189 protein-coding genes, 1 tRNA gene, 2 pseudogenes, 1 riboswitch and 1 other annotated feature (2 of these 194 cut by a window edge) are annotated in these 230,686 nt (G+C 38.8%); of the genes and pseudogenes, 134 read left to right on the top strand and 58 right to left on the bottom strand.

Features of this window, described 5'->3' with window-relative positions:
- Positions 1-278, bottom strand: a pseudogene (locus IGI54_RS00895) (isochorismatase family protein) (it extends 222 nt beyond the left edge of the window).
- A gap of 161 nt (positions 279-439) precedes the next feature.
- Here IGI54_RS00895 and rnc point away from each other — a divergent pair.
- From rnc to ftsY, 4 genes are read left to right on the top strand one after another with little or no spacing between them, the layout of a single operon-like run.
- Entirely contained in the window at positions 440-1,135 is a 696-nt protein-coding gene (gene rnc / locus IGI54_RS00900) for a ribonuclease III (protein WP_379946284.1), read from the top strand.
- Positions 1,136-1,170: 35 nt separating this feature from the next.
- Positions 1,171-4,764 (top strand): chromosome segregation protein SMC, encoded by a 3,594-nt coding sequence (gene smc, locus IGI54_RS00905; protein ID WP_430620869.1) that lies wholly within the window; start codon positions 1,171-1,173, stop codon positions 4,762-4,764.
- On the top strand, positions 4,761-5,579 hold the full coding sequence (locus tag IGI54_RS00910; protein ID WP_430620870.1) for a Cof-type HAD-IIB family hydrolase: 819 nt from the start codon (positions 4,761-4,763) through the stop codon (positions 5,577-5,579). The genes smc and IGI54_RS00910 overlap by 4 nt, the downstream gene beginning before the upstream one ends.
- Positions 5,580-7,028, top strand: coding sequence for a signal recognition particle-docking protein FtsY (gene ftsY / locus IGI54_RS00915; RefSeq protein WP_430620871.1), 1,449 nt, complete (start codon positions 5,580-5,582; stop codon positions 7,026-7,028).
- 78 nt (positions 7,029-7,106) lie between these two features.
- Here the strand turns inward: ftsY and IGI54_RS00920 are convergent, their stop codons facing one another.
- The gene (locus IGI54_RS00920; RefSeq protein ID WP_071861697.1) at positions 7,107-7,292 is read right to left on the bottom strand and encodes a hypothetical protein; all 186 of its coding nucleotides are present in this window, start codon (positions 7,290-7,292) and stop codon (positions 7,107-7,109) included.
- A gap of 183 nt (positions 7,293-7,475) precedes the next feature.
- Between IGI54_RS00920 and gshAB the strand changes: the two genes are divergently transcribed.
- Positions 7,476-9,737: a bifunctional glutamate--cysteine ligase GshA/glutathione synthetase GshB gene (gene gshAB / locus IGI54_RS00925; RefSeq protein WP_430620872.1), complete on the top strand. Its 2,262-nt coding sequence runs from the start codon at positions 7,476-7,478 to the stop codon at positions 9,735-9,737.
- A 72-nt stretch (positions 9,738-9,809) separates the two neighbouring features.
- Here the strand turns inward: gshAB and IGI54_RS00930 are convergent, their stop codons facing one another.
- Positions 9,810-10,355: a TIGR00730 family Rossman fold protein gene (locus IGI54_RS00930; protein WP_430620873.1), complete on the bottom strand. Its 546-nt coding sequence runs from the start codon at positions 10,353-10,355 to the stop codon at positions 9,810-9,812.
- Between the two features lie 41 nt (positions 10,356-10,396).
- Positions 10,397-10,801, bottom strand: coding sequence for a hypothetical protein (locus IGI54_RS00935; protein WP_084133243.1), 405 nt, complete (start codon positions 10,799-10,801; stop codon positions 10,397-10,399).
- Between the two features lie 102 nt (positions 10,802-10,903).
- On the opposite strand from IGI54_RS00935, the gene IGI54_RS00940 reads away from it, so the two are divergent.
- The 10 genes from IGI54_RS00940 (at position 10,904) to IGI54_RS00985 (ending at position 20,847) form a co-directional block, all read left to right on the top strand.
- The gene (locus IGI54_RS00940) at positions 10,904-11,803 is read left to right on the top strand and encodes a metallophosphoesterase (protein ID WP_430620874.1); all 900 of its coding nucleotides are present in this window, start codon (positions 10,904-10,906) and stop codon (positions 11,801-11,803) included.
- A 14-nt stretch (positions 11,804-11,817) separates the two neighbouring features.
- Entirely contained in the window at positions 11,818-13,164 is a 1,347-nt protein-coding gene (locus IGI54_RS00945; protein WP_430620875.1) for a hypothetical protein, read from the top strand.
- Positions 13,148-13,606, top strand: coding sequence for a YaiI/YqxD family protein (locus tag IGI54_RS00950; RefSeq protein WP_430620876.1), 459 nt, complete (start codon positions 13,148-13,150; stop codon positions 13,604-13,606). The genes IGI54_RS00945 and IGI54_RS00950 overlap by 17 nt, the downstream gene beginning before the upstream one ends.
- 91 nt (positions 13,607-13,697) lie before the next feature.
- Complete coding sequence (locus tag IGI54_RS00955; protein ID WP_430620877.1) at positions 13,698-14,762, top strand: D-alanine--D-alanine ligase; 1,065 nt, start codon at positions 13,698-13,700, stop codon at positions 14,760-14,762.
- Between the two features lie 191 nt (positions 14,763-14,953).
- Positions 14,954-16,309 carry a UDP-N-acetylmuramoyl-tripeptide--D-alanyl-D-alanine ligase gene (locus IGI54_RS00960; RefSeq protein ID WP_430620878.1) on the top strand — a complete coding sequence of 452 codons (1,356 nt, stop codon included), beginning with the start codon at positions 14,954-14,956 and terminating at the stop codon, positions 16,307-16,309.
- 331 nt (positions 16,310-16,640) lie between these two features.
- Positions 16,641-18,200, top strand: coding sequence for a degradosome RNA helicase CshA (gene cshA, locus IGI54_RS00965; protein ID WP_071861688.1), 1,560 nt, complete (start codon positions 16,641-16,643; stop codon positions 18,198-18,200).
- 144 nt (positions 18,201-18,344) lie between these two features.
- Positions 18,345-18,695, top strand: a complete 351-nt coding sequence (gene acpS, locus IGI54_RS00970; protein WP_071861681.1) for a holo-ACP synthase — start codon at positions 18,345-18,347, stop codon at positions 18,693-18,695.
- Between the two features lie 19 nt (positions 18,696-18,714).
- A complete protein-coding gene (gene alr / locus IGI54_RS00975) occupies positions 18,715-19,842 on the top strand; it encodes an alanine racemase (RefSeq protein ID WP_313630765.1) in 1,128 nt (375 codons plus the stop codon).
- A gap of 46 nt (positions 19,843-19,888) precedes the next feature.
- Positions 19,889-20,260: a type II toxin-antitoxin system PemK/MazF family toxin gene (locus tag IGI54_RS00980; protein WP_071861679.1), complete on the top strand. Its 372-nt coding sequence runs from the start codon at positions 19,889-19,891 to the stop codon at positions 20,258-20,260.
- A gap of 281 nt (positions 20,261-20,541) precedes the next feature.
- Complete coding sequence (locus IGI54_RS00985) at positions 20,542-20,847, top strand: helix-turn-helix domain-containing protein (RefSeq protein WP_430620879.1); 306 nt, start codon at positions 20,542-20,544, stop codon at positions 20,845-20,847.
- Between the two features lie 235 nt (positions 20,848-21,082).
- Here the strand turns inward: IGI54_RS00985 and IGI54_RS00990 are convergent, their stop codons facing one another.
- Positions 21,083-21,745 (bottom strand): class F sortase, encoded by a 663-nt coding sequence (locus IGI54_RS00990; protein WP_430620880.1) that lies wholly within the window; start codon positions 21,743-21,745, stop codon positions 21,083-21,085.
- 625 nt (positions 21,746-22,370) lie between these two features.
- Here IGI54_RS00990 and IGI54_RS00995 point away from each other — a divergent pair.
- The 8 genes from IGI54_RS00995 to IGI54_RS01030 all read left to right on the top strand — a co-directional run bounded on the left by IGI54_RS00995 (position 22,371) and on the right by IGI54_RS01030 (position 34,531).
- Positions 22,371-23,825 (top strand): helix-turn-helix domain-containing protein, encoded by a 1,455-nt coding sequence (locus tag IGI54_RS00995; RefSeq protein WP_430620881.1) that lies wholly within the window; start codon positions 22,371-22,373, stop codon positions 23,823-23,825.
- Between the two features lie 144 nt (positions 23,826-23,969).
- Complete coding sequence (locus tag IGI54_RS01000) at positions 23,970-25,712, top strand: ABC transporter ATP-binding protein (RefSeq protein WP_430620882.1); 1,743 nt, start codon at positions 23,970-23,972, stop codon at positions 25,710-25,712.
- Positions 25,702-27,579: an ABC transporter ATP-binding protein gene (locus IGI54_RS01005; protein WP_216429745.1), complete on the top strand. Its 1,878-nt coding sequence runs from the start codon at positions 25,702-25,704 to the stop codon at positions 27,577-27,579. The genes IGI54_RS01000 and IGI54_RS01005 overlap by 11 nt, the downstream gene beginning before the upstream one ends.
- A 274-nt stretch (positions 27,580-27,853) precedes the next feature.
- A complete protein-coding gene (locus tag IGI54_RS01010) occupies positions 27,854-28,318 on the top strand; it encodes a GNAT family N-acetyltransferase (RefSeq protein WP_311900304.1) in 465 nt (154 codons plus the stop codon).
- The gene (locus IGI54_RS01015) at positions 28,315-29,250 is read left to right on the top strand and encodes an NADP-dependent oxidoreductase (RefSeq protein ID WP_430620883.1); all 936 of its coding nucleotides are present in this window, start codon (positions 28,315-28,317) and stop codon (positions 29,248-29,250) included. The genes IGI54_RS01010 and IGI54_RS01015 overlap by 4 nt, the downstream gene beginning before the upstream one ends.
- On the top strand, positions 29,250-29,570 hold the full coding sequence (locus IGI54_RS01020) for a hypothetical protein (RefSeq protein ID WP_430620884.1): 321 nt from the start codon (positions 29,250-29,252) through the stop codon (positions 29,568-29,570). The genes IGI54_RS01015 and IGI54_RS01020 overlap by 1 nt, the downstream gene beginning before the upstream one ends.
- A 154-nt stretch (positions 29,571-29,724) precedes the next feature.
- The gene (locus IGI54_RS01025; protein ID WP_430620885.1) at positions 29,725-32,460 is read left to right on the top strand and encodes a YhgE/Pip family protein; all 2,736 of its coding nucleotides are present in this window, start codon (positions 29,725-29,727) and stop codon (positions 32,458-32,460) included.
- A gap of 247 nt (positions 32,461-32,707) precedes the next feature.
- A complete protein-coding gene (locus tag IGI54_RS01030; protein ID WP_071861669.1) occupies positions 32,708-34,531 on the top strand; it encodes an APC family permease in 1,824 nt (607 codons plus the stop codon).
- 88 nt (positions 34,532-34,619) lie between these two features.
- Here IGI54_RS01030 and IGI54_RS01035 read toward each other — a convergent pair whose 3' ends face one another.
- From IGI54_RS01035 to IGI54_RS01055, 5 genes are all read right to left on the bottom strand, one after another.
- On the bottom strand, positions 34,620-35,282 hold the full coding sequence (locus tag IGI54_RS01035) for an ABC transporter permease (protein WP_376716827.1): 663 nt from the start codon (positions 35,280-35,282) through the stop codon (positions 34,620-34,622).
- 5 nt (positions 35,283-35,287) lie between these two features.
- The gene (locus IGI54_RS01040) at positions 35,288-36,208 is read right to left on the bottom strand and encodes an osmoprotectant ABC transporter substrate-binding protein (protein WP_430620886.1); all 921 of its coding nucleotides are present in this window, start codon (positions 36,206-36,208) and stop codon (positions 35,288-35,290) included.
- Positions 36,209-36,211: 3 nt separating this feature from the next.
- A complete protein-coding gene (locus tag IGI54_RS01045) occupies positions 36,212-36,847 on the bottom strand; it encodes an ABC transporter permease (protein ID WP_430620887.1) in 636 nt (211 codons plus the stop codon).
- Between the two features lie 3 nt (positions 36,848-36,850).
- Entirely contained in the window at positions 36,851-38,026 is a 1,176-nt protein-coding gene (locus tag IGI54_RS01050; protein ID WP_071861665.1) for a betaine/proline/choline family ABC transporter ATP-binding protein, read from the bottom strand.
- 242 nt (positions 38,027-38,268) lie between these two features.
- Positions 38,269-39,156 carry a VOC family protein gene (locus IGI54_RS01055; RefSeq protein WP_430620888.1) on the bottom strand — a complete coding sequence of 296 codons (888 nt, stop codon included), beginning with the start codon at positions 39,154-39,156 and terminating at the stop codon, positions 38,269-38,271.
- 124 nt (positions 39,157-39,280) lie between these two features.
- On the opposite strand from IGI54_RS01055, the gene queA reads away from it, so the two are divergent.
- Together queA and IGI54_RS01065 are read left to right on the top strand one after the other, a co-directional pair.
- Positions 39,281-40,312, top strand: a complete 1,032-nt coding sequence (gene queA / locus IGI54_RS01060; RefSeq protein ID WP_430620889.1) for a tRNA preQ1(34) S-adenosylmethionine ribosyltransferase-isomerase QueA — start codon at positions 39,281-39,283, stop codon at positions 40,310-40,312.
- A 782-nt stretch (positions 40,313-41,094) separates the two neighbouring features.
- Positions 41,095-43,737: a cation-translocating P-type ATPase gene (locus IGI54_RS01065; RefSeq protein ID WP_071861662.1), complete on the top strand. Its 2,643-nt coding sequence runs from the start codon at positions 41,095-41,097 to the stop codon at positions 43,735-43,737.
- Positions 43,738-43,862: 125 nt separating this feature from the next.
- Here the strand turns inward: IGI54_RS01065 and adhE (IGI54_RS01070) are convergent, their stop codons facing one another.
- Positions 43,863-46,463 carry a bifunctional acetaldehyde-CoA/alcohol dehydrogenase gene (gene adhE, locus IGI54_RS01070; protein ID WP_430620890.1) on the bottom strand — a complete coding sequence of 867 codons (2,601 nt, stop codon included), beginning with the start codon at positions 46,461-46,463 and terminating at the stop codon, positions 43,863-43,865.
- A 408-nt stretch (positions 46,464-46,871) separates the two neighbouring features.
- Between adhE (IGI54_RS01070) and tgt the strand changes: the two genes are divergently transcribed.
- From tgt to IGI54_RS01090, 4 genes are all read left to right on the top strand, one after another.
- The gene (tgt, locus tag IGI54_RS01075; RefSeq protein ID WP_430620891.1) at positions 46,872-48,017 is read left to right on the top strand and encodes a tRNA guanosine(34) transglycosylase Tgt; all 1,146 of its coding nucleotides are present in this window, start codon (positions 46,872-46,874) and stop codon (positions 48,015-48,017) included.
- 85 nt (positions 48,018-48,102) lie between these two features.
- Positions 48,103-48,462 carry a preprotein translocase subunit YajC gene (gene yajC, locus IGI54_RS01080; RefSeq protein ID WP_071861659.1) on the top strand — a complete coding sequence of 120 codons (360 nt, stop codon included), beginning with the start codon at positions 48,103-48,105 and terminating at the stop codon, positions 48,460-48,462.
- 278 nt (positions 48,463-48,740) lie between these two features.
- Positions 48,741-51,341, top strand: a complete 2,601-nt coding sequence (adhE, locus tag IGI54_RS01085; protein WP_071861658.1) for a bifunctional acetaldehyde-CoA/alcohol dehydrogenase — start codon at positions 48,741-48,743, stop codon at positions 51,339-51,341.
- Between the two features lie 168 nt (positions 51,342-51,509).
- A complete protein-coding gene (locus IGI54_RS01090) occupies positions 51,510-51,980 on the top strand; it encodes a hypothetical protein (RefSeq protein ID WP_313630752.1) in 471 nt (156 codons plus the stop codon).
- Between the two features lie 133 nt (positions 51,981-52,113).
- Here IGI54_RS01090 and fni read toward each other — a convergent pair whose 3' ends face one another.
- Genes fni through mvk form a run of 4 tightly spaced genes read right to left on the bottom strand, consistent with a single transcriptional unit; the run spans position 52,114 to position 56,159 of the window.
- On the bottom strand, positions 52,114-53,157 hold the full coding sequence (gene fni, locus IGI54_RS01095) for a type 2 isopentenyl-diphosphate Delta-isomerase (protein ID WP_430620892.1): 1,044 nt from the start codon (positions 53,155-53,157) through the stop codon (positions 52,114-52,116).
- On the bottom strand, positions 53,147-54,235 hold the full coding sequence (locus tag IGI54_RS01100) for a phosphomevalonate kinase (RefSeq protein ID WP_430620893.1): 1,089 nt from the start codon (positions 54,233-54,235) through the stop codon (positions 53,147-53,149). Before IGI54_RS01100 ends, fni begins: the two co-directional genes overlap by 11 nt.
- Positions 54,236-55,225, bottom strand: a complete 990-nt coding sequence (gene mvaD, locus IGI54_RS01105; RefSeq protein ID WP_430620894.1) for a diphosphomevalonate decarboxylase — start codon at positions 55,223-55,225, stop codon at positions 54,236-54,238. It abuts the gene before it with no gap.
- Positions 55,218-56,159 (bottom strand): mevalonate kinase, encoded by a 942-nt coding sequence (gene mvk / locus IGI54_RS01110; protein ID WP_430620895.1) that lies wholly within the window; start codon positions 56,157-56,159, stop codon positions 55,218-55,220. Before mvk ends, mvaD begins: the two co-directional genes overlap by 8 nt.
- Before the next feature lie 346 nt (positions 56,160-56,505).
- Here mvk and IGI54_RS01115 point away from each other — a divergent pair, with 346 nt between their 5' ends.
- Positions 56,506-57,162 (top strand): deoxynucleoside kinase, encoded by a 657-nt coding sequence (locus IGI54_RS01115; RefSeq protein ID WP_071861814.1) that lies wholly within the window; start codon positions 56,506-56,508, stop codon positions 57,160-57,162.
- Between the two features lie 204 nt (positions 57,163-57,366).
- Positions 57,367-58,272 carry a magnesium transporter CorA family protein gene (locus IGI54_RS01120; protein ID WP_071861645.1) on the top strand — a complete coding sequence of 302 codons (906 nt, stop codon included), beginning with the start codon at positions 57,367-57,369 and terminating at the stop codon, positions 58,270-58,272.
- Positions 58,273-58,402: 130 nt separating this feature from the next.
- Here the strand turns inward: IGI54_RS01120 and IGI54_RS01125 are convergent, their stop codons facing one another.
- A complete protein-coding gene (locus IGI54_RS01125; protein ID WP_430620896.1) occupies positions 58,403-59,212 on the bottom strand; it encodes a Cof-type HAD-IIB family hydrolase in 810 nt (269 codons plus the stop codon).
- A 203-nt stretch (positions 59,213-59,415) separates the two neighbouring features.
- Positions 59,416-60,453 (bottom strand): FUSC family protein, encoded by a 1,038-nt coding sequence (locus IGI54_RS01130; RefSeq protein ID WP_430620897.1) that lies wholly within the window; start codon positions 60,451-60,453, stop codon positions 59,416-59,418.
- A 133-nt stretch (positions 60,454-60,586) separates the two neighbouring features.
- Positions 60,587-60,715, top strand: a sequence feature (ribosomal protein L20 leader region).
- Between the two features lie 27 nt (positions 60,716-60,742).
- Here IGI54_RS01130 and infC point away from each other — a divergent pair.
- The 4 genes from infC to IGI54_RS01150 all read left to right on the top strand — a co-directional run bounded on the left by infC (position 60,743) and on the right by IGI54_RS01150 (position 62,247).
- Positions 60,743-61,267, top strand: coding sequence for a translation initiation factor IF-3 (infC, locus tag IGI54_RS01135; RefSeq protein ID WP_071861642.1), 525 nt, complete (start codon positions 60,743-60,745; stop codon positions 61,265-61,267).
- A gap of 72 nt (positions 61,268-61,339) precedes the next feature.
- Entirely contained in the window at positions 61,340-61,540 is a 201-nt protein-coding gene (gene rpmI, locus IGI54_RS01140) for a 50S ribosomal protein L35 (protein WP_010742869.1), read from the top strand.
- 61 nt (positions 61,541-61,601) lie between these two features.
- A complete protein-coding gene (gene rplT / locus IGI54_RS01145; protein WP_071861641.1) occupies positions 61,602-61,961 on the top strand; it encodes a 50S ribosomal protein L20 in 360 nt (119 codons plus the stop codon).
- Between the two features lie 157 nt (positions 61,962-62,118).
- The gene (locus IGI54_RS01150) at positions 62,119-62,247 is read left to right on the top strand and encodes a hypothetical protein (RefSeq protein ID WP_143141772.1); all 129 of its coding nucleotides are present in this window, start codon (positions 62,119-62,121) and stop codon (positions 62,245-62,247) included.
- A gap of 69 nt (positions 62,248-62,316) precedes the next feature.
- On the opposite strand, the gene IGI54_RS01155 is transcribed toward IGI54_RS01150, so the two are convergent.
- Both IGI54_RS01155 and IGI54_RS01160 read right to left on the bottom strand, forming a co-directional pair.
- Positions 62,317-62,754: a MarR family winged helix-turn-helix transcriptional regulator gene (locus IGI54_RS01155; RefSeq protein ID WP_430620898.1), complete on the bottom strand. Its 438-nt coding sequence runs from the start codon at positions 62,752-62,754 to the stop codon at positions 62,317-62,319.
- 83 nt (positions 62,755-62,837) lie between these two features.
- A complete protein-coding gene (locus IGI54_RS01160; protein ID WP_313630744.1) occupies positions 62,838-63,611 on the bottom strand; it encodes an SDR family NAD(P)-dependent oxidoreductase in 774 nt (257 codons plus the stop codon).
- A 115-nt stretch (positions 63,612-63,726) separates the two neighbouring features.
- Here IGI54_RS01160 and IGI54_RS01165 point away from each other — a divergent pair, with 115 nt between their 5' ends.
- Both IGI54_RS01165 and IGI54_RS01170 read left to right on the top strand, forming a co-directional pair.
- On the top strand, positions 63,727-64,572 hold the full coding sequence (locus tag IGI54_RS01165) for an SDR family oxidoreductase (protein WP_430620899.1): 846 nt from the start codon (positions 63,727-63,729) through the stop codon (positions 64,570-64,572).
- A 263-nt stretch (positions 64,573-64,835) separates the two neighbouring features.
- Positions 64,836-67,391 (top strand): HAD-IC family P-type ATPase, encoded by a 2,556-nt coding sequence (locus IGI54_RS01170; protein WP_430620900.1) that lies wholly within the window; start codon positions 64,836-64,838, stop codon positions 67,389-67,391.
- A 17-nt stretch (positions 67,392-67,408) separates the two neighbouring features.
- On the opposite strand, the gene IGI54_RS01175 is transcribed toward IGI54_RS01170, so the two are convergent.
- A complete protein-coding gene (locus tag IGI54_RS01175; RefSeq protein WP_430620901.1) occupies positions 67,409-68,857 on the bottom strand; it encodes a helix-turn-helix domain-containing protein in 1,449 nt (482 codons plus the stop codon).
- A 190-nt stretch (positions 68,858-69,047) separates the two neighbouring features.
- On the opposite strand from IGI54_RS01175, the gene IGI54_RS01180 reads away from it, so the two are divergent.
- The 4 genes from IGI54_RS01180 (at position 69,048) to IGI54_RS01195 (ending at position 74,547) form a co-directional block, all read left to right on the top strand.
- Positions 69,048-69,974, top strand: a complete 927-nt coding sequence (locus tag IGI54_RS01180; protein WP_430620902.1) for an aldo/keto reductase — start codon at positions 69,048-69,050, stop codon at positions 69,972-69,974.
- Positions 69,975-70,704: 730 nt separating this feature from the next.
- Entirely contained in the window at positions 70,705-71,898 is a 1,194-nt protein-coding gene (locus IGI54_RS01185) for a glycine C-acetyltransferase (RefSeq protein WP_071861634.1), read from the top strand.
- A 49-nt stretch (positions 71,899-71,947) separates the two neighbouring features.
- Entirely contained in the window at positions 71,948-72,949 is a 1,002-nt protein-coding gene (locus IGI54_RS01190; protein WP_071861633.1) for an NAD-dependent epimerase/dehydratase family protein, read from the top strand.
- Positions 72,950-73,197: 248 nt separating this feature from the next.
- On the top strand, positions 73,198-74,547 hold the full coding sequence (locus IGI54_RS01195; protein ID WP_430620903.1) for an APC family permease: 1,350 nt from the start codon (positions 73,198-73,200) through the stop codon (positions 74,545-74,547).
- 56 nt (positions 74,548-74,603) lie between these two features.
- On the opposite strand, the gene IGI54_RS01200 is transcribed toward IGI54_RS01195, so the two are convergent.
- Positions 74,604-75,377, bottom strand: a complete 774-nt coding sequence (locus tag IGI54_RS01200) for an AraC family transcriptional regulator (protein WP_430620904.1) — start codon at positions 75,375-75,377, stop codon at positions 74,604-74,606.
- Positions 75,378-75,484: 107 nt separating this feature from the next.
- On the opposite strand from IGI54_RS01200, the gene IGI54_RS01205 reads away from it, so the two are divergent.
- The gene (locus IGI54_RS01205; RefSeq protein ID WP_430620905.1) at positions 75,485-77,704 is read left to right on the top strand and encodes an FAD-dependent oxidoreductase; all 2,220 of its coding nucleotides are present in this window, start codon (positions 75,485-75,487) and stop codon (positions 77,702-77,704) included.
- Between the two features lie 10 nt (positions 77,705-77,714).
- Positions 77,715-79,013, top strand: a complete 1,299-nt coding sequence (locus tag IGI54_RS01210; protein ID WP_216429716.1) for an MFS transporter — start codon at positions 77,715-77,717, stop codon at positions 79,011-79,013.
- Positions 79,014-79,112: 99 nt separating this feature from the next.
- Here IGI54_RS01210 and IGI54_RS01215 read toward each other — a convergent pair whose 3' ends face one another.
- Entirely contained in the window at positions 79,113-79,547 is a 435-nt protein-coding gene (locus IGI54_RS01215; RefSeq protein ID WP_430620906.1) for an acyl-CoA thioesterase, read from the bottom strand.
- 2 nt (positions 79,548-79,549) lie between these two features.
- Positions 79,550-80,389, bottom strand: coding sequence for an NAD(P)H-hydrate dehydratase (locus IGI54_RS01220; RefSeq protein ID WP_430620907.1), 840 nt, complete (start codon positions 80,387-80,389; stop codon positions 79,550-79,552).
- A 345-nt stretch (positions 80,390-80,734) separates the two neighbouring features.
- On the opposite strand from IGI54_RS01220, the gene pepV reads away from it, so the two are divergent.
- The 3 genes from pepV to IGI54_RS01235 all read left to right on the top strand — a co-directional run bounded on the left by pepV (position 80,735) and on the right by IGI54_RS01235 (position 84,206).
- The gene (gene pepV, locus IGI54_RS01225) at positions 80,735-82,147 is read left to right on the top strand and encodes a dipeptidase PepV (protein WP_071861626.1); all 1,413 of its coding nucleotides are present in this window, start codon (positions 80,735-80,737) and stop codon (positions 82,145-82,147) included.
- 158 nt (positions 82,148-82,305) lie between these two features.
- Positions 82,306-83,226 carry a nucleoside hydrolase gene (locus IGI54_RS01230; RefSeq protein WP_430620908.1) on the top strand — a complete coding sequence of 307 codons (921 nt, stop codon included), beginning with the start codon at positions 82,306-82,308 and terminating at the stop codon, positions 83,224-83,226.
- A gap of 86 nt (positions 83,227-83,312) precedes the next feature.
- Complete coding sequence (locus tag IGI54_RS01235; RefSeq protein WP_430620909.1) at positions 83,313-84,206, top strand: SDR family oxidoreductase; 894 nt, start codon at positions 83,313-83,315, stop codon at positions 84,204-84,206.
- Positions 84,207-84,256: 50 nt separating this feature from the next.
- On the opposite strand, the gene IGI54_RS01240 is transcribed toward IGI54_RS01235, so the two are convergent.
- Positions 84,257-84,589 carry a hypothetical protein gene (locus IGI54_RS01240; RefSeq protein WP_430620910.1) on the bottom strand — a complete coding sequence of 111 codons (333 nt, stop codon included), beginning with the start codon at positions 84,587-84,589 and terminating at the stop codon, positions 84,257-84,259.
- Positions 84,590-84,653: 64 nt separating this feature from the next.
- Between IGI54_RS01240 and IGI54_RS01245 the strand changes: the two genes are divergently transcribed.
- The 3 genes from IGI54_RS01245 (at position 84,654) to ytpR (ending at position 86,438) form a co-directional block, all read left to right on the top strand.
- Positions 84,654-85,091 (top strand): thioredoxin family protein, encoded by a 438-nt coding sequence (locus IGI54_RS01245; protein ID WP_430621464.1) that lies wholly within the window; start codon positions 84,654-84,656, stop codon positions 85,089-85,091.
- A 9-nt stretch (positions 85,092-85,100) separates the two neighbouring features.
- Positions 85,101-85,556 (top strand): universal stress protein, encoded by a 456-nt coding sequence (locus IGI54_RS01250; protein WP_071861622.1) that lies wholly within the window; start codon positions 85,101-85,103, stop codon positions 85,554-85,556.
- Between the two features lie 270 nt (positions 85,557-85,826).
- The gene (gene ytpR, locus IGI54_RS01255; protein WP_430620911.1) at positions 85,827-86,438 is read left to right on the top strand and encodes a YtpR family tRNA-binding protein; all 612 of its coding nucleotides are present in this window, start codon (positions 85,827-85,829) and stop codon (positions 86,436-86,438) included.
- A gap of 102 nt (positions 86,439-86,540) precedes the next feature.
- On the opposite strand, the gene IGI54_RS01260 is transcribed toward ytpR, so the two are convergent.
- Positions 86,541-87,848, bottom strand: a complete 1,308-nt coding sequence (locus IGI54_RS01260) for a S1C family serine protease (protein ID WP_430620912.1) — start codon at positions 87,846-87,848, stop codon at positions 86,541-86,543.
- A 443-nt stretch (positions 87,849-88,291) separates the two neighbouring features.
- On the opposite strand from IGI54_RS01260, the gene rlmH reads away from it, so the two are divergent.
- The 12 genes from rlmH (at position 88,292) to IGI54_RS01320 (ending at position 103,069) form a co-directional block, all read left to right on the top strand.
- Entirely contained in the window at positions 88,292-88,771 is a 480-nt protein-coding gene (gene rlmH, locus IGI54_RS01265) for a 23S rRNA (pseudouridine(1915)-N(3))-methyltransferase RlmH (RefSeq protein ID WP_430620913.1), read from the top strand.
- A 1,527-nt stretch (positions 88,772-90,298) separates the two neighbouring features.
- Positions 90,299-91,513 (top strand): ammonium transporter, encoded by a 1,215-nt coding sequence (locus tag IGI54_RS01270; protein WP_430620914.1) that lies wholly within the window; start codon positions 90,299-90,301, stop codon positions 91,511-91,513.
- 15 nt (positions 91,514-91,528) lie between these two features.
- Positions 91,529-92,956: an amino acid permease gene (locus IGI54_RS01275; RefSeq protein WP_430620915.1), complete on the top strand. Its 1,428-nt coding sequence runs from the start codon at positions 91,529-91,531 to the stop codon at positions 92,954-92,956.
- A 22-nt stretch (positions 92,957-92,978) separates the two neighbouring features.
- Entirely contained in the window at positions 92,979-93,905 is a 927-nt protein-coding gene (gene glsA, locus IGI54_RS01280; RefSeq protein WP_430620916.1) for a glutaminase A, read from the top strand.
- A gap of 569 nt (positions 93,906-94,474) precedes the next feature.
- On the top strand, positions 94,475-95,935 hold the full coding sequence (locus tag IGI54_RS01285; protein ID WP_430620917.1) for a helix-turn-helix domain-containing protein: 1,461 nt from the start codon (positions 94,475-94,477) through the stop codon (positions 95,933-95,935).
- Positions 95,919-96,701, top strand: coding sequence for an AP2 domain-containing protein (locus IGI54_RS01290; RefSeq protein ID WP_430620918.1), 783 nt, complete (start codon positions 95,919-95,921; stop codon positions 96,699-96,701). The genes IGI54_RS01285 and IGI54_RS01290 overlap by 17 nt, the downstream gene beginning before the upstream one ends.
- Before the next feature lie 160 nt (positions 96,702-96,861).
- Positions 96,862-97,275, top strand: coding sequence for an Ohr family peroxiredoxin (locus IGI54_RS01295; protein ID WP_430620919.1), 414 nt, complete (start codon positions 96,862-96,864; stop codon positions 97,273-97,275).
- Between the two features lie 261 nt (positions 97,276-97,536).
- A complete protein-coding gene (locus IGI54_RS01300; RefSeq protein ID WP_430620920.1) occupies positions 97,537-98,301 on the top strand; it encodes a WxL domain-containing protein in 765 nt (254 codons plus the stop codon).
- A gap of 72 nt (positions 98,302-98,373) precedes the next feature.
- Positions 98,374-99,393 (top strand): WxL protein host-binding domain-containing protein, encoded by a 1,020-nt coding sequence (locus tag IGI54_RS01305; RefSeq protein ID WP_430620921.1) that lies wholly within the window; start codon positions 98,374-98,376, stop codon positions 99,391-99,393.
- On the top strand, positions 99,386-99,727 hold the full coding sequence (locus IGI54_RS01310; protein WP_430620922.1) for a hypothetical protein: 342 nt from the start codon (positions 99,386-99,388) through the stop codon (positions 99,725-99,727). The genes IGI54_RS01305 and IGI54_RS01310 overlap by 8 nt, the downstream gene beginning before the upstream one ends.
- Positions 99,728-99,960: 233 nt before the next feature.
- Positions 99,961-102,303 (top strand): BspA family leucine-rich repeat surface protein, encoded by a 2,343-nt coding sequence (locus IGI54_RS01315; RefSeq protein WP_430620923.1) that lies wholly within the window; start codon positions 99,961-99,963, stop codon positions 102,301-102,303.
- Between the two features lie 40 nt (positions 102,304-102,343).
- The gene (locus IGI54_RS01320) at positions 102,344-103,069 is read left to right on the top strand and encodes a winged helix-turn-helix domain-containing protein (protein WP_430620924.1); all 726 of its coding nucleotides are present in this window, start codon (positions 102,344-102,346) and stop codon (positions 103,067-103,069) included.
- A 166-nt stretch (positions 103,070-103,235) separates the two neighbouring features.
- Here IGI54_RS01320 and IGI54_RS01325 read toward each other — a convergent pair whose 3' ends face one another.
- Positions 103,236-103,514 carry a hypothetical protein gene (locus IGI54_RS01325; protein WP_430620925.1) on the bottom strand — a complete coding sequence of 93 codons (279 nt, stop codon included), beginning with the start codon at positions 103,512-103,514 and terminating at the stop codon, positions 103,236-103,238.
- A 584-nt stretch (positions 103,515-104,098) separates the two neighbouring features.
- Between IGI54_RS01325 and IGI54_RS01330 the strand changes: the two genes are divergently transcribed.
- Together IGI54_RS01330 and IGI54_RS01335 are read left to right on the top strand one after the other, a co-directional pair.
- Entirely contained in the window at positions 104,099-104,275 is a 177-nt protein-coding gene (locus IGI54_RS01330) for a PTS glucose transporter subunit IIA (RefSeq protein WP_430620926.1), read from the top strand.
- Complete coding sequence (locus IGI54_RS01335) at positions 104,196-104,438, top strand: PTS glucose transporter subunit IIA (RefSeq protein ID WP_430621465.1); 243 nt, start codon at positions 104,196-104,198, stop codon at positions 104,436-104,438. The genes IGI54_RS01330 and IGI54_RS01335 overlap by 80 nt, the downstream gene beginning before the upstream one ends.
- 1,141 nt (positions 104,439-105,579) lie before the next feature.
- Here the strand turns inward: IGI54_RS01335 and IGI54_RS01340 are convergent.
- Positions 105,580-105,975: a hypothetical protein gene (locus tag IGI54_RS01340; protein WP_430620927.1), complete on the bottom strand. Its 396-nt coding sequence runs from the start codon at positions 105,973-105,975 to the stop codon at positions 105,580-105,582.
- A 2-nt stretch (positions 105,976-105,977) separates the two neighbouring features.
- Positions 105,978-106,460 carry an RrF2 family transcriptional regulator gene (locus tag IGI54_RS01345; protein WP_430620928.1) on the bottom strand — a complete coding sequence of 161 codons (483 nt, stop codon included), beginning with the start codon at positions 106,458-106,460 and terminating at the stop codon, positions 105,978-105,980.
- A gap of 331 nt (positions 106,461-106,791) precedes the next feature.
- Between IGI54_RS01345 and IGI54_RS01350 the strand changes: the two genes are divergently transcribed.
- Both IGI54_RS01350 and IGI54_RS01355 read left to right on the top strand, forming a co-directional pair.
- A complete protein-coding gene (locus IGI54_RS01350; RefSeq protein WP_430620929.1) occupies positions 106,792-107,886 on the top strand; it encodes a YhgE/Pip domain-containing protein in 1,095 nt (364 codons plus the stop codon).
- A gap of 21 nt (positions 107,887-107,907) precedes the next feature.
- Positions 107,908-108,075: a hypothetical protein gene (locus tag IGI54_RS01355; protein WP_430620930.1), complete on the top strand. Its 168-nt coding sequence runs from the start codon at positions 107,908-107,910 to the stop codon at positions 108,073-108,075.
- Between the two features lie 562 nt (positions 108,076-108,637).
- Here IGI54_RS01355 and IGI54_RS01360 read toward each other — a convergent pair.
- Positions 108,638-109,309 (bottom strand): Crp/Fnr family transcriptional regulator, encoded by a 672-nt coding sequence (locus IGI54_RS01360; protein ID WP_430620931.1) that lies wholly within the window; start codon positions 109,307-109,309, stop codon positions 108,638-108,640.
- Between the two features lie 145 nt (positions 109,310-109,454).
- Between IGI54_RS01360 and nrdI the strand changes: the two genes are divergently transcribed.
- From nrdI to nrdF, 4 genes are all read left to right on the top strand, one after another.
- The gene (gene nrdI / locus IGI54_RS01365; protein WP_430620932.1) at positions 109,455-109,913 is read left to right on the top strand and encodes a class Ib ribonucleoside-diphosphate reductase assembly flavoprotein NrdI; all 459 of its coding nucleotides are present in this window, start codon (positions 109,455-109,457) and stop codon (positions 109,911-109,913) included.
- Between the two features lie 196 nt (positions 109,914-110,109).
- On the top strand, positions 110,110-112,266 hold the full coding sequence (gene nrdE / locus IGI54_RS01370; protein ID WP_430620933.1) for a class 1b ribonucleoside-diphosphate reductase subunit alpha: 2,157 nt from the start codon (positions 110,110-110,112) through the stop codon (positions 112,264-112,266).
- 9 nt (positions 112,267-112,275) lie between these two features.
- Positions 112,276-113,229: a ribonucleotide-diphosphate reductase subunit beta gene (locus IGI54_RS01375; protein ID WP_430620934.1), complete on the top strand. Its 954-nt coding sequence runs from the start codon at positions 112,276-112,278 to the stop codon at positions 113,227-113,229.
- Between the two features lie 209 nt (positions 113,230-113,438).
- Complete coding sequence (gene nrdF / locus IGI54_RS01380; protein WP_430620935.1) at positions 113,439-114,389, top strand: class 1b ribonucleoside-diphosphate reductase subunit beta; 951 nt, start codon at positions 113,439-113,441, stop codon at positions 114,387-114,389.
- A 483-nt stretch (positions 114,390-114,872) separates the two neighbouring features.
- Here the strand turns inward: nrdF and IGI54_RS01385 are convergent, their stop codons facing one another.
- Genes IGI54_RS01385 through IGI54_RS01395 form a run of 3 tightly spaced genes read right to left on the bottom strand, consistent with a single transcriptional unit; the run spans position 114,873 to position 116,134 of the window.
- The gene (locus IGI54_RS01385; protein WP_430620936.1) at positions 114,873-115,238 is read right to left on the bottom strand and encodes a hypothetical protein; all 366 of its coding nucleotides are present in this window, start codon (positions 115,236-115,238) and stop codon (positions 114,873-114,875) included.
- Positions 115,239-115,252: 14 nt separating this feature from the next.
- Positions 115,253-115,630 carry a hypothetical protein gene (locus IGI54_RS01390; protein ID WP_430620937.1) on the bottom strand — a complete coding sequence of 126 codons (378 nt, stop codon included), beginning with the start codon at positions 115,628-115,630 and terminating at the stop codon, positions 115,253-115,255.
- A 21-nt stretch (positions 115,631-115,651) separates the two neighbouring features.
- Positions 115,652-116,134 carry an RrF2 family transcriptional regulator gene (locus IGI54_RS01395; protein WP_430620938.1) on the bottom strand — a complete coding sequence of 161 codons (483 nt, stop codon included), beginning with the start codon at positions 116,132-116,134 and terminating at the stop codon, positions 115,652-115,654.
- 422 nt (positions 116,135-116,556) lie between these two features.
- Between IGI54_RS01395 and IGI54_RS01400 the strand changes: the two genes are divergently transcribed.
- The 9 genes from IGI54_RS01400 to IGI54_RS01440 all read left to right on the top strand — a co-directional run bounded on the left by IGI54_RS01400 (position 116,557) and on the right by IGI54_RS01440 (position 130,555).
- Positions 116,557-116,682, top strand: coding sequence for a DUF960 family protein (locus tag IGI54_RS01400; protein ID WP_430620939.1), 126 nt, complete (start codon positions 116,557-116,559; stop codon positions 116,680-116,682).
- Positions 116,679-116,903 (top strand): hypothetical protein, encoded by a 225-nt coding sequence (locus tag IGI54_RS01405; RefSeq protein WP_430620940.1) that lies wholly within the window; start codon positions 116,679-116,681, stop codon positions 116,901-116,903. The genes IGI54_RS01400 and IGI54_RS01405 overlap by 4 nt, the downstream gene beginning before the upstream one ends.
- Before the next feature lie 50 nt (positions 116,904-116,953).
- Positions 116,954-117,163: a JAB domain-containing protein gene (locus IGI54_RS01410; protein ID WP_430621466.1), complete on the top strand. Its 210-nt coding sequence runs from the start codon at positions 116,954-116,956 to the stop codon at positions 117,161-117,163.
- Positions 117,164-117,415: 252 nt separating this feature from the next.
- Positions 117,416-117,568 (top strand): hypothetical protein, encoded by a 153-nt coding sequence (locus IGI54_RS01415; protein ID WP_430620941.1) that lies wholly within the window; start codon positions 117,416-117,418, stop codon positions 117,566-117,568.
- A gap of 936 nt (positions 117,569-118,504) precedes the next feature.
- Positions 118,505-120,187: a SpaH/EbpB family LPXTG-anchored major pilin gene (locus IGI54_RS01420; protein ID WP_430620942.1), complete on the top strand. Its 1,683-nt coding sequence runs from the start codon at positions 118,505-118,507 to the stop codon at positions 120,185-120,187.
- Positions 120,188-120,264: 77 nt separating this feature from the next.
- A complete protein-coding gene (locus tag IGI54_RS01425; RefSeq protein WP_430620943.1) occupies positions 120,265-121,095 on the top strand; it encodes a class C sortase in 831 nt (276 codons plus the stop codon).
- Between the two features lie 35 nt (positions 121,096-121,130).
- Complete coding sequence (locus IGI54_RS01430; protein ID WP_430620944.1) at positions 121,131-125,042, top strand: prealbumin-like fold domain-containing protein; 3,912 nt, start codon at positions 121,131-121,133, stop codon at positions 125,040-125,042.
- Between the two features lie 922 nt (positions 125,043-125,964).
- Entirely contained in the window at positions 125,965-129,522 is a 3,558-nt protein-coding gene (locus IGI54_RS01435; RefSeq protein WP_430620945.1) for a SpaA isopeptide-forming pilin-related protein, read from the top strand.
- Between the two features lie 226 nt (positions 129,523-129,748).
- Positions 129,749-130,555, top strand: a complete 807-nt coding sequence (locus tag IGI54_RS01440; RefSeq protein ID WP_430620946.1) for a TraX family protein — start codon at positions 129,749-129,751, stop codon at positions 130,553-130,555.
- A gap of 258 nt (positions 130,556-130,813) precedes the next feature.
- Here IGI54_RS01440 and IGI54_RS01445 read toward each other — a convergent pair whose 3' ends face one another.
- From IGI54_RS01445 to IGI54_RS01465, 5 genes are read right to left on the bottom strand one after another with little or no spacing between them, the layout of a single operon-like run.
- Positions 130,814-131,644 carry an alpha/beta hydrolase gene (locus IGI54_RS01445; protein ID WP_430620947.1) on the bottom strand — a complete coding sequence of 277 codons (831 nt, stop codon included), beginning with the start codon at positions 131,642-131,644 and terminating at the stop codon, positions 130,814-130,816.
- A complete protein-coding gene (locus tag IGI54_RS01450) occupies positions 131,625-133,835 on the bottom strand; it encodes an alpha-galactosidase (protein WP_430620948.1) in 2,211 nt (736 codons plus the stop codon). Before IGI54_RS01450 ends, IGI54_RS01445 begins: the two co-directional genes overlap by 20 nt.
- A 59-nt stretch (positions 133,836-133,894) precedes the next feature.
- Complete coding sequence (locus IGI54_RS01455) at positions 133,895-135,391, bottom strand: PTS transporter subunit EIIC (protein ID WP_430620949.1); 1,497 nt, start codon at positions 135,389-135,391, stop codon at positions 133,895-133,897.
- Positions 135,384-135,902, bottom strand: coding sequence for a PTS sugar transporter subunit IIA (locus IGI54_RS01460; protein ID WP_430620950.1), 519 nt, complete (start codon positions 135,900-135,902; stop codon positions 135,384-135,386). Before IGI54_RS01460 ends, IGI54_RS01455 begins: the two co-directional genes overlap by 8 nt.
- Positions 135,903-135,916: 14 nt before the next feature.
- Positions 135,917-136,621, bottom strand: a complete 705-nt coding sequence (locus tag IGI54_RS01465; protein WP_430620951.1) for a GntR family transcriptional regulator — start codon at positions 136,619-136,621, stop codon at positions 135,917-135,919.
- Positions 136,622-137,000: 379 nt separating this feature from the next.
- Between IGI54_RS01465 and IGI54_RS01470 the strand changes: the two genes are divergently transcribed.
- Together IGI54_RS01470 and IGI54_RS01475 are read left to right on the top strand one after the other, a co-directional pair.
- Positions 137,001-137,627 (top strand): Type 1 glutamine amidotransferase-like domain-containing protein, encoded by a 627-nt coding sequence (locus tag IGI54_RS01470; RefSeq protein WP_430620952.1) that lies wholly within the window; start codon positions 137,001-137,003, stop codon positions 137,625-137,627.
- Positions 137,628-138,464: 837 nt separating this feature from the next.
- Positions 138,465-138,538, top strand: a tRNA-Ile gene (locus IGI54_RS01475).
- A gap of 260 nt (positions 138,539-138,798) precedes the next feature.
- Here IGI54_RS01475 and IGI54_RS01480 read toward each other — a convergent pair.
- Both IGI54_RS01480 and IGI54_RS01485 read right to left on the bottom strand, forming a co-directional pair.
- On the bottom strand, positions 138,799-139,734 hold the full coding sequence (locus IGI54_RS01480) for an immunoglobulin-like domain-containing protein (RefSeq protein WP_430620953.1): 936 nt from the start codon (positions 139,732-139,734) through the stop codon (positions 138,799-138,801).
- A gap of 182 nt (positions 139,735-139,916) precedes the next feature.
- Positions 139,917-141,377, bottom strand: a complete 1,461-nt coding sequence (locus IGI54_RS01485; protein ID WP_430620954.1) for a DeoR family transcriptional regulator — start codon at positions 141,375-141,377, stop codon at positions 139,917-139,919.
- 196 nt (positions 141,378-141,573) lie between these two features.
- Between IGI54_RS01485 and IGI54_RS01490 the strand changes: the two genes are divergently transcribed.
- Both IGI54_RS01490 and IGI54_RS01495 read left to right on the top strand, forming a co-directional pair.
- Positions 141,574-141,900 carry an ArsR/SmtB family transcription factor gene (locus IGI54_RS01490; protein WP_430620955.1) on the top strand — a complete coding sequence of 109 codons (327 nt, stop codon included), beginning with the start codon at positions 141,574-141,576 and terminating at the stop codon, positions 141,898-141,900.
- A 127-nt stretch (positions 141,901-142,027) separates the two neighbouring features.
- Positions 142,028-142,639, top strand: coding sequence for a cadmium resistance transporter (locus IGI54_RS01495; protein ID WP_430620956.1), 612 nt, complete (start codon positions 142,028-142,030; stop codon positions 142,637-142,639).
- A gap of 132 nt (positions 142,640-142,771) precedes the next feature.
- Here IGI54_RS01495 and IGI54_RS01500 read toward each other — a convergent pair whose 3' ends face one another.
- The 6 genes from IGI54_RS01500 to IGI54_RS01525 all read right to left on the bottom strand — a co-directional run bounded on the left by IGI54_RS01500 (position 142,772) and on the right by IGI54_RS01525 (position 146,567).
- Positions 142,772-143,269 carry a DUF2922 domain-containing protein gene (locus tag IGI54_RS01500; RefSeq protein WP_430620957.1) on the bottom strand — a complete coding sequence of 166 codons (498 nt, stop codon included), beginning with the start codon at positions 143,267-143,269 and terminating at the stop codon, positions 142,772-142,774.
- A 16-nt stretch (positions 143,270-143,285) separates the two neighbouring features.
- The gene (locus IGI54_RS01505; RefSeq protein ID WP_430620958.1) at positions 143,286-143,669 is read right to left on the bottom strand and encodes a hypothetical protein; all 384 of its coding nucleotides are present in this window, start codon (positions 143,667-143,669) and stop codon (positions 143,286-143,288) included.
- A gap of 330 nt (positions 143,670-143,999) precedes the next feature.
- A complete protein-coding gene (locus tag IGI54_RS01510) occupies positions 144,000-144,212 on the bottom strand; it encodes a DUF2922 domain-containing protein (RefSeq protein WP_430620959.1) in 213 nt (70 codons plus the stop codon).
- A 123-nt stretch (positions 144,213-144,335) separates the two neighbouring features.
- A complete protein-coding gene (locus IGI54_RS01515; RefSeq protein ID WP_430620960.1) occupies positions 144,336-144,542 on the bottom strand; it encodes a hypothetical protein in 207 nt (68 codons plus the stop codon).
- Between the two features lie 268 nt (positions 144,543-144,810).
- On the bottom strand, positions 144,811-145,584 hold the full coding sequence (locus tag IGI54_RS01520; protein ID WP_430620961.1) for a hypothetical protein: 774 nt from the start codon (positions 145,582-145,584) through the stop codon (positions 144,811-144,813).
- Positions 145,585-146,114: 530 nt separating this feature from the next.
- On the bottom strand, positions 146,115-146,567 hold the full coding sequence (locus IGI54_RS01525) for a DUF2188 domain-containing protein (RefSeq protein WP_430620962.1): 453 nt from the start codon (positions 146,565-146,567) through the stop codon (positions 146,115-146,117).
- Between the two features lie 434 nt (positions 146,568-147,001).
- Between IGI54_RS01525 and IGI54_RS01530 the strand changes: the two genes are divergently transcribed.
- The 7 genes from IGI54_RS01530 to IGI54_RS01560 all read left to right on the top strand — a co-directional run bounded on the left by IGI54_RS01530 (position 147,002) and on the right by IGI54_RS01560 (position 163,479).
- The gene (locus IGI54_RS01530) at positions 147,002-149,503 is read left to right on the top strand and encodes a lectin-like domain-containing protein (protein ID WP_430620963.1); all 2,502 of its coding nucleotides are present in this window, start codon (positions 147,002-147,004) and stop codon (positions 149,501-149,503) included.
- Positions 149,504-151,066, top strand: coding sequence for a pilin N-terminal domain-containing protein (locus IGI54_RS01535; RefSeq protein ID WP_430620964.1), 1,563 nt, complete (start codon positions 149,504-149,506; stop codon positions 151,064-151,066).
- Positions 151,063-152,619 (top strand): pilin N-terminal domain-containing protein, encoded by a 1,557-nt coding sequence (locus IGI54_RS01540; protein ID WP_430620965.1) that lies wholly within the window; start codon positions 151,063-151,065, stop codon positions 152,617-152,619. The genes IGI54_RS01535 and IGI54_RS01540 overlap by 4 nt, the downstream gene beginning before the upstream one ends.
- Positions 152,620-152,839: 220 nt before the next feature.
- Positions 152,840-153,979 (top strand): class C sortase, encoded by a 1,140-nt coding sequence (locus IGI54_RS01545; protein WP_430620966.1) that lies wholly within the window; start codon positions 152,840-152,842, stop codon positions 153,977-153,979.
- Between the two features lie 443 nt (positions 153,980-154,422).
- Positions 154,423-155,934: a helix-turn-helix domain-containing protein gene (locus IGI54_RS01550; protein WP_430620967.1), complete on the top strand. Its 1,512-nt coding sequence runs from the start codon at positions 154,423-154,425 to the stop codon at positions 155,932-155,934.
- Positions 155,935-156,470: 536 nt separating this feature from the next.
- On the top strand, positions 156,471-162,560 hold the full coding sequence (locus tag IGI54_RS01555) for a Cna B-type domain-containing protein (protein WP_430620968.1): 6,090 nt from the start codon (positions 156,471-156,473) through the stop codon (positions 162,558-162,560).
- Between the two features lie 172 nt (positions 162,561-162,732).
- The gene (locus IGI54_RS01560; protein ID WP_430620969.1) at positions 162,733-163,479 is read left to right on the top strand and encodes a winged helix-turn-helix domain-containing protein; all 747 of its coding nucleotides are present in this window, start codon (positions 162,733-162,735) and stop codon (positions 163,477-163,479) included.
- 68 nt (positions 163,480-163,547) lie between these two features.
- On the opposite strand, the gene ypfJ is transcribed toward IGI54_RS01560, so the two are convergent.
- Both ypfJ and IGI54_RS01570 read right to left on the bottom strand, forming a co-directional pair.
- Positions 163,548-164,444, bottom strand: a complete 897-nt coding sequence (gene ypfJ / locus IGI54_RS01565) for a KPN_02809 family neutral zinc metallopeptidase (protein WP_430620970.1) — start codon at positions 164,442-164,444, stop codon at positions 163,548-163,550.
- Between the two features lie 68 nt (positions 164,445-164,512).
- Positions 164,513-165,991, bottom strand: a complete 1,479-nt coding sequence (locus tag IGI54_RS01570) for a helix-turn-helix domain-containing protein (RefSeq protein ID WP_430620971.1) — start codon at positions 165,989-165,991, stop codon at positions 164,513-164,515.
- A 277-nt stretch (positions 165,992-166,268) separates the two neighbouring features.
- Between IGI54_RS01570 and IGI54_RS01575 the strand changes: the two genes are divergently transcribed.
- The 9 genes from IGI54_RS01575 to IGI54_RS01615 all read left to right on the top strand — a co-directional run bounded on the left by IGI54_RS01575 (position 166,269) and on the right by IGI54_RS01615 (position 180,218).
- Positions 166,269-168,287 carry a hypothetical protein gene (locus IGI54_RS01575; protein ID WP_430620972.1) on the top strand — a complete coding sequence of 673 codons (2,019 nt, stop codon included), beginning with the start codon at positions 166,269-166,271 and terminating at the stop codon, positions 168,285-168,287.
- A gap of 67 nt (positions 168,288-168,354) precedes the next feature.
- Entirely contained in the window at positions 168,355-169,521 is a 1,167-nt protein-coding gene (locus IGI54_RS01580; RefSeq protein ID WP_430620973.1) for a pilin N-terminal domain-containing protein, read from the top strand.
- Positions 169,505-171,073: a SpaH/EbpB family LPXTG-anchored major pilin gene (locus IGI54_RS01585; RefSeq protein WP_430620974.1), complete on the top strand. Its 1,569-nt coding sequence runs from the start codon at positions 169,505-169,507 to the stop codon at positions 171,071-171,073. Before IGI54_RS01580 ends, IGI54_RS01585 begins: the two co-directional genes overlap by 17 nt.
- Positions 171,074-171,157: 84 nt before the next feature.
- Positions 171,158-172,348, top strand: a complete 1,191-nt coding sequence (locus tag IGI54_RS01590; RefSeq protein ID WP_430620975.1) for a class C sortase — start codon at positions 171,158-171,160, stop codon at positions 172,346-172,348.
- Entirely contained in the window at positions 172,332-173,498 is a 1,167-nt protein-coding gene (locus IGI54_RS01595; protein ID WP_430620976.1) for a class C sortase, read from the top strand. Before IGI54_RS01590 ends, IGI54_RS01595 begins: the two co-directional genes overlap by 17 nt.
- Positions 173,499-173,747: 249 nt before the next feature.
- The gene (locus IGI54_RS01600; protein ID WP_430620977.1) at positions 173,748-175,109 is read left to right on the top strand and encodes a CHAP domain-containing protein; all 1,362 of its coding nucleotides are present in this window, start codon (positions 173,748-173,750) and stop codon (positions 175,107-175,109) included.
- A gap of 424 nt (positions 175,110-175,533) precedes the next feature.
- Entirely contained in the window at positions 175,534-175,980 is a 447-nt protein-coding gene (locus IGI54_RS01605) for a MarR family winged helix-turn-helix transcriptional regulator (protein ID WP_071861592.1), read from the top strand.
- Positions 175,980-178,361, top strand: coding sequence for an ABC transporter ATP-binding protein (locus IGI54_RS01610; RefSeq protein WP_430620978.1), 2,382 nt, complete (start codon positions 175,980-175,982; stop codon positions 178,359-178,361). The genes IGI54_RS01605 and IGI54_RS01610 overlap by 1 nt, the downstream gene beginning before the upstream one ends.
- A gap of 15 nt (positions 178,362-178,376) precedes the next feature.
- Entirely contained in the window at positions 178,377-180,218 is a 1,842-nt protein-coding gene (locus tag IGI54_RS01615; RefSeq protein ID WP_430620979.1) for an ABC transporter ATP-binding protein, read from the top strand.
- A gap of 214 nt (positions 180,219-180,432) precedes the next feature.
- On the opposite strand, the gene IGI54_RS01620 is transcribed toward IGI54_RS01615, so the two are convergent.
- The 5 genes from IGI54_RS01620 to IGI54_RS01640 form a co-directional block, all read right to left on the bottom strand.
- Positions 180,433-181,848, bottom strand: a complete 1,416-nt coding sequence (locus IGI54_RS01620) for an MFS transporter (RefSeq protein WP_430620980.1) — start codon at positions 181,846-181,848, stop codon at positions 180,433-180,435.
- A 161-nt stretch (positions 181,849-182,009) separates the two neighbouring features.
- Positions 182,010-182,609, bottom strand: a complete 600-nt coding sequence (gene dhaL / locus IGI54_RS01625) for a dihydroxyacetone kinase subunit DhaL (protein ID WP_430620981.1) — start codon at positions 182,607-182,609, stop codon at positions 182,010-182,012.
- Between the two features lie 23 nt (positions 182,610-182,632).
- Complete coding sequence (gene dhaK, locus IGI54_RS01630; RefSeq protein WP_313630714.1) at positions 182,633-183,616, bottom strand: dihydroxyacetone kinase subunit DhaK; 984 nt, start codon at positions 183,614-183,616, stop codon at positions 182,633-182,635.
- A gap of 1 nt (position 183,617) precedes the next feature.
- Positions 183,618-184,016, bottom strand: coding sequence for a dihydroxyacetone kinase phosphoryl donor subunit DhaM (gene dhaM / locus IGI54_RS01635; RefSeq protein WP_216430801.1), 399 nt, complete (start codon positions 184,014-184,016; stop codon positions 183,618-183,620).
- A 296-nt stretch (positions 184,017-184,312) separates the two neighbouring features.
- Positions 184,313-185,446 carry a glycerol dehydrogenase gene (locus IGI54_RS01640; protein ID WP_071861585.1) on the bottom strand — a complete coding sequence of 378 codons (1,134 nt, stop codon included), beginning with the start codon at positions 185,444-185,446 and terminating at the stop codon, positions 184,313-184,315.
- A 167-nt stretch (positions 185,447-185,613) separates the two neighbouring features.
- Here IGI54_RS01640 and IGI54_RS01645 point away from each other — a divergent pair, with 167 nt between their 5' ends.
- From IGI54_RS01645 to truA, 16 genes are all read left to right on the top strand, one after another.
- Positions 185,614-186,636 (top strand): PocR ligand-binding domain-containing protein, encoded by a 1,023-nt coding sequence (locus tag IGI54_RS01645; protein WP_430620982.1) that lies wholly within the window; start codon positions 185,614-185,616, stop codon positions 186,634-186,636.
- A 111-nt stretch (positions 186,637-186,747) separates the two neighbouring features.
- The gene (locus tag IGI54_RS01650; protein WP_430620983.1) at positions 186,748-188,871 is read left to right on the top strand and encodes an ATP-dependent helicase; all 2,124 of its coding nucleotides are present in this window, start codon (positions 186,748-186,750) and stop codon (positions 188,869-188,871) included.
- Positions 188,872-188,930: 59 nt separating this feature from the next.
- Positions 188,931-189,332 (top strand): C-GCAxxG-C-C family protein, encoded by a 402-nt coding sequence (locus IGI54_RS01655; protein WP_430620984.1) that lies wholly within the window; start codon positions 188,931-188,933, stop codon positions 189,330-189,332.
- A 550-nt stretch (positions 189,333-189,882) separates the two neighbouring features.
- The gene (locus IGI54_RS01660) at positions 189,883-191,496 is read left to right on the top strand and encodes an FAD-dependent oxidoreductase (RefSeq protein WP_430620985.1); all 1,614 of its coding nucleotides are present in this window, start codon (positions 189,883-189,885) and stop codon (positions 191,494-191,496) included.
- A gap of 4 nt (positions 191,497-191,500) precedes the next feature.
- Positions 191,501-191,851: a hypothetical protein gene (locus tag IGI54_RS01665; protein WP_071861581.1), complete on the top strand. Its 351-nt coding sequence runs from the start codon at positions 191,501-191,503 to the stop codon at positions 191,849-191,851.
- A 78-nt stretch (positions 191,852-191,929) separates the two neighbouring features.
- Positions 191,930-192,439 (top strand): DinB family protein, encoded by a 510-nt coding sequence (locus tag IGI54_RS01670; protein WP_430620986.1) that lies wholly within the window; start codon positions 191,930-191,932, stop codon positions 192,437-192,439.
- A 132-nt stretch (positions 192,440-192,571) separates the two neighbouring features.
- Positions 192,572-192,637, top strand: a riboswitch (Fluoride riboswitch).
- A gap of 101 nt (positions 192,638-192,738) precedes the next feature.
- Positions 192,739-194,010: a phosphopyruvate hydratase gene (gene eno, locus IGI54_RS01675; RefSeq protein ID WP_071861577.1), complete on the top strand. Its 1,272-nt coding sequence runs from the start codon at positions 192,739-192,741 to the stop codon at positions 194,008-194,010.
- A 405-nt stretch (positions 194,011-194,415) separates the two neighbouring features.
- A complete protein-coding gene (locus IGI54_RS01680; protein ID WP_430620987.1) occupies positions 194,416-196,281 on the top strand; it encodes a BglG family transcription antiterminator in 1,866 nt (621 codons plus the stop codon).
- The gene (gene ypdE, locus IGI54_RS01685; RefSeq protein WP_430620988.1) at positions 196,271-197,311 is read left to right on the top strand and encodes an aminopeptidase; all 1,041 of its coding nucleotides are present in this window, start codon (positions 196,271-196,273) and stop codon (positions 197,309-197,311) included. Before IGI54_RS01680 ends, ypdE begins: the two co-directional genes overlap by 11 nt.
- Before the next feature lie 12 nt (positions 197,312-197,323).
- Entirely contained in the window at positions 197,324-197,632 is a 309-nt protein-coding gene (locus IGI54_RS01690) for a PTS lactose/cellobiose transporter subunit IIA (RefSeq protein ID WP_211272374.1), read from the top strand.
- A gap of 22 nt (positions 197,633-197,654) precedes the next feature.
- Positions 197,655-197,996: a PTS sugar transporter subunit IIB gene (locus tag IGI54_RS01695; protein WP_071861573.1), complete on the top strand. Its 342-nt coding sequence runs from the start codon at positions 197,655-197,657 to the stop codon at positions 197,994-197,996.
- A gap of 26 nt (positions 197,997-198,022) precedes the next feature.
- Positions 198,023-199,348, top strand: coding sequence for a PTS sugar transporter subunit IIC (locus IGI54_RS01700; protein ID WP_071861572.1), 1,326 nt, complete (start codon positions 198,023-198,025; stop codon positions 199,346-199,348).
- A gap of 16 nt (positions 199,349-199,364) precedes the next feature.
- Positions 199,365-200,432, top strand: a complete 1,068-nt coding sequence (locus IGI54_RS01705; RefSeq protein ID WP_430620989.1) for an aminopeptidase P family protein — start codon at positions 199,365-199,367, stop codon at positions 200,430-200,432.
- Positions 200,425-201,627, top strand: a complete 1,203-nt coding sequence (locus IGI54_RS01710) for a MalY/PatB family protein (RefSeq protein WP_430620990.1) — start codon at positions 200,425-200,427, stop codon at positions 201,625-201,627. Before IGI54_RS01705 ends, IGI54_RS01710 begins: the two co-directional genes overlap by 8 nt.
- A gap of 444 nt (positions 201,628-202,071) precedes the next feature.
- Positions 202,072-203,043 carry a hypothetical protein gene (locus tag IGI54_RS01715; RefSeq protein WP_430620991.1) on the top strand — a complete coding sequence of 324 codons (972 nt, stop codon included), beginning with the start codon at positions 202,072-202,074 and terminating at the stop codon, positions 203,041-203,043.
- A gap of 293 nt (positions 203,044-203,336) precedes the next feature.
- Positions 203,337-204,074, top strand: coding sequence for a tRNA pseudouridine(38-40) synthase TruA (gene truA / locus IGI54_RS01720; RefSeq protein ID WP_430620992.1), 738 nt, complete (start codon positions 203,337-203,339; stop codon positions 204,072-204,074).
- 53 nt (positions 204,075-204,127) lie between these two features.
- Here the strand turns inward: truA and IGI54_RS01725 are convergent, their stop codons facing one another.
- The 4 genes from IGI54_RS01725 to IGI54_RS01740 all read right to left on the bottom strand — a co-directional run bounded on the left by IGI54_RS01725 (position 204,128) and on the right by IGI54_RS01740 (position 207,012).
- Positions 204,128-204,898 carry an ABC transporter permease gene (locus IGI54_RS01725; RefSeq protein ID WP_071861567.1) on the bottom strand — a complete coding sequence of 257 codons (771 nt, stop codon included), beginning with the start codon at positions 204,896-204,898 and terminating at the stop codon, positions 204,128-204,130.
- The gene (locus tag IGI54_RS01730; protein WP_313630702.1) at positions 204,891-205,808 is read right to left on the bottom strand and encodes an ABC transporter ATP-binding protein; all 918 of its coding nucleotides are present in this window, start codon (positions 205,806-205,808) and stop codon (positions 204,891-204,893) included. Before IGI54_RS01730 ends, IGI54_RS01725 begins: the two co-directional genes overlap by 8 nt.
- Positions 205,809-205,900: 92 nt before the next feature.
- The gene (locus tag IGI54_RS01735; protein ID WP_430620993.1) at positions 205,901-206,449 is read right to left on the bottom strand and encodes a chromate transporter; all 549 of its coding nucleotides are present in this window, start codon (positions 206,447-206,449) and stop codon (positions 205,901-205,903) included.
- Positions 206,449-207,012: a chromate transporter gene (locus IGI54_RS01740; protein ID WP_430620994.1), complete on the bottom strand. Its 564-nt coding sequence runs from the start codon at positions 207,010-207,012 to the stop codon at positions 206,449-206,451. The genes IGI54_RS01735 and IGI54_RS01740 overlap by 1 nt, the downstream gene beginning before the upstream one ends.
- Positions 207,013-207,121: 109 nt before the next feature.
- On the opposite strand from IGI54_RS01740, the gene IGI54_RS01745 reads away from it, so the two are divergent.
- Positions 207,122-207,985: a LysR family transcriptional regulator gene (locus IGI54_RS01745; protein ID WP_430620995.1), complete on the top strand. Its 864-nt coding sequence runs from the start codon at positions 207,122-207,124 to the stop codon at positions 207,983-207,985.
- 93 nt (positions 207,986-208,078) lie between these two features.
- A complete protein-coding gene (locus IGI54_RS01750; protein ID WP_071861562.1) occupies positions 208,079-208,777 on the top strand; it encodes a DUF975 family protein in 699 nt (232 codons plus the stop codon).
- 65 nt (positions 208,778-208,842) lie between these two features.
- On the opposite strand, the gene IGI54_RS01755 is transcribed toward IGI54_RS01750, so the two are convergent.
- Complete coding sequence (locus IGI54_RS01755) at positions 208,843-210,312, bottom strand: helix-turn-helix domain-containing protein (RefSeq protein WP_430620996.1); 1,470 nt, start codon at positions 210,310-210,312, stop codon at positions 208,843-208,845.
- Between the two features lie 420 nt (positions 210,313-210,732).
- On the opposite strand from IGI54_RS01755, the gene IGI54_RS01760 reads away from it, so the two are divergent.
- Both IGI54_RS01760 and IGI54_RS01765 read left to right on the top strand, forming a co-directional pair.
- Positions 210,733-211,239 (top strand): DNA-3-methyladenine glycosylase I, encoded by a 507-nt coding sequence (locus IGI54_RS01760; RefSeq protein WP_430620997.1) that lies wholly within the window; start codon positions 210,733-210,735, stop codon positions 211,237-211,239.
- Between the two features lie 482 nt (positions 211,240-211,721).
- A pseudogene (locus tag IGI54_RS01765) lies at positions 211,722-211,799 on the top strand (IS200/IS605 family transposase); the annotation flags it as partial.
- 182 nt (positions 211,800-211,981) lie between these two features.
- Here the strand turns inward: IGI54_RS01765 and IGI54_RS01770 are convergent.
- A complete protein-coding gene (locus tag IGI54_RS01770; RefSeq protein ID WP_216430824.1) occupies positions 211,982-212,755 on the bottom strand; it encodes a DeoR/GlpR family DNA-binding transcription regulator in 774 nt (257 codons plus the stop codon).
- 525 nt (positions 212,756-213,280) lie between these two features.
- Between IGI54_RS01770 and IGI54_RS01775 the strand changes: the two genes are divergently transcribed.
- From IGI54_RS01775 to IGI54_RS01850, 16 genes are all read left to right on the top strand, one after another.
- Positions 213,281-214,354 (top strand): alcohol dehydrogenase catalytic domain-containing protein, encoded by a 1,074-nt coding sequence (locus IGI54_RS01775; RefSeq protein ID WP_430620998.1) that lies wholly within the window; start codon positions 213,281-213,283, stop codon positions 214,352-214,354.
- A gap of 40 nt (positions 214,355-214,394) precedes the next feature.
- Positions 214,395-214,817, top strand: a complete 423-nt coding sequence (locus IGI54_RS01780; protein ID WP_216430826.1) for a PTS sugar transporter subunit IIA — start codon at positions 214,395-214,397, stop codon at positions 214,815-214,817.
- A 78-nt stretch (positions 214,818-214,895) separates the two neighbouring features.
- Positions 214,896-215,369, top strand: coding sequence for a PTS sugar transporter subunit IIB (locus IGI54_RS01785; RefSeq protein ID WP_216430827.1), 474 nt, complete (start codon positions 214,896-214,898; stop codon positions 215,367-215,369).
- Positions 215,370-215,396: 27 nt separating this feature from the next.
- A complete protein-coding gene (locus IGI54_RS01790; protein WP_216430828.1) occupies positions 215,397-216,164 on the top strand; it encodes a PTS mannose/fructose/sorbose/N-acetylgalactosamine transporter subunit IIC in 768 nt (255 codons plus the stop codon).
- A complete protein-coding gene (locus tag IGI54_RS01795; RefSeq protein WP_216430829.1) occupies positions 216,164-217,021 on the top strand; it encodes a PTS system mannose/fructose/sorbose family transporter subunit IID in 858 nt (285 codons plus the stop codon). The genes IGI54_RS01790 and IGI54_RS01795 overlap by 1 nt, the downstream gene beginning before the upstream one ends.
- Before the next feature lie 80 nt (positions 217,022-217,101).
- A complete protein-coding gene (locus IGI54_RS01800; protein WP_379946372.1) occupies positions 217,102-218,151 on the top strand; it encodes a zinc-dependent alcohol dehydrogenase in 1,050 nt (349 codons plus the stop codon).
- A 3-nt stretch (positions 218,152-218,154) separates the two neighbouring features.
- A complete protein-coding gene (locus IGI54_RS01805) occupies positions 218,155-219,027 on the top strand; it encodes a class II fructose-bisphosphate aldolase (RefSeq protein ID WP_430620999.1) in 873 nt (290 codons plus the stop codon).
- A 193-nt stretch (positions 219,028-219,220) separates the two neighbouring features.
- A complete protein-coding gene (locus IGI54_RS01810) occupies positions 219,221-219,865 on the top strand; it encodes an endonuclease III domain-containing protein (protein ID WP_313630696.1) in 645 nt (214 codons plus the stop codon).
- A 76-nt stretch (positions 219,866-219,941) separates the two neighbouring features.
- Entirely contained in the window at positions 219,942-220,694 is a 753-nt protein-coding gene (gene map, locus IGI54_RS01815) for a type I methionyl aminopeptidase (protein ID WP_379946374.1), read from the top strand.
- A gap of 194 nt (positions 220,695-220,888) precedes the next feature.
- A complete protein-coding gene (locus IGI54_RS01820) occupies positions 220,889-222,661 on the top strand; it encodes an oleate hydratase (protein ID WP_071861557.1) in 1,773 nt (590 codons plus the stop codon).
- 180 nt (positions 222,662-222,841) lie between these two features.
- Positions 222,842-223,813: a diaminopimelate dehydrogenase gene (locus IGI54_RS01825; protein ID WP_430621000.1), complete on the top strand. Its 972-nt coding sequence runs from the start codon at positions 222,842-222,844 to the stop codon at positions 223,811-223,813.
- 148 nt (positions 223,814-223,961) lie between these two features.
- Positions 223,962-224,795 (top strand): AraC family transcriptional regulator, encoded by an 834-nt coding sequence (locus IGI54_RS01830; protein ID WP_430621001.1) that lies wholly within the window; start codon positions 223,962-223,964, stop codon positions 224,793-224,795.
- 97 nt (positions 224,796-224,892) lie between these two features.
- Entirely contained in the window at positions 224,893-226,170 is a 1,278-nt protein-coding gene (locus IGI54_RS01835) for a PTS sugar transporter subunit IIC (protein WP_430621002.1), read from the top strand.
- The gene (bglX, locus tag IGI54_RS01840; protein WP_430621003.1) at positions 226,170-228,389 is read left to right on the top strand and encodes a beta-glucosidase BglX; all 2,220 of its coding nucleotides are present in this window, start codon (positions 226,170-226,172) and stop codon (positions 228,387-228,389) included. Before IGI54_RS01835 ends, bglX begins: the two co-directional genes overlap by 1 nt.
- Positions 228,390-228,519: 130 nt before the next feature.
- Positions 228,520-229,338, top strand: a complete 819-nt coding sequence (msrA, locus tag IGI54_RS01845) for a peptide-methionine (S)-S-oxide reductase MsrA (RefSeq protein ID WP_430621004.1) — start codon at positions 228,520-228,522, stop codon at positions 229,336-229,338.
- Positions 229,339-229,633: 295 nt separating this feature from the next.
- A protein-coding gene (locus IGI54_RS01850) for a hypothetical protein (RefSeq protein WP_430621005.1) crosses the window boundary here: on the top strand, positions 229,634-230,686 show its 5' portion. 60 nt of this gene lie beyond the right edge of the window; only the first 1,053 of its 1,113 coding nucleotides appear in the window; it begins with the start codon at positions 229,634-229,636; the stop codon falls past the right edge of the window.

Here is a 230,686-nt window from a genome sequence, read left to right on the forward strand (position 1 = left end):
CAATTTCGTATGGTAAAAGGCATTGGCGTGGTTTTTTGAATAATTGGATCGGTGATTGCAATCGCTAGCTCAGTCAAGAGTTCCCAAGCTTTGGTGTGAGGAATCAGTTCTTCGTCACAATGCTGGATAAAGACCACCGTTTTATTGGCCTGACGATAGTCGATGATACGCTGGTTGATGTTTGAGATCAATTCATCTAGGTGATAGATTGGCTGTTCCTTGAAGCATACCCCTTTTTGCAGATCAATGACTAATAGGGCATCAGAAAGTTTAGGCATGCGAACGTCCTCCGATCGTTTTTCTAACTGTAACACTTTTTTGTCAGCGAAGGCAAAGCCAAAGGTTGAAAATTTCTTACTATCATCACTTCTGATTTAAAATTCCGGTAAAAAACAGTATAATAAAGCGTGATGGAAATCTCAAAAAAAGGAATGAGCCCATGGATACACAGTTGATCAATGAATTGAAAGAAAATTATAGCATCGTCTTTCACGATGTGAACTTATTAGAGCAGGCGTTTACCCACTCTTCATACGTGAATGAACACCGTAACATGAACATTTCAGATAATGAACGGTTAGAATTTTTAGGGGACGCTGTCTTAGAAATTCAAGTATCGGACTATTTGTATCACCATTATCCCAACTTGCCAGAAGGTCGGTTGACTCGCTTGCGTTCGGCGATCGTGCGGGAAGAAAGCTTATCAAAATTTGCGAAGGAATGTCATTTTGATCAGTACATCCTATTAGGCAAGGGTGAGGAAAATTCTGGCGGCCGAAGTCGTGCAGCGCTTTTATGTGATTTATTCGAATCTTTCTTAGGCGCTTTGTATTTAGATCAAGGCTATGAGGTAGCGTTGAACTTTATTAAAACGGTCGTCTTTCCGAAAATCGAAGCAGGTGTCTTTACGCGCGAGATGGATCATAAGACCCGCCTGCAAGAAGTCTTGCAAAAAAGTGGCGACGTGACCATCGAATATCGGTTAGCTGATGAAGAAGGCCCCGCTCACGAACGGATTTTTTCAATCGATGTCTATGCAGACGATCGCTTGATTGGCTCAGGGCAAGGGAAATCAAAAAAATTGGCGGAGCAAGATGCGGCTGAAAAAGCTTTGATTAAGCTGGCTAAAAAGTAGTGGGAATTTCCTAAGGGAATTTTAGGAGGAACATTTTGTATTTAAAACGAATTGAGATTGCGGGCTTCAAATCCTTTGCGGATCGTACGAAGATCGAATTTGAGCAAGGTGTGACTGCGGTGATCGGTCCAAACGGCAGCGGAAAAAGCAATATCACCGAAGCAATCCGCTGGGTCCTAGGAGAGCAGTCTGCCAAAAGTTTGCGAGGCGGCAAGATGCCGGATATTATTTTTGCCGGTTCAGAGTCTCGCAAGCAGCTGAATATCGCGGAAGTGACGGTGGTCTTAGACAATACAGACCATTATTTGCCGCTGGAATTTAGCGAAGTCAGTGTGACTCGTCGCTATCGCCGAACGGGCGAGAGCGATTTTTTCATTAATAAAAAAGCTTGCCGTTTAAAAGATATCCAGGATTTATTTATGGATTCAGGTTTAGGGAAGGAATCCTTTTCGATTATTTCCCAAGGAAAGGTCGAAGCGATCTTTGCTAGTAAGCCGGAAGACCGCCGGGGGATTTTTGAAGAAGCGGCTGGTGTACTGAAATATAAGCAGCGAAAACGTAAAGCGGAACAAAAGCTGTTTGAGACGGAGGACAATTTAAGCCGCGTCCAAGATATTATTTACGAATTAGAAGATCAGCTGACTCCTTTGGCTGCTCAAAGCGAAGCGGCGAAGGAGTTTTTGGCGCTAAAAAAAGAATTGACGATAACCGATGTCAGTTTAACGGTCACTAAGATCAAACAAACTCGGGCGTCTTGGGAAGCAGCTAAAGTCGATTATGAAGATTTATCGCAGACCGTAGCGGATAAAGGTCATTTTATTCAAGCAACGGAAGGACAATTAGGCGAACTGCGGGAAAAACGCGGCATCCTTGATGAACAAATTGAAAATGGACAACAGCAGTTGCTGCATTTATCAGAAGCTTTAAAACAAGCGGAGGGCCAAAAGGAATTACTTAGTGAACGTTCTAAGAATACCCAAAAAACCAGTGCCGAATACCAAGGGACGTTGACGGAGCAACGACACAAAAAAGTCAGCTGCGAACAAGAGCTACAAGCCGTCAAAGCACAGTTGGCCAGCAAGCAAGCTGAAAAACTCGAGTTGGATGAAAAAATCCAACGATTAACTGAAGAAAGTGTCAAATACCAAAAATCGCCGAAAGAATTGTTGGAGGATTTGCGGGGAAATTACGTTGAATTGATGCAGGAATCGGCCAATGTCAGCAATGAGCTGAAGTATTTGGAACGACAATATAATCAAGAAACAGCCAAGAATCAGCAAAGTGTCACTCGTTTTGAAGCATTGCGGGAACAACTGCAAACATTGACAGCAGAACAAGCTGACGCGCAGCAAGCTGTTATCGAGCTGGAATCTCGCTTACAAACAGAGCAAGGGGCCTATCGTCAATTAGTCGAAGAAAAAAATGCGACGCAACAGCAACTGCAAAAAGAACAGCAGCTGATGTACGATTTAATGAGTCAAGTCCAACAAGCACGGGCACGACAAAAAAGCCTGCAAGAGATCCAAGAAAATTACAGCGGCTTTTATCAAGGTGTCCGCAGCGTGTTACAACATAAAGAACAACTAAGCGGAATCGTCGGTGCCGTTACTGAATTGATCCAAGTACCCGAGGAATACACCTTAGCGATCGAGACAGCCTTAGGGGCAGCGGCGCAGCATATCATTGTCGAAAATGAAAAGGATGCTCGTCAAGGAATTACCTTCTTAAAGCAGCAACGTAGTGGTCGAGGGACCTTTTTACCGTTAACGACGATTAAACCGCGGAGTTTGGCCCTTCATCATTTGCACGCGATCCAAGAGACGGAGGGCTTTTTAGGGGTAGCTAGTGAACTGGTTGCTTTTCCGGAAAGCGTTGCTCCCGTGATGCAGAATTTACTAGGCGGGATCGTGATCGCTCGTGATTTGAACAGCGCCAACCAATTGGCTCGCCAAGTCCGTTATCAAGTGCGGGTCGTGTCTCTAGACGGGGATGTGATGAACGCCGGTGGTTCCATGACCGGCGGTGCTACGAAGCAAGGCAATCGCGGAAATTTATTTAATCAAAGTCATGAATTGGCGGAGTGGACCAAGCGCTCCGCGGAGATTGATCAGGCACTGCAGGCCAAAGAACAATTTGTTCGTCAGCTGCAGACCAAAGTGACCAAACAAAATGAAGAGCTAGAAACAATTCGGACACAAGGGGAGCAGACCCGCTTAGCGTATCAAGAAGCGCAAAGCGGTGAAAAACGAGTAGAGTCGGAACTAGCGCGACTGGAGAAGGAACAAGCGCTGTTTTCTTATGAAGCCAAAGAACTGGAAAGCTTTTTGACGGATTATCAAAAACAAAAAGCTGACTTAGAAATGCAGCAAACGGCATTGCAACAGCAGCAGGCAGACGTCAACCTGGAAATTCAACAGTTAAATCAAGAAAGTGATCAGCTGGAAGAAAAACGCCAGCAAATCGTCCTTGAGCTGAGTCGCTTACAAGCGGACTATGCCGTGTTGGAAGAACGTTTGATGTATTTAGAGCGTCAAACTTTGAATCTTGAAAGTCAGCTGCAGGAGCTGGATAGTCAGATCCATAGTTTGGAGAATCAATTATTGGCCCTATCTAGCGATTCTTCGGATCATGAAGAGACGGAAGAAAGCTTGAATCAACGTTTAGTTGAACTAAGCGCTGCTCGTCAGCAGTTACAAGAAGAATTAGTTGACTGGAAGCAAGCGCGTCAAATCTTACAACAAAAAGTGGACCAAGCCGACGGTGCGTTAACTGCAGCCAATCGGGAACAGAAAAATTTGTTGGCACTTCAATCACAAGCCGACGTCCAGAAAAACCGCTATGAGTTGAAACTGGACAATGCGCTGGCTTACTTGCAAGAGGAATACAGCTTGACCTTTGAAGGAGCTGAAGCCCAAGCCGATGAGGAAATTGATCAACAAGCTGCTCAGCAAGAAGTGGCTCGCTTAAAACAAGCGATTGAAAAATTAGGGCCGGTGAACTTGAATGCCATCGAGCAATACAAGCAAGTCGAAGAACGCTACGATTTTCTAACGACGCAGCGAGATGATTTGCTATCAGCGAAGGAACAATTATTTGAAACGATGGATGAAATGGATGACGAGGTCAAAAGTCGTTTTTATGAGACGTTCCAAGCGATTCGTGAGAAATTCAAAGTTGTCTTCCCGAATATGTTTGGCGGCGGCCGTGCGGAGTTAGTTTTGACGAATCCTGAAGATTTGTTAAATACCGGGATTGAGATCGAAGCCCAACCGCCGGGTAAAAAGCTGCAAAGCTTGTCATTACTTTCTGGAGGTGAACGAGCCTTAACGGCGATTGCGTTACTATTTTCAATCATCCAAGTCCGTCCCGTTCCTTTCTGTGTGTTGGATGAAGTGGAGGCAGCGTTGGATGAAGCCAATGTGGCCCGCTTTGGTCGCTATTTAAGTGCCTTTCAAGATGACACACAATTTATCGTGGTGACCCATCGAAAAGGCACGATGGAAGCGGCGGATGTATTGTACGGCGTCACGATGCAAGAATCGGGCGTTTCGAAAATTATTTCGGTACGGCTGGAAGAAGTCAAAGACGATGGAAAATTTCCAGTTAAGGAAGGAGAACTTCGATCATGATAAAATTAATTGCCATTGATTTAGATGGCACCCTATTGACGGATGCAAAAACAATATCCGATACGAATAAAGCTGTCCTGGCTCAAGCGAAGGCACAAGGAGTCAAGATCGTGATCTGTACGGGCCGTCCGCTAATCGCTATCAAAGATTATTTAGCAGAATTGAATCTGCTGGATGCGGATGACTATTCCATCACCTTCAATGGTGGCTTGATTCAAACCAATACGGGTGAAATTTTAGGCAAGACCGCGATGGATTTGGCTGATGTCAAACACATCTATCAATTATTTGTGGAACTGAATTTACCGACAGATGTGTTGTCGGATGCCTTGAGCTTCCAACTAGCTTCCTCAACTGATCATCCCTCGCTTTATCCAACGATGAATAAAGCACTGACCTATGTTACAAAAACAGTCGAAGTCTTAGAGGAAAATGCATTATATAATAAAGTTGTTGCGGCGACAGAGGTGGACTATTTAGATCAGCAGATCGCTTTGATTCCGGCAGAGGAATACGAACGGTTTGAAATCTTTAAAACGCGCCCTAATTTATTAGAATTTATGCCTAAGGGTGTGACGAAAGCATTTGGTCTTTCTGTTTTAGGTGAACGTTTAGGAATCGCGGCCAATGAAATGATGGCCTTAGGCGACGAAGCCAATGATCTTTCAATGATCACCTATGCAGGTGTTGGTGTGGCGATGGAAAATGCGACCGACGGAGTCAAATCAGCCGCTAACTTTGTGACTGGTACGAACCAAGCCGATGGTGTTGCACAAGCAATCCAAAAATTTGTATTTGATGAAGGAGGGTTTTAGATGGGATTATTCGACCGTATAAAGAAAGCTTTTACCGGAGAAACGACAGAAGAACCTGAAAAGAAAACGGATGAGCTAGACGATCAAGCCAGCCCTACTTCTGATGAGGTGCCAGACTCTAGTTCGATTGAAACAACTGAAGAAAAGCCGGCTGTCAAAGAGGAAATTTCAGAAGAAAGTGCGGAAGCCATCGAAGAAGCACTGGAAGAAGCCAGCGAAACGATTGATGTACCGGCACAAGAAATGCCAGCACCGGAAGTAACGGAGCCAGAGGAATCAGAATCATTGGAATCACCCGTTACTGAGGAAGCGACGAAGGAAGTCGCCGAAGTACCGACGGAAAGGCCTGAAGCAGAACCAGAGCAGACTGAAGTGGAAGTACCAGCAGAAACGATCATTCCTGCTGAAACAGTCGAACCCACCGAATCAGTCGAGTCAGTTGAAGCAGAGTCGATTGAAGCGGAATTGACTGAAGCAGAACCAGTTCAAGCAGAACCTATTCAAGAGGAAACCGTCCAAGCGAAATATGACAAAGGTTTGGAAAAAACCCGTAAGTCTTTTGGCGAGCGAATGAATGAATTGTTTGCCCGTTTCCGTCGAGTAGACGAAGACTTTTTTGAAGAGCTGGAAGAGACCTTGATTGGCGCCGATGTCGGTTTTGATACAGCGATCCAATTGACAGATTCTCTACGACAAGAAGTGAAATTGAAGAATGCGAAAAAACCCGCGCAGATTCAAAATGTCATTATTGAAAAATTAGTGGGCATTTATGAAGCTGAAGGTGTCAATGAAAACAATCAAATTAATCTGCAATCTGATGGTTTAAGTGTGATTTTATTTGTCGGCGTCAATGGTACTGGTAAAACTACTAGTATCGGAAAATTGGCGAATCAATATAAAAACGAAGGCAAGAAAGTCTTATTGGCAGCAGCCGATACTTTCCGAGCAGGGGCAATCGACCAGTTAGTCGTTTGGGGCCAACGTTCAGGAGTGGAAGTCGTTCGTGGCAATGCTGGCGGTGATCCCGCGGCAGTTGTGTTTGATGCAGTGGATAAAGCGAAAAATGAAAACTACGATATCTTATTGATTGATACTGCAGGTCGTTTGCAAAACAAAGTCAATTTGATGAACGAGTTGGAAAAAATCAAACGGGTCATTCAGCGGGAATTTCCTACGGCTCCTCATGAAGTCTTATTGGTAGTGGATGCCACTACCGGTCAAAACGCCTTGGTCCAAGCTCGTCAGTTTAAAGAAACAACAGACGTAACCGGCTTAGTGCTGACTAAGTTGGACGGCACAGCCAAAGGTGGGATCGTCTTAGCAATCCGCAATGAATTGCACTTGCCAGTGAAATTAGTCGGTCTAGGCGAAGGAATCAATGATCTAGAAGCCTTTAATCCCAATGATTTCGCAGAAGGTCTATTCAAAGGCTTATTGAAAGCAGAATAAAAAAACTGTTGAGCATTCTACCGCCTCCAAAGGTTCGAATCTTTGGAAAAGGCGCTACGAAGGCTCAACAGTTTTTATTTATTTTTTCTTGAAGCCGGGAGGGACATGTAAACTGACAGCAGTGTGGCGATCGTTGACGTTTATTTTACGATGGACGTCCTCACAGTGAAATTGTTGGTGACGGTGAGGCTGCAGCATGATAAATTCTTTTGGTGAGCTTTCCGTTGCGGGAACAGCTTCCACAACTTTTTCAATTTTTTTCATTCTTATGACCTCCTCTTCCATTAAATAATAAGAAAGCGCCTATTTTCTAGATAATTTAATTAATCTTTTTATTATCTTTATTTAATCATATTTTCATAAATAAAGCGAATTTTTTTTCTAAGCATTTCCGTTCTGTTTCCGTATTTTTTTCTATATAATGTAGCGTGGGAGGGCTTTAGACAAATGAATATAAAAAAAATGATGGCACAAGAGAAGGTACAACCTTTCTTGCTGCAAGCACGTTATGGGATTGAAAAAGAAAGTCAGCGAGTTACTTTGGCTGGCGATTTAGTACATACCGACCACCCGCAAAATGTTGGGGATCGCAGTTTTCATCCTTATATCCAAACAGATTTTGCGGAGACTCAGTTAGAATTGATCACTCCAGTGACGGAATCCGTTGATGAAGTGTTGGCTTATTTAGAAGCTGTTCATGATGTGGCCCAGCGCAGTATGAATGAGGATGAAATGATGTGGCCATTCTCGATGCCGCCAGCTTTACCCGAAAAAGAAGAAGATATTCAAATCGCTAAGCTCGAACGTCATGCGGATGTATTGTATCGTCGTTACTTAGCTCGTGAATACGGCAAGCGGAAGCAAATGGTCAGCGGGATTCATTTCAATTTTGAGTACGGCTTGGATTTAGTCCATCAATTATTTTTGGCTCAAGCAGAAGAAACATCGTTAGAAACATTCAAAACTCGTTTATATATGAAGATCGCACGGAATTTTTTACGTTATCGTTGGCTGCTGACGTATTTATTTGGGGCTAGCCCATTAAGTGAGGAGCGTTACTTTGATGAGGAAGATCGTCCTAAAGAACCGGTCCGCAGTATTCGTACAAGTCACTACGGCTATGTCAATAAGCCGGATGTGCAGGTTTCTTATGAATCCTTGACGCGCTATAGTGAGGATCTAGCAGAAAATGTCGCCCAAGGACGTTTGTCGGAGGAAAAAGAATTTTACGCGCCGATTCGAATGCGTGGCGGGAAAAAAGTCGCCGATCTATTCCATACCGGTATTCGTTATGTCGAACTGCGAAACATCGACTTGAATCCTTTTGATCGTGTGGGAATCGATGCCGACGAGATCGAATTCATTCATTTATTCATGCTGTACTTACTTTGGACAGAAGAAAAATTATCTGCCGATGAGTGGGTAGCAGAAGGCAATCGAATTAGCGATGCTGTTTCCTTAGAACATCCAGCAGAACCGACTGCTTATCTGGCAGAAGGCCAAAAGATTTTTGCTGAAATGCTAGAAATGATCGATGAGTTGGATCTAGCCGGAAAAGAGTTAGTGAAATCGTATCAGGCTTGGTTAGAACATCCGGAAGAAACGTTGGCTGCTAAGATTTTAGCGTTGGATGAAGCAGAGGGACAAGCAGTAGTGGCGACGAAATTGGGTCGTAAATTTTATGATCAAGCTCACGCTCATCCGTATCAACTAGCCGGTTTCCAAGAAATGGAACTGTCTACTCAAAACTTATTGTTCGACGCGATTCAAAAAGGGATCGAGACGGAGGTATTGGATCGTCAAGATCAATTCGTCAAGTTGCAACATGGTGCCCACCAAGAATTAGTCAAAAACGGCAACATGACCAGTAAAGATACCTACATCGCGCCATTGTTAATGGCGAATAAAACAGTTACTAAGACGGTCCTTGCCCGAGCTGGCTTCCGTGTACCTGAAGGGGAGACCTTTGGCTCAATCGAGACGGCCAAAAAGGCCTATCCACGCTTTGCTCAGAAGGCTTTCGTGATCAAACCAAAATCAACTAATTTCGGCTTAGGGATCACGATTTTTAAAGGCACAACCTCAATCAATGATTTTAATGCGGGTTTGACACTGGCTTTTGGCGAGGACAGCGAAGTGATCATTGAAGAATTTATGCCGGGAACGGAATATCGCTTCTTTGTGATTGATCAAAAGGTCCAAGCCGTTTTACTGCGGATTCCCGCTAATGTCATTGGGGATGGCCAACGGACGATCGAATCCTTAGTTGCTGAAAAAAATGCCGATCCGTTGCGAGGAAATAATCATCGCTCGCCATTGGAAAAAATCCAATTAGGTGAGATCGAGAAATTGATGCTGAAAGGCCAAGGCTTGCAAATCGATAGTGTCCCTGAAAAAGGCCAGCAAGTTTTCTTGCGAGAAAATTCCAATGTATCGACAGGAGGCGACTCGATCGACGTGACTGACGAGACCCACGAAAGCTATAAGCAATTAGCGATCGACGCGGTAGCCGCTCTAGGGGCCGCAATCAGTGGGATCGATTTGATTATTCCAGACATCCATAAACCTTATGAAACGAAAGCAGATTATGGCATTATTGAAGCCAACTTTAATCCGATGATGCATATGCATATTTACCCTTATGCCGGCAAGAGTCGACGGCTAACCTTGGATGTACTGCGCTTTTTATATCCGGAGATGACCATCTAAGCATGAAAAAGGACCTATGACGAATTGCGTCACAGGTCCTTTTTTTATAAAACGATTTGTCACCACCGTACTTTACTTAGCGTAATACCGTTGAATAAATAGTTCCATCTCTGTTAAGGAAGGGCTGAATAAAACTAATTGCCGGTCAGCTTCAGAAAGAAATTTTTGAGTGACCATCTGATCGAAAAAAGCTCGCAATAGCTGATAATAATCGTGCGCATCATAGAAGATACAGGGGCGATTATTTTGGCCAACACGGGCCCAGGAGTAGGCTTCAATGATTTCTTCTAATGTGCCTATCCCACCTGGCAAAGCGATACACACATCAGCGTTTTCCATGATTGCTTTTTTTCGTTCATCTAAATCATTTACCGAGATCAACCTAGTCAAGTCGGTGTGGACACGTTCTGGTTGGGCTAAAAACTCCGGCATGACACCGGTAACTTTTCCACCGGAGGCTAATACTTGATCCGCCACGACACCCATCAACCCAAGTTTTCCACCGCCATAAATTAATTCATGGTCTTGTTCAACGATCCATCGACCTAGTTTCTCGGCGGCTTCTTGATAGGCGGGATCGAGTCCTAAGTGTGCACCGCAATAAACCGCGATTCGCATAGGCTTGCCTCCTGATTCGTTTATTTTTATGAAGCCACGGGTTAAAAATCTCTCACTTGTTCGATCGTCTGTTTGGTTTCTTCGACTACGAGACCCGTTTTGTCTTCCCACCAAGCTTTCATTTCTGCTTCGTACGTTTCTGGGAAGGCATTTACTTTTTCTAAAAGCGGTTCGTCTTGCCAGCGGGCGTAAGGAAAATTCATCGCTAAATTGAATTTTAATTCAGTTAATAAACTATAATATTGGAACATCATATAGTACATTTCTTCGTCGTCATTGCTGGCCAAAACTAAAGGTGCTCGATCCAGCATGAAGCCTAAACTGCGCATCATAAAAAGAAAGGCTGGCAGCTGTTCCGTTTCGATATCCTCGACTTCCTTTAAAATATCAATGTGTAAATCAAGCGCTTGCAATAAATCGGTTTGAAGATTTTGATAAGTGACCATGTGCATGACCTCCCGCTCTTTTTCTTTCATTATATCACGTGTAGCTTTTGATTCGCATTATTACAACGAGTTGCGTAAAATAGACAAGAAGGAGACGGTCAGATGGGGAAATTAGCAGTAATCACGGATTTACATGCCGATATCAATCACTTAGGAACTGCGGAATTTGCGCAGCTGTTCGATTTATTGCGGGAGCAAGCGGTGACCCGTCTACATTTTGCGGGAGATAGCGCCAATAAAATCCAACAGACGCTAGCAGTCAATCACTATTTTAGAGAGCAAGGTCTACCAACCACCTTTAATCTTGGTAACCATGAAATGGGGAATATCAAAGGGGAAGCCATGATCGAGCATTTTCCGGATAGCCATTTTTTGAATCTCCGGTATCTGCCTTTAAACGAGCAGACCGTTTTACTAGGCTTTAATGGCTGGTATGATTACGGTTTTTCTGAATTGAAGGACCCGCAAAAAATTCGTTCCATGAAAAATATCTATTGGTTTGATCGGATTATTGAACGGTTTGCCGATGATCAAACGGTGGATCAGTTTGTGTTAGGAGAATTAAAAATGATCTTAGACGACTTGGCGCGGAAAAAATATCAAGTCATCTTAGTGACCCATTTTGTTCCTAAAGCGGAGTTTATTGTCCAACTAAGTGGAAAATATCAAATATGGAATAAGCTGAATGCCTTTCTCGGTTCACAGGCATTAGGCGAATTATTAGATCAATATAGTAATGTAAAACAGGTCGTCTTTGGTCATACTCATCGCCGTTTTGGTGATCTAGAAATCAATGGAACACGCTATAGCTGCCGACCGTTAGGCTATTATTATGAATGGCAGATCACCCGGAATTTTGTGTTAGATAATCAATTAGCGGAAGTCTTCATACCCATGAAGATGCGCAACTTATTAAATAAGCATCAGGCGGAATTCGCGCAATACAAAGCAGAACATTTGATAGAGGAATTTCAACAAGCCATCACGTTGATCCCTTATTAGCGGAAGGAATTTTTATGGAAGCAATTAAGCAGTTTTTTCGTCAATTTACTCGCACCACCCCTTTTGTTTTAGCCAACATTATGATTGTGGTGCCTTATTTATTATTTATCCATTTGCTGGATTTTAGCAGCAGTATCTCGGCCTTACCCTTTGTTTTATTTTATACTTTTCGCATGACCGGAATTTTTTTGATTCGCGGACTCCATCGTGCGATTGATCAATACACGTTGCTGATGGTGGCGCTGCTGTTAGGCGGTGTCGGCTCTTTCTTGACTTTAGCCGGGGCAGTCCACACAAATTTCTATTTGTTAGGTAGTACCTTTTTAGGGCTCAGTGCTTCTTGGCTGACTCCAGCCAATACAAGTGTCACTTATTTAGAAAGAGAAAAAGGCTATCAAACGATGACGACATCGCTGTATTTGATTGCGCTGATTGTTTTATTGCCGCTTTTTTTAGCGTTGACTTTAGCAGTACCAGTGCAAACGATTCTTGTGCCGATCATTTTAGGCTTTTATTATATTTGTGCGTATCACACGGTCAAGCATTATCCTCACTATGAATTGGATTTTAAAGAGCTGACGAAGAATGTTTTTTCAGTACCGGAGTTGATGTGGTTTTTATTATTTTTTGTGGCGCTCTTTTTATTACGCAGCGGCCGTGCATTCGTGGATGAAACATTATTAAGTACCGGGATTTTCTTGTTCGCGGGGATTTTTATTTTGGCATTGCTGGTGATCCATCGTCAGAAGGATCATTGGAAAGTGCCGCTGTGGCAAAATGCACTGACTTTTTTAAACGGTATGTTTGGTAATTTCATCTTTTTATTTGGGACTTTTTATGTGGCCGTCTTTAAAGGGATTTCCGCTCAAGCTACTCTATTATTTTTACCCTATTTATTAGGTGTCATTGCCTCACTTCTATTTGCGGGAAGGTTACGAAAACGATTTAGCAATCCATTAGTTGTTCAATTAGTTGGCTTGGCAGCTGGGCTCGTGCTATTAAGCTTGCCACAGCTATTTCCCATCGCGATTTTTGTTCTAACTTTTTTCCAAAATGGGACTAGTAGCTGGTTAAGCCGGTTGTATTATCAAACGACTGAGATCGAGAAAAAGCAACGGATTACCGCAAAGTTTTCGACGTCAAATAAAGGCAGTATCACCCATCAATTTTTATTGATGATTTTTATGCTGATCGCCTTACAGCTGCAGGAACTGCCGGCAAAGGATTTATTATTGCTGAATACATTACATAATTCAGCCGTTTTTGCTATGATGAATGAAGTAAAATTCACCTCGATCGTCCTATTATTGCTGGGACTTTTAGTGGTGGGAAGGATGGGGAAAAATGCGTTTGGTGATTGATGGCGATGGTTCGCCAGTAAAAGATACGACGATCGAGATCGCGCAGAAATATTCCTTGCCAGTAGTGATTGTTACCAGTATCGATCACTACTCAAAAAAAGAATATCCGGCGTTTGTCGAATTTGTGTATGTCGATCGCGGTGCAGATTCCGCCGACTTTAAAATTGTTTCATTGATTCAGCCGCAAGATTTTTTGATCACGCAGGATTATGGCTTGGCTTCATTAGTTTTACCCAAGGCACAGCATGTGCTGCATCAAACGGGTATGGAATATACGCAGATGAATATCGATAGCTTGTTGACCCAACGATTTATCGGTAGTAAAATGCGGCAAGCAAAGCAGCGAACGAAAGGCCCAAAACCCTATACGAATGAGGATCGTCAGCATTTTATTATCACGCTCGAAGGCTTGATCCAGCAGTCACAACTGTCATCAAAATGATAAGCTTCGTAATACTTGTAAAATTTCTTTTTGGGGATTATGATTTTTGTGCTAAAATATGAGGGATCAGAAAGTAATGGAGGATACTCAGTTGAAAATTATTTTACTTTATGGTGGAAAAAGTCCGGAACACGATGTAGCGATTTTATCGGCTTTTTCAGTTATTTCTGCGGTTTATTTTGATTATTATCAAGTGCAACTTGTTTACATTGATAAAACCGGTCAATGGGTCAAAGGCCCCTTGTTAACGGAAGCACCAGAAACAGATGAAGTGTTGCGCCTGACTTGGGATACGACTGGAAACGTTGTTGAAGGGTTTAGCGGCAAAGTCATTGCTGCAGGAGATATTAAAGAAGATAATGCGATCGTTTTTCCGGTTTTACATGGACCAAACGGCGAAGATGGAACGATTCAAGGCTTTTTAGAAACTTTAGACATGCCTTATATCGGTGCTGGTGTAATGACGAGTGCTTGTGCGATGGACAAGATCATGACGAAATATATCTTGCAAGCCGCTGGCATCCCGCAAGTTCCTTTTGTGCCTGTCCTGAAGAACCAATGGAAAGAAAATCCAAAACAAATTTTTGATAAATGTGAAGGCACGTTGTTGTATCCAATGTTCATCAAACCAGCGAACATGGGATCAAGTGTCGGCATCAGGCGTGCTGAAAACCGTGAAGAATTGCAAAATGCCTTACAAGAAGCCTATCGGTATGATTCCCGTGCCTTAGTTGAACAGGGCATCGACGCTCGTGAGATCGAGGTCGCTGTACTGGGGAATGACGATGTACGGACAACCTTGCCAGGTGAAGTCGTGAAAGAAGTCGCGTTTTATGATTACAACGCGAAATATATCGACAATACGATCCAAATGGCAATTCCAGCTGACGTACCAGAAGACGTGATGCAAAAAGCCCGAGATTACGCAAAATTAGCCTACACTATGTTAGGTGGCACTGGCCTTAGCCGTTGTGATTTCTTCTTGACCAACAAGAATGAACTGTTCTTGAATGAATTAAACACGATGCCAGGCTTTACAGAATTTAGTATGTATCCTTTATTATGGGAAAATATGGGCTTGAAATACGGTGACTTGATTGAAGAGTTGATTCAATTAGGGTTGAAACGCTACGAACAGCAAGCTGCTTTTGAATAATAAATAATTAAGCACCAATGATGTTAGATCAGAACTTGGGACCTGATTCTCTAAGAATTAGTCTCAAGTTCCTTTTAACTATGTCCGGCTTTCCAACAGAGCTTTTGAGAGTAAGCAAAAATAATTGCAAAATAAAGCAGGTTGGCAAAGTCTTTCTTAATAGTTTGAAACAAAAATTGGGGAGGAACACCATGAATTTTACAACGACAATCATCAAGAAAGCCGTTCAAGGTGAAGTATTGACGGAAAATGAGGTGACCGTTACTGGTGTCGAATTCGATTCACGAAAAATTTCCGCTGGCGATTTATTTGTTCCGTTGAAAGGAACAAACGATGGTCACGAATTTGTGTCAAAAGCGATTGAAAATGGCGCAACTGCTACTTTATGGAGCAATGATCTAGCGACAGCACCGGAAGACATCGCAGTGATTTTAGTGAAAGACACACTGCAGGCATTCCAAGCTTTAGCCAGCTATTATTTACTGGAAGAAAATCCAGATGTGATTGCTATCACCGGTTCAAACGGGAAAACCACCACCAAAGACATGACCGAATCCGTTCTTAGCCAAAAGTTTCGGACGTATAAAACGCAAGGCAATTATAATAACGATATTGGCTTGCCCTATACTATTTTACATATGCCGGAAGGGACAGAAAAACTGATCCTTGAGATGGGCATGGACCAGGCAGGTGAAATCAGTGTTTTATCTGAGTTGGCAGAACCAGATGTAGCGGCGATCACGATTATTGGAGAAGCCCACATTGAAAATCTAGGTTCAAGAGAAAAAATTGCGGATGCGAAAATGGAAATTACCACCGGCTTAGCTCCGGATGGACTTTTGGTTATTCCGGCGGATGAACCTTTGCTGACGAAACGTGTACATTCTCTTTCGCAAACCATTGAAACATTTGGCATTCAGTCCGGCGAATTATCAGCGTCGATTTTAAACGAGACGAAAGGCGCGACCGTCTTTTCTGTCGATGACAACGGCTATCAAATTCCGCTGCCCGGCAGCTATAATGTGCAAAACGCCCTGATTGCGATGGCAATCGGCCGTTGGTTTGGACTAGGAACGGATGAAATTTTCCAAGGACTGGCGTATGTCCAAGTGACACAAAATCGGACGCAATGGTTGAAAGCCGGAAACGGTGCGGATATCTTAAGTGATGTGTATAACGCGAATCCTACAGCGATGGGTCTTGTGTTAGATACCTTTGCAAAATTACCGACGGAAGGTCGCCGCTTGGCGGTTTTAGCGGATATGCTTGAATTAGGCGAAGAGTCGTATGCGCTCCACGCGAGTATGGTAGATCATATCAACGACCAAGACTTTCAAGAAATCTATTTATACGGGGAAGAGATCAAAGGTCTGAAAGTCGCTTTGGCCGATCGCTATCCAACATTAGCAGTTCATCACTTTAACAAAGAAGCGAAACAGCAAATGATCGCTACTATCAAGGCGAGTTTAAAAGCAGAGGACAGTATTGTTCTGAAGGGTAGTAATGGGATGGGTTTGATCGAAGTCGTGGAAGCTTTACAAGAATAGTGAAAACTTGCAGAAAACGCAAGAATATGTTAGAATGAGCCATTGCCGAGAAATGAAGTAATGATTGAATGAGTCATCCAATAAATTAAAGATTCGCCAGTAGCAGATAAAACTGGCTTACCAGTTATTTTGAGAAGGGTTGGAACATTTTTCAGATGAAGGATGTTTCAGCCACTTTTTGTGAGAGATGATCCTTCCGCGTGACTTCGCGGAGCGGTTTTTCGGTAGTATCGTCAGGAACGTCAGCTTGTCTTTACAGCTGCAGACTACGAATGGATACCAAAACATACGCTCTAAATGATAAGGTCAACAGACATTAGGAGGATATCATTTGAAATTCAAAGAACTAAAATTAGCACCAGAACTATTAGTAGCGATCGAGCGGTCAGGTTTTGAAGAAGCGACACCGATCCAAGAGCAAACTATTCCTTTGGCATTAGCCGGAAAAGACGTGATTGGACAAGCACAAACGGGAACAGGGAAAACAGCCGCTTTTGGTTTGCCGATGTTAGATAAGATCGACACAACTAAAAATGTTTTACAAGGTCTTGTCATCTCACCAACTCGTGAACTTGCTATCCAAACGCAAGAAGAATTATTCCGTTTAGGCCGCGACAAAAAAATTCGTGTCCAAGCCGTTTATGGTGGCGCAGATATCGGCCGTCAAATTCGCGGATTGAAAGATCGTCCACATATCGTCGTAGGTACACCAGGACGGATGTTGGATCATATCAACCGCCACACCTTGAAATTAGAAACCGTTGAAACATTAGTCTTAGATGAAGCAGACGAAATGTTGAACATGGGCTTCTTAGAAGATATCGAAAAAATCATCAGCAAAGTCCCTGCTGAACGTCAAACATTATTGTTCTCAGCAACAATGCCTGACGCAATCAAAAAAATCGGCGTGAAATTCATGAAAGAACCTGAACACGTGAAAATCAAAGCGAAAGAAATGACAGCTGATTTGATCGATCAATATTATGTTCGGGCAAAAGATTACGAAAAATTCGACGTAATGACGCGCTTGTTTGATGTTCAAACACCAGACTTGGCGATCGTTTTCGGCCGTACAAAACGCCGTGTTGATGAATTAGCTCGTGGCTTAGAAGCGCGTGGCTATAAAGCTGAAGGTATCCATGGGGATCTTTCACAACAAAAACGGATGAGCGTATTGCGTTCATTCAAAAAAGGCGATCTTGATATTTTAGTAGCGACTGACGTGGCTGCACGTGGACTAGATATCTCAGGCGTGACACACGTTTACAACTACGATATTCCACAAGATCCAGAAAGCTATGTTCACCGTATCGGTCGTACTGGTCGTGCTGGTAAAGGCGGTATGTCAGTAACTTTCGTGACACCAAACGAAATGGGCTACTTGCATGTCATTGAAAACTTAACGAAAAAACGCATGAACCCAATGCGTCCACCAACCGAAAAAGAAGCCTTCAAAGGTCAACTAGGTGCGGCGATGGAAGAAATCCAACGTCAAATCGGCGAAAATTCTGATACGTTGGAAAAATACAATGAATCCGCTCAAGAATTATTAGCAGCTTATTCTCCAGAAGCATTAGCAGCATTATTATTGAAGACGATCGCCAAAGATCCTTCAGATGCGGTTCCGGTAAAAATCACACCAGAACGCCCATTGCCTTCAAATAAAAAAGGCGGCTTCAATCGCGGCGGTGGCGGTAAACGCAATAATAATAACCGTGGCGGCGGACGTGGTAAAGACAACTACCGTAAAGATCGCGACCGTAATAGCTCTAGCCAAAAAAATAAAAACTACGGCGGCAACAAGTCACGTAGCAATAGTAACAACAAAAACACGAACCGCAGCAACGATAAAAAACGCGGCTTTGTGATTCGGACAAGTTCGAACGATTAATATTCTTTAATCATTACCATCAATCTTTTTGATTGATGGTTTTTTATTTGTTATAAAAGTTTTTGTAGAGATTCTTTGAAAAAAACCGTAGCATTTAAAACAGTCTTTGGTAAAATAAAGGTGTTACGTGAAAGGGTTGAGAGTATGATCAAAGGAATCGGGATTGATGCGACAGAGTTAGATCGAGTGGCAAAAATCATTGAACGACGTCCGCATTTTGTGGAACGGATACTAACTCCTGCTGAGCTGACCCTTTTTGCTAGTCATTCTTCGCATCGTCAGGTAGAATTTTTAGCAGGGCGTTATGCGTGCAAGGAAGCTTTTTCCAAAGCTTGGGGAACTGGGATTGGAAAAGTGAGTTTTCAAGAGTTAGAGATTTTACGAGATGATAACGGTGCACCCGCCTTTACAAAATCACCTCATCAAGGGAAGGTTTTTGTCAGCTTGACCCACACTGAGGAACTAGCGATCGCGCAAGTATTGCTAGAAGAATAGAAAGAGGGAAATTCAGTTTATGGTTGTAACGTATCATCGGCCTACCAGAGCTATTATACATAGAAGTGCAATGAGAGAAAATATTGAGAATGAGATCGCACGCCTGCCAAAAGGAAATGAGCTTTTTGCCGTTGTCAAAGCGGATGGTTATGGGCATGGGGCGATCGCTACGGCACAAACCGCCTTGGCTGCCGGAGCGACAGGTTTTTGTGTCGCAACATTGGATGAAGCAATCGAGCTGCGAGAAGCAGGAATCACCGAACCAATCTTAGTTTTAAGTGTAGTTTTTCCTAGTTATTTATCATTGGTCGTGGATTATGATCTATCTATTACAGTGGCGACGTATGAATGGCTGGAAGAAGCGCAAGAAGTATTAAAGGATTTATCAGAAACAACTGCACCAATCAAAATTCATATCAAAGCGGATACTGGTATGGGCCGGTTGGGTTTTCTGACGCCGCAGGAAGTTAAAGCAGCCGCTGCTTTTATTGAAGCTTCGCCTAATATGATTTGGGAAGGACTCTTTACGCATTTCGCTACGGCGGATGAAAAGGATGAAAGCTATTGGCATAAACAGGCGGCACGATTTAAAGCTGTTACTGATGCATTGGATCATTTGCCGCGTTATGTTCATTCGAGTAATAGTGCAACGGCACTATGGCATGATCAAGAGATGCCTGGCAATATGATTCGTTATGGCGTCGCGATGTATGGGCTGAATCCATCTGGACATGAATTAGTTGAGCCTTACGCTTTGAATCCAGCGATGGAACTCGTTTCAGAGCTGATTCAAGTCAAACAATTAACGGCTGGCGAAGGCGTTGGCTACGGCAAAACCTATGATACTCCGGAAGCTGAATGGATCGGGACCGTTCCTATCGGTTATGCGGACGGCTGGTTGCGAAAGATGCAAGGTTTTTCATTGTTAGTTGAAGGCGAGTTTTGTGAGATCATTGGTCGCGTTTGTATGGATCAGTTAATGATTCGTTTGCCGCGAGCGTATCCAGTAGGGACGAAGGTGACCTTGATCGGTAAGAATCATGGACAAGAAATTCCGATGCAAGCAGTAGCGGATCATTTAGGAACCATTCACTATGAAGTTTGCTGCATGCTGTCAGAACGGGTACCAAGGATTTATCAAGATTAGAATAAATAAGGGTAAAGCAATTATTTTAGGTTTTGGGAGGTAAAATATGGTTAAACGTGGTGATATCTATTTCGCAGATTTATCGCCAGTTATTGGTTCTGAACAAGGAGGCATTCGTCCAGTGCTCGTGATCCAAAATAATCTAGGCAATCATTTCAGTCCAACGATTATTATTGCAGCGATCACAGCCAAAATGGCGAAGCCTAAATTACCTACACATATCGGAATCAAATCGAATGGCACTGGAATTGAACGAGATTCAGTGATTTTATTGGAACAAATACGAACGATTGATAAATCAAGATTGAAAGAGAAAGTTTGCCATTTGGATCATTGCTCAATGGCGGAAGTCGATAGGGCACTACGGATCAGCGTTGGGATTGAAACAATGTCAGCCGTTACTCCGAATTTTACATAAGATCAATCGTAAGCAACTTATGCTATGAATGTTTTACCGGGATCGTTCAGGTAAGATGTTCATGGCATCTTTTATTTGTTAAAAAATTTGTGCCCAAATTAAAATCTTGGCATGGATTTTCGATACTTAAAAAGCCCTGTAATTCTATAAAAATAAGCATTCAACGATTCGTTGTGTTTTTATTTTTATTAAGCAACGAATTATCTACTAAAGGTTTATAGTCCGACACAAGGTTGTCGTTGTATACTTTATTTAGAAAGACCGAGAGGCAGGAGAGTGAAATGGTTGAGATTGGAGAACAGCTGAAATATTTTCGCACTCAGAAAAAAATGAGTCAAAAACAAGTCGCTAAGCTTTTACACGTTACACCGCAAACAATCTCCAAATGGGAATTAAACAAAAGCGCGCCGGATTTTGATCAACTGATTGCCTTGAGCAACTTGTACCGCAAAAGTATTGATACATTATTAGGTCAGAAGAAACTCAGTATTTGGGATTATTTAGCCGATGCTCAGAATTTTAGAAATCAGTTTGGTATTCCTAATATGAATGGAGGGGTCAGGAGTGGAAAGGATTCGAGTGATTAATAAGTTATTATTGATCACCTATAATTTAGGTGGCATATGTTTACTGGTAATCGGTCATCTCAGAGGAATTGGAGCTTCACCAGGCTATGTACCTACAGGACTGAAGATAGTGACTGGGATCATTTTTTTGACCATGCTTTTGGGACACCTCATCCGTTATATGATGGAGAAAAAAATAAATAAAACAGGCTGACAAAAATTTTGATTGTCAGCCTGTTTTTATATGTAAAGTCCATTAAGCTTGTGCGAAAACAATGAGATTATGGGTCTCACTGAGACAAGTTTGCAATGTGATGCGTTCACCACCGCTGGTAGAGGTGATTTGATCCCAGTAGTCTTGTCCTGAGTGAATATCTCTGCCGCTGTCATCGACTTGGATGATCCCTTGTACTATGTAGGTCGTTACAATATTGCCGCTGTCTGTGACGATGATAGAGTCACCGCCGCTAAGCGTTAATAAAGGAGCGAAGATTCCGGGATTATGTCCAATAAAATGCGTATTTTGATTATCATTGCCGGATTGTACAGGATTTCCGCCCCAAGTAGCGATCACGGCGCCGCTATCGATAAGTCCTTGTCCGCTTCCTTGTCCTGCATTTTGATAGGGCAGCGAGTGACCGTGGAAGGAAAGTTGATTCGGCTGAATTTTTTGCGTCGGGGCAGTTGTTTCAGTTGTCTCTGGTTCATTATGTATGACTTTATGATTGGGTGTTTCGTTATGTAGGGCTTCATTATGTTTACGTTCATTTGGAACTGTTTCAACCGCCGCTTGTTCATCTTGAGTCTGTAATTCCGAAGGCTTTTCTGTTGCTGGCTCTTCTTGTTGAACGGGCGGTGACTGTGTGGGTTTCTTAGAAGCCTCGGCAGTTTCGGGTGTGGCTTCTTCCGTGTTCGGCACTGGCTCTTTTTGGGTGGAAGATGTTTTATCTTTTTCCTGTTTGACGGTTATGAAGACGGTTCGTTCATCGTAGTCTTTGCCATTTTTCGCAGATAAAACAAGGGCGTATCTGCCGGGTTTACTAGTATTGATCTTGGTGTAGTTTAATTTGAGCGGTTGGGATTTTTCGTCTACGGCTTTATAGTATTGTTGGGGGTGGAAAGAGCTACAAGGACCAATAGTGAGCGTGTCAGCACCATAAATTTTAACGAACTGCTCATCTTGGTCTTTTTTGCTAAGGACGTGTGCGTCGGAAATGGAGGAGAAAAGTGTCGGGACAATTGCTAACAGGAGGCATACAATAACAACCAAAATAATTGGTTGCTTTTTTTTCGATACCTTCAAAAAAACACCCCTTCTTTCAATTTGTCTAGATAATAAAGCATAGATGAATATTCGAAAAGAAAAATAACAAAATTATTATTTGTATTCGTTATTTGCAAATTTAGATTAGATAAATGTCAGGGTTTTTCCGTTTTTAAAAGGTTATTTTATGATATAATGACAAAAGATTGTTATAATCCAATGAAATAAAAAAAGTTAGTTGGTTTGAAGTATTGTGACGATTGTTTTAGGAGGGCTGTTTGTGCGAAGATTACTTAAAAATACCACACAACGACGGTTAGCGATCATTGGCATTTTGCGGGATTTATTAGATTGGCAAAACCCGGAATTGGTTGCTGATTTGTTAGATTGTTCAATGAAAACGATTTTATACGATGTCGATGCAATCAATAATGATTGGGGTGAACACGTCGGCATTGAGTATTCGCGTACGAAAGGAATCCGTTTAAACGATGCGTTGCATAATAAGACGCGGCAATTGGCGCGAAACTTGATGGAAGAATCAGAGGCGTTCCTTTTTCTGGAACAGATTTTTTTTAATCCAAATGAAGATGCAGAATATTGGATCAGTAAGTTATACATCAGCGAGGCGACTTTTTACCGGATGGTACGGCAAATTGACCAAGTTTTAGGTGAACGTGGACTAGTCTTGGAACGCAGGCCATTTCGGTTAGTGGCGAAGAATGAGCGCTGGGTCCGGGTTTTTTATGTTCAGTTATTCTTAGAAAAATATGGGTTGAATGAGTGGCCCTTCGATTTGGAAAGATGTAAAACGATTGAATTTATTCGGACGGCTAATGACTCTTTTGCCATCGCCTATAATGATCGGGAGATCCTAGAAAGCAGCTATTTATTAGCAGTGATCATTTTAAGGAGTTCCCAAGGCTTTGTTTTGACAGAAGAAGAAAAGATGGATATGGATCAAGTCCTGATCGAAAATATTTTGGAGCTGCGTGATGCGGCAGATCAAACAATCAAAGACTCCCCGTATAAGGTGACGGAACACTGGTATTATGAGGTGGCTAATAGTTTGTTTTGTGCCTGTTTCATTAGTCGCTATGATGGAAATTGCCAAGAGATCTTAGTCGAGCTGGAACATTTTGTAGATGAACTGATAGCAGTCTATGAACTGTCTTTGTCCGCAGAAAATCGCAAGGACCTCTTACAAAAATTATTGCAGATTCATGCGGCTTATCAAGTCTTTCCGTTACCACGAGCGATTTTATTTGATTCTGCGGCCTATTTTGCCCGAAACGCCAAAATTCAGTATCCTCACTTTACGAAATATATTCAGCAGTTGCTTTTACAGATGGAGCGGACAGGTGGTGATCCTTGGTTCAGCCAATTCTATTTTTCGGTATTAACGGTTTTATTTAAGGAATGGAATGGACTGGCCCACTCCTTAGACGCGCAGTCTTCTAAAGTTAAGGTATTGGTGTTAAGCGACTCTGGTGAAAATCATGCTAAGATGCTGATGGAATTGATTCAAAATCGTTTTTATTATCGAGTGGTAGCGACGGCTTATCCAGGTTCTGCTCTCGATTTCCAACAGGATGAGAGTTTCAAGGATTATGATCTAGTGGTAGCAAATTATCAAATAAAAAATTATTCCTATAGCAATCTAAAAATAGTCGATGACTTTTTGACAGAGAGTGATTTTTCATATATTAGTTCGATCGTTAAAAGTATTCGTTAATGACAAAATAGAAAAAGGCAGGAAACAGACAAAAAGTCTGTTCTCTGTTTTTTTTTATGAAAAATTAGCTATTATATTAGAGTTTTTTGAAAAAACTCTCTATACTAAATAGGTAAAAGCTGTTAATGGAAGGACGTGAAAAAGATGCTAAAAAAATTACTGGCGAATGTCGGAGAGTATAAGAAACAAAGTTTTCAGACGCCGATCTTTACGATGGGAGAAGTCGTGATGGATGTAGTGATGCCCTTGATCATGGCAGGATTGATCGACCATGGGATCGAAAAAAGTGATAGCAACACGATTTTACGATATGGCGGTCTGTTATTTCTATGCGCGCTGTTTGCGTTGGCGATGGGGACCTTAGGCGGTCGAACGGCGGCGGTAGCTTCAGCGGGCTTCGCTAAAAATTTGCGTCACAATTTGTTTCAACAGATCCAAAGTTTTTCATTTTCTAATATCGATCGTTTTTCAAGTTCTAGTTTAATCACTCGATTGACGACCGACGTGACGAATGTACAGAACGCCTATCAAATGGTGATCCGAATTTTGGTCCGTTCACCTCTGATTTTGATTTTCTCATTAGTCATGACGTTTCAGATCAATCAGCAATTATCGATGATTTATTTAGTAATCGTGCCGATCATGATCGTCGGTCTAGGTTTGATCATTCGCTTTGCCCATCCATTATTCGAAAAAGTGTTTCGAACTTATGATCGTCTGAATAATGTGGTGCATGAGAATCTACAAGGGATTCGTGTAGTGAAATCCTATGTCCGCGAAGAGTATGAGGAAGAAAAATTCAGCCAAGTGTCTAAAATGGTCTTCGATAATTTCTCCAAAGCGCAACGAATCGTCGCCTTTAATATGCCGCTGCTGCAGGTAGCTGTCTACACGTGTATGCTGCTGCTTTCTTGGCTGGGGGCGGAGTTAATCGTGGACAAGGGCGCTTTGACCACCGGTGAATTGGTCAGTATGTTCAACTACACGATGCAGATCTTAATGAGTCTGATGATGATGTCGATGACCTTTGTTCAATTAATGATCGCACAGACCTCGGCGGAACGGATCACGGAAGTTTTAAATGAAGAAAGCGATTTGAAAAATGGTGATCAGCCTTTAGTAGAAGTACCGGATGGTTCGGTGGAATTTCAAGATGTGTGCTTTAGCTACAAAGATGATATGAACAAGCTGGTGTTAGAAAATATCAATTTGAAAATCGCATCTGGGGAAGTGATCGGGATCGTTGGTGGCACAGGCAGTTCGAAATCAAGCTTAGTCCAACTGATTCCTCGTTTGTACGATGTGACTCATGGTGCGATTAAAGTGGGAGGCAACGATGTCCGCCGGTATGATTTAGAGACGCTTCGTGATCAAGTCGGAATGGTCCTGCAAAACAATGTCCTGTTTAGCGGTACGATCACGGAAAATCTACGCTGGGGTGATGCGGAGGCGACGGAAGCTGAAGTGATTCGTGCAGCGAAAATCGCCCAAGCCGATCCTTTTATTCAAGAATTTCCCAACAAGTATGACACCATGATCTCTGAAGGCGGAAATAATGTTTCCGGCGGACAGAAGCAGCGATTGACGATTGCGCGAGCGCTATTGAAAAAACCGAAAATTTTGATTTTAGATGATTCCACCAGTGCGGTAGATACGAAGACAGATCGAGCGATTCGTGAAGGCCTCGCGCAGGAAATTCCTGGAACGACGACCTTTATTATTTCCCAGCGAGTTAGTTCGATCCAAGATGCGGATCGAATCATTGTCCTAGATGATGGGAAGATCAATGGTATCGGGACGCATGAAGAATTGTTGGCGGAGAATCAGATTTATCAAGAAGTCTTCGACTCGCAGCAGAAAGGATTTGGTGGCCAAAATGAAGAATAAAATGACGCCTCCAGCGAATCCGAAAAAAACCATCAAACGTCTGCTGACAATTATGGTTAAAGAATACAAAATCCAATTATTCATCGTCTTTTTCATGATCTTATTAAGCGCCTTTGCCAATGTACGGGGCTCCTTATTTTTACAAGTGGTGATTGATGATTACATCACGCCGTTAGTAGGTCAGAATAATCCAGATTTCAGCGGTTTGTTAAAAGCGATCATGACGATGGCGCTGATTTATGTCGTGGGAATCATTGGGACGCTTTCCTATAACTTGATCATGGTTAAAGTTTCTGAAGGTACCCAGAAAAAAATCCGTGACCAGATGTTTAATCATCTGGAAACCTTGCCGTTGCGTTATTTCGATTCCAATGCGGATGGCGATATCATGAGTCATTTTACGAATGATACCGACACCTTACGGCAAATGATTTCCCAAAGCATCCCGAATCTAATGATGGCTGCGGTTACTTTTGTGTCAGTCTTTATCGCGATGTTTTCATTAAGTGTGCCACTGACTTGCTTTGTGATCGTCTCAGTCTCGTTGATGTTTGTGATGTTGCGTTTCATTTCTAACCGTAGCGGCCGCTATTTTGGGGAACAGCAGCGCTCGATCGGGAAGGTCAATGGTTATATTGAAGAAATGATGCACGGACAAAAAGTCGTTAAAATCTTTAATCACGAGACGACCGCGATCAAAGATTTCGATGTCATCAATGAGCAATTGAAAGAGAGTGCCACCAAAGCCAACGGGACGGCAAATATGCTGATGCCGATCATGATGAACTTATTGAACATCCAATATGTCTTAGTCGCGATCATCGGTGGGTTGTTTGCTGTCTATGGCGTGTCTGCCTTAACGGTGGGGATGATTGCTTCTTTCTTACAGCTGAGCCGTTCCTTGAATGGACCAATCAGCCAAATTTCTCAGCAGATTAATTTCGTCATCATGGCCTTAGCCGGTGCCGAACGGATCTTCAATTTATTGGATGAGGCCTCCGAAGTTGATGATGGCTACGTGACCTTAGTCAATGTAAAGGTTGTGGACGACGAATTAATTGAAACCAATGAGCGTACAGGTATTTGGGCGTGGAAACATCCCCATGAGGATGGGACCATCTCCTATGTTCGTTTAACTGGTGATGTTCGCTTTGAAGATGTGGACTTTGGGTACAATGATGACCAATTAGTGCTTCACGACATTAATCTTTACGCAGAGCCGGGGCAAAAAGTCGCCTTTGTCGGGGCAACCGGTGCCGGAAAAACCACGATTACGAATTTGATCAATCGTTTTTACGATATCCAAGACGGCAAGATTCGTTACGACGGGGTCAATGTTAAAAAAATCAAAAAAAATTCCTTACGTTCATCTTTAGGGATCGTTTTACAGGATACCCATTTGTTTACCGGCACGGTCAAGGAAAATATTCGTTATGGTCGTTTAGGCGCAACAGATGAAGAAGTGTATCAAGCGGCTAAGTTATCTAATGCGGATACCTTTATCCAACACCTGCCGGAAAAATATGAGACAGTTATCACGGGCGACGGTGAGGGCTTGTCACAAGGTCAGCGACAATTATTGGCGATCGCTCGTGCCGCCATCGCTGATCCGCCAGTAATGATCATGGATGAAGCAACTTCTAGCATTGATACTCGAACCGAAAGTATTGTTCAGTCAGGGATGGATCGCCTAATGGAAGGGCGAACAGTATTCGTGATCGCCCATCGCCTTTCAACGATCCAAAATTCTGATGTGATCATGGTCATGGACCATGGCCGCATTATCGAACGGGGGGACCACGAGAGCTTGCTAGCAGAAGGCGGAATGTATTATCAATTGTATACTGGCAAAGTCGAGTTAGACTAACGCTCTAAAAGTATTTAAGAAACCGAATCAGGTGTTTTTCTCAACTGAGAGAGACACTTGATTTTTTGCAAATTAGACTAATCACGCTAAACGAAATTAGTACAGTTGCACGAAAAACGAAAATCAAACCAGTCTTTTTTGATTTTTGAAAGATTAGTTACTTTGACTAAGTTAATCGGAAAAACCTTGCTTGAAAGAGCTTGGACCATTTAATTGGAAGAAGTCAGAAAATATCGCTACAATGACTATAAAGCAATTAAAAGGAGGAGCTGACGTGGGGTTAGAGATTTCAAATGGGTCTTTTACCGATTTCGCTGAGACTAAGGCCTTAATCAAAAAAGTCTTTATGCGGTTTGAAGCGCCGGATTATTCCGAGGAAGGCGTGGCTCATTTTATGAAGTATTTAGATGAGAAGCTGCCAAAAGAAATCGCCGCGGATCAAGTAAAGCTTTGGTGTGGAAAGAAGAATCAGAGGATTTGTGGCGTTTTAGCTGTACGTTTACCCGCACATATTGCTTTATTATTTGTCGACGAAGCCTACCACCGTCAAGGGATTGCCAAAAAGTTGTACCAAGCGATGCAATCAGAATTAGCTCCCGAACAATTAACAGTGAATTCTTCGCCCTATGCCGTACCGATTTATCATAAATTAGGCTTTCGCTTGAATGGTGAGGAAGCAACCACTTCAGGAATTCGTTATCAACCAATGATTTTTAATAGAGAGGATGTAGGAAGATGAAACGTTTCGCAATCAAAGATTATGGAGCAGCAAAAGATGTATTGACTGAAATTGAAGGAGAGCCTCGTCCGGTTGACGAGACCCATGTGCGGGTAGAAATCGTCACCTTCGCGATCAACCCTTATGACGTAGCGCTACGACAAGGGGCGATGCGAGAATTTCGAAAAGTAACATTTCCTTATGTCTTAGGCAATGACGGCGCAGGAATCGTAACGGAAGTCGGCAACGACATCACGCATGTGGAAGTCGGCGATGAGGTGATCGTCCATGCTATTAGCGGAACGTATGGCGAAGAGATCGTCGTTCCAGGCAAAAAGGTCGTAAAAAAACCAGCGGCTATGTCGTGGGAAGCGGCTGCTGGAGCAGTGACACCATGGCTGACAACTTATAATTTAATCACGCATCTACTAGGCGATAAGATTGGTGAAACAGTAATGGTGCAAGGCGCTTCCGGGGCCGTTGGTTCATTGCTGGTCCAATTTTTGAAGGCTCAAGGAAAAACCGTTTTAGCTTCGGCTGCTAAACGAAATGAAGCGCCCGTTCGTCAACTTGGCGTGGATCAATTTGTGGCTTACGACGAAGCGGATGCGGGAAAAATGTTTGCAGATCAGGCTGATACCGTGATTGATGCAACGAAGGGCGGTCGTGCAGGCGAAGCCGGGATGCAAATCATGAAAGCCGGCGGAAATTTTGTCGCGTTAAATGATTTGCCAGCGGTACGAAGCAAGCAAGGAAATTATTTTTCTTTTGGTCCCTCGAAGGATTATTCTGATGCAGAGGCTTTGACTGCTTTAGCTGATTTTTCCGATCAGCTTCATTTAACGATCGCTGAAATTTTGCCTTTTGAGCTGGCCAGTGTGATCAACGCTCATGAGCGATTGGAAGGTCATCCGGCTGCTGGAAAAATCATTGTTAAGAAGGCGGCGGAATAATGAATCAAGAAAAATGGCGATTAGTCAAAGGAAACTTTGAAGGAACCGAGGATTTGATGGACGGGTATTATCGTCTGCGTCCCATTGAGGAAGGCTACGAGTTCGCCTATTTAGTTGCGGGACCTTGTGGCGATAAGATCCCTCACCCGGCGATCAAGTTGCGTGAAGAAGGCAATGACATCCAGCCAATCGCTTTACGTGATCTAGAGGTAAGCCCAATCTTAAATTTGACTGCAGCTGCTGGGGATCAAGCACAAATCGAACAGCAAGCGGATCAGCTTTTGAATCGCTTTATCAAGATAAAGAAGCTTAGCATTTAAGCATTTCTTTAGTATTTACAAGGTGAAAAGGGATACAATTATGACAAATCGATAGGAATGTCAAAAAAGGTGATTTCAGATACCCATCAGAATTGAAATTAGCCGAAATTCCGTGCTACATTAGTTCAGCGAGAAAAAATAGTAGGTGAAATCAATGAAAGTTTTACAATCCCTTAAAAATACATGGACTCTGTATCGACTAGATTGGCGACGAATTTTCAAAAATCCGATCGCCATTTTTCTGATGGCTGCGTTAGTCATCATTCCCTCACTTTATGCTTGGTTTAATATCAAAGCGTTGTGGGACCCGTATTCAAATACGGGAGAACTGCCAATCGCGGTCTATAGTGCCGATGCGGGGGCGAAGTTCCAAGACAAAGACGTGGAAATCGGGAAAGAAGTCGTTAAAAATCTCCATGAAAACAAACAATTAGGCTGGCGTTTCGTTGACTCGAAGAAACAAGTCGTTGACGGTGTCCGCTCAGGAAAATATTATGCGGGAATTTATTTGCCTAAAGAATTTTCCAAAGATTTACTAAGCTTTACTTCCGGAGATATCAAGAAACCGAAGATCGAATATTATTTGAATCAAAAAATCAACGCGATCGCTCCGAAGATTACTGATAAAGGCGCCGGCTCGATCCAACAAGAGATCAGTCAAGAATTTATCAAGACCGCCAGCTCGACTTTATTGAAAGTCTTCAACGAGATTGGCTACGACATTGACGCCAATCTAGTTAGTATCAACAAGGTCAAGAATTTGATTTTGACGACCAACGACAATTTAGGCGAAATCGATAAGTACACCCAAGAAGTCGTAGCAGTTCAAGGTAAGATGCCTGAGCTAAAGGAAAAACTAGCGAAGGCGAACGAATTTGAAAAATACTTGCCGCAAGTTGATGAGATGGGTCAAAAGCTGATTACTTTAAATCAAAAAATGCCTGAGATCAAAAAGCAGGCCAGCGTCATTTTGACCTTGCAACAAAAGATCCCAGAGATCCAACAAGCCGGCAATCAGTTGGCTCAAGTCGATAGTGATTTTGCTTCGATTGAGAAGACGATGAATGACGGGATCAACGAAGCCAAACAAGGGCTAAACATTATTCATCAAGTCCAAACGGTTTTACCGGATATCCAAAAACTAGGCAGCCAAGCCAACGATTTGGCGGGTACTACCAAAGACGGCGCTGAAAAATTAAAAGCAGCCGTTCCAAGTATTTCAAGCAGTGTGCAAGTCACCTTGCAGTCGATTGGGCAAGTGGCAGAGACGACTGAATCAATCACTGGGAACCTACGAGAGTTATTAGATAAAAATGAATTGACAGACACGGACAAACAAAATATTGAGAACTTAATCAATGATTTTCAAACAAATATAGCGAAGCAACAAGATGCCATCAAACAATTAGTTGGATTTATCGAAGATCTAAAAAAGGTCGCGGAAGACAACGGGAATACAGAAGCTGTCAATTCTCTTAATACAATTATCAGTCAATTGGGAGACCTTAATAATGTATTGACTAGTTTGAGCCAGCACTTTGGTGAAATAAATAATGCTGTCCAGAATAATAATTTGGATGAGGCAAAGGAACTTTTAAACGGTATTGATGAAGTAGCCAATCAGGTGAATGCGGCTATTTCTAAAATTAATGTGGAACAAGTATCGGGAACTGTCAGCACAATCCTTGATAGATTAATCAACACCATTACAACAGCTCAGGGTGTGTTGAATCAAGCACAGCAAATTGATTTTGCTGCCTTGCTGAATTCAACGGAAGGAACCGTCAGCAACGCCATTACTTTCTTAGAGAAGTACCAAAAACAAATGCCAGCGATCGGTCAAGAAGTTCATGACGCGAATACGTTGCTAAATGGTCACATGAATGAGATTGTGAATGGAATCAATACAGGGGTGGACCTTTACAACAATGAATTGCCAGTCGTTGAACAAAAATTGGGCTTAGCAGCGAACTTCATGCAAAATGATTGGCCTGGAGTCAAACAAGATTTAACTGGTGGCTTGAAGGTAGCTAATGATAAACTGCCGGAAGTTGAACAAGCCTTGAATCTTGCGACCGATTTAATCAAAAATGATTATCCAACTTTACGTAGTGGGATTCAAAAAGCGGCGAAAGCAATCGGAGAAGGTGACAAGACGATTGATTTCGGTCAAGTATTGAAATTATTGAAACTGGATGCTCAAAAGGAAAGTGATTTCTTTACGACTCCAGTGGAATTACAAACCAACACGATGTATCCAATCGCCAATAACGGATCTGCTAGCACGCCGTTTTACACCGCCCTTTGTTTATGGGTAGGTGCAGTGTTGTTCTCTAGTGTCACGACGACGGAGTTTGTCTTAGATAAAAAAGACCGCGGCAAATATACCAAACGGGAACAATTTGGTGCGCGGATGTTGACTTACCTAACCGTCAGCGTTGGACAAGCGCTGATCGTAACTCTTGGGAATATGTTCTTATTAGGTGTCTACGTGAAGAATCCGGTCTATAGTGTGTTATTCGCTGTCTTAGTGGCCTTGGCCTTTATGATGATCGTCTACGCGCTAGTAGCGCTCTTTGGGACAGTCGGCAAAGGGATCGCAATCATTATCTTGGTTCTATCTATCTCAGGTGGTGGTGGGAATTATCCGATCCAAGTCTCTGGGAAATTCTTCCAAGCGGTCAATCCATGGCTGCCGTTTACCCATGCGGTGAATTTATTACGTGAGAGTGCCGGTGGGATCTATTGGCCAAACGCCAGTCAAGATATCATCATCATGATCGTATTATTCATCGTCTTCGGTATCTTAGGCACGTGGGCTTATCCATTGCTACAACCGCATTTGACGAAGCTGACGAAAGTCGCTCATGAAAGTAAAATTTTCCATTAAAAATCAACAGGCAAAACAACAGCGTATTACTGTTGTTTTGCCTGTTTTCATGTTTTACTTAGGTTATGAAAAGACTTTGAAAAAACCATTGACATTTAGATTGAGGACGAGTAATATTTCGCTTGTTTGTATTTTTTTGAACGACTAGTTATTCGCTTATGAAAAAGGATAAGCGCGAATAGATCGTATTAGGATCGAACATAATATTTGAATGAAATTACATTAGTTAGAATAAGGAGTGAGTCTTGTGGATTATCTTAAACGCTTGCTGGTCGGTCGGCCACTGAAGTCGTCGGAAAATGATGATCAAAATCTATCACGTTTTGCGGCTTTGGCGATGCTTTCATCAGACGCGTTGTCTTCAGTTGCTTATGGGACAGAACAGATCGTCGTCGTTCTAGTGACGTTGTCCGCGGCAGCTATCTGGTATTCATTGCCAATCGCAGTTGTCGTTTTAGTATTATTGACGTCATTGATTTTGTCTTATCGTCAAATTATTCATGCGTACCCTCATGGCGGCGGCGCTTATGTCGTTAGTAGTGAGAATTTAGGAAAGAACGCTGGTTTGATCGCCGGGGGCTCGCTCCTAGTCGATTATATGCTGACGGTGGCTGTATCGGTCTCAGCTGGTGCAGAAGCGATTGCTTCCGCCATCCCAGCCTTGTATCATCATCGCGTTTTGATTTCTGTCATTATTGTCTTATTATTGATGCTGATGAATTTACGAGGCTTACGTGAAAGCGCGGGACTGTTAATGACACCGGTCTACAGTTTTATTGCAGTCATCACGATTTTGATTGTCGTTGGCTTTGTAAAAATCTTAACTGGTGCAGCACCGATGCACGCAACAGCACAAGTAGGAGCTGTAGTACCGGGTGTGACGATCGCGTTACTGCTACGGGCCTTCTCATCTGGTTCTTCTTCATTAACCGGTGTAGAAGCAATCAGTAATGCCGTTCCGTTCTTTAAAAAACCGCGGGCTAAAAATGCGGCGGGAACTCTAGCCATGATGGGCTTAATTCTAGGTTTCTTCTTTAGTGGAATTACCTTTTTAAGCTATTGGGTCGGCGTTGTTCCCACAGCTAAAGTGACGGTCTTATCACAAGTTGGTGAAGCCGTGTTTGGCAAGGGGATCATGTATTATGTATTGCAATTCGTGACCGCATTGATTTTAGCCGTCGCTGCCAATACCGGCTTCTCGGCTTTTCCAGTCTTAGCTTATAATTTAGCCAAAGATAAATTTTTACCTCACCGTTACCAAGATCGCGGCGACCGGCTAGGTTATTCTAATGGGATCATTACCTTAGCTTTAGGTTCAATCATTTTGTTGCTGATTTTCCAAGGTTCGACGGAGCGTTTGATTCCATTGTATTCAGTCGGAGTGTTTATTCCTTTTACGTTATCGCAAACGGGAATGGTCTTAAAATGGCGCAAAGAAGGCCCTCATTGGTTTAGAAAATCGATTGCGAATATTATCGGCGCCTTGATTTCTTTTGCCATTGTGGTAATTCTATTTGCTTATCGTTTACTTGATATTTGGCCTTTCTTCATTATCATGCCGATTTTGATCTATGCTTTTTATAAGGTCCATGGTCATTACAAAAATGTGGCGGAGCAGTTGCGTCTGGCTGATGAGGTGGAATTGCACGATTATGATGGAAATACCGTGATCGTTTTGGTCGGAAATGTGACCCAAGTAAATATCGGGGCTATCAATTATGCTCGCTCAATCGGAGATTATGTGATCGCAATGCACGTTTCTTTAGAAGAAAATGAAGAGAAGGAAAAAGAAATTCGCCGGGAGTTCCGCGAGAAATTCCCCGATGTTCGTTTCTCTGTCGTTCGTTCACCTTATCGCTCGATTGTTAATCCTGTTAGTCGTTACGTCGACCGGGTAAGTAAGAACGCTCGTGAGCACAATTATACGACGACTGTTTTGATTCCAGAATTTGTTCCGAACAGAACTTGGAAACGATCGCTCCATAACCAGACTGCGTTACGTTTACGTTTCCGTCTGTCATATCGCGACGATATTATCATTAGTACCTATAACTACCATTTGAAGAAATAAAAAAAGGAGCTGGGACATTAATTTGTCTCAGCTCCTTTTCACGTATAAAGGGTGTGACAGAAGTAGCTTCTGTCACACCCTTTTTTTCTTACTTACTGGTTTTTGTTGCGGGATCTAATTTCCGTTCCACGATACTTAAGATCCAATCGGTGACGATCGCCATTAAGGCGGTCGGTAACGCTCCGGCTAAAATGATTGCCGTCCCATCGGTAGCGTTGGTCCCTCGGATAATAATATCTCCCAATCCACCGGCACCGACGAAGGCACCAATAGCGGTAATTCCAATCGCAACGACTAACGCATTCCGAATCCCTGCCATAATGACAGAAACGGATAAGGGAAGTTCAATCATGTACAGCCGTTGCCAATTTGTCATCCCCATGCCGGTCCCCACATCTAATGCGTTTTTATCGACTTGGCGCATGCCTGTATAGGTGTTTTTGATGATTGGTAATAGGGAATACAAGAAGACGGTCAAGATTACAACGTTGACGCCGAGGCCCATACCGATCATCAAGACAGAAATCATGGCTAATGAAGGGATCGTTTGGATGATATTTGCTAAGCGGATCACCCAGTTGGCTAGTTTTGAATGGCGGGCGATGAAGATCCCCACTGGAATCGCGACGATCGCCGCAAAGATTACACCATAGATCGAGATGAGAAAGTGGCGAATAAATTGTTGGAAAACGATACTGCCATTCGTTTGAAAATATTGAATAAATTGTTGAAAGGTGTTTAGATTTTCCACTTCGGTCACTTCCCTTCGAAATAGTTATGTTCTTTTAGAAAATCTTCTGCGACGATCTCAGGTTCAACGAGATCATTATCGGCTTTATAATTCAGTTTTTGCATTTGCTCGGTATCGATGGTTCCGGCTAAGCGGTCCAACGCGTCTTTGACTTTAGGGTCAGATTTCAACAGCTCATTGGAAACGATCGGTGCTGCGTCATAGGGTGGGAAGAAATGTAAATCATCTTCCAGCATCACAAGATCGTAGCTGGCGATCCGTCCATCGGTTGAATAGCCTAAAACGATATCCATTTTACCAGCGGATAAAGCATCGTAAACGAGACTGATCTGCATCGGTAGAATAGAAGAAAATTCAAATCCGTAAGCTTCTTTGAATCCTTCATAGCCATCCCCTTTACGAGTGATCCATGAAGTATCTACGCCGGCCTTTAATTCGCCAGCTACTTGTTTTAAGTCACTGACTTTTTTCAAATTGTATTTTTCAGCGGTATCCTTACGAACTAAAAAGACATAAGTATTGTCAAAGCCATAAGAAGGGAACCACGTTTGATCGAAGCGTTTTTCAAATTGATCATGAACGATCTTGAAAGCTTTGTCTGGATCTTTTTCAGCAGGCAATTGCAAGATTGAGGACAAGTCGGTCCCTGTGTAACGAGCGGATGAGATCGAAGCATCTTTTTTCAACATCGCTTGATGATTGATCATATTGGTAGCTAGGTTATTGATCACGGTCGTGTTTTTATCCGTATAATGTTCTACCATACCCGCCACGATACTACCGAGAATCTGCATTTCTGAGGTGATCCCGCCAGTAACGGCGATGGTGTCTTCATCATCATTGGTAGCTAATCCTGGGAAGGAACAGCTGCTTAGGAAAAGTAATGAGACGCCAAGCAGGATCAAGGTTTTCATTTTCTTACCCATAGCTTATTCCTCCTTCCGTAATGCCGCTGGCGTCATACGAACTTCCAGCAGACCTAATAAGAAATCGACGACTAAGGCGATGATGACTACCGGGATCGTTCCCGCAAAGATCAACGGCGGTTGGAAATTATTCAACCCACTGAAGATCATATCACCAAGTCCACCGGCTCCAATATAAGAAGCCAAGGTTGCCCAAGCGATTACGTAAACGGCCGCCAGTCGAATCCCTGCCATGATCGTTGGAATCGCAATTGGTAATTCAACCGAAAAAATTGATTGTAGATTGGTCATGCCCATCCCTTTAGCGACATCAACATAGTTGCGATCGACGCCTTTCATCCCAATATAGGTGTTTCGCAGAATTGGCAGTAGGGAATAGATGAACAAAGCGACAATCGCAGGGACTTTCCCGACTCCTAAAAGTGGGATCATCAAAGCCAGTAAGGCCAATGAGGGCACCGTTTGTAAAACGCTGGCAACGCCAATTACAAAACTAGCGATTTTTGGTAGACGCGTCAGTAGGACACCCAAAGGTACAGCGACTAAAATCCCAAGGCCTAAAGCCACGGCAGAAATATACAAATGTTCCGTGCTTTTAGTAAGGATTTGTCCACCGTATTGATTAATAAAAGCTTGCATACTTTACGCCTCCTCACTGGATACGATATTTTCAGCAGCATCGCCAAATGTCTCTTCTTCGCCCCACAGCACATCGTAAATAATGTCTACTAATGAGACCCGCGTCAAAATACCGACAAGATGTTTCTTGTCGTCTACGACGGGCACATATTTTACGCCCCGTTTCAAAATACGTTGCAAGCTATCGCGGACTAAGGCGGATTCTTTCACATAAAAAACATTTGGATTGATGATATCGCCAATGCTCGTCGCTTTGCCACGGCGGCGTTCACGATCGATCGTCTCGATATCTACAAAGCCTTTTAAGACATTGTCTTCATCTACGATCAGCAACGTATCAACCCGTTTTTCACGCATCAAACGAATCGCATTCTGTAAACTTTTTTCCGGTGTGATTGAGATCGCTGTGTTCATCATGATCTCACCTACGGTAGTAGTATCCGGTTTGGCTTGCAGTAAGCGATCCTCACCGAGTAATTCCTCAACAAATTCATTCGCCGGTTTTTGTAAAATATTTTCCGGTGTATCAAATTGAATGACTTTCCCATTGTCCATAATGGCGATCCGGTTGGCCAGTTTCAAAGCTTCATCCATATCATGGGTCACAAAGACAATCGTTTTGCCTAAACGTTCTTGTAAATCTTTCACTAAATCTTGCAACGAATCACGGGTGATTGGATCAAGTGCACCAAAAGGCTCATCCATCAAGATGACATCTTGATCGGCAGCGAGCGCACGAACAACACCGATCCGTTGTTGTTGTCCACCAGATAATTCATGCGGATAACGATCCAGCATGTCCCGCGGTAGTTCAACCAGGTCGATCATTTTTTCAGCCGTTTTATTTTGTTCTTCCTTATCGACTTTCAATAGCCGTTGAACCAAAGTGATGTTCTCACGAATTGTCATGTGCGGCATCAAGCCGATATTTTGGATGACGTAACCAATTTGGCGCCGTAATTCTACCGGATTTTTCTTTTGGATATCTTCTCCATTGATGGTGATCGTGCCTTTGGTTGGATCGATCATGCGGTTGATCATCCGCATCGTTGTTGTTTTTCCACTACCACTAGTACCAATCAAACAAATGAATTCTCCTTTATCAAAGGAGAGGTTAACATCCTCTACAGCTACTTTGTTTCCATTATAAATTTTAGAAACGTGGTCAAATTCAATCATTTTTTCACTCCTAAATGTAAAAAATTTAACAGACTTATAATTTTAGTATGCTACAAAGAATGATAAAAAAGCAAATGACAGGCTCATTGAAAGCGCAAATAAAGCGCTGTAAAAAGAATTGTTAAATTAAAAAAGAACAGGATTAGATTTGTTTTCGCTATCTTATTCCTAATAATTGATGTTTTTGAGGGGAGAAAAAAAACAGTTTTCCAAGCATGCTTGAAAAACTGTTAACATTCTGATTATTTTTCTGAATAGAGCTTTTCTTCAATCGAGGCACGTTGATCGGCCAGAAAAGGTGGCAAGGCCAGCTGTTCACCTAAATGTTCCAAAGGTTCATCAATCGTAAAGCCAGGGCTTTCTGTGGCGAACTCTACTCGATTTCCGCCAGGTTCGCGAATATAGAGACTTTTGAAGTAGCCACGAGAAATAATTTTTTCGATTTGCCACTTTTGTTGGCGGGCTTTTTTATAAAGTAAATCCAACGCTTCATCATCCTTCACCGCAAAGGCGACGTGATCAATACTGCCACGGCCCATCCGAGTCTTTTCGTTAGCAGCTGTTGCAGTAAGAGTGATTTTTTCATTTGAACTTAGTTGAATCGTTTGATTTTTAGTCGACCAACCTAGCAGCTGTTTAAAAAAGTCCGCCGTTTTTTGTGGATCAGGGACATAGAAATTAATATCAGCTAAGCCCAAAATTTGTTTATCGACCGGGATCTCATTGTTGACGATCAATTCCTTTGCTGGAGCTGCTTGGTTTGTCTCATAAAAAGTCAGGCTGACTTGATCCGGATCTTGGACTTTAAGCACTGTCGGTTTTCTTTCTACAGCAATGCCTTGTGTTTCAAAACGCTGTTGCCAAAAGTCTAGACTATCTTTCGGGACATTCAACCCAATTTCTGCTAGATAGTGAGCTTCATCCCGTCGCTGACCAAGATGCGGCACGATAAAAAAAGTGATGACTGAGCCAGGGCTACCTTGATAGTCACCATAATAATAATGAAGCATGCGGGTATTTTCTTGATTGACAGTATTTTTGACAAAACGCAGACCTAAAAGCTGCGTGTAGAAGGTAAGATTTTCTTGCCGGTTTTGTGTAAGTAAGGAAACATGATGAAAGTATGGCATCGTTTGTCCTCCTGAAGTTAACTTATTTTTAGTAAGTATACGCGTTTTTTTGTTTTGAGGCTACTACTTGGCTTTTCAAGAAATCTTCTGCATGGTAGAATAGCCGAGGAAAAGAGGAGAAGCTATGTTAACAACTGAAGATTTTGATTTTGATTTACCTGAAGAATTAATTGCTCAAACGCCTCTCGAAAAACGCGACAGCTCGCGTTTATTAGTTTTGGATCATCAAACGGGGAAAATAGAGGACAAGCATTTCGATGCGATCATTGATGAATTGAATGCCGGTGACGCCCTAGTTATGAACGATACGCGGGTACTACCTGCTCGATTGTATGGAGAAAAACCTGAGACTGGCGGTCACTTAGAAGTCTTGCTGTTAAACAATACGCAAGGGGACGAATGGGAGACATTAATCAAGCCTGCTCGTCGTGCTAAGGTTGGTACGCAAATTGTTTTTGGTGATGGTCGGTTAAAAGCGGAAGTCAAACAAGAATTAGAACACGGCGGTCGAATCGTAGAATTTTCTTACGAAGGAATCTTTTTAGAAAATCTAGAATCCTTAGGAGAAATGCCTTTACCGCCTTACATCAAAGAACGGCTGGAAGATCCAGAACGCTATCAAACCGTCTACGCTAAAGAAAACGGATCAGCCGCTGCACCAACGGCTGGTTTGCATTTTACGCCGGAACTGCTAGAAAAAATCGCGGCTAAAGGTGTGAAACTGGTTTATTTAACCTTACACGTCGGGCTAGGGACCTTCCGTCCAGTCAGTGTCGATAATATCGCTGAACATCAAATGCACAGCGAATTTTATCGTTTAACTGAAGAAGCCGCTGCTCAATTGAATGACGTCCGTAATAATGGCGGGAAAATCGTCGCAGTAGGAACGACATCGATCCGTACATTGGAAACCATCGGTACTAAATTCAATGGCGAGATCAAAGCCGATAGCGGTTGGACCGATATCTTTATTACCCCTGGGTATGAATTTAAAGTCGTTCAAGCTTTTTCAACCAATTTCCACTTGCCTAAATCAACCTTAGTAATGTTAGTTAGTGCATTTGCGGGTCGGGAAGAAACATTAGCAGCCTATCACCATGCAATCGAAGAACGTTATCGCTTCTTCAGCTTTGGCGATGCGATGTTTGTAAAATAATATCAGTAAAGCCAGCGAAGAAATTCGCTGGCTTTTTTATGTGGAAGTGTCATCCTAAAAAATACAAAATCTTCGTATGACTATCATTTTTCTAACCAGCTAAAGCAGGAAGAAAAACTGACAGCTACTCAAATTAATTAGAAGTATTTTTTTAAAACCCAAAAAAATCCGAAATTTTCACACGCATACGATTCCACTAATCGCGTTAAAAACGCGAAGAGGAACTCGCAAAAAAAAGCCAGGCTCTCGATAAGCCTGGCTCTTAGAATTTCGGAAGGATTAGTTCATTCGAATTTTATATTACTTTATGATACATGCAAAGTATTACATGAATTTCTTGACTATAAACATAAATGTTTGTTCTTATTACGTTTTCACTTTTATTCAGTTTTAAGAAACTTTTTTCTCAATTACGTATCTTTTTACTTGTGTGTTTGATAGTGTTACTCAACCTGTGATACGCATTCACTATTTATAAGGAAATACTTCACACGCATACTTTTGACAACTTTTCGGTGAATCTTGTATTACTAACAATTTTTAGTGTTTATTTTTTTCTACTTACTTATCGAGAAATCCTTCGAATGATCTAAGTTCCTCCTTCCTTGTATCTATAATATAGCATAAACCATTACTTTATGGAAGCGATTACGCTTGGTTATTTTGATATATTTGATTTGTTTCTTTTTGACAAAAAACGAGTTGTATACTTTGAGTTAGCCGCCTTTTCTGTGTTATAGTAATAATATAGGTAGTTTTTTTATAACAAGAGGAGGAATAGGATGGAATCCTACAAAGAGACAGCAGATACTGTGATTAAGGAATATGAAGCTGATTTAGATAATGGTTTGACAGAAAAAAAAGTTGAAGAAAAATTAAAAAATAACGGCAAAAACAAATTTGAAGATGCACCGAAGGAATCGGTAGCGAAAAAATTCTTCCATAGTTTGACCGATTTCACGACAATTATTTTACTTGTTGCAGCAGTTATCTCACTTTACACGGCGATTGCTACGGACCACGGCGATTATTTTGAGAGTTTTTTGATTATTGCGATTGTAGTGATCAATTCAGTTTTAGCAATTGTACAAGAAGGTAACGCCGAAAAAGCATTATCTGCGTTACAAGACATGAACAAGCAATCAGCAACTGTCTTACGTGATGGCAAACAGCAAGAGATTGATGCTGAAGAATTAGTTCCAGGGGATACGTTGCTTTTGGAATCAGGTTCACTGATTACTGCTGATGCCCGTATCGTGGAAGCTTCGCAAATGCGAGTGGAAGAATCTGCGTTGACAGGCGAGAGCGAGCCGGTCATGAAGGATGCCGATTATATTGGTGAAGAGGACGAAGCATTGGGCGATCGTCTGAATATGCTGTACAAAGGCTCCACAGTTGTAAACGGTCGTGGTAAGGCAATCGTTACGGAAACCGGTATGAAGACCGAGATGGGGAAAATTGCCGGGTTATTAAATAGTGATGAAACGCAAAAAACACCTCTGCAAAAACGATTAAATCATTTAGGCAAACGGATCAGTTTGATCGCTTTGGCAGCTGCGGCTTTTGTGTTTTTCATTGGTGAAATGCAAGGCGAACCGATGTTGGACATGTTTATCACTGCGATCTCATTAGCAGTAGCAGCAGTGCCGGAAACATTGACGGTCATCGTGACATTAACCTTGGCTTTTGGTGTGCAAAAAATGGCGAAGAAAAATGCTATTATTCGCAAGTTGCCAGCGGTTGAAACCCTTGGTTCAGCCAATGTCATTTGTTCCGATAAAACCGGAACCTTAACACAAAACAAAATGCGGGTACGCCGTGTCTGGACTCATGGTGATTCTGTTGTTGATACAGAAGAAGGTATGACCGAAGAGGCGATGGAAGTTTTAAGCACGGCGGCTCTTTGTACCGATGTCGTTGTAGAAAATGATGATAATGAATTAGAAATCAAAGGAAATCCGACTGAAGCGGCGATTGTTCGAGCTGTGGAAGAAAACTATCACACTAAGTCAGAGCTTGAAGAGAAGTATCCGCGAATCGGTGAGATTCCGTTTGACTCTGAACGAAAAATGATGACTACCGTACATAAACGCGGGAAAAAATTCATCTCAATTACTAAAGGGGCCTTTGATGTACTGTTGCCCAAATTTCATTATGGTGATGTTGACCAGGCGGCAATCGTAAATGATCGCTTCGGAAAAAAAGCGTTACGAGTAATCGCTGTTGGTTATGCGATTCATGATGAAGAACCAAAAGAAATTACGTCAGAAGCGTTAGAGAAAGATTTACGTCTGATGGGCTTGATCGGGATGATCGATCCGCCTCGTCCAGAATCAAAAGCTGCGATTGCCCGTGCCAAAAAAGCGGGAATCAAAACGGTGATGATCACTGGCGACCATGTCGTAACAGCTGGAGCTATCGCCAAAGAACTTGGAATCATGAAGAGTCGCAAAGAAGCACTTTCTGGCGCGCAGTTACAAAAAATGACCGATGAAGAGTTGGATGAAAAGGTGAAAGACCTTTCTGTTTATGCGCGAGTAACACCAGAAGACAAGATTCGAATTGTTAAATCATGGCAGCGGACAGGTGCCGTTGTGGCAATGACCGGAGATGGTGTCAATGATGCCCCCGCTTTGAAAGCCAGTGATGTTGGTTGTGCGATGGGAATTACGGGGACGGATGTTGCTAAAGGTGCAGCGGATATGATTTTGACCGATGATAACTTCGCGACGATCGTTGATGCGGTAGCTCGAGGACGTTCCGTTTATCAAGGGATTCGTAAGGCGATCAATTTCCTTTTGAGCTGTAACATTTCGGAGATTTTTATCGTAGTGATTGCGATGTTGTTAGGCTGGGGAGCCCCGTTTACCGCTGTTCAATTGTTGTTCGTAAACGTTGTAGCAGATGGCTTACCAGGCTTCGCACTAGGCCGTGAACCGGCGGAAGCAGGAATTATGGATGAAAAACCAATTCCTCGAAATGAAGGGATCTTTGCTCGCGGTTTATGGCAAAAAATTGGATTGAATGCCGCGGTCTTTACCGTCGTCACTTTGATTGGATTTTATGTGGGAGCGTTCGTTGACCACGTCAGCTATTTCACCCCACCAAGTTTGGAAGTCGGTCAAACCGTCGCCTTCTTAGTTTTAGCGTATTCATCGATTTTACACGTTTTTAATGTGCGTAGTGCGAAATCGATTTTCAGAGTGGACTTGGCTACAAATAAATCGTTGGCTCAAATGGCCTGGTTAGCGATTGGAATCACGACAGTCATCGCGCTAGTTCCTCAGACACAAGAATTGTTCTATCTGGTACCTATTAGTATGAACCATTGGGTGATCTCAATCTTACTTTCGATTGTACCGATCATCGTCAATGAATTGATCAAATTCCACAAAGCACCAGAAATTGATCCAGAAAATATTTAAGCAGTTGAATCATATTTTATTGAATTGCCACAAGCAGAGCTAAAAAAGCCTTCGATGATTGTTTTCATCGGAGGCTTTTTTGCAGTGAAGCGAACACTGCTTAGGAGTAAAACGGCTCTACCGGATTACGCTTTATAATCGTAGCTAGTGATGATGATCTCTTTCAATTCGCTGATCAGCGGTTCTTTTGGATTCGCGGTGGTACATTGATCCTCATAAGCAAGCTCCGCCATCCGGTCAACTGTGGAATCTAGTGTCTCTTGCGTTACGCCTTGCGCTTTGAGACTCATATCGATGCCGATCGACGTACCTAGCTCATAAATAGCTGAAGCTAAAGCTTCAACTAATTCTTCGGTAGTCTTGCCCTTTAACCCTAAGAACTTCGCAATGTCTGCGTAATCAGTATGTGCCCGGAAATAATCATATTTAGGGAACATCGCATGTTTTTGCGGATCTTTCGCATTGTAGCGAATGATATGAGGCAAGAGAATCGCATTTGTCCGACCATGAGGAATCCCATATTCACCGCCGATCTTATGAGCGATCGAATGACAAATTCCCAAGAAGGCATTGGCAAAGGCCATCCCGGCCATCGCAGAAGCGTTATGCATCTTCTCCCGCGATTCTTCATCGCCGTCTTTAACCGATTTTTCCAAGTAGTCAAAGACAATCTGAATCGCCTGCAAGCTCAAGCCGCGAGTATAATCAGAGGCCATAACGGAGACATAAGATTCGATCGCGTGAGTCAAGACATCCATCCCGGTATCGGCTGCGATTGATTTTGGCAATGTTAAAACAAATTGCGGGTCGATGATCGCGACATTTGGCGTCAGGGCATAGTCAGCTAATGGGTATTTCACGTGAGTTTCGCTATCTGTGATAACTGCAAATGGGGTTACTTCGGCACCGGTTCCTGAAGTTGTCGGAATACAGACCAGCTGAGTTTTTTCTGGTGCTTCGATCCCGTAAGTCCGCTTACGGATATCCAAGAATTTTTGTTTTGCGCCGAAGAAGGACGTGTCTGGGTGTTCAAAGAACATCCACATGCCTTTTGCTGCATCCATCGCTGATCCGCCGCCTAAGGCAATGATCGTGTCAGGTTGGAAGTTTACAAACATTTCCAATCCTTTATAGATCGTATTGGTGGATGGGTTTGGTTCCACATCTGAGAAGACTTCGATTTTGACATCGTTTTTCCGTCTGCTTAATGCTTCTCGCACGATATCCGCGTAGCCGAACTGTACCATCCCAGGATCACAAACTAGCATGACCCGTTCCACATTCTCCATTTGGGTCAAATACAACAAAGAGTTCTTTTCAAAATAGATCTTTGGTGGAAGTTTAAACCATTGCATGTTTTTTCTCCGTTTCGCTACCGTTTTAATGTTGATTAAGTCAAGGGCTGATACGTTGTGAGAAACTGAGTTTTTCCCGTAAGAACCGCAGCCAAGCGTTAATGATGGGATCAATTCGTTGTAAATATCGCCGATTCCGCCTTCCGAAGAAGGTGAATTGATTAAGATGCGACAAGCCTTCATGCGCAAACTGAATTCTAATTGTGCTTCTTCATCTTCTGAATGAATAACCGCCGTATGCCCTAAACCACCTAGCTCTAACATTGCCTCAGATAAGTCAAAACCATGCTCAGTCGAATTTGATTTGATCATTGCCAAGACTGGTGAAAGCTTTTCGCGAGACAGCGGGTAGTCAGGCCCCACACCGTCTAATTCTGCTACTAACATTTTGGTCCCATTTGGAACACCGATCCCTGCGAGATCAGCAATTGCTTTTGCAGAGAAGCCAACGATCTTCGGATTAACAGCATATTTGCCTTCATTCATAACGACCGCTTCCAATTGTCTCAACTCATTTTTCTTAACGAAGTAAACTTGATGCGCTTGAAATTCTTTTTTGACCGTTTCATAAATCTCTTTATCGACGATGACTGCTTGTTCGGAAGCGCAGATCATGCCGCTGTCGAAAGTTTTAGACACAAGTAGGTCATTGACTGCGCGTTTGATATTGGCGGTTTTTTCGATGTAGGCGGGGACATTTCCAGGACCAACGCCGAGGGCGGGCTTTCCAGTTGAATAGGCAGCTTTCACCATTGCACCACCGCCAGTTGCTAAAACAATCGCTACACCAGGATGATTCATCAAGCCTTGGGTAGCTTCAAGGGAAGGTTGCTCGATCCATTGGATACAATTTTCCGGTGCACCGGCTGCAATCGCCGCGTCACGGATGATCCGTGCTGCTTCGGCAGAGCATTTTTGCGCGCTTGGATGGAAGGCGAAAATGATTGGATTACGTGTTTTTAAAGCGATCAGAGCCTTGAAAATCGTTGTTGAGGTGGGATTGGTCGTAGGTGTCACACCACAGATCACACCCACTGGTTCAGCGATTTGAATCAGATGTTTTTGCTTGTCTTCATGAATTACGCCAGCGGTCTTATTGTCTTTGATATTGTTCCAAATATACTCAGAGGCATACATATTCTTGATCGCTTTGTCTTCAACGATTCCACGGCCGGTCTCTTCTACGGCCATTTTTGCTAATAACATGTGCTTGTCTAATGCGGCCATTGCCATTTCGTGAACAATCTGATCCACTTTTGCCTGCTCGAATTTTGCTAACACCTTTAACGCGTCGTTTCCCTTCGTTGCCAGATCATTGATTACGCCGTCAACATCGATTGGTTCTGTTTTTTTCTCAGTCGCTTTAACCATTGTTTCCCTCCTAATATTTTTTTACTACTTCATCATAAATGTTAATATTGTAACTGTAAACGCTTTCCTTAGATAAGTATTTTCTTCACATTAAGCTCTTTTTAACGTGTTTTAAGTGATAATTCATCTAAAGTTTTTTTATTAGTTATGTTTTTTCGAGTAAAAGCATGGGATTGCTTATTTTGTTCGTTCAAGCACTCTGGGAAAAAGAAAAGTTTGTTCTTATTAAAATAGGAAAATGTGGAAAATTAAATAAAAAAAATTTGTTTTGTGTGGTTATGAACATGATTTCTATAAGAAGCGTTAAAGTCTGGAAGGAAAGTTGCAAAACGACTATAAAACCATTATTATGGTACAAGTTGCAGACTAATACATACACAATACATATAGAAGAAAGTAGGAAATTGAATGACTGAACCTGCCATTTCTTATCGTTTAATAAAGAAAGAAAAACATACAGGCGCACGTTTGGGAGAGATTATCACTCCTCATGGAACGTTTCCGACGCCAATGTTCATGCCAGTAGGCACATTGGCAACGGTTAAAACAATGTCACCAGAAGATTTAAAAGAGATGGGTGCCGGCATTATTTTAAGCAATACCTATCATTTATGGTTACGGCCTGGAGAAGATCTTGTTGCGGAAGCGGGCGGCTTGCACAAGTTCATGAACTGGGATCAACCAATCTTGACGGACTCCGGTGGCTTCCAAGTGTTCTCATTAGCGGATATGCGGAATATCGTTGAAGAGGGCGTTCATTTCAAAAACCATTTGAACGGTTCGAAGATGTTCTTATCACCAGAAAAAGCGATCGATATCCAAAATAAATTAGGTTCTGACATCATGATGAGCTTTGATGAATGCCCGCCATTTGATGAAAGCTATGACTATGTGAAAAAATCAGTGGAACGGACCTCACGTTGGGCAGAACGTGGACTAAAAGCGCACGCTAACCCAACAACGCAAGGATTATTCGGGATCATTCAAGGTGCTGGTTTTGAAGACTTGCGTCGTCAAAGCGCCAAGGATCTTGTCAGCATGGATTTCCCTGGCTATTCTATCGGCGGACTTTCTGTCGGTGAACCAAAAGCAGAAATGAATCGGGTGCTAGAATTTACGACACCATTGATTCCAGAAAACAAGCCCCGCTATTTGATGGGTGTGGGCGCTGCAGATTCATTAATCGACGGCGTGATTCGTGGCGTGGATATGTTTGATTGCGTATTGCCGACGCGGATCGCTCGTAACGGTACATGTATGACGTCAGCAGGGCGCTTAGTTGTTAAGAACGCGAAATATGCTTATGATTTTCGTCCATTAGATGAAAAATGTGATTGCTACACGTGTCGTAATTATACTCGTGCTTACATTCGTCACTTGATCCATTGTGATGAAACCTTTGGTATTCGTCTAACTTCTTATCATAATCTATATTTCTTAATCAATTTGATGAAGCAAGTTCGTCAAGCAATCATGGATGATAATTTATTAGAATTCCGCCAAGCCTTCTTTGAAGAATATGGATTTAATAAACAAAACGCAAAAAGTTTCTAAAGTCTGAATAAAAAAGCTAGTGAAACTTTAGAAATTTTGTTACAGTTAGAAGTGGATTTACTAAGAATGCGAGGGGAAATATAAAATGGGAAGCTTTTCAATGATCATCTTGATCGTAGTAATGCTGGGAATGTTCTTCATGATGAACCGTTCTCAAAAGAAACAACAACAAGAACGCCAAAACGTCTTGGATGCGATGAAAGTTGGCGACGATGTCGTAACGATCGGTGGATTACACGGTGTGATCCATGAAATTAATACGAATGATAAGACTGTTACTTTAGACTGTGAAGGCATTTATCTAGTCTTTGATCGTGCATCAATCAGAACCGTAACAGCCAATGTTCGTCCGGCGACAACGCCAGTTGGACCAGAAGTGGTAGAACCTGAAGTAACTGAGCCGCAAGAAACAGTTGTTGAAGAAAAACCTGAAGATAAAGAATAAACGAAGTATCCGTTTGGAGAGTGGAGCATTTATTGTTCCACTCTTTTTTTGTGGATTGTTTTGTTAACCCTGAAGATAATTGTGAAAAAAGTTCTTTTATTAGAAACTCAATACTATAATCTCTAAAAAAAGCATATGTTATAGACGGGCTGTGTTCATCGCATTTGATAATAAAAAAAGCTGGTGTGAAAAAAATCACAAAAACTATTTACAAACTCTCAAGGGTGTTGTATGATGTCTATGTGAAAAAGAACACAAAAATTTTTAGGAGGATACACATGGCTAAAGCGATTGAAAAGGAAAAAGACGCAGTCAGCGTTGAACAAGTGATTGATGAATTAGCAGCAAAAGCAAATGTTGCGTTGAAAGAAATGGAAGACTTCGATCAAGAAAAAGTTGACCATATCGTTCACGAAATGGCAATGGCAGCATTAGACAAACACATGATGTTAGCGAAAATGGCCGTTGAAGAAACCGGCCGCGGGATCGTCGAAGATAAAGCAATCAAAAATATGTACGCTTCAGAATACATCTGGAACAGCATTAAGAATGATAAAACTGTTGGCGTGATTGGCGAAGATAAACAAAAAGGCTTAATCGAAGTTGCTGGACCTGTCGGCGTTGTTTGTGGCGTAACACCGACAACAAACCCAACATCTACAACAATCTTCAAATCAATGATCGCCTTAAAAACAGGAAATCCAATTGTATTTGCTTTCCATCCAAGCGCTCAAAAATGTTCTGCTGAAGCTGCGCGTATCGTTCGTGACGCGGCAATCGCGGCAGGCGCTCCTGAAAATTGTATCCAATGGATCGAAAAACCATCGATCGACGCAACATCAATGTTAATGAATCACCCAGGTGTAGCCATCGTTCTTGCGACAGGCGGACCAGGCATGGTTAAATCAGCTTACTCTACTGGTAAACCAGCTTTAGGTGTTGGTGCGGGAAACGTTCCTTCATACATTGAAAAAACAGCGAAAATCAAACGTGCGGTCAACGACTTAATCGTTTCAAAATCTTTTGACAACGGTATGATCTGTGCTTCTGAACAAGCTGTTATTGTAGACAAAGAAGTCTACGAAGATGTAAAAGCAGAATTCCAAGCACATCAAGTTTATGTTGTGAAGAAAAATGAATTGAAAAAATTAGAAGACGCTGTCATGAACGAAGGCAAATATGCAGTAAATCCTGCAATCGTTGGTCATTCAGCTGAAGATATTGCGCAACGTGCAGGAATCAAAGTTCCCGCTGGCACAAAAATTCTAATCGCTGAATTAGATGGTGTCGGTGCAGATTATCCATTATCTCGTGAAAAACTTTCTCCAGTTTTAGCGATGATCAAAGCAAATGATCACCAACACGGTTTCGATCTTTGCCAAGGTATGCTTGAGTTAGGCGGATTAGGCCATACAGCAGTTATTCATACAGAAGATGAAGATTTACAAGTGAAATTTGGGTTGCGTATGAAAGCTTGCCGTATTTTAGTTAATTCACCATCTGCAGAAGGCGGTATCGGTGACATTTACAATGAAATGATCCCATCATTGACTCTTGGTTGTGGTTCATACGGGAAGAACTCTGTATCTAAAAACGTATCTGCTATTAACTTAATCAATGTTAAAACTATAGCGAAACGGAGAAATAATATGCAATGGTTTAAGCTACCATCAAAAATCTACTTCGAAAAGAACTCTCTATTGTATTTGACCCAAATGGAAAATGTTGAACGTGTCATGTTAGTTTGTGACCCTGGCATGGTTCAATTTGGCTATGCGGATATCGTTCGCGAAGTTCTTGGACGTCGGACAAATGATGTGAAAATCGAAGTTTTCTCTGATGTTGAGCCAAATCCTTCAACCAACACAGTTTATAAAGGCTTAGAAATATTCAATGATTTCCAACCAGATACAGTTATCGCTTTAGGTGGCGGTTCTGCGATGGATGCGGCGAAAGGCATGTGGATGTTCTTTGAACACCCAGACACTTCATTCTTCGGCGCAAAACAAAAATTCTTAGATATTCGTAAACGGACGTATAATATCGGCAAACCTGAAAAAACTCAGTTCGTATGTATCCCAACAACTTCTGGTACAGGTTCTGAAGTGACACCATTTGCCGTTATCACTGATAGCGAAACACACGTGAAATACCCATTAGCAGACTACGCGTTGACACCAGACGTAGCAATCGTTGACCCACAATTCGTTATGACCGTACCAGCTTCTGTAACTGCTGATACTGGGATGGACGTATTGACTCACGCGATTGAATCATACGTGTCTGTTATGGCTTCTGATTATACTCGCGGCTTGAGCTTACAAGCAATCAAGATGGTCTTTGACAACCTTGAAACATCTGTTAAAACAGCAGACCCAGAAGCCCGCGAAAAAATGCATAATGCTTCTGCAATGGCAGGGATGGCCTTCGCCAATGCTTTCTTAGGAATTTGTCACTCAATCGCTCATAAGATCGGTGGAGAATACGGCATTCCTCACGGACGTACCAATGCGATTCTATTACCGCATATCATCCGTTACAATGCGAAAGATCCGCAAAAACACGCGATGTTCCCTAAATATGACTACTTCCGTGCAGATGCTGATTATGCTGATATCGCTAAGTTCTTAGGACTTAAAGGCAATACCAATGCAGAATTAGTAGAGGCATTGATTGAAGCAGTGTACAACTTAGGGGTGACTGTTGGAATCGACATGAACTTGAAAGCACAAGGCGTGACTCAAGAAACATTGAATACGACGGTTGATCGTATGGCTGAACTGGCTTACGAAGACCAATGTACAACAGCAAATCCAAAAGAACCATTGATCAGCGAGCTGAAAGAAATTATTGTGACAGCTTACGATTACAAAGCATAAATTTTCGTGAAAGAACTCTCCTAGTGAGGGTTCTTTTTTTGAATTTAACTCAAATGCAGGATTTTATTTAAAAAATTCATTTTATTTAGATTAAATGAATCTCTTTGATTGTTCTGACCCTCAAAAAACGATAGACTAGAATTAAGATGGGGGGAAGGATTCAAGATCATGGAAAAATTGAAGCGTGAGATACAAGAATTAAGTGAATCCAATGCGCGATTAGGCGCCTTGATTGACTATCTAGTAAATGAAAAAAAATTGATGGCCAGTAAGGCAAATCATATTTTTATGTTAGATATGCAAGACTATGTAGCTGCATTGAATGGCTTGGCTCCTTCGAATGCACAAATTTCTGTGACTCCTCAAGAGATCAAACAAATTAATTATTTACTGACACAGCAATACGAACTGATGAAAATCATTCAAAGGGATTATACCCGCCTTGCTGTCGCGGAAACTGACGAGAAACAGGCGGCAAATGAAAAGAAGCTACGCATCATTAAACGGCTGTTGGTGATTAACCAGTTGCTGCTGCAAGATAATATCTTGTTTCAATCCTTGCTCGAAGCAAAAAAAATAAGCGGAACGATTCGTATTGGTGAAAAGAAAAATTGGCTGCAGCGGCTATTGAGACGTTAGAGGCTGATTAATGAAGGCTTTCGTGTAGCCGGACATGGATATACTTGCTGTAAAGCGATTGATTCACGTGTAAAATTTATACTTTCTTTATATGAGGCAAAATAAGAGGTGGAGATCAATTGATCTCCACCTCTTATTTGCGTGTCGCTAATTGGTTATAATCAATTCCGCGGGCTTGGCACCATTCTTTAGGTGCACCGCTTAAAATAATCGGGTTATGGCTTAATTCTGCCGTGGTTGCTTTGTTAGTCATTAGATATAAACGCTGCAGCTGAATTTTCCAGTCTTCGATCATAGCAATAGTGGATTCGATGCCATCACTCATTAGCTGATCAAGGATCGTCGCTGAAATACCAACAGCTTTAGCACCTAAACACAAAGCTTTAAAAATATCATAGGCACCTCGAATGCCACCAGAAGCCAGAAGGGTCAGATCATTAACAGACTGAGCTTCTAAAAGTGATACGACCGTCGATTGGCCCCAATCATCCAAATAAGTTAGTTCCCGCTTTTTCCGGCGAGCGTTCTCAATTTGTGAGAAGCTAGTACCGCCGCGACCGGAAACATCGATTGCCTGCGCTCCTAATGAGTGTAATTGTTGAAGCGTTTCTCGTGTCATGCCAAAACCGACTTCCTTGACGATGACAGGAACATTCAGTGCTTGAATGGTTTGTTGGATATTTTGCGGCCATTCATGAAAATCACGATCGCCTTCAGGCATGACTAATTCTTGCGGAACATTTAAATGGATTTGTAAACCATCTGCTTGCAGCAGCTCCACGATTTTTTGGGCATCTTCACTAGTTCGACCAGCCCCCATATTGCCCAGGATCAGGCCATGAGGATTTACTTTTCGAACGACCGTGTAGGAATCTGCCACACTTGGATCTTTCAATGCTGCGCTGACAGAACCAGTTGCCATCATTAGATCCGTCTCACGAGCGATGATGGCCAAGTCGTGATTGATTTTTTTAGTTTTTTCACTGCCGCCGGTCATGGCGTTGATGTAAAAAGGGACGCTTAATTTGAGGCCGAGAACTTTGGTACTTAAATCGACCTCTTCAGGACGTATCGTTACGATGGAAGAATGCAATAACCGAATCGCATCGAAATCATTTTCCTTTGGTTTTTGATGGAAAGCTCGAGCCAATGAAACATGTTCGTCTTTACGATTCATGGCGATCCTCCGTAAAATGATAGACGTGAAGAGGCAATGGCGTGATGCCAGCCTTTTCCCAAGAACTCATTAAAGGCAGGATTCCTGCACGTTTGTCAACGATCACAATGCCGCAATCACCACCGCCAGCACCGGAAGATTTTGCGGCGCCACCGTATTGTTCAGCGAGATCATTCAACCGTTTCAATTCCTCGGTTTCAATCAAGACGTTGCTGATCGTCGTCAATTGGTTCAGTAATTCGCGATTTTCACGAATCATTTGCTGGATCAAGGATACATCATTTCGCTTGAACCCTTGGATCATTTCGTCTACGCAAGCTTTGCTGTCTTGTAGAAAGTGTTCGTAAGAGGTGCGTTTTTCATCCCGTGATTGATGGACTTGGTCGACTAGATCAGAAGTCGATGCTGGACTGCCAGTCCAACCGATTAATAGGCGCAAGTCTTCGGGGACTTGCAATGGTTCAATTTGTAAATTCGGCCAGTTATTTTCGATTAAAGTGGTCAATTTTTCGGTCGTCATTTTTTCTAAGACCCAGTCATGGTCGAAGGTAGAAAAGGCTAACCAACCACCGTAGCAGCTGGCGGCAATATCTCCACAGGAGCCGTTGCCTTGGACATTTAAATGAGCGAGGGTCGCTAATTTAAATAATTCTAACTGCGAAAGATTCAGTTTATAAAAAGCATTCAACGCTTTGACCGTCGCCACTGTGACAGCACCACTGGAGCCTAGACCGTATTTCCGGCCATTAGAATTATCTAGCTCACTCGTTACTTTTAAGTCGAAGAAGGCCAATTTTTTGCCTTTTTCCTGGGCGTATTTCTCGGTGAAGTGAATCGCCGCTAAAATATAATGGAAAGGATTGTCACGAATGTCTAGGACTAATTCGTTATTCCGGCGAGTCCAACGTATGGGTAGATCGCTATATTGGGCGGATTGGATACTTCCGCTTTTTTTGGCCGGTCCGATGGAGACGGAAATGAATTGGTCGATGGCTACGATGATCGCGGGATGTCCCGGTTCTACAACGGCGTATTCACCGGCGATATAAAGTTTTCCAGGGGCAGATACTTCAATCATTTACGCGTCCTCCTTTGATAAAATTTCGATTTTTGGTCCTGCGTGAGCAAGGATTAATTGTTGGGAATCAAAATGCTTGGCTAAGGCAGCCTGAACCTTTGCTTCATTTTTACGTTCGACTAAAATTTTGACATTTGGTCCAGCATCCATTGTGAAGTAGCAAGGAATGCCGGCAGTTCTGATTTGGCGGACGAGATTCATGGCTTGCATGCTTTCTGCCGACCAATAGGTGAAGGGCGGATTCGCGGCTAAGGTTGTACCGTGCATTTTTAAGGCGCTGGCTTCGGTAACCTCTCCTAAGGCAATAAAGTTTTTTTCAGTGATGGCTTGTTTGGCTTTTTGTAAATCTTGCGGAACAGTTTGTAGCCAACCATCATAAAAAGCCGACGTTTCGACCGTTCGTTGCATGCCATCGCGACTAGAAATATCTTTTTGGGCATCATTGACCACGACAAAGAGCATACTTAACTCATTTTCGAAGTCGTTGCTTGGTATTTCGACTGCATAGGACGTCTCGTCGCTAGTCCCTTTTTGCCATTCAGCAAAGCCGCCGTAAATGCTGCGGCAGGCAGAGCCGGAGCCCCGACGTGCAAGCCGCGATAATTCTTCCGGTGATAAGGCTAGATTTAATGCTGCACTAGCAGCGCCGGCCAAAGCGGCCAAACCACTAGCAGAAGAAGCTAAACCTGCAGCTGTAGGGACGAAGTTTTGGCTTTTTACCGTCGCATAAAGGTTGCAGTCGGCTTTTTGGCGGACTAAATCAAGAAAGCGACTCACTTTTAAGGTCGCTTTCGGATCTTGCAGTTGATTGTCTAAGTAGAAATGATCTTCCTTCAACTCTTCGGAAAAAGTGACGGTCGTTTCAGTATAAAAAGCATCCAACGTTAACGATAAACTGTTGTTCATTGGAATGATTAGTTCTTGATTTTCTTTGCCCCAATATTTGATCAAGGCGATGTTCGTATAAGCTCGAGCTTTGCCACTAAACATGTGCGTAGACACCTAACCCTTCAATCCATGTATCACGTGCGCCAGCGTCTAATAATGTTTTCTGCAGCTGACGTCCGCTTGTTTCATTCTCTGCTAGAGCGATCATGCAACCACCGCGGCCGCCACCGGTCAGCTTCGTACCTAATGCGTGATGTTCTAACGCCGTTTCGATTAGGTGGTCTAAGTTGCGATTGCTGGCACCTAATAAGCGTAAGAGGCCTTGAGCTTGGTTCATACAGTCGCCTAAGACGCGAGGCTTATTTTGTAAAACGGCTTGCTGAGCTTGATTGGTTAACTGTCCAAGTGTCCGCATTTGCTGATTGGTCTCATAAGGGCGCAGTTCCATCAGTTTAGCGATATCTTTCACTGCTTTGCGCGTCTGTCCTTTTACGCCAGTGTCAGCCACAACTAAAAAAGCGTCCATGTTTAATTGGAAAGGTTGGAAGCCGATGCCTTTTTGATAAAGGATCGGTTCAGTTCCACTAATCGTCGTCGCGTCAATGCCGCTAGGGTTGCCATGAGCCACCGCTTCCGCTTGATTGACAAAGTGTAAGACGTTTTCTTGGGTCGCCGGTTCTTCCATCCAATCGAAAACAGCCCGGGTAATCGCAACTGCTACGGCAGCGCTTGAACCCATTCCCCGTTCGGCTGGAATCGAGCTTTCAATCTTTAAATAGAAAGGTTCTGGAATTTTAAAATGTTTTACTAAATACCACAGTAAGACCGTTACATTGCGCATCGTATTCGGCACGGCTGAAAGCGGTCCGTGGAAGAAGCTGGATTCGATCCACGACTCAAGTTTATTTACCTTGATCGTCGCTTGGATACCTGTTCCGGCAAAAGGAAAGGCGATCGCCGGCTCCCCATAAACAACCGAGTGTTCTCCCATTAAGATGATTTTTCCACTGGCATAACCCGTGCCAATCGATTTCATTAAAAAAACCCCTATTTCGTTTTAGAGTATGTATTTTTCATTTTTATTTGTTTAGCTATTGTTTTCATTGAGAAAAATTCATGTTTCTCGACTTCTTTATTATAAACGAAATTATTACTTAATAGTAATAAGCCATTTTAGTCTCTTCCCATTTTACTCAGAGAAGACCTACAAGTAAACGAAACCGCTGAAAAGTTTTTGAAAAGCTACGATTTTTTAAACATTCCTTAGAAGAATAAAGTTTGTTTTTCTGTAGATATTTTGTTTGACGCTACAAGATATTGGGGGTATATTGGATAAGTTGAAAAATACGCACTATATTTTGTATGAAACGAGTTGGGGGTTTATGAGCGTGATCGTATTAGCAGGAACCATTGGAGCAGGGAAATCAAGTTTGACCGCAATGCTGTCAGAGCATCTAGGAAGTCAGGCTTTTTATGAATCGATTGATGATAATGAAGTGTTACCGCTATTTTATGCTGATCCAGAGCAGTACGCATTTTTATTGCAAATCTATTTCTTAAATAAACGTTTTGATAGTATTAAAAAGGCGATGCAAGACGACAACAATGTCTTGGATCGTTCAATCTATGAAGATTCTTTATTATTTCATTTAAACGCTGATCTTGGCCGGGCAACCGAGACAGAGGTCAAAGTTTACGATGAATTGTTAGCCAATATGATGCAGGAGTTGCCTTATGCGGCTCATAAAAAGCATCCCGATCTATTGGTCCACATCCGGGTTTCTTTTGAAACGATGATGGAACGAATTCAAAAGCGTGGACGTGAATACGAGCAATTAGAATTTGATCCCACCTTGTATGATTATTACAAGGAGTTAAACAGCCGTTACGATCAATGGTATGAAGACTATCATGAAAGTCCCAAAATCCAAATCGATGGTGATCGTTTGAATTTTGTTGACAATGCTGACGCACGGGATGAAGTGATCCGCATGATCGATGAGAAAATTTTAGAGGTTCAAGGAATTACAGCGGAATAAGGCTAAGTAGGAACTATGGCAGTCAGGTCATGGTTCTTTTTTTGGAATCAGTTATTGTTTAAGAGTGAAAGATTAATGTACAGGTGATAAAAGGTTCTTTTATTTCAATTAACTGTTTCAATGTTTTCTAATAGGTTAAAACTAATAAAGAAGTGAAGATTTTGTTATACTGATTTTAACAAGATTTTATACCGGGAGGTTCTAATGGACAGCAAACAAACATTTAATCAAGAGATGTGTTCATGGGTCAATGTCGATGCGACACAGCCTCACGAGATCAAAAAATTGAGAGCTAGCTATTCTATCAGCGATGAGATGTTGACGTATGCGCTAGATGATAATGAACGGGCGCGGGTGGAATATGATCCGATGGAAAAGGCTTTGCTATTGATCTTTAATGTGCCGAACCTCTTAAAGAAAGACAATCATTATGAAACGAGTCCGATGGCCTTCATTTTGAAGGATCATTTTTTCTTTTCGTTTGTCAATGAACGGACGGCTTATGTGGAAAATATTATTGAGAATCTGTTACAGAATGAACCGAACCAAAGCACGGCGAGTCTGTTATTCCATACACTTTTTTTGATCTCTGATTACTATTTCCCTTTAGTTGAAGAGGTGGATAGTCAACGGATTGTCTTAAATGCGAAATTACGAGAAAAAACCACCAATAAAAATTTATTGGCGTTGTCCGATTTGGAAATTGGCTTAGTGTATTTGGTAACGGCCACGAAACAAAACGCGGTTTTGTTGGAGCAGGTCAAGGTTCAAGCAATCTTTTCCAGCTTCACGGATAAGGAAAAAGAGGAATTGGATGACGCGTTGATTGAAGCCAAGCAGGCGGTGGAGATGACCAAATTATCCAGTGAAATCTTGGATCAATTATCCGGTACCTACAATAATTTGTTAAATAATAATCTGAATGACACGATGAAAATCTTAACAATCTGGTCTTTGATGTTGACGATCCCTACGATCGTCACCGGTTTTTTCGGCATGAATATGCCATTGCCTTTGGTTCATTCGGAAGCGGGTTGGCTAATTTCATTAGTGATCAGTTTGGGCCTTTCCGCCTGGCTGATTTTGATCCTATGGCGGCGAATACGCTAAAAGGAAGTGAGACGAAATTTCGTCCCACTTCCTTTTTTTGAATAAACGGTATATCAGAAGTCACTTCCTCGAACGTGAGGCAAAATGGTTCTGAAATTTTTCTAGTACAACCAGCTAGTGCAGCAATAAATTAAAGAATAAAGGTCTCAATCACTTCGGCGACAGCGCTGTTTTCATGGTCGGCGGTAGTCGTATGCTGAGCGGCGACTTTGACAGCCGGCACAGCATTGGCAACGGCGACCCCTAATTCGGCTGCTTGGATCATCGCCAGGTCGTTGGTGTTATCGCCAATCGCGATGGTTTCCTCCATTGGAATCCCTAAATGATCCGCCAATGTTTGCAAAGCCACGCCTTTATTGACGCCTTTTGGATTGAACTCGATGTAACGATTTGATGAATAACTAATTTCTAGAGCCGTTTTCAAATCGGCAGGCAGGTCGGTTTCAATTTGTTCTAAGTAATGACGGTCCAAGTTTTGGAATAAGGCTTTGTAACAGGTTTGATTTTTTAGAAAATCAATGTCATCGTCTAAACGCTTCTCGTGAGGGATCGTCGTTAAATAGGCATCTTCGTCAGGATTGCTATGATACACATAGGTTTGCTCGAAAGTATAAAGATGGATCGCTACTTCGTATTTTGAACCGAATTCAAACAATTGCGCCAGAACATCATAAGTTAGCGGAAAATCCTTGATAATGGTAGGACCTTGGTTTTCAACGACTACGCCGCCGTTGAAGCCGATCATGTAATGTTGCGCTTTGTTATCGGCAGCTAATTCAGCTAGCGTTTGTTTGATGGAGTAGAAGCCGCGGCCAGTCGCTGGTGCGAAGATCAAACCTTGTGCTTCTGCTTTTTTTATCGTTTCTCTTGTTTTGGGCGAAACGTGACGCTGTTTATCTAACAATGTTTCGTCCAAGTCACAAGCAATTAATCGATACATAATGGTGCCTCCTTCATTTTCTTGACTAGAAAGAAAGTATAAAATTTTCAAATGAATAAATCGCTTTACAGCAGGCATATTCATGTCCGGCTTCACGAACTAGCTTTATCGGCAATAAACAAAAGCTGAGCGAGTTCGCGAAAGCCTTTCTCATTCTCATTATAGCAAAAACCGAGTGAGGACACTCGGTTTTCAGTTTCTTTCTATTCAATTGAATGGAATTTACGATTATAAAAAGCTAGGCTAGTAGTCATCAGCCAAGCAGCTAATAAACCTAACAGACTGCCGATCACGATGCCTAAAAAACGAAACTGCAACAGCATGTAAAGGTATTGCTGTTTGACTAATATTGAAAGCATTAAGGACATTGGAGTAGTAAAAAATTGTGCAATCGCATAATTGCGTTTAACGAAAAACTCAACCGTTACAAACAAAGCGGTGATCACTAGTAAAGTTGCGAAAACGGATAAGGATAAATTCAATAATAAAGCCGCGATAGCTAAGCCTACCACTGTACCCAAAATTCGTTGAATATTTCGGTGAGCCATTGCGCGCAGATTGTCTCCTTGTAAAATGGAAGCACAAGAGACGACGAGCCAATAAGGATTCTTTAATTGGAGTCCAACGCTTAGATAAACTGCAAAAAATAAAATACCGCTATATAAAAGACTGTCCATGATGGCGGCAGGATCTTGATTGATCCGCTGTGTCACTGTTTTTGGAACGTCATTATTTGGGACAGGGTCTGTTTCTAAAAAATGTAGAATGAAAGCAAAAACGAGCGCAAATAGGACGCCAATAAAAAAGCAGCCACTCATGACGGGGATTTTAGTTAAGGGGATCTTGGTACTGACGCCCATTGCCGTAACCATCACAACAAAGAAGGGTCCCGGCTTTGCGATGCCATAAAGACTAAAAAAGAATCGTCCTAAAAAGCCAATCACCGCAACTACGATTGGTGCGGTCCAAGCCGCGTGAGTTGAAAGCATCCCGAAAAAATTTCCTGCCGTTAAAAAGCCCCCAACGATCGATAACCGAAGCATTAATTGTTTTAGAGGTAGGCGTTGGTAATAGAGAAAGGTAAAAATACCTAATGAACCGAAACTAGAAATGGCCAACTGATGAGTTAAATAGCCGGTGAATAAAACGCAGATCATACAAAGGCCAGCGCCGATCAAGCGAAAGGGCGATTCCTTTGGTTTATTGTAATGAATCAATTCTTTAAAAAAAGATTGCTCCATCTTATCACTTCCTTCCTATTTAACTTAACACAAAAATGAAAGGAAACTCAACTAATGTTTTCTGAAAACAGAGAAGAAAAGAAATAAACCTGTTGACAATTGCTGAAATAATTTGTATACTATACAAGTTGAGAAATGAAAGCAGAAGCACCCGCTTCTCGCCTTATGCGAATATCTCGCTGGGCTAGATAGTTAATGACTGATCGTTTTGATGAGTCGAACTAGGTGCGGGTTCATAAAGAACTCGTTTTTTTATTTGCTTTTTTTCTCTCAAAAATTTTGGAGGTGAATGACCATAGCAAAGGATATGATGGTTAACGACGGCATTCGTGCACGTGAAGTACGTTTGATCGGACAAGACGGCGAACAACTAGGTGTTATTTCGAAAGTAGAAGCCTTAAAGATTGCTGAACAAGCAAACCTTGATGTAGTTCTAGTAGCTCCAGGTGCAAAACCACCCGTGGCACGTATTATGGACTATGGAAAATACCGCTTCGAATTACAGAAAAAAGAACGTGAAGCTCGCAAGAAGCAAAAAGTGATCAATATTAAAGAAGTTCGTTTAAGTCCTACAATTGACGTGAATGACTTTAATACTAAACTTCGTAACGCACGTAAATTCCTAGAAAAAGGTGACAAAGTGAAAGCTTCGATCCGCTTCAAGGGCCGTGCCATTACCCATAAAGAAATTGGTCAGAAAGTTTTGAATCGCTTAGCTGAAGAAACTGATGATATCGCAACAGTGGAACAAAAAGCGAAGATGGACGGACGTAGCATGTTCTTAGTGCTTGCACCGAAAGAGAAGAAAGACTAGCAATAATTTTGAGAATGCTTCTTCGACTTAGTTGAAGAGTAGGCGAAATGAAAAGTAGGAGGAATTTTAGTCATGCCAAAACAAAAAACACACCGCGGTTTAGCAAAACGCGTAAAACGCACTGGTAACGGCGGTTTAAAACGTTTCCGCGCGTTCACAAGTCACCGTTTCCACGGGAAAACTAAAAAACAACGTCGTCAACTACGTAAAGCGTCTATGGTATCAAAAGGCGATTACAAACGTATCCGCCAACAATTGGCACGCATGAAATAATTGCGCAACCCGCTTTACAACTTAAAAAATTCAATGATTTATTTATTAGGAGGAATTAAACATGGCACGTGTTAAAGGTGGAACAGTAACTCGTAAACGTCGTAAAAAGACATTAAAACTAGCTAAAGGTTACTACGGTTCTAAACACACTCTATTTAAAACAGCTAAAGAACAAGTAATGAATTCATACAACTACGCATATCGCGATCGTCGTCAAAAGAAACGCGACTTCCGTAAATTGTGGATCGCTCGTATCAACGCAGCGGCTCGCATGAACAACTTGAGCTACTCAAAATTAATGCACGGTCTTAAACTTGCCGGTATCGAAATCAACCGCAAAATGTTAGCTGATTTAGCAGTTAACGATGCAGCTGCTTTCACAGCACTAGCTGACCAAGCGAAAGATTCATTAAACAAATAATGAATAGTCAACCCCGCTCACATGAGCGGGGTTTTTCTTTTAAAAAATTTTGATTTAAAGCAGGGCTAAGCATATTAGGAGATACATCGCAGCACTTGTGCTAAGGTAAATACATAGAGAATTGTCAAAAGTCAAAAAATTTTAGGAGGAAATAGAGATGAAAACAGTATTTAAGTTTATGGTGGCTAGTACATTGATCGTCGGTGGTGTTTTAGTGGCAGGTACAGTTTTTTCAGCTAAGAAGATTGATAAATACGGTGATGATCTACAAAACTTTTTGCATTAATTTAATGGTAAATAACTAAACCTGATAAATAAAATGCTCCCTGTCAACAAATGACAGGGAGCATTTTATTTAATGATCAGTTTTAATTTCGGAATAGTCTTTTAAAGCGGTTGAAGTCTTTGTCAAAAGTTGGTCGAATTGAGCAGCATCTTTTTCAAATAGGTGCTGATTTAAAGCATCAACTTCCAGCTTGATCCCTTGAGCTGTTTCGGTGCCTAAAGGTGTCAGCTGCAATAATTGACTGCGCTTGTCTTTTGCAGGCAGTTTTTCGATATAGCCTTTTTCAACCAATGAATTGATCGCCCGCGTGATCGTGCTTTGGTTCACCTTAATCAGCGCATTAAAATCACTTTGAGTGATACCAGGGTTGTCTAATAGTTTGAGCAAATAAAAATAATTATTCGCGTTGATGGCTGGAAACTGTAACTGTTGATTTAATAGATTCGTTATTTCTTGATTCAACAATGCGATTCGCTGAACCCAGCCCGTTTCCTTAATGGTATGCATGTTTTTGCCTCGCCTTCATTCTCTCTATAAATGAAGATAGCGAAAAAAAGGAACAGAAGCAAGAGCTTCTGTCCATTTTATATTTAGGATTCTAAAAAGGTTGGATTTTCTTTAAACATATTCCATGTATTTTGCGTAGTTTGGTCGTTGACTTCTTTAGTGGCGTTGAACTGTTCATTCGAAGTACCAAAAGTAATGTTAAATTGGTCTGATTGAATTTGTTTAATCACGGCTGGAATGAAATCATCCAAGGACACGCCGTAAGTATGCTCACCAGAACCTCCAAGGTTTGTGTTGACTGCTGGTGGGAAGACTTCAAAGACTTTCACATTGGTATCTTGTAACTGCAGACGCAATACTTGAGAATAGCCGTGAAGCCCTGTTTTGCCGGCTGTATAAAACGGAACCCAAGCGCCTGGATTGATAACGAGGCCAGAAGAAACATTAATGATCGCAGCTTCTTTTTTATTTAATAATTGATCCAGTGTCAATAGGGACAAATGAAGCGGTGCTTCAAAATTGATCGCTAATTCTTGGTGATAGAAGCTCCAATCTTTTTTATCGCTGTTTTGTAAGTTGATCCAGCGTTGGATACCGGCATTATTGACTAAGACATCGTAATCAGGAAAAACTTTTTCTAAATCTTTCACAAGGGTTTCTCGTTCTTGTGGATTACTTAAATCAGCCTTTAAGGCTTTTAGTTTTGGTTCAGCTGCCAGCGCTTTTTCAATATTCTCTGCGCTGAAATCAACGACCAGCACTTCGTTTCCTAAAGCTAAGAGTGCTTGTGCTAATTGAAATCCGATCCCGGTTGTTCCACCAGTAATGATAATATGTTTGTTTGTAAGTTCCATCATGATACCCCTTTCTTAATGGCTAAATAATAGCACTAAGTGATGGATAAGTAAATGCATTTGCATCTTTATTGTGATAAGTGTTACAATTAATTTAATAAAGAAGGAGGGAAAGGAAATGATTTTAGTTACATCGGCAGCGGGTAATACCGGAAGAGTGATCGTCAAGCAATTAGTTGAAGCTGGATTAGATATTTTGGCTACAGATATCAATCCTAAAGTGAAAGATCTACCTGGAATTAAAGAAGCGATGGTTGGGGATTTGACCCAATTGAATTTCATTGATGAATTAATGCAGAAGGCCGATCAAGTTGTCTACATTCCACCATTGTTTTCAGCCGAAGAGGCGTTGATTGGAAAACGAATGGCAGATAAGGCAGTAGAACATGACGTGGCTCATTTTGTTTTTGTTTCAGTAATTCACCCGATTTTGACCACTTTATTGCAGCATACGGCTAAGCGAGATGTCGAAGAATACTTGATCTACAAAGGAATGTCTTCTGAATTTTCTTATACGATCTTACAGCCAATGCATTACATGCACAATTTCAATCCGCAAGCAGTGGCAGAGAGCGGCGCCTACAGTATTTTTTATAATGTTGATACGAAGGTTGGCTATGTGGCGACGGAGGATGTTGCTGAAGTGATCGCAAGCGTACTGGCTGATCCGAAAAAACATAACAAAGCTACCTATGAATTAGTTGGAACACAACCTTATTCACCGAATGATTTAGTAAGCATCTTCAATCAGCTAACCGGAAACAAAGCTACAGCTACCTATATGGAGGTTGAAGCCTTCTTAGATATGATTCATGCTGAGGATCTTTATTTCCGCGAAGGCTTCAAACAATTGGCTTATTCTTATTCGACTTGGGGCTTAGATGGCAATAGTAATGTGTTGGCCTTATTATTAGGGCATCAACCAACGTCTTTCGAAGAATATGTGAAGGCTCATTTAGCTTAAACTTAATAGACAAAGGTTAAAGAGTAGAGAAATCTACTCTTTTTTCTTTGAAAAAATCGATTGTTCAGGTTAGTAAAAACTACTGACACCTTATTTCGGAAAACGTTACCAAGTGTTTGCTGCCGCGATGAAGCTGTTTTTGAAGTTTAAAGTACAGTTTTCTTTTACTCAATTATTTCAGGTTGGACTGAAATTATCGACCTTAGAAAAACTTATTTCTCCGTATACTAAGGGTATCAAGTAAATGATATGGAGGAATAATTATGAAATGGTATAAACTTTCGAGTACAGAAATGCTAAAGAAGACCGCAGCACAAAAGCAAGGTCTAAATAAACAAGAGCGTGAATCAAGATTGATGAAAAATGGACCAAATAAGATAGAAGAAAAAAAGCAATTAAAGACTTGGCAGAAAATCGCTAAACATTTTACGGACTTATTGATGGTAGTTCTGATCGTTGCGGCGCTTTTAAAATTTGCAACAGGAGAATTTGTTGAAGGCGGCATTATTTTCTTAGTTGTCATCGTGAACGGTTTTGTCGGTTATTGGCAAGAACGAAAGGCAGAAGAATCATTAGATGGACTGAAACAAATGATGGGACAAGAGGCGACTGTTCTGAATGAAGGACAGCCAATCAAAATCGCTTCAGAAGAATTAGTCCAAGGAGATGTCGTAGTATTAAAGGCTGGGGATGTCGTTCCCGCAGACTTAAGAATGATTGAAGTCCATGACTTAAGCATCGAAGAATCTATCCTAACTGGAGAGTCAGAAGCAGTTGAAAAAAGTATTGCTGCTATTGACCGGGATGTGCTTGCCGGTGATCAATTGAATATGGCTTTTTCAGGAACGCTGGTTCAGACAGGATCGGCTAAAGGGATCGTGGTCGAAACGGGAAATGATACTGAGATCGGTAAAATCAATCAGGCCTTACAATCAATCCAATCGCAAACGACCCCGCTAGTTAAAAAGATGCATCAATTGAACAAACAGATTTTTAGAGGGATTTTAGCACTGATCGTGTTCTTACTATTCTTTACTACCTTTAGATACGGTATGGATTGGAACTTGATGTTCTCTGCCAGTATTGCGCTGATTGTAGCGATGATCCCAGAAGGGTTGCCAGCCGTTTTAACGATGATCCTTTCGATGGGTGTGAAAGAAATGGCGAAGGAAAATGCGATCATTAAAGGAATGCCAGCAGTGGAAACATTAGGTTCGATGACGGTTATCTGCTCGGATAAAACAGGAACGTTAACGAAAAATGAAATGACTGTAACCGAAGTTGTGACGGAAGAAGCGCCGATCGTAAAAGAAATTATGAATAATTGTCAGGAATTAAAAACCCAAGATGACCAAGCGATTGAAACAATCCAAGGAAATCCGACTGAGTTGGCACTCTTAAAATACATAGCTGAGGAAAAACAAATCCTAAAACAAGTTTTAGGTAAAATTCCTTTTAGTTCTTCTTATAAATATATGGCGACGATGCATCCCGCTGATCATGAGCAAGTGATTTTTGTTAAAGGTGCACCTGAAGTATTGTTGGAAAAAGCTGACTTGACGACGGAAGAAAAAGCCAACTGGGAGAATCAAGGCGAGCAGTTAGCCAGCAAAGGCCAACGGGTACTAGGCTTTGCCTATAAAAAAGTGAGCCCGCAAGAAGCATTGACGCATGAATCATTATCAGAACTAACCTTCGCTGGTTTGGCGGGAATCATTGATCCACCAAAAGAAAGTGCCATTCAAGCCGTTGAAAAGGCACAGCAGGCAGGAATCTCTGTAAAAATGATTACAGGTGATCATAAAGCGACGGCACAAGCGATCAGTAAACAAATTGGCTTAAAGCACACCTCAAAAATTTTAGAAGGAGCGGATCTTGATCGCCTTTCAGATGAAGAGTTGGCACAGCAAGTTGAGCAGGTAGACGTCTTTGCTCGGACAACACCAGAGCATAAGTTACGGATCGTGACCGCCCTGCAAAAGAAGGAAGAAGTTGTCGGAATGACTGGCGATGGAGTCAATGATGCTCCTGCACTAAAACAGGCAGATATTGGGATTGCGATGGGGATCAAAGGTAGCGAAGTCAGTAAACAAGCCGCAGACATGGTCTTGGCTGACGATAATTTCTATACGATTATCAAGGCAGTCAAAGAGGGTCGGCGAATTTTTGACAACTTGCAGAAAACAATCAATTTCTTTTTACCAACAGCCTTGGCGCAAGGCTTGATCGTTATTCTTGCCTTATTAATGAATCGCCCACTGCCATTAACCCCCATTCAAATTTTATGGGTCAACATGGTCACCACGATTACTTTATCGTATGCGTTAGGTTTTGAAGGGGCTAGTAAAGATACGATGAATCGCCCGCCAAGAGATACAAAGATGGGGATTTTGACAGGCTACAGCTTCTTCAGGATTATCTATGTATCCTTACTGATCATGGTCCCTGCCTACTTGTTATCGATGCGTTTTGAAGGGGCAGCTTTGCAGCAGACCATCCTACTACAAAATATTGTGATCGGCCAAGCGGTCTACATGATCAACTGTCGTGAAAGGCTTGATCGTTCAATCAATCGTGGTATGTTGAAGAATAAAGTACTATTTATTTCACTAGGTATTCTTATTTCACTACAAGCCGCCGTCGTTTTCTTACCTATCGGTCAACAGTTGATAGGAACGACAGCACTAAGCTTAGGACAACAAACAGTGATACTTGGAAATGCGTTACTACTATTCTTTGTAGTAGAACTAGAGAAGCGAATCAGTAAAGGAATCTTCCAAAGAAAAGCCAAAACGGTCAGCCGCTACAATAATTCATAGCCGTCTAACCGTTTCGTTTAGAAATAAGAACTAGAGGTGAGCTCAATCAACTGACTGAGCTCATTTTTTGTTGGCGTAGTTGATAAATAGAAAACCGGAATTGCTATCGAGTCCAACGGGATGTTTGACACCAGCAAAGTCCCTTCTGCAATCTCAGCAGTAGATAATTGAGAAATTTCGATGGGAACAAGTTTGACTCGTTTACCTAGAAAATCAGTCAGCTCTTGAAAAAGGAAACTTTTCCAAGCGGGTTCGCTTTGAAAAATAAAATAAACGATCTTAGTATCCGAGTGAATGGATGAAATGGCTTGGCGGCTCAAAAGCAGAAAAAGATTCACGAAATAAGTGGTGTCTTCAATCGTAGAAAATTGTGGAAGCCCCTCAAAAAGTTTCCTTCCGTTATCATTTAGACTTGGATAGCCTTCGTTATGCTGGATCAACAATTCCTGATATTCTAATTGAAATTGCTGCGATAATGCTGGTGATTCGGCATACTTTAATAGAAGCAGCAGTAAATTTTCAGTTAGGTTAGTCGTTAGCAGTTGAGGCAGCTGCAGTTCATTTGCAATTTCCTGAACCGTTCGTTGGGCTTGTTCCAATAAAAAGAGATAATCATTAGTAAGGATTTTAGCAACCTGAGACCCTAAGTGATTATCGTAATTCCAACTTTCTAAAAAGCAGAAAAAAGCAAAAAAGATATCCGAGCCTTGCAAATAAATGCCTTCTTTTTTATAGAGCTGCTGCAAAAGCGGCGCGTATAGCTTAAACAAGGAATCATTGAAATCGTAGCTGAAGTCATCAATCCGGCAGCCTGCCTTGATTCGAATGCTGTTAATAAAGAACCAGCAAATACCAAAAATCTGTTCTGTATCGACTGCCGTGTCACCAGCGAGTTCCCTAGTTAGAAAATATAAATAATGCTCCTCATGAATCGAATAATCCTCAAAGAAATAATTGTTATGGGTGAAGGGGAGCAGCAGGCGATGATAGAAAATTCGAATGGCACTTTCAGCACCAGTTAAACTTGCTTGATGGGTGGTTAATTTGATTTTTATCTGATAAGGAGCTAATTGTTGATTGATTTTATTTTTATGGCGTTTCAGCGTTTCGTATGAGATTCCTGTTTCAGCGAGAAACTCAGAGACCTTCAGCTCTTTAGTAAAGAACAGCTGTTTAATTAATTGTAAACTTACTGAATGAGGTAAAAACACTTCCCAAATATCATTGGTTAGCGAATTCCCATCAGTGACTAAACGAATCCCGCTACTATCTGTATCTAATTCCCAATTTTCTGGCAGATAATCGCGGATGAGCTGAAGATCAGAAAAAATGGTCCGCTGGGTCGTTCCAGTTTTTTCTGCCAATTCTTTCGCGGTTAGCTGGGAGTGATTAAGCAACTGCTCTAATAGTAAAATTTGACGGTAAATATCTTTTTCTGTAATGATTTTTTTTAGCATCGAATACATCAAGGAACCCTCCCTTATAAAAACTAGCATACGGAGAAAGTCAAAGAGGGTCAAGCCGGAGCTGTTTGATACTGACAGGAATAAGTGGAGGGTCGACAATTAATTGTCCCATCTTTTTCACTAGCAATTTGTTCAAAATAGTCTATACTTTTAGAGGTAAGTAAAAGTTTCTTCAGAGAGGATGAACCCTATGTTACAACGTAAAATCGGCAACAGCTATTGGGAAACTTCAGCAATCGCTTTAGGCAACATGCGAATGGCAGCGCTAACTTCAACCGAGGCGGCGGAAGTTTTAGATACAGCTTTAGAAAATGAAATCAATTTTATTGATTCAGCAGATATGTATGGTAATGGGAAATCAGAATTGATTTTTGGCGAAGCAGTAAAGGAAGCAAAAATCTCGCGAGATAAATTTTTCATTCAATCAAAAGGTGGTATCGTCACCGGTGATGAGAAGCGCTATGACTTTTCAAAGCAATATTTATTAGATTCAGTAGACGGTATTTTGAAACGGATGGGGATCGAGTATTTAGATAGTTATTTGTTGCACCGTCCAGATCCATTGATGGAACCTGAAGAAATCGCGGAAGCTTTCGATATTTTACAAGCCAATGGCAAAGTCCGCCACTTCGGTGTATCCAACTTCAATCCAGAACAATTCCAAATGTTGCAAGCCGTTGTAGATCAAAAACTAATGATCAACCAATTGCAATTCTCTATCATGCATACAGGGATGATAGACTATGGAATGCATACCAACATGACGGATACACGCTCTTTCGATCATGATGGCGGCATCTTGGAGTTTGCTCGCCGCAATGATGTGACGATCCAAGCGTGGTCACCATTCCAATATGGTTTCTTTGAAGGAGTCTTTGTTGATAACGACAAATTCCCAGAATTAAATGAGCTATTGGCGAAATTAGCCAAGAAATATGATACGAATAAAAATGCGATCGCGGTGTCCTGGATCTTACGGCACCCAGCGAACATGCAAGTGATCCTGGGTACGATGAATCCTAAGCGTATTAAAGAAAGTGCGGCTGGCGGAGCGATTACGTTAACGAAGCAAGAATGGTATGACGTATATTTTGCAGCGGGAAATGATTTGCCATAAGAATGACTAAACGAGATGCGGAGTCTAGCATCTCGTTTCTATTTGTTTAAGGAAATATCTATCGATGAGCGGTCCATCATGTGGCGGCTCTTTTTTGCGCGCTAATAAAAAACAGATGAAAAAGTTGGTGGTTTAATGTCAACACTTCAAAATTTGGCTTAGAAAATAAAAAAGATTTCCTTTTGAACGCCTTTTTTTGTGTAAAAAACCGTCGTTTTTCACAAATAAATGGCTAAAAAAGCTAAAATCTCAATTTAAATGAAAACGTTTCCCTTTTTTATTTGAATTGTATTAGAAAAAATTCGTGATAGAAAAAAATGTTTTTTATTCAAATTAACTGATAGTCAAAATTTCTTTGTGAGCAAACTAGCTTCAAATATTTCCGTTAAAAAAGTATTGAATAAGTATTTTTTTAGGATTAATCAATAAATTTGCGTTTTATTGTGAAAGATCATTCATTTAAAAGCTTTCTCCATTTAAGTAATATTTTTTTGGATGTTATGTTAAAAAGGGGCCAAGACCAATTATTAAATAAAATCTATTAGAATTGGTTTGAGTTTTATGATAATTCAAAGAATTGTCTGTTCACAAACTTGTAAACGTTATCAATCGTCGATAAACTAAGAGTGTAAATTACGAAAGCGCAAACATTAAAATAAGCTGTTCGCTTTTTTCGCTAATAAAAATAACAACTTAAATTGCGCAATAATCAGTATGGAGGAGAATTGTTATGAGTTCAAAAGTTCTTGACCAATTTCTAGAAACGAATTTGGAAGATTTAAAGGAAAAAGGATTGTTTAACACAATCGATGTTTTAGAAGGAAGCAATGGACCAATCATTACTGTGAATGGTAAAAAAATGGTCAACTTAGCCTCTAATAACTATCTAGGATTCGCTACTCGTCCAGAATTGATCGAAGCAGACGTTGAAGCAACGAAACATTATGGTGCTGGAGCCGGAGCTGTTCGGACAATCAACGGAACTTTAGACATTCACCAAAAATTAGAAGAAAAAATTGCTGAGTTCAAAGGGACGGAAGCAGCGATTGCTTTCCAATCAGGGTTCAACTGTAACATGGGCGCAATTTCAGCAGTGATGAAAAAAGGCGATGCGATCCTTTCAGATGAATTGAATCATGCCTCAATCATTGATGGCTGTCGTTTATCCGGCGCAAAAATCATCCGCGTCAATCACCAAGATATGGAAGATTTAGAAGCGAAAGCCAAAGCAGCAACTGAAAGCGGCGAATACAACAAAGTAATGTATATCACTGACGGCGTCTTCTCAATGGACGGCGACGTGGCTAAGATTCCTGAAATCGTAGAAATTTGTGAAAAATACAATGTGATCACTTATGTAGACGACGCTCACGGAACGGGTGTTATGGGTGAAGGTCGCGGAACAGTGAAACACTTCCACATGCAAGATCATATTGATTTCCAAATGGGTACGTTATCGAAAGGGATCGGTGTTGTTGGCGGATATGTCGCTGGGACAAAACAGCTAATCACTTGGTTAAAATCTCAAGCACGTCCATTCTTATTCTCAACTTCTTTAACTCCAGGAGCTGCGGGTGCTTGTATCGAAGCGATTGATTTGATTCAAAACCATCCTGAATATGTTGAAACACTTTGGGAAAATGCGAATTACTTCAAATCAGAATTAAAACGGATTGGTTATGACATTGGTAAATCAGAAACACCAATCACACCAGTTATTGTTGGTGATGAAAAATTAGCGCAAGAATTCTCTAAGAAATTAATTGAAAACGGCGTCTATGTAAAACCAATCGTGTTCCCAACTGTACCTTTAGGAACTGGCCGTGTACGGAACATGCCGAATGCCGGTCATACAAAAGAAATGTTAGATGATGCAATCAAAGTTTACGAAAAAGTCGGTAAAGAATTAGATATCATCAAATAAAACTGATCATCAAAACCAAAATAGGATAATGAGAGAGGAAGTCACAGTCATGAAAAAAGTATTAATCACAGGTGCGTTAGGACAAATCGGATCAGAATTAACGGAAAGATTACGTAAAGACTTAGGTGTTAAAAATGTTATCTCAACAGACATTCGTACGGTTGAAGGTAGTCCAGTCGTTGAAAATGGTCAATTTGAAGAATTAGACGTAACAAACTACGAAAACTTTTTAGATATGGCAAAACGTTATGAAGTAGATACCATTATTCACTTAGCAGCATTACTTTCAGCTACAGCCGAAAAACGTCCAGCGTTTGCTTGGAACTTGAATATGACTGGTTTGATGAATGCCTTAGAAGTGGCTCGTGAAATCGGACCAGAAACAAAATTCTTCGCACCATCTTCAATTGCGGCCTATGGACCAGATGCTGAACCAGATAATACACCACAAGATACCGTGATGCATCCAACAACAATGTATGGTGTCACGAAAGTAGCCGGTGAATTATTGGAAAACTACTACCATGAAAAATATGGTGTTGATACTCGTTCCGTTCGTTTCCCTGGTTTAATCTCATATAAAGTAGAACCTGGTGGCGGTACAACAGACTATGCAGTTGATATTTATTACGAAGCATTGAAAAACAAATCTTACACATCATTCATTGATAAAGGAACTTATATGGATATGATGTATATGGATGATGCAATCGAAGGAATCGTAAAATTAATGAACGCGGATGCTAGCCGTTTAGAACATCGTAACTCATTTAATATTACAGCGATGGCGTTTGAACCTGAACAAATCGCCGCTTCAATCAAACGTCGTATTCCAGACTTCGAAATGAAGTATGATGTTGATCCCGTTCGTCAAGGCATTGCCAACTCTTGGCCAAACTCAATCGACGACAGCGACGCTCGCAAAGAGTGGGACTTTAATCCTCATTTTGATTTAGATAAAATGACCGACGAAATGTTAGAAAGATTGTCAGAAAAATTTGAAGCTGAAGGTGTCGAAACAAAAATCTCTTTCGGGAAAGTAAATTCTTAAAATAGTCTGTAATTCTTAACGCAGCATGAGGGGAGAGTAAGAAAAAAGGAAATGTTAAAAATAACGTTTCCCTTTTTCTTTGCTCATGTTAGAATAATCTCCGGACAGAGACTTTACGCCTTGAATAGTTGTTATAGAGCAATTCTTTATTTTATTTAATTTATCAGGTGATAAGGTCTGATGTTCTTAAAAAATCAAGTTAAGAAGTGAGCAAAGTGCCGCTTCACAAACCATAAGGAGGAAAAATTATGGCAGTCGACCAGCAAGATGTCGTTGGTTCACACGAAGGTGAATTAAAACGGACAATGACATTCTTCCCAGCCCTTTCAACAGTAATGGGTACCGTAATCGGAGCGGGAGTATTCTTTAAAGCCGCAAGTGTGGCAGCAGTTACAGGATCAACAAGTTTACATATGTTATCTTGGTTCTTGGGAGGATTAATCAGCGTCTGTGCCGGCTTGACCGGAGCGGAATTAGCCGCAGCAATCCCAGAAACAGGAGGTATGCTACGTTACATCGAACGCGCTTATGGCGAGTTCTGGAGTTTCTTATTAGGTTGGGCGCAGGTAATCATTTATTTCCCAGCAAACGTCGCAGCATTGGCGATCATCTTCTCAACTCAGTTCATTAACTTGTTCGGCATGAGTCAAGGACTGTTAGTGCCAATCGCAATTGTCGCAGCAACTTCAATCATGTTGATCAACTTCCTAGGCTCAAAAGCCGGCGGAATGTTCCAATCATTTACGTTAGTTTGTAAATTAGTACCTTTGGCATTAATCGTCATTTTCGGTCTGTTACGTCAAGGCGATGTAACGGTTAGCTTGTTCCCAGTAGAAGCAGGCCCAGCAGTTGGCGGCTTCGCCCCAGCATTAGGTGCCGGTTTATTAGCAACAATGTTTGCTTATGACGGTTGGATTCACGTCGGTAATATCGCCGGCGAATTGAAAAAACCAGCCCGTGATTTACCTCGTGCGATTGCAGGTGGGATCTTAGGAATCATGGTTGTTTACTTATTAGTTCAATTTGCATTCCTACGTACAATGAATATCTCTGATCTAGCTGGTAATGACAGTGCTGCAATGCAAGTTGCTAACACAATTTTCGGCGGTATGGGTGGTAAATTAGTAACCATCGGTATCTTGATCTCTGTATACGGAACAATCAACGGCTACACCATGACTGGTATGCGTCTGCCTTATACAATGGGTCTTGAAAAACAATTACCATTCTCTGATAAATTAGTTAAGTTAAACAAAAACCAAGTTCCTTATATCGCAGGAATTTTAGAATTAGTGATTGCCATCGGTATGATGATGATCGGTGGATTCGATATGTTGACAGATATGTTGGTCTTCGTTATCTGGATCTTCTACACATTAGTCTTTATCGCAGTTATCAAAATGAGAAAAACAGAACCAGATTTGGTTCGTCCTTACAAAGTACCGCTTTACCCAATCATTCCAATCGTTGCGATCATTGGTGGAGTCTTCATCTTAGTGATGACATTGATCAACCAATTCCAATTAGCGATGGTCGGTATTGCGATTACAGCATTAGGAATTCCATTCTATCTATACTTGAAGAAAAAATATAATTAATTAACTTAAATTATTAAAGGAATGATCTCTGTTTATTGCAGGGATCATTCCTTTTTTTATAGTACATGCTTATTTCGAAAATTATTTGGAGAAATTCCAAAAATTTTTTTGAAATATTTAGATAAATAATAACCGTATTTAAATCCAGTTAACTCTGCAATTTCTTCAATCGGTAAGTTAGTCGAAACAAGCAATTGTTGGACATTTTTTAGGCGAACGTTTAACAAGTATTCTTTAGGTGTGTAACCGGTCTCTTTTTTAAATAACCGTGATAGATACGAAGCGTTAAAAGAATATTTTTTACTTAAATCAGCTATTGAAAGATCTTCTTGATAATGAGTATCAAGATAATAAAGTATTTCAAGAACCCGTGAGTTATGAATCATTGGTTGAGTTAATGATTGAATTGGTTTTCGATAGGGGAAGCTATTAAAAAGTAGAAAGTCTTGAACTAAATGTGTTCGAATAAAAAAGCTATAAGCAGATAAATCGTATACATATTGTCTCAAAATATCTTCATTCAAGACTAAACGTTCCTTTGTTATTTCATGAAGGCCAGATTGTAAATGTAAGTAAGAATGGGGGCCTATTAAGTCTAATCGAAAAAAATGAAAAGAAAGAGGAGTTAATGCCTTTCTTTCAAATACTATATTCGGCGGGCAAATCAGTATACTAGGACTCGATGCAATACCAGAAGTATCCCCAATCCTAAATTGACAATCTCCTTCAATTAGTAAGTAGATGACCCAGAAACTATCTTGATCTTCCGCTAACAAAAACTCCTCTTTTTTTTCCCACCAAATGTGATCAATAATTTTTAACGTTTCCATGATTTCCCTCCAAAAGTCAAAAAAAGCCAAAAACAGGACTGATTAATACATTGTTGAATATATCACAAATATTATAATAAAACTATCAAAGTTAGGAGAGCGGTTACATGAGAGAAATAAAAAAAGAGATTGTAGTAGTGGGTGGAGGACTAGCTGGTATTTGCGCTGCCATTGCTGCAGCACGAGCAGGTAAAAAGGTTTCGTTAGTACAAAATCGCAGCGTATTAGGTGGGAATTCCAGTAGTGAAGTTCGTGTCTGGGTTTGTGGGGCCACTAAACATGGCGTCAATCGTTACGCTAGAGAAACCGGAATTATGGGAGAATTATTTTTAGAAAATCAATTTAGAAATCCTCAAGGGAATGTTTTTCAGTGGGATTTATTATTGCTCGAAAAAGTAAAAAAAGAACAAAATATTGAACTTTATCTAAATACAGAAGTTCTAGACGTGACGATGGAAGAAAATAAAATTGTTGGGGTAGTAGCAAGAACCCAAGGGTCAGAGGAAGTATTTCAGTTTTTAGGTGATTATTTTATAGACTGTACTGGAGATGGAACAGTTGGAGCAAATGCACAAGCAGAATTTCATATAGGGAGAGAAAGCCAAAGTACTTATGGTGAATCTTTAGCTCCCGAACTTTCTGATAATGAGTTGCTGGGGAGTACCCTACTATTTTATACAAAAGATACAGGTGAAAAAACTAAGTTTATTGCTCCCACTTTTGCTAAAAAAATCCAAGATACATCAATAATTAAAAATCGAACATTGAATCCAACTGATAGTGGTTGTGCTTATTGGTGGATTGAATGGGGCGGTGAATTAGACACAATCAAGGATAATGAAAAGATTAGGGATGAGCTGCTCTCTGTAGTATATGGTATCTGGGACTATATTAAGAACTCAGGGGAATATGACGCTGACACATTAGACTTGGAATGGGTAGGGACAATTCCTGGAAAAAGAGAATCACGACGTTTTATTGGTGATTACGTTTTGACTCAACAAGATATTGAGAAACAAACTTTTTTTGAGGATCGGATTGCGTTTGGAGGTTGGTCTATCGACCTTCACCCAGCAACGGGAATGTACACACAAGCCGCGGGTGCTCGTCATGTAGTAGCAGATGGAATTTACCACTTACCTTATCGGATGTTATATTCGAAAAACATTGAGAATTTATATTTTGCTGGACGGAATGTTTCTGCAAGTCATGTAGCTTTCGGAACGATTCGAGTTATGGCCACTTGCGCTATTTTAGGTGAAGCGGCAGGAACCGCTGCTGCAATGGCTCATAATCTGAATTGTACTCCTAGAGAAATTTACCAGCATCATTTAGTGGAGTATCAACAGGAATTGCTGAAAAATGATGGTTCTGTCATTGGTTTAAAAAACGAAGACAAAAATGATTTAGCAAAAGAAGCACAAGTATTCGTCACAAGTGAGTTGGAAGAAATCAATACAGAATCCGAGTGTTTAACGAAACAGTCTTTAGAAAAAGGACAGGGATTTCAATTTTATAAAACGAAAAAGAATAATAAATTGAGTATTCTGTTGGAAGCTACGGGAGCGACCTGCTTAGAAGTAGACTTCTATCTAACTGGTCGTAAGGAAAATTATATTCCTCAAGAAAAGATAACATCAGAAACAATCCAGTTAACAAAAGCAGGTCGTCAATGGCATTCACTTACGTTACCTGAGCTTTCAGAAGAGCAAACTATTTTTATTGTACTAAAAGAAAATGTGAATGTTTTTACTTTTTTGAGTCCAACTGTCATTCCAGGTGTCTTAAGTTTTATAGAAGATCCAATTCAAGAATTGAAGCAACCGGAACTCCATGACTATGCTAGAAAATCTCCGATTCTTTACTGGACGAATCAAAAAATAAATCGGAAAAATGTTGTATTTAAAGTAGAGACCGATGGTTATTCTGGAAATCAGCTTTTAAATGGATATAAACGTCCCTATGGATCACCTAATTTATGGGTCTCTCAATTAAACTCAAAAAAATCAGAGAAAATTACATTGAGTTGGAAAAAACCACAAAAGATTTCAGAGATCATTTTGACATTAAATGATGAGGTTAACGAGGACCTGGTTAATTTACACCATCATCGTACGCCATTTGAGATAATGCCTGAATTAATCAAGGATTACGAGATTTGGGCAATTTCCGGTAACGATCGCAAATTGCTCGTTAAAGTGGCTAATAATCGGGTTCGTCAAAGAAATCATAAAGTGGATTCACAAGTGGTTGATCAAATCGAAGTGCAATTGTTAGAGACGAACGGCAGCAGTTTCAAGTCATTGTTTGAAGTCAGAGTATACTAAGGAGAATAAAATGAACACATTACAAAATGTTGAACAACCTAAAAATAAGTTTAAGATGCGCTATTTAATTCTTGCTTTGGTTTTTGTAAATATTGTTATTAATTATATGGATCGTACGAATGTTTCAATAGCAATGCCTGAATTAGCCAAGGAAATTGGTTTGACAACGGTTCAACAAGGATTGATTTTCTCAGCTTTTGGTTGGATATATGCAGCTATGCAAGTACCTGGTGGAATTTTGTTAGATAAGTTTGGATCACGGATTATGTATTTTATCAGTCTATTTGGTTGGTCTTTAATGACACTCTTTCAAGCCGGAATTCATAATTTTAGCCACTTTTTAGGGTTACGTTTAGGTGTCGGATTTTTCGAATCTCCTGTGATGCCAGCAAATAACCGAGCAATCTCTTATTGGTTTCCTGAAAATGAAAGAGGCACAGCAATTGGTATTTATTCTTCAGCTCAATTTCTAGGCCTAGCTTTTTCAATGCCAATCTTATATGCTATCCATAATTCAATTGGTTGGCGAGGATTGTTTATTGTTACCGGCGCTATTGGGATTATTTGGTCTTTTGTATGGTATATCATTTATTCAGACCCACAAAAAAATAAATGGGTCAGCCAAAGTGAATTGACATATATTAAAGACGGCGGTGCAATCTTTGAAGAAGAAATAACTGATGAAAAACCTAAAGCAAAATTGACGAGAGAAAATTTGAAAAAGTTATTTACTAAAAAACTAATCGGAATTTATCTCGGTCAATTTGCAATAAGTGGAACATTTTGGTTCTTTCTAACGTGGTTTCCTTCTTACTTAACAGAAGAAAAAGGTCTATCTTTGAGTAAAACAGGATTTTTATCAAGTATCCCATATTTAGCAGCCTTTGTAGGAGTAATATTGGCAGGCTATGTATCAGACAAATTAAGTAAAAAGGGCTTCTCAAAAAGTATGTCACGAAAAATTCCTGTTATTACAGGGTTACTATTAACTTTGTTGATCATGGGAGCAAACTATACGTCGAATCCCTATTTGATTATCACCTTTATGTCAATCGCCTTTTTTGGGAATGGACTTGCAACTATCACGTGGGTCTTTGTAACGTTGCTAGCGCCGGATAATTTGTTGGGACTCGCTGGTGGTATCTTTAACCTATGCGGAGCTTTATCTTCAATCGTGATTCCAATTGTTATTGGCTTTTTAGTTGCAAATGGAAACTTCTCGTCTGCATTAGTTTTCATTGCGGGAATTGCATTACTAGGTGCTTGCTCATATATTTTTGTTGTAGGTAATTTAGAAAAGGATAATTAGAGCAGATACACTCTGAGACTTTCGAAAATCTTATTGTTTGTGAATAGAAAAAGAAGGAAAAAGCCTCTGACGGTCTTAATCGTCAGAGGCTCTTCTATATTATAGCGATTCTTTCGTCGATTCGTAATAGTCTAAAAACAATTCATGCAATCGAGGATGTTGTTTTTTTAGATGGACCAAACGATTGGTCTCGGATGACATAAAGCAATGCTGGCTAGTACCAACGGTAGCCAAGGTATCCCCTTTATAAATCCGATATTCGAAATTCATCCGGGTACCGGTGTATTTTGTAACGATCGGTTGGATGACGATCTCATCGCCAAAGCGGATCATTTCTTTGTATTCACTGCTGACGCCTAAGACCGGAATCATGATTCCATCCGCTTCGATTTTTTCAAACGGGTAATCCATAAAGGAAAGCACATCGACACGGGCTTCTTCAAACCAGCGAATATAATTGGCGTGGTGAATGATCCCCATTTTATCTGTTTCATAGTAGAAGGGCTTACGTACGTAGCCGGGATATTTTTTCATGGTTATTTCCTTTCGTCTGTGTATTTTTTCATATAGTGAGGGATAGCGCTGCTGATCGCTGTTGGCAAGACGACATAATTTTCTTTAGCTAACTCGTCGCCAATCAAACTGTGGAGATAAACGGCGGCACCGATCGTGTCCGTATTTTTTTCAAACTGAGCCAAAAAACCGGTGATCATTCCAGCTAAGGTATCTCCCATGCCACCAGTCGCCATCCCAGGATTGCCGAGAGGATTATGATAATAGGCCACCGCCTCATCGTAAATCGTCGTGCGATGACTTTTTAAAACGATTTTAGCCCCTAGAAGGACCTGCTTCGAGCGGTTATTTTCATCGGTTTGATGGATGAAATCGAGTCCACTCAAGCGTTCCCATTCCGCTTGATGAGGTGTGAAGACGGTTTGAGCTGGATAGTTTAAGGATAACTGAGCGTTGCTAAACAGAGTAATCGCGGAGCCGTCGATGATCAGCCATTGATCTTGCCGTTGATTTTTTAAAATTCGTTTTAGCAGGATCAGTGCGTCCTTATCTAGTCCCAAGCCAGGACCAATCAAAATGATATCCGCATTCTTTAGTATTTCATGGATCAAAGCTGTCTCAGAAAAATCTAATGCCATCGCTTCTGGCAAACGTGTGTGCAGAGGGCCATGATTTTTTTCGGCAGTGATTACGGTCGTCAGTCCAGCGCCACTTTTAATGCAGGCTTCCGCACTCATAAGGATTGCGCCACCATATTGCGCGTTGCCGCCGACTAAGACTGCTCGCCCAAAGGTTCCTTTGTGAGAATTTTCAGGTCGTGAGGTAATCACTTGGTGTAAAATTTCTTCTGTTAATTGCGTCATTTTGTCACCCGCTTTCATTAAGTAGATTTTTTTTGACGATTATTTAGTGGCTCAATCGAAAAAATTCATTATGGTTCTCATTATACGTGAAAAAGCCGCGTCTTTCCTAGCATTTATTAAAGAGTTTTCATTTTTATTATAGCCCAGAGAATGCTATCATTATAATGGTTTTAATTAAAGGGTGTCAGTTCAACTTTTCGCAGTTTACGTAAGAAATAAAAAAGTTTCAAAAGTAGAGAGTATCATTTATGTGAATGGATTAGTTGAATGATATACGGCATTCGAATCGAACTAATTTTTCCTTGAAAAATTAGTTCATTAAAACGAATAAGGAGGAATCTTTCAATGACAATCGATTTTAAAAAAGAAGTCGAAGCACGCAAAGACGATCTATTAGCGGATCTATTCACTTTATTACGTATTAAAAGTGAACGTGAAGACGACAAAGCAACCAAAGAAGCACCATTCGGGCCTGGACCGGTGGAAGCATTAGAAAAAATGCTTGAAATCGCAGAACGCGATGGCTTCACAACTAAAAATGTCGACAACTATGCCGGCCATTTTGATTTTGGTGAAGGCGATGAAACATTAGGAATTTTCGGTCACTTAGACGTAGTACCTGCTGGTGACGGTTGGGATTCAGATCCTTACGAACCAGAAATTCGCGACGGAAAATTATACGCTCGCGGTTCAAGCGATGACAAAGGCCCATCTGTAGCAGCTTATTACGCTGTAAAAATTATTAAAGAATTAGGGTTGCCAATCTCTAAAAAAATTCGTTTCGTCTTTGGTACTGATGAAGAAAGCGGATGGGGAGATATGGACTATTACTTCGAACATGAAGAAAAACCTGACTTTGGCTTCTCGCCAGATGCTTACTTCCCAATCATCAACGGTGAAAAAGGGAACGTAACAATGATTCCTCATTTTGACGGAACAAACGGAACAGCCTATGTGTTAGTGAACTTCGAAGCTGGACTTCGTGAAAATATGGTTCCCGGCAATGCGGTAGCAGAAGTTAAAGTTGCAGACAGCGACGCTGCTGAAAAATTAGCGAAAGAATTTGCCGACTATGTAGAAAACAATCCAGTTAGCGGAAAAGCGGAAGTATCAGGCAATACAGTTACTTTACACTTAGATGGTAAAGCTGCCCACGGCGCTAGCCCTCAACTAGGTACCAATGCTGGAACATTCTTAGCAGTCTTCTTAAATAATTATGACTTCGACAAAGGGGCGAAAGCCTTCATCGAAAACAGTGCAAACTATATCCATGAAGATGTTTATGGTAAAAAATTAGGCGTCGCTTTCAACAATGAAAAAATGGGCGAAGTGACAATGAATGCCGGAATCTTCAGCTTCAAAGATGGTCAAGACAATGACAACCATATCACTTTGAACTTCCGTTATCCTAAAGGGACAACAGCTGAAGAAATCAAAGCCAAATTAGATGAACTATTCGGCTCAGATGTGAAAGTCACACAAGGTGGACACCACATGCTGCCTCACTATGTACCAGCAGATGATCCATTGGTTGCTACATTGTTAGATACTTTTGAAGAACACACGGGTATCAAAGGGGAAGAAATGGTCATCGGTGGCGGAACATTCGGTCGTTTACTAGAACGTGGTGTCGCTTACGGCGCTCAATTCCCAGGTTTTGAAGATACGATGCATCAAGCGAACGAATACATGTCAGTAGAAGACATCTTGAATTCTGCAGTGATCTATGCAGATGCGATCTATCGTTTGGTAAAATAAATTCATGAGGTTGAGACAGAAGCTACTTCTGGATCAACGGTTATATGTAAAAAAGAGCTGGGATTACATTAATCTCCCAGCTCTTTTTTGGCTGCTGATTGGCGAAATAAAGCCGGCTATTGTATGATATTTTTGAGAAATAGAAAGTAGGAGAGCCTATGAACAAAAAATCAATCATTATCAGTACCGACCCGGGGATCGATGATGCCGTCGCCCTAGCTTTAGCCCTTTTTAGTGAAGAACTAGAGGTGAAATTGATTTGCCCGACCTTTGGTAATGTCGGTTTAGCTTATACAAAAGCCAACACTGAGAAATTATTGGCCCTTTATCAAAAGAAACCACGCGTTGTTTTGGGTAGTCAAACGCCGTTAGTTCGTGAACGGATTGATGCGAGTGAAATTCATGGAGCGTCAGGCATGGATGGTTATGATTTTCCTGAGCCACGGATTTTTGCGGAGACTACTCAAACAGCGGTGGCGGCGATGCACGAGGTGGTTAGCCAAGCGGCTGAGCAAACGATTTTAGTCGGAATCGGTCCCTTAACGGATATCGCCTTATTCCTGCACTTATATCCACAAGATTTGCCGAAAATCGAGCGGATTGTCGTGATGGGCGGTAGTCTTGGTCGAGGCAATTCCGGCGTTCTATCAGAGTTTAACTTTGCGGCTGATCCAGAAGCGGCGAAGATGGTCTTTGATAGCGGAGTACCGATCCAAGTTGCGCCGTTAGAAGTAGGGGACCAAGCCAAGATCATGCCAGCCACTTCAGAAAAAATCAAAGGATTTGGTGAAATCGGCGAGATGATCTATCGGCTGTTCACTCATTACCGCAGCGGCAGTTTCTCGGAAGGGTTGAGTATGTACGATGCTTTAGCCATTGCGTTGATCGTAAAACCGGAAATTTTTTCGCTAGTTGCTACTAGAGTAGAGATCGAAACGGCCGCCTCATTAACTTACGGTGCTTCCTTAATTGATCTGGAAAATTTCCTGGGGCTACCTGCTAATGCTGAAGTAGCAATCAACGTGGATGCAAACCAATTTGAAGAGTGGTTCATTGATTCTTTGGCAAAAACAGTTTGATATAGCTTCATTTTCAGCTAATAAGCAAAATATTTTTTATCTTTTTGATTATCTATTAAGCTTATAGTAGAAAGTGAGGAGATAAAATGACTGAACCCAACTTAATCGACCCGAGAAAAATGTTTCACGAGCATAAGTTTAAAAAGCAAGATCAAGACACTCCGGCACTACAAGATGAGATGGCACCGAAACCAGATTGTGGTGAGGAAAGCTATGTTGGAAACAAAAAATTAGAAAATCGCCGTGTACTGATCACTGGTGGAGACTCTGGAATCGGCCGCGCAGCTGCTATCGCATATGCGAGAGAAGGCGCGGATGTGGCGATTCAATATTTTCCGGGAGAAGATAAAGACGCCAAAGAAGTCGCAGGATATATCGAAAAAGCGGGCAGAAAAGCCTTGTTATTACCTTATGACTTGCGGGAAGATCAGGCTCCGAAGGAAATGGTAGAAAAAACTGTGGAGGCCTTTGGTGGATTGGATACGTTGGTATTAAATGCTGCTCAGCAAATCTCGCAGCCGTCAATCGAAGAACTGCCGATCAAGCAAGTAGAAGATACCTTCAAGGTCAATATTATTTCAATGTTTGATCTCGTTCAAAAGGCGGTTCCTCATTTACCAGCTGGCAGCAGTATCATCACAACGACTTCTGTACAGGCCTTCAACCCTAGCGACCATTTAATGGATTATGCGACAACTAAGGCCGCTATTGCGAATTTCACAGTCAGCTTAGCTGCACAGCTAGCGAAAAAAGGCATTCGCGTCAACGGTGTGGCACCAGGTCCAATCTGGACACCGCTGCAATTAGATCAAGGACAACCAAAGGATGCACTGCCGGAATTTGGTAAGGATTCATTACTAGAACGCGCGGGACAGCCTGCAGAGCTAGCCCCAGTTTATGTGTTTCTAGCGTCTAATGATGCTAGCTATGTCACCTCGCAAATTTATGGAGTGACCGGCGGCGAACCGATCAATTTATAAGATAAGAAGAAAGAAAGCTCTCAACTTTTTGAAAAGTTGAGAGCTTTTACTTATTCAATCACACGGTCAATACTTAGAACGGCACCGGTCTTCGCGTCCGCTATAAACTCATAGGCGACTAATTGATCGTCTTCGGTACGAGTGATCCCACCAGAAAGAACATCCATTGTAATCGCGAATTTTTGCATGCGTTCGGTCTCAAAAGAGATCCAAGAGCCTTCAATCGGGCCTTCTTTTAGAAAGTCTGCCTTGATTTGATGTAAGATTTTGTCAGGAGAAAGCTTTTGCTTTTTTCGATAGTAGTGATTTGTCGCAACTCCTGCAGCTAATCCGATTGACGAGCCGATAGCCAGTCCTTGAGCGAATCTTTTCGCTGTACTCATAGTCTTGCCTCCTCTTTCAGTCTGTTCGCTTTATTTTACCATTGATACCCCGGAAATGAAAAACATGCGCCAATCTTTTTTGAACACGTTCCTGTTCGCTATTGATCTAGGATTGACGCCTCTTCTTTCTCAAAAAGTCGGAAACGTGTATAATCAAAGTAGTAAAAGAAAAGGTCGTGACGGAATGATTATCCCTAAAAGTATTGAAGAATTAGCGGGTTATGCGGAAAAAGGCAAGAATGTGTTTTTCTTTACTGCTGACTGGTGTGGTGACTGCAGCTTTATCAAGCCGCAAATGCCGGAGATCGAAGCAGCGTTTCCTCAATTTCAATTTATTCAAGTCGATCGAGATGAATACATCGATGTAGCTGCAGAATGGAATATTTTTGGGATTCCTAGTTTTGTTGTAGTTAATGACGGCGAGGAAATGGGCCGTTTAGTCAATAAAAATCGTAAAACAAAAGATGAAATCGCTGGCTTCTTGCAACGAGTGGAAGGGTAGGAGATCGGAATGTTCACACAATCATATCAAAATATATTAGTCGGAATCGATGGTAGCGATCAAGCAATGGAGGCCTTCAAAAAAGCATTGAACGTCGCGAAAAGAAATCACGGAACGGTTTATGTGGCCAATGTGATCGATCATCAAATCTATACATTCATGAGCTATTCTCCATTGAATGAAAATATTATGGACCAATTAACTACCGATGCCAAGGACTTGATCAATGAGTGTAAAGCGGTAGGTAAGGAATTTGGCTACAATAAAATCGAAGGAATCATTGCTTACGGATCAGCTAAAGAAGCGATGGCCCAAACATTACCGAAGAAATATGATATTGATTTAATTATGGTTGGTCAGTCTGGGTTAAACGCAGTGGAACGTTTTATGACGGGAAGTGTCGCCAGTTATGTCATCAAGGAAGCCTTGTGTGACGTACTGATCGTACATCCAACGACAAAATAAAAGGATGAAGGTGGGATAGAAGTGTTCAGCTTCAAGAAATAAGAAGGAATTTCAAAAATTTCGGCTTATTTCCGAAGAAGCTACTTCTATCACACCGTTTATTTTAAAAAAGGAGCGGAGAATTAGTTTAATGTCTCAGCTTTTTATTTTGCAATGAAACTAGTGACTCAAGCAATTTGCTGAAAATTAAACTAGAAATGAAAAAAATCTCATGCACAAGGTCCGCTAGATTTGTTAAGATACGAGAGGACTATGACTGGAGGTAGCAGCGTGATTTTTGCGTATAATAAAAAGAATGTCGGCGATACCTTAATGGTAATCGTCAAGAATGATGAAAATAAAGAAAATCGGGTCGAACGAAAAGGCAATATCGCTCGTGTACAAACTGTAGAAGGTATCACCGTTGCTTGGAACTTTTTTGATGTTTCAGAATATTTGTCAATCAAAGGCAATGGGCAAGTGGAACTGACAGAAAAAGAAATCGACCAATTAAATGAGCAATTAAAATTAACCGGCTTTGAAGAGCGTTTAGTCGCGGATCGGGCTCCTAAATTTGTGGTTGGTTATGTAAAAAACTGCGTCGAACATCCCGACTCTGATCATTTGCATATTACAGAAACAGAGATCGACGGCGGCGAAACATTACAAATCGTGTGTGGCGCAGCCAATATCGAAGCGGGCCAAAAAGTCGTTGTAGCCAAACCCGGTGCGATGATGCCAGATGGTATGATGATTTGGCCAGGCAGCCTGCGAGGCGTGGAAAGTTATGGCATGATCTGTTCCGCGAAGGAATTGCATTTACCAAATGCGCCAGAGAAAAAAGGGATTTTAGTTTTAGACGAGAGTGCTAAGACCGGCGAAAAGTTCGAAGTAGGAAAATAATTGAGCAATCAAGTCCAGAGGAATTTTACTCTGGGCTTTTTTCTTTATTTGCCTGAAGACAGAAAAAAAGAGCCGCGAATCCTCGCAGCTCTTAATTCCTGTTTATTGATTATTATTTTGTTGTTGTTGTTGGCTATTGGATTTTAATGAGTTTGCATCGAGACTTAATTTGATTGAAGCTGTCTCTTTTTTCTCTTTCCGGTAATAAGTGACTTGTACGGTATCGCCAACTTTGTGCTTGTACAATTCTGATTGTAATTCTACACCGGTAGAAACATCTGTATCATCAATTTTTGTGATGACATCATATTTCTTCAAACCAGCTTGATCCGCTGGGGTTGATGATTGAACGCTGGCTACTACGACGCCTTGGGTCACAGAGCTTGGAACTTTGACGATTTCTTTTAATTGTTCCGTTGAAAGGTCGGATAAGTTAACCATCGTAATCCCTAATGCTGGACGAATTACTTTGCCATCTTTTTCCAATTGATTGATGACATTCACGACATCATTACTTGGAATCGCAAAACCAATACCTTCAACACTGACATTTGATTCCGTTTGGACGATCTTGCTGGAATTGATCCCAACCACTTGACCAGCCATATTGACGAGCGGGCCACCAGAGTTTCCTGGATTGATCGCCGCATCCGTTTGGATTGCATTGATGTTGACCGTCTGACCATCTTCATTTTGATTGACAACTTGACGATTTAACGATGAAATAATCCCAGACGTTACGGAGTTTGCATACTGAGAACCTAATGGAGAGCCTAAAGCAATCGCAGGTTCGCCGACTTTCAAGCTGCTTGAATCACCAAATGTTGCAGGTTTGATGTCAGCAACTTTGTCGGATTCCACTTTTAAAACCGCTAAGTCAGTATAAGAATCAGTACCGACTAAAGAAGCTTTCACTTTTGAGCCATCCTTCAACAAGACTTCAAGGCCATCTTGTTTTTCGACCACGTGATTATTCGTTACGATGTACGCCGTGTTGCCCTCACGCTTGTAAATAACGCCGGAACCTTCAGAAGATTCCTCTAAATTCCCACTGTCATCCGATTGTTCTTGCTCGCTGCCATTACCAAAAATATCTGAAAATCCACCTAAGCCGCTTTGTGATTGCTGCTTTTGTAAATTGATAACAGAAACGACTGCATTTTGTACTTTACTAGCAGCTTCAGTCACGTCGGAATTCACATCCACCTTCATGTTGCTGACTTTTGTATTGCCGGCGCTTGGTGATCCGCTAGCATTTTGGTTATCAGGAGATAACAAGGAACCATTCGCGACATAAAAAACGCCGATCGTCAAAACCGCGCCGATCACGCCGCCAAGTAAACTTAGACCAAAACGCCTGAAGAAACCACCAGACTTTCTAGGAGTCGGTGTAATATCTTTTCTTGCCATATTTTTTCTCCACCTCTGCTATAAATTAAGTTATATTAAGTATAGTATTTTGCTATAAGTTAAGTCTACTATACTGATTTGACTTTTTTATGAAAAAGAATTGTAAGAAATTATGGATAAATGACGAAAAAACTTTTTTCCCACAGCTAGCGTGGAAAACTAAGGAAAAAGTTTGTTAATAGAACTTAAAAAGTTATCAACATAAATGTGGATAACGGGGATAAGTCGGTGTGAAACATACGTTTGTATTCAAAAATACCCCTAAAACAGGAAAAAGTAAGCCAAAAGCTGGGGATAAACCTGTGATTAGTGTGCATAACTTCGTGGAAAAAATATGTTGAGTTGCTTTGCCTAATCAAATTGCGGTGGAAAAGTAGTTATCTAGGGCTACATAGGAAAAATACGAAGACCGACTAAATAAAACAATCAAAGGAAGAAAACTGATGAACATTAAAATTATATCCGTGGGAAAACTAAAAGAAAAATACCTTGTCCAAGGTATTGCCGAATATACGAAGCGCCTATCAAAATATTGCAAAATTTCATTAATGGAAGTTCCCGATGAAAAAGCTCCAGAAAAACTCAGCGAAGCTGAAATGATCCAAGTCAAAGCTAAAGAAGGCGAACGAATTCTTGCCAAAATCAAAGAGAGCGAGTACGTCTTCGCTTTAGCCATTAATGGGAAAAATCCCAGCAGCGAAGAGTTCGCCGCAACATTAGATAAGTTGCAGACCAGCGGTAATAGTCAGTTTGTTTTCGTTATTGGTGGATCGTTAGGGTTAAGTGATGAAGTACTTAAACGCAGCAATGCCCAAATGTCTTTCGGTAAAATGACTTATCCACATCAGTTGATGCGGCTGATTCTGGTAGAGCAGATTTATCGCGCAATGAGGATAAATGCGGGGGAACCGTATCATAAATAGTGATGTTTTTAGGTTAACGTAACAAATATAAACATAACTGATTATATGACATTATCTAAAAAAACTTGATAGTTCTGTTCGTGGATTTTATTTCTAGTGTGAGAAAAACTATGAAAAAAAACAAAATATAAATTATTGGATTACTTCTGCTAAGATTGTTCCTTTTTTATAGTGATGCTATTAATGGAAGTAAGAAGCTAAAACGACTTTTTCTATTGATAAAGATGGAATGATTCAAATGCTAAATATAAAAGAAGAACGGCATAAAAGTTTTGAAGAGAGATTTTTTTGTATTTTTGTCTTTTATTATAGGCTCTATGAGAGAATAAGCTTACACACAGAATATCATTCAACTATGACATTGCATTTTTATTTTTCTTCTAGAAAGCCTAACATAAAAATTGGATATCCACAGATTTTAAGTATAGTAAACATGTTCCATACGATGTATATTTTTGTATGTATTTCATTAATCCCGTAGCAATCAGCTGGTTCTCTGATACCTAGCTGATTGCTATTTTTTATTCTTATATATTCAAAGAAGCAATGTACGTTGCTTCAATGGGGAAAATTTTTGGCGATTTATCAATCGTCTGCTTAGCTTATCATTATTTAAGAACAGACAATTTTTTTTATTAGGCTGAAAATACAAATTCTATTTTGCATTCTTTATATTTTTCTATTTTGTATATAAAAAAATGAAAAAAACAATTCTCTTTATTTTTACTATTCTAATAATGAAAGGATTGTGACTCATCGTGCTACTATTTTTTGGCATCATAGTGTGCTTAGTTCCACTAATTTCGTTGTTGATTTTTATTACTGCTGCAGTTAGGGCGGAGATTGAAGATTTTAAAAGGAGGTCCAAAACTAATAAGTAGAATACCTTTTTTTGTAGAAAATTGTTCTCCTAAAAAATAAAACTATGAGGTGATTAATATGACAGAATCTAACTCCTGTTTAAACGTAGGCGATTTAATAGAAGTGAAAACGATAGATGGTTCTATAGAAAAAGGGACTATCTTGTATTTCGAAGAAAGGACCGTGGTTATATCAGTTGGTGTGAAGTGTTATTTAGTAAGAAAAAATGAATTGGAGAAACAAAATTATGTTTTACCTCCATTTCGTCCCAAACAAAACTCTCATTCATTTGTTATAAGATAATGTAGGCAATATTTAATATAGAAAGGTTTCTATATGCATAAATTATTAATTCTATCAAAATGTATTTATTTAAAAAATCTGATGATCATTTTACAATACCTGAATGATGAAAAAAGATTGCAAGTAAAACATATTGCTTTAGTTTAGCGACGGGCATAATTTTTATAACCTATCTTTTGCGACTAGTGGAAAGTCTCTGATTCCATTAGTCGTTTTTTATAGACATAACTAGTCCTTTTTAGACGATTATTTTTAAGTGTTCTCTTTTTTTTTATTTACTCACGTGTCCGAATAAAAAAATAGATAAAAGCCTGTAGCACGATTTATATATACTCGTTCTTGTAGGAAAGAGGTGAGAACAAAATGAATAATTTATCTATCAATATGGGAGATACAGCATTCATGATTTTATGTACTGCCATGGTTTGTCTAATGACGCCAGGGTTAGCATTTTTTTATGGTGGACTTGCTAGGAAGAATAATATATTAACAATTATGGGCCAATCCTTTTTGTCCGTTGGCATAACAACTATTATGTGGATATTCGGTGGATTTGGCTTGTCATTTGGTAGTGATATCGGTGGAGTTATAGGTAATCCAACTGATTATTTTTTAATGAACAATGTTACTAGCCTTCCGAACTTATTTCATGGGGCAACCATTCCATTTCTGATGTTCTTTTTATATCAATTGATGTTTGTCATAATTACCGTTCCTTTAATGACCGGCGCTTTTGCAGGGAGAATGAATTTGAAGGGATATATTTTACTTATAATTTTATGGAATCTGCTTGTTTATTTCCCTGTTTGCCATTGGATTTGGGGCGGTGGTCTTTTGGATCAACTAGGGTTTAGAGATTTTGCCGGTGGTGCAGTAATCCATACAACAGCAGGATTTGGTTCATTAGCATGTATTTTAAAACTTGGTCAAAGGAAAATACCATTAGATCAACGAAATCGTCACAGTAACCTTATGGCCGCTGCCATTGGTACAGGATTGCTTTGGTTTGGTTGGTTTGGCTTTAATTCTGGTGGTGCTTTGCGTGCGGATTCTCAAGCAGTAAATGCATTCGGCTCAACTTTCGTTGCGCTTGCTTTTGCAATGATTACATGGCTAATTGTTGCGAAGGTAAGGGGTAATAATTTTGATTTTGTAGATGTACTGACAGGTTCTGTTGCTGGATTAGCAACGATTACTCCTTGTGCAGGTTATGTAAAACCAGAGAATGCCATACTAATTGGGATGATTGCCGGAATTATTTGTCATGCAGCTGTTGATTTTCGGAAGAAGAAACAATGGGATGATGCATTAGATGTTTGGGGCGTTCATGGAATGGGGGGCTTCACTGGAACAATTCTAGTAGCTATATTTGCTACCAACAGTCACCTCCTGAGTGAGTTAAATAGTTGGTATTTCCTAGGGATTCAGATTATCGGTGTCATTCTTGTTGCTGTTTATGCCTATTTGATAACAACAGTGATATTAAGTGTGCTTATGCGTTATACAACAATTACTACGACAAAAGAAGAACAAGAAGAAGGATTAGATTTTACTTTCTTTGACAATGAGAATAAATAGAGAAGAGGAAGCTTCATGCAACAAAGTAAGACGAAAATTCCTACAAAGAAATTGACGTTCTTTGGATTTTTAGCTATGACGATCTCGATGGTGGTTTCACTATATGAATATCCTACGTTCGCGACATCTGGTTTCAGTTTAGTCTTTTTCCTACTATTAGGAGGTTTATTATGGTTCATTCCGGTTGCCTTATGTGCGGCTGAAATGGCCACAGTTAAAGGCTGGGAAAAAGGGGGTGTATATACCTGGGTAAGCCGTACGTTAGGTAAAAGATTTGGCTTTGCCGCTATCTTTTTTCAATGGTTTGAAATTACTGTAGGTTATTTAACTATGTTGTATTTCTTAACCGGAGCATTATCTTATGCAACTGGTATTAGTGCCATTCAAAACAATAAGTTCTTAAAGCTAGCCATCCTATTGATTATCTTTTGGGCTATCTTATTATCCCAATTAAAGGGCACAAAATACACTTCATTAATTGCTCGAATTGGTTTTATTGCAGGAATTTTAATACCGGCTTTAGTCTTGTTTGCACTAGGAATTCATTATGTTACTTCAGGAGCTCCTTTACAAACAACACTATCCTTTAAAACATTGATTCCTGATTTTTCAAAATTACCAACATTGGTTGTTTTCGTTTCATTTATCTTGGCTTATATGGGGGTAGAAACCTCAGCCAGTCATGCTAATGAAATGGAAAATCCTAAGAAAAATTATCCTTTAGCTATGTTTGTCTTGGTAATTTTGGCTATTATTTTAGATACCTTTGGAGGACTGACTGTTGCTACAACAGTTCCTCAGCACGGTTTGTCTCTTAACACCGGGGTGATTCAATCGCTTGAATTTCTACTAAGAAATATTGATCCTCATTTAGCTTGGATTGCAAAAGTTCTTGCGATATTAGTTTGTTTAGGTGTCATTGGAGAAATTTCTTCATGGGTTACTTCTCCATCAAAGGCTCTCCATGTAGCAGCGGAGGAAGGATTACTACCGTCGTATTTTGCAGAAGAAAATACGCATGGCGTACCTGCGCGATTAATGATTGCTAACGGAATTGTAGCAACAATTTGGGCAACTGTCTTTACATTGAGTGGCGGTGGGAATAATTTGTCGTTTCTCGCAGCAATGTCATTAACCGTCGTTATTTACCTCATGTTATATTTTATGTTTTTCGCAGGATATTTAAAATTGGTATTTTCACACGACACGTTAGAAAGAGCTTATCAAGTTCCTGGAGGAAAAGTAGTAAAAACAATTATTGCTTGTTTAGGTCTTTTGACTTCATTATTTGCTTTTTGTATCTCTTTCGTTCCACCGGCTAGTATTATGCCCGGTCAACATGGTGTTTACGAAATGATTCTAATCGTATCCTATGTCATTGTTTTGATAATCCCGTTTGCTATCTACGCATGCAGACATAAATTTCAATCTACAGAAAAATAAAAAATGAAGGCAGGTCTTTTAAATGAATGATTATACGTTGAAACAATTGGTTGATAAAAATTTCGACTATTATAAAAATGGAGAAGTAGCGAATTATATTCCTGCTTTAGCAGAGGTAAGCCCCAAACAATTAGGAATTGCCGTTTATGATTTAACTAGCAATGAGTTGATGAAGGCTGGAGATGTTGATGTGCGATTTGCCATTGAGAGTATGTCAAAAGTCCCTGTCCTATTGTTAGCCATTAAGGATCGTGGAATAAAAAAAGTTTTCGAAACAATTAATACGGAACCAACTGGTTTCGCTTTTAATTCAATCATGAATATGGAAATTAATCATCGGAAACATCCTATGAATCCATTTGTAAATGCTGGTGCTATCGCGACAACTTCTTTGATTAGTGGAAGAGACGCAAACGAAAAATTCGAACGTATTTTAAATTTTATGAAGCAAATTTGTGATGACACGGATATCACATTAAACAAAGAAATCTATCTATCAGAATCTAAGACCGGGGATATTAACCGTTCGTTAGCCTATTATATGAAAGGAAATAAAATGATTGATGAAGAAGTGTCTGAAACTTTAGAGATCTACTTTAAACAATGTTCAGTCAACGTAACTGCTACTGGAATTGCGAAATTAGCCGCTGTTTTAGCAAATAAGGGAATTGCACCTTGGAATAATCAGAGAATCATTTCCGAGGAGAGTGCCACAATTGTAAAATCAATCATGACAACTGCAGGATTGTATGACGAATCAGGAGAGTTTTCTGTTCATGTAGGGGTGCCTGCTAAAAGTGGAGTAGGTGGTGGCTTAATGGCTGCAGTACCAAACTCATATGGTATTGGAGTTTTTAGTCCTGCTTTAGACAAATTTGGTAATAGTGCGGCAGGGATTCAGCTACTAAAAGATACCGTTCAAGAACTCGATGCGGACATTTTTAAGTAGGTCCATAGTAAGTAATATAGGGATTTAAACTATTATTAAGTAGAATAACTTTTTTAAGATTTCTTAAATGACACCTAAATATATTAATTTAATTCTATTTCTACAAAAAATCTCTATAATTATTTATTCTATTTTGAAATGCAAATTTTTTGTATCCATATACTGCTGTAAACAACTGACGGACTCGCCAAACACAACTTTATCTGAATTAATAAATCCCCCCCTAGGGGGGTAAATAAATTAAGAGAAAAAGGCTTTCTGAGACTTTTCTACCACTTATCTAGAGTACCCAGTATTCTCAGCATAGGAATTATTAAAAAACAGCGCTAAGAAAATAAATATAGTAGCCAATACATTTAGACTACTTCGAGACCAGGTATGATTATTTTCTTGAAATTAGAATAATACATTTTTTGTTTCTTTTTCTTATTTCATTTTAAAAACTTAAAAAAAATGAAAAGACATTTTTTTTTTACATATATCATAAGGGTAATACCGACTGAATGTAGGATGCAATAATCAGCTTTATAGAAGTAGATTTAAAAGTTCAAATTGGAGGTAACTAAATCATGATTCAAGATTACATAGAAAAGGATATCGTTCGGAGAGTCAAACTAGTTCAATTCTTGTTCGACTTACATACTTTGAATATTATAGAGGTTTCAAAAAAGTTGAATGTTACGAGCAACACAATTAAAGCAGATTATGAAAAGATAAGGGTATTGTTAAGTCCCTTTATAATATTAGATGATTGTACATCTTCTGATATCACAATTTTTTTCACCGGGGAGATATCAAGATATGAACTTGTAAAAAAAATCTATACAGATTCTAAGTTTTTAAATGTGTGTGCTAGATATATTCAAGGCGAATATGACTATTTATCTATAGTTGAAGAAGAATTTGTTTCTGTTACCACAGCTTTTTCAATGAAAAAGCAAGTTGATATGTTTTTCAAAGAGGTCTTAGGCGAGAATTGGTTAGGTTCAGGCCATGTATCTGAAATAAAGTATAGATTATTAATTTTATCAGTATGTATGAGATGTGATTTTTTAAGTAGAAAGTTTGATAAACAAATATTAAAAACATCTGATATTTTAACTCGAAAGTTATTAGCAAAATTCTTAAACAGAGCAAGGGACAGTGATTTTATTTTATTAAAGTATACTGTTTACTTGGCGCTAACTAGACAGAAAAAAAATAGTTTAGTTATATCTAACTATGAAGAAGGGTATATCTGTTCAGGTCTAATTTACGATCAGATTAAGGAAGTCTTCGATGATAACTCAATTTTGGATGATAGTATATGTCTGAAAGAAGAAGAATTAATGTTCTTATCTGTCATTTGTCGATCGATCTCCTACAATCCTCCAAGTTATGTATTTTTAGAAATGGACTATAAATACCAAAAAGAGCGTCTGTTAAGAAATTTCAAGAGTATTGATATCTTGATGGATCTGCTTGAAAAGGAATTTAAACGTCATTTAAGAGGAAATATACTTTTTGAGATTTCTCTTTTCAATTTTATTTATTATTCAATGTGGAATTTAAATTATTTCTTATTTGAGCGATCAATATATTTAAGCAAAAGTCAAATGAATGTAAAAAATCGGCTAGCCAAAACTCTAGATTTATGGGAAGTATATTGTGAGGGGATGGTTCCTCATTTTACTTCGCAAAATATCGACAATCTCTGTTCTAGAATCTCATCTATTTTAACTCCAGAAGTTTCTACCAATTCCATGCCTTTATTGATTGTCGCAGAAGATGCGTATGCCCATATAAATTATAGAGAGAATCTAAAAAAATGGTTGTCTTCTGAAACAGTTTCTATTGATGATCGCTTGTATTATAAAATGGAGGATATCCCCGACTATTTATATACTCGGCCTCATATAATTATTTGTGATCGTTCCTTAAGGGGGGGAAAAGAATCTATGGGAGAGGGTATGCTTTTTTCAATATCCAGCAATACTATTTTAGAGGATATAAAGCATATGGTATTGACTATTTATGAAACACAGTGGTAGAGATAAATATATAAAATATGGGAAATTAGAAGTTCTATCATATAGTAAAAAGGATAGTTATGCTATGGCACGTTGTAGATGTGATTGTGGTACTATCAAGGAGTTTTATTTATCGAATCTAAAAGCTGGAAAGTCTAAAAGCTGTGGGTGTTCTTCACAAAACAACTATCGAGATGTTGCTGGATTAGAGTTTGGTAGCCTTAAAGTAATTGAACCTACAAAGAAGAGAGAAAAATGTGGGGGATGGATTTGGAAATGCCGATGTACTTGTGGCAAAACCATCGAGTGTCCTACTCGCAACCTCGTCAATAATTATACTAAGGATTGTGGTTGCATAAGGGAAAAAAAATATGATCTTAGTGGAAAAAAATTTGGCAATTTAATAGTGGTTAAACCCATTGGAGATAAAATAAACTCTAGAACAAGCTGGAACTGCATTTGTAAGTGTGGAGGAACAACAGTAACAAATCATTACAATTTGGTTAGCCAACATACTAGGAGCTGTGGCTGTTTGTGGAAAAAGGAATACAGAACATTCGCTGAAGGAACAATTGTTGAATGTCTAAACTCTAAAGTTCCTAACAATAATACAAGTGGTGTTAAAGGAGTGTGTCGTGTTAACGGGAAATGGTTGGCATATATTACTTTAGCACAAAAAAGATACTATTTAGGGACATATGACTCTTTAGAAGAAGCAAAGGCCTCAAGAGCTAGGGCTGAAAAAGATAAGTTTTGGCCGATTATAAAACAATACAAAAAGGACTAGAGAAAGATATTTAATAATCTAACAAGAGTCTTCTATTGTGTAAATTTGAAACAATTTAGTTGTATTAAAAAAAAAAATAAAAAAAGCGTTTAAATTAAAATGTTATTCTCTTTTTAGCGCTAATAACTATTGCTATAGCAATGAAAGGAGAAAGGAATTTATGGAAAAAAAAATTTATTCAACAACCGTTCTTAACAGCGGCGGACGAGAGGGAACGACGACACTAATAGACGGGACATTTTTATATGATATAGCGATGCCTGGTACGAAACTTGAAAATGGGCTAACAGATCCAGAGAGATTATTTGCTGCTGCGTATAGTTCTTGTTTTAACCAAGCACTAGCAGTCGCAAAGGATAAGATGGGGATTGATACTAACACAGTTGTTGCGACAACCGTTGATTTGTATGAAATGGAAGATCATACATTTACGTTAGGTGTGAAATTGACTATCACTGTTCCTAATGTGTCAAAAGCAAATGCTGAGCATATGGTAAAATATGCTAACAGTATTTGTCCTTATTCTAGAGCTTTAAGAAACAATATAAAATTTGAAATTAATGTTGAAAACTAAAAGATTGATATTTTAGTGAAAAGTAAATTTCAGAGAGATTGATTTAGTACTTGGCGGATCATTCGTCAAGTACTTTTTTGTTGAGAATAATAGTGTTCAAAGATAATTCGCTCTCGTTTATTACTTATTTTTTTTATGTTAACGAGAAAAATATAAAAAAATAAGAAAAACAGTAAGGGTAAGAGGTGATAAAGTTTTTTGTGTGGTTACTGGAAAAATAGTTTTCCACAATAAAAATGAATGAAAAGAGGATATGAACAAATGAGAAAAAGTATTTTTTTAGCAATTCCATTATTGTCTCTGGGTCTTATAAGCTCAAGTGTAGCTCATGCCGCGACAAACGCGAGTGTGCCTGATCCAGCGGAAAGAAAGACACCTGTCACAGCTACTTTAACGATTGAAGGTGGGAATCCAGCACCACCAGATCCAGACACAAATGGTCCTAAACCAGATCCAGGAAATCCTGCTGATCCAGCACCTCAAGGTCCTTTTGGTATTAGTTATGTTCCACTAAAATTTTCAACAAAAGCAACGAGTTTGCAAGACTCGGGCGAGCAAACAGTCCCTTTTGAACCAGCTAAATCAGGGGACTCATTTCATGTAGGTGTTAAGGATAAGACTAGAGATCAAAGAGGTTGGTCTTTGACAGCAGAATTAAACTGGGCTACTGCTCCAGAAGGTTCTTCTATAAAATTTGACAATAAAAACGATCTATCACCTATTAAAAATAATACGGGTAGTGCTGATGCGGCCAATTTAGAGAGTCTGACAAAGGATAATGGAGAAGGACACCTTTCTGCTGGAGGATTAGATGGTGAAATAACACTTACAACAGGTGCTGGTTCTGCGGTAAATATCTTATCAGCTGAAAATATACCTACAAGTGAAAAAGCTAGCTATAATGGCGTTTACGACTATAAAATTGGTGATGCAAGCCTTGTGATACCAGATACCTCTAAAGTAAAGGCGGGTACTTATTCGGGTGGGGAGGTAAATTGGAATTTAGCTTTAACACCTACACCATAAGTAGTGACGGAGTAGCGCAATTCTGTTAATTGAATTGTGTTGCTCCATATTCTTATAACAAGGAGAAATACTATGTTAAAAAAAAGAGTAATTATAGCTTGCTTGCTAGGTATTGGATTTTTTGGATATATTGACCAAGCCTATGCGAATCAATCTGACTTCAGTACTTTTAGTGTGGAAGGCGTTCATAATGAGAATCAACTCGATCCAGATGCTGGATATTTTTATCTTAGAGAAAATCCGGGATCTCAAGATGAGATTAAGTTAACAATAAAAAATACTTCTTCCAAAGATAGAACGTTTACAGTGAAAGTCACAGATGCTAATACTAATACAAATGGATTAATTGATTATACTGGACAACTTCCAAATGCGAGTGAATTGGAGACGCCTTTAACTACTGTTGTTGACCCAGTTCAACAAGAAGTGGTTGTTTCTAAAAATAGCACTAAAGATGTAGCTATTAATATAAAAATGCCACAAGAATCGCAACCAGGTGTATTGATGGGAGGTATTGTTGTATCAGAAAAAAAAAATAGTGATAATAAAAGTAAAACTATATCTATCGGCAATACGTATAGCTATACTTTAGGTGTTGTGCTAACCAACGAGAACAACACAACATTCAATAAAAATATATCTGTACAATTAAAGAAAGTTCAAGCAAAATTGTCAGATGGCAAAAAGATTATTGAAGGAATGATTTTAAATAATAATCCTTACATATTTGGAACGGCTGTTATGACAGGAAAAGTAGTAAAGGAAAAAAATAAAGAAGTAGTTAAAGAAAAAAAACAGAATGAGATTAATATTGCTCCTTATTCTGTTTTTCCCTTTCAGATTGATTATAAAAAAGATGAACTGAGTGCAGGTAATTATATTTTTGAGGGGAAGTTAAAGACAAAAGAAAATACATGGCGGTTTTCAAAAAGATTTATTATCACGGAAAAGGAAGCAACGAATATTAATAAAAAATCTGTATTTCAAGTGCGGATTTCTTCATGGCTGAACTATGCACTGTATCTTTTAGCAATCTTGAATGTACTTATATTAATAACAATATTTTTAATGTGGGGGAAAAGACATGAGTAAACTATGGAGATTGATTGTTATTTGCTCATTAGTATTACTTTCTTTCAACCATAGTCCCATTGCCTATTCTGCTACTTCCACAGACCAGCCAGATCAAGCTAATACGTCGGTAGAAACCCATTTGTTTCGAAAGATAGTCCCGAACAAACTACCCATAGATAAGGGAAATATACTGATGACTCAGACATACCCTAAAGATAAAAGTTCTAGTACAAATAGTTTAAAGTCATTACCTAAATTGGGGGCAGATACAAATTTTTATGGAGTATTGGGAATACTATTATTGACCTTAGTTAAAGTGATGCAAAGATATTTCAGAATCAAGGAGGGATAAGGTTTGTATACTAAACCAATAGTAGCTGTTTGCTTGGGAATACTGTTCCTTATTATAGGGATCGTTGTATTCTTGAAAGAGTATAAAAATTGTGTTACTAATTCAACAGGAAAAAAAATATTGGTGGTCAACATACTAAGCATAGTTACTTCCTGTTTATTGTTAGTGATCGGTGGGATTATGGCTTTTCAAATATATAGCCAATTACAATAGAGAGAGAGAGGGAAATGTGAATGAAACGAAAAATTTTTATTGTATTCTTGACCTCAATGATTGTAATCCCTCTTTTGTCTAGGTCAGTTAACGCTAGTGTAGAAAAACAAACCGATGAAGAGACACTTATGAAGGAAACGTCAACTTCATCAACTGATCTTAATTCAGATACTGGAATTGATAGCTCTGAAGTTAGTGAAAACTCAAGTCAATTAGAAAGTATGGAAAGTTCCAGTGTATTAAGCGAAAGCAATAAAACTGCTAATTCTGAAATAACTGAACCCTCTTTGGGGGTGACTGAACATGAAGATACTAGCACCCAGAATAGTGAAGACTCACAACAAGCTAAAGAAAGCAGCGTAGGAAAAAGCTCCGGAATTCTTGATATAACAGAATTAGATAAAATGTGGTATTGGGGGGATCAAGATAATACCAATAAAAATATAACCCTTAAAGGATACAAGCAGACTGCTCCAAATGATGTTATCATTCCTGGCGCAGTTAAAATCGGAGGAGAAATTTATAGAGTATTTGTCAGTTTTACTAGTGGTAAGACTGCTAAAGAAATAGAGGAACCAAGTAACTCTATTTGGAAAGAAAAATTTGATTCAAATGGAAAATGCAGTATTACAAGTGTTACAGCTAGTGCGTATAATAAAATGAAAGCTATTGCGGCTGGGACAATGGCTTATGCATTTTCACAAGGAACTGGAACTGTAGCCACAAATCTGATAGAGACTTTTCCAAATTTGTCAAGGTTAGATTTACAAGATCTGGAAGTTTATAATACCACTTCAACAAGAGCTATGGTACAAAATGCTCCTAAGTTGACTTACGTAAATGTATCAACCTGGGATGTGGAAAAGGTTACTGATATGGGGTGTACATTTTACTTAAATAGCAAGTTGGAAACTATCGATGGTCTGAATACTTGGCAACCATTTAATGTAAAAGATTTGTCCTATTTTTTTAGTCTGGATTGGAGTTTAAGTGCAGACTCGATAAAACCTGTAGAGAAGTGGTTTGATAAGGACTATCCTAAAGAATTAAAAATAATGGATTTTATGTTTTGGAATGATACACAGCTAACGGAGTTGAATTTGTCTAGTGAAGGCTGGGGAAAAGCGTCTAAACAACTGGTTTCAATGTACGGGACTTTTGGTGGAACTACCAATGTTAAAACAATCAATTTAAATGGCTGGAATTTAGAAAAAATACAGGTGTTAGAGGATACTTTTGTTAATACAACATCGTTGACAAAGTTATTAGGATTAGAAAATTCTAGGATGACCGAACTTAATAATATGAAAGGAGCATTCGGTAATTCAGCATTAGAATTTATTGATTTAACTTATTTTAATCCTCAGAAATCGCTTATATTATCAGATAAAGCTTTTTATAGTAATAGTCTTAAGAAACTTCTTATTGTTAATGGTCAAATCGAGTCCCCAACTTCTTTTTTGGCTAATTACAATTTTAAAACGGATAATCGTGAAAAATTTGATTTCCCTTTCTTGGATGCTAATAGTGGAAATTTTAAAGATGGAACCAAGAAGAAAGAATACATTGATGGTATAGTACAAAGAAAGTTTAAAATATTTCCTCCGGAGAGCAAGGGCGATTTATTAAGCTTTAAAGAAAATAATATCCCTTTAAGAGATGGCTTTAGCTTTAGAGGCTGGGAATCGAGTTCCTTAGATCCTAAACTGACCAACGATCAAATTGAGGCATGTGTTGCTGGTGAAAATATTATTGATTACAATAAAGATGCGATCTATTTTAAGGCTATTTGGGAGCCTGTTAAGCCTGCTACAGGTCCAGATAATGAGGTTCCTGATAATAGTAATAATGATTTAGATATTGCCTATTTTCCTAAAAATTTTGACTTTTCAGAAACTAAGTTATCAGATAATAGTAGTTCTCAAGTGATTCCAATAAAAAGAAAAGATTTACAGCAAACGCCGCAATATAATATAGGGGTAAGGGATTACTCAGAAGAATCAAAAGGCTGGGAGCTGACTGCACAGTTACAGTGGACGGATAAAATAATTCCGGGATCTAGTATTATGACTTCTAATGATAAAGGAAACGTAAAAATCAATAAGAATAATCAAACAAGTTTTGATCCGAACTTGATAGTTCCACAACCTCCTTCTGAAAAAAATCCTGTGAAAGGTGTGCCAAATCTTGAAATTACAACTACCGCTAGTAAAGTGATGGAAGCAACATCTAGTTTACAAAACAAGACATTTGATTATGATTTAGGAACGGTACAATTGAAAATTTTAGATCCATCTATTGTTACTCCAGGTATCTATAATGGAAGTGTAAATTGGAATTTATCCGTAGTACCTAAACCATGATTTAAGTTTAAGTATGGTTACATGTAGTGGAAACGATAAAATGATTAAAAATGGAGGTCAAGCAATTGTTAGATTGCTCGATCTCTTTTTTATAGGAGATGAGATAATGAAAATTCTTTATGTCACGAATAATAGACAGCAGGACGATAAATTTAGAAATTATATTGATAAACTAGAGCTCGATATATTCATTTTAGCAAAACATCAAGAGGATCTTACAGAAAAGACAACCATAGAATTTTTGTCACAAATTTTTTCTATAATTATCTTTGATGAAACAATTTCTAATACTTTCTTAGCTATAGTTTTACGAAAAATAATCTACCAGTTTGATACGATTATAAGAATTACGACCATTTCTTCTTCAATAGAGAACAAAAGAAAATGGAATGAGCTGGGGGTACACTTTCTTTTTGATTCTTCCACTAATATGGAAGAATTCAGAGAATCAATATTTCGTTTACAAAGTAGTAATGACATAAACAAAAAAATTGATGACGTTAAGCTGTGTAATTTTACAAATAAGGAAAGGTATGTTTATAAATATTTACTCGAAAATTATCAACAAATGGTTTCAAGAGAAAAATTATGTTTAGAGATGTTTAATGAAGTAACCCAATCTCGACTATCGGCATTATCTTCTTGTATTAATAGTATTAGAAAAAAATTAATATCGCAGGGATTTGATTATATAGTATTAAAAACATTTTGGGGAAAGGGCTACCAATTAAACTTTGATAATTGTATTGATGAAAGTGATTATTGATACGATATTCATATGAACAATCAATTCAAGTTCAATCATAGAGAATTTTCAAATTTATATTACAAAAGTGGAGTAGTTTCTATTTTATAGAAGCTACTCCACTTAGACTTTATCTATAAACCAAATTTTTTAAGCTAACTCGCACGAGTATTACCATTGACTATGGCTATTGGGGAGCCATGTCTAATTCAACATCATTGGGATTAACACCGGCTTTCTTTGCCAAGTCATTCTTGCATTTCTCAGTTTTAGAATAGGAAGCAGATTGTTTTTCACCTACAGAAGCACTATTACTTAAAAACGTAGATCCTCCTACAATAAAAGTACTAATTAAGGTTATTACTAACAGTAATTTTTTTGCATTTAACATCTTTCCTTTTTTGATTAAGTACCATGGCCTTATAAAACTATAAAAAAATAATTTGTTTTGAACGTTAACTTGCATTGAATTTAGTATGTTTAATTTGAAGCAATTATGACCATAGGTAATTATAATGAGTGTCAAATAAACATATGTAAGAAAATAGAAAAAACACCAAAATGTATATTCTTTTATTAATCAAAAAATAAAACTAAAAGGCTTTTTATTGTTGTGCAATTATCTATTTTTATAAAAAAGATAATGAAATAAAAAAGAGGGTGTGTGTTTTTGAATGTACTATTGTATAGCTGGATGTAACACAATCCGATTGTGTTATATTCGCTTCTTTTCATTTTATTAAAAAAACAAATTTATTTGTCATGAGTGAAATTACAAAAATTATATTGAATTTTAACATCAGTATGCTATCAACGAGAGTCACTCTTCGAGAGGCTTCACCGCTATTACAATTTTAGCAAATGCTAAAGTTTTTAAGTGTATGGTGAAGTTAATACTGAGGGGGGGATTTTGAGTTCATCATGTAACTCAAGTAAGGAGGCATAGAATTGTTTAGTTAAAAAAATAGAGATGCTAACCTGTATTCGCCAATAACAGGAGAATTGCTTCATTTGAACTAAATAGCTGATGAAGTCTTTTCTTCGAAGATGATGGAAAAGGGCGTTACTTTTAAATTGTCGGATGGTGTGGTTTGTGCGTCCTGTGATGGGACAATTTCGTTAATATCAGAGACACTTCATGCTTTCAATATTGTTGGACGAAACGGAATCGAAATTTTTGGTGCATATTGGTTTAGACACTGTAGGGCTAAATGGACAAGGTTTTGAAAGTTTAGTTAAGGTAGGGACAAAGGTGAAAAAGGGAACTCCAATCATAAAGGTTGATTTATACCGACTAAAAGTATTAAAGAAAATGTGGATGACAGGAATCGAACCTGTCTCTCTTAAAATAGTGAAACAAACCGTCGTTTTACGCTTCACAAATGAGTAGAAACACCAAGTTCATCCACAGACATAAAATGTTCGAAAAAGTTAATCCTCTTTTCTTCAAATATCAGGTTTATAATTTTTGCTTTCTTTATAGATAGAAAAAATAAATAAGAGAAATATGAGTTTTTCCACTGATAGCAACCCCCCCGTTCACTTATAGGCTTTACTTCATAAGAATGAACTTAACCGACACTAAAATATAAATGATATGGCATAAGTTATGAACTAGGGCTATCAGATAGCATTGCGGAAACTATTTCAACTGAAATGTTTTTTGCATACGCTGAAAGTTACTAAACGATAAATCATAAATAGCTCTATTTTTGGTAATCTTAACTACTTTTAGTGATGATGAAGGTTCTTCAATCTCAAGACAAATAACTTTATTAGATTTAGATAGTTTTCCCTCGAAAATGTAAAAAGGCTTATGAATCTCTTTATAAATCACCAAATTATCTCTATCGATTTTTCCAACTTCTTTCTCTATTTTGGAAATAGTCTTATAGTTTCTATAAGGATAGTCATATGTTGTTTTTGTAATGACAAAATATCCAATTAATCCTAAAGATAATAATAAAAAAATTTTAATAATCCTAATTAGCTAAATCACTCCTTTATTTAGAACAATATTAACTTAAAAAAGGTTGGGTGCATCAAACATTATTGCAACACATATAACAATGCTGTAATAGTGATTATAAAAATAGCTAAATCATAACTATGTTAATGGAGAAATTAAATAAACAGTACGCAAATACAATTTTGTGTGCTGTTTATTTTTTTGATTTAACGTTCCCGTTTACAGCAACCAACTTTTTCTATTAACTACTACAATCGAAATAATTATTTTATAAGCTAAACGATAAGTTGGATGCTATTGAGTTTTGAAAATTGGCTATAAAGATATCTAAAAAAATTCTGTCTAAATTACTAATCACTAATCTTTCCTTCCATTTGTTAAATAGAATACATCTAAATTCGATTGCACGGCACAATAGGAATATCCTATTGTGTATTTTGATTCTTGGTGTGACTTTTGTATTTAAGTGGTCGATTTTTTTGAAGTTAAAAGTTTACTACTGTTTCAACATTTCCCTCGACCAATTCAGTGAGACTTCCTGTTTCCTTTTTGTTCCTCCTCACTAATCACTATACATAGACTCTAATCTTTGGAACAACTCTCTAAGTTCTCGATTGAAACACTCCGTATCAGTCTGCTTGAGAAATAAATTATTAATCTTTTCAGAAATCTGTATTAACTCCTCATCATCACTAAGAATCATCAACATTGAATTAAAACTTTCAAGTTGTTTGTATGATTCTAGATATACAACATCATCTATAGAGTCTTTCAAATCATTTTCTATTTCTTTTACTAACGCGTATTCTCTCCGAGCTAAACGATTGATTGAAGCTTTTCTTCGCTTTCTTTCATCTATAATTGGAAAGGCAACTGCTCCAATTATAGCTAATATTTTTGAGATTACTGCAACCCATGCTGCGACACTACAGAATTTCATAAAATAATCTCCTTCCATAATTACTTATTATTTTGTAAATATTGCCGCCAATCAATTTTCAATAATTCTCCTTCACTATCTTTTGGAACAATCTCCTCAATAGAATGTTTTTTTAGTGCATTGAGATATATTTCCTCGGCTTCTACCATAATATTTACTGTTAAGTTTTTATATTGAGTTACCAATTCATTTGATAAAAACATTGAATGAAAGATATCTATTTTTATATTTTCCAAGAAATACATCTTTGTCTCAACTGCCCTAAACACATCATAAAATGAAATATTTCTAACTTCTTTTTCCAGTGAGTAACCGCCTTTTTTCGAAGCTTCTGATCGAATAATACCAGCGTTATTTAACTTCTTAGCTACTTTCTGTAAATAAGAATGGGATACATCCATTCTTTGATTTATTTCCGAAGCTTTTAAATAAGAACCATCTGGTAATTCTGCTAGCAGTACTAATACCGCAATAGCTTGAATAAATGCGTTGCTGATTTTCAAAATGATACACCCTTTTTTTTAGTAAAATACTTATATGTCCTCGCGGTTAAACCATGTCCAAACGTAATCCACAGATGTAACATAACTATAGACCGTTTTTTTATAGGTTTTCCATTATGACATTATAATATTGGACTTTTTTTTCCTATGTAACGATCTACTGCTCTGATAAAAGAAATTAGGAGCTATTGTTTATCAAGTTCTTTTCGAATAAAAAAAAGAATATAATTCTGTTGACAAATAAAATCTATGGATTTATCATATCTGTAGTCCTTGGATATCTACAGAATGTCGATTCAAAATAAAATAATTAATTTAAGAGGTGTTAAAAATGAAAAGAAAAATGATTTTAGCGTCTGTATTAACATTCCTATCAATAATTCCTATGCTATATTCAGGTTTGTTTTTAGGGGCTTCTAAGGATCCATATGGAAATATGGATAAGCTTCCAGTAGCACTCGTAGAGGGCGAAGATACTATTGTTAAGGACAAATTAATTGAAAGTAAGCTGTTTGATATAAAAAAAGAAAAAAATTTGGACTTAGCTTGCAAAGATCTAGAAGATGGAACTGTTTATTCAATCATTAGCTTTGATAATGATTTTCAAAATAGTCTAAAAAATTATCCAAGAACACAAAAAAGTCCTTCAATCAATCTAACCATTTCTGAAGGACTGAACTACTTTTCTTCAAAAGTAATTACTAGTACAATGAAACAATTTGTTGACAAAGTTAATACTAACTTATCTCAAACAATGATTAGTAAGATGAAAGGAATGGGTATTCCTGAAACAGCTAGTAATATGATTCAATTGAATATAAAAGATATTCATCCAGTAAAAAACAACGCCGAAGCTATGGCTCCCTATCTCTTTTCATTGACATTATTTGTAGGTACAATTTTTGTTAATCAATTCATTATGAGAAATTTAAAAAAGAAAGGAGAATCTCTATTTATTTATTGGACAAAACAATTTCTTATTCCTTTTTCAATTGGAATTATGCAAGTCCTTTTATTGATACTTGGAAATAAACTCTTCATTCATGTACCGATGACTTCACTTTTTGAACTAGGAGCTTTTCTCTTTTTAACTTCGGCTACTTTCTCTAGCATTATTGTTGGATTCAATAAATTGATCCCTGGAATTGGTAGTCTAATTGTGTTGTTACTTACTATGCTTCAAACATCGTCAGCAGCCGGTGTATATCCTATTATCTTATCCAAAAAGTTATTTCAATTTATTAATAACTGTCTTCCTATGACCTATAGCATTAAAGGGTTACGAAGCATTCTTAGCCTGAACGGTATCAACTTAATAAACAATGTATATGTATTAATTGTTTTTTTCATTCTTGGTCAAATACTAATCTTAATTTCTTATTTGATTCATGAAAAAAAATTTAGAGCAATAGCTGAAAACAACTAGTATATAAAGGAGGAATTTATTATGGAATTTAGAGAAAAAATAAATCGCTTAAAAAAAGAGGGAAAAGAACTTGGACAAATGTATACAAAAGAAGGAAAAAATATTGGTGATGAATATGCAGAATTGGGAAAATCTGTTGGAAAACTATTTAAAGAAAAAGCAAAACAGAATCATAATAGATTCAAATAGCCTTATAATACGTTATTTCTCTATATGTTACTAAAAGATCGAAGTGGTAAGTATAAAAGGAGTTTTGCACATACAGTATTAAAGCTTATATAAGGAGAAACGAGTTTTTGTTTCTCCTTTTTTATACTTTGAAAACCACTTACTATGCGAGTTCTTTCAAAGGGTTCTAGCGTGGTATTAAAAAGTCCCCTCATGATTGATAAACTTATGTTGGTTCCTGATCGCGTCCAATTTGAAGACAATAGGATTTATTATGGTATCGGACAGACTCAAATACTAATGAATCAAGTAGTTTCATCTCTCAAAATCTATCTAAACTTCTATCCTACATCCGTTACTATGCCCTAGATAGGGTGGAAAGCAAGGCAAATGTTCTTCGGGTTTTCAGTCTGTACTGAAAAGAATTATTTACCGGGAATTTTAGTTTAATCTTATTTTGAAACAAGAAGTTATCCTTTCATGATTAAACTTTGCAGCATAATCTAAAAAATTAAAAAGTGTTGAACTTTTATCAATGTATACTAAGTATTCTTTTGATTTATATCTTTATATTTTAGCGATTTCACAAAAAATCGTACTCGTCCCAGAAAGTTTCTAGGAGTGTTATTTTCTTACCTTTCCGGATAATAAGTTTTCTTTCCTGAAGGTTCTTTAATTTTCGAGAGATAGTCTCGGGGCTTGTAGCTAGATAATTTGCTAATTCCTTCATAGACATTGGGAGAATAATAGTCTTATTTTCAATAATTGCAGGTAGGGTGAATAATTGACAAAAATATAAGGCTAATCGGTCTTCAATTCGATCAAGTGCTAATAGACGTAACTGTTTTTCTATCTCTATTGTTTTGCAAGCATTTAATTGAAGTAACCTACAACTAAGTTGTGGATAGAGTTCAATCAGCCTATTGAAGTCAGTTTTATAGAGAATACAAAGTTTGGTTTCTTTAATAGCCTCACCATAGAGTGAATCATTTATTAATCCAAAAAGATAATTCTCCCCCTCATATTCTCCTTCTTTTACTATTCGTATAAACTGTTCTTTACCAGTTTTACTAATACTATAAATTCTCATAGCTCCCGAAGAAATAATGGATAGTTGTTCCTCACTATTGGGAGAAAAAATTATTTCTCCTTTTTGAAATGTTTTATGATGGATTAGGCATTGTATACTATTTTTTTCATCTATCGTAAGAGGATTAAATAGTGGGACTCTGTAAAGACAACCTGATTTTTCCATATCGTTTTCTCCCCTTTAAAAGTTAAAAAACTTGACCACTGTCAATTTTTCTAAAATAGATATTTTGTATAATAAACACTACATATAGTGCTTCGATATTTTTCTAAGTACTGTATGTAGATATTTTATAAGAGAGGTGAATTGAATGCAAACTATCCCAGTATATTATATAAGTCTTAGTGGAAATACAACTAGTTTTCTTAAGGACTTAGATTACTATTTTAAAAAAGAGTATAAAAAAAGGTTGAAGTACATTAACGTAAAAGATCTTGTCAAAAATGGGAAATCATTATCATTTGAAATTAGAGAACCTTATTTTGCATTCCTACCTAGCTATCTTGAAGGGGGAAATGGCGTTGAAACAGGAGATACTGAAATTTTAACAACTCCTTTACGTCAATTGATTGCTTATAGTAAAAACCGCAAATACTGTTTAGGAATTGTTGGGAGCGGTAATCAAAACTTCAATAAGCAGTTTTGCTTGACAGCATATCAGTATGAGAAAGATTTTGGTTTTCCGGTTCTAGATAAATTTGAATTGAAGGGAACGAAAAAAGATATTCAACGGATTGCAGAAAAAATAAACATGCAAATAGGATTATAGGCAGGCTATTCTAATTTGAATGTTTATATATATTCCAAACAAAACAGAAAAAGCAATTTTGTCATAAACATACAATAAAAGTGAGGTTTGAGAAAGTTACTAAGACTCAACGCTGAACTAAGTATAAATACTTAAAGAAAGGATTTATATTGGTGGGATTACCTACCCAATGATATAAACATGAGGTAAATAGAAAATGACGCAAGACTATTTCGTTCTTAATAATATGCTAAATGTCCCCATAGATGGACAAATACCCCTTCATTACGATAAAAAGGCCTTGGAAGAGTATTTGAATACAGAAATCAAAGAGAAACTAATGATATTTGAGAACTTAGAAGCAAAACTCGATTTTCTTATTACACACAACTATATTGAAGAAAGTTTATTAGATTCATATGGCAACAATAATAGAGCATTTGTAGAAGAACTCTTTAACTTTGCTTATAATTATGGTTTTAAGTTTAAGAGTTTTATGGCTGCTTATAAGTTTTATAATCAATATGCAATGAAAACAGACGACTTAAAGTTCTATTTAGAAAACTTTGAGGATCGTGTAGTTTTTAATGCACTTTATCTTGGGAATGGAGATAAAGATCTGGCTTTTAGACTTCTAGAAGAATTACTTTCACAACGTTACCAACCAGCAACACCTACGTTCTTAAATGCGGGTAAGAAAAGAAGGGGTGAAATGGTTTCGTGTTTTCTTATTGATGTTAATGATTCTATGCTATCTATTGGACGAAATCTCAACTCTGCACTACAACTTTCTAGGATTGGGGGAGGTGTGGGGGTCAATCTCTCAAACCTACGCGCAATGGGAGCCCCAATTAAAGAAATCACTAATGCTTCTTCAGGAGTCCTACCAGTTATAAAGCTACTTGAAGATTCTTTTTCTTATAGTAACCAACTTGGTCAGCGCAACGGAGCTGGTGTCGTTTATCTTAATGTCTTTCATCAAGATATTCTTGATTTCCTATCGACGAAAAAGGAAAATGCAGATGAAAAAATTCGTGTTAAAACCTTATCATTAGGTCTGATCGTACCAGATAAGTATTACGAGTTACTTAAAACTAATCAACCAATGTATTTATTTAATCCTTATCATGTTGAACGCGCTTATGGTGTCCCATTCTCTTATGTTGATCTAACAAAAGAGTACGACAATATAGTGGCAAATAATAACATTGAAAAGACTGTAATTAATGCTCGTGAGTTAGAGCAGGAAATTTCAAGATTGCAACAAGAATCAGGCTATCCATATATTTTGAATATCGATACTGCTAATCGTACTAATCCTGTAAAGGGGAAAATAATTATGAGTAATCTTTGCTCAGAAATTCTTCAACCTCAAGAACCCTCTATATTAAATACAGATTTAAGCTATAAACAGGTAGGTACGGATATTTCTTGTAATCTTGGTTCTATGAATATGGTAAGTCTCATGAATTCAAATCATTTTGATAAATCTATTGAATATGCAGTACGAGCTCTTACGACTGTCACAGATCAAGTTAACATCGAGGAAGCACCCACGATTTCAAAGGGAAATTCTTTATATCACACGATTGGTTTAGGTGCGATGGGTCTCCATACTGTTCTAGCATTGAATGGTCTTGATTATGAATCTGAAGAGGCTCAAGAATTTGTAGATGCTTTCTTTTTAGCTATGAATTATTACACATTGAAAACAAGCCATCAAATTGCAGTGGAGAGAAGAGAAACTTTTCATGATTTTGAATTCTCTCGATATGCTGATGGTACTTATTTTGATAAATATTTAGATAAAGACTTTAAATTTCAGTTTAGTAAAGTAGCTGGAATTTTTAAATCAATTTCATTGCCTACCGTTAGTGATTGGAATCAATTAAAAGAAGATATTATGAGGGATGGCCTTTATCATCGTAATAGACTGGCCATTGCTCCAAATGGTTCTATTTCATATATTAACGAAACAAGCGCGTCACTTCACCCAATTACTCAGTTAATTGAAAATCGTCAGGAGAAGAAGGTAGGGTCAATTTTCTATCCTGCTCCGTATTTATCAAACAAAACACTTAGATACTACAAAACTGCCTATAATATGGATCAACGAAAAATTATTGATATTTACGCAAAAGCACAAAAGCATATTGATCAAGGGATGAGCTTAACACTCTTCATGCGTTCAGTATTACCATCGGGAATTTATGAGTGGAAAAGTCCTGGAAATTCAAAATTAACAACTCGTGATTTAAATCGCCTTCGTAATTATGCTTGGACTAAAGGGATTAAATCACTTTACTATGTACGTACTTACACTGAGGATGATGAATTTAACAGTGTTAATAATTGTGAATCTTGTATGATTTAAGGAGATACTATGTCAAATAATTATTTGTATTATAAAGCAATTAATTGGAATGTCATTGAAGATGAATTGGATAATGTTGTATGGGAGAAAGCAACTTCCCTTTTTTGGTTAGATACACGTATCCCTATTGAAGATGATAAAGAAAAATGGGAAAGACTACATTTGCAAGAGTGGGAACAGCTTAATCGTTTATTAATTCTACTAACTAATCTTTCCACTTATCAATCTATTGAATCAGGACAGATTATTCGAAATAGTGAACGTTCACAACAAGAAATTGCGATTTTAAATAATCTTCAGTTTACAGAAATGATTAACACAAAGGCCTACAATCGAATTTTATGTGTCTTTAACCGAGATATTAATCTTCAGGAAGAATTTAATTGGGTTGATAATGAGCCACATGTAAGAAAATATCTAGAAAAAATTGATGAAATCTATCAAGGAACCGATCCAATTAAAAAGCGTTTTATAGCAATGTGTGTAGAAGGCCTTTTAAATTATGCTTATCTAGCATATCTTTTTGAATTATGGATAGATAAGTATTTTGTTAATCTTGGTAGTATGTTAGAGATGATTGTTAGAAATGAGTCGCTACATTGTTATTATCTTAATCATAAAGTGAAAATCCTTTTAAAAGAAGCTAGTCCTGAACAAACTGAGAGCTTTAAAGATTGGGCAATTAATGTTATTGATTATTTTGTAAATTCAGCAATCCATTTAATCAATGACTTTTATAACATAGAAAATAGTAAAAAAATAGCTATAAATCTAATAAAACAAGAAGCTAATAATATTTTTACTGGTGTAGGTATTGATAGAAATTACCAATTTGATGATGAGATATTAATAAATATAAATAAGCATCTGAATGAGTTGCGCAAGCATAATTTGTCTGCTCATAGCTATAAAAATACCGTGAATGCAGAAGAATTGATGGATGAGTCTGATTACAATTTTTAAGTAAAGATATTTCTTAAGATAAATAGTGCATTTTGTAAAATGGTTATTGCTTCAGAACTTGGAATTGCCAATAGTTGGTATCGGTCAAGTATGCAATATAGATTGGCAAATAAAAAATAGTTATATACTACTTTGGAAATTTATAAAAAGGGATTTAAGGTAAGAATTAGTCTATAACAACAGAATATCAAATAATGAGAGGTGCGAATATGTTATACAAAACAATGAATTGGCAACTTGTTGAAGATGAGCTAGATGAGTATGTTTGGGATAAAGCAACTGCTCAGTTTTGGTTAGACACTAGGGTACCTATTTCTAATGATTTATTAGACTGGAAGAAGCTTTCAGATATGGAAAAAAAGGTTGTAAAAAAAGCCGTAGGCGGACTTGCTTTATTAGATACATTACAGTCAGAAGAAGGTTTGTATGCATTAAAGAAAAGTGCTAGAACTCAAAAAGAAAGAGCTGTACTGACTGACTTTACTTTCATGGAATCTATTCATGCTAAAACTTATGGGACTATTTTAATTTCCCTTAATACATTTAAGGATATTGAAGAAATTTATGATTGGATGAATAATGATTCAAGAATGCAATTTAAAGCAAAAAAAATTAATGAGATTTATCAGAACGGAACATCTATGCAGATCAAGGTGGCTAGTGTCTTCTTAGAAGGAGTTTTATATTACAGTAATTTCTTCATCCCACTTTGGTATCGTGGTCAAAATAAATTAGCAAATTTAGCTGAGCTTATTAAGCTAGTTATCCGAGATGAATCGGTTCATGGAACCTATCTTGGTTATAAATTTCGCCAAGATTTTGAAGAATTACCATTAGAAGAAAAAGAGAATTTTACAAATTGGATGTATGCTTTGTTGGAAGAGCTTCTTGAGAATGAATTTGCTTACACTGAAGAAGTATATTCTGAAATTGGTTTAGTAGAGGATATCAAAACATTTGTAAAATATAATGCTAATAAATCTCTTCAAAATATGGGATTTAGTATTTATTTTGAGGATGCTCTAGTGAATGATGTAAATCCAATCGTTATGAATGGAATTTCCATTGAAACTGCAAATCATGATTTCTTTTCTCAGGTAGGAGCAGGGTATCTAATGGGTGAAGCAGAAGAAATGTCTGAAGATGATTATGAATTTTAGCAAAGGTAGGCGTTTATCATGTGGAATATAAGAATATCAAAAGATTCTTTCTCAACCAAGTAAACTTAGACATCTGAATATGGAATAAATGAGATACACAAGCTATTGATACTTTTATGAAGCGATTAGAAAGGAACTAAAAGTTCTTGTAACATATAAAGTCCCTTTAATTAGTAGCTGTTTTTGATAAATTGTAGAATAGTTGCTTATACATCAAATGAGCCATTTTTCTTTGAAATGTAAAGGAAGGATTTAAAGAAACAAATTCAATATATAAGAATAGCCCAATCATCCATTGATACTACCCCTTAACTAGGACAAAAAACGAATTTACTCCTAGTTAGGGGATTTAATTTAAAAAAACTACCCTTCATAAAAAAAGAGCAGCTCTTAAAATCTTTAAATATTTTACTGCACTATTGACGGGGTGCGCACAACATTTTATTGATTGGGTTTATTAGTAATTTTGAGAATTTTTGACACTCACAATAATTTATTGATCTTTTCTAATTCATTGATTTGTTCAGAATAATCGTCTGATAGTTTTTTTAAATCTGAATCGATCTCCCAAAGTGTATTAAACAACTCCTGATTATCATTGAAAGTAAAAACTATTCCTATATACCTTTTAAAATTTTTGTACTCATTTATCTTTACCATTTCAATTTCATTATGTACCATTTTTTGTTCTAAAGCAGTTTTTGCTAGTCTCAATCCAATACGTTGTAATTTATTTTTAATTCGTCTAGCTTTATTTCTTTCAGTAATAATAGGTAAGAATAGAGCCACAATTAATGCGACTGTTTCCGCAATTCCTTCGACCCATTCGGCAAGACTTCCTGTTTCCATTTTTCTCCTCCTTACTAATCACTATACTTAGACTCTAATCTTTGAAGCAACGTTCTAAGTGCTTGATTGAAATACTCCGCATCAGTTTGCTTGAGCAATAAATCAGTAATCTCTTCAGAGATTTGTATTAGCTCCTCATCATCACTAATAATCATTAACATTGAATTGAAGCTTTCAAATTGTTTGTATGAATCTAGATTTGTAACATCATCTATAGAGTCTTTCAAGTCATTTTCTATTTCTCTTACTAAGGCATATTCTCTACGAGCTAAACGATTGATTGAAGCTTTTTTTCGCTTTCTTTCGCGTACAATTGGAAAAGTAATTGCTCCAATAATAGCTATTACTTTAGAAATCCCTGCAACCCATTCTGCTAAATTGCCGCTTTCCATAAAATAATCCCCTTCCAATAATTACTTGTTATTTTGTAAATACTGCCGCCAATCAATTTTCAATAATTCCCCTTCACTATCTTTTGGAACAATCTCCTCAATAGAATGTTTTTTTAGAATATTGAGGTATGTTTCCTCTGCTTCATTCAAAATATCTACTGTTAAATTTCCGTATTGATGAACTAATTCATTTGATAAAAACATTGAATGAAAGATGTCTGTTTTTAGATTTCCTAAAAAACTTTTCTTCGTTTCAACAGCTCTAAATACGTCGTAAAATGAAATATTTTTAACTTCTTTATTTAAGGAATAGCCACCTTTTTTTGAAGCTTCTGATTTAATAATACCCCCGGTATTTAATTTCTTTGCTATTTTTTGTAAATAAGAATGGGAGACTCCCATTCTTTGACTTATTTCTGAAGCTTTCAAATAAGAATCATCTGGTAATTCTGCTAGCATTACTAATACTGCAATAGCTTGAATAAATGCGTTACTGAGTTTCAAAATGATACATCCTTTCTTCATTCAATCACTTAGTTCAACTTTTGACGAAACCATTTCATATATGTATCCACAGATATACATAAACTATAGACCATAGTGCATAGACTTTCAATTAAGAACTGTTGATATTGTTTTTTTTTATCTTGAATTGTCAAATCAAGTGCAACACTCTATTTCGTGTATGTAAAGAGAGCTAGAGAAAATAATTAATTAGTGAATACTCCATCAAGTTGCTCTTATAGACTTGATGGAGTTCTATTTATCTTTTTCATTTTTTACTTAAAATAATAAGCACAATTACTAATTTTATGATACACAACAAATAGAACCAATTTGGTATATAAATATATAGTATTACCATGCAGCTCAATCATCTTAATTTGATGATTGGATCATTTTTGTGTTTAAAGGAGGAATAAGCAATGTTACATACCAAAGAAAATCGCTACATCACTAAAGAGGTAAATGAACAAGTACCACAGGTAATGCAGTTACGTTGCTGGCAGTTGATTGACGAAAAAATAATCGAAAGAAGGTCTCAACAATGACAAAACAACCACCGAAATATGAACCTAAGAAGCGAGTGAATATTGTGTCTTTACAAATGGTAAAGGAGTCTACACTTTTGTATGGACCAAGGAGAATTACTAGTACACATCTAGCATATGAATTTTTTGCACCATTTTTAAAAGACAAAGATCGAGAGCATCTTATAATAGCTGGTTTAAATATTAAAAAGGAATCAACTTTCATTAATATCGCCATATAGGAACTGTCAACCAAGCAATCGCTGTTCCGAGAGATATTTTAAAACCAGCAATATTAGCGAATTCTTCCAGCATTATTATTGTCCATTGTCATCCAAGCGGAGATACTACGGCTTCATTACAAGACATCCAATTTACTATGAATTTGATAAATGCGTGTAAAACGGTTCAAATTCAATTGGTGGACCATCTAATTCTCGGGTGTTCAACAGATAAGTATAGTTCCTCAAGGGAACAAGGTCACATCAATGACGAGAATTAACCTCAATGACTGATTATGAGTCATTGGGGTTTTTATTTTGTAGAAGGGAATGATTGGAGAAATGATGGATGAAGCGATCGACATATTGAGAATACAAGTAGGAATAACAACACAAGAAACTGATGGGGGATTTGAATCTGTTACGGCTGAAAAGAAGAACTTGATCCAGCGATTAATAAAGATAATTTTCCAGCATTAGTGATGACTCATTTGTATCTATTTATAGGTCATACAAGGAACAAGGGTTATGTAGTGTACTTCATCACAGACATTACGAGTCATTTTAAGTTGGTCCGTGGGCTGTTAGTGGGTGGAAATCTTTTTTTGCATCGAAATGGTGCTTCAAATGAAATGGTTCAAACTAGTAGCGAAAATCGTGACAGCAGTGATAGTGACATTGATTAACGCACAAATTATTTAAGAAGGGTGGAAAATCACATGATAAAAAGAGCGTCATAACTACGCACTCAGATGGTATGAATGTAACGGGCTTTTTATATTTGAATTGTAAGAAAGTTACTATCTCTTTTAATTTCATCATGATGATCAGCGAAAGAAAATTAATATTTTGCGCTTTTTATAATTGTTTATCCAACTGTTAATAAATAAGCAGTTAATATTTTTTTAGGGAAGTGCATTAAAAAAAGGAAAGACGATGCAATTTTTATGCTATTTAGGTAAAGAATCTAAATGATTACTAACAAAGTAATTTCAGGAAACCTTTTAAGTTCTTGAATGGTTTCACCTTATAGGAAGCAAACTAGCGTTAGCCAAGATTAAAAATTAATCAGTTGAATGATTTTTATTAAAAATAAGCTATAAATAGAACATTAGGTTTTGTTAATGTAGGCATCATTAATTGTTTTATCCGTATGATAAATAACAAATATACTATGAAAATAATTGTTAAAACTAGAATTAAAAATAAAGTATTTATACAGTAAAATAAAATGACAAATGTAATGTAAGAGTTAAATCATACTCTTCGACAAAATTCAGTATTATGTTTTCTTTTTTTGATATATTTTTACTTTTTTTTGATATTTATTCCAACAAAATACTTGTTATTAAATTCGGATTAAATTATAATATAATTGATAATTAGTTCTAACTAAATTACAAAAATATTAAGCTTAGATGGGTTAATTGTTAGTGATGTTTTTTAGTAATAAGTAAAGAATAAATTCACGGCAATGAAATTTAGTTAACGAGGTGATTCTTTTAGTGAATTAGACTGAACATGGCTGGGAATTTTTTGTAGTCAATTTATGAACTCTTTGTCATGTAGTTAATTAACCCCAAAAATAAGGTAGCCAATAGCTAGAAAGAGAGATGAAAAAAATGAAAAAGAAATTGAAGAAAATTATCGCGCTGTTGTTTGTTGGATTTACACTAGTTGCTGGCGGACTGCAAGGAATCGCCGAAGATACAACGCAACCTCAACCTCGACCAGAAAAAGGAAACTTAATTATTCATAAGCATTGGGCAGATGATAAAACACCGATTGGTAATGAAGGCGATGGTACAGAGATTTCAAATCCAGGGATTTCGAATCCCGCGATTAAAGGGGTCCAATTTGATGTCTGGCTGTTGACTCCAGGTAGTGGAGCACCTACAATCCCGCCATCAGATAAGGATGGCTGGACTTATTCACGAACGGGTACTAGTTTAACTGTTTCAAAGGCTGGTACGAATTATACGTATACTTTGTCTTTAGAGGAATCTGATGCAGGTGAAAATGGAAAAACGAATGAAAATGGCCTTCTACAATATTCTGACTTAGCTGCTGGTTATTATTATGTCGAAGAAAACCTAGCGGCATCGTCTGGTCATCAAGTTCAAGGGACAGGAAACGAGGATAAAAAAATTGCTTCTGGAGCACGCCCTTTTATTGTAGCGGTCCCGATGACTACTCCTGATGGATCAGGGTGGAATACGAATGTCCATGTCTATCCTAAAAATGAAGGATTAAATCCAGAAAAAACACCAGATAAAGAGACGATCATGGTAGGGGACACTGTAAAGTGGACGATTAGTGCCAATGTGCCATCGGATTTTGAGACATATAGTAGGTTCGAAGTGACAGATATATTGGATGCACGCTTAGATTATGCCGGTGATAGTTTTGTAAAAGTTACAGGTACCGATAGTGGTGATGTAACAAAAGTAACGTTAACTGCGGTTGATGATTATAGTATTTCATATACGGGTGCTGACCGAACATTAAAAATCAGTCTAACTGCAGAAGGTATTGCAAAACTCGCGACTACCCCTGATGTGACAAAACTCGCGATCAGTTTTGATACGAAGGTCAATGGTAATATTAATAATGGTGAAGATGATGAAAACATCATCGAGAATGATGCGACAATTGAATTTGAAAATGAACACGGGACAGACAGTGACCAAACTCCCAAATCAGAAGTTTGGACAGGTGAGATCAAGGTAGATAAAACTTATACTGGTGATGTAGCGGACTTAACAGGTCGGGCGGAATTCCAACTAGCAGCAACAGCTGATGATGCTGGAAAGGCTAAATACCTCAAGGTTGTTTTGGACAAAACTAATAGCTATATCGTAGCGATTTTAGAACCAGGTGGGTCATTCACAGATATGGAGGGAACGACTACATCTTATGCAGACGCGAAAGATTGGGTAATGGTTCCAAATACCGCCGGCCTGAAGCCGGCACCAAATTATGGCTTAGACGGAAACACATTCTATGTGCCGTCGTTTGAAGGTTTGCGTGCTTGGGATGACAAGACAACTAGTACTTCTTATTGGTTAGTGGAAACGAAAACGGCAGAAGGGTATAACTTGTTAGATGAACCTGAAAAGATCACCTTTGTGAAAGGCGGAGCTTCTGAAAAATATGTTATAACCAAACCAATTGAGAACTCGCGTGGCTTTACGTTACCTAAAACAGGTGGTGTGGGCATGCTGTTCTTGACCGTTATTGGAATTGTGTTAGTAGGATTGGCGATTATCTTTAACTTAAACAGAAAAAAAGAGGCACATAAATAGGCAAGAAACACGTTGAAGGGTCGAGGGGGAATTTTACCTCGGCCTTTATTACATAACGAAGGAAATGGAGTGAAAGAATGAAACGAAAACTATTGACGCTCATTCTTTTAATCACAGGATTTGGAATTGTAGGATACCCGCACATTAGTAACTATCTGAATCAACAAAATAGCACAAAAACATTGGACAACTATCAGCAGTCAGTTGACCAACTGAGTAAAGAAGAGATAGCTCAAGAATGGCGAAAAGCGGAAGTCTATAATGATAATCTGACTGGCCAACCCGCCCATGATCCTTTTATTCCGGGATCAGGGATTGCGATGCCGCAAAATTATTATAAAGTGTTAAATATTGAAGGAACGATGGGGAAGATTGAAATCCCCAAAATTTCAGTTAAATTACCGATTTATCATGGGACCAGTGATAAAGTTCTAAAAAAAGCGGTTGGACATTTAGAAGGGTCTACGATGCCTGTTGGTGGTGCGGGAACACATGCTGTTTTAACGGGACATACGGGTCTTACTAACGCAAGACTATTTACTGATTTAACCGAACTCAAAACAGGAGATCAATTTTATATCACGGTCTTAAAGAAAACATTGGCGTATCAAGTCGATCAAATTACCGTTATTGAACCAGAACAAACCGAACATTTGCGAACCTATAAAGGAAAAGACTATGTAACGCTTATGACTTGTACACCTTATGGCGTGAATTCTCATCGATTATTGGTTCGGGGAAAGAGAGTTCCTTATCGACCAAGCCAAAAACAAAAGGCTCAAAAAGTTGGGTTGACTGAGGAACAGAAAATACTAATTTTGGCAGCAGTGATTACATCAGTACTCATGTTGATACTAATATTGCTAACAATTTTACGCAATCGTCGATCAGAGAAATTGCATAAATGAAATTACGCTGCATGATAGAAAGGAAGGTGTGTATGATGAGGTGGGACTGGATTAAATGTACTAAGTTATTTAGTTTCTTGCTGATTGTGCTATTACTGCTTCAACTTGTACCGCCGATCGTGCAAGCACAGCAACAACTATCGAATGAAACAACGACGGCTGAATCAACTAGTGAACAAACGGGAAATACAATTGAACGATCAAATGAATCAGTTGTTAGCAGTGACACAGATGAACAGCAGACAAATAGCATAACTGTACCAAGCACAGAAAAAGAAACAACCTCCACAAAAGAGAGTCAGGAGAAGGCATCACCACAGCAGCGAGCAGGTAAACAGAAGGCTTCACAGGACATATCGCAATTCGTGACTGTCAATGATTGGTCTATCTATCAAGATGTCAATCAACCACTGTCTCAAACTACACCTGCTAAATCTGGTGAAAATTATACCTTCGATTTTACTTGGTCATTATCAGGCTTATCAGGGTTACAAGCAGGCGATGAGTTTAAACTTAAGTTGCCAGAAAATGAGAACTGGGGTTTTTGGTCGGTTGTCTCTAGTACACCAGTAAATTTTACAGCTAAAGTAAAAATTGATGGCATAGAAAAAGATGTGATTCTTGGTCAGTGGCATTGGCAGGGGATTAGTGCGACTGAATACGCTATCGTAGTCGAGTTTGGAGCAGGAGTTGAAACAACAGGACTCGACATTACTTCCATTACGGGAGTAAAGTTTACAATTCCAGGTTCTTTGAAAAATCAAACTGTTATTGGGGAAGATAAAATTCAACAGGTGACCTTTGGTGATATCGCGAAAACTATCAAGTTTGAAAAGTTGAATGAGGAACCGAATAAAGGTTATGAATTCAAATACTCACCCAATCAATCAAACAATAATATTATTTATGATATCAATGTTAACTTGGCGAATGCAGTTGAATTAGGGGGAGATTATGTCAATTGGGATGATAATCCAACCGGTTTTTATTTAGATGGCAGTTATCGTAACTATTGGGGAGAAAAGATATCAAAGTTGGATTCTCAGATGTACGTGGAAGATCAATTAGATCCACAGGTAGTTGTCAACAGTTTAGATATTTCAGCCTTGACTTATCGACCGATTCAAATGGATGCGGATATTCATAATCAGCAAAAGGGCGGAATAACAGATGGGTATGCTGTCTATCGCTCTTATGTCTTAAAAGATAATGGTCTTGGTCCAGTTTATCGAGAGGCAGGTGGAGCTGGGGATGTTCAGCTACCTAAAAGTGAGTATTCATTTACCAAATTGGAACAGGAAAACATGTCAAAAACAGAGTTTCGTCAAGCAATCCAGACGGCTCCATATCAATACGGTATCTATGAGGAAAAGATCAATAATCAGCCCGTTCGTACCATTATGATTAATTTTGGAAATGTATCGGAAAAAAATAATCGGATTCCTACTTTGAGTCAAATGACGGATACACAATATGCAGCAGGTGCGCGGACGATTACACGGAAATCTAATAATACCAATGTACAAGTACCAGAGTTCGCCGTAAAAGCGGCTGATTTTTGTATTCGTAATAATCTAAATTCAGAGGATCAACGTGAATGGCTGGAGGATTATTTTACATTGGTCTATGGTGATTCCAACGCAGTGGGCGGTCAAGCCCTTACGTATAATATCTCGATGAATTTGGGTTATCGACCAGAAGATATTCAGTATGATGATAAGGGAGATCCAATAGCAAAACAAAATACGGCTCATCTCTGGTATAAATATGAAGATGGGGGCTTACGCACAGAATTTGAAGAAGGGACTACATTTCCGGTCAAGGCGGAAGGAACCGTAAAAAACCCTTATGGTGAAATTGCGATCAATGCAAGTACGGCTCGGCTAGTCAAGCTAGACCAAGATACGTATGAACCAATGAATGACGTTGCCTTCAGACTTGAAAAGAAGACAAGTAATAATCAGTGGAACACGGTGGGCACATATACAACAGCAGATTATAGGGAATTAAAAGGTGTTATTCAAACGGGTGTTTTAGAGGATGGGACGTATCGTTTCGTCGAGACCTCCACTCCCGAAGGTTATGATAAAACCCTTTCAGTAAATTATGATAAAGTTTTGAAAGAAGTAGTTTCCGAGGAATTTAAGATTTCTGCTAGTAGTAACGGACAAATAGTTTATGTCTATAATAAAAAGAAAGCCCAAGCCCAGTATCGCGTACAACATTGGGTTCAAAGTGAAGGAACGGGAGAAGACCAGTCTGATTTCTCTCTCCGCTTGGAAGAGTCAAAGGTGGGATTTGTGGGAGAAACAGTGGAAGGTGTACCCAAAAATTTTGTTGGATACCAGTACAAAGACATTGGTGGAATGACTGTAAAATCAGGAGAAGTCACGACAGCTTCTGATGGTACGTTGGTCTTGAAACTTTATTATGTCAAGGACAATGAAGCCATTCCTTTCACTATCAACAAATTGGATGCCTTCAATCAGCCAATGCCTTCAGTGGATGATCTGGGGGAACCCTTGGCACAAGGGGCTGCTTTGTTCGATGTTTATTTATTGGTGGACTGGCCATCTAATGGTGGTCCGGTTGATATGAGTCCTCCATCAGCTTATGATAGCAAAGATAAGAAATACAATGGTGCTTATTGGCAGCGAATGACTACCGATGAGAATCCTGTTGAGACTGACGCTTTAGGTCGAATTCGAATGGATGTTCCATTGGAAGAGAATGGAAATCCGAGAACTTTTGCGTTGGTGGAAAGAACAGTCACATATCCTCATTACGAGCAGTTGTCGGAAAATAAAGTTTGGTGGGTCTTATGGACAGGGAACGGTAATAATACTCCGCTGGGGAAATTCTCTGGTATCCATACTGTATCAGTAACGGGGAATTATTCCGACACGGGCTTTGGTGTTGATCAAAGTGATAAGAGCCAGGAACTTTATATCAGAAATCGTTTAACATCACTGGCTGAGCATTTTAAAGTTTATAAATATGATGAGGATAAAAAAACGGCTTTAAAGAGTGTTTCCAATGGTCCAAATGTTAACTTTGGGTTGTACAGCTACCTTGGTGGTAGTGATCTATCCGGGTTGAAGGTAAAACCCGGTAGTGCTGGCAGTGATGCGTATTGGAACAAATTGGGGGATTATTGGGGCGAGGATGATGCCAGTATTAAATTGTTCAATGTTCAAGCTTCAAAAGACGATGCATATTATGCATTAGTTGAGCAAAATAATTATCATCCAGGGTATCAATTGCCGACAGGACACTGGACCTTTAAATCTACAGCCAATAATGAAAAGGGCTATCATTTAGCTGATTTTAATTATCATGGAACGGATGATCCGGGTCTGATCATGCCGGACGACCCTGATAATCCTGAACCAGGCCAGTACGTCTTGCTAAATCAAAAGAAGAGTATCGATTTTTCATTCTGGAAAATTAATCCAGAAGAAGAACGTCTTGCTTTAGCACAATTTGAACTCTATCAAATTGATCCAGAAAATCCTGATGGTGATCAAGATCCTACGAAACCCAATACAAGATGGAAACTATTGGATCAGTCAGTGAGCCAAGACGGCGGAACAAATCACGGAAAGGTAACTTTTCCCAATTTAAAAGCAGGAGAGTACCTCTTGTTCGAAAAAAAAGCTCCTGAAGGGTATGAGTTACCAGGCGGTTGGTGGACATTTACGGCTGATCCAACAGGTACGACCGCGCAAGACCAAATAAAAAATCTAACTGGTCATGGAGACTATCAACCAGCGTTTTCAATAAACGCCAGTGATGAGGTCCCTCACAGCGTCCAAAACTTTCGTAAAATGACGATTCCAAGATCCGGGAGAGCCGGTTTGATTCTGCCGACAGTATTGGGGATCGTCATAGTGGGATTAGGTATTTTGACCGCTATGTATAAACCTAGGAAATCAAAATTAGACTAATAATTCGTGTTAATTTCCAAAAAAAGTTTCATCAATAGGGTTGAAAGCTCAATAGTATAACTTGATGGATTTGAAATGAATAAGTAAAGAAAAACTTTTAGGAGTACTATAAGAAGCCGTTCAGTTGGCAGATGACGTTTCTTGAAACTACCTTGTTTTTGCAGAACATAACGTATCGAAAAGACATCAAATATTTTGCCAATATCGCTTATTTACGATACCTGAACCATGCCATAGATGATGATATGTCAAAAAGCTCGTTGCTTATGCGACGAGCTTTTTGGTTTGATAGGAAAAAGCAATATCTGTTACGCATAAAATATATTTAAAATTATAAATTCAGCCTTTTTACTAACACTATTTTTTTAATAATAATTAGTATCCATTGGAATAATCAATAATACAATAATTTTTTTAATGAAATAATGGTCTCATTAGGATTGATGAAATTAGCCAGCAGCTTAGCTTAATGAACCAGTGGGTAAGACAAAACTCCATCGTTCAGCAAATGGCCGATAAAAGAAGAGAGTAAGAGAAGAGGATGGGTCATTTTATTACGACGACCGAGAAACCCTATTTGAAGTTTTTAAGCAAGTAGTGATGCTTTCATTTGATCTATTAATGAGTCTATTTCCACATAAAAAAATGAAACTATGAATATAAATCGATGGAACTTTGGGTGGATTAGTTATTTTTTGTTTTATCAAAAAGAATAAACTACTTTAAAAATGCGTTAGAAAAGAATACATGTTATTTAAAAAATTTTGGATTGTTTTTACCATTATTTCAATCTTTTTTACATGCATAAAAAAATCAAAAGAACTAAAAAAAACTTTTTATTTTGAACAGTTTGAAAGCGTAATACTAATTATTTGTAAGTTATTTATTAAAAGTCTATACTCCCACAAAAGGAGGAATAGCCATGAAGAAAAAATATGAAAAGTTAGGCTATTTATTTTTTGTTGGGATGTTGATGCTACCGTTTATCTTCCAAAGTTTGAAAGCGATTCAAGTTTATGCGGCAGAAAAAACATTGGAAATATCTGTGGATGTCCCGCCTAAAAAAGTAGGAGATCAAGGAAAAATAATCATTAAGACAGATAATCCGGATCAGACAATTGTCACCGTTACACCAGAAAGGGGGATGACCCTTACTAAAGAAATCAGCGATGAAAATGTACTTACTTATGATTTTCAAGTATTAAAAGTTGGTTCGTATCAAATCAATGCTAAAAACAAGGTAACCAATCAAGAAACAGAAGATAAGTTTGAAATTGTTGAACGCGATGAAGCGGTTAAACAACCAGAGCTTACAGGGAATGGGGAGGTTAGCTCTTCAACGACGCCAACAAACACAACAGCGCTAAAAAGTAGTGATTCTAATGAAAACTCACGACAAGCAGTTGAAACGACGAATTCTTCATCTCGCGATGAAATCATCCCAAAGGCAGCGGACAGTAAAAAGGGAAAAAATGGAGATATGGAAGCCAAAGGGGCGGTTGTTCACCCACTATCGCCAGATAATCAGACGAAGCTTGGTGATCTTTGGGATTATAACGCATACTTGACAGGGCAGCACTCTGCAAATATGGCAGATACTGAAGGTGCGCTTGCTGTGAAAGGTGATAGTGTTTTTCCTACTGATTTACAGACGTTTACTTATGGAGCTTCTTTCAGAGAAAATAATACAACGATTGGTGATCCGATTCGAGATGATCAATTTGTCAATTTGCTGATCGGAGGAAAAATAGATAATCGTGCTACAAGTGATTGGGTCAAGCCGGTTGTAGAGAATCGAACAACGAATGGTCAAACACAAGGCTGGCTTGTAGGACGTAATAGCATGCCAGATTGGATTTATAAAAACTTGGGAGAATGGTTTTCAGCAGTTGCTTACAAGGCAGACGATGAGATCATAGAAGGTGCATTTTCTCACTTGCAGGCACAAGAAGACCAATTGGCTGGTAAACTGGATCAATTGACTATGAAGTTGGGACAGGTTGTTTTCGAAAACTCGACATTGAAATTATCTGTATCTGCTGATGACCCACAAGTTCTAATTTTGAGTGTAAAGAGCGGACAGACTCCTTTAGAAATTAAAACGTTAACAATTCCGGATGAATATTTGAACGATAGTAAATATAAGCAGATTATCGTGTCTTCTATGGCTGAAAAAGTAGTGATGAATGGCACTAGTATTTCTGGTGCGGCTCAACAAGATGCCGGCACATACAGTCAGTTAGCTGGAAAATTGTCGTTCTACTTTCCAAATGCGAAAAGTATCACGAATTATTTAGAAGATGATGGAAGCTATCCGGATACGACGAAGCCTGGTATTACTGGCACCGGTGAAGACAACTATGGAAAAGACAATGGCAAAAATTATTTTCATAGTTTTACAATCGGTAGTATAATCGCGCCGAATGCGACAGTTGTTTATCATTCAGGAAGTATCAACGGCTATGTGTTTGTTAAAAATCTTCATCAACGAGATGGTATGGAGATTCATAATTTCTATAATCCATGGTTGCCAGATATCGAACACGAGAAAAATGGCGAGGTCGTTTTACACAAGCAAGACAGTGAGTCCAAAGAACCACTTGTTGGGGCCGATTTTGGGATTAGAAAGAAAGGCACTTTAAATTTTATTGATGTCCAAACAACCGGAAACGATGGGAATCTTAAATTCAGTGAACTCGATTATGGCGATTATGAGATAACCGAAACTAAGGCTCCTGCGGGCTATGAACTATCATCAGCTATATATAATGTAACGATTAATAAAGAGACACCTAGTATAATGCTTGAAGCGGAGAATAATAAAGAGAAAATTACATTGGCCGAGATAGAGATCCATAAGACAAATGCGGTGAATCATGAAAATCTACCCGGGGCTGTTTTTGGATTAAGAGGATTGCGTGAGCATGACTTCGCCAAGGGGACAACGAATGATAAAGGAATCACTGAGTTTAAAAATTTGACTCCCGGCTATTATGAGCTAGTGGAATTAACTTCACCAGATGGCTATCAAATTGATGCACATCCGCAAATTATCTATGCGAGTGCCCATGAGAAAAAAGTATCGATTGAATTAACAAACAAACCAAAAGAGGAAAAAAAAGGTAGTATCCAATTGAAAAAGATCGACGCTACAACAGGCCAACCGTTAAAGGGAGTAGAATTTGGTGTTAGAGAATTTGGTCAGCGGAATTTTATAAAGAAGAAAACAGATGATAATGGTCTGGTCACCTTCACAGACTTAAAACCAGGTGCGTTTTATACGGTTGCTGAATTGACAGCATTAGAAGATTATGAGCTTACCTCACACCCATTAATAGTAAAAGTTAGTGAAAATGGTCAAGATGTAAATATTGGAAATTGGACGAATCAAAAGCAAACCATAATTCAAAAAGGATCTCTGAAAATTGTCAAAACAGATAAAAATACGGGTCACAAGCTAGCTAATGCAACATTCGGTATTCGAGCGTTAGGACAAAAGGATTATCAAAAAGGAATCACAGATGCACAAGGAGAAATCTTCTTTGCTGGATTGGTACAAGGAATTTATGAGGTCAGGGAATTAAAAGCTCCAGCTGGTTATGAGGCGACAAATCTTGTGAAAAAGGTTAGTGTTGGGTATGATGCTCAGACACCAATTACTATTTCTAATTGGGAAAACGAACACTCTAACCTTCCACTGGGAAGTGCAAAAATCGTTAAGGTTGATCAAAATGGACATCCGTTAGGTGGCGCAGAGTTTGCAATCCGAAACGATCATGAACGAGAATTCAGTCATAAAACAGAGTCTAATGAAAACGGCGAAGCTTACTTTAATAATCTTCCTCTAGGAAAATACGAAGTGATTGAGACGAAAGCTCCAGCTGGATATCAAATTGATGGAACACTACATCATCTTATTGTAGCGAACAGTCAGACAGATACTAATACCTTAACAGTAAAAAATGAAAAGAAGACAGACAACCTTGGGCAAGTAGTACTTGAAAAAAAGGATAAGGATACATTTAAAGTTTTAGCAGGTGTTGTCTTCGACTTGGAGAAACAAGATGGTACGGTGCTCCAGACGTATAAAACTGATAAATTTGGTCGGATTTTTGTCAAAAACCTGACATTTGGTACCTATCAGTTCGTAGAAAAGAAGAGTTTATCAGGCTATGAGTTAGATCAAACGCCGATAATTTTCACGATTAATAAGGAAAATTTCACACAACTATTGACACTATCAGTAACGAATAAGCATAAAAAATCAACTACCCCAACTACGACTCCTTCTACAAAAGAAATTATGAGCGATTCTGGAGTCAGAGACTATGGTAGCGAAGTAAAAGAATATTCTAAAAAGAGATCAAACGCAGGCAACGCCTATCCACAGACAAATGATAGTGTTAATCCATGGATCACTTTCAGCGGAGTTGGACTACTGCTGGTGGCGACTTATCTAATTTATCGAAAGAGACATTGATTACTATGCTGCAAAAAAAGTGAAATTAACTATCTAATACTATATAACTTAGAAAAGACGGATTCTTAAACGGATTCCGCCTTTTCTTCTTCTTAGTCACTTGTGAATAAGCCTCACTTACAAATCTGTTAGTTGAATTTATGTTGGAAAAATGTTTTTTATTGTTAGTAGCGGCTATACTGTTGTGTGTGAAAATTATAAAATTATAAAAGGAGCTATTATTCTTATGCAAAAAGGGTTAACTGGATTTCAAATGAAAGTTCTTGGGGTTGTTACTATGGTTATTGACCATATTGCTGAATTTTTCTATTTTTTAGGAACACCGGTTTGGTTTCATTGGATTGGCCGAATTAGTGCACCGATTTTTCTATTTGAGAGTGCGGAAGGCTTTGCATATACAAGTAATCGTAAAAAATATATGTTTCGTCTATTACTAGGCTTTTGGATCATGGGAATTATCAATCTGATCCTAAATACCTATTTCAAGGTTGGCGATAGTATTGTGATTAACAATATCTTCGGTACGCTATTTTTGGGAACAGTCTTTATGCAGGCCATCGATTATCTAGGACTCGGGGCAAAAGGAAAACAAACGCGTTCGATTGGAAAGGGAATTCTTTGGCTTATCGTGCCTATCATTGTAAGTGTGCTACCATTAGTGATCATGACAACTATGGAGCATGGCAATTCGTTAGTTATACATATTTTCCAAGTATTTACCTATCTTGTGCCAACGTTGTTCATCACGGAAGGTGGGTTCCTTTTTGTCTTGTTAGCAGCTTTATTTTATCTGTTTCATGGAAAAAAAGGTCTTCAAATTGGTGCATTGCTATTGATTGCCATCATTACCCTTGTGGGTGGTAATATGCAACATCCTTTCAGCGATAATTATCAATGGATGATGATGTTCACTGCCATACCAATCATTCTATACAACGGAGAGAAAGGCCGAAGCATGCGCAGTTTTTTCTATTATTTCTATCCAGCACATATCGCGATTTTTGCCATCATCAGCTTTTTTATTCAAAAATAGATTAACACGTTTAACTTGGTAGGATTCTTCAAAATATAGAAATTCCACATGGCTTTTCTATATTACATAGTGTATTGAGTTCAAGCCGAGCAAGTTTTTACTCATCCTAAAAATTGAGGAAATTCAGCAAAATAATCGAATAGATAAGAAGAGTGGCTTTATAAAAAGTAATGACACCCAATCATCACTGACGATGATTGGGTGTCATTATTTTTTATTGATAAAGAAGAAAATAAGCAAAGATCGAATCATCTATCTTTAATTCAATCTAGAGGAAATGCTGAGGACTAATTCTAACCACGTTAATGAGAGTGACATCCACGTTGCAACAGAAGGGTTGATTTCACCTGTTCGATCTGTTGCCGAAATTTTTCTGGCTGTAGCGATTCCGTGTACCCCCATAGGATAGATATGAACTTCAAATGGAATATGATACTTATTTAATGTCTGCGCATAGTTTAAAGTGTTGGAAACCGGAACCAAGTCATCATTTGCCGTATGAAACAAAAATGTTGGAGGAGTCAAAGATCCTACTCCCAGATTAGCGTTTTGATAGAAGGGTTCACTAGGAACCCACTGTTGAAAACTTGGAGGATAGGGCGCTTTTAATGAAGCTAGCTCTAGTAGGGGATAGCCTAAAATAGATCCATTGGGTTTTATTTTATTTGGATCAAGATTATGTTTTTGTAAAAAAGTTGAATCGTTGATTATCGAGTTCATAATACCTACAACAGCACCACCGGCAGAGAACCCTGCCGTAATAATTTGGTTAGCGTTGATATGATACTCTTGCATATTTGTTCGAAAGTGCTCGATCGCAGCGAAACCACATAAGGCGGCATTGGGAAATAAAGGAACATTTTGAGTTAGTAGGTTGTAGTTTACTAAAGCTACGTTAAAGCCCTCACTTAAGTATTTTAAAGCAATAGGTTCTTGTTCTCTTTTGGAAAGAGAAGTGAAACTTCCTCCGGCGAAAATTAACATAAGGGGATTTTGCTGCTTTTGCTTACTAATCTCTGCTCTTTGATAAAATATCAGATCAAAATTAAAGCCATTTTTATTATCTAGTTTAAGCGTCTGTACGATCATTAGTTATGACTCCAATCTTCGTAAATTTTTGAACCAATGAATAAAAATCTCCGTGTTTTACTTGATTTACCCAGATGCCGAGCCGCATTAATTCAGCTCCAGAGGCCACGATATCACCATTGTCATTTTGATAAATTGCTATAGGATCTAAACCACACAATTTTAAAGGTTTAAATGCTGGTTCTGGCTGCTGTGAAGTTTGAAAATAGTAGACAAGACATTCCGTTTGATCCTTTGAAATGAATGACCATGCAGCATCATTATTTTCAAAGGGAGAAATGAGTCGAGTGAATTTGCCAAATTGAATCAGGGAACGATTATTTTTATAAAAAGCTATTTTCTCTTTCAGAATGTGTAGGTCATCCGGAGTCAATTTTGCTAGGTCTAATTCCAAGCCTAATAATCCAGAGCTTGCCACGTCGCTTCTTGTCTCAATTGGAGTAATTCGTCGAGTTTGATGGCTGGGAACATCGGCCACATGAGCCCCAATTGTTGAAAGCGGGTAAACAAGGCTAGTGCCGTATTGAATTTTGATCCGCGAGATAGGATCAGTATTATCACTTGTCCAAATTTGTGGCATATAGTACAACATTCCCGCATCAAAGCGACCACCGCCGCCAGCACAAGATTCGAACAGGATAGTCGGGAATTCTTGAGTAAGTTTCTCAAGTAAAGAATAAAGACCGAGAATATAGCGATGTGCAACTTCACCTTGTTCAGATGGATTTAATAGTTTTGAGAAGATATCAGTCATATTACGATTCATGTCCCATTTAACATAATCTACGTCAATGGATGAGAATAATTTTTTTAGTTGTTGGTAAAGATTTTCCTGAACATCTGGCCGTGATAAATCCAAAATAAATTGATCTCTTCCAGGTGAAGCCGGTCTTCCTGGAATTTGTAATACCCAATCAGGATGCTTTTTGAAAAGCTCACTATCTTCTGAAATCATTTCAGGCTCTACCCAGATACCAAATTTAAGACCTTTTTCATGAACTTCTTGGCTGAATTTTTTTAGGCCTCCAGCGATCTTATTAGGATATTCGAACCAATCACCAAGCGAAGAGCGGTCATCATCGCGATGTCCGAACCATCCATCATCCAGTACAAACATCTCAACACCAATATCTTTGGCGCGTTCCAAAATTTTGGTTAGCCGTTCATGATTAAAATCAAAAAAGGTTGCCTCCCAGTTGTTAATTAATACCGGACGATCTTCATGTCTGTACTTACTGCGAATTAAGTGGCTTTCAATAACTTCATAAAAGGTTGAAGAAAGTTCTTGTAAACCGGAATTACTATAAGTTAATAATGCTTCCGGAGCTTGAAAAGAATCTCCGGGTTTTAATTCCCAACTAAAATGTTGCTGACTTATCCCGATCTGTGCTCTGATTTGATCAAACGAATCTTTCTCAATGGTACTCTCATGGTTTCCAGAATAAATCAATAGAAACCCAAAGGCCTCGCCGCTTGTTTCCGTTGTATGAGGTCTAGTCAATGCAAAAAAGGGATTCTGGTGGTGACTTGAGGCACCTCGATTACTGGTTAGGCTAATTGTGCCAGAAGGAATGGCTGCCTTTTTTATCATCCGTTCCCTAGAGTAGCCGCCAGGAAGATGGAGTAATTCGAACTCTTCTTTAACAAAATCGACTGAAGCGCTGCTTACCTTTTCCAGTTGGATTGGTTTTGTTGAATGATTATGGAGTTGAACCGATCTGGCAATTACAGATAGATTTGGAAAAATCGTATAATTTAACTGTACGCAAACATCACTAACTTTGTCTGTTAAAAAGAGGATCAAAGTTTCAGAATCCTTCCCAAATGTTTGAGGTAGACCTTCTAAATTTGGTTTTTCATGAGTTATTTGATGACTATCATATTGTAACGACAAGGCATAGGAACCATCTTCGTTGCGAACTTGTATTGCAGGCGTGCGAAAATCGCCAGAACCAAAGCTGGGATATTCTTGTGGAAGTGTGTCCAAAGAAAAGAGCCGATTTTGAGCATGGGGTAAATTCGGAGAAAAGGAGCGATCTATTCGAGGATAACTTCTCAAGTTTGAGTAGCTTGGTAAAGATGGACCATAATAAAGATGACTTAAGGTTTCTCCTTCTTCAATTTGAATCAGATAGCTAATTTTATTATTGGATAGATGAAAAATGCGCTTTTCTTGATTAAAAGATATCATTTTTAGTTCCTCACATTCTAAAGAAAAAGCGACCAATCGAAATTAGTCGCTTTATTTTATTAAGGTTTTTTTGGTTTAGCCATTGCTTGCTCTTCAATCATGTTATCGTTGTACCCCCAGAAGTAGGCCGCAAAAAAACCAACAACGGTTGTTACGATACTTGCTGCCAAGAATATCCAAAAGTTTTGATCAATTCCTTTTTCTGGGTTGATAAATGAAGCGAAACCAATCCAAGAGCCAGCCCAACCCCACATTTTTCCATGGAATAACCCTGTGATCAACCCACCAAAGGCAGAGCCAATCAAGCCAGAGATAAAGACGCGGCGATATTTTAAGTTGATCCCATAAATTGCGGGTTCTGTGACACCGGCAAAAGCAGAAATAGTCGCGCCTATACTTAGTTCACGTAAAGAAGTTTTCTTCGTTTTCAACGCTACTGCTAATACGGCTGCTCCTTGCCCAATCATGGTTGTTGAAATAATTGCGTTCCAAAGAGAGTAATGTAATGTTGCAAAATCATTAAGAGCGATAGGCGCCAGTCCCCAATGAAGTCCGAAAATTACAAGCAGCTGGTAAATTCCTCCAATTATGAAACCAGAAATTGGACCAGAAACTTGCAATAGCCATTGAATACCGTGAGCCAAAACGTTCGAGACACCTAAAATAATTGGACCAGTTATATAAAGAGTAATGGCACTAATAACGAAAATCGTAATCAACGGAACAAAAATTAAACGCAAATAATTAGGTAATGTACGTTTCAAAAATTTCTCTAACTTAGCTGCTAAGAACACAGCTAAGATCATTGGAAAGATTGAATACGTATAATTTAATAAGGAAACATCAAAGCTTCCAATCGAAAGTAAAGAAGGAGTCTGTCCTACGGCCTTTCCAGCAACTAAGTTAAGTAGGTTAGGGTGGACTAATACACCACCGATGGTAGCACCGATAATAATATCTGAGCCCAATTTACGAGCGGCAGTTACCCCTACCATAATGGGTAGAAAGACAAATATCGCATCACCCATCGCATTGATTACGGTAAAAGTAATTGAATCTGATGAGATTAATGGTAAAATATTAACACCTGGTACTTGCATTGTTAATAATGCAAGCAAGCCCTTAGTTATACCAGCCGCTGCTAAAGCGCCTACAATTGGGCTCATTGAACCAGTTATAAAGCCAATTAAGTCATTGAAGCTATTTTTGACGGTAGTGAATAATGATTGGTGGTCCTGTTGATTCTCTGTGGTAGTTGCTGCAACAACTGCCGCAGTTGCTTCAGGATCAGCTTTATCTGAACCTAGTTGCTTAATTGCTTCATCATAAACATCTTCAACAGCTGATCCGATGACAACTTGATATTGACCTTGAGCCTGGCGGACATCTATTACCCCGTCTAGGTTTTTTATTTCGTCAGTTTTTGCAATATCTTCATCTTTTAAGTAGAAACGAAGCCGCGTAATACAGTGAATTAGACTATTGACATTTTTTTCCCCGCCAACACCATCTATAATTTCTTTTGCTAGAGCAGAATAATCTACCTTTTTAGTCATTTGAATATTGCTCCTTTTTCATTTTTAATGTAGTAACGAGCTCACCAGCTACTTTGATTCCGGTTTTTAATGGGGCATCAAAAGAGTAAGGTTCGCTATTTGTAAAAACTACGATCACATCAGTTGCTAATCCTTGCTTTTCGATTAGAGATAAATCCATCGTTCCTAATACTTGGCCGCCTTCTAAAACATCACCAACTTGAACTTTGATACTAAAAGGTTCTCCATCTAGATCGACTGTATCAACGCCCATATGAACAAGGACTTCATTGCCATTTTTCATTTTTAGACCAATCGCGTGTTTAGTGGTAGCCACAAGAACAACTTTACCAGCCACGGGACTTTTAATTGTTTCGTGTGAAGGGATGACAGCAAAACCATCTCCCATTGCTTTACTCGCGAAAACGCTATCAGATGTTTCCTCGATCGAGATAATCTTCCCGTCTACTGGTGAATAGACATTTGGATCATCGATCAATACAGGGGGCTTTTTTCCAAAAATATGGAACATATTCTTCCTTCTTCCTATTTGTTTATAAAGTCATTGTAACGAAAATTTTGAGCAGTATACTTCGCTGAAGAAACCATCAAAAGCTCTGAAGTATTTAAATAAGTCTTCTCTTTGATTACCCCTAAAGGATCACCCGCTTGAATTTCCAAATATTGAGCATCAATAAATTCAGCCGATTCAATAACAATTTCACGTTTAATAAATCCTACGGGTTGGTTGATGCTGGATTGTATAAGTTTATCTAAGTTACCATCAATGTCTTCTTCTTTAAGATCGGGAAATAGACTGGTGACAAGATAGGTATATTGAAGAAAACTTGGTGTTTTATTCAAAAGACAAAGTTGTCCGATTTTATAAAAAGACAATCGATCCAATACTTCATTTGGATCATGAATAAATTGCTTTACAGACAACTGTACATGTGAAAATTCCACCACTTTGTATTGCTTTTGTGACAAAGAATTTGTCTTTGTTGAATCTAATAAACTATCCTCAGCTGAGAGTGGTTGACCAAGAACTAATGATCCTTTACCGCGGATTTTCTGAATCATTCCTTCATGTGTCAATAAATTTAACGCTTTTCGAATAGTTTCGCGTGAGACATGATAGTATTCACTTAACTGGGGTTCGCTAGGAAGATAGCTACCAATTTCAAAATTGCCTGAAATGATCTCTTCAGCAAGATCATCATAGATTACGCGAAATTTTCGAGAAATCACTACTGATACCTCCTTTTAACTAGAAAACGTTTTCTGTTTATGAAAAGAATTTATCACATGTCTATACAAGTGTCAAATTATATTTTTTCAAATGTTTATGTTTGTCAAAATAATTATTCAGATCAGTGAAACTAATTAGGACGGAGCATTATAGTATTTTGCAAGAAAATCGCCGCATCACAAGAGTAAGAGTTAAGCAGACATCAAAGAAAATACAGTTTTTTAAATCTAGTCGTGACGATCTATAAAAGCGAATTATCATAATTCATCGTCAAAAAGAGTCTCTATAACAGACCATATAAAGCAAGGTGAAACTATAATATAAGCCGTATATATGATAACGTAAATGTGTAAGATGATTTAGACACGAGGTGACGGAATGTATAAGATGTTATTAGTTTCAATGTTTCATAAAGTAGCGGACTTAGTAAAAATCGTCGAACCTAATTTGAAAGATAAATCAGTAATTTACATATCTACTGCCAGTAATGTAGAAAAATTAGGTTTTTTTACGAAAATTGGAAAGTGGAAATTGAAGAAAATGGGTCTGATAGTTGATGAATTATATGTTTCTACCGCAAAATATAGTGATATAGTAAATAAAATTGAAAATAGCGATATTATTTATATTGCTGGAGGAAACACCTTTTTCTTATTGCAAGAATTAATAAGAAGTGGAGCAGATAACGTTTTAATCAGAGAAATACAATCGGGAAAACTATATATTGGTGAGTCTGCAGGTGTGATTGTTGTAGCTCCAGACATTGAATACTCAGCTGAAATGGATCAGAAAGAAAAGGCCCCTAATCTAAAGAAATATACGGGCTTAAACTTAGTTGATTTTTATGTTGTTCCTCATTATAAAAATTGGGAGATGGGAAAATCGGCTAAAAAAATAATTGAAGAATATTCAGATAAACTTGATTTAAAAATAATTAATGACAATCAAGCAATATATATAGAAAACAGGAAAATACGGATAGTAAATAGTGAATGGAGGTGGTAATAAGCTATCAAACAATCAAAGTACTTTTTCTAGTTTCGATAGCAGCCGGATTCCAACTACATTTGATGCTTCATAAATGAGTATACTAAGCATAAAAATAATGGACTACAGGCCAAACGATTCCTGCATGGGTAAAAGGAGATAGTGACTCAGTGAGAGAAGTTAGTGGAACAAAGTTATTCTTAGATGAAATCATTAGCTGGATAGGTCGGAGTAATGCGGAGATTTTGCAAGTGAATGGTAGGAATAGCAGTACAGCAGGTTATCACATTGTTCAATCAGGAAAAACACCGCTGATAAATGGCACAACGTATCAGAATTTAGCCACTATTAATAGGCTACCAATCCGGACTTGATTCATTCTGGTCAACAACTAGCGATTTGAAAAAAAGACAAACGACACAATTTCCTCAAGAGTAGTGAGAGCGGGTTTGTGTCGTTTGTCTCATATTATAGGTTCTATAAGGAATCCTGTCGGTGTATTTAGAATACTGCTATTTATTGAAAATTGTAGCAAACAATTTTACTTGGTGGTCAAAAAGAATCAAAGGAATAGTACTCAATTAGTATAAGATAAAGCTACTCCACTGAAATTCCTTTCGGTTTCAAAGCCTAAGAGCAACTGACTTCCACCGATATGAAGCCAGTTGTTTTTTGTGTTATTACTTGTACAATTTACAGGAACATTATATGCTTAATACAGGGAAGAGGTCTTCCTTGCTATTATAAAAAAAGGAACGTCAGTACAGTTAGAGTTATAACTGTGGGGAAGTCTGGCGCTCCTTTTCTTAATTTTAACACTTGTACGAAATAAATCTACTTAATTTTATTAGAAAAGTACCCTTAGCTCAATTGGTTAGAGCAGACGGCTCATAACCGTCCGGTCGTAGGTTCGAGTCCTACAGGGTACATATTTATTATCAATAGAAAGAAAATTGTACTTTTTGCTATGAGGTTAAAAATAAAAGAAAATATGATATGGAATTTTAGGTATAGTACAGCTACTCCATAAAAATGTGGAACCTTTCATTTTCATTACTCAGGCAACCAGCTGGTCCTCCAAAAATTAGCTGGTTGTTTTTTGTGTTCTATATTTAAAGTGTCTGTAAATCTGTACACGCATTTTGTGTACAATTTACAGGAGCCATTTTATTGATTAACAGACTCATTATCATCTTGCTAAAACGATTCGATTCATCGAATCCGTGATACAGGTTTGAAGTGAAATGCGTTCTCCTCCAGCATCAATCACTCTAGCCCAAGTATCATCGTTTGGATCATGGGCATTGATTCCATCATCGTTGACGTCAAGTACTTCATAAACGGTGTAAGTACGAGTATTTCCTTGGCCATCAACAATAGTAATCGGTGTGCCAACTGTGATGTTCATTACTGGCGCAAAGTCACCGGGGTTATGTCCGATGAAATGAGTAGGCGCGTTATCGTTGACCATTCCTGTACCTGTCCATGTACCAGCACCACTATTTGGAGCAGCGCTAGCACCATTACAATTTACAAAAGGAATGGTTACACCTAGAAAATTGATTGTAGAATGTTGTTGAGTCATGACTGGTTCTGATTCAGGAGTAGGGTCATTCCTCACCTCAACCGGAGCTGATTCATTTTCTATAGGGGCAATATCCGAAATTGGTTCTGCAGATTCAGAAATGTCTGTAGTATCTTCAGTGGTTTGAATGTCAGTTACAACAGGTTCCGTTTCAACCGAAGCAGGTTCATCGCTTGTAGTGACTTCTTTATCTGGAACAATTGTGACTGTTCGCTTTTTTGAAGTTTTATTACCGCTGCTGTCCGCTACAGAGTAAATCAGTTCATATTTTCCAATGGTATCCTTTTTCATATTGCTGTTTAGTTTTATCTTTTCGGTCAGGTTTCCATCCACATTGTCGAAAGATTGAACATTTTTCAGCGGATCAAAATGTTTCGCTTCTTGCAGTGTCAACGTGCAATCTGAAATCTGCTCAATTTTAGGAGGAATCATATCTTTTGCACTTGCATCAGAAGAACCATCTGGGGTTGTAAATCTTAGAAAAGTCAGTGATAACAATAAACCAATAGAAAAAATCATTCCTTTTTTTACTGCATTCATCGCAAACACTCCCTTTAATAAAATGTATTTATTTATTTTTCGAGAGTAGTATACAATTATTTTTCTGAAATATTTTCTAATTAATTTCACGAATTTTCATAAAACGCAACAAAATAAAGAAAACAGTTAGAACCTAAGTGCTAAGATAGCCTTTTAAGGTACAACTGTTTTCATTAGATAAACTATTCAGTTTTCCAGTTATAAACATAAGATAAAATATTTTTGGTATCTTCTAAAATCGAATTTCTCGAGATTGGGAAAAAGGTCAGTGAGTCGGGAATCGTAAAATCGTATTTTAAAGATCGCTCACATATAATGATACTCGGCCATTCTTTGACATAAACCGGTAACGTATCTAAGGAATAATACATAGTACTATCAATAATATTGTAGTCCAAGTTCAACCAACGTTTTAAGTTTTCACGATAGATAGTGTGAGACAGTTCATCTTCTGCGATAAAGAAGAAAACGAATTTAGTAGTTCTTTTTTGCAGTAAACTTGCCGTTACTTGGGAGCAGAACTTTTCAAGTGTAGTCTGATTGAAGTTAATTTCTGTTTCTAAATGAAATTGCCTTTGCCAAGATTCCAGGACTTGCTTAATTCTTTCCACTAATTGTAATTGTTGATCGCTTAGATAAAAATGTTTTTCCGCAGAAAAAGATTGGGTTTCCTGCCAAAGAGAATAGATGAGATTCATAAAGGGCTTTTCAAATAAAATTTGATTGAACAGATCAGCGCCAAATTCATCTTCAAAATTTTTGATCAATTGTCGAACCATAAAATTTTTTTCGATCATCAATTCTCTTTCCCTCTGATAGTTCATTTCCACAATTAAATAATTGCTTGCATTTAAAGGAATCGTTTTATAGATTGAAGTCAGATACTGAATTTCTGTTTCCGGTAATTTTTCTTGCATCAAGATCAATTCATTTACATCCATTAGTTGTTGAAAAGTCGCTGTATTCTTCAAATAAGCAAGAGGTTCTTTGCCATAAGTCAAAGAAGAAGTTTTCCATCGATTGATCGACAAATAGGTATTAAACAATAAAAACTGATATTCCCTTTTATTTTTTTCATAACCGTTAGCAAACTTAAATAAGACCTGGTCTACAAAAATAGTCGCTGTTTTATATTGGCTCGGAACAATCAATTTATCTAGAATATCACAACGCATCCAAACAGAGATAAGAACTAAACGATAACGGATTTCATTCTGAATAAAGGTATTCTTTTCGTTCATAATCCCTGCTGCTTTAAAATAGCTTTCTACTTGTTTTTTTATAGTGAACGCTTTGGCAACTGAAATAAACTCTGATTCTACGAGAGTCAAATAATCGGATTCACCAAGCAAATAGTAGGCGCAGGTCTTTAAAAAATACGAATCTTGGTAGATCGTTTTGATTAAATCATATCGTGTAAAAGAGCTATTGAAAACAATGGAAATCGTTGTACTAGTGAGTTCCGAAAACTCAATCTGTTCTTCTAAAATCAGGCTGACTTTATTGAAGTCTCGTTTCACTGTATTCGTCGTCACTTGCAATCGCTTAGCAGTCTCACGTAAGCTCAGCTTTTCCAGCTCATAAAGGTATTCGATCAATTTGACTTGTCGAATAATATCTTTTTCGATAAATGATTCAATCACTATACAACCTCCATTCTTCATCACTATATTTAGTATAAGCTGTCTACCCATAAAAATCACGAAAAACCAAATTTTCTCCGTTTAGGGACAGACCTATAACAAATAAAAGGGGGCAGAAAAATGAACAATACTTGTTTTTCATATTAACAAATGCTAATATGAATCGCGTTATAAATAGTTAATATGAGGTGAGTTGATGTCGAACGATTACTTTTTACAGTTAAAACTAATCCATGGGCTTTCGAATAAAACGCGCTATAGCATTTTGCAGGCTTTAAAAAAGGGTGAACAAAATGTGACGGATTTGATAGTTCAAGTGGGCGGTTCACAGTCCAGTATTTCTCAGCATTTAGCTTGTTTACGAGAATGTGGACTCATTGAGAAGCGGATGGAAGGAAAATACTGTTTCTATTCAATGACTACTTCCAAAATCATTCAACTCATGGATATCTTGGATGAGACCATTCAGGATTTTGAATGGGTGGATGAAGAAAATATCGTATGTAAACATCATAGTGCATAGAATGCGAATAGGGGAGTCAAGGTCCCAAGCTAGCTGACTTTTATGATAGGGAGTATGTTTAGGAGAAACCATTTTGCCTACGTTGAATGCACGAAGACTACTTAAATAAAAGTAAGAAGGAAAAATAATGCTTCAAACAATTATTTCAGGAATTACCGCTTATATCTCTACTAGTATTGATTACATCATTATTCTGATGATTATTTTTAGTAAAGCTAAAACGAAAAAAGATCATGTTTCAATTTATTTTGGCGATTTGCTAGGAACCACAGTTCTAGTCAGTGGGGCATTAACCATGGCCTTCGTTCTGAATTTCGTTCCGCAAGAATGGTTATTAGGCTTTTTAGGATTGATCCCGATTTATATGGGGATCAAATTATTGATTCAGGGAGAAAAGGATACTGATGAAATCGTTTCTTCTTCGTTAAAGAAATACAATTTATTGATTAGTACGTCCTTTATTACGATCGCGACTTGTGGCGCTGATAACTTGGGTATTTATACTCCGCTATTCGTTTCACAAAACGCTCAGCAAGTCATCATTACACTAGTAGTCTTCTTTATCATGTTAAATGTCTTCTTCTTTTCAGGCTGGCTGTTTTCCAGTATTCCGGCAGTTGATAAGATACTAGAAAGATACGGCACGTGGATCAGTGCGATAGTCTACATCCTTTTGGGATTGTTCATCATGATTGAAAGTGGAACAATCCAATATGTTTTCCATGCAGTTGTCTTTTAATAAATAGTGAGTTAATTGGCTTTAAGAGTACCATCTAGTTCGATCATCGTAAGTGATGATTGGACTTTTTTGCGTCTAATAAGGAGCAGGTCCTTATGCTGGGTATCTGGGTATTGTTTACAAAATACTATTTCACGGAGATCTTTCATGGAATTTATTTCTGATGGAGTGTAATAAGCGTGTCCCTGTCAGTACCTGTGTGGAAGAATTTGCTGGATATTTAAAAGTAAGAAGGTGCACCGGGTTTAAAGCCTCTGAGAATTTGCTGAATAGGCTAAGACAAGAACCGTTTGGAGTGTCAGGCTTTTCTGGAATAGCAGGTATTTCAGGTGTTGATTCTTCCAGTCCAGGTTCTTTATTAGGAGAATTCCCATCGCCGGTTTCAGATTGTTTCTCTTCGGAGATATCAAAAATTGGTGTTTCAATCGTTTCGACGTATTTTGCAGAGATAACTTCTTCAAATGGATTGACACCGTCTTGTTCAAAGATATCTAAGAGCGTTAATAGTTCCAGTATTTCTTTGATTTCTTCAGAAGACTTGTCGGTCGTTGGATTTTTGTAAGTAAAGCGAGAGTGTTTGCCATCGCTAGATTTGTAGGTTGCTACTAATTTTCGCGTGTGCTTCTTCATAGTAAACTCCTTTTTTTCAAGTCGTATTTAATGGCAGAGGCTGTTGTTTATCAGTGCGTTTTTTTATTGATTTGATTATTTTTTCAGCGTATTGACGGATGGGGAAATACCGAATTAATAAGTATTTCCATTCTTTTGAACGAAAATATTCTTTAAAGTAAAAGAAGAATTTTTTTACTGTTTTGGTTACTTTTCGTTCCATAAATAAATGGTGGACCAGATCGGAAAGAAATAGGTCAAATTCTTCATCACCTAAGCGCTTTCGGATCAGGAGCGTCATCAGATATTGAATGGTGGCATCGCTGTCGCCGGAGCTGTTGTAGTACGTGACGATACGTTTTTCCAGCGTTGATTTTTTCAAGCCAAACAGCTGTTGATGGGTAAAAGGTTGTTCGTTCATGAATGGTTTCTCCTCGATTTAAAAAAGATTGGACAGAAGCAAAGCCATGCGTATGGTGCGGAGTAAAAAGCGGTGTTTCCAAAACTTCTTGATAGCTAGCATGTTCAATAGACAAAAGATCTATTTGAAAAAGCTGCAACAGCTTAAGACGTTCAAAAAGTTGAATTAATTCTGTCTTTTTAAGAGTCGTTTGTGGCTGTCTGTACTGCCAGCGATGAGCTTTGCCATCACTGGTTTTGAAGTCGACGATCAGTTTCATCATTCGCTAGTTTCCTCCCTCTTTTTTTTAGAAAAGGACGACAGTGGTCGCCGCCCTTTTGTAACTGATCATTAAAAAATCTCTGTCTCAATTGTTTCGACAAACTTGGCACTTTCTACTGTATCAAATAGATCAAACCCTTCTGAATGGAACAAGTTCAGTGCGCCGATCCGTTCCAACAAGCCCTTAATTTGTGCAGGTGTGTTGTTGGTATCCGGATTGCTAAAGCTCCAGGTGTGGCTTTTTCCGCCACTATTTTTAAAAATCGCTACTAGTTTCAGCATAAAATTCCTCCTTAATTTTCTAATACCTAGCCAACTTTATTGGCTCCCAAGGGATGACGTGACCTTCTATTATTTTTCTTGTTGGAGAGCCAGCAGGGTTGGCTAGTTCATGGGTCGTTCCCGCTAGTTTGTATAACGTGTTTGGGTTGTTAGGACCACACCCTTTAGTGAACTGCCTTCGATTGCAAGTGCGGTCATAATTTCGCCAAGTTCAAGGATCGCGTCTTCTTCAGGTGCATCGATGACGTTTTGAAAATTGACATTTTGCAGCTTCTCTCCATTTGCTGGTTCGATTTGTACTTGCAATTTGTTTCCCATTTTTTGTTTCATCGTTTTTCCTCCAAATTCGTTTTCCCGGCCGGTGAATAAAGAATAACGGAAAGGAGGATAGCAGCACAACCAGCGAATTTTGCAGAATACCCCTCAATTTTGCAAGAATAAAATAAAAAGAATACCGCTATAAAAAGTATTTGTACAAATCTTAGTATGAAAAAGGTGCAAAATTGAGGGAGTAAGGAAATTTTACTTTTTTATTTAAAAAGGACGATCAACCAATTTCTGAGGATTCAGAAACTCGTTAATCGTCCTTTAGTTACAGCTAAAAATCAGCTAGCATTTCAGCCAACGTTTGATAATTCAATTGATCAAATGCAATATATCTGTCTAATTTTAAGAAATGAGCAATCATTCGTTCCTTTGATAGCGTTTTGCTTAAGGTTTGTTCGGGAATCGGGAAACGTCTTAACAAAGGACGTTTGGCGATGGCGTGAGTAAAAGGACTCGGGGATAAGGATAAATAATCCATCGGAACGCTTAAATCACTAGTATTCCAAGAATGATCTTTACGATGGACCGCCAAAATCAGCAGGGCATTCTCAGCATTTTTTTGAATACTACGTTTTCTAAACGAAGTGACAATACCAGGTCCATGAGCCATTGTAATATAGCTAAACCCCGCTTGTTCAGACACTTCTACAATATCTAGCGGATTAAGCCAGATAGAATGATCCGGGGACTCAAGTGGAAAAAGAACACAAGATAGACTTACTAATGGGAATTTATATGTTCCAAAACAGCCTAATTGCTTTAGACTGCGTGAAGAGCAGCCATAGTCAAGAAAACCTGTTTCTTCGGAATTATCTTTTAAGACAGTCAGAGATTTATTTTTGGCGATATAAGTTTTGTCAGTCAGTGAAATTAAGGTTTCATTCCGTCCGGGGATGGGAATCGCAGAAGAAGGTTGCCGGTCTTTTTGAGGAATATACAAAGAGGAGTTTCGTAAAATATCTTGCCAGCCATTGGTCCAGTCGTGACAACTTAGATACGTGGTACAGTGGTTTTGATTTGTACAAGTTTGCTCAGTAACACTCATTTTTCCATTCCGCCCTTCATCGTTAAATTAGTAAGAATATAAGATACATTTAATATAGCGTATTGCAAGAAGGAAAAAAGATATTTATATCACGATGAAAGAAAGGAAAAGTATGATTTGCTAGAATGAAGATAATTTTATCAAATGGTTATTTTCTGGTAGCCCAGTTTGTACCTCTTGATTTAGAGCATCTTATGAGATAGATGGGATAGATACAGTGTAAGATGCATTTTTAAAATCCAGTTATTTTTATAGTTGCGTTGAAGGAATAGAAAAAGACTAGATAATTTTTTTTTGTCTTATAAGTGGGACTTTTTATAAAAAAAGCAGCTGAGGTAAGTTGGAAAAACATATCACTCTATTTTTGCTCGTATAAAAAAACTACTTATTTTATTATTTAATTAGTACTTTATGTTTTTAGTGAGAAGGGGGGAATTCAGTAACAAGGAAAAACATTGGGAATTAAAACAGCTTAAAAAATAGTTAATGCTAAAAACGACGATCTCTAAAAGGAGATCGCCGTTTTTTATTTACTCTGAATAATCAAATGTTTGTTGAAGCAGTCCGTCTTGTTTATAGACTTTTACGGAGGATTCCTTATTTTTTGCGATTTCCTTAGCGCGTTCGATGGCCTTTTCTTTTGTATCAAATAAATCGCTGGCTTGGCTGGCGCCTTCTGAAATCACTTGCCATTGATCTTCTTCATATTTTACTTTTACATCAGCATTCATTAACTTTTTAATATTTTTATTACGAGCATGGGTATCTGTTTTCTGTGGTGCTTTGGCTTTTTGAAATTCTTTCTTTTCATCAGCAGATGCATCTTTGTACCATTTTTCTGCTTGGCTGGTGGCAATCGGAATCGCTCGGTCATCGGGATAGCCGTTATTCAATAAGGCATTTCCAATATCGATCGCTTTTTTGCGAATCAAGGGGTCTAAATTTTTCATTGAAGCGGGATAATCATTGATGTTCCAAGGCATAACTACTTCCTCCTTCTAATCAAGTATAGTTTCAGCTTACTATGGAAGGAATGAATTTTAAATTGATTTGCCTTATTTTTCTGATACGCGAGCACGAGTATTAGATAGAAAATTATTTTTATTACGATTTTTAGTCAACTTATAAATAAATAACTATTGTAAAAAGGTAGTTGTCTAGTAAGAAAAGGATTTTTGTGAAAATATTACATAATTCAAAATAACGGTGTACAAATGATTTGCCTAAAATATCTAATTTTACTTATGATTACCTAAAAGTCGTTAAAAATATTTTTTCTCTACAAATAAAATAAGCTAAAGGGCAGCTGATACGAGCTATTTTAGCTGTTTTTAATGGTCTAGACTGATTTGTGATTGTCATCACTTTTGATGAATAAGCATCGAATACAGCACCTGAAAACTTTTGGAGGTTGACTATGGATATGGAAAAAAAGCTGATAAGGACGATGTTCCTTGTTTTAGTTTTAGTGTTGCCGATGTTCAATTACTGGCTCGGTGGAGAAACAGCAAAAGCAGAAGAAACCACTCAACAGAATCATAAAATCAATTTATTTGATACTAAGCAGGGTAAAGCTCAGCTTTCATATGAAGTCAAGCCAGATCAGATCAGGTGGACGGTTGTGGTTGATCAGCAAGAAACTGAGAAGGAAAATCAGCTCCAATTATCTCTAAAAAATGATGAACAGCCAGTGACAATAACAAACTTGAAGGTCAATGCTGGGGAGGAAGGTTATGACATTGATTCTCAGACCCAGAAGCTGGTAGAATCAAGCTTTTCAAAAAATGCAAGGCATAATGAAATGTCTTTTGAAACAAAGAGAATTTCAGAAGTAGTAATAATTCCTAGTATCCTTGAAAAAAATCTACAAGGGGAATCGACGAATATATTGGCAGAGACTCAGCCGATCGATTTAAAGATCGAAGAGTCTGAACAAAGCTCTGCGATACCATCAGAAACTACCACATCTTCTGTTACAAGTAATGGAACCACAGCTTCAATAGAATCAACGACAAGTTCAACGAAGGATAAAGTTGATTTAGGTGAAGCCGATGATCAAACCGTAGCTGCTGAAAAAAAAGCCGCTGAAAAAAGGTTTGCAGCAACAGGCAAACCGCAAGAAATTACACGAAGTGCTGCTGTTGCTAGTACAGGAATTACAGTTACGAAAGATAATTTTCTCAGCTACTTCAATCTTTTGGGTAGTGCTACATTTAATCAAAGCAGTGGGATCATTACTTTAACACCAAACCGTAACAATCAAGTTGGAAATCTAACGTTAAAAAATAAAATTGACTTGAATAGTGATTTTATTATGGATGGATCCGTGAATCTTGGATCGGATTCAAATGGAGCTGATGGGATCTCATTTGGTTTTCATACAGGTAATACGAACGCAATTGGTGTAGCCGGCGGGAATCTAGGGTTAGGTGGTTTGGAAAATGCGGTGGGATTTAAACTTGACACTTATCGAAATGGATATCAAAAACCTAATCCTAGTGCTCCAAATGCTGCGGATCAGTTTGGTTGGGCAGCTGATGTACCTAGTATCACTTCTTATCCATACGGCGTGTTTGTTACAACTTCACAAAAAATAATCAATGGAAATACGCGCTGGTGGGCAGAGCCAGATGCAAGCAGTGCAAAAAGTGTAGGTAGTTCTTATATGAACGGAAAGTTTTATCCTTTTAAAGTTTCATATAGTGGCTCAACCAAAACACTGACCGTTGTTTTTGACAATAAATTTACTTGGAATAGAGTCATTGATGCAAAAGAAGCTCTATCTCTTGTTGTAAGTGCCTCAACAGGCGGTGCAAAGAACCTACAGCAATTTAAACTGAACAGCTTTCAATTCAATCCCCAAGGAGTCATCAATACGAAATATGTTGATCAGGATACCGGAAAAGAGTTAACGACTGGAGAACAATTTTCAGGCACGTTGGAATCTGCTAAAAGTCCGTTGGTTAATTGGCAGACCAATCAGACTTTATTAGATCAAGGTTATGTTTATACAAAGACAACTGCTACAACTGCATCACAATACATGGCTGATCCATATGATTCAACTACCGATCCAGCAAAAATTAGTCCAACAAATGATAATGGTATTTTTTCTGACCAACCGCTAACAGTTACTTACTATTATAAGAAATTTTCAGGGACAGCGACCTTAATAAAGCAGAATGACAATGGCAAATCTCTTGCCGGCGCTCATTTTGATTTGAGGAAAAAAGATGGATCGACGATTGCTGGGAAAATCGACTTAGTGACGGATGCAAAGGGTCAGATTAATGTAGACGGTTTGAATGCTGGCGAATACGCCTTTAAAGAAGTTAAACCGCCTGCGGGCTACAAGCAATTATCGGATGCTCAGAACAACTATCCAATTGTTGTCAGTCCTACAGCGGCAAATAATTCTAATAGTGTGACTGTCTCTAATCAGTTGAAATCCTTTGATGTGACATTGACGACTGTAGATGCGGATAATAATAAACTACCTATAGCAAATGTTACTTTTGAATTGAAGGATGCCAAAGGGAATATAATCGAAACGGATGTTACAGGTAATGCTACTGATAGTGCTGGTGAACTAACCTTTAAAAATCTACCAGTTGGAACTTATACATTAACGGAAACAGCAAACGAAAATAAAGATTATCTTCCATTAAAAGAGCCAATCGTTATTACGATCGATCAGGATGGAACCGTGACAGTTCCTAGTACGCTTAATCTAAAAACAACACTGACTGACGGAACTGCCAATAATCAGATTGATTTCTCAATTGCTAAACAGGCGAAAGCTCTCTTACCAGCTACTGGTGGTCAGGGAACCTGGAGATATTTTCTAGTTGGCTGCATCACACTAGCAAGTTCAGCCATTTACTTGATTTATCGCCGCAACCGCAAGGAGGTGGCCTAAATGAAAAAAATAGTTCGCTGGTTGCTTATTCTTGGCATCTTGCCACTATTAAATAGTGCAACATTAACGGTGAAAGCCGCAGAGACAGACCAAATTCATTTTATGATCCATCAGATTGTTTTTCCCAATGGTGAGATGCCAGCCGACAGTGAAAATACTGGTAAAAAAAACGATGCTCATGCATCGCTTTTGCAAGAATATCGTGGTTTAAATGGCGTCATCTTTGATGTTTATGATCAAACGAATGCCTTTTATGAACTGCGATCAGCTGGCGTATCGGCAGAAGATGCACAAAAAAAATTAGCGGATGAAGGTCCTAGAGGTCAGAGTATTGCGGAAACAACTACGAAAACTATCGCAGGTCAAGCTGGGACAGCTGAGTTTTCTTTAAATGCCAAGTCTAACGGACGTGATGCAGTTTACTTATTCCATGAGCGCGGTGATCCGGAAAATAGTCAAACGAAGAACGGTGATTTAGTGGTCGTCTTACCAATTTTTGATAATGGAAATACTTTAAATATGATTCATTTGTATCCTAAGTTAGAAGAGAAGGCACATCAGACACCGGATTTTACGAAAACCATTCTTGATGGAAAGGCCAGCTATGATTATGGGGAAGCCATTTCCTATCAAGTTTCAGTGAAGCTGCCAGCTGATATGCTGGACTATAAAACGTTTAAAATAGTTGATCAGGCCGATGCCGCTTTAAGGTTGAATCAAGCTAGTTTTAAAATCACCATTAACGGTCAAGATGTGTCTCATTTATTTACGAAAAAGCTTGGTGAACATGGCTATGAGGTTTCTATCAAAAATATCGCTGATTTTGAAAAATATTCAGGAAAACCGTTGACGATAGCTTATACGATGACAATCAACGGTCGAAAAAAAATCGATCAAGCGCTTCTAAATACCGCTAAGTTGATTACTGATCGTGAAACACTCACAAAGCAAGTTGCGATCAAAACTGGTGGAAAAAAATTTCGTAAGGTCGATCTAAAGAATTTTTCCAAAGGGTTACCTAAGGCCGAATTCAATGTTTTAAATGAACAAAAGCAATATTTAAAAGAAACTGTGAATGGCTATAGCTGGACGAATTCGGCTAGTGATTCCGAGATCGTTAAGGTGATTTCTGATAAGAACGGTGCCTTTCAAATCGCTGGTCTGTCTTATGGAACGTATCGATTAAAAGAAATCAAAGCACCTGATGGATACGAAAAAGGCGACGAATTGGTTCCCTTTACTGTTACATCAAAAAGTTTTTCTACTAATGAAGATATATTACGAGTGGTGAATAAACGAATAGAATCACCGCCCCCAAAAAATGGCTTGATTAATACTATTTTAGGAAAGTTACATCATCCTATTAACGGAAATGCTCAAACGACAAAGAAAAAAGCAATAAGTAAAACACAACCTTCTGGTATTCTCCGCTTTCCTCAAACGAATGATCGGTTCAATACGGTACTGATCTGGTTTGGTGGACTGATTATTTTATGGATGCTTTTGATCCTATGGCGCAGAAGAAAAAGAGAAGAAGAACAGGACGAGGAGATAGAAAAATGAAAAAGTTCAGTAATATTATAATGGGGATACTGGCATTAACAGGACTCGTAGTTACCTTTGGACTAAGCAGTCAAACGACAGTTAATGCTGCAGATAACACTGGTAATGTCAACGTCACATTGCATAAGCAAAAATTTAGTCAAGATCAAACAGCAATTCCTAACTCCGGGATTGAGGATGGCCGTTTTACCGGGACACCATTAAATGGGATCACCTTTAATGTTTATGACGTAACAGACAGTTATTATGCGAAAATCACTGGTTCTTCTGAATCCCGAACGGATGCAATTGCGGATTTAGAAAAACTAGATACTAAAAATTTGACCAGTCAAGCAACTGCGATTACTGAGGGACAAGGTGCTGCAAAATTTTCTTTACCTGCAAAATCAAACGGAAAAGATGCTGTTTATCTATTTGTAGAAAGTGAGGAGCCTGGTGCTGATCCGACTCCCGTTGGAAAATCAACGATGGTTTTAGTGTTGCCCGCTTACAAGCCTGAACTAGATGGTAATCAAAAGCCAGTCATGGACGGTAATAACATAAAGTATACTGACGACGTAAATACAGATATTCATCTTTATCCTAAAAATAAAATAATCGATCGTAAAATCACGATCAATAAAGTGGGAACAGATAATGCAACAGCTTTAATTGATGGTGCAGAGTTCACTTTACAAAATTCAATTGGTCAATTTTATACCGGAAATAAAAATGGGCAAGAGAATGGCGATTGGTCAAAAGCTGGAGTAACAGCTGACAAAGATATGTCTACCAATGTGGCACAATTTGGTGATAAAGCTAATAACAAGAATGTAATAGTTACTAATGGTTCAATTGATTTTTACGGATTATTGGATGGATCTTATACGTTAAAAGAAGTTAAATCACCGAATAATTATACTCAAACAACGGATTCGCAAACTATCCAATTTACCATCGCAAATGGAAAATTGGATAAAAGTTACGTGATTGAAGATTCTAGTACTTTAGGAAATCCGGAAGGGTTCACCGATAATAAACATGACTCAGCAGCTAATACGATAATTGTGGAAAACCGGGCGTTAGGCAGTTTAAAATTTGATAAGGTCGACGCTAATACGAAAGAAAAATTAAGCGGTGCGACTTTCAAAGTAGCGAAGGATAATTCAACGTCTCCTGATTATTTATATCAAAAAGAAAATCCTGCGACTGGTGAATATGCTTACGCTTGGAAGAGTGAACTAACCGATCCCACTAGCTGGAAAGAAGTCGACTTGACGTCTACGGATGGTAGTTATAGCCTATCAAATTTAAAATTGGGAAATTATTATGTACAAGAAACAACTGCACCCGACGGTTACGCATTGCCACAAGGTGACTCAGCATTTACAAAAATCGCTGTTTCTACTGCTGGAATCGTCGCAACAGTAAACGATGGAATCCCTAATGTCCACAAAGGCGCATTACCTTCTACGGGTGGAAAAGGAATTTATTTATTCATCGCGGTAGGAATTATTGCCTTGATCATCGCAGGTATCTACTTTACTCGTGGCAGAAAACAATTCGAAGCATAAAATAAATTGATTAGATGAGGTTGGGACAGAAGTGTTCAGCTTCGAGAAATTTTGGCTTATTTCTGAAGAAGCTACTTCTGGTACACCGTTTATACGTGAATAGGAGCTGAGACAAATTAATGTCCCAGCTCTATCTTTATACATAGCAAGAGATAGCGGAAAGGAACGTTTAGTGAAAAAGCAAAAACGCAATAAACAAAGAATTTTCATGGATCTGTTTATGATGCTTCTTTTATTGATTGGATTTGGCGCATTGCTCTATCCCTTCGTCAGTGATAGCCTGAATAACATCCTTGATCAGCAAATGATCAATTATTATCAGCACAAAGCCAACTCAGAAAATGAAGCAACGATGAAACAAGCGCAGGCGGCAATGGAGAAAAAGAATCAAGAACTAGCCGCCAACGGTAATAATCCCGGCGCTGATCCGTGGTCTGACAAGGTTAAAAAGAAAAAAATCCCTGAAAAACCAACGCAAGATTATTTTAAGCAGCACACGATTGGTGTGATTGATATTCCGAAGCTGAAGGTCAAACTGCCGATTTTCGATCAAACGAATGATCTATTTTTATCGAAAGGCACGTCGCTACTTGAAGGTACGTCTTATCCAACTGGCGGGGCGAATACCCACGCAGTGATCTCAGGACACCGCGGATTGCCGGAAGCCAAGCTGTTTACTGATTTACCTGAGTTAAAAATGGGAAATAAATTTTACATCCATATTAATAAACAGATCCATGCCTACCAGGTGGATCAGATTAAAATAGTCGAGCCAACCAATACCGATTATTTACATATTGAGCAGGGGAAAGATTTAGTCACTTTGTTGACTTGTACGCCTTATATGATTAATAGTCATCGGTTGTTAGTCCGCGGACATCGTGTTCCTTATGTTCCGTCTAAGGATGATAAAAAATTGAATCAAGGCAATCGCGATCGTTGGCTGAAATTAATTGGAATTCTCGGCGGGGTCTTTTTATTAGTCTTGCTGTTGTTATATGGGTTCTATCGTTGGCTCAAAGCTGTTCGGATTGCTAATCGTCGCTATTTACTGCGGCTGACAATTATTGACGAAGATCATCAGCCAATCGCTAATCAATTATTCACGTTGTATTCCCGGAATGGTCGTCACAAAGTATATCGTGATGGAAAACTATTAACTGGTATCAGTGACGATTCAGGAACAGTCGAATTTGAAGCGGTGAAGGGTGGTCGTTATCGACTGAAGACCAAAGGTGGTAACGAGATCAAGGCTTTGATCAAGAAAATTAACGATGAACAATTCTATCTGACGCCATTGAAGCACTCCAGTTTTTCAGTGATAGATCAAAACAGTAATCTATTAAAATTCACTGAGTAAGAATAATATACAACGATAAAAGTATGAATTACAGCATATTAAGCTTTTGGTAAAACGACGACCTTTTAAAAATGGGCTCGTCGTTTTTATTTTAGATAGAATTGGCACTAAAATAGAGGTTGTTTGTATGATCTCAACTCCTTTAGAGTATATATATTTCCAAATTAAAGCATAAAGTGTGTTTTTAATTAATTTTTTTAAAAAAAATATGAAAAAAATAAGTTTTTGAAAAGAAAATAGTATATAGTTATTTTATGGTGGTTTTCTACAATATAAAGGCAAGAAACACAAGCTTTTTAATAAAATATGGGTGTTATTCTTTTAAAAGCTTTTTTAAACTATCTTTTAGAATAAATATAAAATTCAAAAATAAGTATAAAAAGTAATGCATTCTACTCTTTATTTAGAAAGCTGAAATTCGATTGTAGATTAGGAGGGAACATATGTATGTAAGAGAGTTGTTGAATAAATGGGATCAAAAAATTATTCAATTTATTGTAAGCTTGAGACAAAACGGTTACCGTTTGTCCAAAAAAGAAGTTACCAGAGAGCTATCACTTACGCGACCAACGTTAATTAAATTGGTCAAGGATATTAATAGTATTTTCTGTGCTTTAGAGGGATACAAATTGGTTATAAAAAATGACTATTATATTCTTGAAATGTCGTTGGAAAATAACTTGAGAGATTTATTTATATATCTACTAGGAGATTCACGGAAGTTTCAAATTATAAGTGAGATTTTCACGAAAACGACGATCAATGTCAATTATTTTTGTGATACGCATCAAATTAGTAGACATACATACTATTCTGAATTGAAAGAAATAAACATTTTACTTACTGAATTTAATCTTAAAATCGCCGATAATCGTTTAAGAGGTTCAGAAATGCAAATTCGTTATTTTTATACGTCACTATTTTCTAAAACTTACGAAAAAAAAGTCATCGATCAGATTTCGCAGGAATATCTTTCGGCTCACTTCATAGAAGAGTTTGCTAAGAGATTTCAGGTAGACTTTGGTCATTCTAGCTACTATGAACTAGGATTGTATTTTTATATCACTACAAAACGTTACGATCGTAAAGAAAATCAAAAAGTAGTTTTAGAAGATGGATTTGCCAATCGGACCTATGCATTAAAGAAAAGAAATCTATTTATTCATCATTTAGCTGATTCAGCAGTTATAGAAGAGATAAACGACATAATAAGAAGAAATTATGCTAGACATCATTGGCTAAACAACAAAAATGAACAGTTGTTTTTACTCTTTTTTTTGATGGGTCATTATGACTCTTCAACGCATTCCCTACTTTACGAGGAGATCGTGAAAATAGAGCGTGATAGTGGTAATTATAGTGAAGAAGTGATTGATTTTTTTCTCGAGCACAGTGGCGATCACAAGGATGAGAAGCTAATTAAAAATACACGATATAATCTATCAAAGGTTCTCTGGAAGCAACTCATTTTTGCAGGAAATATCAGTAAAGAACGCGATACCTATTCAGGAAATTATAAAAGTGATCTGTGCCCACAAGCCGTAAAATTTTTTGAAGAATTAAGAAGGACTTTATCCAATCAATTTAAGGGAATTGAGTATAAAAATGGCAATAATAAAGAATTGCTCGTTAACTTCGGAATTAATTACAGCCTTTTAATCAAGCAGAAAAAGAAAAAATTTCATGTAGGATTATTCTTTGAAGGTAGTCCAATAGTTGTTAGGTCAACGATGGATTACTATTTGACGGAGCTCAACAGGTATTCTTATATTACCGCGACAAAATGGCAGGAGAGTAAAGAGTACGATTTAATTGTTAGTAATTTTGAAATTCTTGATTTTAAGAAAAGAAATAGTAAAGTTTTTTATGTTTCTCTTTCAGAACCAAGTTTTAATATAAAAAAAATCATCAGTTTGGCTGTTGTTAGTAGTAATTCAGGTTTATTTCCAACTTAATTAGCAAATCGCTATTTTATGCGATTTGTTGTAGCATGGAATAAAAATTGTTATAAAACAGTGATGTAAAAATGTCTTTGTACTGGTTAATATAATCAGTACAAAGACTTTTTTGTTTCTTTAGGAATTATTGTACTATCTTAATTCCTTAAATATCTAAAAAAAAAAATTAAAGATTTTTTTATCTCTAAAGATATAGCTTTATATCAACATTTTATTACTTGTTGGTTATTTTTTTTAAAACATGCGTAAAATTTAGGAAATTTTTTTGGGTATAAAAAATTATAAGATTTATTTAGAGGGAAATTATTCTGATTTTTATAAAAAGAAACTATTAATTGATTGTTTTAAAGTCAATTGAATTCATAGATATAATTATTATCTTTTTAATAACGATTGATATTTATAAGACGCAGCAAAAAATCTAAACAATTAATAACTTAATATCTAAAAATGAGAAGAAAAATAGTCAAATGATAATTGAGATAATTTCCCAACCATAAAACTAAAAAATAAGTCACCAAAAGGAGGAAGCTATGAAAATTAAGGAAAAATGTCAGACGTTAGTACTGTTATTTGCAATTTTGTTGCCTTTTGCACAATACTTATGTACTGGTTTAGTGGCGGTAGCAGAAACGCTTAACACACAATCCGTTGAATTATTTGAAAATGAGAATGGAAATGCGACGTTGGATTACTCTGTAAATTTGGAAGAGGATACCATTGATTGGAACTATTCTTATCAGAAAAATGCTAGTAATGAAGATACTCAATTTGGTCTGGGGTTAATGAGTGACGGACAATCACTAGGCTTAAAGGAGATTGTTAGTTTATCAGGCGCATCATTTGCGAGTTCAAATGACCAGCTTCTTCAGCAGACAGCTACGAAGGTAAATGAAAATGGAACAGTCTCCTTTAAGACGGCACTCGTAGAGGAAATAAAAATTTATCCAATGATCATGCAACACGGGGAAACAGGAGCAGAGGATTTATTGAAGGATGGTTCACCGATTACTGTCCACGTGGACATTCCTCAGACAGAGGAATCAAAAAATAATTCTAGTGAGGAAATTCTTTCAGAAGATCAGCAACCGTCAGATAATGAAACCGTTGAATCAGAAACAGCAAGTGACGTTCAAGAAACACTTCCAGAAGAATCAACCGAAGCGCCAAAAGAAATTCCAAAGGAAACCCCCAAAGTAGCGAAAAGAGCCAGTAAAGCCGTTGAACCACAGAATCAAGGCAGAGATATTACGAGTCTTTCTGGATCGGAATCAATGAAACAAGATTCAGAAGGAAATAAAACAATTTTTGATTCTGCCAAAATTACGAAAGATGGTAAAGAAATTGACGGTAAAGATATCCAAGTCAATGATAGTCTTTTACTGCAATATACATGGAGTTTACCGGAAGCGTTACGCAAAAATATCAAAGCAGGAGACTATTTTGATTTTAAATTGCCAGAGAAATTTACGATTAAAGGTAATGGACCTTTAACAGGGAATTTGTCAGATACAAATGGCGTAACTTTTGGACAATTCACGATTCAAAAAGATGGTTCGGTTCGAATTGTTTTTACTGAAGCAGTAGAAAATAATTCCGGAATTAAAGGAACATTGAATGTTGCAGGAAATGTCAGCTTAAAAGATGGGGAAGGTGGAGGAGAAACGACAATCGTTATTCCTTTTGTCGATGGCGATGTCCATGTTGTTCCTGATATCGTCGTGCCGAATTCTAAAGATCTATCTAAAAAAGTACTCTCACAAACAGATGCCAAGGATATTCAAGGGAACAAGGGGGAAGTTACTTGGCAAATAATCGCTAATAACACGGCCAAAGCAATGACGGATGGTCAATTAACTGATACTTTACCTGCTGGAGTAACCTATAGCGGTGCTCTTAAAGTGATGAGCTACAAGGTCGATTTAGCGTCAGGAAATCGGATTGAACCAGGAACGGATGTAACCAGTCAAGTCACCGGAAAACCAGCAAATGGTGCCAGCACGTTTACTTTAGGGTTGCCAACGAGTGATGAAGCCTATGTCATTAGTTTTAAAACGACTGTTGATTTTGACAAATTAAAAACAGATACCTCAGGGAATAAAGCACCCACACCTACAAATTTGACAGCAAATGTTGTCAATCAAGCTCAGCTAACTTCTAAAGAAACAAGCGATGTGAAAGCAAATGCATCAGCTACTTTTAATTCAGCCAGTGCGCTGAAAAAGGTTGCCGGAGAATATGATACGAAAAATGAGGTTATCTCTTGGACGATTACATTTACGAAATCTGGTATGGATATTCCTGCAGACACAAAATTTATTGATGTTATGACGAGTGGACAAAAACCTGCGGACGCGGATGGAAATAAATTGACATTAGCGCAGTTACAAAAGATGATCAGCGACGCGTTTAACAAGGGTGGAATTAATAGCGGGAAAACGGTTGTCGTCGCTGAAAGCACGAACGGCTATACATTAACTTTTCCAAAAGGCATCTCAGATAGCTTTAACTTCACGATGTACACGTCCACAAAAGGCGGAACAGCCACAAGCTATAATAATTCAATAAAATGGAATGGAAATGGTGATAACCCGAATGTACCAATTCCTCATGATAATTCAGGTGTGATCAAGTCGTCCGATAAGGGAACAGGAACGATTTCACCCGAGAAAAATGACGGCAAGGTCACTTGGACCATCACAGTAAATAGTGAACATACAGCACTAGATAGCTGGTACATCAGTGATACGTTAACAAACTCGACCTGTGATCAAGCTCCTAGCTCGATCACAGTAAAAGAAGTGAAAAAAGGGCAAAATGACAATACAGCGACAATCGTTGATCCAAAGGATTATACAGTGTCAGGTATTACTGATAAAAAATTTAAACTCGATTATAGTAAAAAAAGCGATAGTAAATTTATTATTACTTATCAAAGTAGCTATGATAAAAGCCAACTAAATATGGATGTAACAAATCAAGTTGATTATCACTATATACAAGGTGGGCGTGAATGGAGCAATAAAGGAAATAGCGGGTTCAAAACGCCTGGCGATCAGCGGCAAAAAATTGCCGGAAGCAAAGGCGGCGAATTTAATGCAACGACGAACCAAGTAAATTGGACGATCGGGCTGAATACATCGACAGCAGTTCCGTATGGCGACAAGGCAGTTCTAACGGATCCGATTCCTGAAGGCCAAGTTTATGATTCTTCTGTAAAACCTTTAGTCAAAGATACAGCAGGCAATGAAGTAGCCGGATTTACCTTTAAGCTAGTTGAAAAAGGCGAAACCGAAACCTTCAATGGTGTAACAGTGGACGGCGGCAAAAATGGTGTCTTAGTTGTGACTGGCTTTAAAAAGGGAGCAGCAGATCAATACAAGATCACATTTACTACGAAAGTAATCACTGATAAGGGTGAGATTGCTATCGGTAGTGCCACCAATAAAGCAAAGTATCAAGATGATACGAATCAACCGTTAGAGGTTACAGCAACAGTTCAATATACGAATAACAATAGCTATGTAAATAAGACGCATCAGTATGATAAGAGTAAAGACGGCGATACCATTCATTATTCAATTGAGGTTAATCCAGCAAAGTTAACACTTAAAAATGTTCAACTGATCGATGGTAGCTGGCAAAACTTGAAAGTCATTCCTTCCACTGTAAAAATCGTTAATAATGCGACGAAAGAAGATGTGACGGATGACTTCAAGCTAGAGACCGCTGAGCAACAGTTTAAAATTCTTTTTAACGATATTAATCAGCACTACACCGTCACTTACGATGCAACGATTATTTATACAGGAAACCCCGGAGCTACTGTTCCAGTTTCAAATAAAGTGACGATCACTGGAGATAATATAAAGATAGATACCAATGATACGGATAAAACGACCGAAATTGTGGTTCCAGATGCGGGTGGTACGGCGGAAGGAGAAGTACGGAAGTTAGTCGTCAAAAAAACAGATCAAGATACTGGAAAAGCTGTTGAAGGGGCAACCTTAGCCCTTTATCGTGGTCCCGTGGCGAATGGGCAGCTAGTCGCAGAGCAAATTACGAATAGCGAAGGACAAGCAGCTTTTGGTAATTTGACGTATGACACATATACGTTAATTGAAATCAACCCGGCGGATGGCTATTACATTAGTGACGAGTTGGCTCAAGGGATTACCTATCAAATCACCAATGATACGGATAAAGAAACTGGAAAAGTAATTACAGTTGAAAACCAAAAAGTAGGAAGAATCAAGTTAACTAAGGTAGATACAGCCGATTCTGCTAAATTATTAGATGGTGCAGTGTTCAAATTGTACGAGAAAGATGGAACGACCCAAGTGACTAAAGATGCTTTGGGAAATAACATCGATCAATTTGGAACCACGAATGGAACGATTGAGATCGATAATTTAAAACCAGGAGAGTATGTATTAAAAGAAATAACCGCTCCAAATGGGTATCAACTATCTACTGATACAGTTCCAGCGAACGTCGAACCCGATAAAACAAGCGAAGTGACAGCGAAAAATGAAATTTATAAAGGTGTCATTGAATTTGTTAAGACTGATGGGAATAAAAAACTTCCAGGTGCAGAGTTTACTTTGAGTTATGACGGCAATCCTGAGCACGATGTAGTCAAAACCTCTAACAAAAATGGTCTTGTTTCCTTTGATCTTGAAGCGAATAAAGTTTACACCGTCAAAGAAACGAAAAACCCTTTAGGCTATCTAGGAAGCTTTGAATTAACCAAGATTCAAGTTACCAACACTGGGAAAATCATTTATGGCGATGAAGGGAAAGAATATATTGTCGGGCAGCCACTAGAAGTCCAAAATGAATTAGAAACGATTGAGGTCAATGGTGAAAAAACTTGGAATTTAGTTGATAATGATGACCAGTTTGTATTGCCGCAAAGCATTAAGGTTGAGCTTTATCAAAAAGGTGCTGCGGGAAGTAAAGCTCTTCATAAAACAGTCCGAGTAACGGCGGATGATCAATGGCAATATCATTTTACGAAGTTGCCAAAATACGACACTTCGGTAACACCTCCGGTAGCGTATGAATACAGTATAGCTGAACAAGCAACCGGCTTTACGACCAAGGTAAGTGGTACGAATTTGATCAATACACTGAAAACGACGGAAATAAAAGGGACTAAGACGTGGGATTCACTGGCAGAAAACTATAACCTAATTCCAGATAGTATCGTTGTTCATTTAGAGTATAGTTTGGATAAGGGAAATACTTGGCAAGCTTATACGCGAAACAACCAGGTAGTAACACAGCAAGTGTCGAAGGACGATAGTTGGAGCTATGCCTTCAGCAATCTGCCGCAAAACTATCAAGGATCAGCAGAGGTTCAGTATCGAGTAAAAGAAGAAGCGATAACCGGTTTTTCACCGGAAGTTACAGGAAACAATATTAAAAATAATCTAGACACAACAGAGATTGCAGTCGAAAAAAATTGGTCAGACCAAGACAATTATTACAGTACGCGACCAACCGATTTGTCCTTTACTTTAATGGTGAAAACAGGAGCTGATTGGCAAACATTTGAAGAGGTGTATGGTGTTGAGAAAACAATCACCTTAAATGGTCAGGGAAATAAATGGAGCGGTAGCTTTACGAAATTACCGAAATACGATCAGGCGGGTCAACTTATTCAATACGCGGTAAAGGAAAACTTATCCGGCTTAGCGAGTACCTATACACCAAGTGGCGGCCAAGCAGGAGAACAGCAACAAATTCTTGAAGTTGCACAAGGCGAAAAAGTGACCTTCACGAATAATTTGAATACGGTGGAGCTGATGGTTAAAAAAGAATGGGACGATTTTGACAACAAATTCAATACACGTCCTGAAACAATTACCTTCCAACTTTATTCATGGTCAGACGGAATGGCCGAATCATTAGCTACAGAGGTAGGAACGCCAGCGAGCCCACAAGGAATTTTTGAAATCATGGGTCCAGATTTTACACCATTAAAGATTGCTGGGTTACCTGTAGCCGACAAATTAGGTCGTCAAATGCATTACAAAGTAAAAGAAATCGACATTCCGGCCAACTATAATCAAACACCAGCTTATCAAGCAACAACAAATGGACTGAACGTGACTAATAAGTTGTTAACGACAGAAATAAATGGTCGAAAGATTTGGGATGATCAAGAAAATCAAGCTGGCATTCGACCAGACTCTGTTTTAATCGCACTCATGCGAGATGGTCAGAAGATCGGTGAAGTAACAGTTACAGATGAAATGAATTGGCATTATACTTTCGAAGAATTGCCACTTTGTGATCTGAGCGGACGAGAGTATGAATATACCGTTAAGGAAGAAAATATTCCGGCTGGTTATGTATCACAGGTGGATGGTTATACGATCACAAATACTCTTGTACCAGAAACACCTAATCGTTCTAACCTACCTAATACTTTAGGAGGGAAAAAAGTAAATCAATCCAATAGCGCGACAGGTCCATCAAGCAACAACACCCGAAGCTTGCCTAAGACAAATGATACTCATAACTATGAATGGGCCTTAGCTGGTTTACTGCTGCTAATCGTAGTAAGCGGTTTGCTACTGAAGCGTAGAAAGGCCGTGAATCACTATTTTTTTTAAGGTAGATTAGAGTTTTTACATTTATAACTATTTAGTCAGAAGTAGCAACGTAATTGCTAGACTATTTTAAAGGATTCGGCTTGTGGCTTCTTGATTTTTAGGTCAGAAGAATTATGAAGAAAAGCAATCTGGAAATTTAAAAGAATATTTTTCAAGGATTAGGTCGTCAATCATGGTACAGAAAGTAGGGGGTTATATGAGCCACATTTTATTGTTGACAAAAAGTCCGATAAGTGAAGTTTATTTTGAATTACAAGTTAAGCGACTGGGCCATGAGGTCTTCTCATCTATGCAGCTCTTGCAACTATGCTTACAAGATGAATTGTCATTGGATTTTTTATCTAACTTTAATCAAATTATTTTAAGTGAAACGATCGATAATTTAGAAGTAACTAGGATAATGAATAAATTAAAAAAGTACCCATTAAGACTATTACGGAAATCTAACGAGTTGTTAGCTGAAAAACAAGTTCAGCAGTTGAGACGTGAAGGTTTTTCTGATTATATTGCGAATCAAATGTCCCTTGAAGCAATTCGAGAGGCCTTGAGTTGTTTGGAGAAACGTGAAGAAGGATTGTTTTTCACGTTACCAAAAAGAAGTGCAAAATATAATTTGTCTACTTTGGACTTAAACAATAGAGAAATGAAGTTGCTGCGTGTTTTATATGAACAAGGAGACACCGCCATTTCTAGAGATGAATTATGTTTGGTGATCTTGCATAAGAAGTCAAGTAATTCTAATATGTCTCAGCTGTCTACATTAGTAAAACGGCTAAAAGGCAAACTCGCTGGTAAAGGTGTTGAAGGGCAAATTATTGAGACCTTTTGGGGTAAAGGATATAAATTGCATGCATCTGTTTTTGATCAAGTTTATTTTGATAATGCTGATGCAGTGATCTGTTCTGAAAAAGAAGAATAAATTAGCTCCACACGGAGGTTTATAAATTGGTAATCAAAAAGTGTCGGTCAATTTTGACCGACACTTTTTTACGCCGCACCGGCTAAGTCTAGATTTTTCTCATTAAAGGTATCACCATGTTCGAGATCGCCATATTTGTAGCCTCGTTTAAACCAATTGATTCGCTGCTGACTTGTTCCGTGAGTAAAGCTGTCGGGAACGACATAGCCTTGGTATTCCTTTTGTAAGGTGTCATCACCAATGGCATTGGCGGCAGTGATGGCTTCGTCGATATCGCCTTCTTCTAAGATCGGCTGGCCTTGATAGGTTTGGCCGGCTAAGTATTTAGAAAAACAACCGGCCAAATAATCGGCTTGCAACTCTAAGCGAACACTGTATTTATTATATTCCTTTTCCGAGACACGCTGTCGAATTTTTTCTAGTTGTTTAGAAATCCCTAGTTCGTTTTGGACATGATGACCGACTTCATGGGCGATCACATAAGCCATCGCGTAATCACCTGTAGCGCCGTATTTATTCGATAATTCATCAGCAAAGCTTAGATCTAAATAGACATTTTGATCGGCGGGACAATAAAAAGGACCAACTTGTGAACTGGCTTGTCCGCAAGCTGAATTCACGCTGTCAGTGAACAGCACCAGCTTTGGATTTTGATAGGTTTCATTCCGTTCGGCAAATTCGCCATCCCAATAATCTTCTAAATGGGCAAAAACTACCGCCGCAAATTCTTTTTGATCGATGTATTCTTTTGAAGAAACATTTTCTGTTTCATAGGTAGCGGGTGTAACACCCCCACCTAAAGTATCTGTCACGGTACTTAGATCACCACCGGAAATAAAGAAAACAACAATAGCAATTAAAAATAACCCAAGACCGCCGCCGGTAGCGATTTTCCCTACTGGTCGGCCGTTACTTCCTGAACGATCCTCCACATTTGAACTTTGTCGATCCCCTCGCCAACGCATACAAATTCCCCCTTTTTCGTTTCAGTTTAATTTTAGACGAAATGGAGACTTGAGCCAAAGAATATCACCTAGCTAAATTTCTTTTTAGTATGAACAGCCAGCAAGTGATCAAACAAGCGGCTTTTATAAAAATCAGAGTGTTCGAAAGGGATAATGAACGAAACAGGCGTAGAAAAATCAGTTAAAAGCTTTTCAGACGAAGCGATACATACATCGATTTCTTTTAAATCGGGTGAGAAGGGCGAATAATTCACAAATTTTAAGTTTTCGAGATAGTCTTTAATTTCTTTCATGGCTAAATAATCTGGTATTGGAACAACTGTGACATTGATGCTGACAGGAGTCTGTTGTGTACTATAAAAAGGAAAAATGGTTGTGGCTAATGTATATGCTATTTTTCTACGCTGATTTTTCAACCAGTCAAAATTCTTGCGGCGACAGACTTTTTTTAGAAAGGATTCTATTTCATCAGCGAGCAGATTTTTCTCTGTTGAATCTTGTAAGACATTGGATAAAGTGAGGTCTACCGAAGGAAAAGGAGTTTCCCTAAAAACTGAAAAGTTCAAAAATGTCTTGAAAAGGTTCATTTTTAACAGGCGGTCTTCTCTTTGGTTCAATGAACGAAGCTTAGATCGTTTCGTCATATAATTTAGTAATTCGTAGACTAGTTCCGTGAACGGATGGGCTGTTTGAGAAATGGATTGAAAATATTTATAAATAAAAGGAAGTCGTTCGTCAGCTTCGTCCACGAAATAGGGGTAGTAGTAAATCAAAAAGCCCAGGAACTCAACATGCCGTTCTACTTGAGTTGGATCGTTAATAAAGGAGCAGACATAGGTTGAGAGAGTTGAAATAGAATCAGGAAGAATTAATTTTTTAAAAGGAGCTTCTCTTAAATAAAAGCCAGCAGTTACTCGTAGACGAGCAACGACAAAGAAAAGAGTTACTTCCTTAGGGTGAATAAAATTTAAGTGAGTTAGCTGATCGCTTTCTAGTAGCTGCTGTTCTTTTGAAGCTAGCTCGTTTTTTTGTGTGAGTTCCTCGCCAAATGAACCTAACCATAAATAATTGATATAGATAATGCGGATACTAGCTTCATTTTTACTTAACAACTGCATTTTGGTTAAACTCAAACGAATATCAAAAGTTGCTAAAAAATCTGACAATGGTTTCATTTTTCGAGTCAAGGTTGTGCGACTAACAAAATTTTCTTGGCAAAATGCTACGACCTTTTTTTCTGGAGAAAGCAAGGTTGCTTTTAACCAGCGATAAGGAATGGATTGTCGAATCAAGAACTGTTGATAGGTACGCCAAGGGTAGTGCTCGGGACACCAAATTATCTTGCCCTTTTCAATACAAAAATCAAAAAAACCAATTGCCTCAAAATCATGCTGCAATTCATTGGTTAGTGTTTGAATAGTTGGATATGTATAGTCGAATTTTTCACAAAGCAATGTCAACGAGATGGAGTCAAGTGTTTCATTAAATAAAAAATTCATGATTTGTAATTTTCTTTTGGCCGGTTTATCTAGGATTACAGAAGACATTTCCGAGAGCATAAAATCACATCCTTATAAACCAATTATAGCAAAAAAAATTAAAAAAAAAGAGTTAAATAATAAAAAACGGTTACCAGACAAGTGTTTTCTTATATTTAACTGAAATATACCAAGGCTTTGATAATTATAAGTGATTTTAAAAATTTGTTTTTGTCAAAAGAAGAATTATTAGCTAATTTTTTGTATGATTATCAGGTAATTGTTAGAATTTAATTAGCGAACTTACTATTTTCTTATTATTATAAAGGGGGGTAATATCTGATAGTTGGGAGGTAAAGTTAAAATGAAAAAAAAGATAACATTATTTGTTGTTTTGATTCTCTCTTTTAATGTTCTTGGTAGTGTGCTATCTGTTCCTTCGATAGCTTTGGCTGAAGAGAATGAAATTATACTAATTGAGAATGAACAACTTGCTTTAACCATTGACACACATCAAAGTCAGCAAAAAAATCAATGGCGAATCAGTTATCAAAAAAAGTGTTTGATGCCATCAACCGTTAAGTTTCGGACGATCGGCAAAGAAAGTTTAGCAGAATCAGCTGTTGAACATAGAAGTCTATCGGTGGATAGCATAAATAAAAAGACACTTGTTGAAACGCTGAAAAAAAGTAAGTCTCGCTGGTATGAAGCATCAAATTATTACAGTGATAATGGAACCTTTGAATTTGAGACCGATCGTTCGACAGATATTTTGACATTTGAGTTTCAATTAGATCAAAAGGTTGTAACTGAAGAGGAAAAAAAAGGACTTGTTGAAAATTCGAAAGAAGAATCGGTAGTTCAAACCAATACCTTGAGTCGCGAGCTCTCAGGACCATATGTTGTCCAAAGTACAAAAGAGGGTCCGCAATTGCTGGCTAATGAAACAGAAGAATTGGATGAGAAACCAATTGTTGAGGAAAGCATACCGGTTCTAAAAGAATCATCTATTGAAGAAACAGTAGAGACTTCAGAAAACATTTTTTTAGGGAATAAGAGCAAATCAAAAGAAATGATCCAACAGGAGTGGGAGGAAAAAATTAGAACCCATTTCAACCATTCGGAAAATCTACAGATCATTATGGAGGAATTTCCTGACTATGTTGAGTCTCCACGTTCTACAACAGTGTACCAAGGTAATGCACGTGTAATTGATTTATCAGAAACAGCTGATGAAGGGTCACAAGAGCAAGCATACCAGTTTTTATTACAACACACGGTAGAAGTTGAGGCGATTCAAGCAGGATTTGATGTTCTGATAGATGGTTCATCGATGACAACCGCTAGTCCGCTAGAGATTGAGTTACTCCAACAAGAGAAAAACCTTGTAATAGCTGGGTCAAAGGAAACGGGTAAGCTGACATTTGAAAACTTGGCTATAGGTGTTTATTCAGTTTTACTGAAAAATGTGGATATGTACGAGTTGCCAGAGAAGGTTTTTTTTGAGGTTCAAGAAAAAGATGAACAGATTGAAACACAACTGTTTGTTGATGACCAAGCAGTTCCAAACCTTGAATTAATAAGTAAGCATGCGGCAGTTGCCTTTCGAGTAGTCAATGAGCTTGGAGATCCTTTAAATGAAGAAAAAATTTCTTTGCAGTCGGAAGAACTTGCGCTAACGGCTAAAAGTGATGAAAACGGAATCGCTCACTTTGAGAATCTGCCTTTGGGTCAGTATGCAGTGAATGTTTCAGAGTCTGCTGACTACCAAGGTGTTCAGTCCGTGAATTTGTCATTAACTGAGGAATCCTTGCAGTTTGAAGTACCAGATCAGGTGGCGATTAGTCAGCCGTTGGAAAAAGAAAATGATTTGACGCAGGAAGATGTTCAATTAGTTAGCCAATTCAAGCCTTACCGTTTCGAAATAAATTCTTCGGAGAATTTGGTGGGTCAACCGATGCATGAGAAAACAGACGAACTCGTTGTGATGGATTTAAAAACGAGCGAGACTGGATTGACTGAATTTGGACTAGGTGATTACGTCTTAAAAAATCTTACACAGCAATCGGATATCCAACTCAGCTTATCAAGTAGGGGAGAAGTCAAAACTTCTTCAGAACAGTTGAAAGTAGATTCAGCAAGCCGTGTAATTTCACTTGATCTTATTGCAAAGCAAGAACCAATTCCTACAGCAGAAATTAAATCATTAAATAAGGCAGAAATACCCGAGACCGAAAGAGGCTTTCTGCCAGAAACCGGTGGACAGGGAATGAGGAAGACAATTCAATGGGCAATCCTCTTTATTCTTGGTGGGTCAGCAATCGGTGGTTTCTATTTATGGCTGAATAGAAAGGAGGCTCACTAGTATGAAACACTGGAAGCTTCTCCTTTTTATCTCATCACTTTTGCTAATTGGATGGACAAACCTAATTTTGACAGCACAAGCAGCAACGGCAGTTGGTGTCACCAATATCGTTTTGCATCACAAAAATGAAAATCAAGCAGTGACAGGTACAAAATATTTGGTTTATGATGCGACAAACTTGTATCAAGAGTGGCTGCTGACAGGAAGAACCCCAGATATGGATGGAAATCTAGTATCGGTTGGGAATTCAGGCGATCGTGAAAAAGATCAAAAAGCTCTCGTCACTCATTGGCACAATTTCAACCGTAAAAAAGCGTTAGATTTTGCCTCAAAACACTTGAGTTTAGCAGAAAGTGGCGAACTGCAACTTAATAGCGAAGGAACCGCTCGACTGACGCTTCAAAACGTGAAAGACGGAAAGAGCGCAGCTTATTTACTGATAGAAACAAATTCACTAAATACGAAAGTCCAAAGTGCACCTTTGATGCTAGTGATGCCGGTCCTAAATGATTTTAATGAACCGCAAATGGAAGTAGATTTATATCTCAAAGACGCTGATTATCAACGAGATCCATATTTTTATAAGTTCGCCAAAAATTTAGATGGTACAGAGGCGCCATTAGCTGGTGCAGAGTTTGTTCTCTACCGTTTTGAAAACGGTCAACGATTCTATTTAACTGATCAACAAACAGCTGAGGAAAATCATTGGCGGACTTCTGGAGACCCTTTGTCAGATACTAGCTTAAAAAAATATCAATCGGATGCTAATGGATTGGTGCTGACAGATCAGCTTCGACTATCTGCGGGAACCTATTATTTTGAGGAAGTGAAGACCGCCTCAGGATATGAGATCAATCAAGCATCAAAAGCAATCAAAGTCATCATACCGGACTCGTGGGATCAATCAGTAACGATTGCGGATCAAGAAATGGAAGAACGAGTAGCGGGAACTATCCCCTCAAATGTACAGAAACTCCAGAGACCGCGGATCTATAACCAGCAGTCTAGTAGTGAAAATAATCGAGGAAGATTACCTAACGCGTTAGGTTATGACAGTTCCTATCCATCCGCGACAACGAGGGCTCGAAGTAATACAACCAGTAGTAGGAGGCTGCCGTCAACAGGTGAAGCCAAAATGACGATATCCTTTATCGGTTTTTTGTTAGTAATGATGATAATAATGATTTGGAAAAGAAGAATAACAGGAGGAGATGGAAATGAAAAAAATAATTAAATTTTTAGCGGTAATGGCAATGATGCTTTCAGGATTGACGGGATTATTAGGATTAGGATCAGAGGCTGAGGCATTTGGAACGGATAGTGTAGATGTGACAATCCATAAGTTAAAAGTAATTGATGACTATCCTCCACATCAAAATACCGGTGTGGAAGATGATCATTGGGCAGGAATTGATGGCTTAGATGGTGTTACTTTTGAGGCCTTTGATGTTACCGATAAGTATTATGAATATTTAGCAGATTATAAAACATCTAATCCAAATATGCCGTTTAAAGAGGTCCAAAAATTAGTCGTTGCACAGATTCAAGCGGATGCGAATAACCGTCGAGCAGGAGATTTTAATTATGCAGATTCTAAAGGGTCTGATGTTACCGCTGCTGATGGAACCGTTAAGTTTGAAAATTTAGCAGATAAAAAAGATGGACGTGATGCAGTCTATGTCTTTGTAGAGACCGCTTCAATTCATCCAACAGAAAAAGCTGAGAATCCAATGGTGGTAGCATTACCAATCTTCAAGATAGGGGATTCTAACACACGGGAAAAGAATCGGGACATCCATATTTATCCAAAGAATGAGATATCTGAAGGAACAGGTGAGAAGGTAGCAGTTAGTACGTCTGGTGAAGTAACAGCGAATGGTTATGGAACAGTCAACATTGGCGATACAATTGATTATGAAGTAACAATTCCCTTAACAGACTTAATGCAGACATTACAGATCAAAGATGTCCCTTCTAAAGGGCTAGATTATGTTGATAATACCGCATCAATTGATGGATTAGGAAGTATTACTATTAATGGCCATACTGAAGCAGGGAAAGGTAATGGATTTATTGTAGAACTATCAGAAGCTGATTTGAATGAATTAAGGGATGCTGGAAAAACTGAAGTCAAGTTAACTTACCAAATGGTTGTCACATCGGAGGCACTGCCGGATGAACTGTTAACCAATGATGCAGAGGTTTCATTAGATGATGGCGCAAATTGGGTACCGACGGATAAACCTGAAGATCCAGACAAACCAACTGATTTTTACACGGGTGGGAAGAAATTCATCAAAAAAGATCCAAACTTAAATGAAATCTTACAAGGCGCAAAATTTGCAGTTGTTAAACTTGATGACCAAAAAACGCCAACGCACTATTTAACAAAAGATGCAGAAGGTAATGTGATCTGGGAAGATATCACTAATCAAGACCCAGCAACATGGACCGATGCAGAAATTTTGGAATCCAATAACCAAGGGAATTTCGAAGTGACCGGTTTGATGTACTCAGAAGGTTTCAAAGATGGTGAGTCTTATGCCTTAGTCGAAACAGAAGCTCCAAATGGCTATGTTGTGTTAGATGAGCCATTCGAGTTTGAGATCGTAAAAGATGGGTATGGAGACCCAGCTGGAATTTTAGAGGTAGAAAACATCCCTGCTGGATTCTTACCTGAAACGGGTGGCAAAGGGATCTACTTGTTCTTAATGATCGGTGCAATGTTGATGGCTGGAGCGGCGATTTGGTACAAACGTTCTAAAAAACAATCAGCGCAAGTCTAGCTTGTAGCGGTTAATAGAAGGGGGAGCTTCTTAAATAGAAGTTTCTCCTTTTTGTACATAAGATATTTTGCAGGAGGGGTAAGATTGGATCAGCGGAAGAAAAATAAACTTAATCTGTTCTTAAAACTGGTCATGGCGTTGATGTTTTTGATGGGCTTTTTTATTTTTATCTATCCCTTCGTAGTGGATGCGATTAATAATTACGTGGATCAGCAGCGGATCACCAAACTTCAATCCTCGATGCGCCAACGTAATGAAAAAAAGGCACAGCAGCGTGTTGCAGAAATGAAGAAGCAAAATCAAAAAACACAAATTCCTGGTGCTGGCAGTTTTGAAGATCCTTTTAAAAATGCTTTGTCAGATACAAAGAGTCCAGAGAAAGAGTATTTTGAAGCGCATACTATCGGCGCCATCTTTATTCCCAAAATTAATATCAGTCTGCCAGTTTATGACGAGACCAATAAGCTTCTGCTGAAAAAAGGTGCGACCCTTTTGCAGGGGACTTCTTTTCCGGTTGGTGGTAAGGGAACACATTCGGTAATCACGGGACATACGGGTTTATCCGATAAAAAATTGTTTACTGACTTGGACCAATTGAAGTTAAACGATTCGTTTTTTCTGCATATTGAAAATTTAAAACTAGCTTATCAGATTAAAGATATTAAGGTAGTGGAGCCGCATGACCTAAGCAAGTTGGATATTCAATCAGAGAAAGATTTAGTCACACTGCTAACATGTACGCCATACGGTATTAATAGCCATCGCCTTTTATTGACAGGCTCTCGGATTGCTTATCCAAAAGAAGCAGCAAAAAAAGAAATTCAGAAGACGCAGCGCTACCACCAAAGAAGATTACTGATCTTTCTTGCCGGCTGTCTACTTTTCCTCACTGGCTTCGCTTATTTTGTTTGGCGTAAGGTCGTACTATATCAAGCTAAGAAAAATCGTTATGATTTAATCTTCTATTTATATGATCAAGGTGAACCGTTGGCAGAAATGCCAGTAGCGATCTTAAGCCGTTGGAAAAAAAGGCCGATCAAGCTGGATGGAGAATTGCTTGAAGCAACAAGTGGAAAAAATGGGGAAGTCTTTTTCCACCAGATTCCGGGGGATAATTATCGTTTGGCGTTTGATCAAGCACCTTTCATCAAAGCAAAGATTTGGCGAGTGAAGGATGCGCAGTTCCATTTATCTGGGCGGCGCAGATATTTAAAAAAGACACAAAAGAACGATTATCGAGTGGATCGGAGTGGGTACCGTGGCGAAAGCACCTAAGGGGTCAAAAAAACAATTGATTAGCCGTGTCCTTATGATCCTAGTCTTTTTGGCGGGAATACTGGTGATGGCATATCCTCTTTACATTAATGCGTTGAATGGATTAATCGATCAAAGACGAGTCAGTCAATTGCAGGAAAATAATCGACTTGAAAATCAGAAACAGAAAAAGCAATTAGAAAAAGAAATGAAAGAAAAAAATGCCCAGTTAGCAAAAAACGGTTTGATTCCTTCAGTTGATCCCTTTACAGACAAAAACGAAAAAAAAATCCAGAGTAATCAGGAAATTCAAAAGCATTTGATCGGTGCCGTCAGTATACCGACGTTAAAGGTGACATTGCCGTTATTCGATCAGACGAATCCAAGGCTATTGCAAGAAGGGGCAACGGTATTACAAGGGACTTCCTTCCCATTAGGTGGAGCGAATACGCATGCCGTGATCTCCGCCCATAGCGGCTTGCCAGAAAAACAGCTCTTTACCAATCTCGAAGATGTAGAAAAAGGAGCGTTATTTGTTTTAACTGTTATGGATAAAAAGTTGGCTTATAAAATAGAAAGAATCGAAGTCATCGAACCGACTAATACCTCAGCGATTAAGATCGAACCCGGTCGAGATATCGCGACCTTGATGACTTGCACGCCGTATGGGATCAATAGTCATCGCTTGTTAGTCACTGGGCACCGAGTACCTTATACGGAAAAAGTCGCCGCTCAAGAAAAAAAAGCTCAAAATCACTCACGGATTAAGCAATTTTTGATTTTGATCAGTTTGGTTATAAGTGTTGGCTTTTTATTATTTGGAATTTATCGTGCAATTTATCTTTACAAATTAAAACAGCGACGCTTTGATCTCGTCTTGCTTCGGAAAGATCGTGAAGGAAAACCATTGCCGGGGATTCACTATGGGCTCTATTCAGCTGATGGAAAAAATGCTGTCAGCAGAGAAAATATTCCATTTGTTAGAGCGACCAATGAACAAGGAGTAGCTACCTTTAATGATTTACCTGGAGGAATTTATTGCTTTAAGGAATCCGATCTTTCATTTAAAGCAGGAATCAAGAAAATAAAACAACCATATCCAAAACTTTATACGAAAGGAAATATAACTTATCTCAAAACGGAAGATGGAAAAATAATCATTCAAAAATAATTGACTCGGATCACAAATGATCCGAATCAATTTTTTTTTACGGAAACAACATAAAATAACGTTTGATATACAATGCTTTTGGAATTCACAAGGCGTAATTATGAGGTTGTAAAAAATAAAATAAAACGAGATTGAAATATATTTGTAATATTTCTTTTATCTGTATGATATATCACTATGTTAGAATTACTTCTGTCTTAATGAGATCGATTAGATTTTAAATTAAAGTAACAGCCGGAGGAATAATTAGTGAAGAAGAGTTTATTATCAGCATTGTTGGTATGTTCAATCGCCGTATCAGCGGTTCCCAATATTGCTTTTGCCGATAATTATGATCAGCAAATTCAAGAAAAAGATCAAAAAATCAGTGATTTACAAGGTAAGCAATCCGACGTTCAAACACAAATCGATGGATTAACTGCTGAAATTGTGACAGTTAGCGGAAAAGTTAACGAATTAGAAGCGAAACAAGAAAAATTAAATCAAGAAACACTAACATTACAAGATAAAATCGCTACTTTAAAAGTACGCATCGCAAAACGGAATGAAGTTATCAATAATCAAGCCCGTGATACACAAGTAAAAGGACAAGCAACGAATTACGTTTCAGCTGTATTAGAAGCAGATTCATTATCTGATGTTGTTGGTCGTGTTCAAGCGATGACGACAATGGTTAAAGCAAACAAATCTTTAATGGAGCAACAAAAAGCTGACGAAAAAGCTGTTGAAGCAAAAGTTAAAGATAATGAAGCAAAAGTTGCAGAAATTGCTGCAAACCAAAAAGAATTAGAAACACAAAAAAATTCAATTGCTAACAAGCAAGCAGAATTGAATGTTGTGAAAGCAAATTACGCAGCAGAACAAGCAACTGCTGAACAAGATAAAGCTAAGTTGAAGAAAGATCAAGAAGCAGCAAAAGCAGAACAAGCGCGTATCTTGAAAGAACAAGAAGCGGCAGCTAAAGCGCAAAAAGCTGAGCAAGAACGCCAAGCAAAAGAAGCGGCGAAAGCGCAAAAAGCTTTTGAAGCGGAACAAGCCAAAGCAGCTGAAGATGCAGCGAAAGCACAAGAGCAAGCAAAAGAATCAACTGAAAGCAGCTCAACCACTGCTTCATCTAGCACCAGTGAAGAAAGCACAACAACTTCTTCTTCAACTGAAGCGACAGAAACAAGTTCAACCGACAACTCTAGTACGCCAACACCTACTCCGACGCCAACACCAACACCATCAACCGGTGGCGGTTCAAAAGTCGATCATACAGGTTCAGGTAATATGTATGCGGTTGGTCAATGTACTTGGTACGTTAAAAGTGTGGCACCATGGGCTGGAACTTATTGGGGCAACGGCTGTCAATGGGGTGCTTCAGCAGCGGCTGATGGTTTCCAAGTAGACGGATCACCGGCACCAGGTTCAATCGTAGTCTTTGGACAAGGACAATCAGTTGGAACATGGAATGCTGATCCAGTTTATGGACACGTAGCGTATGTTCAATCATACAACGCATCAAACAATACAATTACAATTACTCAAGGCGGTATGGGCTTCCCAACACCGACTGGACCAAACACTGCAACGTTAAGTGCAGCAGGTTTACAATATATTCACCCATAAGCAAAAAGTAAAAAGTCGCCGATTGATTCGGCGGCTTTTTTTTTGCATAAAAGAAAGAAGAAAATTCTAAAATGAATCAATCGCTTTACAGTAGGCATATCAATGTCCGGCTTAACGAATTCGCTTTATCGGCAATCAACAAAACGATTTCGAAGTTTGAGAAGCAATTTGGAAATGGTTTTGTCTGAACCAAATTTAATCGTCTTCAGGTCTGTTAATGCTTACAGCTAGAAGGCTTTTTTTGATTGTCTAAAAGTGTCAAGGGAATATATTTCAAAATTTATTTAAAGAAAAACGGATTCTTTAATTTTCTGAATAAAATACTTGCATTTACATTTTATAAGAGGTAATATCAAACAGCATTAATAACTAACACTATTAGGCATTAATGAGAAACTAGATTTTTTTAAGAAGGAGGAGTCGTATGACATTCGCAGAAGAAGCTGAACGTGAACTGATGGAGCTGATGGTACAAAATCGCCATGGCGCATTCAGTAAGATCGAAAAGAGCAGCAAAGGTGCGAACATCGTCATTAAGGCATTAGATATATTAGGTGAACCTGCCAATCCTAAATTTTTAGCAGACACACTTAATTTATCTACAGCACGAATCGCAGCTGTGTTGGGAAACTTGGAAAAGCGCGGCTTAATCATTCGCACGATGGATCCTGACGATCGTCGTAAGATCAATGTCAGCTTGACGGAAGCTGGAGAAAAAGTAGCGAAAGCTGAAAAACAGGAAATGCGGACGAAAATTATTCGAGTATTTGAGTTAATGGGAGAAGCAGATACTAAAAAATATCTCGAATTAACTGCTAAGTTTGTCGACTACTCAAAAAAAATATCCGCGGAAGGGGAAAGTGATCAATAGTGAAGATTTTTAAATATCTTGGAAAATACTGGTACGCGATCATCGCTGTGTTCTTGCTTTTAATTGTGCAAGCATCCAGTGATTTAAGTTTGCCTAGTTTAACGTCAGATATCGTAGACGTTGGTATTCAACAGGGAGGACTTGAACAGTCGACACCAGACAAAATCAGAAAGTCAACGCTTCAAGGGCTTGAGATTTTCATGACCGACAAAGAGAAGCAAACAATCAAAGATAACTACAAAGAAGCAACTCAAACCGTAGACGGGAAAAAGGTCGATATCTACAAATTAGACTTGCAAAAAGGAACAACGAAGGATGAACTAGCAAAAATCTTCAATCTACCTATGATGATGATTGCTTCCGCCCAATCAAAAGATTCAACCAATGGGAAAGAAGCAAAAGAAGTTCTGACTGACTATCAAGCCATCGCTAAAGACGGAGCGAAAGCTCAAGCTTTAGGTCAAGAAGCGAAGGCATTAGGCGAACAAGCGCAAGCGGCTGGTAAAGCAGCGGCAAGTGCAACAGATGGCGCAACAGCTGCTGCCAAAGGTGCGGAAGCACAAAAATTAGCGGCTGAAGCACAAGCCAAAGGCGCGGAAGCACAAAAAATCGGCGCCGAAGTCAAAACACAAAATGATGCAATGCCAGCAAAAGTTGATGCTGCTCGTAAAGCGACGAAGAAAAGCTTAGGCGATGTTGGTGAAGATTCGCTAAAAACAGTTGGGATTCAATTAACCTTAGCTGAATACAAGGCGTTAAATGTTAATACCCAAAAAATCCAAAATGATTACATGATGAAAACTGGTGCTAAAATGATTGGCTTGACCTTCGTCTCAGCTATTGCTGCGATTATCGTTGGTTTGATCGCGTCATTAGTTGCCGCAACAGTCGGTAAAAATTTACGGGTTGGCCAATTTGAACAGACATTAGCCTTTTCCAACAATGAAATGGAAAAATTCTCACCTGCTTCATTGATCACTCGTAATACCAATGACATCCAACAGATTCAAATGGGGATCGTCATGATCATGCGGATGGTTTTATATGCACCGATCTTAGGTATTGGTGGGGTCTATCGAGTTTATAAAACCGGAACAGGAATGGGCTGGATCGTTGGTGTGGCCGTGGCGGCTGTTTTAGTTCTAGTCTTAACCTTACTATTAACAACGATGCCAAAATTCAAAGCGTTGCAAAACTTAGTTGACCGTGTCAACTTGGTTTCTCGTGAAATCATCACTGGATTGCCAGTTATTCGGGCCTTTTCTCGTGAAAAATACGAAGAGGAACGTTTTGATGTAGCGAATACGAACTTGATGAAGACGCAAATGTTCGTGAACCGGGCGATGTCATTAATGATGCCGTTAATGATGCTTTTAATGAATGGAATCTCAGTACTGATCGTCTGGGTCGGTGGACACAACATGGACATGGGACAATTACAAGTCGGTGACATGATGGCCTTCATTACGTACACGATGCAAATCGTTATGGCCTTCATGATGTTATCAATGGTTTCAATCATCTTGCCGCGTTCAAATGTAGCAGCAGGACGGGTAGATGAAGTCTTGAATACAAAACCTACGATTGTTGATCCTGAAGAACCAAAAGATGATCATGATTTCAAGGGTGAAGTGAAATTTGAAGGCGTCCAATTCCGTTATGGTGATGCCGATGAAGATGTTTTGCATCATATCAATTTCACAGCGAAACCTGGAGAAACAACGGCATTGATCGGTTCAACTGGGTCAGGAAAATCAACCATCGTTAACTTGATTCCACGTTTGTTCGACGTAACTGGCGGACGAATCACCGTTGATGGGATTGATATCCGTGAAATGAGCATGCATAAATTACATGAGATCATGGGCTTTGTACCTCAAAAAGGAATTTTATTCTCTGGTGATATTGCTTCAAATATTAAATTTGGCGATTCTGATATTACTGATGAACAAATGAAAAAAGCCGCTCAAATCGCACAAGCAGAAGAGTTTATCGATTCGAATGAAAAAGGCTTTGATCGTGAAATCTCTCAAGGTGGAACGAATGTCTCTGGTGGACAAAAACAACGTCTATCGATTGCTCGTGCGTTAGCGAAAAATCCTAAGATTTTGATCTTCGATGATTCGTTCTCAGCACTTGATAACAAGACAGATGTGGCGTTGCGAAAAGCCCTCGCTGAAAATATCAAAGATGTGACGCAAATCATCGTGGCCCAAAAAATCTCGACGATTCTCCATGCTGACAATATCATTGTTTTAGAAGAAGGTCGGGTCGTAGCGCAAGGTCGTCATGAAGAATTGATGGAATCATCTAAGGTCTATCAAGAAATTGCCCAGTCACAATTAAGCAATGCTGAATTAGGCATAGAAGAAGCGGATTAAGGAGGAGCGAATAAAATGGCAGAACAAAAACAAAATCGCCCTCGTGGTGGTGGTCCTGGACATATGTCTGCGCCAGTGGAAAAAGCCAAAGACTTCAAAGGTACGCTGAAAAAATTAGTCTCGTATCTTGGGGCGTATAAAATCGCGGTGTTCTTTGTAATGATCTTCGCGATTGCCTCAACAATTTTCAATATTTGGGGTCCAAAAATCTTATCAAAAGCAATTACTGAATTATTTAACGGTTTAATCAAAAAATATCAAGGTACCGGCGATATTAATTTTGATAAAATCGGTGGTATTCTTTTATTCATGCTTGGTCTATATGTGGTGGCTTCCTTATTCGGAATCATCCAAGGCTGGATCATGTCAACGATTTCCCAAAAGATCACGTATCGGATGCGGAAAGAAATTTCTGAAAAAATCGATCGGATGCCAATGAACTATTTTGAAAGCCGGACAACTGGTGAAGTTCTTTCGCGTATCACGAATGACGTGGATACATTAGGACAATCACTGAACCAGAGTTTGACGCAGTTGATCACGTCTACTTTCACCATCATTGGAGTTATCGTAATGATGCTTTCGATTTCGGTGAAAATGACGGGTGTTGCGATCTTGATCGTCCCTATTTCATTAATTTTGATCTTGATTGTTGTGAAAAATTCGCAAAAATATTTCAAAACCCAACAAGAATATCTAGGGGTTATCAACGGGAAGGTTGAAGAAACCATCGGTGGGTACACGATCGTTCGTTTGTTCAATGATGAAGAAAACTCGTTGAAGGAATTCAAAGAACAAAATGAAGTACTATTCAAATCTGCTTGGAAGTCCCAATTTCTGTCTGGTTTGATGCAGCCGATCATGAACTTTGTCGGAAACTTAGGTTATGTGGGTGTAGCGATCGTCGGTGGATTCATGGCTTATAATGGAACAATCACAGTTGGTGATATCCAAGCCTTTATCCAATACGTTCGTAACTTAACGCAACCAATCGCGCAATTAGCTCAAGTATCGAATATGTTGCAATCAATGGCTGCCGCAGCTGAACGGGTCTTTGAATTCTTAGCCGAAGACGAAGAAGATCAAATGGCTGAGAATCCAGTGCAATTGGATAAAGCAAAAGGCATGGTAGACTTTGATCACGTACAGTTTGGTTACACACCAGACAAGATCGTTATCCAAGACTTTACTTCTCATGTCGATCCTGGCCAAACAGTTGCGATCGTTGGACCGACTGGTGCAGGTAAAACAACAATGGTCAAATTATTGATGCGTTTTTACGATGTCAATTCCGGCGCAATTAAAATCGATGGCCACAATATCAAAGACTTTAATCGTGCAGATCTACGGAAAAACATCGGAATGGTGTTACAAGATACTTGGTTGTTCAAAGGAACGATCATGGACAATCTACGGTATGGGCGTTTAGACGCGACAGATGAAGAAGTCTACGCCGCTGCCAAAGCTGCTCACGTGGATCACTTTATTAAGACCTTACCTGGTGGTTATGAGATGGAATTGAATGAAGAGTCTTCAAACATCTCACAAGGTCAAAAACAATTGTTGACGATTGCTCGTGCGATCTTAGCCGACAAGCCGATCTTGATCTTAGATGAAGCCACTTCATCAGTTGACACTCGGACAGAAGGCTTGATCCAAGAAGCGATGAACAACTTGATGAAGGGCCGCACGTCCTTTGTTATCGCTCACCGTCTATCAACCATTAAAGACGCTGACAAGATTCTTTACATGCAAGGTGGAGACATCAAAGAACAAGGTAGCCACGAAGAACTATTGGCTCAAAACGGACTTTATGCTTCTCTTTACAATTCACAATTTGAAGAATTAGCTGAATAAGAACATAGCGTATGCTGACTTTGAATCAAATACCAAATGATTTGGTTCAAAGGGCGGCCTTATTCTAAGCACTAGGCAAATATTGAAGCTTGCATGCTTGAGCCTCATAAATATAAATAAGTCTATTCTGATTCCTTTTCATTGGAATCAGAATAGACTTATTTTCGTTTTATACCAAAATTTCAGAAAGAGCTGATTGTTGGCAGAACTATTTTTATTTGCCCTTATTTTTATCACTAGAAATCGCGTAGACGGATAAGACTAGGCAGAGAACTGCTAAAGCAGCCATCACCCAAAAAACATTGTGGAAAGCTTGAATAAAGGTTACCCCCAGCTTAGGTGTAATGTAGCGGACCCCGGGAAGCTGGGCAAAGAGCACGGCAGAAGCGATGCTGATACCTAAGCTCATCCCGATCGTTCTAAAGAAAGAAGTCAAGGACCCAGCAACGCCGGTGAAGTGTTTCTCTACAAAAGACATCGCCAATGAATTATTCGGCGATAAAAAGAGCCCCATCCCGACACCATTTAATAAAATTGGCAACAGGATCAGTAGCCAATTAATTGATAAGGGATAAAAGGTATAACCGATTTGCGAGAGGATTAAGACGATTAGACCGCTGATAATTAATTTACTAGAGCCGATCTTATCGGACAACCGTCCCGCGATTGGTGAAATCACCAGCATGACGACTGATTGTAAAACCATCACGAGGCCACTAATCAAAGGATTAACCTCATTGAAACTTTGCAAATAAAAAGGTAATAGGATATTTGATGCGACATTAGTCAGCATCGCTAAAAATAAAGCGAACATCGAAAGCATAAAGCGTTTGTTGCGAAGAACGCTAGGGGAAATCCAAGGGCTTTTACTATGATCATCCTGAATAAAAGAAAAAACCGTCAAGGCCGCACCACCAACGAAGGCTAGACTGCCGACTAGATAGCGAGCTTGCATATCTTGGAAAAAGAGACTAGAAAGGGATAAAACAATGATCCCAACCGAAAAAATACCTTGCCCCAGCCAATTGGCTTCTTTTAAAGGAGCTTCCAACAATTCTTTTGTAAATTTAGGAATCGTGAAGGTTTTGAATCCAAGGTAACTAAAAATAAGTCCTAAGGGAACATTGATCAAATAAATCCAACGCCAAGAGAAGACCGACAAAATCACGCCGCCTAAAGCGGGACCTGAAATCGATCCAACTGAGATAAACATCGAAATGACCGCTAGGGTTGTTCCGCGGGTCTCGGGAGTAGAATATTCAGTCGTCAAACCAATTGAATTAGCCATGATCATGGCCGATCCAATTGCTTGGATAACTCGGCCGAAGAGAAGCAGGACAAAGGTCGGTGCCAGTCCATTGACTAAGGAGCCAATGGTAAATAAAAGCCCACCGACTAAAAAAATTAACTCTTTCGACAACACATCGCCGAGATGACCAAAGGCGACTAATAAAATTGTTGTGGTAATCAAGCCAATTTGAACGATCCATGTCGCTTGATTATTCGTAATCGCTAAGGCTCGACTGATCGTGGGTAGCGCTAAGTTAGTACTTTCCCCAGACAGCGAGGTGATAAAAGAAAAGAGTCCGAGAATAATGATTGATTTACTAAGGGTTCGTTGTTTTTCCATAAGGTTCACTCCAACGGCTAAGCGAGTTAGTCTTTTTTTTTTAGTATAATAATGATTATCAAAAAATACGATTGAAACGTATTCTGGATATTAGTAGAGGAGCGAACAATGAAAAAAAACAAGTGTACCTCGAAGGTTTCGGTCGAGGTACACTTGGCTGATTAATTCAAATAAGGTAGTAACGTTTGGAATAATAGGGCGCTGGAAGCGGCCCCTGGATCAATGTGTCCGATGGAGCGTTCACCTAAATAAGAGGCGCGCCCTTTTTTAGCTTGTAAGTCTTTGGTTTGTTCTTTCAGTTGCTCAATTTCTTGGCTGGAGAAACGTCCTTCTTTTAAAAGAGTGATGCTAGGTCCCCAGACGTCTAACATTGTTTTATCGCCTAGTTCCGCTTTTCCACGATTTTTGATGCCATCGAAACCAGCCGTTAGTATCGAAATTAATTCTTCAGTAGTAGTAATTTCAGGAAGATCTTTAGCAGCTTTCGCCATGTTCATAAAGGCGGAGCCGTATAAAGGCCCTGACGCGCCGCCAACTTTTGAGATCAGTGCCATCGCTAAGACTTTAAAGCTATTAGCGATAGAGCTTGGCTCATTTCCTATAGAGACAACTAAATATTCGGTCATTCCCCGATGCATATTGTTGCCATGATCACCGTCACCAATCGGCGTATCTAATTCACTTAGATAATCTTTATTTTTTTCAATAGTAGCTGCGAAATCCTGCAACCACGCTTGGATGTCATTTGTTGTGACCTTCATTTATTTTTCCTCCTTGCGATTGTTTACCAAGAGATAGTTGAAACATAGCGGGTCAAGGCGTGTTGCCAAGTTTGATCGGCTAAGTCAATGAATGTTAAAGACAAGCCTTGCATGTCGATGGAGGTCATATAATTTCCGACCTTATGGAAGCTGACGGAAATATTTTCTTCAGCTAATAGATGCAAGACATCATTAATAAAGACAAATTGCTCCATCAAAGGTGTTCCACCCATGCCGTTGACTAATACGCCGATCGTTTGCGGTTTTTCTTCATAGGAAGCCAATAGCTTAGTAACCATTTCTTGGGCCAAAGCTTTCGACGGCTGCAATTGCTCTTTACGATAGCCAGGCTCGCCGTGAATACCTACACCAAATTCAATTTCATCTTCGGCTAATGAAAAGCCGGGCTTACCCACTTCAGGGACTGTTGCAGCTTTCAAAGCAACCCCGATTGTTTTTGTTGCTGCCACGACTCGCTCACCTAAAGTTTTTAATTCAGTCAAGCTGGCACCGTGCTTAGCGGCATTTCCTAAGATCTTATGAACGAGGATCGTCCCAGCCACGCCGCGTTTGCCAGCGGTATAGGTGCTGTCTTCTACCGCGATATCATCGTCAACGACAACGATCTCCGTAGCAATCTCATTCATTTCCGCCAAATCCTTAGCCATTTCAAAATTTAAAATATCGCCCGTGTAATTTTTGACAATCAATAGAACGCCTTGGCCTTGATTGGCTTCTTCAATCGCTATTTCAATTTGATCGGGAGTCGGTGAAGTAAAAACATCCCCTAAAACCGCGGCGCTCAACATGCCGTCGCCGACAAAGCCTGCATGGGCTGGTTCATGGCCGCTGCCGCCGCCAGAAACTAAACCGACTTGTGCTAAACTTGAATTCTTTGCGATAACACGAGAATCTGCCACTCGATGAACGAGGCTTGGATAGCTTTCGACGATGCCAGACAACATTTCTTCAATAATATCTTTTGGTTCATTGATTATTTTTTTCATCTTATTCCCATCCCTTTCCGGGTGCATTCTTTGCTTCAGCGATAATGTGAGAGAGATCATCGGAAACGCTAGCGGTGATTCCTGCTGCGAAAGCTCCCTCAACTAACGGCGCATCAACTAAAATGTATTTGGACTGCTGTGTTTCTTCTAACATATCAAAGGCTAATTCCGCACTTAAAACGGCACTGCCGAGATCGGCAAAAACGAGAAACGCTTCAACGGAATCGGCTTCGTTGACAACATCAACAATTTTCGTTGGGTCACTGCCAAGCTCACCCTCTGAAGTACCGCCTAATGAATAAATTTCCAGTGAATCACTTTGAGCCATTTGCTCAATCATTTCTTTGATACCGTCAGTGATTTTTTGACTATGTGAGACTAATAGAATTGCCTTTTTCATGGAAAAACTCCTTTTTCAATTTAATGTATTTATTTTTCTTCCAGAAAAATAAGTCAGAATTTCAAGCCGTATATCATCCTACTAGCTCTTACTTTTTTAGTTCTAGTCGAACTTTTTCGGACTCCGCTTCGTATAAACTGCAAAAAGTAGGACTGACATCCTTTTTCAATTTAATGTATTTATTTTTCTTCCAGAAAAATAAAACTGATATTCAAGCCGTATATCATCCTACTAAAAAGCTATAACGCATAACGTGTTACTAACTCGCTGAGGCAAGCTAGTAACACGACTGTCGATTATTGATGCGCGTCTTTGTAAGCTTGACCGATCCGATCGGCGACGATAATGGCATTGGCAACTTCTTCTTCCACGATTGGGAATGGCATTGAGTGAATCGATTCTTCAGGAATAGAAGCGATTTTGGCAACTTCAAGTGCTTCTTCAAAGCTGATTGATTCAACACCAAGGTCAGCCAATGTAAGTGGCAATCCGATTGAAGCCATGAAATCCATTACTGCGTTGATTTCTTCTGTTTCAGCATCTTCTAAAACCAATTGTGCTAAAGTAGCGAAGGCAACTTTTTCACCATGTAGATAGTGATGTGTGCCCGCTAGAACCGTCATCCCATTGTGGATCGCGTGAGCTGCTGCTAAGCCGCCGCTTTCAAAACCTAAACCAGACAATAAGATATTTGTTTCAACGATCTTATTCAATGCTTCAGTTGGTAAGTTGGCATCACAAGCAATCTTTGCGTGTAGCCCATCTTCTTGAAGATTTTCCCAACATAATTTTGCCATAGCAAGTGCGGCATAAGTCCCACTGGCAGGAGGAGTCAATCCTTCACGAGATCCCATTGGTAAACTAGCGTTGACCCGTGAGTAAGAATTATGAGTGGCCCGGGCTTCAAAGTAAGTGGATAAAGCATCACCCATGCCGGCAACTAAGAAACGAGTGGGTGCTTTTGCGACGACCTTTGTGTCGACTAGGACAACGCTAGGGCTTTGTTTGAAATAAGCATAATCATCAAAAGAGCCATCTGCGTGGTAAAGTACGGCAGAGTGAGAGGTTGGCGCATCTTGCGCAGCGATTGTTGGAACAATAATCAAATGTTCACCTTCAGCGACCACTTTTGATGCATCAATGGCTTTCCCGCCACCGAGTCCGATAATGCAGTCGGTTTGATATTTTTCTGCCACTGCTTGCAATCGTTTTGTTTCTTCACGAGTAACTTCTCCGTTGAATCCGCCTTCATAAAAAGTGATATCAAATTTCTTTGCGGTCGCATCCAATTGTGGACGTACCCGCTCAACGTCATCTGGATTGGCAATCAATAAGGCAGACTTGCCGAAGGTGGTAACGAAATACCCTAAATTTAATAATTCATCTTCGCCTTGAACATATTTTGTTGGTAAAATCAGTGCTTTTCTCATAAAATGAATCCTCCTTGTTTTTATTTACAGTGTTATCATAAAGCGTTATCATAAAAGAATCATTGAAGAATGTTACCGTTTTCTTATGAAAAACAATTGAATTATTTTGCTAAATAGAACTATTTTGTTACAAAAAAGGTTCTATAATGTCGCTATGAGGTGATCGTATGAAGGGAACACAATTTGATATTGAACAAGTACTGGACTTAACGAAATGGGAAAAGTTGCAAGAAAGTATCGCTATCGCGACGCACTTAGCAATTATTTTAGTAGATTATCGTGGTCGGCCGATTACAAAGCATAGCCAAGTCCAGCCTTTTTGTCAGTTGGCTCGTAATCATCCGAAGCTTTCGGCGTATTGTGAAAAATGTGATTCACGAGGTGGGCTGGAAGCAGTACGAACGGGCCAGCCCTTCATTTATCGCTGTCATTTTGATATTGTTGACATGGCGATCCCGATTATAGTTGACGGTCACTACGCGGGCGCGATTATGGCGGGAGAAATTTTGCTGACGGAAGAACAGAATGACTTGGAGCAAGTATTGCAGCTGGGAGATCAACAGCTTGTGACTGATTTTAAGCAGGAACACCAAGACTTGATTGCCCGATATCCGCGATTTAATCGAGAGGACCTGAATCAATCGGCCGAGATGTTAGAAAAGCTCAGTGAATATATCATTAGTGAAGCAATCAAAAAAGATTATTTAATTAAGGCTTACAAACAAACGCTGCGCTTGTCGCAACATGAAAAACCGTTAGAAGAAGGTTTGGATCTGGCGTTTGTGCAAAAGGATATTCAACAATCGTTATTGGAAAGTCGACTACAAACAGAAGATGGGGTGTATCAGGCGACAAATCGTCTACTGCAGCCGGCAATCGATTTAGTGTTTGAAAATAAGGGCAGTCACGTTGATCTGCCGACACTAGCTTCGGTGACTAATCTATCCCCGAGTCATTTGAGCCGCTTACTTAAAGAAGAATTTGGTGAACCTTTTAGCAAAATCTATGGAAAATTGAAAGTGTATTGGGCCGAGCAATTATTAGAGACCACCGATTGGTCAATTACCGAGATCAGTGATGAATTAGGATTTGTAGAGCCCAGTTATTTTGTCCGTAGTTTTAAAAAAATTACTGGGACCACGCCTTTAAATTATCGGAAAAATACTATTGACGCGAATAAAAGACAGTAAAAATGGTTTGTCTTTTACTCGCTTCTTTTTGTAAGAGATCAAGGTCTATCATAATTCCACGATTCCGCTATAATAGACAAGGATGTTTTATTGTAGAGAGGATTCTTTTTCATGCTTAATTTTTCAAAAGATAAGGAGCGGTTGGAAACAGAGGTTTTCAATGATCAAGCCACATTGCAGCACTTGCTGGCGCAAAATAATGGGGCAGAGTTCAGTCCGGAGCAATTAGCGGCGATCCGTTTTCCGATGGGGACCCATCTGCGGATTATTGCTGGTGCTGGCAGCGGCAAGACCCAAACGATTTGCGGGAAGGCGGCATATTTAGTCTTAGAAAAAAAGGTCGACCCCAAAACGATCATGATGTGTACCTTTTCCCGCAAAGCCAAATTGGAAATGGAGGAACGAGTAAACCATTATCTAGGAGGTTACGGCCGGCTCCAAGTCCAAACCTTTCATGGTTGGTTCAATCGAGAATATCAAGAATTGATCCGGCACAATCCAGCACTCAAGCAGTGGGGAATTGAAGGAGCGATCGATGAAGAGCTTTATGGGCAAACAGTCAATCAACTAATTAAGAAGTATCGTTTATATAACTTTGATAAATACGAGGATCGCAGTCTCTTGTCGCGAATCAGCTATTGGCGCAATATGGGCTATTCAGATCAAGCGATGATCGGTTTTGTTGCTACTTACTTTGATGGAAAAGATCTCTTGCCTAATCAAACGCTAAGCCAGATCTTTCAGCAATTTTTAGCAGAGCTAGCCGTGATTAAAAAGAGTCAGCAATTTATTACCTTTGATGACATGCTCTATAATTTAAAATTGATTTTAGAAAATGATCGCACTGCACGAGCAAGCTTGCAGCAAAAATACCGCTACATTTTTATTGATGAGTTTCAAGATATCAATCCGCTGCAAAAGCAAATCGTCGCCTTGATCTGTCCACCAGATAAGCAGAGTCAGAACCTGTCTTCCGGCAAACTGATCATCGTAGGAGATGATGATCAAAGTATTTATTATTTTCGAGGGGCAGAACCGCGCTATATCATAGACTTTGACCAAGAATACAACCAGACTTCGTTGACACTCATGACGAATTATCGTTCAGAAACACCGATCGTTGAGGCGGGAAATCGGTTGATTCAACATAACGCCCATGATCGATTGGCTAAAACCATGACCGCCATCAAGCCAGCCGTTCACGAAATCTCCGCTTTGAGTTTTCCTGATGATGAAGCAGAAGCTGCTTGGATCGGTAAAGAAATTCAAATGCTGGCGACTCAAACGCCGAAAAAGGACGGAAAACCCGATTATACCGACACGCTCGTTTTGTATCCAACGCGGGTGCAGCTAAGGTCTTTATTAAAAGAATTAGCTGAACAAAAAGTTCCCTTTGTCACACAATCCAATGATGATCTTTTAGGAATCTTCGGGCTGCCTTTGTTTAAACATTTATTTGAACAATTACAAAAAATCGCGGGCGCAACAAATAGTAAAGAAAAAAATGATGCTTTAAAAAAGATCATTCAACAATACGCCTTTTATCACTACATAAAGTTCGGCACTAGCGCGGCTTTCTTGGCGGAACTTTTCACCCAAAACAAATTCAAAATCAATGATCTAGTTACTTTCTTAGTAGCTGAAAAGCAGCTTGATCGATCAGCGCAAACGAAGACAAAAGAATTCTTCAAACAAATCTACACTTTTTATCAAAGCCAGCAGCTGCAACTGGCGCCTTTTGTGGAAGCTATCCTAGCGACCCCTAAATTTAAAAAGGAACTAAGTATGGAAGAAGCTGATTGGCTGGCAAAGGAATTAACGGAAGCCAAGGATTGGCCCGGTTTAATGGCAAGCTTTGAAGAAGCTCAGAAGCAAAATCAAGGAATGAAGCAACGCTTAAAAGAATACGATCAACAGCAACTAAACGCCGTCTATTTATTGTCTATTCATGCCAGCAAAGGACTAGGAAAAAAGAATATCTTTATCAAAGGTGTTTACGAGGACGCTTTGCCAAATTATCATACGGTTGAAAAAGCAGACTGTGATTTGCAGGCGGCCGTTGAGCAAGGCGCACCACCGACGACGATGGAAGAACAGCGACGACTGATGTATGTCGCTATCACGCGAGCGAAGGAAAGATTGTATGTGACTTTCCCCAAAGCTGTTAACGAGAAAAAAACCGAACCGTCAGCCTTTATCCAAGAAGCCGGTCTAACAGTCAAAGAAGTACAATAGTAGGATAAAGAATCGTTGATTCAAGGAATCAGAAATTGGTTCTGAGGAGGAAGAGAGGAATGATCATGGAGCGACAACAGCAAGCAATCGCATCTTTTCAAGCAGGATACAATTGTTGTCAAGCAATAGTTTTAGCTTATCGTGCTGAGTTGAAGATCGATGAAAGAACAGCGATTGAACTAGGCGCAAGTTATGGCGGCGGCCGTTACCAAGGGTTGTGCGGCGCGTTAGCGGGCTGTTATATCGTAACCAATCAGTTAAAAGGCACCCCAAAGACCAACGACCCAGCCGAATGTGTGGGAGCTGCGACCGAAAAAATAATAGACAGACTCAACCAAGACTTCCAGCAAGCCTGTGGTTCACTTTATTGTAAAGAAATCATTGGCAAACGCCCTTGTTCAGAGTATGTTGGCGAGGCGTGCAGGATACTAGAAAAACAGTTGGCAGTGGGAAATAAATGATTAAGAAATGAGCGGCTGTGACTGGAACGCCGTTTATTCGGAAGAAGGAGGTGGGACAAAAATTTTGTCCCACCTCTTTTTTATACGCTTGAAAGAAAGTATAAAATTTTCACATGAATAAATTGCTTTACAACAGGTATATTCACATGTCCGGCTTCACGAACTAGTTTTATCGGCAATAAGCAAAACGATTTCGAAATTTGGGAGGCAATTTAGAAATCATTTGGTCTTATTGCTCAGCTGACGCCTATGAGGGAATCATTTTTCTAATCTCAATAAAGCGAGCAGAAAAACTGGCAAAAAGCTGAGGGAGTTGACGAAAGTCTTTCCTAATGTAAAAGCTTATTCTACCCGTCTCATTGAGGTAGCCATTTTCAGGAACTAATTTTTTTCTTTACGAGAACAATTCTTTGCCGGTTCGTTGAAAACATTGTACTATCGGAATTAGAGATGCCAAGCTATAGTGGAAGCGTATTTTAAGGAACTTTCTCTCGTTAGCGGGCATACGTTTAAAGCTAAAACTTATTTTTTAAATAGAGGAGATGGAACCATGAAATTTGTAGTAATAGGTGGGGTTGCAGGTGGCCCTTCGTTTGCTACCCGCTTACGTCGTTTGAATGAAGAACACGAAATCGTGATTTATGAACGAGGAGAAAATATTTCTTACGCAAGCTGCGCACTGCCTTATTATTTAGGTGGTGTAATTGAGGATTTGGATTCCTTGATCGAACGGACGCCAGAAATATTAAAGGTAAAGAACAATATTGATGTTTTTACGAAGCATGAAGTTCAGACGATTGATCCAGAAAATAAACAATTAGTCGTCAAAGATTTGGCGACTGGCGAAACGATTGCGACCAATTATGACAAATTAATTATTTCAGCAGGAGCTCGTCCAACTTTACCGCCAATCAAAGGGGCCGCAGAAGCGGAAAATGGCTTTGTCTTACGTAGCGTGACAGATGCCGCAGAGATCAAAACCTATCTTGATGAACACGATCCTAAGAGTGTTTTAGTTTTAGGAGCCGGCGTGATGGGTCTTGAATTAGCAGAAAACTTTAAACATCGCGGAATGGACGTAACTCTAGTGGATCAATTGCCGCAAGTCGCGTTTCCTTATGATGAAGAGATCGCGGATTTGATCTATGCTAAATTGCTTGAAAATGACTTACATGTTCATTTAAACACACGAGTAGAAGAAATTCGTCAAGCTGGACAAGAGGTTCTGTTATCCGATGGAACGAGACTTAATCCCGAATTGATTCTCTTTGCGACTGGGGTGGCGCCAAATAATGAAGTCGCTAAAACGGCCGGTATCGAATTATCCGAGGACGGACAAATCATCGTCAACGATCAATTAGAAACAAACGTAGCCGACATCTATGCCATTGGCGATATTATTAAAACCACCAGCGTAGTGACCGGGCTAGCAACTTCAAGTATGTTATCCAGTGCCGCCAATCGTCAAGGTCACATGTTAGCTGATATGGTTAATGGTACACCGATGCGCTATCGGGGGTATATCGGGGCCGGTGTAGCGAAAATTTTTGATTACACCGCTAGTTATGCTGGAATGACCGAGCATGCCTTGAAAGCGGCGGGCATCACGAATTACAAATCTGTTTTTGTGACCCCCTTTGATCATGCCTACTTTTACCCAGGAGCGACCCGTTTGAATCTTAAAATTATTTTCGACGCGGATAGCGGTAAAATCTTAGGTGGACAAGCCGTCGGAGAACAAGGTGTCGACAAACGAATGGGGGAACTGTCCGTAGCCATCACTGGCAATCTAACCGTATTTGATCTGCCTGATTTAGAATTACCTTATTCACCACCGTATTCAACCACGAGAGATCCATTGAACATTGCCGGCTATGTGGCAATCAATCAAATGACCAACGTGGTGGAAACAATCAAAGCGGAAGATATTCCAGCTGAAGATTTAGCTAGCGCCTTTTTCTTAGATATTCGTGAACCTAATAAATCCCCATCCGGCTCGATTGAAGCAACTAAAAATATTCCTATGAACGAGCTGCGTGATCGGATCAACGAAATCCCGAAAGATCGTAAGGTTTATATCACCTTTAGAAAAGGGTTAAATACCTATACGTCTGCACGGATTTTAGCTGGCTTTGGTATTCCAGCAATTTTGATCGAGGAGTAGGCGGATGAATGAATTCAAACAAGTTTTTAATCAGTCGCAGCAATTTTTGATTTTGCAAGCGTATATTGACCAGCAGCTTTCGGAAGAAGAATTAATGAACTTTACTTTGTTGGAAACCGTTGATGAGGTGCCAGTGGTATTTTATGATGCAGGCATGTTGGTGATTCAGCCTAATTTAGATTTGAATCAGTTTCAGCATACATTCTTTTCGAAAGAAGCGTTCAAGTTGCAACAAGAAAATAATCAACTAGTTGTGACTCTTTCAAATCAGAGATTGACGTTTCAATTTGCTGATTCATCAGAAGCGCAGCAAGTCGCAAGCGATCTGGCGTATTTGTATTCGACAGCCGAATAAGTCGAATAGTTGCCCTTAATAAAGCTCCGTAGTACAGTTGAAGAAGAACGAATTCAGATGAACTAGGAGGCTATTACGATGAAAAGTACGCAATTGGCAATGGAGATTTTGGATCGCGCACAGGAACGTTTTGAAGATACTTTTGAACAAATGACCACAGAAGAGGCTAACAAGATGCCGGCACCATTGATTAAATCAGTGACGTGGCTAATGTGGCATACTGCTCGCGAATTGGATCTGCAGATTTCAGCTTTAAATGGGACCGAGGCACTTTGGACAAGTGCTGGCTGGACAGAAAAATTTGCGTTGGACTTACCAGATGATACCGAAGATTATCGTCATTCGCCGGAAGAAGCGGCAAAAGTCGTAGTAACGGATCGGCAATTAGTTTTAGATTATCTAGCAGACAGTATTAAGTTTACTAAGGAGTACTTGGATAAACTGGATGAAAGCAGTCTTGATGACGTGATCGATACCAATTGGACACCACCGGTTACTCGTCAAGCTCGAATCGTCTCAGCGATTGATGATGCTGCTATGCATTCTGGTCAAGCGGTTTACACGAGACGCTTAGTAATTGGAAAATAAAGTTAGTAAAAGCAAATCTTTCCTTTTGAGAGATTTGCTTTTTTCATTGATTCAGGAAATTCGAATCGCTAGCAAATGAAAAAATTGAAAAGTCTTTTTATTTGTCAGAAAAAAAACAACGTGCTATCGTTTACTTGTAAGAGGGATGGTGCTCCCTCCTGACTGCTGAATTATTCAGCTGATGGCGCCTGTTATAAGTTCAATACTTTTAACACTTTGGCTGAGAGGCTCAAGGTGTATTTAGAAGTACTCAACTTGTAACAGGCTTTTTTGTATTTATATTTGAGGAGGAAATAGACATGACAGTAGTAATTGAAACAGTAAAAGCAAGAGAAATCTTTGATTCCCGTGGAAACCCTACAGTTGAAGCAGATGTGATTTTATCCGACGGCACATTAGGTCGCGCAGAGGTTCCAAGTGGGGCCTCAACAGGCGATCGCGAAGCCGTGGAATTACGAGATGGCGGCGATCGTTTAATGGGCAAAGGTGTTCGTAAAGCCGTTGAAAACGTCAATACTGAAATCAATGACGCATTAAAAGGTTTAGTACCTTTCGATCAAGCAAAAATCGATCAAGTTATGATTGACTTAGACGGTACACCAAACAAAGGTCGTCTTGGTGCCAATGCGATCTTAGGTGTTTCTATGGCCGTTGCTCGGGCTGCCGCACAAAGTCAAGGTGTGCCATTGTATCGTTATCTTGGCGGTGTCGATCTTGAATTGCCACAACCATTCTTCAACGTGATTAACGGCGGAGTTCATGCCGATTCAGGGATTGACGTACAAGAATTCTTAATTACACCAGTGAAGCGTGAAAGCTTCCGTGATGGTGTTGAAAAAATCGCCAACACTTACCACACGCTAAAAGGTGTGCTTGGCAAAGAAGGCTACGAAACAGCGGTTGGTGATGAAGGCGGCTTTGCGCCTAAATTAGCTAGCACCGAAGCAGCAATCGAAATGCTGTATCGTGCCATCAAAGAAGCCGGCTATGTACCTGGTGAAGAAATTGCCATCGCATTAGACCCAGCATCAAGTGAATTTTACAGCGATGAAACTAAGAAATATACTTTTGAAGGCAAAGAAATGTCTTCTGACGAAATGTTGACCTATTATCAAGAGCTAGTGAAAAAATACCCAGCAATCATCTCAATCGAAGATGGTTTCTCAGAACATGACTGGGACGGCTTCAAGAAAATGACGGAAACAATGGGTAAAGAAATTCAACTAGTCGGCGATGATATTTTCGTTACAAACCCAGCAATCTTCGCTGAAGGTATCGAGAAAAAAGTGGCCAACTCAATCTTGATCAAACTAAACCAAATCGGTACGGTTTCTGAATCGATCGAAACAATAAAAATGGCTCGTGCCAACGGTTATACAACCATGATTTCTCACCGTTCGGGTGAAACAGGCGATACATTCATCGCGGACTTCGCCGTAGCGATGAATGCCGGACAAATCAAGACGGGTTCCATGGCCCGCAGCGAACGGGTTGAAAAATACAACCAATTCTTACGTATCGAAGAAGAACTAGCCGGCTATGCCAAACTAGCTCGCTTCCCCAAAGCATAATAAAAGATAGTAAGACCGAAACCCCCGATCATCAATAAGATGGTTGGGGGTTTTTGTGTTTGGAACTACGATTCTGTGGGTGCTCCTGTAATAATTTCATGATACAAAATCGACATGTTTTCGTTTCGAACTATCGATAAAATGAGAAATATATTTCAACTTGATGTTTTATAAATAAGTATGTTATCAGCGAAGGACATTAACTAAATTTTTCTATTGTGAGCTTGCTGTAGAGTTGATACGCTTTTAGCAAAATAGAAAGAATTATTTTACTAGTTAGAAAATTCAGACGTTAATCCAGACACACTTTGCACAAGTGAGTGGAAAAAATTCAACTTTTCTAATTGAAAGGGTTTTCTTATACTAAGCGTGTAAATGATTGCGTTTGCAAAAGGAGAGGTGAAGATGAGGGAAATACAAATACTGGAAGCTTTAAAAGAGAAAGATTATTTAAAAGTCGATCAGTTAGCAAAAATCATCGGGGTTTCTTCTAGAACTATTCGTAATGATTTACGTGAGTTATCAGAAATTAAGCAAGGATTCGTGATCGATAAGTCACCTAGGCTAGGTTATCACTTAAATATCTCAGATGAAAAAAAGTTTTTGACGTATCTCGATCAATTTTCTAATACAACGATTGAGATGCAAAAAGACCGTGTGGAGTCTTTGCTAAGTTTGCTGTTAATCAATGAAGAATATCAGACAGTACAAGAACTAGGTGATGAGTTATTAGTCAGCAGCAGTCAAATAAAAAAAGACTTATCGAAGGTAGCATTGTATTTAAAAGGTAGCTCTATGGTATTAGAGCGCAAGGCTCATTATGGCATTAGAATCGTCAGTACGTTAAAAAATCGTCTCCTATTGTTGGTGGATTTGTATCAGCGAGGAAACAATAAGCTCTTGAAAAAAATAGAAGTAAGATTTGGTTCATCAACACAAAAGTTGCTAAAGGATAATCTTTATCAATTAATTAATCAAAAGAACTGGGAAATTGATTATGTGGAGTTTCGACGATTAGAAGAGGAGTTATTTCTATTATTGCTGATTAAAACAAATACTCCTAAAGAAATTATTTCAGACTCCCATTTAACAACGATTTTGCAAGGAACGTCAATAGTGTCACCGACAGATGAAGCGATTCATAAATATTTTGAGTCCAGCCTTTTAGCAAAGACTAAAAAATTAGAAATTTCAAGTAATAAACAGCTTTTAAAAGAAGAAATTACCGGCTTTTTTAAACAGATGGACGAAGAACAAAAAACATTTTTTTCAAGTGATCAAGAATTTCTAGATTTAGTTTATTTGCATGTTGCAGCGTTGATTGAGCGATCTCGTAAAGAAGTAAATTTTAAGAACCCTTATTTGGAACATATTAGCAAAGAATACCCGGTAATATTCAACTTTGCTGTACTGTTCGCCAAGTGGCTGGAAGAAGAATTCCAGTTAACGATCGCTTCAGATGAAATTGGATATTTAGCGACCCACATGACAGTGCCTTACCATAAATGGCAGCAAAGTCTGATTGAGAATATTTATCGGATTGCGGTTGTTTGTTCATCGGGTGGTGGAATGGCGTATCTGGTGGAGATGAAATTACGACGAATTTTTCCAAGAGCGAAAATCCAGACTTTTTCAATGTTTGAAATAGAAAAAATTCAAGACTACTATCCTGATTTGATTTTTTCAATCATTGAATTAACGCTTGCCATTGATTGTCCAGTGATTTTAATGAGTGAAGTACAAAGTGAATTGGACTATTTAGAAGTCAGTGAAAATCTCAGCTTATTGAAAAGCGATGAAAATTTTTCGATTGAACGATCCTTTTTTGAATTATTTTCTCAGTCGTTGTTCCAGATCGAAACACACCGAGCATATTCTGATATTTTAGTGGATCTGGCTGATCAAGTCGAAGAACAAGTTGCCTTTGCAGGATATAAAGATTCGTTGATGGAACGGGAAAATTACTTATCCACCATTTATCAAAATGGAATCGCCATTCCTCACCCGTTGATTATGTCAGGTAAAGAGAATCGACTCGCTGTGTGCTTATTACCAGAAGGAACGAGCGGGACAGAGCGATCCCCTAAAATTATTTTTATGGTTTCACTAAAAGCGGAACAATTAGATGTCCATCAAATCATTTCGAAAGAACTGAGTAAGCTGATGAATCATCCAGCAGCTATTAAAACACTAGTCGAGAGTAAAGATTATCATGAATTTTACTATACATTAAAACGAGTTTTAGGAAGAAGGAATTTAATTGAACATTGAATTTTTGAGGAATCTTTCCAATGCTGACGGAATTGCCAGTAATGAGAAAGAGGTCCGTCAAGCAATTTTAACGGAACTAGAGGAGTTACCCTATGAAAAAAGAACCGATGGGTTAGGTAGTTTGATCTTTACGAAACCCGGAAAGAGTCCCAAAAGTATTATGATCTGCGGACATATGGATGAAGTAGGTTTCATGGTACGAAGCATCAGTAGTTTAGGACTGATTCATTTAATGGTAGTGGGAGGCGTAAAACCGATTGCCCAACACTTGCAAAAAATCCGTATTACGACATTTGACGGTCGGAAAATCAGCGGTGTGGTTAATGGCGAATATCATGATGGTGTAACGAAGAATCTTTACTGTGATATTGGTGCTACAACAGCTGAAGAAGTAGCAGAGTTAGGTATTGAAGTTGGAAACATGGCTTGTTACGCGACAGAGTTCGAAAAATTCGATACTAGAGATATATATGCTGGAAAAGCATTAGATGATCGGCTTGCTTGCTTTGTGATGGGAGAACTAATGAAAACGTTAGCCCAAGAAGAACTGCCATTAACGATTCACTTTGCGAATACAAGTAGTGAGGAGGTTGGGATTCGAGGAGCGAAGACAGCTGTTCAGTTGATAAATCCGGATATTGTTTTTGTTATCGATGTCGCGACGTTTAGTAGTGAATTTGTTCGTGATCATACCAATCAACGTCAAATTGGCAAAGGCCCCATCTTGACTCATTTTGATCGGACGTTAGCCCCCAATTTAGAAATGATTCACTATGTGAAAGAGACAGCGAAGCAACAAAATATTTCATTGCAGCTGGATATGTTTAATTCCGGTGGGACTGATGGTGGCGAGGCGCATAAAGTCAATGAAGGCAAGCCAACAGTAGTTACGATCCTACCTGTTCGATATGGTCATTGTGCGTACTCCATTGTGAATCAGCAAGACATTCAGCAGATGATTGAGTTGTTTTTAGGGTTAATAAAAAATTTTACGGAAGATACTTACCATCGCATGGTAGATTTTATTTAAAGGAGACGACACATAATGACAAAAGAAGAACAAGAAATCGTACAGCTTATCTCAATAGCAGGGGAAAGTAAAGCCAAAGCTTTTGAAGCGTTGAAGTGCGTAAAGACCAAAGATTTTGACTTGGCAAAAGGCTTGATTGCTGAATCACGCAACTTAGATCTAGAAGCCCATAATATTCAAACTGATTTGATCAGTCGCGAATTGAATGAAGATATTGAATCATCAAATGTTGGCTTATTGATGGTTCATGCGCAAGATCATTATATGACAAGTCAGCTAGCTCGTGATTTAATCGAAACATTAATTACCGTCTTACAATAAAAAAGATAGAGGAGAATGAGATATGAAAATTTTATTATGTTGTGCTGGAGGATTTTCTACGAATATGTTAATGCAAAATATGCGCAAGGTGGTTCAACAAAGCGCCAAATTAAAGGATGAGGATTTTGATTTCACTGCGATACCGGCAGATTCAATTGAAAGTCAAATTGATGGTTGGGATATTGTTTTAATTGGACCGCAAATCACTCATAAAATCGATTTTATTCAGTCAATCACTGAACCAAGAGACATTCCTTACGCGGTCATCGATAAAGATATTTATGGGCAAATGGATGGTGCCACAGTAATGAAGCTTGCTCTGGTTACCTATAAGAAACATCAGTTGGCGAAACAAGCAGTCTAATAAAACGAAAAGAAAGAGGAAATCTTATGTTTGCAAAATTTGAGGCTTTTATGAACCGATTCTTCGTCCCTCTAGCGCACAAAGTCGATAATCAACGACATTTAAGTGCGATCAAGGCTGGGATGGTTGCAATGACCCCTTTCACTATTTTAGGAAGTTTCTTTGCTATTTTGCCAGCTCTTCCCAATATGCTAGGTGAAACCAATAGCTTCAGTCAGTTTATACTTAGCAATGCGGAATTATTCAATCTACCAGTAACATTGTCAACTGGATTAATCGGCCTATATGCCTGTGCAGCCATTTCCTATAATTTAGGAAATCATTACAAGTTGTATATTCCCGGTGCAGTAACGTTATCACTTTTTGGCTTTCTATTTATGACTGCTACTTTTGATAAAAATGGGATGTTAGATATCACTAATTTAGGGGCTAAAGGACTATTCACTTCGATGTTTGTGGCATTACTGACAGTAGAATTATATCATCTTTGTAAAAAACACAATCTGACAATTCGAATGCCTGAAGGAGTTCCGGATTTTGTTTCAAAATCATTTGAGCTTATTCCTGTAACATTAATTGTTGGTGGAACCTTTATAATCGGACGTTTTGCTTTGATGCAAACTTCTGGAGAATTACCTCCAACGATCTTAACGCGTTTCTTGGCACCACTCGTTGGTTCGATGGATAATCCATGGTCGGTATTGGCTTTGAATTTCTGCATTTGTTTGATTTTCTTTTTTGGAATTCATTCATCTGTTTTCAGTCCAATTACTCGTCCAATTATGGTTGCATTTATTGCAGAGAATATTTCAGCTTTTCAGGCTGGCCAACCAATTCCTCATTTCTATACGGCGGGAGCATCAAGTGCTTTCTTCGGATTTACTGGCTGTGGGATTTCAATCGGCTGTGTCGTTGCTTGTTTGATTTCAAAATCAAAACGTTATCGTCAAATCGGAAAAGTTTCACTTTTTCCAGCGTTGTTTGGAATCAATGAACCAATTTTGTTTGGTGCACCAATTATCTTGAATCCACTAATGTTTATCCCGCATGTTTTCGGCGGAGCGATTATCGGAACCTTACCAATGTTTTTCATGCACTGGGGATTGATCAACAAACCAATTTTTGATCCACCATACGTAGGCGTTTTCTTGGAAGGCTTTTTAACGAATGGCGATTGGCGAACAATTCTAGTGAATGCTTTGCAATTAGTTCTTGCGGTGGCTATCTATGTACCTTTCTTCAAAATTATGGAACGCAATGAGTTGAAGGATGAAGCGAAGAAAAAAGAAAAGAAAAATATTTTTGACCCAGGTGAAACAGATATTTTGGATGGTTTGGATTTAGATTTCTAGAATTGAGGCTTAATAAATGAGAATTGAAAAGTTACAACAGCTTGTGAAAGAATCGAATAATGAAGCCGTTATCATTAAGAATAAGGAGAATAAAAAGTATTTTGGCTCCTTAGGTGGGAGTGGTATCTATCTAGTGGTCACTCCAACGACACAAATTCAATTTTTCGATGGACGTTACCGGCAAGAAATCAAAGACTTAACGAGTGGTTTTGAAAATAGCGAAGTCCCGCAAGGAAGTTATTTACCAAAAATTTTTGAATGGTTGAAAAAGCAAAAGATTACGAAAGTAGCCATTGAACCAAATGGTTTGTCGATACAAGAATATCAAGCATTTTCAGAAAATTTTGAAGTAACAATTTGGTCCAAACAGATTCAGCAATTGCGAGCAATCAAATCTAACAAAGAAATTCAATTGATTAAAAAGGCTTGTGCTATGACTGATGAAATCTTTGCAGAACTATTACCGAAAATTAAAATTGGAATGAAAGAGAACGAGCTGGGGGCATTGATCCATTATCTTTCCTTAAAAAAAGGGGCTTCAGCTATGGCTTTTGATCCGATTGTTGCCAGTGGTCCTCGTAGCGCATTGCCACATGGACGCCCGACCCAACGAGCTTTTCAATCAGGTGATTTTATCACGATTGATTTTGGGATTGTTTTAGATGATTATCAATCAGATATGACGCGAACTGTTGCTTTAGGGGAACCAAATCAAGAATTGAGAGAAATCTATCAAGTCGTGAAGGAAGCGCAACAAGCGGCGGCTGATTTTGTTAAAATCGGTGTGACGGGTCAAGAAGTGGATGCTGTCGCACGAAAAGTGATCACAGAAGCAGGCTATGGTGAGTTTTTTAGTCATGGCTTGGGTCATGGTATCGGTATGGGCGGTGATGGACCAATCTTAAATCCTAAAAGCGAAACACTATTAAAGGAAAATATGGTAATGAGTGTCGAGCCGGGTATTTATTTACCCGGCGTCGGTGGTGTACGGATTGAAGATGACGTGATGATCGAAAATAAAATTGGGGTCCCTTTGAATCAAACGACGAAGGAATTACTAGTTGTAGGTGAATATTATGTATAATTTGGACAAAGTCATTGATCGCAAGCAAGGAAATGCGCGTAAATGGAGTAATCAGGTTCTTAAAGAAAAATTTGGATTAAATGAGGATGCTATTCCGATGGACTTAGCTGATATCGACTTTGAAGTAGCACCGGCGATTCAAAAGGCTTTAATGAAAAGAGCCAGCATTGGGGATTATAGCTATTCTTATGTACCGGATTATTTTTATGAAGCGGTAATTGATTGGAATCAGCGACGGTATGATACCTACATGGAAAAAGAATGGATCAAGATGACTTTTGGGACAGTTTCAACGTTGCATTATGTTATACAAGCTTTTACAGAGATAGGCGAAGGTGTCTTAATTAATACACCAGCTTATGATCCATTTGCTGAAGCGGTAGAGAATAACGATCGAAAATTATTTTGTAGCTCATTGATTAATCGCGATAATCGCTATTATCTTAATTTTGAAGATATGGAACAGCAGATGAGGGAGAATGATATTAAAGTCTTTATTTTCTGTAGTCCACAAAATCCTTCCGGTCGCATTTGGACCAAAGAAGAGCTTTATCAACTATCTGAACTATGTATTCGCTACAATGTCTTGTTAGTCTGTGATGAAATCCATCGGGACATCGTTTATAAAGGACGGACTTTCACTTCAATTTGGAATGCGCATCCTGAGATTAAACAACATAGTGTTCTTTGTCTATCACCCAATAAAGGTTTCAATTTAGGGGGATTGAAGACTTCTTATGTCGTAGTTCCCAATCCTACGATCAGAGAAATACTGCTAGAACAATTGAAGCGAAATTCGATTACTTCGCCTCACGTCTTTGCGGTACCAGCGATTGTAGCTGCTTATAATGAGAGTGAAGCGTGGTTAGATGAGATGATCGATTACGTAGAAGCGAATATGCAGCTAATCTATGAGTTCTTCGCAGAGATTCCGGAAGCGAAAGTCATGCCCGCGGAGTCTTCATTCTTAGCTTGGATCAATGTACAAAATTGGTTTAAAGACGAAACTGAAATGACTGAATTTTTCCAACGGGCCAACCTAACAATGGTTGTTGGCAGCTATTTTGTACAAGATGGTGAAGGATTTGTACGGTTAAGCATTGGTATGCCGAGAGAATTATTACTAGAAGCATTAAGTCGAATTAAGCGAGCATATGTAAATAGTCTTGAGTATGCAAGCCATGTAATTAATTAGAAATATTTGAACAAAGCCAAAACACTTAAATAAAAGTGCTTTGGCTTTTTGGTTAATTTTTGAGCTGCTTATTTTTAATCTCCTAAAAAAATTTCCGGACAAAAAATGACCATTTTTTGAAAAAAAAGAGAAATCTCTGGGATTTCATAGTCATAGACAGCCACTTCCGCTTATAATAGAATTAGCGAAAAAAGCGATTGATACCATGTTTCTCATGGATTGAAAAAAATACATAAGCATCAGTACTCCAACTTGCTTGAAGTTTTGCCAAGATAGCTTAACAATGCCTTTAAAGCATGCAGACCCTATTTTTTTGCGAGTAAACCAAGTCGTTCATAAAGAGTAGGGAAAAATTTTCATTGATCCGAAAATACGACCAAAGAAAGAGGGATTCGCATGTGCGCACAAGAGAAAAAGAGTAGATGGTTTTCAAACCGAACCATCATGGATAAGATTAACGCAATTCCTGATGAAAAAATTACTAGAGAGTCTGAAGCGAAGATTGCTCAATTAGCGGATAAGATCGCTTCGAAGCAATCAGAGGAAATTATGGAATTAAAACAGATTCTGACTGAAAAAGAAGCAGCGCTGCAGCAGTATCCTCAGGAGATGGCGGTAAAAAGACAGCGGCTTGAAAATGAAAACGAAAATTATAAACAGGCGATCCAACGTTGGGAAGCGGAGAAAGCTAAAAACATTGAGAAGATGCACACGTTGGAAATGGAAATAAAACAAATTAAAGAAGACACGGAGACACTGCAAAAAAGAGAAGAGCTGGAGCAACTCAGATCAAAATTAGTACACGCTAGGGCAGAAACTAGAAAATTGCAACAGGCGAAACAACAGCTGCCAGCTCTGGAAAAAGAAATCCAAATGCTGCAGCAGAAATGCCAAGAAGCAATCGCACAGCAAAAGAACCGAGAGCTTTGGCGGTATAACAAAATTAATCAGTTAGAAAAGCAAGTGGCTTCATTGATTGCTGATTTGGATAAAAAGGAAGAGCAGATCGAGCAGCAGGAACTGATTCTTTGGAAAAAAGAACAGCGAATCAGAGAATTGCTGCATGAGCAAAGCAGCAGACAGGCGCTGGTAAAAGAAGCTGCGGTGACTGAGCTGCGTCATCATGTGACAAGTGAAAAGAAAGAAAATGAACGCTTGAAGCAGGAGGCACTTCGGTCCCAAAAAGAGGTCGCCGACGTGTTGAGGTCCACCCGTAAACAGGCGGACCGCATGATCGGAAAAGCTCGCTATGATTCTCAGCGGATCATGCAATCATCTGAAAAGGAGGCGCAACAAATTCATACTCGCGCACGAGAAATTTCAGTTGAAATCACGCAAACAAGAAAAGAAATCACGGGTGTCTATGATGATCTGCAAAGCCGGATCGACCAATTAAAGCAACTGAACAATGACTGACTAAAATAGTGAATCTTTTGGAGCTGGGACATTAATTTGTTTCAGCTCTTATTCACGTATAAACGGTGCGACAGAAGTAGCTTATTCGAAAAATAAGCGGAAATTTTTTGAAGCTGAACACTTCTGTCCCAACCGCTTTTTTTTGTGGGTTAAAATTAGTAATCTCAAATCTTCAAGCATAGTTTCATTTGACACAAGCTGGGAGGAACAATGACTTTTTGTTTTCATCAGTAAAAGTGTTCGTTTTGTGTTAGACTACTGGAGAATAATCGAAAGTAAGAGGAGCCTTATTCATGCGAAATATAAAATTAACGATCGAATATGATGGGAAAAGATATCTTGGCTGGCAACGGCTAGGAGACTCAGATAAAACGATCCAAGGCAAAATTGAAAGTGTCATCAACCAGATGACCGGAGAAAAAATTGAAATCACCGGATCAGGCAGGACGGATGCGGGGACCCATGCTCGTGGACAAGTGGCAAATTTTAAAACCAACACGGAGTTATCTCGACCTGAAATGCTAAGCTTTTTCAATCGTTATTTGCCAAGTGACATCGTGGTGAAAAAAGTCGAAGAAATGCCGGAGCGTTTCCATGCACGCTACAATGTTAAAGGCAAACAGTACAGCTACTATGTCTGGAATGATCCCATCCCAACTGCCTTTGAACGCTACCACAGTTTTTATGTACCACAGGAATTAGATCTTGCGAAAATGCAGGAAGCCTGTGAAAAATTAATTGGGACTCACGATTTTCTAGGTTTTTCGGCTTTGAAAAAATCTAAAAAATCAACGACTCGGACGATTGATGAGATTGCGATTGAGCAAGAAGGCAGCATGCTGCATTTCACGTTTATTGCGGATGGTTTTTTGCATAAAATGGTGCGAATCTTGATGGGAATGATCTTAGCCATCGGTTCAGGTGATTTGGGGCTTGAGGTTATTGATGAAGTCTTGACGGAGAAAGTTAGAAAAGCAGCGGGAGAGACGGCCCCCGCACAAGGACTTTTTCTTGATGAAGTCTATTACTAAAAAGTGAATAATAAAAAAGCGGGCCTTTAGCAGTTGCTAAGAGCCCGCTTTTATTAGCTTCGTAGTCCGCGGCCTTTTTGAATCAAGTACCAGCAGATGCTATAAAGCACGGCGATAAAGAGGATCAAAATTGTCATAGAAACGACGATTGACACGTCCATCACGCCGAGAAAGCCATAACGGAAACCAGAGATCATGTAGACGATCGGATTGATTTTTGAGACGGCTTGCCAAAAGGGCGGCAGCATAGAGATGGCATAAAAAACACCGCCAAGATAGGTTAAGGGCTGCAGGACAAAAGTCGGTACGATGGAAACATCGTCAAAAGATTGGGCGAAAATCCCGTTCAATAAGCCTGCTAGTGAAAATAAAATCGCCGTCATCAATAATGTCACAACCACGATGAACCAAGAATAAACATGGAGGGGCACAAAAAATAAAGAAATGATCGTAACCAGTGCGCCTACTAAAACACTGCGGCCTAAGCCACCAATCACAAAGCCCCAGATAATAATATGGGTCGGCACCGGAGCGACTAAGATCTCTTCAATGTTTTTTTGAAACTTCTGAGAGAAAAAAGAAGACGAGACATTGGAATACGAGCTGGTGATCGCCGACATCATGATCAAGCCGGGAACGATAAATTCCATATAAGAAAAGCCCGCCATATCCCCGATCCGACCACCAATTAAATTACCAAAAATGACAAAATATAATGACGTTGTAATGACTGGTGGGACTAAGGTTTGGACCCAGATTCGCATGTAACGATTGGTTTCTTTTGCAGCGAGGCTTTTTAACGCAGTGAAATATAAATTAAACATGATTTTCCTCCGTGATTTTTAGAAATAGTTCTTCTAAACGGTTTGATTTATTCCGCATCGACAAGACTTTGATTCCTTGCGCTGTCAGCTGGTCGAACAATTCATTGATCCCTTGATCTCGTTCGACTTCCACCGCTAATGTTTGCTCATCTTCGAAACTATAATTAAAACCATTGATTTTCGGTTGTTTATCATAGGGGGCCAAATCAAGAATAAAAGTTTCAAATTGTAATTTTGCCAGTAATGATTTCATACTGGTATTTTCAATCAATTCCCCTGATTGAATAATCCCGATATGACGGCACAACATTTCCGCTTCTTCAAGGTAATGGGTCGTTAAAATAATGGTCGTACCATTGGCATTCAGTTCTCGTAAAAACTCCCACATTTCACGCCGCAGCTCGATATCCACACCGGCGGTCGGTTCATCTAGAATCAATAAACGAGGTTCGTGCATCAAAGCTCGAGCAATCATCAGCCGCCGTTTCATTCCGCCTGAAAGCATTCGCGCCCGTACGTTGCGCTTTTCCCATAAATCAGATTGTTTCAAATATTTTTCACTGCGCTTCATGGCTTCTTTCCGCGGTACGCCATAGTAGCCCGCTTGGTTGACGACAATTTGTTGGACGGTCTCAAAAGGATTGAAGTTGAATTCCTGTGGGACTAACCCAATCTGTTGCTTGGCATTGACTAAATTAGTATCTAAGTCATAGTCAAAAACCTTTACCTTACCGGAAGTTTTGTTAACGAGGGAAGTGATGATTCCGATCGTCGTGGATTTTCCCGCGCCATTCGGACCTAAGAGGGCATAAAAATCCCCTTCTTCTACTGCTAAGTCAATGCCTTTCAAGGCTTCGACACCCGTTTGGTAGACTTTAGTTAAATCTTTTATTTCAAGTGCATAAGTCATGTAAGTCTGTTCTCCTTATAGAGTTGATTCCTTATTCTATCATTCATTTTCGCGGGAACAAACCTGGAAAGCTTATAATATTGAAGGGCTGTTTAATATAAAAAGAAACCGGCAACACCTGCAAGACACATCAATAAAATTGGATTCAACTTAAACTTGCGCAAGATAAATAAGAACACAGCAAAAAGAATCACAGCGAGCCAATCAATATGAGCATTGAGTATACTTGATAATTCTGATGAACCAAAGAAAGTCAACAGTAAAATGGTAAAGCCAGCGGACATAATCAGACCGATCGAAGAGGCCTTTAAGCTTTTTAATACTTCTGAGACATAAAAGGATTCTTGATGTTTTTGGAAAAAGGAGTACAGTCCGATGGAAATGACACAGCCGCCTAAGATACAGCCGACGGTTGCGACGATTGCTCCGACAATCCCGTTTATTTGCATGCCGACAAAGGTGGAAGTATTTACTGCAATCGGTCCCGGCGTCATTTGAGAGATCGTAATGATATCCGTAAACACTTTATCCGTCAGCCAGCCTTGTTGATTAACGACTTGTTCTTGGATCAAAGGAATGATCGCGTAACCGCCACCGACGCTAAACAACCCAATTTTTAGAAACGTCCAGAATAATTGCATTATTTAGCCTCCTTTGTTTGTTGATAGCGAACTTGAAGTAAACACATCACTGCTCCGAACACCAAAATAAAAATGATATTTACATTGAAGAAAACATTGGCAATAAAAGCGATTGGGACTAGTAGATTAAGCAGTTTAGATTTTTCTTTACGTAACAATTGATACATATCGATCACGACGTCGACGATCAAGGCTGTGACGCAAGCTTGCATGCCTTTTAGAATCGCCATAATCATTTGATTCGCGGCGAAAGCTTCATACCAGCTAGAGATGAAGCCCAAAATAACCAACGGCGGCAAGATCGAGCAAATGACACTGAGGATGGCGCCAAGAGTGCCGCCAGCTTTTTTTCCGGCTAGGATACTGAGATTGATGGCGATTGCCCCAGGCGAGGATTGAGCAACTGCCGCCATTTCCATTAATTCTTCGTTGGAGAAGACGTGCTTCTGCTCAACGTAATACTTACGCACCATCGGAACGACAACATAGCCGCCACCAAAAGTAAATGCGCTGATAAACAAATTGACTGAACAAAGCCATAAATAGAATTTAAGTGATTTCATGAGTTGATCCTTTCCAAACAGACTAGTTCTAGTGTAAGGCTTTGTTTGTCATGTGTGAAATGATATTATGGTCTTATTGGTATGAATTCAATTCATGGGAGTGAAGGCAATGAACTTCAAGCAGTGTTTGATTTTTCGCGAAATCGCTCGGACCAAAAATTTTACGAAAGCGGCACATAATTTATACATGACCCAGTCGGCTGTCTCACATGCTATCAAAGATTTAGAAAACGAAGCGGAGACCCAACTGTTTGAACGGCTTCATCGCAGCGTCAAGCTGACACCAGCCGGAGAATTATTTTTAAAAGAAATCCAGCCGATGATCGAAGAATTTGAAACGGTGGAGGCCCGGTTGCCGCATTTAGAAAAGCAATCGCCCTTAAAGATCGCTTCTTGCATTACCTTTGCCCAAACCCAACTGCCCCAGCTTTTACAAAGGTTCCGAACACTTCAGCCAGCGGCAAGCTTTGAGGTTCAAGTTTTTCCGGCGGCGGAATCAATTGCACGGCTAGAAGAAGGAAAAGTCGATTTAGCGTTTATTGAAGGTCAAATTGTTCAACAATCGGTTGAAGCCAAAAAAATCGCTGAATACCCTCTGTGTGTTGTGGCAGAAGCGGCACAGCTGGCGGCTGAGTTGTCCTTTCACGAATTACTAGAGCAGCCTTTATTATTGCGCGAGCGGGGCAGTGCGGTACGGGAAACTTTTGAATCATCAGCGGTCTTGCAAGGAGAAAAAGTATTTCCAATTTGGGAAAGCGTGGATTCTCAAGCGTTAATCGCGGCGGTGAAGTCGGGACTAGGGATCTCGGTGCTTCCAAAGATTTTAGTGGAAGAAGAATTGGTAAGCGGCCGTTTGAAGGAAATAAAAATCAAAGAATGGTCGTTAACTAATGATATCACTGCCTTACTGCGAAAAAGCCGCTATCAGTCAAATTTGTTAGCTGCCTTTTGGCAACTGCTAGATGAAATATAATGAGCAAGCGACATTCAATCGAAATAAGCATTGATTTATAAGACATTTATAATCAATTCCTATATAATTAGAAAACAAAAGGGGGTATTAATTATGAAAACGACTGCTGAATTAAAAGCAGAAGCGAAGGAAGCATTAAAAGGAAGATGGGGGCAGGCTGTGCTGTTAAACTTAATTCCTACATTATTAGGTATTGCCGTGCTATTCTTTGTTTTCTTATCGGGAATGATTGGCTATTTACTTCATGGATCTGGTGATGGGATGATTTCATCTGTTTCAGACTATCAGCAAAATTACAGTAACGGAGCGGGAGCAAATCTTGTTTCCTCGATTGTCAGCGCCTTATTTATGAGTGGGATTTCTTGGACTTATTTAGATTTATTACGAGGTGAAAAGACTGAGATCGAACCATTCAAGGATGCTTTTCGCGGCTTCCAAGGGGTGTTCATCGTAGGCGTCATTTTACTTGCACTATTGACGAATATCTTTTCTACGTTGTGGGCCTTGTTACTGATTATTCCTGGAATAGTCAAAACTTATTCTTATTCACAAAGCTATTTTCTTTATTACGATCAAATCAAGCAAACGGGCGAGAAGCCTAAAGTGTTGGAAACAATCACGGCCAGCCGTCGTTTGATGAGTGGACATAAAGGTCGCTTGTTCTGGTTGGATATCACTTTCATTGGTTGGCATATTCTGGCACTCATTACATTAGGGATTGGCTATTTATGGCTAACGCCTTACATCACAGCGACTAAAGCAGCTTTTTATAAAGAGCTGTCACAAGCTTAAAAAAAAACGTTGGAACCCATCGAGGCTTCCAACGTTTTTTTTTAGTAAAGAGGTTCCAGAACGCCTTACCCAGAAAACTTTTTATTGTTTTGAATACTTAGTAAGAGTGGTAAAAGTCTGGTTTCATAATTGGCGTTTAAAAGATTGATTAAATAATAAGAGCTCTCTTGATCTGGCAGCAGCTCTTTAAAGGAAGTAATGAATAAATCGATCCGATCCTCTGGAGTAGGCTGGTAAACAATTTCGATAAAGCTGAGATTGTTTAAAAATTTTACTACGTGCTGCAAGTAGAGATAATTTGGAATGGCGACTAAGCCGACCCGGACCTTTTCATCATTAACGATAAAGAGCGGCAGCAAGTTCAAACACAAAGTCTTTGAAATCGAATCGCAAATCGTCGCTAACCAATTTAATTGTTTTCGGCGGCTAAGCTTTTTAATGGCTGTTTTTACGGCTGGATATAGCTCGTGATACAATTCAGTTTGTAAAAATTGTTCCTTATCACCAGTTTCAAAAAGTAATGGGATTTCTGTTTTTTGAATCGAGTAATTGAGAAAGGTACGGGCAATATTAGTCAGTAAGATTTTTTCTTCCGGCTCATTAAGTGTTTGCCGCAGTAATTCCTTCGAGCAAAACCGATGGAATGTGTCGATGGCTAAACATAGCGGGTCTCGTTCTTCGACATTTTTGGCATAATAGAGCATCATGGGGTTCATCGTTTGCGGATCTCTTTTCACGCAATAAGGATAGTAGTAAAATAAATAATTTAAAAATTCAATATTACGAGTGATCTGTGTCGGAGAATCTAAAGTGGTCGAAAGATAAGTATCTAGGTGGCGCTCTGTTTGAGAAAAAAGGATATCTTCAAACGGTGCCTCGTCTAAATATTTTTTTTGATCGTTACGCAAGCGGCAGACGCATAGCATTAAACGTACTAACTTGGGATGAAGTTGGAGTGGCAGCAAGGGTATCAGCGATTCAAGTAGTAGTTCCTCGTCATTAAAGCAGTGCTTGCAGTCGATTAGATCGTCGCCTAATGAAGCGGCCCATAACGCTTTGATATAAGCGATACGTAGGACGGCTTCACGCCCATTCAATTCCATTTTAGAAAAGTTGACATGGATATTGCATTTTTCCAAATAGTCGATGAGAGGATGCATTCGGCGTAGAATGGTCGATTCACTGACAAAGGTTTCTTTACTGAATTCTTTTAAGGTTTTTGCTGGATGCAGTAGTAAAGTAATCAAAAAGCGATAAGGAATGGATCGCTTGACTTGTGACATTAAAAAGTTATTTGAGCGGCTCGGATCAACTTTCCAATAAATTTTTGATGGTCCAATAAATAAAGGAGTCTCCTTCAATTCGAACAAGACTTCATCAAGCTCTTGCAGCATCTGCAAAAAAGGTAGATAGCTGCTTCCAAAATTTTGGCTAAGGGTGTGAACGGAATATTCGCCCTCCGGGTATTCTTCCATTTGTTTGAAAAATTGGATTTTCTTGAGTTGCTGACTCGTCAAAAAATGCTCTCTAAACATCAGGTTCCACCTTCCTAAATTTATTCTTTTATTCTATAGTTCGATCCGATTCAGAAGATAAAGAAGGACAATTGCGTCAGGGGCAGACTAAAAATTAATTTATAATTTATTCTAGCATAATGTTACTTTTGATTTTATCGAGTATTAATCAGTGGGGTCGTGATAATTCGTCATTTATTTAAAATTTTTATGATATTTTTGAATGAAATGTCAGAAAAAAGCAGGTATACGATTAAAATTTTGTTTTATTTGTTATTTCATACGTATTGTTAAAAAATCTGATAGTTGGTAAAAAACTTGGGTTTAATGTGCATCTCAATGATGATTGAGCTGTGGTGGGGGCAGTCGGCTACACACTAGGAAATAGCAACAAATGAAAAGAGCATGATACAATAAAATTCTGACAGGAGGCGACAAAAGATGAAAAGCTATCAGTGGTACAGTGACCAATGGGGAAAACCAACGAAAGATGATCGGTTATTATTTTTACTGCTGACGGTCGGTGTTTTTCAAGCAGGCTTAAGCTGGCAAGCTGCTGCTAGTAAACGTGAAACTTTCATGCGCCATTTCAGTGAAATGGATTTTCGCAAGGTCGCCGCTTTTTTTTCTGACGATGTCGAAAAAATCATGAATGACCCCGAGATGATCCGTAATCCTCGGAAGATTAAGGCGGTCATTCAAAATGCCCGGGCGATCGTGAACTTGCTGGAGGATTACGATAGTTTCGCGGACTATCTATGGGATTTCTTCGGTGGCGTACCCGTGTTGCACCAGTATGAAACTAGGGATGAAGTGCCGAATCAATTACCGGAAGCCACGGTGATCGCTAAGGATATGAAGAAACGCGGCTTTACCTTCGTCGGTCCGGTAGTGACTTGTATGTTTTTGAAGGCCGCTGGGATTATTCAAGATCAGGTGATGGAATAAGTAGAAAAGAAGCTAGTCAGCGAAAATTCAGAATGTAAAAATAAAGCAGAAAGTATTAACGGCGATAAGCTAAAAATTAAACTATTTATGAAGTGGAGAAATCCACTTTTTTTTATTTACATATTTTGAAATCCGTATTCTTTCACTGTGGGCTTAGAGGATTTTCAACGAAGTAGTAAAAAAATTTTTCCAGTCGCTAAGGTGAAAATGGTCCATTAATCCCATCTAATCTAAGCGAAGAAGAAAAAAATAAATCGACAAACAATAATTAGCACAACAATTTGGCAGTACCAATAGCACATCATACTAGCACCAAGACATCGTAATCAAAATTATTCACAAGAATTACAAAGAAAGTATGAGTAAAATTATTCATGTCTTACGTGAAAGAATAGATGTAGAGATCCATGATACAAATGAAATGTACGTAAAGAGTTAGCAAGTATTTTAATAAGGTTTGGCCTGGCATCGTTTGTAGGTTCTACCTAAAAGGAGAGAGTAGTTTAACGATATCCGATTGTCACGCAAACTTGGAATATAAATATGGCGATCGAAAATTTTGATGTACAGACTATTATGTAGATACAGTGGAAAGGAACCACTATCTTTGAGAGGCGATAGAGCCTAGAGTGGCAGGAGGGAATTTCATTCGCAGAACAACTTATCATCAAAAAGCCCTTTAACTTTTTGATCTCTCAATATAGTTAAAGAACTTATTAGTAATAAAATATTTTACTTAGACTTAAATTGTTTCAATTCGCTTAATACCATTTTTGTACATCTCATCGATTAACTTTTTATCTGTTTGCTTATCAGTGATCAATAAATCGATTTGATTGATTGGCAGAAAGGTGTAGAGTGCTCGGCGACCGATTTTTGTGTGGTCTGTAACAACAATTTTTTTCGCGGACGCCTCAATCATATTCTTTTTTGTAGTAATCAGGAGCTCGTTAAAATGGGTCAGCCCCTTTTCAATGTTTAACGCAGGAGTAGCAACAAACACTTTATCGACACTAAGTTTCTGCAATGACTCGTTGGCAATTTGACCATTAAGCATATAGCTATCATGAAAAAGAGTTCCTCCTGTAACGATAGTCGTGATACCTCGATTAGATCGTAACACTGAGGCAATATTTACGTCGTTGGTGATAATTGTAATATCTTGAAGCTGGGGCATCTCATTTAAAGTTTTTGCGATCTCCAAGGTTGTTGTTCCCGAGTCTAAAATGATTGCTTCACCACTATTGATATACTTAGCGGCATATTTTCCGATTTTTACTTTCTCGTTAATATTTTCAGTTGCTCTATCTTCAAAAGTTGGTTCGTCTTGCTTAATACTTGCAGGCACAACTCCACCATGAATCCTTACTACAAGTCCTTGAGACTCCAATTCATCGAGATCTCTGCGGATTGTTGTTTCATGAACGTTGAAAGTTTCAGATAATTGATTGACTGAGATAAATTGCTTGTTTTCAATCGTTTCCAATAATTTTGTTCGACGTTCTTCTGTTAGCATTTAATCCCTCCTTTCTCAATCATCGATGTATAAATTATAAAAAAAGTTCTACTAGTGGGTCATAGAACATTTCTGTCTAGGGCGTTTTATCCCAACATCACTGATAGCACCATACTTTTTTAGGTAAACTAAAAAAAGTTGTAAGTTTTTTTATCTAAATCGTTTTTCCATATTAAGTCTATGAAAAACAAATCAATGTGTCAATAAAGATGAATAGATTTTAAATGAAAACAAGCTAATTCGAGTACAAATGACTCTTGATAGAATTCGATAAATATAATAATTAAATAGATAAAACAAATGGATGTTCTTTTGTAATCTATAAAAAAAGCAGCGTAAATAAAATATTTCTGTGTTTTTTATAAAAAAATAAATCCAAGTATAAACATATATATTTATATGTTTATACTTTACTATGCTGTTTTTTTAAAAAATAAAGCGTTTACACGGTATGTTAATGGTGCTATACTCGTTTACGAGTTATAAAGAGCGATAACGAGCTTCAATGAACAAGGAGGAAGTAAAATGACGAATTCTGTTGAATCAAGGGTTTTTAGTTTAGTTAAGCCGGGAAGAATTGAAGAGACTAAAAAAATAAGGGAAATTCCAAAAGGTTGGGTAGCGATTGAACCAACTTATGCAAGTATTTGTCATGCGGATCTTAGATATTTTGCAGGATTGAGAAGACCCGAGGCGTTGGCAAAAAAATTACCGATGGCGCTATTACATGAAGGGATTGGTATTGTAAAGGAAACAAGCTCTGAAAAATTTAAAATTGGCGATCGAGTAGTTGTTGTTCCTAATATCCCGGGGCAAATTCTACATCCTGAAATTAATCAGAAGCCAGAAGTCCCAGTGAATTATTCTAAAGGAAATGCATTTTTAGGCAGCGGATATGACGGAATGGCGCAGAGTCGATTGGTTCATCCTGAAAGTTGTTTGGTATTAATTCCAGCGGAGATTCCGGATGAGATTGCTGTTCTATCGGAACTATCATCTGTTTCACATCATGCAATCAGTCATGTCAAAGAAAAATTGGAAAATCCAGAAACGAAAGTTGCGCTGTTTGGGGATGGCCCAGTCGGATATTTTACGGCTGTCATGTTGAAATATTTATACGGTGTTGATGCTGAACGATTTGTTGTTTTTGGTGCCTCTGACGATAAACTTGCGCAATTTTATTTTGCTCGTACGGGGAATGTTTTATCTTATGATTTCGAAAATTCAAAAGAGAAATTTGATGTTTTGATTGAATGTACCGGTGGAAAATTTAGTCAGAGCGCCTTGAATCAAGCAATTGAGATCGCAGATTCATTGGCAGATATTATTTTTATGGGTGTTACTGAGGAATTAGTCCCTATCGACACTAGAGATATATTGGAGAAAGGCATAACTGCTCATGGTAGTAGTCGTTCTTCAACGAGTGATTTCGAAGCTGTAATTAAAGGAATGATGAAACCAGATTATCGTACAGCGTTAAGTAAAATTTTACCGGAACAAGTTTCAGAAATTTCAACAGGAGAAGATTTCAAGAAAGTTATGGAAAAATTCGTTGCTAATCCGGGCTGGAAGAAAACCGTTATGCATTTTAATTGGTAGTCGCTGTATTGAAAAAAATTAAGAGGATGAGGGAGCAAGAATGACAGGAATTTTAATCGTAACACACGGAGAGATGGCTAATGGAATACTAGACAGTTTGACTCTCATTATGGGAGAACAACAAGACTGTCAAACGTTAGGCCTAAAACATGGTGATGATATTAATGAGTTTAGCGAAAAAATTCAGACAGGTATTTGTGAACTAGATGATGGAGAAGGCGTGTTGGTTTTAGTCGATCTGTTTTCAGCCAGTCCATACAATCAAGCTGCTTTATCATTCAATAAACTACAAGATCATAAATACCGTTTGGTCTCAGGTGTCAATTTGCCAATGATGATTGAAGCCTTTAATCAAAGAATGATTGGTGCTGATTTAGAAAAAATGTATCAAGCGTCAATGTTAGCGGGAAAAGAAGGAATTAAAGAATTTTTAGAAGAAATGGAAAAATTGAAAACAAATTAAGAATCGTATAGGAATGAAGATCTGCTGAATTTTCACGTAAAAAAAATTCAAACAAAAATAGTAATAGGAGTGTTTATGATGGGAGAAATAGTTTTAGCTAGGATAGATGATCGTTTAATTCATGGGCAAGTAATGACTGCATGGCTACAATATACAGGAGGAAATCATATTGTCATTGTCGATGACGCGACCGCTAGTGATGAGTTCACAAAATCTATTATGTCGATGGCGGTACCGAATGGGATTAAATTGTCGATTTTAGGAGTAGAAGATGGAGCAAAATTATTAGCTGCGATTCCTGACGGACATAAAATTATCGTTTTAGCAAAAGAGCCGCAGACTTATCTGAAACTGATTGAACAAGGTGTTCATTTTGATGAAATTATTATTGGAGGTATGGGCGCTCGTAAAGATCGCAAAACTTTCCATAAAAACATTTCTGCCTCGGATGAAGAAAAAGAAACATTCCGAGGAATTATCAGTCACAACGTCAAAATGAAGATACATGTTATCCCCGATCAAGGTTCGCAAGCAATTGAAGGGTTGCTTTAAAAATAATTTAGTAAAGGGAGTGTCAAAATGAAAATAAGTTTGATCCAAGCAATCTTGATAGGGGTTGTCTACTATCTTGGCATTAATGGAACGCCCTGGTTATCACTGGTAGGTACTCATGGCTGGATGCGCCCATTAGTTAATGGAACAGTCGTCGGATTGATTCTAGGAGATCCGGTTCGGGGTTGTATTGTCGGTGCCGCTATCAATTTACCTTATTTAGCCTTTATTTCAGCTGGCGGAACAGTCGCAATGGATCCTGCTCTAGCTGGAACGCTAGGCACTGCTTTAGCTCTAGCAGCGAATGTAAGTCCCTCGGTTGCTACCACGTTGGCTGTGCCGATTGGTTTGCTGGGAACGTTGATCTGGGTTGCTCACATGACCGTTGATATTACATTTGTGCATATGGCTGATAAGGCAGCGGAAGAAGGAAAAATTGATAGGATTAATTGGCTGCATATCGTTCCACCGCAATTATTTTTACTTTTAATTACTGTTGTTCCAGTTGCTGCAGCAGCCTATCTTGGTGCGGATGCAGTAGAAGGAATCGTTGATGCTTTGAGTGGTCGTCCATTAGATGTATTATCAGCTATTGGTGGGATTTTACCTGCACTTGGGATCGCAATGAATCTGCGGGCTATGAATGGGAAAGGGACATTGCTATTTTTCACATTAGGATTTATGTTAGTGATTTACTCTGGTCTACCATCAGTTCCAATTGCAGTTTTCGCAGTAATTATCGGATATGTATTTACTGAATTGTATTTAAAAGATAAGAATGGAGGGCTAGCATAATGGAACAAGCTGTTGAAACCTCAAAAGAAAAATTGTTGACAAAAAAAGATGTTGTTAAAGCCTTTTGGCGCTGGACCTTCTTTTCTCATGCCAATTATAATTATGAACGACTACAAGCGACCGGTGTTGTTCATGCCTTTAGCCCTATCCTGAAAAAGCTTTATGGTAAAGACGATGAAGAAATGAAAGCAGCTTTGGAACGACATATGCAATTTTTTAATACGGAACCTTCATTTGGTGGCCCAATTTTAGCTATGACGATCGCGATGGAAGAAGAGCGCGCGTTAGGAGCCGATATCAATGATCAAACAATCAATGGATTGAAAACGGGTTTGATGGGCCCGTTAGCTGGTATTGGAGACACTTTATGGCAAGGGACTTTGATTCCAATATTGCTATCTTTCACGCTACCATTCGGAGCTAAGGGTAATATCTTCATGGGACCAGTAATGTTTTTCGCACTGCATTGGATCATTATGACTGTAATCGCTTACTTTTTGTGGATTCAGGGGTATGAACAAGGAAAAGAAGGCATTCAGAAAATGATGGCGGGTGGGCGACTCTCGTACATTATGACGTTTTCGCAAACGTTAGGTGCGATTGTCATTGGTTCTTTAGCAGCTAACTTTGTTAAGATCGCGACACCGTTGAGTATCCATTTAAGTGGGAAAGAAAGCCTTTCTATTCAGACGGATGTATTAGATGCGTTAGTGAAAGGTATATTACCTCTAGGAGTTACATTAATAACCTATTATCTATTGAAACAGAAAAAATATACTCCAACGAAAGTATTAGTGATCCAAATTGTTGGCGGTGCGATTCTTGCTGCATTAGGCTTGATTGTTAATTCACTGTAAATGAATAACGACGTTGGTACGAAGTTACTTGTTCTGACGTCGTTTTTAATGCGTTAAATGAAAAAAATGAGGTGAGCTGATTGAAAACATCGGTATTTTATAACGTTAAAAATTTAGTGGTAGAAGAGACTCCGATACCAGAAGTACCAGTAGATAAAATTCTAATTCAAATTGATACTTGTGCTATTTGTACATGGGAACAGCGTGTTTATACCGGGGTAAAAAAAGTTGAATTTCCTTTCATTGGCGGACATGAGATAGCTGGAGAAATTACTAGGGTTGGAGCGACGGTAAAAGGAGATTGGAAACAAGGCGATAAAGTAGTTTTTGGAACAAATTTGGCTTGTGGACATTGCTATTATTGCCGTGTAGGGGAAGAGCAAAATTGTTTGTATTTTGATCACAGCCAGCAACAACCAGGTCTTCCCTATAAAGGGATGGGGGGGCTTTCTGAATATTTGATCGTTGATCCGGAAAATATTTTTACCTATCAAAATGTTCAGCCGGAAGAAGCTTCATTAACAGAGCCGTTATCTTGTGTTCTGCACAGTGTCGAGACTGCGGATGTTCATTTTGGTGATTATGTGTTAGTTATCGGTGCTGGAATCATGGGAATGCTTCATCTACAATTGGCGCAAAAAAGAGGAGGTATTGTGATCGTCTCCGATCCTAATGAAGAACGTTTGAAATTAGCGAAACATTTGGGAGCTGCCTGTGTGGTAAACCCTGAAAAGGAAAACTTAACTAAAAAAGTCTTAGCGGAGACTGAGAATTTGGGAGCTCAAATTATTTTTAATACAACACCGATTGCAAGCCTAATTCCTAGCTTGTTAGAAAGCTTATCTAACACAGGGACGATGATTCTTTATTCGTCGTACTATCCAGATAATCCAGTGGAGCTTAAGTTTGATCATATTCATAAAACAGGGCAGAAAATAATGGGGACAGCAAATTCAAATAAACGGGACTTTATCCGTGCGGCGAGATTGATCAGTCGAGGAATTATTGATGTAAAGCCTTTTATTACAAAAATATATCCCCTGAGCCAGATTCAAGAAGCTTTTCAGCAAGCGGTGACTACGGATGCCTTTCGAATTGTTGTAGATTTTAAACAAGAAAGAAGTGAATAAAGGATGTTAGTGACGTTAAAAGAATTGTTGAAAGAAGCAGAAATGGAGAAAAGAGCAGTTGGTGCTTTCAATGTTCCTAATATGGAATGTCTGCGTGGGGTCATACAAGCAGCGGAAGATCTGAATGTTCCTGTCATTATTCAACATGCGGAAGTTCATGAAAATTTGATCACGATTGAAGAAATCGGACCTTTGATGGTTGCTTATGCTAAGAATGCAAAAGTACCGGTAGCTGTTCACTTAGATCATGGGGCAAGTTTGACCGCCTGTTTGAAGGCAATCAAACTAGGATTTACTTCAATTATGTATGATGCGTCATTGAAAGATTATGAGACCAACGTCAAGGAAACTAGCGAACTCGTCAAAATTGCTCATAGTGTCAATGTTTCTGTGGAGGCTGAATTAGGTGAAATGACCAATTCAGCAATTGCTGGAGGAGAAGGACGTGAATCAAGCTTGTCTGATTTTAGCAATGTTGATCTCTTTACCAATCCTCAACAGGCCGAAGACTTTATAGAAGCGACAAAGGTGGATTGTTTGGCGATCTCTTTCGGGACAGTTCATGGAAAGTATATGTTTGAACCAAAATTGGATTTTGAACGAATAGCTGAAATCCGATCAACCACCCAAAGGAAACCATTAGTGATGCACGGTGGCTCGGGTGTTTCTGAAGAAGATTACCGAAAGGCAATTTCGCAAGGAATTCGAAAGATCAATTATTACACCTACATGAACATGGCTGCTGGAGATGCGCTGAAAAAGAAAGTCATAAATAATTCGTCAACAGAAATATTTTTTGACGAACTATCGTTGCTTGCCACGGATGCAATCAAAGAAAATGTGATTCAAGCTCTGAAAATCTTTAATGGGTTATAATTGAATAATTTTGTTTATCCGGTTTGTCACACAAGCCGGATTTATTTTTTAATTAATTTGTAGTATTTCAAAAAATGGAGTAACGAAGTAAAGTTATTCTCGCTCAAATTTACATAAGGAGAAACACTATACAAGCGTGTTTACTCGGATTCTAATATAATTAGAGTTAGAGCAAAATGCTAAGGAGATAGAAATGGTCACAAATATCGAAGAATTATATGAAGCCTTTAGTCAGGTCATGGAACACCGTCGCTGGTGGGATACTGATAATAAATGGGAGATTTTACTTGGTGCGGTGCTCGTTCAAAATACCAACTGGCGCAATGTTGATTACGCGCTGACAAATCTAGCGGATGCGACCCAGTTTTCACCAGAAAAAATACTGGCGTTAGAAAAAACAGAATTACAAGACTTGATTCGGCCTAGTGGCTTTTATAAAGGCAAATCTGAAACGATCCAGCGATTATTTGCGTGGCTGGCTGAAGCGCAATTTGATTTGGGATTAATTGCGCAACAAGATTTTTCAAAACTGCGGAAAGAATTGCTGACGATTAAAGGAATTGGTGAAGAAACGGCGGATGTTTTGTTAGTCTACGTTTTTGACCATTCGACGTTTATCGCAGACAAGTATGCGCAACGAATTTTTGAAAACCTTGGTTTTTTATCCTCGGGTTATAAGGATTTGAAGCAGCATATCTTTTGGCCTGAGACGTTAGATACCATCAAAGCCCAGAATCTTCACGGCTGGATCATTGAGTATGGACAGATTTATCTAAAAAATAAAGATCTTTGGCAAAGTGGTCCATTGAATCAATTTAAGCTGAAATTAAGCTCTTGACGGTTTTTAATCGTTGGCCTTTTCTTTGAAAGCGATTCGTGTTATAACGTTCAAGTATCAATGAAGGAGCAAATAAATGATCACTTTAAAATCAACAAGAGAAATTGAACAGATGAAAGAATCTGGTGCTATTTTAGCGGGTGTCCACAAACAATTACGGGAAATTATTGTTCCCGGCATTACCACCAAAGAAATCAATCGCTTCGTGCAGGAAAAAATTGAAGCGGCTGGAGCGACAGCGGCTCAGATTGGTTTCGAAGGTTATGAATTTGCGACGTGTACGAGCGTAAATGATGAAATTTGTCACGGCTTTCCGTCAAATTATCGGTTGAAAACGGGCGATGTTCTGAAGGTCGATTTTTGTGTCGATTATCATGGCGCAATCTCGGATAGCTGCTGGACATATGCGGTTGGCGCAATCACGCCGGAGCATCAAGCACTGATGGATGTAACCAAAGAAGCGTTGATGTTAGGAATCGAACAAGCCCAAGTCGGCAATCGTGTTGGGGATATTGGTCACGCCATCCAAACGTATGCAGAAGGCAAAGGCTACGGCGTCGTTCAAGATTTCCTAGCTCATGGAATTGGTCCGACGATTCATGAAGAACCATTCTTTCCACACTTTGGTGCTGCCGGTAAAGGAACCCGGTTGAAGGAAGGGATGACGATTACGATCGAGCCAATGATCACTACGGGAACTTGGGAAGCGGGGGTCGATGGCAATGGCTGGACTGCTCGGACCTTGGACGGCAGTTTTTGTGCCCAATATGAGCATTCCATCGTGATAACCAAAGACGGTCCAGTAATTATGACCGAACAAGAGGGATAAATGTATCAGCAAGTAATCGTTTTTTGATTGCTTGCTCTTTTTTTAGACAAATACTTCAATTAGTCTAGTTTTCCAGATTGTTCAACGCGTCTTATTTCTATTATTATTTTCTGACTGGTATGCTGAATAAAGAAAGCCAATGATTTTATTATCGTTGGCGGAGCACTTGAGAAAATAAAATAGGAGGGAACAACATGAGATACACGAATGGAAACTATGAGGCATTTGCTAGACCGAGAAAACCGGAAGGCGTTGACGACAAGAGCGCCTATATTGTAGGAGCAGGCTTAGCGGGCTTAGCCGCTGCAGTTTTTCTAATTAGAGATGGTCAAATGAAGGGTGAACATATTCATATCTTTGAGGAACTTTCATTGTCTGGCGGTTCGTTGGATGGAAAATTTATTCCCCATGATGGTTTTGTCACGCGGGGTGGTCGTGAAATGGAAAATCACTTTGAGTGTTTGTGGGATCTTTTTCGTTCGGTGCCATCACTGGAAGTGGAAGATGCCTCTGTCTTAGATGAATTTTATTGGTTGGATCATGACGATCCTAACTCATCTAATTGCCGGATCATCCATAATCGTGGTGAACGGACGGCCGATGATGGGGACTTTACCTTATCGAAAAAGGCGCAAAAAGAATTAGTTGATTTGTTTATGACATCCGAAGATCAATTAATCGGCAAAAAAATCGAAGACGTGTTTGGTGAAGAATTCTTTGAATCAAACTTCTGGTTGTACTGGTGCTCAATGTTTGCCTTTGAAAAATGGCATTCCGCCATTGAGATGCGCCGTTATGTGATGCGTTTTATCCACCACATCAAAGGGTTGCCAGATTTCACCGCGTTGAAATTCACTCGCTACAATCAATATGAATCTTTAGTGAAGCCATTGTTATCTTTCTTGAATGACCATGGTGTAGACTTCCAATATGAAACGAAGATCAATAATATTCAAGTTGAAGCGACACCAAATAAAAAAGTAGCCCAGAAAATTTTGCTGACGCATTCAGGTCAAGCCGAAGAAATCGCTTTGACGGAAAATGATTTAGTTTTTGTTACTAACGGGTCTATCACAGAAAGTTCAACCGAAGGGGACCATCATACACCAGCACCAATTACGCATGAATTGGGCGGTAGCTGGAACCTTTGGAAAAACTTGGCGAAACAATCAAATGAATTCGGTCATCCAGAAGTTTTTTGTGACAATTTGCCGGATGAAAGTTGGTTTGTCTCTGCAACCGTTACATGGGAAAATTTTGATATTGAACCGTATATTTCCCGCTTGACCAAACGGAAATTACGGACGGGTAAAGTTGTTACCGGTGGGATCATCACGATCAAAGATTCGAATTGGTTAATGAGCTTCGCGACTCACCGTCAACCACATTTTAAAGAACAAAAAGATCAACAAACAGTAACCTGGGTCTATGGACTTCTTTCCAACACTCCAGGAAATTATATTAAGAAGCCGATCGAACAATGTAGTGGGCAAGAAATCGTCCAAGAATTGATGTACCATTTAGGTGTGCCAGAAGAGGATATCAAGAAATTCTCTGAAGAGTCTTGTGTTGTGATTCCCGTTTACATGCCTTTCATCACTTCTTATTTCATGTTGCGAGAACCGGGAGACCGCCCATTAGTCATTCCAAATGGCTCAGAAAATTTGGCCTTTATTGGGAATTTCGCTGAAACCGAGCGAGACACCGTCTTTACCACAGAATATTCTGTTCGTACCGCGATGGAAGCTGTCTATTCCTTCTTGGATATTGAACGAGGTGTGCCGGAAGTTTATGCATCAGCCTATGACATTCGCACATTAGCCAATTCGGTGTATTATTTAAGTGATCGGAAGAAGCTTTCTGAAATGGATCTGCCTTACGTTGAGAAAAAAGTACTGGGGCATTTCGTGAAGAAAGTGGAACACACGTATATAGGCGATGTATTGAAGGACAATCATTTATTATAAAAATTGTGGTGGAGACAGAAGCTACTTCTGTCACACCGTTTAAACGTGAAAAGAAGCTGAGACAAATTAATGTCTCAGCTTCTTTTTTGCGCCTCTAAGTCAAAATTAAAATGAGCTTTTTTTAATTTTGGCTCTTGTTTTATTGTATAATTTTAATAAATACATTTAGGAGGACGGCGAATGATTAGAGTAGCAATTATTGGGTATGGAAACTTAGGGCGTGGGGTTGAACGAGCATTGAAACAAAATGCGGATATGGAATTGGTAGGTGTTTTTTCCCGGAGAGATCCTGCAGCAGTCCAAACCGACGGAGCCTCGACTTATCCCATAGCTGAATTAGAAGACTACAAGGAAAAGCTTGATGTGTGTATTTTGTGTGGCGGCTCAGCAACAGATTTACCTGTTCAAACACCAGCAATCACAAAAAACTTTAATACAATCGACAGTTTTGATACCCATGCCAAAATTCCTGAGCATTTTGCAAATGTCGATCAGGTCGCTAAAGAGCATCAAACTGTCTCAATCATTTCCACCGGCTGGGACCCGGGATTATTCAGCTTGAATCGTTTATATGCCCAAAGCATTTTGCCAGAAGGCGAGACGTATACATTTTGGGGTAAAGGAGTTAGCCAAGGACACTCCGACGCTTTGCGCAGAATTGTCGGCGTTGCCGATGCGATCCAGTATACGATTCCCAACAATGACGTGATTGAAAAATTAAAAGCCGGCGAAAAAATGGATCTGACGACACGAGACAAACATCTGCGGGAATGCTTTGTTGTATTGGCCGAAGGAGCTGACGAGGAAGCAATCAGACAGGAAATCGTGACGATGCCGAATTATTTTGATGAATACGATACAACGGTTCATTTTATTTCAGCTGAAGCATTAAAACGAGATCATCAGGCGATGCCTCATGGAGGAACCGTGCTGCGGACCGAAACCACTCACGATAAAACGAAGCAAGTCATCGAATACAATCTGCAACTCGAAAGCAATCCCGAATTCACTGCCAGCGTACTGGTCGCTTACGCCAGAGCGTGCGCACGTTTAGCGAAAGAGCAGCGTTACGGGGCCTTTACTGTTTTAGATATCGCGCCAAGTTATTTATCACCGATCGATGATGCGACGTTGAGGAGAGAATTGTTGTAGGTAGATTGAAATATCTTCATAATCGATTAAAATTGAAAGCTCAAGGAGACATCAGACGACTAGTTTGATCCTTGAGTTTTCTTGTGCTTAATTGTGACAATTTGATCGCATAGCAATTTAAAAAAATTTGAGAAAGCGAGGCTGTAATATGAAGTATGAAAAGATTTCACCCACGGATAATTATCCTTATAAAATTTTTTCATTCCAATCAAAATCTTCTGATCGTTTGATTCCGCCTCATTGGCATGAAAGCTTGGAGCTGTTATTTTGTTTCTCTGGAGAGTTGGAAGTAATATTCGCCGGACAAACCTATCATTTGAAAGCCAAAGAATGCATTATTATCAATTCGAATCATGTTCATTCTACTAGAAGTCCAATTTTAGGTGAGTGTTTAGTAATTCAATTTCCACTTGAATATTTACAGCGAATTACCGAAGAGCAGTATTTAAAAAAATTTCTATTTTCGGCGATTCCGGAACAGCAAACGAAAGAGCTTTTGGTATGTTTACTATTTATTTATCAGAATTTTTCATCTAATAGATTAGCGGAGCATCTTTATGTAAAAGCCAAAGTCTATGAATTACTAGCAATTCTTTGCGAAAGGAATACATTTTCTAGTACAAATATCTATGAAATTAAATCATTCAAATATTTAGAGAAAATGAAAGTAGTCAACCAGTATATTCAGGACCATTACACTCAAAATCTGATGATTGAAGAGGTAGCAAAGATATTTAATTATAATCCATCTTATTTTTCCCGATTTTATAAAAAATTCATGGGGATCACTTTTACAGAATATCTTAACTCGATTCGTTTAGATGCAGCATACAAAGAGATGCGTGATACAGACAAAACAATTTTGGAAATTGGCTTGAATAATGGTTTTGCGACGAATAAAACGTTCTACAATGTTTTTCGTAATAAGTTTGGTATGTCACCCCAAAAATTTCGACAACAATTTCTTAAAAAAAGTAATTAAATTTCCACTTTGTCGTAAAAAAGCGGAACGACTTAGCACTACCAACGAATCTATAATGAAAGCGTTATAAATATTCGTTTAATGAGGAGGAGCAACATTGAAAGAAAAAATTACCAATCTATTTGATAAACTGAATCCTTGGTTTGCTAAGTTAGGAGCTAACCCCTATTTAAAAGCAATCTCTGGTGCTATGATGGCAACTTTAGGACCGCTTTTCATTGGGTCAATGTCCGTATTGTTTGTTGTACTGATGGGAATGGTACCAGCATTAGCTAAACTGGATAAATTGACTGCGCTTCTTTCTAAAGTAAACACTATGACACTTGGCGCATTAGCTGTCTATATTGCCATTCTGATTGCGTACCATTTAGTAGTGAAATTAGATGAGAATGAAGATCCGATTTCCGCTTCGATCATTTCATTGATTAGTTTTCTAATCATTACACCTTTAGGAAAAATGACAGATGATTCAATGGGGATTCCGACAAACTGGCTAGGTGCACAAGGCGTTTTCTCTGCTTTGATCGTAGGGATCGTAAGTGCGCGATTATATTTAGCAATCAAACATCGTGGCTGGACGATTAAGATGCCTGCGGGTGTTCCACCAATGGTAACGAAAACATTTGAAGCTTTGATTCCAACCATTTTAATTGGAGTTTTATTTGCAATTGTTGATTTATTATTTAGTATGACCTCCTTTGGCAGCATGCATCAATTTGTTTACAGCATCATTCAAGAACCGTTAAAAGGTGTAGGTGGATCAATTGTAGCGATGATTTTACTAAGCCTCTTACAGCAAGTGTTGTGGTTCTTTGGAATTCACGGTACAAATGTGATTCTGCCACTTGTTACGCCGCTATGGCTAGCGATGGATCTTGAAAATTTGAATGCTGTACAAGCAGGATTGACGCCACCGAATATCGTGGGTCTGGCATTCTTTAATATCATTACTTGGAGCGGCTTAGGCTTAGGTTTGGTATTGCTGATGCTGAGGGCGAAAAGCAAGCAATATCGTCAAGTCGGAAAGATATCGATTATTCCAGCAATGTTTGGTATTACTGAACCAGTTATTTTCGGGACACCTTTAGTATTGAATTTTGATCTGGCATTTCCATTTATTACCAACAACGCAATCGCATTGACTTTGGCCTATGTACTGACGAAATTGGGAATTGTGGCAAAATTCATAGGCGTTCAAGCTATTTTTGGGTTGCCGCTTGGTTTTCATGCGGCTGTTCAAGGAAGTATCTCAATTATTTTGCTACAGTTATTTATTCAACTAATACTATCACCAGTCTTGTGGTATCCGTGGTTTAAACGCTTAGACTTACGTACTCATAAGGAAGAACAAGCAGCTGAAGGAGTTAATGACTAATGCAAGAAACTAAATTAAAAGAGCTACTGAATTCGTTAACATGGACCGAAAAAGTCGGTCAATTGGTTCAGCTATCCGGTGATTTTTTCCATAGTGAGGAGCTAGCTGTTGGACCAAAGAAAAAATTAGGGATCACTCAAAAAACAATTGATGTCGTTGGCTCGGTTTTAAATGTCACTGGAGCAGAAACAACGCGAGACATTCAAGAAAAGTATTTAAAAAATAGTCGCCACAAAATCCCGTTACTTTTTATGGCTGATATTATTTATGGCTATCGCACGATCTTCCCCATTCCTTTAGGATTAGGTGCAACCTGGAATCCTGAATTAATTGAGGAAGCATATGGTGTTATTGCACGCGAGTCGCGAGCTGCAGGAGCACATGTTACCTATGCCCCGATGGTTGATTTAGTAAGAGATGCTCGTTGGGGGCGTTGCCTAGAGTCAACTGGAGAAGACCCTCAACTGAATGCCGATTTTGCAGAGGCGATGGTTCGTGGCTTACAACAAGAGCAAAGTGATAAACTTGAGGGAATTGCATCTTGTGTGAAGCATTTTGCCGCTTATGGTGCTGGAGAAGCAGGACGAGAGTACAATACGGTTGATATGAGCGAACGTCGCTTACGCCAAGATTATTTAAGCGGATATAAAGCTGCTGTGGATGCTGGAGCAAAGCTAGTAATGACCTCGTTCAATACGTATGATGGGATGCCTGCTACAGGTAATAAATTTTTATTAAAAGAAATCTTACGAGAAGAGTGGGGTTTTGATGGTGTGATTATTTCTGATTATGCCGCGGTACAAGAGTTGATCTCTCATGGTGTAGCCAAAGATGAAAGAGACGCCACGCTTCTAGCGATGAACGCAACAAATGATATTGATATGAAGACCGGCTGCTATGCAAATGAATTGGAAGCATTAGTTGTTGAGGGCGCTATTGATTCAAACTTAGTAAACAGCGCTGTTTGGCGTGTTCTGAAATTAAAAAATGATTTGGGACTATTTGAAGACCCTTATCGTGGTAGCAATGTCGATCAGGAGCAAGCCACTTTATTGACTGAAGAAAATCGGAACTTGGCACGAAAAGTTGCCCAAGAGTCGATCGTTTTATTACAAAATAAAAATGAGGTACTTCCATTAAAAACGAACCAAGAAAAAATTTTATTGGTCGGGCCTTATGGTGACAAACAAGATTTAATCGGCTTATGGGCTGTTCATGGAAAAAGTACCGATGTTGTTTCAATCAAAGCAGCACTTGAAAAAGAACTAAAGCAAGAAAAATTTGCCTTTGAAAAGGGCTGCGACCTATTAGCAGATTATCAATTCTTGGGTGAATTTGGAGCTACGAAAGAGCAAATTCACTCATTAGGAATGTCTGATGAAGAAAAAGAATTAGCTCTCAATAAAGCATTGGCTGCTGGAAAAAACGCAGATATCATTATATTTGCAATGGGAGAACACACCATGCAAAGTGGTGAAGCGGGCAGTCGGACAGATATTTCTCTCCCTGAAATTCAAAAAAAGTTTATAAAACAGCTGGTTGAGTTAGGAAAAAAGAATATTCTAATTGCGATTAGCGGTCGTCCTCTGACGTTTACTAAGGAAGTTCAACAGATGGATGCGATTATTCAAGCTTGGTTCCCTGGAACTGAAGGGGGAAATGCACTAGTGGATATTTTATTTGGAAAAGTGAATCCTTCTGGCAGACTCAGTATGGGATTCCCAGAAAATGTTGGTCAATTACCAATGTCATACAATGAATTCAAAACAGGCCGTCCACTAAACAGTAGCACTCACAGAGGCAGATTTGTTTCGAAATATTTAGATAGATCTAATTCCCCGCTATTTCCATTTGGCTTCGGTTTAAGCTATGGAACGGTAAATTACGGTCAGTTATCATTGAGTTCAAAGCAAATGACGGATCAATTAACCGTCAGTATTAAAATAAAAAATAATTCTGAATATGAATATTTAGAAACGGTTCAGCTTTATATTCAAGATGTAACTGGTTCGGTTGTTCGACCAGTAAAAGAATTAAAAAAATACAAAAAAGTATATTTGTCTCCTAAAGAAGAAAAAAAGGTAACATTCACGATTAGGCGAAGTGATTTATTTTACTATATGAAGGATATGCAGTTTGGAATTGAAGCGGGGGAATTTATTGTTTTTGTTGGAAAAAATGTAAATGATACACAGCAAGCTCAATTTGAATTGCTTTAATTTCAACGAACGACTACAACTTTTGTGGTCGTTTTTTTTGTCACAATCCAACCATTCGATAATTCCACCAATTTGTGGTAAATTGCAGTTGAATTTTAGCTTGCAGACTGCCTCAAAGGGAGTGGGTATGATGGCTTTAGACCAAGAAAAAATTTTAGAAAAAATCTATAATCTGATCTTAAATCCCAACACGCGAGACTGGGAACGTTACTTGCTGACGAATGCAAAAAATGCTTTAGCAGCACGTGGGAATTTTAATGAGCAGACAGCCAAGTTGGAGGCGGAGCTGCGGCCACTGGCAAGCCGAAATAATTTGACACCGGATGTTGCTGATTTTTATCAGGAGCTGACTGGAAATGAATCGGGAATGGAAGAACCAGTCCAAGAAAAACATAGGATCAGTGATCCAACCCATCAAGAGAGGGCAATTTTTGCAGGCGGTTGTTTTTGGTGTATGGTAGAACCTTTCGAGACGCATCCTGGGATTGTTTCAGTGTTGTCAGGGTACACGGGTGGAATAGAGGATCAACCGAATTATGATCAGGTCAGCGGCGGTTTCACCGGACATGTGGAGTCGGTAGAAATTATCTTTGATACGCGGGTCGTTAGTTATCAAGAATTAATGACACTTTATTGGCAGATCATTGATCCGACAGATGCTTCTGGCCAATTCCAAGATCGTGGCGATCAATACCGCCCAATCATTTTTGTGTTAAATGACCAACAACGTCGAATCGCTGAAAAAGCCAAACAAGCGGTGATTGATTCTCATCGCTATAAAAAGCCGATCATCGTGGAGATTAGAAGAGCGGAGACGTTCTGGCCAGCGGAAAATTATCATCAAGAATTTTATAAAAAGCAGCCCAAAAGATACAAAACTATCAAACGGACCCGGCAGCAATTTTTGACGTATCAGCATTTAAAAGGAAAATTGCTAGCAAGAAAATAGCCACTTGGTAATCGTCATTTTTGTTTTGCTAACGCTAAAAAAGCCAGAATCTTTTTTTAGATTCTGGCTTTTTTGATTAACCAAGATGATTTGAATAATAAATGTTGATTTATATTTTATATAAAATAATACTATAAAAATAGCATACCGCAGACCTTCGTTTAGGGTCTTTTATAAATCCAATAATTTTATCAAAAAAGAGATATTGTTTGCTAAATGGTTTGTATCTAAACAGGAATACCTATATGATGAAAGAAAACGTTTTTACCTTAAAGCTTATATTGAGGAGAGAAAAATGAAAAAACTTAAAGTGATAATAATTATGGCGCTAGCGCTGCTTTTTTTTACGGGTTGTAAAAAAGAAAATCAAAAGGAATTTTCGGCGGAACTTGCAAAGCAAAATGAAATGAATGCAGGGAACTATTCAATCGTAGTTGACGAGCTAGCAATCAAAGGTAATGATCAAGATGCACCCACGCGGGCATCGATGGAGATGATCGCAAAAATGGTCAGCGGCACTAAAATTACTGGGGATTATCAAAAAGACACAGAAACAAAATTGGCTAAGATCAATATGAATATTGCGGCGTTAGGGCAAACGGTCCCCTTGAATCTGTATTTTGATATGAAAGAAAACGATCCGTCCGTTTATTTAAGTACAGAATTTATGTCGAAGGCGTTAGAGATCGCAAAAGAATTCAATGCAGAGATGCCGATCGACGCCAAAGAGTTTGAACAGTTCAAAGGGAAATATATCCACTTAACCAATGAAGATCTTGAAAAAAATACTACTGGAAAAAAGCAGACGAGTGATATTACGGCCAGCTTCAACACGAAGCACTTTGCTGATTATCTCGCTACGTTAGATACTGATTCCTTTAAGCAAGAAGGGGATACGATCCAACGAACCTTCACAAAAAAAGACCTTCAAGGCTTTTTCGACTACGTGAAGGAAAACGGCAGTAAGAAAGAACAAGCATCCATCAAAGATGCTGAAAAGCAACTAGATCAATTATCAAGCTATAAACAAACAACGACGTTAAATACCCAAAAGCACTCCCAAACAACCACTATGCAGGCCGATGCGAAAAATGCTGAGGCGACTCTGTCACTGAAGCTGACGATTAAAAATGACACAAAAGATTCGAAGCAAAAAATCGAATTGCCAAAAAAAGGTGACACGATTTCAGTGGAAGAATTCACTGAAAAGATGTCGGCAGGACAGCAGCAAGGCCAGGTTTCTCAAGAGGAATTCGCTGATATTTTAGCAGACATCAATAGTAGCAATGGACAGATCACACCGGAGTCAGCAGAGCAGGTCAAACGCGCGTATAAGCCCTACTTGACC

The organism is Enterococcus sp. DIV0800, assembly GCF_050559735.1.
Lineage (GTDB): Bacteria > Bacillota > Bacilli > Lactobacillales > Enterococcaceae > Enterococcus_A > Enterococcus_A devriesei.

Coding starts and splice junctions, on each gene's coding strand:
- rnc (WP_379946284.1), top strand. CDS start 440: ATGGATACACAGTTGATCAATGAATTGAAAGAAAATTATAGCATCGTC.
- IGI54_RS00910 (WP_430620870.1), top strand. CDS start 4,761: ATGATAAAATTAATTGCCATTGATTTAGATGGCACCCTATTGACGGAT.
- ftsY (WP_430620871.1), top strand. CDS start 5,580: ATGGGATTATTCGACCGTATAAAGAAAGCTTTTACCGGAGAAACGACA.
- IGI54_RS00920 (WP_071861697.1), bottom strand. CDS start 7,292: ATGAAAAAAATTGAAAAAGTTGTGGAAGCTGTTCCCGCAACGGAAAGC.
- gshAB (WP_430620872.1), top strand. CDS start 7,476: ATGAATATAAAAAAAATGATGGCACAAGAGAAGGTACAACCTTTCTTG.
- IGI54_RS00930 (WP_430620873.1), bottom strand. CDS start 10,355: ATGCGAATCGCGGTTTATTGCGGTGCACACTTAGGACTCGATCCCGCC.
- IGI54_RS00935 (WP_084133243.1), bottom strand. CDS start 10,801: ATGGTCACTTATCAAAATCTTCAAACCGATTTATTGCAAGCGCTTGAT.
- IGI54_RS00940 (WP_430620874.1), top strand. CDS start 10,904: ATGGGGAAATTAGCAGTAATCACGGATTTACATGCCGATATCAATCAC.
- IGI54_RS00945 (WP_430620875.1), top strand. CDS start 11,818: ATGGAAGCAATTAAGCAGTTTTTTCGTCAATTTACTCGCACCACCCCT.
- IGI54_RS00950 (WP_430620876.1), top strand. CDS start 13,148: ATGCGTTTGGTGATTGATGGCGATGGTTCGCCAGTAAAAGATACGACG.
- IGI54_RS00960 (WP_430620878.1), top strand. CDS start 14,954: ATGAATTTTACAACGACAATCATCAAGAAAGCCGTTCAAGGTGAAGTA.
- acpS (WP_071861681.1), top strand. CDS start 18,345: ATGATCAAAGGAATCGGGATTGATGCGACAGAGTTAGATCGAGTGGCA.
- alr (WP_313630765.1), top strand. CDS start 18,715: ATGGTTGTAACGTATCATCGGCCTACCAGAGCTATTATACATAGAAGT.
- IGI54_RS00980 (WP_071861679.1), top strand. CDS start 19,889: ATGGTTAAACGTGGTGATATCTATTTCGCAGATTTATCGCCAGTTATT.
- IGI54_RS00985 (WP_430620879.1), top strand. CDS start 20,542: ATGGTTGAGATTGGAGAACAGCTGAAATATTTTCGCACTCAGAAAAAA.
- IGI54_RS01000 (WP_430620882.1), top strand. CDS start 23,970: ATGCTAAAAAAATTACTGGCGAATGTCGGAGAGTATAAGAAACAAAGT.
- IGI54_RS01005 (WP_216429745.1), top strand. CDS start 25,702: ATGAAGAATAAAATGACGCCTCCAGCGAATCCGAAAAAAACCATCAAA.
- IGI54_RS01015 (WP_430620883.1), top strand. CDS start 28,315: ATGAAACGTTTCGCAATCAAAGATTATGGAGCAGCAAAAGATGTATTG.
- IGI54_RS01020 (WP_430620884.1), top strand. CDS start 29,250: ATGAATCAAGAAAAATGGCGATTAGTCAAAGGAAACTTTGAAGGAACC.
- IGI54_RS01025 (WP_430620885.1), top strand. CDS start 29,725: ATGAAAGTTTTACAATCCCTTAAAAATACATGGACTCTGTATCGACTA.
- IGI54_RS01040 (WP_430620886.1), bottom strand. CDS start 36,208: ATGGGTAAGAAAATGAAAACCTTGATCCTGCTTGGCGTCTCATTACTT.
- IGI54_RS01045 (WP_430620887.1), bottom strand. CDS start 36,847: ATGCAAGCTTTTATTAATCAATACGGTGGACAAATCCTTACTAAAAGC.
- IGI54_RS01050 (WP_071861665.1), bottom strand. CDS start 38,026: ATGATTGAATTTGACCACGTTTCTAAAATTTATAATGGAAACAAAGTA.
- IGI54_RS01055 (WP_430620888.1), bottom strand. CDS start 39,156: ATGCCATACTTTCATCATGTTTCCTTACTTACACAAAACCGGCAAGAA.
- queA (WP_430620889.1), top strand. CDS start 39,281: ATGTTAACAACTGAAGATTTTGATTTTGATTTACCTGAAGAATTAATT.
- IGI54_RS01065 (WP_071861662.1), top strand. CDS start 41,095: ATGGAATCCTACAAAGAGACAGCAGATACTGTGATTAAGGAATATGAA.
- adhE (WP_430620890.1), bottom strand. CDS start 46,463: ATGGTTAAAGCGACTGAGAAAAAAACAGAACCAATCGATGTTGACGGC.
- tgt (WP_430620891.1), top strand. CDS start 46,872: ATGACTGAACCTGCCATTTCTTATCGTTTAATAAAGAAAGAAAAACAT.
- yajC (WP_071861659.1), top strand. CDS start 48,103: ATGGGAAGCTTTTCAATGATCATCTTGATCGTAGTAATGCTGGGAATG.
- adhE (WP_071861658.1), top strand. CDS start 48,741: ATGGCTAAAGCGATTGAAAAGGAAAAAGACGCAGTCAGCGTTGAACAA.
- IGI54_RS01090 (WP_313630752.1), top strand. CDS start 51,510: ATGGAAAAATTGAAGCGTGAGATACAAGAATTAAGTGAATCCAATGCG.
- fni (WP_430620892.1), bottom strand. CDS start 53,157: ATGAATCGTAAAGACGAACATGTTTCATTGGCTCGAGCTTTCCATCAA.
- IGI54_RS01100 (WP_430620893.1), bottom strand. CDS start 54,235: ATGATTGAAGTATCTGCCCCTGGAAAACTTTATATCGCCGGTGAATAC.
- mvaD (WP_430620894.1), bottom strand. CDS start 55,225: ATGTTTAGTGGCAAAGCTCGAGCTTATACGAACATCGCCTTGATCAAA.
- mvk (WP_430620895.1), bottom strand. CDS start 56,159: ATGAAATCGATTGGCACGGGTTATGCCAGTGGAAAAATCATCTTAATG.
- IGI54_RS01115 (WP_071861814.1), top strand. CDS start 56,506: ATGAGCGTGATCGTATTAGCAGGAACCATTGGAGCAGGGAAATCAAGT.
- IGI54_RS01120 (WP_071861645.1), top strand. CDS start 57,367: ATGGACAGCAAACAAACATTTAATCAAGAGATGTGTTCATGGGTCAAT.
- IGI54_RS01125 (WP_430620896.1), bottom strand. CDS start 59,212: ATGTATCGATTAATTGCTTGTGACTTGGACGAAACATTGTTAGATAAA.
- IGI54_RS01130 (WP_430620897.1), bottom strand. CDS start 60,453: ATGGAGCAATCTTTTTTTAAAGAATTGATTCATTACAATAAACCAAAG.
- infC (WP_071861642.1), top strand. CDS start 60,743: ATGACCATAGCAAAGGATATGATGGTTAACGACGGCATTCGTGCACGT.
- rpmI (WP_010742869.1), top strand. CDS start 61,340: ATGCCAAAACAAAAAACACACCGCGGTTTAGCAAAACGCGTAAAACGC.
- rplT (WP_071861641.1), top strand. CDS start 61,602: ATGGCACGTGTTAAAGGTGGAACAGTAACTCGTAAACGTCGTAAAAAG.
- IGI54_RS01150 (WP_143141772.1), top strand. CDS start 62,119: ATGAAAACAGTATTTAAGTTTATGGTGGCTAGTACATTGATCGTCGGT.
- IGI54_RS01155 (WP_430620898.1), bottom strand. CDS start 62,754: ATGCATACCATTAAGGAAACGGGCTGGGTTCAGCGAATCGCATTGTTG.
- IGI54_RS01160 (WP_313630744.1), bottom strand. CDS start 63,611: ATGATGGAACTTACAAACAAACATATTATCATTACTGGTGGAACAACC.
- IGI54_RS01165 (WP_430620899.1), top strand. CDS start 63,727: ATGATTTTAGTTACATCGGCAGCGGGTAATACCGGAAGAGTGATCGTC.
- IGI54_RS01170 (WP_430620900.1), top strand. CDS start 64,836: ATGAAATGGTATAAACTTTCGAGTACAGAAATGCTAAAGAAGACCGCA.
- IGI54_RS01175 (WP_430620901.1), bottom strand. CDS start 68,857: ATGTATTCGATGCTAAAAAAAATCATTACAGAAAAAGATATTTACCGT.
- IGI54_RS01180 (WP_430620902.1), top strand. CDS start 69,048: ATGTTACAACGTAAAATCGGCAACAGCTATTGGGAAACTTCAGCAATC.
- IGI54_RS01185 (WP_071861634.1), top strand. CDS start 70,705: ATGAGTTCAAAAGTTCTTGACCAATTTCTAGAAACGAATTTGGAAGAT.
- IGI54_RS01190 (WP_071861633.1), top strand. CDS start 71,948: ATGAAAAAAGTATTAATCACAGGTGCGTTAGGACAAATCGGATCAGAA.
- IGI54_RS01195 (WP_430620903.1), top strand. CDS start 73,198: ATGGCAGTCGACCAGCAAGATGTCGTTGGTTCACACGAAGGTGAATTA.
- IGI54_RS01200 (WP_430620904.1), bottom strand. CDS start 75,377: ATGGAAACGTTAAAAATTATTGATCACATTTGGTGGGAAAAAAAAGAG.
- IGI54_RS01205 (WP_430620905.1), top strand. CDS start 75,485: ATGAGAGAAATAAAAAAAGAGATTGTAGTAGTGGGTGGAGGACTAGCT.
- IGI54_RS01210 (WP_216429716.1), top strand. CDS start 77,715: ATGAACACATTACAAAATGTTGAACAACCTAAAAATAAGTTTAAGATG.
- IGI54_RS01215 (WP_430620906.1), bottom strand. CDS start 79,547: ATGAAAAAATATCCCGGCTACGTACGTAAGCCCTTCTACTATGAAACA.
- IGI54_RS01220 (WP_430620907.1), bottom strand. CDS start 80,389: ATGACGCAATTAACAGAAGAAATTTTACACCAAGTGATTACCTCACGA.
- pepV (WP_071861626.1), top strand. CDS start 80,735: ATGACAATCGATTTTAAAAAAGAAGTCGAAGCACGCAAAGACGATCTA.
- IGI54_RS01230 (WP_430620908.1), top strand. CDS start 82,306: ATGAACAAAAAATCAATCATTATCAGTACCGACCCGGGGATCGATGAT.
- IGI54_RS01235 (WP_430620909.1), top strand. CDS start 83,313: ATGACTGAACCCAACTTAATCGACCCGAGAAAAATGTTTCACGAGCAT.
- IGI54_RS01240 (WP_430620910.1), bottom strand. CDS start 84,589: ATGAGTACAGCGAAAAGATTCGCTCAAGGACTGGCTATCGGCTCGTCA.
- IGI54_RS01245 (WP_430621464.1), top strand. CDS start 84,654: ATGCGCCAATCTTTTTTGAACACGTTCCTGTTCGCTATTGATCTAGGA.
- IGI54_RS01250 (WP_071861622.1), top strand. CDS start 85,101: ATGTTCACACAATCATATCAAAATATATTAGTCGGAATCGATGGTAGC.
- IGI54_RS01260 (WP_430620912.1), bottom strand. CDS start 87,848: ATGGCAAGAAAAGATATTACACCGACTCCTAGAAAGTCTGGTGGTTTC.
- rlmH (WP_430620913.1), top strand. CDS start 88,292: ATGAACATTAAAATTATATCCGTGGGAAAACTAAAAGAAAAATACCTT.
- IGI54_RS01270 (WP_430620914.1), top strand. CDS start 90,299: ATGAATAATTTATCTATCAATATGGGAGATACAGCATTCATGATTTTA.
- IGI54_RS01275 (WP_430620915.1), top strand. CDS start 91,529: ATGCAACAAAGTAAGACGAAAATTCCTACAAAGAAATTGACGTTCTTT.
- glsA (WP_430620916.1), top strand. CDS start 92,979: ATGAATGATTATACGTTGAAACAATTGGTTGATAAAAATTTCGACTAT.
- IGI54_RS01285 (WP_430620917.1), top strand. CDS start 94,475: ATGATTCAAGATTACATAGAAAAGGATATCGTTCGGAGAGTCAAACTA.
- IGI54_RS01290 (WP_430620918.1), top strand. CDS start 95,919: ATGAAACACAGTGGTAGAGATAAATATATAAAATATGGGAAATTAGAA.
- IGI54_RS01295 (WP_430620919.1), top strand. CDS start 96,862: ATGGAAAAAAAAATTTATTCAACAACCGTTCTTAACAGCGGCGGACGA.
- IGI54_RS01300 (WP_430620920.1), top strand. CDS start 97,537: ATGAGAAAAAGTATTTTTTTAGCAATTCCATTATTGTCTCTGGGTCTT.
- IGI54_RS01305 (WP_430620921.1), top strand. CDS start 98,374: ATGTTAAAAAAAAGAGTAATTATAGCTTGCTTGCTAGGTATTGGATTT.
- IGI54_RS01310 (WP_430620922.1), top strand. CDS start 99,386: ATGAGTAAACTATGGAGATTGATTGTTATTTGCTCATTAGTATTACTT.
- IGI54_RS01315 (WP_430620923.1), top strand. CDS start 99,961: ATGAAACGAAAAATTTTTATTGTATTCTTGACCTCAATGATTGTAATC.
- IGI54_RS01320 (WP_430620924.1), top strand. CDS start 102,344: ATGATTAAAAATGGAGGTCAAGCAATTGTTAGATTGCTCGATCTCTTT.
- IGI54_RS01325 (WP_430620925.1), bottom strand. CDS start 103,514: ATGCAAGTTAACGTTCAAAACAAATTATTTTTTTATAGTTTTATAAGG.
- IGI54_RS01330 (WP_430620926.1), top strand. CDS start 104,099: ATGGAAAAGGGCGTTACTTTTAAATTGTCGGATGGTGTGGTTTGTGCG.
- IGI54_RS01340 (WP_430620927.1), bottom strand. CDS start 105,975: ATGGAAGGAGATTATTTTATGAAATTCTGTAGTGTCGCAGCATGGGTT.
- IGI54_RS01350 (WP_430620929.1), top strand. CDS start 106,792: ATGAAAAGAAAAATGATTTTAGCGTCTGTATTAACATTCCTATCAATA.
- IGI54_RS01355 (WP_430620930.1), top strand. CDS start 107,908: ATGGAATTTAGAGAAAAAATAAATCGCTTAAAAAAAGAGGGAAAAGAA.
- IGI54_RS01360 (WP_430620931.1), bottom strand. CDS start 109,309: ATGGAAAAATCAGGTTGTCTTTACAGAGTCCCACTATTTAATCCTCTT.
- nrdI (WP_430620932.1), top strand. CDS start 109,455: ATGCAAACTATCCCAGTATATTATATAAGTCTTAGTGGAAATACAACT.
- nrdE (WP_430620933.1), top strand. CDS start 110,110: ATGACGCAAGACTATTTCGTTCTTAATAATATGCTAAATGTCCCCATA.
- IGI54_RS01375 (WP_430620934.1), top strand. CDS start 112,276: ATGTCAAATAATTATTTGTATTATAAAGCAATTAATTGGAATGTCATT.
- nrdF (WP_430620935.1), top strand. CDS start 113,439: ATGTTATACAAAACAATGAATTGGCAACTTGTTGAAGATGAGCTAGAT.
- IGI54_RS01385 (WP_430620936.1), bottom strand. CDS start 115,238: ATGGAAACAGGAAGTCTTGCCGAATGGGTCGAAGGAATTGCGGAAACA.
- IGI54_RS01390 (WP_430620937.1), bottom strand. CDS start 115,630: ATGGAAAGCGGCAATTTAGCAGAATGGGTTGCAGGGATTTCTAAAGTA.
- IGI54_RS01400 (WP_430620939.1), top strand. CDS start 116,557: ATGTTACATACCAAAGAAAATCGCTACATCACTAAAGAGGTAAATGAA.
- IGI54_RS01405 (WP_430620940.1), top strand. CDS start 116,679: ATGACAAAACAACCACCGAAATATGAACCTAAGAAGCGAGTGAATATT.
- IGI54_RS01420 (WP_430620942.1), top strand. CDS start 118,505: ATGAAAAAGAAATTGAAGAAAATTATCGCGCTGTTGTTTGTTGGATTT.
- IGI54_RS01425 (WP_430620943.1), top strand. CDS start 120,265: ATGAAACGAAAACTATTGACGCTCATTCTTTTAATCACAGGATTTGGA.
- IGI54_RS01430 (WP_430620944.1), top strand. CDS start 121,131: ATGAGGTGGGACTGGATTAAATGTACTAAGTTATTTAGTTTCTTGCTG.
- IGI54_RS01435 (WP_430620945.1), top strand. CDS start 125,965: ATGAAGAAAAAATATGAAAAGTTAGGCTATTTATTTTTTGTTGGGATG.
- IGI54_RS01440 (WP_430620946.1), top strand. CDS start 129,749: ATGCAAAAAGGGTTAACTGGATTTCAAATGAAAGTTCTTGGGGTTGTT.
- IGI54_RS01445 (WP_430620947.1), bottom strand. CDS start 131,644: ATGATCGTACAGACGCTTAAACTAGATAATAAAAATGGCTTTAATTTT.
- IGI54_RS01450 (WP_430620948.1), bottom strand. CDS start 133,835: ATGATATCTTTTAATCAAGAAAAGCGCATTTTTCATCTATCCAATAAT.
- IGI54_RS01455 (WP_430620949.1), bottom strand. CDS start 135,391: ATGACTAAAAAGGTAGATTATTCTGCTCTAGCAAAAGAAATTATAGAT.
- IGI54_RS01460 (WP_430620950.1), bottom strand. CDS start 135,902: ATGTTCCATATTTTTGGAAAAAAGCCCCCTGTATTGATCGATGATCCA.
- IGI54_RS01470 (WP_430620952.1), top strand. CDS start 137,001: ATGTATAAGATGTTATTAGTTTCAATGTTTCATAAAGTAGCGGACTTA.
- IGI54_RS01480 (WP_430620953.1), bottom strand. CDS start 139,734: ATGAATGCAGTAAAAAAAGGAATGATTTTTTCTATTGGTTTATTGTTA.
- IGI54_RS01490 (WP_430620955.1), top strand. CDS start 141,574: ATGTCGAACGATTACTTTTTACAGTTAAAACTAATCCATGGGCTTTCG.
- IGI54_RS01495 (WP_430620956.1), top strand. CDS start 142,028: ATGCTTCAAACAATTATTTCAGGAATTACCGCTTATATCTCTACTAGT.
- IGI54_RS01500 (WP_430620957.1), bottom strand. CDS start 143,269: ATGAAGAAGCACACGCGAAAATTAGTAGCAACCTACAAATCTAGCGAT.
- IGI54_RS01505 (WP_430620958.1), bottom strand. CDS start 143,669: ATGAACGAACAACCTTTTACCCATCAACAGCTGTTTGGCTTGAAAAAA.
- IGI54_RS01510 (WP_430620959.1), bottom strand. CDS start 144,212: ATGCTGAAACTAGTAGCGATTTTTAAAAATAGTGGCGGAAAAAGCCAC.
- IGI54_RS01515 (WP_430620960.1), bottom strand. CDS start 144,542: ATGAAACAAAAAATGGGAAACAAATTGCAAGTACAAATCGAACCAGCA.
- IGI54_RS01520 (WP_430620961.1), bottom strand. CDS start 145,584: ATGAGTGTTACTGAGCAAACTTGTACAAATCAAAACCACTGTACCACG.
- IGI54_RS01525 (WP_430620962.1), bottom strand. CDS start 146,567: ATGCCTTGGAACATCAATGATTATCCCGCTTCAATGAAAAATTTAGAC.
- IGI54_RS01530 (WP_430620963.1), top strand. CDS start 147,002: ATGGATATGGAAAAAAAGCTGATAAGGACGATGTTCCTTGTTTTAGTT.
- IGI54_RS01535 (WP_430620964.1), top strand. CDS start 149,504: ATGAAAAAAATAGTTCGCTGGTTGCTTATTCTTGGCATCTTGCCACTA.
- IGI54_RS01540 (WP_430620965.1), top strand. CDS start 151,063: ATGAAAAAGTTCAGTAATATTATAATGGGGATACTGGCATTAACAGGA.
- IGI54_RS01545 (WP_430620966.1), top strand. CDS start 152,840: ATGATGCTTCTTTTATTGATTGGATTTGGCGCATTGCTCTATCCCTTC.
- IGI54_RS01550 (WP_430620967.1), top strand. CDS start 154,423: ATGTATGTAAGAGAGTTGTTGAATAAATGGGATCAAAAAATTATTCAA.
- IGI54_RS01555 (WP_430620968.1), top strand. CDS start 156,471: ATGAAAATTAAGGAAAAATGTCAGACGTTAGTACTGTTATTTGCAATT.
- IGI54_RS01560 (WP_430620969.1), top strand. CDS start 162,733: ATGGTACAGAAAGTAGGGGGTTATATGAGCCACATTTTATTGTTGACA.
- ypfJ (WP_430620970.1), bottom strand. CDS start 164,444: ATGCGTTGGCGAGGGGATCGACAAAGTTCAAATGTGGAGGATCGTTCA.
- IGI54_RS01570 (WP_430620971.1), bottom strand. CDS start 165,991: ATGTCTTCTGTAATCCTAGATAAACCGGCCAAAAGAAAATTACAAATC.
- IGI54_RS01585 (WP_430620974.1), top strand. CDS start 169,505: ATGAAAAAAATAATTAAATTTTTAGCGGTAATGGCAATGATGCTTTCA.
- IGI54_RS01605 (WP_071861592.1), top strand. CDS start 175,534: ATGACATTCGCAGAAGAAGCTGAACGTGAACTGATGGAGCTGATGGTA.
- IGI54_RS01615 (WP_430620979.1), top strand. CDS start 178,377: ATGGCAGAACAAAAACAAAATCGCCCTCGTGGTGGTGGTCCTGGACAT.
- IGI54_RS01620 (WP_430620980.1), bottom strand. CDS start 181,848: ATGGAAAAACAACGAACCCTTAGTAAATCAATCATTATTCTCGGACTC.
- dhaL (WP_430620981.1), bottom strand. CDS start 182,609: ATGAAGGTCACAACAAATGACATCCAAGCGTGGTTGCAGGATTTCGCA.
- dhaK (WP_313630714.1), bottom strand. CDS start 183,616: ATGAAAAAAATAATCAATGAACCAAAAGATATTATTGAAGAAATGTTG.
- dhaM (WP_216430801.1), bottom strand. CDS start 184,016: ATGAAAAAGGCAATTCTATTAGTCTCACATAGTCAAAAAATCACTGAC.
- IGI54_RS01640 (WP_071861585.1), bottom strand. CDS start 185,446: ATGAGAAAAGCACTGATTTTACCAACAAAATATGTTCAAGGCGAAGAT.
- IGI54_RS01645 (WP_430620982.1), top strand. CDS start 185,614: ATGAAGGGAACACAATTTGATATTGAACAAGTACTGGACTTAACGAAA.
- IGI54_RS01650 (WP_430620983.1), top strand. CDS start 186,748: ATGCTTAATTTTTCAAAAGATAAGGAGCGGTTGGAAACAGAGGTTTTC.
- IGI54_RS01655 (WP_430620984.1), top strand. CDS start 188,931: ATGATCATGGAGCGACAACAGCAAGCAATCGCATCTTTTCAAGCAGGA.
- IGI54_RS01660 (WP_430620985.1), top strand. CDS start 189,883: ATGAAATTTGTAGTAATAGGTGGGGTTGCAGGTGGCCCTTCGTTTGCT.
- IGI54_RS01665 (WP_071861581.1), top strand. CDS start 191,501: ATGAATGAATTCAAACAAGTTTTTAATCAGTCGCAGCAATTTTTGATT.
- IGI54_RS01670 (WP_430620986.1), top strand. CDS start 191,930: ATGAAAAGTACGCAATTGGCAATGGAGATTTTGGATCGCGCACAGGAA.
- eno (WP_071861577.1), top strand. CDS start 192,739: ATGACAGTAGTAATTGAAACAGTAAAAGCAAGAGAAATCTTTGATTCC.
- IGI54_RS01680 (WP_430620987.1), top strand. CDS start 194,416: ATGAGGGAAATACAAATACTGGAAGCTTTAAAAGAGAAAGATTATTTA.
- IGI54_RS01695 (WP_071861573.1), top strand. CDS start 197,655: ATGAAAATTTTATTATGTTGTGCTGGAGGATTTTCTACGAATATGTTA.
- IGI54_RS01700 (WP_071861572.1), top strand. CDS start 198,023: ATGTTTGCAAAATTTGAGGCTTTTATGAACCGATTCTTCGTCCCTCTA.
- IGI54_RS01705 (WP_430620989.1), top strand. CDS start 199,365: ATGAGAATTGAAAAGTTACAACAGCTTGTGAAAGAATCGAATAATGAA.
- IGI54_RS01710 (WP_430620990.1), top strand. CDS start 200,425: ATGTATAATTTGGACAAAGTCATTGATCGCAAGCAAGGAAATGCGCGT.
- IGI54_RS01715 (WP_430620991.1), top strand. CDS start 202,072: ATGGATAAGATTAACGCAATTCCTGATGAAAAAATTACTAGAGAGTCT.
- truA (WP_430620992.1), top strand. CDS start 203,337: ATGCGAAATATAAAATTAACGATCGAATATGATGGGAAAAGATATCTT.
- IGI54_RS01725 (WP_071861567.1), bottom strand. CDS start 204,898: ATGTTTAATTTATATTTCACTGCGTTAAAAAGCCTCGCTGCAAAAGAA.
- IGI54_RS01730 (WP_313630702.1), bottom strand. CDS start 205,808: ATGACTTATGCACTTGAAATAAAAGATTTAACTAAAGTCTACCAAACG.
- IGI54_RS01735 (WP_430620993.1), bottom strand. CDS start 206,449: ATGCAATTATTCTGGACGTTTCTAAAAATTGGGTTGTTTAGCGTCGGT.
- IGI54_RS01740 (WP_430620994.1), bottom strand. CDS start 207,012: ATGAAATCACTTAAATTCTATTTATGGCTTTGTTCAGTCAATTTGTTT.
- IGI54_RS01745 (WP_430620995.1), top strand. CDS start 207,122: ATGAACTTCAAGCAGTGTTTGATTTTTCGCGAAATCGCTCGGACCAAA.
- IGI54_RS01750 (WP_071861562.1), top strand. CDS start 208,079: ATGAAAACGACTGCTGAATTAAAAGCAGAAGCGAAGGAAGCATTAAAA.
- IGI54_RS01755 (WP_430620996.1), bottom strand. CDS start 210,312: ATGTTTAGAGAGCATTTTTTGACGAGTCAGCAACTCAAGAAAATCCAA.
- IGI54_RS01760 (WP_430620997.1), top strand. CDS start 210,733: ATGAAAAGCTATCAGTGGTACAGTGACCAATGGGGAAAACCAACGAAA.
- IGI54_RS01770 (WP_216430824.1), bottom strand. CDS start 212,755: ATGCTAACAGAAGAACGTCGAACAAAATTATTGGAAACGATTGAAAAC.
- IGI54_RS01775 (WP_430620998.1), top strand. CDS start 213,281: ATGACGAATTCTGTTGAATCAAGGGTTTTTAGTTTAGTTAAGCCGGGA.
- IGI54_RS01780 (WP_216430826.1), top strand. CDS start 214,395: ATGACAGGAATTTTAATCGTAACACACGGAGAGATGGCTAATGGAATA.
- IGI54_RS01785 (WP_216430827.1), top strand. CDS start 214,896: ATGGGAGAAATAGTTTTAGCTAGGATAGATGATCGTTTAATTCATGGG.
- IGI54_RS01790 (WP_216430828.1), top strand. CDS start 215,397: ATGAAAATAAGTTTGATCCAAGCAATCTTGATAGGGGTTGTCTACTAT.
- IGI54_RS01795 (WP_216430829.1), top strand. CDS start 216,164: ATGGAACAAGCTGTTGAAACCTCAAAAGAAAAATTGTTGACAAAAAAA.
- IGI54_RS01805 (WP_430620999.1), top strand. CDS start 218,155: ATGTTAGTGACGTTAAAAGAATTGTTGAAAGAAGCAGAAATGGAGAAA.
- IGI54_RS01810 (WP_313630696.1), top strand. CDS start 219,221: ATGGTCACAAATATCGAAGAATTATATGAAGCCTTTAGTCAGGTCATG.
- map (WP_379946374.1), top strand. CDS start 219,942: ATGATCACTTTAAAATCAACAAGAGAAATTGAACAGATGAAAGAATCT.
- IGI54_RS01820 (WP_071861557.1), top strand. CDS start 220,889: ATGAGATACACGAATGGAAACTATGAGGCATTTGCTAGACCGAGAAAA.
- IGI54_RS01825 (WP_430621000.1), top strand. CDS start 222,842: ATGATTAGAGTAGCAATTATTGGGTATGGAAACTTAGGGCGTGGGGTT.
- IGI54_RS01830 (WP_430621001.1), top strand. CDS start 223,962: ATGAAGTATGAAAAGATTTCACCCACGGATAATTATCCTTATAAAATT.
- bglX (WP_430621003.1), top strand. CDS start 226,170: ATGCAAGAAACTAAATTAAAAGAGCTACTGAATTCGTTAACATGGACC.
- msrA (WP_430621004.1), top strand. CDS start 228,520: ATGGCTTTAGACCAAGAAAAAATTTTAGAAAAAATCTATAATCTGATC.